Raw genomic sequence first — 200,503 nt, forward strand, 5'->3', positions numbered from 1 at the left:
CCCGAACCTGGGCGAGTGCTTCTCCGGCGGCACCGCGACCTTCATGATCATGGGTGACATCTGCACCCGTCGCTGCCCGTTCTGCGACGTTGGCCATGGTCGTCCGAAGCCACTGGACGTCAACGAGCCGGAAAGCCTGGCCATCGCCATCGCCGACCTGAAACTCAAGTACGTGGTGATCACCTCGGTTGACCGCGACGACCTGCGTGACGGCGGTGCCCAGCACTTTGCCGACTGCATCCGTGAAATCCGCAAACTGTCGCCGAACGTGCAGCTCGAGACTCTGGTCCCGGACTACCGTGGCCGCATGGACATCGCCCTGGAAATCACCGCAGCCGAGCCGCCGGACGTGTTCAACCACAACCTGGAAACCGTACCGCGCCTGTACAAGGCTGCGCGTCCGGGTTCGGACTACCAGTGGTCGCTGACCCTGCTGCAACGCTTCAAGCAGATGATGCCGCACATCCCGACCAAGTCCGGCCTGATGCTGGGTCTGGGCGAGACCGACGACGAAGTCATCGAAGTCATGAAGCGCATGCGCGAACACGACATCGACATGCTGACCCTGGGCCAGTACCTGCAACCGTCCCGCAGCCACTTGCCGGTGCAGCGTTTCGTGCACCCGGACACCTTCGCCTGGTTCGCCGAGGAAGGTTACAAGATGGGCTTCAAGAACGTCGCTTCCGGTCCGTTGGTGCGTTCTTCGTACCACGCCGACGAGCAGGCGAAACTGGTCAAGGCCGAGCTGCTGGGTTCCTGATTCAGCGCTGAATGAAAAAATGCCCGCCGTGGTTTAGCGCCCGGCGGGCATTTTTTTGTCTGGCCTACACTCGTTGCTGACTTTTCCCGCAACCTGCGGCGTGGCGGAGCCCCTTCTGTTTGTCGCCGTTCCTGACTACTGTGTGAGCATGACTTTACACAGGGAGATCCATGGATGACCGTTCGACCAACCCACACCCTTTTCCCGCACAAGCCTGTGCCCGCGCTGCCGTCGGAAGGGCTGATAGGCGTCATTGCGCCTGCCGGCCCCGGCACGCTGGACACTGAAAGGGCCGTTCAGTGGATGCGCGCCCGGGGCTACGGTTTGCGGGTGTTCCCTGGCGTCTACGAGAAGGATGGCTATCTGGCCGGCAGCGACGAGGTGCGGCTCAACGATCTGCACACGGCGTTCGCTGACGAAGAGGTCGATGCGATCATTTGCCTGCGCGGTGGCTACGGTACGCCAAGGTTGCTGGATCGCATCGATTACGACCTGCTGAGCCGCCATGCCAAGCCCTTCGTCGGTTACAGCGACATCACCGCACTGCATCTGGCCATCAGTCGTTATGCCGGTTTCGTGACCTTTCACGGGCCGCTGCTGAATGCCGATCTGCTGGGGGACAAGGAACCGCCGACGGTGACCTCGTTCTTCGCCATGCTGCGCGGTCAGTTGAAGGCCGGGAGTGTACTGAGTCATCCGGCGGCCTATCCATTGACCACCGTGGAGCCCGGCATTGCCCACGGGCGTTTGCAGGGAGGCAATCTGGCGATGATCGCCGCGACCTTGGGCACGCCTTATGAAATTGACGTCGAAGGGGTGATTCTGCTCATCGAGGACATCAACGAGCCGCTGTATCGAATCGACCGTTTGCTGACCCAGATGCGACTGGCGGGCAAGTTGGCCCGATTGCGCGGCGTGTTGGTCGGGGATATTGCGGGGGTGGATGTCGATGCGCTGAATCGCCTGCTCAAGCAGACCTTCGAGCCGCTGCGGATTCCGGTGCTGTCAGGATGGCGTAGCGGGCACTGTGATCCGAACCTGACGCTGCCGTTGGGGGCGCTGGTTCGACTGGATGCGGGGAAGAAGGAATTGATGCTGGAGCAGGATGTGGTGATCAAGGCATAGAAACTGATCGCCTGATAGTCAGTCATCGCGGGCAAGCCCGCTCCCACGGTTTTCAGGTTGTACGCAGAACTGCGATCACCTCTAAACCTGTGGGAGTGGGCTTGCCCGCGACGCTTTTACTGGTTACGCAGGCTTTCAAGCAGCTTGTGCGTCGGATAACCATCTGCCGGCCAGCCGAACGACTGCTGCGCACTGCGGATCGCCTTGCGCGTATTGGCACCGATGATCCCGTCTGCCGCACCGGCGTCGTAGTTGCGCGCGGTGAGCAGGTTCTGCAGTTCGATCCGCTCGGTGCGGCTCAGCGGCAGGTCATCCTTTGGCCAGGTGCCATTGATCAGGCCGGCGCCGTTGAAGCGCTCGGACAACAGGCTGACGGCCAGTGCGTAGGACGACGAGTTGTTGTACTTGAGGATCGCCCGGAAGTTATCGAGGATCAGGAACGCCGGGCCACGGTAGCCAGCCGGCAGCAGCAGGGCGGCGGACAGTTGCTCGGAGCCGGCCGGCACCTGGCCGCCGTTCGGCAGGATCACGCCCAGTTGCCGCCATTCAGCAACGCTTTTACGAATCGCGCCGTCGGCCAGGGTGTAGTCGAAACCGCTTGGCAGCTGGACTTCGAAGCCCCACGGCTGGCCACGCTGCCAGCCGGAGCTTTGCAGGTAATGCGCGGTGGAGGCCAATGCGTCAGCCGGGCTGCCCCAGATGTCGCGGCGACCGTCACCGTCGAAGTCCACGGCGTGGGTGTTGTAGGTAGTCGGGATGAACTGGGTCTGGCCCATGGCGCCGGCCCAGGAACCGAGCATTTTCTCCGGCGTGATGTCGCCCTGTTGCAGAATCTGCAGTGCCGCGATCAGCTGGGCATGGGCAAAGCCCGGGCGGCGGCCTTCATAGGCCAGGGTGGCCAGAGAGTTGATCACCGATTTGTTGCCCTGGAACTGGCCGAAATTGCTTTCCATCCCCCACACCGACACCAGCGCCTGGCGATCGACGCCATAACGCTGTTCGATGCTTTGCAGGATATCGGCGTACTGGCTGATCAGGGCCTGCCCTTTGCGCACGCGCAACGGCGAAAGGGCACCGTCCAGGTACTCCCAGACCGGCCGGGCGAACTCCGGCTGGCTGCGGTCGGCGCGAATCACGCTGGCATCGAAGCTGACATTGGCGAAGGCGCGGTCGAACAGGTCGGCACGGATGCCGGCGGCCAGAGCGTCCTTGCGGAAACCAGCCTGCCATTCGGCAAAGGTCTGGGTCGGTTGCAGGTCGAGGTCGTCGCCGGACGGCACTACCGGCGGGATGACCGCTGGGGCTGTGGTAACGGGAACGGTCTTGAGCGGTTGAGCGTCGGCGGCGGTGGGTTTTTCCGCGCAGGCGACGAGCAGTATGAAGCTGGAGGCAGCGATCAGTTGGCGAATGGGCCAACGACGGGAAAGACTGAAGGGCATGCACAGGTCCAGGGAATACAAATCAGGTGCAGACCTTAACATGAGGAAGGGGTGCTGCGCTTCAAGCGGCCAGAAAGTAAGAAGCCTCCCAGCTGTCAGACTGGAAGGCTTCGCGGCGGTAGCTGCCTTTACCCTTGGTGGGTCGTTCCTGGCGGCTGCGGAACAGGGGTTGGGCGACGATGGATTTGGCCTTGTTGTGGCCATGTTTCGATGGCTTTTTGCTCATGAGGATTCTCTCGATTGAGTGAGGTTTTGCGCGGCAGATAATCTGCCGATCTCAAGCCGCTGTCTATAGGACCGAGGGCGGGATGTTCTGTAGGAAATGGACTCGGTAAAAAAACGGGATCGCAGAGCGCGATCCCGAGTTTCATTCGGCAGGCAACGTCAGGCGCTGACCGGCCATCAGCAGCGCCAACCGGCTCAGGCTCATCCACGGCGAGCCCGCCGCCTGGCCCTTGATTTGCGCATCGATGCGCTGGGCTTCGAGCAGCAACTGCGCCCAGCGTTGCGCCGAGTAGCGTTGCAGGGCCTTGCTCATCAGCGGTTTACGCTTGTCCCAGACCGGCGGCCTGGCCTGACTGAAGCACTTGTCCAGCGGCGTGCCCTGGCTGTATTGCAACGAGATGTTGGCCAGCAGGCGCAACTCCCGGGCCAGGGCCCAGAGGATCACTGGCGGCTCGACTCCTTCACCGCGCAGCCCTTCGAGCATGCGCAGAGCGTGGGCCGGTTCGCCATTGAGCACCGCGTCGGTCAGGCCGAACACGTCGAAACGCGCACTGTCGGCCACAGCCGCCTGCACGGTTTCAACGGTGATCTGCCCGCCCTCGGCCATCAGCTTGAGCTTTTCGATCTCTTGCGCGGCGGCCAGCAGGTTGCCTTCGACCCGCGCGGCAATCAGTTCGACCGCGTCCTGACTGGCCGACAAGCCGGCCTGGGACAGGCGTTGGCGAATCCAGCTCGGCAACTGGTTGGCATCCACCGGCCAGATCTGGATGAACTGGGTCTGCTGACCCTCGACCAGCGCCTTGCCCCACTTGGTCTTCTGCGCGCTACCGTCGAGCTTCGGCAGACTGATCAGAAGCACCGTGTCTTCAGCCGGGCGCGAGCAGTATTCGATCAGTGCGGCAGCGCCCTTGTCACCGGGTTTGCCGGAAGGCAGGCGCAGTTCCAGCAGGCGCTTTTCGGCGAACAGCGACATGCTGGCGCCAGCCTGCAGCAATGTGCCCCAATCGAAATTGGCGTCGGCGGCGAAGACCTGGCGTTCGTCGAACCCTTGCTGACGGGCAGCGGAGCGAATGGCGTCGGCGGCCTCCTGACACAGCAGCGGGTCATCGCCGCTGATGATGTAGACCGGCGCGAGGGCGCCTTGCAGGTGTTTGCCGAGTTGGGCGGGAGCGAGCTTCATAAGAAACGGCGAACGGGGCGCCTGAGCGCCCCGTACGTCTTACTGCTGCGGCAGTTCGAGCGGCGACTGACGCGGGGTTTCCGCTTCAGCCTTCTGCGCCGCTTCGAGGGCGTCGGCCTCTGCCTTGGCCCGGGCGTTGGCGGTCTGCTGCAGGGCATCCAGCTGAGCCGGAGTCAGCTGTTGCAGGCGCAGCATCATGCGCTGTACCAGCTCGCGGCGTGTCTCGTTACGTGCATCGTTGGCTTCCTGGTCGGAACCCACCAGGTTGTTGCCGTCGTGGATGAACACTTTCTGCACTTCAAGCTTGTCGCTTTTGAGCAGCAGGTTCTTGTCGCCACGGATGTCGTAGCTGAGCACGGTATTTACCTGATACTCGCCAGTACGACCGGCGCCCGCGTAGCTGAGGATGCGCTGGCTTTCCTGCTCATCGGACAGGTAAAGCTTGTACGGCGCACCGGAAACGACCTTGACGCCGCTGGCCTCCAGCACCTGACGCAGTTGCGTCACGGTTTCGCCGTAGGCGTTGCGGGCGCTCAGATCAAGTTCCTTGATCGTCAGTTCGGTGGTGCCGGTACCACGCAGCTGGAAACCGCAGGCGCTCAACAGGACGGCGAGGCCCATCACCAGCAGATTGCGTTTGATCATTGTGTTGCTCCCCTTGAAACCATGTGGGCCGACTCTGTGGCCCGAAAGGTTTTACTGGGCGTCAGGCACACCTGACGCCCGATCCAATTAGCTGGCGACGATATTGACCAGTTTCCCGGGCACTACGATCACTTTGCGAATCGTCAGGCCGTCAACGAAACGCAGCACGTTCTCGTTGGCGCGGGCTGCCGCTTCGACTTCTTCACGGGTCGCGGCAGCCGGCATTTCGATCTGGCCGCGCAGTTTGCCGTTGACCTGGATGACCAGTGTCAGGCTGTCCTGAACGAGTGCGCTTTCATCCACCACTGGCCAGCCGGCGTCGATCACAGGGTCGGCGTGGCCCAGTTGATTCCACAGTTCATGGCAAATGTGCGGGGTGATCGGAGCCAGCAACAGCGTAACGGCTTCCAGACCTTCCTGAACCAGCGCGCGATCCTGTTCAGTGGATTGTGCTGCTTTTTCCAGCACGTTCATCAGCGTCATCACCTGGGCGATGGCGGTGTTGAATTTGTGGTTCTGGCCAACATCGTGGCTGGCCTGCTTGATGGCCTGGTGGATCGCGCGACGAACGGCTTTCTGCTCGTCGTTCAGGCCGGCGATGTCCAGTTTGCCCAGCAGGCCCTGAGTGACGTGAGCCTGAGCCAGACGCCAGACGCGCTTGAGGAAGCGGTGCGAGCCTTCAACGCCGGAGTCGGACCACGCGGCGCTCATGTCGGGCGGCGAGGCGAACATCATGAACAGGCGGCAGGTGTCCGCGCCGAACTGGTCGATCATCGATTGAGGGTCGACGCCGTTGTTCTTCGACTTGGCCATTTTCTCGGTGCCGCCGATTTCCACCGGCAGACCGTCGGTTTTCAGTCTGGCGCTGGTGACGTTGCCCTTGCCGTCGCGTTCGAGATCGACGTCCGCCGGGTTGAACCAGGTGTAGGCGCCGTTGGCTTCGCGGCGATAGTAAGTCTCGGCAATCACCATGCCTTGAGTCAGCAGGTTCTTGAACGGCTCGTTGGAGCTCACCAGGCCTTCGTCGCGCATCAGCTTGTGGAAGAAACGCGCGTACAGCAGGTGAAGAATGGCGTGTTCGATACCGCCGATGTACTGATCCACCGGCAACCAGTGGTCGGCCGCGGATTTTTCCACCAGACCGCCTTCGAAGTGCGGCGAGGCGTAACGGGCGTAGTACCAGGACGACTCGACGAAGGTGTCCATGGTGTCGGTTTCACGCTTGGCAGGCTGACCGCATTTCGGGCAGGTGCACTCGTAGAACTCGGGCATGCGTGCCAGCGGCGAACCGGCGCCGTCCGGCACCACGTCTTCCGGCAGGACGACCGGCAGTTGATCTTCCGGCACCGGCACGTCACCGCAGGCATCGCAGTGGATGATCGGGATCGGGCAGCCCCAGTAGCGCTGACGGCTGATACCCCAGTCGCGCAGGCGGAACTGGGTGCGCGAGGCGCCGAGGTTTTTCTTGATCAGCGCGACTTCCATGGCGTCGAACGCGCCAGCGAAGTCCAGGCCGTCGAATTCGCCGGAGTTGATCAGCGTGCCGTGCTCGCCGTAGGCGTCTTGCCATGGCGCCGGGTTGGTGTCACCGGAGCTGGTGCGCACCACGGATTTGACCGGCAGGTTGTACTTGTGGGCGAATTCGAAATCGCGCTCGTCGTGCGCCGGCACAGCCATGACCGCGCCGTCGCCGTAGTGCATCAGTACATAGTTGGCGACCCACACCGGCAGTTTTTCGCCGGTCAGTGGGTGCTCGACGAACAGGCCGGTCGGCAGGCCTTTCTTCTCTTGAGTGGCGACGTCGGCTTCGGCGACGCTGCCGCCCTTGCATTCGGCGATGAACGCTTGCAGCTCTGGGTTGTTTTTGGCGGCAAGAGCAGCCAGGTGGTGCTCGGCAGCCACGGCGACATAAGTCGCGCCCATCAGGGTGTCCGGACGGGTGGTAAAGACTTTCAGGGTGCCGCTTTCGCCGATCGAATCGACGTTGTACGGGAACTGCACTTCCATCCCGCGCGACTTGCCGATCCAGTTGCGCTGCATGGTCTTGACCTGCTCAGGCCAGCCAGTCAGTTCGTCGAGGCTCTCCAGCAGTTCATCCGCGTAGGCGGTGATCTTGAAGTAGTACATCGGAATTTCGCGTTTCTCGATCAGCGCGCCGGAACGCCAGCCGCGACCGTCGATCACCTGCTCGTTGGCCAGTACGGTCTGGTCGATCGGGTCCCAGTTCACGGTACCGTTCTTGCGGTAGATCACGCCTTTTTCGAACAGGCGAGTGAACAGCCATTGTTCCCAGCGGTAGTAATCCGGTTTGCAGGTGGTGACTTCCCGCGACCAGTCAACCGCCAGACCCAGGCTGCGCAGCTGGGATTTCATGTAGGCGATGTTTTCGTAGGTCCACTTGGCCGGGGCCACGTTGTTCTTCATTGCGGCGTTTTCCGCCGGCATGCCGAAGGCGTCCCAACCCATCGGTTGCAGAACGTTCTTGCCAAGCATGCGCTGGTAGCGGGAGATCACGTCGCCGATGGTGTAGTTGCGCACGTGCCCCATGTGTAGCTTGCCGCTGGGGTAAGGGAACATCGACAGGCAGTAGTAAGTCTCCTTGCCTGGTTGTTCACTGACTTCAAAGGACTTTTGCTCGTCCCAGAACGATTGGGCGGCGGCTTCGATTTCACGGGGCTGATATTGTTCGTGCATGGCTACTTTTGTACTGGATAGGGGTGGCCTAATCCTCTTCAATGCGACGTCCCGGGCATGTCGGACGAGCTGGAAGTGGAGTTACAGGAAGCGCCGTAGCATACATGACCGCGCTTGGCCTAGGGAAACCCTGATTGCAGCCGTTTGACTGGCCGAAATCGCGGCGAGGGCCGTTGGTCGCGGCGCGCAGCCGGTTTGTGCAGCGAAGCTAAGCTCTAACTGGGGAGTGAGTCTTATCTTCAATGAGGTGAGGGATGGTGGAGTCACAGCAAAAAAACGTTACCAAACCCGAGTTGTACGAGCGGTTGATCGATCGTCTGGGGATGGCCCTGGACGCGGCAAAAACCGCTGGCCGGCTGCGCGACGAGCGCCCCCTGGAGCTGGAATTGCGTGGCTTGAGTCCCGCCGAGTTCAAACTGGTCAAGGCCTATCTGGATCGCAGTGAGCGTGAAACCCACGGATACCTGTCACAAGCAGTGAAACAGCTCGATGCTGCCCATTCGGCCAAGGTCATCTGGCTCAAGGACAAGGCACCCGGCAGAGATGCCGTCAAAGTGCGGACTCTGCAGGCCAAGTAAACGCATGGCAGGTCAAAAAGCGGATCTTTTTCAACGGGATCCGACCCTACTGGTTGTCGCGGTGTATCAACCCACTTAGGCTTCGGGCATCTTTGGAGATGCTCGATGCCTTTTCGTTATTTCATTAAACAACTTCTGTTGCCGCCAGGCGTTCTCTTGTTGCTGCTGCTCGTCGCCTGGTGGCTGCGACGTTCGCGGCCGCGACTGGCCGGGCTGTGCTTTGCCCTGGGTTTTGGCGGCTTCTTGCTGATGAGTCTGCCGGTGGTCGTGCAATGGGGTGCCAAGGCCCTGGAGCGCGAGCCGCCGCTGGCGCGGGATTCATGGGCAAGTCTGGCGCAACGCGCCGATGCGATTGTGGTGCTGGGCTCCGGTCGCGAGCGCGGCGATCTGGCCTGGGGCGAAGATCAACCGACCGGTGTCGGGCTTGAACGGCAGCGTTACGCGGCGCGACTGGCCAAGGCATCGGGGTTGCCGATTCTGACCAGCGGTGGCCTGCATTACGGTACGCCGCCGACCGAAGCCAAACTGATGGCCGATTCGTTGCGCGATGACTTCGGTGTGACGGTGCGCTGGCAGGAAGGGGAGAGCCGCACCACGTGGGAGAATGCTGCCTTCAGCGCCAGGATATTGTTGCCCGAAGGCGTCAAACGCATCGTGCTGGTGACTCAGGCCTGGCACATGCCGCGTGCGGTGTGGAGCTATCAACAGGCCGGGTTCGAAGTCGTGCCGGCGCCGGTCGGTTTCCTCGGCACGGACAATGCGCGACCGTTTGGCGGCTGGCTGCCGGAATTCAAGTCGATCTGGCAAAGCGGGCAGTTGATGAACGAGGCGGTGGGGCAGATCGGCTATTCACTGTTCTACCGAGGGGGTGACAGCACCGATTGATCACTCCCGCGCTGAACGCGGGAGTGAGCGGGTTTTCAGAGGGTCTTGGATATCCGGTTGGTCATCAGCGCCCAGCCAAACAGCACCACGCACAGGATGATCAGCGGCCACGAGCGCCATTGCAGGTACGGTGTGAGGTCATGCATCGGCACCACTTCGCCGTACAGCACGCCCTGTTCGAACTGCGGGATACGCTCGGTGATCTGCCCGAAAGGGTTGATCAGCCCGGTCACGCCGTTGTTGGTCGCGCGAATCATCCAGCGACCGGCTTCAAGTGCACGCATCTGCGCCATTTGCAGGTGTTGCAGGGGGCCGATGGAGGTACCGAACCAGGTGTCGTTGCTGATCGTCAGCAGCAGATCGCTGCGTGCCGCCAGGCCAGCGGCGAATTCCGGATAAACCACTTCGTAGCAGATGAATGGCGCGATCTGATACCCCTTGGCCTGTAATAACGCCTGATCGGAAGGGCCACGGGCGAAGTCGGACATCGGCAGGTCGAAGAATGCGATCAGCCCGCGCAGGATGTCCTGCAGTGGTACGTACTCGCCGAACGGCACAAGCTTCTGCTTGAGATAAGTGCCATCGCCTTCGCCGACCACAGTGATGCCGTTGAAGAAGCGTTTTTCGTGACGGACCGTTTCTCGGATCGGCACACCGGTGATCAGCGCCGATTTACGCTCGGCGGCGAAGTTGCCCATCATGGTCAGGTAGCCCTCGGCGGACTCCTTGAGCACCGGCACGGCGGTTTCAGGCCAGATCAACAGGTCGACCGGTTTGGAGCGGAAACTCAGGTCGCGGTACAGCGCCAGCTGCGCGTTGAGCTCGGCCGGGTCCCATTTCATGCTTTGCGCGACGTTGCCCTGGATGGCGGCAACGGTGAGAGGCGCGCCGGCCGGGCTGGTCCAGGCATGGCCCTTGAGCGCGATGCCTGCCGCCCATGGCCCGATCAGCAATACCAGGCCGGCAGCGATGAAGACTTTGCGGCGGGTTTGCAGCAGGCGCGGTGCGTTGTAGATCAGTGCAGCGGTCAGCGCGAGAACGAACGACACCAGCCACATCCCGCCCACTGGCGCGAGTCCGGCCAGTGGGCCGTCAAGCTGGCTGTACCCGGAATACAGCCACGGGAAACCGGTGAGGAACCAGCCACGGAAAGCTTCCTGGCCGACCCACAGCGCCGCAAACGCCAGTGCGTCAGCCACCGGCGCCTCGTTACGCCGCAACCAGCGTGCCCACAGCCAGGCGGGCAGGGCGAAGAACCAGGCAATCGCTGCCGTAAAGATCAGCATCAGGAAACCGGCCAGCAGCACCGAGGCGCCGCCGAAATGGTGGATGCTGTAATAGATCCAGCTGGTGCCGGCGCCGAACAGGCCGAAACCGAAGCACCAGCCACGGCCCAGCGCCTGGCGCGGGCTCAGCTCGCGCAGGCCTGCATAGAACAGGCCGACTGCCAGTAACGCCAGCGGCCAGAGATCGAACGGTGCCAGCGCGAAAGTGGTGATTGCACCGGCCGCCACGGCCAGCAGATTACCGGGCCAGCCGGGGCGGGTTGTCCAGCGCATTTCAGTCCTTAAATTTACCGGGCGATTGGCGTGAGTCGCAGCAAGTGAATCCGACGGCTGTCGGCGTTCAGGATGCGGAAACGATAGGCGCCGATTTCAGTGATTTCGTTGCGTTTTGGCAAGTGCCCGAACGCGCTCATCACCAGCCCGCCGACGGTGTCGAACTCGTCGTCGGAGAATTCGCTGTCGAAGAACTCGTTGAAGTTCTCGATCGGCGTCAGGGCCTTGATCAGGAAATCACCGCTGGGCAGCGGCTTGATGTAGCTGTCTTCTTCGACGTCGTGCTCGTCTTCGATGTCGCCGACGATCTGCTCGAGCACGTCTTCGATAGTCACCAGACCGGCCACGCCACCGTATTCGTCGATGACGATGGCCATGTGGTTGTGGTTGGCGCGGAATTCACGCAGCAACACGTTCAGACGCTTGGACTCCGGCACGAAAGTGGCCGGGCGCAGCAGGTCCTTGATGTTGAAGCTGTCGCCGTTCTCCTTGAGGATCAGCGGCAGCAGATCCTTGGCCAGCAGCACGCCCATCACGTCGTCATGGCTTTCGCCGATGACCGGGTAGCGCGAGTGGGCCGAGTCGACCACGGCAGGGAGGAATTCGCGGGGAGTCTGGGTCGCCTTGATGCTGATCATCTGCGAGCGCGGCACCATGATGTCGCGAACCTGCAGGTCAGCCACCTGGATGGCGCCTTCGACGATGGCCAGCGCTTCGCTGTCCAGCAGTTTGTTCTGATGTGCATCGCGCAGCAGCTCAAGCAGCTCCTGGCGGTTCTTCGGCTCGTGGGCAAAAGCCTGGGTCAGTTTACCCAGCCATGACTTTTGCCCGTTGCTCGATCGATCTTCGCTCATAGCGATTACTCTGAATCCTTTGTTGTAACAGTAGGGGATGTTTCGGTTTCGTCGTCCGCGTACGGATCGGGATAACCCAATTCGGCAAGCAACTCGCGTTCCAGTGCTTCCATTTCCTCGGCTTCCTCGTCATCTATATGGTCGTAACCAAGCAGATGCAAGCAGCCGTGAATGACCAGATGTGCCCAGTGGGCCTTTAGTTCCTTGCCCTGTTCGGCGGCTTCGCGCTCGACCACCGCCACGCAGATCACCAGATCGCCCAGCAGCGGAATATCGAGAAACTCGTCGGGCACTTCGGCGGGAAAGGACAGGACGTTGGTCGCGTAATCCTTGTGCCGCCAGGTGTGATTCAGTTCGCGGCCTTCTTCCTCGTCGACCAGACGAATGGTCATTTCCGAGTCGGCTGTGCGCTGGCGCAGGGCCAGTTCGCACCATTGGCGGAACTCGGCTTCGGTCGGCGCAGACGCTTCGGTCGCGATTTGCAGGTCAAGCTCAAGCATCGTGGCGAGTATCCTTTGGCGCTTCATCGGCCAAACGCGTCTCGAAGCGCTCGTAGGCTTCGACGATGCGTTGCACCAACGGATGGCGCACCACGTCTTTGGGCTGGAAGTGGGTGAAGCTGATGCCCGGCACATCTTTCAGGACTTCGATGACGTGATGAAGTCCGGATTTGGTGCCGCGCGGCAGGTCGACCTGGGTGATGTCGCCGGTGATCACGGCCGTAGAGCCGAAACCGATCCGGGTCAGGAACATCTTCATCTGCTCGACGGTGGTGTTCTGGCTCTCGTCGAGAATGATGAAGCTGTTGTTCAGCGTGCGACCGCGCATGTAGGCCAGCGGCGCGACTTCGATCACCTGACGTTCGATCAGCTTGGCCACGTATTCGAAACCGAGCATTTCGTAGAGCGCGTCGTAGAGCGGGCGCAGGTACGGGTCGATCTTTTGCGACAGGTCGCCGGGCAGGAAGCCGAGTTTTTCACCCGCTTCGACCGCCGGACGAACCAGCAGGATGCGCCTGATCTGCTCGCGCTCCAGCGCATCGACGGCGCAGGCGACAGCCAGGTAAGTCTTGCCGGTACCGGCCGGGCCGATGCCGAAGTTGATGTCGTTGCCGAGAATTTCCTTCACATAGCGCAACTGATTCAAGCCGCGTGGGCGAATCATGCCTTTCTTGGTGCGCAGGGCGACGGAGGCTTCGGCGGGGGCGGGGTTGTCCAGTTGCTCGACGGCCGATTCCTGGAGGAACAGGTGAACCGTATCCGGCGACAGCTCTGAACCCTTGGTTTCCCGGTACAGGCGGCGAATCAGGTTTTCCGCGGAGGTGGTGTGCTTGGGTTCGCCGATCAGCTCGAACTGATTGCCGCGGTTGCGGATCTCGATGGCCAGGCGCTGTTCGATCAGCCGCAAGTGCTCGTCGAACTGCCCGCACAGATTGGCGAAGCGGCGAGCCTCAAAGGGCTCGAGGATGAAACGATGTGGTTCGATGGGTGCGTTCAAGGTCGTATTTAGCCGCCCTGGGGCAATTGGGATGAATTGAAGGATAACGCCAGCGGCGTGGGTGCGAAAGCTCTTAAATGGATGAGCCTGTTCTCAAGAACAATGCAGGCCACTGTTGGAGCTGGCTTGCCAGCGATGAGGCCATCAGCCCCGACCAATATGTCGCCTGTCGTACCGCTATCGCTGGCAAGCCAGCTCCCACAGAATTCTCAGTGTTTCTGATATTTGTTACTGGATCAGCGAGCCGCGCAGCGAGTGCGGTTGCGCCGCGTCGATGTGGACGTCGGCGAACTGGCCGATCAGGGTCGGATTATCGCAGCGGAAGTTGACGATACGGTTATTCTCGGTGCGCCCTTGCAGCTCGCCCGGGTCTTTCTTCGAATAATCGGTCACCAGAATCCGCTGGATCGAACCGACCATTTGTCGGCTGATCTCGAACCCTTGCTGGTTCAAACGGTGCTGCAAGGCGTTCAGGCGTTCTTTCTTCAGTTCTTCCGGGGTGTCGTCGGCCAGATCGGCGGCCGGGGTGCCCGGGCGCTGGCTGTAGACGAACGAGTAGGAAAAGTCGAAACCGACGTCGGCAATCAGCTTCATGGTCTGTTCGAAATCTTTCTCGGTTTCCCCGGGGAAACCGACGATGAAGTCCGAACTGATGCAGATACCCGGCACGGCGGCGCGCAGTTTGCGCAGCTTGGATTTGTACTCCAGCGCCGTGTGGTTGCGTTTCATCGCGGCCAGGATCCGGTCCGAACCCGACTGCACCGGCAAGTGCAGATGCTTGACCAGTTCCGGCACTTCGGCGTGGGCCTGGATCAGGCTGTCGGAGAATTCCAGCGGATGCGAAGTGGTGTAGCGGATGCGGTCGATGCCGTCGACCGCCGCGACCACGCGGATCAGTTCGGCCAGGTCCGCCAGGCGACCGTCGTGGGTCAGCCCGCGATAGCCGTTGACGTTTTGCCCCAGCAGGGTCACTTCACGCACACCGTTTTCGGCCAGGTGGATGATCTCGGCGATCACGTCGTCGAACGGTCGGCTGACTTCTTCGCCACGGGTGTAAGGCACCACGCAGAACGTGCAGTACTTGCTGCAGCCTTCCATCACCGACACGTAGGCGCTCGGGCCGTCGATGCGCGGCTCCGGCAGGTGGTCGAACTTTTCGATTTCCGGGAACGACACGTCGACTTGCGGCAGCTTGCTGATGCGCGCGGCGTCGATCATTTCCGGCAGGCGGTGCAGGGTCTGCGGGCCGAACACCACGTCGACATACGGGGCGCGATCGCGGATCGCCGCACCTTCCTGGCTGGCCACGCAACCGCCGACGGCGATCACCATGTCCGGGTTGGCCAGTTTCAGTTCGCGCCAGCGTCCGAGCTGGGAATACACCCGGTCCTGGGCGCGTTCGCGGATCGAGCAGGTGTTGAGCAGGATCACGTCGGCATCTTCGGCGCGCGCCGTGACTTCCAGGGCCTGGTGTTCGCCCAGCAGATCGACCATGCGCGAGCTGTCGTACTCGTTCATCTGGCAACCGTGGGTTTCAATGTAAAGCTTCTTGGCCATGGAATAGGGTCGTCACGTGGTTCAAAGAACCGCGCATTATAGGGAACATGTCCTCAGGTTCCTACCGCTGTGCGTCCGGTGGCTATGCTATAGTTCGCGCCCTCATTTTTACCCCGATGTCGTCCGCCCGCCATGACCAAACGCGAAGCTCCAATCTACAAGGTGATTTTCCTCAACCAGGGCCAGGTGTTCGAAATGTACGCCAAGCAGATCTATCAAAGTGATCTGTGGGGCTTCCTGGAAGTGGAAGAGTTCGTCTTTGGCGAGCGCACGCAAGTGGTCGTCGACCCGAGCGAAGAAAAGCTCAAGGCGCAGTTCGAAGGCGTGGTGCGCAGCTTTGTGCCGATGCACTCGATCGTGCGCATCGACGAGGTCGAGCGTCTGGGCACGCCGAAGATCAGTGAAGCCCGTGGCGGCGTTGGTAACGTGATGCCGTTTCCGATGCCGATGCCTGAGAAGTAAAACCGGACTTTATGGAAGTGATCGTTCCCATGCTCTGCGTGGGAATGCCGCCTTCGACGCTCCGCGTCGGTGACGCAAAGAGCGAGAGCTATCGTTAGTCAGGGCAGGGGCGAAAACGGCGTACGCCCGTCGGCGTTCTGCAGTTCCATCAGGTATTTACGGAAAATTTGCCCGAGCACCTGGGTCGCGGTTTCCAGGTCTTCGCGGGACATCTTTTCGGACACTTCGTCGGCGGTGTCGAGCGCGTCTTCGGCGCCGTTGACCGCCGCCATCTTCAGCACGATGTACGCCTGAATGTTGTTGGCCTGCACGCCTTCACCGTGGAAGAACATGGTGCCGAGCTTGAATTGCGCCTGGGCATGGCCTTGCAGCGAGGCCTTTTCGAAATAGTTCAGGGCTTGATTGAGGTCGCGCGGCGCGTTCTTGCCGTCGTAGTAGAACTCACCCAACTCGTATTGCGCTTGCGCATCCCCCTCATCCGCCGCCTTTTGGCAGGCAGCGAGGGCCTGCGTGACATCTTGCGGCTGAGTATTGAGGGTGCAGCGACCCATCGCCGGGATCAACAACGAGTTGCCGCCTGCTTGTGCATGTGCGAGCAGCGGCTGAAGGAGCAACAGGCAGCCCAAGGCAAGGGTGCGGCCGGTGCGGTTCATGGGAATCGACTTACCTCTGAAGGGCGCGCGGACCCGTCGAGGGATCCAATAAGCGCGCATTATGAAATAAGCAGGGCCATCCTTACAAAGTCTTTACTCGATTTTCTGCTGCGCGGGAAATATATCGCCCACTTTATGGGAGATTTTTGGCAGGCGTGTCGGAAAAGGCGTGCGGATGTAGGAGAACGCTGACGCTGGCAATGGCCAACGTCAGCGGCGGGGCGTTTTACTTCAACTTGGCGAAGGCGCGCTCAGCGGCGTCGAGGGTCAGTTTCAACTCGGCTTCGCCGTGGGCGATCGAGGTGAAACCGGCTTCGAAGGCGCTCGGTGCCAGGTACACGCCACCTTCCAGCATCAGGTGGAAGAAGCGGCCGAACAGTGCTGCATCGCTGGCCATCACGTCTTCAAACGTCACAATGTCGTCGGCACCGCTGAAGTACAGACCGAACATGCCGCCCGCCTGGGTGGTCACGAACGGAATGCCGGCGGCGTCGGCGCGCTGTTGCAGGCCGTCGAGCAGGCGCGTGGTGTAGTCGGTCAGCTCGGCGTGGAAACCCGGACGGCTGATCAGGCGCAGGGTGGTCAGGCCGGCGGCCATTGCCAACGGGTTACCCGACAAGGTGCCTGCCTGATAGACCGGGCCCAGCGGTGCGATGCGCTCCATGATCGAGCGCTTGCCGCCGAAGCAGCCGACCGGCATGCCGCCGCCGATGATCTTGCCGAAGGTGGTCAGGTCCGGGGTTACGCCGTAGTAAGCCTGGGCACCGCCGAGGGCGACGCGGAAACCGGTCATCACTTCGTCGAAAATCAGCACCACGCCGTGCTTGTCGCACAGGCTGCGCAGGCCTTCGAGGAAACCCGGCGCCGGCGGTACGCAATTCATGTTGCCGGCCACGGGCTCGACGATGATGCAGGCGACGTCCTGGCCGACTTCGGCGAGCATTTTTTCAACCGCATCGATGTCGTTGAACGGCAGGGTCAGGGTGTGTTTGGCGAACGCTGCGGGTACGCCGGCAGAGCTTGGTACGCCCTGGGTCAGTGCACCGGAACCGGCCTTGACCAGCAGGCTGTCGGAGTGACCGTGGTAGCAGCCTTCGAACTTGATGATGCTGTCGCGGCCGGTGAAACCACGGGCCAGACGGATTGCACTCATGGTCGCTTCGGTGCCGGAGCTGACCATGCGCACCATTTCCATCGACGGCACCAGCGAGCAGACCAGGTCGGCCATCTCGGTTTCCATCGCGGTCGGCGCGCCGTAGGACAGGCCGTGCTGCAACTGGTTGCGCACCGCATCCAGCACTTCCGGGTGGCTGTGGCCGAGGATCATCGGACCCCAGGAGCCCACGTAATCCACATAACGCTTGTCGTCTTCGTCAGTGACGTAGGCGCCTTCGGCGTGCTTGAAGAACAGCGGCGTGCCGCCAACGCTCTTGAACGCGCGCACCGGCGAGTTCACGCCACCGGGAATGTGTTTCTGGGCGTTGGCAAACAGAGTTTCGGAACGAGACATGATCGGGCTCTCAGACTTTTAGTAATTCATTGAAGGCGCGGGCGCGGCGGGTCACTTCGGCGCTGCTGTCGGCGCCGAACAGGCCATGGACCACGGCCAGCAGATCGACACCGTGGGCCACCAGCGGCGCGGCGTTGTCGAGGGTGATGCCGCCGATCGCGCAGATCGGCAGGTGCAGGGTGCGTTTGGCCTCGTCGAGCAGATCGAGGCTGCAACTCGGTGCACCGGGTTTGGTATTGGAATTGAAGAAGCGACCGAAGGCGACATAACTCGCGCCCTCTTTGGCGGCCTGTTCGGCCAGTTCAAGCTGTGCGTGGCAGGTCGAACCGATAATTGCTTTCGAACCGAGCAGGGCGCGGGTTGGCGACAGCGGGCCGTCGGTCTGGCCCAAGTGCACGCCGACGTTCAAACGCGCGGCCAGTTCGGCGTCATCGTTGATGATCAGTTGCGTCTTGTAGCGTTCGCACAGATCGCGCAGGGCTTCGGCCTCACGCAGACGGCGGGCCTCGTCGCTGCTCTTGTCACGGTATTGCAGCAGGGTGACGCCGCCTTCCAGCGCCGCCTCCACGTAAGACAGAAACTTGCCGGCCAGCAACTGGCTGTCGGTGATGGCATACAGGCCACGTAGTTTCATCGCGCAGACCTCAGGCTCGAAACATCAGGAACAGAAATCCAGCGGCAGGCGACGCGGCACGAACTGGCCTTTGCCCAGCTGTTCGGCATCGCGCAGGGTGCGCCAGGTGTAATCCAGCGCGGTACGCACCGCGCTGGCAAGGTTTTCGCCCAGTGCCAGGCGGCCGGCGAGGGTGCTGGCCAACGTGCAGCCGGAGCCGTGATAGCTGCCCGGCAGGCGCTGGCACTTGAAGGTTTCGCGCAGGCCGTCGCGGCTGTACAGGCGATTGTGGATTTCGGTTTCGTCGCCGTGACCGCCAGTGATCAGCAGGTTCTTGATGAACGGCAGGAGTTTTTCAGCGCACTCGTCCGCGGTGCCTTCCGGCAGTTCGGCAAGGATCCGGGCTTCGGGAAGGTTGGGGGTGGCGATGATCGACAGCGGCAGCAGGCGTTCGCGCATGGCGTAGCCGACTTCGTCCTTGCCCAGGCGTCCGCCGCCGCCGGCACGCAGCACCGGGTCGCAGACCACTGGCAAGTGCGGGTGCGCCTGAAGCAGTTCGACGACGGTGTCGACCATTTCCAGGGAACCGAGCATGCCCAGTTTCACCGCCGCGACTTCGGAGTCGTTGAGCACGGCATTGGCCTGGGCCAGTACCCACTCACGGTCGAGGACGCGAAAGTCAGTGACGTTGACCGTGTCTTGCACGGTCAGGGCGGTGACGGCCGGAGCCGCATGGCAACCCTGAGCGAGCAGGGCTTCGATATCTGCCTGCAAGCCGGCGCCACCACTGGGATCGTGGCCGGAGAGACAGAGGACAACGGGGCGTGAGCTGTAGATATTCATGGTGCGCGAGCTTACCACCAAACCTGTTTTTCGGGTGTTGTGGCGCAGCGCGCGGCCGATGACATGGGTACGGGGAACGGCATCGGTTGTCACAATCTGACCGAGTCAACAGCTCTAGTCCGGTGTTCTGCTCTGGAACGCCCGTTCTAGAGCCTTTGTAGGAAAAATTTCCATGGTGCTCAATGGCCATCAACGGCTATGCTAGAGTGGATCCAAACCAATAACAGGTAATACCGGTTTTACGTCATCTCAAAGGGAATGGGGGGCTTCCTGACACAACCGGCCAAGCCACGCTGGGGCTTCAATGCGCTATTTGTTGATGATGTTGTTCTGTTTGCCCCTCCTGGCAAACGCCGTCGAATTCGACGAGTTCACCCAGAGCCTCCCGCTGGGTCGATCCCTGCAAGTGTTCGAAGACCCGAGCGGTCAGGCGAGCATTGCCGACGTCCGCGCGCAAGCCGCCGCCGGAAACTTCAAACCCCATGATAAAACCACGCTCAATGCCGGTTATTCGCGCTCGGCGTTCTGGCTGAAGATCGACCTGCATTACCGCCCGACCAACCCGTCGGCGCAACGCAGCTGGCTGCTGGAACTGGCGTATCCGCCGCTCGATCATCTCGACCTGTATCTGCCCGATGCGGAAGGTGACTATCGTCTGGTGCGGCAGACCGGGGACGCCTTGCCGTTCGCCAGTCGCGAGATCCGCCAGAACAATTACCTGTTCGACCTGGCGTTCAAGCCGGATCAGCAGCGAACCGTCTATCTGCGGTTGTCCAGCGAAGGCTCGATCCAGGCGCCGGTGACGTTGTGGTCGAGCACCGCGTACCTCGAAGACCAGCCGGTGCGCCTGTACGTGCTGGGGGTCATCTATGGCGTGCTGCTGGGGATGCTGGTCTATAACCTGTTCATCTACCTCAGCGTGCGCGACACCAGTTACCTCTATTACATCTTCTATATCGCCTCGTTCGGCCTTTATCAGCTGTCGGTCAATGGCGCGGCGGTCGAGTATTTCTGGCCGGACAATCCATGGTGGGCCAACGCCGCCACGCCATTTTTCATCGGTTGCGCGGGGCTGTTCGGCAGCCAGTTCGCCCGCAGTTTCCTGCAGACCAGGAACCACAGCCGCTGGCTCGATCGCCTGCTGATCGCTCTGATCGTTTTTGGCGCCGTGGTGATCGGCCTGTCGTTGATGACCAGTTACGGTCTGGCCCTGCGCTTGGCGACGACCCTGGCCCTGACCTTCACCGTAGTGATCTTCGCCGCCGGGATCCTGGCCTGGTGGCGCGGCCTGCGGGTGGCGCGTTATTTCATCATTGCCTGGTCGGCGTTCCTGATCGGCGGCATCGTCAACACCATGATGGTGTTGGGCCTGCTGCCGAATGTGTTCCTGACCATGTACGCCAGCCAGATCGGTTCGGCCATCGAAGTGGCGCTACTGTCACTGGCGCTGGCCGACCGCATCAACGCCATGCGCGAACAACAGGCGCAGACCTTGTTCGACGCCGGCCAGAAACTTGAAGTGCTGAACCAGCAACTGGCCCACAGCAACAAGCTCAAGGACGAATTCCTCGCGACCCTCACTCACGAACTGCGTACGCCGATGAATGGCGTGATCGGCTCGCTGGAGCTGATGCAGACCGTCGAACTCGATCCGGAACTGGAGCAATACCAGCAGACCGCCGCCGGTTCAGCGCGGGACATGATGCGCATGGTCAACGGCATCCTCACGCTGACCGAGTTGCAGGCCGGCAAACTCAAGGCAACGCCGGGCAGTTTCAGCCTGCGCGGGGTGGTCGAGGCGTTGCGGATGCAGTTCGATGGCAACGCTTCGAGCAAGTCGCTGGACTTCAAGGTCGACGTGCAGCCGACCCTGCCGGATCGCCTGCATGGCGACAGCGCCAAACTCGCGCAATGCCTGGAATGCCTGCTGGACAACGCGATCAAGTTCACCCGCGTCGGCGGTCTGGCGTTGCGGGTCACCGGCAAACCGTCGACGGACAATCGGCTGGCGCTGTCCTTCGCGGTGATCGACACCGGTATCGGTTTCACCGATCTGGGCGAGGCCACGCTGTATCAGCGGTTCTTCCAGCTCGACGGTTCGATGACCCGCGAATACGGTGGGCTGGGCGTCGGTCTGGCGATCTGCCGTCAATTGGTGGAATTGCTCGGCGGCAAGTTGACCCATCGCTCCGAGCCGGGGAGCGGCAGCCGCTTTCAACTGGATGTTGAATTTGAGCTGCCGGAAGTGGAAACCGTGCCCGCGTTCAGTCGCGACACCGTGCGCGCGCCGCAGGATTGCACCGTTCTGCTGGTGGACGACAACAGCGTCAATCAATTGGTGATGCGCGGCATGTTGCTCAAGCTCGGTTTCCGGGTGCGCACCGCCGACCACGGCGCGGCGGCGCTCGACTGTTTGCAGCGCGAGCGCTTCGATGCGGTGCTGATCGACTGCCAGTTGCCGCCGCTGGACGGAGCATCGCTGTGTTGCCAGATTCGTGACCTGCCGGGATGCGCCCATCTGCCGGTGTTCATGATCGCGCTGGGGGCGGATCGGGAGCATTGCGCGTCGGGTGGCTCGATCGATTACCTGAGCAAACCAGTGAAATTCGAGGATCTGCAGGTTGCGATGCAGCGACGGGTGTTGAGTCGCTGACAGGGTGAAAGCGCCGGCAATTAGGCCGATATGACACTTTGATCGGTTCCGGGGCGGTGCTTAACTGAAGCTCTGGCCGATCAAGGAGCCCCGTCATGAACCTGCATCAGTTCGCCGAAACCCACGAAGTCACCAACCAGCCACCGTCGCTGGACGGCACCAACCTGTACCGCATTGACCTGCCATTGCAGGAGTGGTCGCGGCGGTTCGGCGCCGGCTGGGCCGAGTCGCGGATCGATGCTTACGGCGCGCTGGCCGGCGGGCCGCTGATGGAGGCCGGATTCCTCGCCAACCAGAACAAACCGGTGTTCGCCAGCCATGACCGCTACGGTCATCGCATCGATCTGGTGGAGTTTCATCCGGCGTATCACGAGCTGATGCGCACCGCCATTGAGCATGGTCTGACGTCGTTACCCTGGGCTCATCCACAGGACGGCGCCCATGTCGCCCGCGCATCCATGAGCTATCTGCACAGTCAGGCCGAGGCCGGCAGTGGTTGCCCGTTGACCATGACCTTCGCCAGCGTGCCGGCGATGCGTTTGCAGCCGAATCTGGCCGAGCAGTGGCTGCCGAAAATCCTCGCCACCGAATACGACCCGCGCAATGTCGGCATGGCCCACAAGGCCGGCGTCACCATCGGCATGGCGATGACCGAGAAACAGGGCGGCACCGACGTGCGCGCCAACACCACCAAGGCTTATCCGGTCGGTGCCAGCGGCCCGGGTCAGGCCTATGAATTGGTGGGCCACAAGTGGTTCTGTTCGGCGCCAATGTGCGATGCGTTTTTGACGCTGGCGCAGACCGACAAGGGCCTGAGCTGTTTCCTGCTGCCGCGCCATCGCCCGGACGACACGCGCAATCAGTTCTACATCCAGCGTCTGAAGAACAAACTCGGCAACCAGTCCAACGCTTCCAGCGAAGTGGAGTTCCGTGGCGCGTTGGCGTGGATGGTCGGCGAGGAAGGACGCGGTGTGCCGACCATCATCGAGATGGTGGCCATGACCCGTTTCGATTGCATGGTCGGCTCCAGCTCGCTGATGCGTCAGGCGCTGACCCAGGCCAGCCATCACTGCGCCCATCGCAAGGTCGGTGGCAAACTGCTCAGCGAACAACCGCTGATGCAGAACGTGCTGGCCGATCTGGCGCTGGAAAGCGAAGCCGCGCTGGCCCTGAGCCTGCGCATGGGCAAGGCGCTGGATCATCTCGATGACCGCCATGAAGCGCAGTTCGCCCGTTTGGTGACAGCGGTGGGCAAGTACTGGATCTGCAAACGCGCGCCGGCAATGATCAACGAAGCCGCCGAATGCATGGGCGGCGCCGGGTATGTCGAAGACAGCATCCTGCCGCGTTTGTACCGCGAGGCGCCGGTGAACTCGACGTGGGAAGGCTCCGGCAACGTGCAATGCCTCGACGTGTTGCGCGCCTTGTCGAAAGAGCCGGGCGTGCTCGATGTGTTGTTCAGCGAGTTGGGCGACGGTCATGGCGACAAGCGACTGGCCGCGCACATTCAGCAATTGCAGGCGCAGTTCAAGGACACCAGTGACATTCAGTACCGCGCTCGGCAACTGACCGAAGACATCGCTTTGGGACTGCAAGCGAAGCTGCTGCTGGAGGCCGGGAATTCGGCGGTCAGCGATGCTTTTATCGCCAGTCGCCTGAACGGTGGCGGGCGGGTCTACGGCGCGTTGCCGCGCGGGCTGGATGTCGAAGCCATCGTTGCCCGCTCTACGCCGCAAGGTTTCTGATCCAGATCTCCCGGACACAACAAAACCCTGTGGGAGCTGGCTTGCCAGCGATGACGGCCTGTCAGTCAACTTTGATGTTGAATGTGATGGCCTCATCGCGGGCAAGCCCGCTCCCACAGGGATCTTCATTGTTTGAAAGATTAGGGTGAACCCACAACGCCACTGTTTCCGTGACGCCACGATGCAGGCAAGATGAAGCTCTGCAAGTCAGAACACAGGAAGCTGATCGTGACCGAAGCGTTTATTGTCGTTCAAACCGCCGAACAGGCCGTGGATCGTCTCGCCGAGCTGCATGAGCGGGCCACCACGGCGCTGAACTCGGCGCTCAAGCGTTATCTCAAGGATCGCGTCGAGCCCGACGCCGAGCAACGTGCCCTGTTCCGTTATCCCGAACTGCGTCTGACCTATCACTGCCAGGGCGAAGTCCCGCAGACCACCCGCGCCTACGCCAAGGTGCAGTTGCCGGGCACCTACAGCGTAACCGTCACCCACCCGGCGGCGTTTCGCAAATACCTGCTCGAGCAGCTCACTCCGCTGATGCATGACTTTACCGTGACCGTTGAAGTCGGGGTCAGCGAGCAGAACATTCCGTACCCGTACGTGGTCGAGCAGGGCGATGAACTGGCCGGCTCCGGCGTCACCGCTGCGGTACTGGCGCGGGTGTTCCCGAGTACCGACCTGTCCGCCGCCACCGATGGCATCGCCGACGGGCTCTACGACTGGGAAAACACCGATCCGCTGCCGCTGGCGCTGTTCGATGCGGCCCGCGTCGATTTTTCGCTGCGTCGCCTGGTGCATTACACCGGCAGTGACTGGCGCCATGTGCAGCCGTGGATTCTGCTGACCAACTATCACCGTTATGTCGACCAGTTCATCGTCCATGGTCTGGAACAACTGCGCCGCGACCCGCGTTTCGTGCGCATGGTGTTGCCGGGCAACGTGATCATCGAAAAAGGCATGGATCATGGCGAAGCCTCGGCGATTGCCGCCGGCGTGGTCTGGCACCGCTACCAGATGCCGGCCTATCACCTGATCGCCAGCGATGGCCACGGCGTGACCCTGGTGAACATCGGCGTCGGCCCGTCCAACGCCAAGAACATCACCGACCACCTGGCCGTGTTGCGTCCGCATTGCTGGCTTATGATCGGTCACTGCGGCGGCCTGCGTCAGTCGCAGACCATCGGCGACTACGTGCTGGCCCACGCTTACATGCGTCGCGACGGGATCCTCGACCGCGTGGTGCCGCCGAACATTCCGATTCCGGCCCTGGCCGAAGTGCAACTGGCGCTGCAACAAGCGGCGGCCAACATCACCGGAGAAAAAGGCGAAGAGCTGAAAAAACGCCTGCGCACCGGCACCGTGCTGACCTACGACGACCGTAACTGGGAATTGCGCTGGGCTCAGGAGCGACCGCTGATTAACCTGTCCCGCGCCGTGGCGGTGGACATGGAAAGCGGCACCATCGCCGCCCAGGGTTATCGCCTGCGAGTGCCGTACGGCACGTTGCTGTGTGTTTCGGACAAGCCGCTGCACAGTGAGATCAAGCTGCCGGGTTCGGCCAACGCGTTTTACGAACGTGCGGTCAGCCAGCACTTGAAGATCGGCATCGAAGCAGTAGATCTGCTGCGCACCGAACTCAATTCGCTGCACTCGCGCAAACTGCGCAGCTTCGACGAACCGCCGTTCCGCTAACGGTTTGTCGTGGTCATTTGGCGGTCGGGGCACTAGCATTGTCAGCCCTGATCGCTAAATGTCTTCTCTCTTATGTCCCGTCCACCGCATCCACCTTCCCGCCGCCCCGGCGCGAAGCCAGCTTCTTCAGCCCCGCGCCGTGTCGCCAAGGCACCGCCCGCTGAGCCGAAGCTGATCCTGTTCAACAAACCGTTCGATGTGCTGACGCAATTCAGCGACGGCGAAGGGCGGGCGACGCTCAAGGATTACATCGACGTTCCGGGCATTTATCCGGCCGGACGGCTGGACCGCGACAGCGAAGGTTTACTGCTGCTGACCAACGACGGCCAGTTGCAGGCGCGGATCGCCGACCCCAAGCACAAGCTGGCGAAAACCTATTGGGTGCAGGTCGAAGGCGTGCCGACGGCCGAGCAGTTGCAGCGTCTGCGCGACGGCATCGAATTGAATGACGGCATGACCTTGCCCGCGCAAGCGCGGCAACTGGATGAGCCCGAGCTGTGGCCGCGCAATCCGCCGGTGCGCTTTCGCGCAACCATTCCGACCACCTGGCTGGAACTGGTGATTCGCGAAGGGCGCAACCGCCAGGTGCGGCGGATGACGGCGGCGGTCGGGCTGCCGACGTTGCGGCTGGTGCGGGTCAGGATTGGTGACTGGACGATCGAAGGGCTCGACCAGGGCCAGTGGAAAGAAGTGCCGGCGCGCTTATAAGGCGCCGGACTCGATCAGGCCGATCACCACGCTCTTGATGATGAACGCGGCCACGCCCAGGCCCAGCACGAAGAACAGAATGAACGAGCCAAAGCGCCCGGCCTTGGACTTCTTCGCCAGATCCCAGACGATGAAACCCATGAAAATGATCAGGATGCTGACCAGACCGGTCATCATCCATTCTTCAAATACTGCTGGATCCATCGGGCATCTCCGGCGCTACGCGGCTGAAAGGGCGGCCGGGAGTATACGCCAGCGGCGAACGACGCAGCATTGACCTGCGTCGGTGTGCCGCAGTCATTCGTCGATTTCAGCTGCGCAGATGAGTCAGCGGCAATTCAGTGCTGTTGAGCACCTGATTCAGCACAAAACTCGAGCGCACACTGGTCACGCCTTCGATCCGGGTCAGATGCCCCAGCAGCAGCTTCTGATAGTGATCCATGTCCGGCACCACCACTTTCAGCTGATAGTCGGCATCAACGCCGGTCACCAGGCTGCATTCCAGCACCTGCGGCAAGGTGCGGATCGCCGCTTCGAAATTCTCGAAACGCTCCGGCGTGTGCCGGTCCATGCCGATCAGCACGTAGGCGGTCAGGCTCAGGCCAAGCATCTTGCGATCGAGCAGGGCGACCTGACGGGAGATGTAACCGTCGTCCTCCAGTTGCTTGACCCGGCGCGAGCACGGGGAGGGCGACAGACCGATGCGCTCGGCCAGTTCCTGGTTGGAGATGCGGGCGTCGCGCTGCAATTCCGCCAAAATACTCAGGTCGTAACGGTCGAGTTTGCTCATCAAACGGTCCTTTGTCTTAACTATTGCGGCGGATTATCTATCCAGGGTTAAAAATTGCGCAAGTGATGTTTATTTGAGCAATCTTCGCAATCATCTGTCGCGGCTCCGGGCCTATTCTTATCACCAGAATCACTGCTCGGTAACACAGTCCACTGCGGCCCGCCCAATCCGGCCCGCCGCGGCCGCCACCCCCACCGGGGTTGTGCCGGCTCCCGAGCTGCACACTGTCCAGAAGACGGCGTGAGGTGAGCCGACGTCAAAAGCGTCGAGCCAGGACGAAGTTCTCTAGAAGGGAGGCCGACGGGTCTCCCTTTTTTCTTGCCCGCGATTTGACTCTTCTTGCTCAATAAATAAATGACGTGACTGATAACCTGTAGCAGAACCCGGTGTACTCATCCCCGGTCTTAGCTACACGCCCTCTTAATTTCAGGCTCAAGTCCGCAGTGAGGAATTCCATGAAGTCGCGCATCTGGCGTCTGGCCAGTGTTGGTTTGCTGTGTGTGAGTGTCGGTGCGCAAGCGCTGGCGGATGAGCCGCAGAATCGCGGCCCCGACGGCGGCGGACGCGGGCCGGAGCATCAGGGCAACAATCAGGGCCATGGCGGTGGCAATCAGCAGCGCGGCCAGAACAATCCGCAGCGGCAGAACAACGACATCATTCGTGGCGACAACAGCCGCCAGTTCGAGCACAACGGGCAGCAGAATCACGGCCAACCGAACAACGGCCAGTGGCAGAACCAGAACCAGCCACGTCCGGCCTATAACCCCAACCCGGTGCGCCAGCCGCCACCGCCGCCGCAATTGCCGGCCAATGATCTGCCGATCCAGCCGCGCCCCGACACCGTGCGCCAGACCCAGGAACCGCGTCAGGGTTACTACCGCGACGAGCGCCCGCAGAATGGTTATCACCAGAACTGGCAGACCGGCAACCGCCCCAACGACAACCGCTGGCCGGGTCGCCCGGATGGGCATGGCAACGGCTGGGGCCCTGGCCCGCAGTATCGGCCGGGTCATGTGATCGACCGTTTCCCGGATCGTGATTACCGTGTGCCGTATCGCGGCCAGGACTATTTCTACTCCGGCGGCTACTGGTATCGCCCGCAAGGCCCGCGTTACATCGTGGTCCAACCGCCACGCGGGATTCGCATCCAGTACCTGCCGGATTACGCCCGTGAAGTGTGGATCGGCGGTTCGCTGCTGTTCCTCGCCGCCGGTTCGTACTACGCCTATCAGGAAGCAACGCAGGATTACGTGGTGGTCGAGCCGCCGGTACAGCAGCCACCGCAGCCGACCGGCAATGGTTATGACGTGGAGGCGTATCCGGCCAACGGTCAGTCACCGGAGCAGGTTCAGCGCGATGGTTACGAGTGCTATCAGTACGCGGTGCAGCAAAGCGGCTTCAATCCGCGCACCGCGACTTATCAACCGGCGCCCGAAGTGGTGCAGGCCTACCGCCAGGCCCAGGGCAATTGCCTGAGCAGTCGCGGTTATCAGGTCAACTACTGAGCCCGGGCGGTTTTGACCACTTCCTGCGGGTCGGCGTGCACCAGCACTTCGGCCCGCGGGTAGGCTTTGTGAATGGCATCCGCCGCCTGATCGCTGATGCCGTGGGCGACTGACAGCGTCAGCTCCCCCGGCAGCTCCAGGTGCAACTGCACGAACCAGTGATTGCCGGAAATCCGCGTACGCAAATCATGCGCGCCCAATACGCCCGGCACGCCGCACGCCAGTTCGAGCATGTGCTGACTGACATCCGCCGGCAGTTCTTCATCCATCAGCACCGAAAAACTTTCCCGGGCGATCTGGATTGCGCTCCACAGAATGTACGCCGCAATTCCCAGACCAAACCACGCATCCAGCTGCTCGAAACCCAAACCGGCCAACACCAGCGCAATCAGAATGCTGCCGTTGAGCAACAGGTCCGAACGGTAATGCAGCGAATCCGCACGCACGGCGTTAGAGCCGGTCTGCTTGATGACCCGATGCTGCAACATCAGCAGCGCCGCCGTCAGCACCAGGGAAAACACGATCACCCCGATGCTCAGCCATGGCGCACCAAGCGGCTCGGGATTTTTCAGGCGCTCATAAGCCTGAAACGCGATCAGCACCGCACTGCCGCCAATGAACAGCGCCTGCGCCATGCCCGCCAAGGACTCGGCCTTGCCGTGGCCATAACGGTGATCGTCATCCGCCGGGCGCAACGCGTAATGCACCGCCAGCAGATTGAGCAACGAGGTGACGCCATCGAGGGCCGAGTCGGTGAGGCCGGCGAGCATGCTCACCGAACCGCTCAGCCACCAGGCGATGGCTTTGGCGATGATCAGCGTACAGGCCACCGCCACCGAGGCGCGGGTCGCCAGCCGCAGCAGGCGGGCGTGTTCGGGGCTTGTGGTCATGGGTGCTTCAATTCCTTATGCGGCAGGTTGCAGGCCGAACATCGCCAGTTGCTGGGTGCTGCCTTTGTGCTGGATCAGGCGCGGGTCGTCCAGCGGCAGATTGCGGCCCAGCTCGGTTTCGAGAATAGCCTGCAACTTGATGTTATCGACCTGGCCGTCCGGGCCGATGGCTTGCTTGAGCCTGGCCGGATCGACCTGCGCCGTGTGGCCCGGTTCGAAGTAGATCGCGCCGGTGGCGAAGTCCACGGCAAACGCGATCACGCCGGGAAGGATATAGAACAACAGGCCCACGGCATCGAGCACGGCGATCGCCGGGTCGATCTTGCCGTCGATCTGGCCGCGCCGGTCGGGATAGAAAATCGAACCGCACGCGGTGATCTGAGTGAGCAGGGTGGCAACCAGTACACCGCCGATCAGGCGAAAAGGTAAGCGCATGGGAATCTCCTGAGTCATCTGTTAACGAAGCGTCATCGTGTGAAGTTAAGACCCTGACGAACGCTCAGCAGTTCGCCGTTATACTCGCCGCTCTGTTTGGGAGCCAGCATGATTTCTTTGCCGATCGACGAAGTTTTACCCGCCCTGCGTGAAGCGTTGGCGACACGCCACGAAGCCGTGCTCGAAGCACCGCCCGGCGCCGGTAAAACCACCCGCGTGCCCTTGGCCCTGCTCAATGAAGCATGGCTGAACGGGCAGACCATTCTCATGCTCGAACCGCGTCGACTGGCCGCGCGCGCAGCGGCGGAACGGCTGGCCAGCGAGCTGGGCGAGAAGGTCGGTGAAACCGTCGGTTATCGCATTCGTCTCGACAGCAAGGTCGGCCCCAAGACACGCATCGAGGTGGTCACCGAAGGTATTCTCACCCGGCGTTTGCAGGACGACCCGGCGCTGGAAGGCGTGGGCCTGCTGATCTTCGACGAATTCCACGAACGCAGCCTCGACGCCGATCTGGCGCTGGCCCTCAGTCTGAACGGTCGCGAGCTGTTTCGAGCTGAACAACCGCTGAAGATTCTGCTGATGTCCGCCACCCTTGAAGGCGAACGCCTGGCCGGGCTGCTCGACGACGCGCCGATCCTGCGCAGCGAGGGCCGGATGTTCCCGGTGACGATGCGCTGGGGCCGGCCGTTCCAGCCCGGCGAATACATCGATCAACGTGTCACGCAAACGGTGCTCGAAGCGCTGCACGATGAAACCGGCAGCCTGTTGGTGTTCCTGCCGGGGCAGGCGGAAATCCGGCGGGTTCATCAGCAACTGGCGGACGCCATCGGTGAGCGCAGCGACGTGATGCTCTGCCCGTTGCACGGCGAACTCGACCTGAATGCCCAGCGTGCCGCCATCGACCCGGCGCCGGCCGGCCAGCGCAAAGTGGTGCTGGCCACCAACATCGCTGAGACCAGCCTGACCATCAATGGTGTGCGCGTAGTGATCGACGCCGGGCTGGCGCGGGTGCCGCGTTTTGATCCGGGCAGCGGCATGACTCGCCTCGACACCCAACGCATCTCCAAAGCCAGCGCTACCCAGCGTGCGGGTCGGGCCGGGCGTCTGGAACCGGGCGTGTGTTATCGCCTGTGGTCGCAGGATCAGCACGAACAACTGGCGGCTTATGGCAGTGCGGAAATCCTTTCGGCGGATCTCGCAGGGCTGGCGTTGCAACTCGGGCGCTGGGGCGTGGCGCCGAGTGATCTGATCTGGCTCGACGTGCCGCCCGCCGCCGCTTATGCACAGGCTCAGGACCTGTTGCAGCGCCTCGGTGCACTGGACGGTGAAAGCCTCAACCGTCACGGGCAGGCCATGGCTGAATTGCCGGCCCATCCGCGCATCGCGCATTTGCTGTTGCGCGGTCAGGCGCTCGGTCTGGCGAACATGGCATGCGACGTCGCCGCGTTGCTCGGCGAGCGCGACATTTTGCGTGGCGCCGGGGCCGATCTTCACAGTCGTTTGGCACTGCTGTCCGGTGAAGAACGTGCGGCCCGTGGTGCCCAGGGCGGCGTGCAGCGCGCCCGGCAACTGGCGCGGCAATATCGCGGCTACCTGCGTGGGCAACCGAGCGAACCGGTCGCCGACCCGGATCACCCGCGCTGGCTTGGCGCCTTGCTGGCGCTGGCCTACCCGGACCGCGTCGCTCAGCAGCGGCGTGCCGGTGGTGCCGAATATCGTCTGGCCAACGGCCGTGCGGCATTGTTCGCTGAAGCCGACAGCCTGATGAAGGAACCGTGGATCGTCATCGCCGACCTCGGCAGTCGCCAAGGTCAGCGTGAAGAGCGGATTTATCTGGCGGCGGATTTCGATCCGGCGCTGTTCGATTCGGTGCTGGCGGAACAGGTGCACAACGTCGATCAACTGGACTGGGACGAACGCGAAGGCGTGCTGCGCGCCGAGCGTCAGCGCAAGGTCGGCGAACTGATCCTCAGCCGCGAGCCGCTGACCGGTCTCGACGAAAACGCCCGCAGTCAGGCACTGGTCAATCTGGTGCGGCGCAAGGGGCTGGAGCTGCTGCCGTGGACCCCGGAACTGCGCCAGTGGCAGGCGCGAGTCGCGTTGCTGCGTCAGCTCGACCTGGACGCCAAGGGCGACAGCCAATGGCCGGATGTCAGCGACGCCACGCTGCTGAAAACACTCGAAGACTGGCTGATGCCTTACCTGGGCAAAGTCTCGCGCCTCAGCCATTTCGCCAACCTCGACCTGTCGAGCATCGTCCGTAATCTGTTGCCATGGCCGCTGCCGCAACAGCTTGACGAACAGGCACCCCATCACCTGAGCGTGCCGTCAGGCTCGTCGATTCGCCTCGACTACAGCGAACAACCACCGATTCTCGCCGTGCGCTTGCAGGAGCTGTTCGGCCTCGCCGACACACCGCGCATCGCCGGCGGCCGGCAGGTGGTCAAGCTGCACCTGCTGTCGCCCGCACGGCGCCCGGTGCAGGTGACGCAGGATCTGGCCAACTTCTGGCGCAGCACCTATGCCGAAGTGAAGAAGGATCTGAAAGGGCGGTATCCGAAGCATTACTGGCCGGATGATCCGTTGGTGGCTGAAGCTACTGCTCGGGCCAAACCGCGCGGTACATAAGGGTCAGCGGCTGGCCTTCGCGGTCAGCTGCTCCCGACAATAATCGGCAAACAACTGCGCCGGTTTGGTCAGTTGCCCGCGTTTGAGCCATGCCGCTACCAGTCCTGAACCGGTGACATCTTCGACGATGTCGACGCACACGACTTTCTTGCCGTCGTAGGTGCATTCCGAATGCGGGCGGGTCACCAGGATCGAGAAGCCGAAGCCCTGGCCGACCATGCCGCGCACCATTTCGATCGACGGTGAGCTGAACTCGATGCGTGGTGACAGCCCGAGTTCTTCGAACAGGCTGACGAAGTAGGTACGGCTCGGTTGCACGTCGAGCAGGATCATCGGCTCCAGACACAAATCCCGCAGCGAAACCTGCTTGAGCTGAGCGAAACGGTGGTCCGCCGGCAGCAAGGCGTAAGGCCGTTGGGCCGGCATCAACGGTTCGGTTTCGATGGTGGCGTCGAGGTCGTGTTTGTACAGGATTGCCAGATCGAAGGTGCCCGAGGTCAGGCCTTGCACCAGTTCCTGTTGTTCGCCGTCGCGGATGCGGATCTTCACCCCCGGATACAGCGCCGAGAAGCCGGCAATCAGTTGCGGCAGGTACAGCGGCGCCACCGTTTCAAAACAGCCGATATCGATCTGCCCGGCCACCACGTCGTTGTCGGCGAGGGCGTTCTGTTCGAACTCCTTGGCCATGCGCAGCAGTTCCTGGGCCTTGCGAAAGAACCGCGCACCGCTCGGTGTCAGGGACACGCCCTGAGCGTGATGGCGGATCAGCAGTTGCACGCCGAAGCTATCCTCCAGCCCCTTGATCGCCGTGGAAATCGCCGGTTGCGCGATGTACAGCTTGCGCGACGCTTCGGCGACGCTGCCGCATTCGACGGTGGTGATGAAGTATTTCAACTGACGCAGGTTGTAAGCGGCCACGGTGAACCTCAAAGCGAACGGATTGCACATCCAAGCAATTTGTACGCCGCCGGCCTCCGTTCTGTCGGCGGTTTTTTTGTCCCTGAACAATAGCCCCATACGCGCGTGAAGGGGCCCTCGGCTGGTTACCTTTTTTATTGTCTGCGAAGACATTTTTACTGGTTTTAGCGCGCACGGCCCTGAGCGACTATCGACCCCGCACTGTTCTCAGAAGAATAAAAGTCCAAGGAGCAACCACCGTGTTCGAGCTTGCAGACTGGCAGCGCAAGGCCGCTGAATTGAGCTATCCGTACCAGGCCGTGATCGACGGCAAATTGCGTGCGGCGCAGTCGGGACAGACATTTGCCGCGATCAACCCGGCCACCGGCCAACTGCTGGCAAACGTCGCCGCTTGCGGTGAAGAGGATGTCGATGCGGCGGTGCAGAATGCGCGGCAGGTGTTCGAAGCTGGCACCTGGGCCGGGCGTTCACCGACCGAGCGCAAGCAAGTGCTGCTGCGGCTGGCGGATCTGATTCTGGCCAATCGCGAAGAGCTGGCGTTGCTCGATTCGCTGAACATGGGCAAACCGGTGATGGACGCTTACAACATCGACGTGCCGGGCGCCGCCGGGGTGTTCCGCTGGTATGCCGAAAGCCTCGACAAGCTCTACGATCAGGTCGCGCCGAGCGCGTCGAACGTGCTGGCGACCATCACCCGCGAAGCGCTGGGCGTGGTCGCCGCCGTGGTGCCTTGGAATTTCCCGCTGGACATGGCCGCGTGGAAACTCGCCCCGGCGCTGGCGGCGGGCAACTCGGTAATCCTCAAACCCGCCGAACAATCGCCGTTTTCCGCGTTGCGTCTGGCTGAGCTGGCGTTGGAAGCCGGGCTGCCGGCCGGCGTGCTGAACGTGCTGCCGGGGCTCGGCGAACAAACCGGTAAAGCCCTGGGCCTGCACCCGGATGTCGATTGCCTGGTGTTCACCGGCTCGACCCAGGTCGGCAAATATTTCATGCAGTACTCCGCGCAGTCGAACCTCAAGCAGGTGTGGCTGGAGTGCGGCGGCAAGAGCGCCAATCTGGTGTTCGCCGACTGCCAGGATCTGGATCTGGCGGCGCAGAAAGCCGCGTTCGGGATCTTCTTCAATCAGGGCGAAGTCTGCTCGGCCAACTCGCGGTTGCTGGTGGAACGCTCGATTCATGACGAGTTCGTTGAACGGCTGAAGGCCCAGGCCGAGCGCTGGCAACCGGGGAATCCGCTGGACCCTGCGAGTGCGGCCGGGGCAATCGTCGATACTCGTCAGACCGAAAGCATTCTGCGCTTCATCAACCAGGCCGAACGTGAAGGCGCGACCCGCGTCTGCGGCGGGCGGCAACTGAGTTTCAACGGCTCGGACAACTTCATTCAGCCAACGATTTTCACCGACGTGCAGCCGCACATGACGCTGTTTCGCGAAGAAGTGTTCGGCCCGGTGCTGGCGGTGATGCCGTTCGATGACGAGGCCCATGCCGTGCAACTGGCCAACGACAGCGTCTACGGTCTGGCGGCGTCGCTGTGGACCGATGATCTGCACCGCGCGCACCGGGTGGCGCGGCAATTGCGAGCCGGTACGGTGTCGGTCAACAGCGTCGATGCGCTGGACGTGACCGTGCCGTTCGGCGGTGGCAGGCAATCCGGTTTCGGCCGCGATCTGTCGCTGCACTCGTTCGACAAATACACCCAGTTGAAAACCACCTGGTTTCAACTGCGCTCATGACAGCCGCTCACAACAAGAAAGGAGATCCGGCGATGACCACCTCACGTGAAACCCGCGACTACCAGGCCGCCGATGCAGCGCACCACATTCATGCGTTCGTCGACCAGAAAGCCCTCAACGACGAAGGCCCACGGGTGATGGTGCGCGGTGACCGCCTGCACCTGTGGGACAACGACGGTCGGCGCTATCTCGACGGCATGTCCGGGCTGTGGTGCACCAACCTCGGTTACGGGCGCAAGGATCTGAACGCCGCCGCGAGCCGGCAACTGGAGCAGTTGCCGTACTACAACATGTTTTTCCACACCACCCACCCGCAGGTGATCGAGCTCTCCGAGCTGCTGTTCAGCCTGCTGCCGGGGCACTACAGCCACGCGATCTACACCAACTCCGGCTCCGAGGCCAACGAGGTGTTGATCCGTACCGTGCGCCGTTACTGGCAGGTGCTGGGCAAGCCCGAGAAGAAAGTAATGATCGGCCGCTGGAACGGCTATCACGGTTCGACCCTGGCGGCGACGGCCCTCGGCGGCATGAAGTTCATGCACGAAATGGGCGGGATGATTCCCGACATCGCGCACATCGACGAGCCGTACTTCTTCGCCCACGAAGGCAACCTGACCCCGGCTGAATTCGGCCTGCGGGCGGCGCAGCAACTGGAAGCGAAGATCCTCGAACTGGGCGCCGACAAGGTCGCCGGGTTCATCGCCGAACCGTTCCAGGGCGCGGGCGGGATGATCTTTCCGCCGGAAAGCTACTGGCCGGAAATCCAGCGCATCTGCCGCAAGTACGACGTGCTGCTGTGCGCCGATGAAGTGATCGGTGGCTTCGGTCGCACCGGCGAATGGTTCGCCCACGAATACTTCGGTTTCGAGCCGGACACCCTGTCTATCGCCAAGGGCTTGACCTCCGGTTACATCCCGATGGGTGGCCTGATCCTGTCGAAGAAAATGGCCGACGTGCTGGTGGAGCAGGGCGGCGTATTCGCCCACGGTCTGACCTATTCCGGTCACCCGGTAGCGGCGGCGGTGGCGATTGCCAACCTCAAGGCATTACGCGATGAAGGCGTGGTGACGCGGGTCAAGGATGACATCGGCCCGTACCTGCAACAGTGCCTGCGCGAGGTGTTCGGCAATCACCCGCTGGTGGGCGATATCCAGGGCACGGGCATGGTTGCGGCGCTGCAACTGGCCGAAGACAAGGCCACGCGCAAGCGCTTCGCCAATGAGAACGACATCGCCTGGCGCTGCCGCACGATCGGTTTTGAAGAGGGGGTGATCATTCGCTCGACACTGGGGCGGATGATCATGGCGCCGGCGTTGATTGCCAGCCGTGAAGAGATTGACGAACTGGTGGGCAAAACCCTGAAAGCGCTGGATCGTACGGCGCAAGAATACGGCCGGCTCTAACTCCCCCGATCGCTCGTTCCGTGTCCTGATCGTTCCCACGCTCTGCGTGGGAATGCCTCAAGGGACGCTCCGCGTTCCAGCTCTCGAATGGGACGCAGAGCGTCCCGGGCTGCATTCCCACGCAGAGCGTGGGAACGATCTCCGCCAGACTTTTTCCCAATCTGCACCCACCTCGGGCACCCCCGCCCGACACGCCCTTTCGCAGTGCGCACTACCCAGTTTTTTCATCGTTCGCGTCTAACTATTTCCTCGTTTTCCTGACGCCAAGCCTGGGTCAACATCGATTTCGCCAGCCAAGGCATTGCCCGCCAGAGTCCAGCAGAGACCGCAGCGTGCATCCGCGCCGACGAGGCTGGCCGTACTGCCCATGACAACTAAATCAACAGCGTTGGGAGTGCTCCATGAACAAGTCCTTGTTTACCCGTCTTGCAGGTCCTCTGGCGATTTCCGCCCTCACCGTCACCGCCGCCCAGGCCGGCACCTTGTCGATCGGCCACACCACGTGGGTCGGTTACGGCACCCTGTATCTGGCCCAGGATCTGGGCTACTTCAAGGAAAACGGTCTGACCGTCGAATTGCCGGTGGTCGAAGAAGCGTCGATGTACATGGCCGCCCAGGCGTCCGAGCAATTGTCCGGCTCGGCCTCGACCATCGATGAAGTGCTGAAGTACCGCCCGCAGTTCTGCTTCAAGGCCGTGGCCGCGCTGGATGACAGCCATGGCGGCGACGGTGTGCTGGTCGGCAAGAACGTGAAGAGCCTGCAAGAACTCAAGGGCCAGGCCGTGGCTGTCAACGAAGGGTCGACCTCGCAGTTCTGGCTCTCGTACCTGCTGAAAAAGAACGGCATGAGCATGAGCGACATCACCGTGCAGAACATGACCGCTGACGATGCTGCCACAGCGTTCATCGCCGGTCGTGTGCCGGCCGCCGTGACCTGGGAGCCGCATCTGTCGATGGTGCGCGACAAGCAGCAGGGCAAGGTGCTGATCGACAGCAGCAGTACGCCGGGGGTGATCGTCGATGTAGTGGCGCTCAATTGCACGGTGATCGAGAAGCAGCCGGAAGACGTCAAGGCGCTGGTCGCCGGTCTCTACAAAGCAGTGCAGTACACCAAGGACCATCCACAGCAAGCCTACGAAATCATGGCCAAGGGTGTCGGCGGTTACCTGTCCGATCCGAAGGAACTGGCCGCCGCCGCGCAAGGCGTGCGCTTCTACGATCAGGCCATGAGCGAAAAACTCCTTGGCTCGCCGGGCAAGCCGGGTGACAGCGCACCGCTGATCAAACTGGCCAACGAAACCGCCAGCGAATTGCAGGGCAAGCCCTACAACGTCAGCAATGACGATCTGGTGGATAACCGTTTCGTCAGCCCGCTCTAGGAGACTGGTCATGTTCAAGCGCAATTCATGGCTGAGCCGCTGCATCACGCCGAAGACCGGGTTGCCGGTGCCGGTGGTGTGGAGCGCCAGCGGTCTGGCCTGGGTGTTGCTGGTCGGCCTGTGGGCCGGGTTGTCCTACGGCGGCATCGTGCCGGGGATGTTCCTGCCCACACCCGGCGCGGTGGTCGAAGCCGCCGTGCGCCTGAGCCGCGACGGGACCCTAGGCCAGCATGTCTGGGCCAGTGTCGAAGTGGTGATGGTCGGTTTCATTGTGTCGTCGCTGGTGGCGGTGCCGCTGGGTTTGTTGATGGGCAGCTTTCGCATCGTCCAGGCGTTCCTCGAACCGCTGGTCAATTTCATCCGCTACCTGCCGGTGACCTCGTTCGTGCCGCTGTTCATCCTGTGGATCGGTATCGGTCTGGAGCAGCGGGTGTCGGTGATCATTTTCGGCGTGTTCTTCCAGCAACTGGTGATGATCGCGGATGTGTCCAAAGGCATCTCCAAGGACTTGATCAACGCCTCCTACACCCTCGGCTCCAACCGGCGTGACGCAGTGCTGCATGTGATCGCCCCGGCATCGTTGCCCGGTGTGCTCGACACCTTGCGGGTGACCATGGGCTGGGCCTGGACCTATCTGGTGGTCGCCGAACTGGTCGCCGCTTCCAGTGGCCTCGGCTACTTGAGCCTCAAGGCCATGCGCGGCTTTCAGGTCGATGTGATTTTTCTCGCCATCGCGATCATCGGCCTGCTCGGCCTGGTCACCGATCAACTGTTCCGCTTCTTGCGTTTGAGGATTGCCGCATGGGCTCAGTAACCGCTGCCAACCGTCGTTTCATCGAGCCGGTCGCTGCACCGGCACTCGCTGCGCCAAGGTTGCAGGTGGACAAGGTCAGCCTGCGCTACACCAAACCCGGTGGCGGTACATTCACTGCGCTGGAAGAGGTGTCGTTCGAGGTGCCGGATCAGCAGTTCGCGGTGCTGGTCGGGCCGTCGGGCTGCGGCAAGTCGAGCTTGCTGTACCTCACCGCCGGCCTGGCCGAGCCGACTTCCGGCGAAATCTACGTCGGCGGCCAGCAAGTTCAGGGTCCCGGCGCGGATCGCGGGATGGTGTTCCAGAGCTACACGTTGTTCCCGTGGCTGACGGTGCGGCAGAACGTCGAATTCGGCCTCAAGCGTCGGGGCATGCCGGCGGCGCGGCGCAAGGAAATTGTCGATCACTATGTCCACGAAGTCGGCTTGTCAGGATTTGCCGACAACTACGCCAAGCAACTGTCCGGCGGCATGATGCAGCGGGTGGCGATTGCCCGGGCATTGGCCAACGATCCGCAGATCCTGCTGATGGACGAACCCTTCGGCGCCCTCGACAGCCAGACCCGTCTGCAAATGCAGCAGCTGTTATTGCGGGTGTGGGGCAACAGCAAGAAAACCGTGCTGTTCGTCACCCACGACATCGACGAAGCGATCCTGCTCGGCGACCGGGTGTACGTGATGGGCGCCAGGCCTGGGCGGATCAAGCAGATTCTGGATGTGCCGATCGAGCGCCCACGCACGCTGGACATGGTGATGGAGCGCTCGTTCATCGACATGAAGCGGCAGATCTTCGGGCTGTTGCACGACGATCTCGAAGAGGCTCATTGAGGTCAGTTGGGTGGCAGGAGGAACCGCGCAATGACCGGCAAATGATCGGAAATGCGCAAGGTGTCGTCCTGCCGCACCGTGGCTTCGACCCGTTTGATCTTCGGACTGTAGAACAGGTAATCGACCGTGCGGTCCGGGCCGTTGAGGCCGGGGTCGTTGGGGTAATGGGTCAGCCACTTGGCGCGGTCGATGCCGCTGGCTTCGTTGTTGGTCGGGATCATCGGGTATTTGTCCCACAGCACATGCAGCGCACTGTCGGCGGAGTACGGCGTGCGCTGCTCGGTGGGCAGGCGCCGGTACTGGCCGAGCGGTAACAGATTGAAGTCCCCCCCGATCAGCCACGGCGTGCCGTGGCTTTCGTGTTTGTCGAGAACCTTGGCCACCGCTGTCACCTGCGCTTGCAAGGTGTCGTCCGGTTGGGTGGCGCGATCCAGATGGGTGTTGAACACCACCAGTTGCCCGCCATCGCTAAGCGGCAGGGTGGTGGCGAGCAGGGCATCTTTCGGCTGGAACTGACGGCTGATGAGGTTCGCCGGCTGCACCGGCAATTGCAGGCGTTCGGCGTGTTCGATGCGGTAGCGGCTGAGGGTGGCGAGTTGCCGGCCGACGCTGCCGAAGATGTGCGGATCCGGGACGAAATCGGCCTTCCAGTCGAAGGCGTGGGCGCTGCACGGGTAGAGGTCGGTCAGGCGTTCCTGCAACAGCTTGAGCTGATTCTGATAGTCGCTGGCCTTGGCGCCGTCATCCAGCTCCTGCAACAGCACCACGTCGGGCTGCTCGTCGCGGATCACCCGCGCCACTTCATCAAGGCTGAACGCCATGTCTTCCGCGGTCGGGGCTTCGTCGTCGCCTTGCGCCAGATCATTCCAGAACACGTAGCGCTTGCCGGCCAGGTATTGCACGTTCCAGGTCATGACTTTCAGAGCCTGGCCGGGGACCAGCATCGGCGGTTGCCCGGTGCAACTGACCGGCAGGGTTTCCCGGGCGTCGGGGCGCCAGGTCAGGCTGTAGATCAGCGTGCCGATCAGGGCCAGGGCGAGCAGTACGGGCAACAGGATGTAGCGCAGTAGACGGGTCATGGCTCGGCTTATAGCGATACGGAAGTGGTCCCGAGCATACCCGAGACCCATCCATCAGCCCAAGCTCGGTGCAGTCAGACTATTCCGTCACGTTTGTCGGGCAATTCGCTGATCAGCATGAACAGGCGGAACAGCACCACGCTGGTGAACAGTTGCAGGAAGCTGTGGCCGCTGTCGATCAGCACCGCGATCAACGGATTCTGTGGATCCGGATAAACCTGCAGGGTCAGGCCCTTGAGCAGCCACAACGGCCCCATCACACACAGGATGCATACCAGAATCCGCAGAAAATGCCCACGGCTCAGGCGCAGGCTTTCCTTCATCGCCTGCAACGGGCCGTAACCGCGCAGCACCAACAGGTATTCACCGAAGGCCAGAGTGACCATCAGCCACAGCCCCGGCAGAAAATACAGCGACAGCCCGAGCAGGATCAGCAAGGTGTTCAGCGCAGTGAGCACCGCGAAGCGCGGCCACAGGCGAGCGGCCATTGCCAGCAGGTCGAGGGTTTGCGGGGATTCGCCACGGGTGCGGGCATCGAGAAACAGAATCAGCGCGGCGGTGTACAGCGGATACACCAGCAGGCCGACGATCACGCTGATGGCCGAGTAACCGTCCGGGTCGCTGGCATGGTCGACCACCTGTTGCAGCGCGGCTTCGAAAATCACCAGCGGCAGACACAACTGGACGATCCGGCCCAGATTGCGTTTGAAGAAATACAGGGAGTCGCGCAGCACATCGAAGGCATTCATCAGTCGGTATCGCAGGTCAAAAACAGTGGCCCACTTTAACCGATGATCCGTTTCGCTGCGCAAACGTAAACGTTCGGTAAAGGTCATTGAAACATTCTGTTGCTGCCTCCATTACAGAGGTGCGCCTCATCCGACGTGGAGGAGGGCAACGTTATCCCCGGCAATCTACGAGGTCGCCATGAACAGCGAAGAACAAACCCTGATCGATGGACTGTTTTCCCGGCTGCAACAGGCCGAAACGGAGGCAGCCCCGCGCGACGCCCAGGCCGAGGCGCGGATCAAGGAACACCTGACGCGCCAGCCGGCCGCAGGTTATTTCATGACCCAGGCGATTCTGGTGCAGGAGGCTGCCCTCAAGAGCCTCGACGAACAGAACAAACAACTGACTCAACAGGTCAAGCAATTGCAGGCCGAACTGCAATCGGCCAAGGCGCAGAGCGCGCCGCCGGCCTCCAGCGGTGGTGGCTTCCTGTCGAGCATCTTCGGTGGCAGCAGCTCACGCCCGGCGCCGACCCAGAGCGCCCCGGCCTCCACTGGCGGCTGGCGTGAGCCGGCACCGCAGCAGAACTTCGGCGCGCCACCACCGGGTTATGGCCAGCAACAAGCGGCCCCGGCGGCGGGCAGCAGCTTCCTCGGCGGCGCCCTGAAAACGGCGGCCGGTGTGGCCGGTGGCGTGATGCTGGCGCAAGGCATCAGTAGCCTGTTCCATCACAACCAGCAGCCGGAAGAAATCGTCGAAGTCATCAAGGAAGAGCCGGCTCAGGTCAACGACCAGAGCAACAACGGCTGGGGCGATGACCAGCGCATGGCCAACAACGACTCCTACGGTAATGACCAGGGCGGCTTTACCGACACTGACTACAGCGAAGACAACTCATCGTTCTTCGATGACGACGATTCCTTCGTCTGATTCACCATTCGTCCGGGGCGCCTGAGCGCCCCGGGCCGATTATTCGCGGAACCTTCCTTCGGGCTGGCATACTGAGCGCCTTTTTCGGGCCTGGTGCCTGATCCGGCTCATGCGCGTCAGCGCTCACAGGAACTCCGGTGAAAAAAATCGCAGTGTTCGCCGATGTGCAGAACCTCTACTACACCGTGCGTCAGGCCTATGGTTGCCACTTCAACTACGCGGCGTTGTGGGCGGATGTCAGCCAGCACGGGCAGATCGTCGAGGCCTACGCCTATGCGATCGACCGGGGCGACAGCAAACAGCAGCAGTTCCAGCAGATCCTGCGCAACCTCGGTTTCACCGTAAAACTCAAACCCTACATCCAGCGCAGCGATGGCTCGGCCAAGGGCGACTGGGACGTGGGCATCACCCTCGACATCATGGACGCCGCCGACCATGTCGACGAAATCGTCCTGGCCTCCGGTGACGGCGATTTCGACATGCTGCTCGAACGCATCATCAACAAACACGGCGTGCAAGCGGTGGCCTACGGCGTTCCCGGCCTGACGGCCAACTCGCTGATCCGCGCCGCCAGCCGTTATGTGCCGATCGAAGGCGCACTGCTGTTGAAAAACTGAGCGTTGCTCAAGAATTGATTTGAACGGAGTTGAACCCGGTTTGGAACGCATTGCAGTCATCGACTTTGAAACCACCGGCATCTCGCCGAGCAGCAGTTGCCGGGCCACGGAAATCGCCGTGGTCATGCTGGAAAACGGCCGCATCGTCGAGCGTTACCAGAGCCTGATGAACGCCGGCGTCCGCGTCCCGGCCTTCATCGAACAACTCACCGGCATCAGCAACGCCATGCTGCGCACCGCGCCGTCGGCCGAGCAAGTGATGAACGAAGTCAACGAATTCGTCGGCTGCACGCCCCTGCTGGCGCACAACGCCGCCTTCGACCAGAAGTTCTGGGACTTCGAACTGGGCCGGATCAAACGCACCCGTTTGCAGAACTTTGCCTGCTCGCTGCTGCTGGCTCGGCGCTTGATGCCCGCGGCGCCGAACCACAAGCTCGGTACGCTCACCACGTTTGCCCAGTTGCCGCATACCGGCCAGGCGCACCGGGCGATGGCGGATGCGGAGATGGCGGCGAACCTGATGGCGCATTTGGCAGATGAGTTGCGGCACAAGCACGGCGTGCGCGAGCTGTCGCACGACTTGCTGTGCAAATTGCAGAAAGTCCCGGCTGCCAAGGTCGGCGAGCACCTGCAGCGCTATCGCTGATTTTCAGGCAAACACATTTCGCTGTTGATCGTTCCCGCGTCGAGGCGTCGAACCGTCCGCGTGGGAATGCAGCCCGGGACGCTCCGCGTCCCTTCCAAAGCCGAACGCGGAGCGTCCGTTGAGGCATTCCCACGCAGAGCGTGGGAACGAGCGGGACGGGAAGGTTACTTTCCGTTCCCTTCGATATGCCCCAACGGCACCCGCTTCTCTATCGCACTCGACAACACGATCGACGTCTTGCTGAACCCGAATTTCGCCACCCGGTTGATCAGCTCTTCCAGCTCGGTCATCGAGCCCACAGCCGCCTGCATTATCACGCACGGGTCGCCGGTGACGCGGTGGCATTCGGTGAGTTGCGGAATTCTGATCAGTTCGTCGTACACCTTCGGGTTGCCGTGCTGGTTCAGGCGCAGTTCGATGACGCACTGGATCGGCAGGCCGAGCTTGGCCATGTCGACTTTGGCCGAGTAGCCGGTGATGACGCCGCTGGCCTCGAGTTTGGCCACGCGCTCGGCGACGGCGGGGGCGGAGAGGTTCACTTTGCGGGCGAGGTCGGCGTAGGACGCGCGACCGTTTTCGAGCAGGGCGCTGAGCAGCATGCGGTCGTATTTGTCCAAGGTCTAACTCCTGAAAATGCCAGACTTTCGAAATCGTGGTTTTGGCCGTCGATCTCCGTGTTTTCAAAAGTGTACCGGCGCTATAAACAGGTTTTGTAACTTATTTTTAGCGGTTGGCCTTTCTAGAATAACCCATCCCCTGAGTCTGACTTTCGAGCTGCCCATGTCTGCCTTGCGCCGTTTTTCCTTGCCCTTGATCGCCGCGTTTTTTGCGTTGTACGTGATTTGGGGATCGACCTATCTGGTGATCCGCATCGGCGTCGAATACTGGCCGCCGCTGATGCTCGGCGGTGTGCGCTTCGTGATTGCCGGCACGCTGATGTACGCGTTCCTGCGCTGGCGCGGGGCACCGGCGCCGACCTGGGCGCAGTGGAAAGCGGCGGGGATCATCGGGATTTTGTTGCTGAGCTTCGGCAACGGCGCGGTGACGCTGGCCGAGCACAGCGGCGTGGCGTCGGGTGTTGCTGCGCTGGCGGTGGCGACCGTGCCGCTGTTCACTTTGCTCTGCGGTTATCTCTGGGGGGCGCGCAACACCCGCCTGGAGTGGGCCGGGGTGGTGATGGGGATTATCGGTATCGCGATGCTCAACATGGGCTCCAACCTGCAATCGAGTCCGCTGGGCGCGGCGTTGCTGATTTTCGCGGCGGCGAGCTGGGCGTTCGGTTCGGTGTGGAGCAAACATCTGCCGTTGCCTCAGGGCGCGATGGCCAGTGCCGTGGAGATGTTGGTCGGTGGCGTGGTGCTGTTGATCGGCAGCGCGGCGAGCGGTGAACACCTGCAGGCCATGCCGCCGCTGGAAGGCTGGCTGGCGCTGGTGTATCTGATCTTCTTCGGCTCGATCATCGCCTTCAACGCTTACATGTATCTGTTGAAAAACGTTCGTCCGGCGGCAGCCACCAGTTATGCCTACGTCAACCCGGCGGTGGCGGTGTTGCTGGGGATCGTGTTTGTCGGCGAGACCATCGGCATCGAAGAAGCGCTGGCAATGCTGGTGATCATTGGCGCGGTGGTGCTGATCAGTCTGCCGCAGTGGCGGCGTCCGGCGCGGCCGTCGGTGGTTAGCGAGTCGGCTGCCGCAGCGAAGGTCATAGCGACGGAGCAGCGTGCGAATTAGGGTAAACTGCGCGCCATCGCACACGTGCACTGATTTTTTCCTACGGTACTCCCATGACTTTCGCCACCCTTGGCCTGATCGAACCCTTGCTGCGCTCCCTCGAGAAGCTCGGCTACCAGACCCCGACGCCGGTGCAGGCGCAGGCCATTCCGGCCGTGCTGGCCGGTCGCGACCTGATGGCCGCGGCCCAGACCGGCACCGGCAAGACCGCCGGTTTCGCCTTGCCGCTGCTGCAACTGCTGGCGATGGAAGGGCCGAAAGTCACCGCCAACTCGGTGCGCGCGCTGATTCTGGTGCCGACCCGCGAGCTGGCCGAGCAAGTCCACGAAGCCGTGCGCCAGTACGCTGAGAACCTGCCATTGCGCACTTACGCGGTGTACGGCGGTGTCAGCATCAACCCGCAGATGATGAAGCTGCGCGGCGGCGTCGATCTGCTGGTCGCGACCCCGGGCCGTCTGCTCGACCTGTTCCGCCAGAACGCGCTGAAGTTCAACCAGCTGCAAACCCTGGTGCTGGACGAAGCCGACCGCATGCTCGACCTGGGCTTTTCCGAGGAGCTGGCGAACATTTACCGCGCGCTGCCGAAGAAACGTCAGACGCTGCTGTTCTCCGCGACCTTCTCCGATGACATCCGCCTGCTGGCCGGGCAGATGCTCAACGACCCCCAGAGCATCGAAGTCAGCCCGCGCAACGTTGCGGCCAACACCGTCAAGCAGTGGGTGGTGACGGTAGACAAGAAGCGCAAGCCGGAACTGTTCGTGCACCTGCTGCGCAAGAACAAGTGGAAGCAAGTGCTGGTGTTTGCCAAGACCCGTAATGGTGTGGACGCGTTGGTCGAGAAACTTCAGGGCCTGGGCGTGAACGCCGACGGCATCCACGGCGACAAGCCGCAAGCGACCCGGCAGCGGGCGCTGGACCGTTTCAAACTGAGCGAAGTGCAGATTCTGGTGGCCACCGACGTGGCGGCCCGTGGTCTGGATATCGAAGACCTGCCATTGGTGGTCAACTTTGATCTGCCGATCGTTGCCGAGGATTACATTCACCGTATCGGCCGCACTGGCCGCGCGGGTTCGACCGGTGAGGCGATCTCGCTGGTGTGCGCTGATGAAGTGAACATGTTGTCGGCGATTGAAATGCTCACCCGCAGCACGTTGAAGCGCGAGATCGAACCGGACTTCGTGCCGGAACACCGCGTGCCGGACACCGATGCCAGTGGTCAGGTGATCAAGAAACCGAAGAAACCGAAAAAGCCCAAGGCTTCCGGTGGCGGCGGTGGCAAGCGCAATCTGGGCAAGTGGGTGGACAGCGGCGAGACTCAGGCGCCGGAGCCTTCGATCAAGCCTGTGCGCAAGGTGCCGGTGTTCAATACCGGGCCGCGTAAGCGTAAGCCATAAGGGCTGCGGCGAGTTTCAAGCTGCAAGCTACGAGTCAAGGGCGGTTTGTCGTTAGCTTTTGGCTTGTAGCTTGCCGCTGTTGTTGAGCCACTTCAGCATTCCAGCTCCGGCCGCCCGGCCGCTGGCAAAACACGCCGTCAGTAGGTAACCGCCAGTCGGCGCTTCCCAATCCAGCATTTCCCCCGCACAAAACACCCCCGGCAACGCCTTGAGCATCATCCGCTCATCCATCGCCTCGAACGTCACCCCGCCGGCACTGCTGATCGCCTCATCCAGCGGCCGGGTTTTCACCAGCGTCAGCGGCAAGGCCTTGATCGCCCGGGCCAGCAGCGCCGGATCGGCGAAGGTTGCGGCATCAGTGAGTTCCCGCAACAACGCCGCTTTCACCCCATCAATCCCCACCTGACTGTGCAGATGCTTGGCCATCGAGCGCGAACCCCGTGGTTTGCTCAATGCCGCCTGCAATTTATCCACAGGGCGGCCGGGCAGCAGGTCGATGTGAATGGTCGCGGCACCGTGCACATTGATCGCCTCACGAATCGGCGCCGACAGCGCGTAAATCAGACTGCCCTCGATCCCGGTCGCGGTAATCACGCATTCACCCAGACGCGGAACATCGTCGTTCAAACCGATGGCGATATTTTTCAGCGGCGCGCCGGCGAATTTGCTGACCATCACTTCGCTCCAGGCCTGCACCTCGAAGCCGCAATTGCTTGGCTGCAAGGGCGCCAATCCTACGCCGCGCTGCTCCAGCGGCAGCATCCATGCGCCGTCGGAACCCAGCCGCGACCAGCTGCCGCCGCCGAGGGCGAGCAAGGTGGCGTCGGGGTTGAGGGTTTTCTCGCCTTCCGGGCTGTCGATGCGCAGCGCGCCGTTTTCATCCCAGCCGAGCCAGCGGTGACGGGTGTGGATAACCACGCCGCTGTCGCGCAGGCGCTTGAGCCAGGCGCGCAGCAATGGCGCGGCTTTCATGTCGGTGGGGAACACCCGGCCAGAGCTGCCGACGAAGGTTTCGATGCCCAGATCGTGAATCCAGCGGCACAGTGCGTCGGCGTCGAACGCGCGCAGCAGCGGGGCGATGTTCGGGGCGCGTTCGGCGTAGCGCGAGAGGAAGGCCGGCCAGGCTTCGGAATGGGTGATGTTCATGCCGCCGACCCCGGCCAGCAGGAACTTGCGGCCCACCGAGGGCATGCCGTCATACAGATCGACGCGGACTCCGCCCTGGCTCAGCACTTCGGCGGCCATCAGGCCGGCGGGGCCACCGCCGATGATGGCGACGTGAGCGGGAAGGGCGGCGGAAGTCTGGGTCATGGCAGCGGCAATAGCGTGGCGGAATAAGCCGCGCATTCTAGCAGCAGCGGCCATCGTCAGGCCTGATCAAAAAAACAACCAGCGCGCTGCAGGCCATGTTCAGCATGGGCTGTAGTCCCTTTCGCTCAGGTTATCCACAGGCCGTTCCACAGCCATTGTGGGTAACGCAGCACAGCTCAATGACAACCCGATGACTGCCAGACGCGCTGCGCACTGTGATGCAGGATGCCGTGGCGGCGGGCGAGGGCGTGGCGATCTTTGCTGTAACCGCCGCCGATCACGCCGACCACCGGGATGTCGCGGCCCAGGCAGTGGCGCATCACGCTTTCATCGCGGGCGGCGACGCCTTCGTCAGTCAGTTGCAGATAACCGAGGGCGTCGTCCTTGTGCACATCGACGCCGGCGTCGTACAGCACCAGATCCGGCTGATACAGCGGCAGCAGATAGTTGAGCGCGTCGTCGACGACTTTCAGGTAATCGGCGTCGCCCATGCCGTTGGGCAGCGGAATGTCCCAGTCGCTTTCGGCCTTGCGTGCAGGAAAGTTCTTCTCGCAGTGCAGGGAAACAGTGATCGCTTCCGGGGTGTTGTGCAGAATTCGTGCAGTGCCGTCGCCCTGATGCACGTCGCAGTCGAAGATCAGTACCCGGTTCACCCGGCCGCTTTGCAGCAGGTAGTGGCTGATGATTGCGAGGTCATTGAAGATGCAGAACCCGGCGGGGTAATCGTAATGGGCGTGATGGGTGCCGCCGGCCAAGTGACAGGCCAAGCCATGTTCCAGGGCTTTCTCTGCCGCGAGAATCGAACCGCCGACCGCCCGCACCGTGCGTCGGGCCAGCGCTTCGTTCCACGGCAGACCGAGGCGCCGCTGGTCTTCGCGGGACAACTCGCCACTCATGTAGCGTTCGATATAACCGCGGTCATGGGCCAGGGCGAGAATGTCGGCGGGGCACAGTTCAGGGCGCAGCAGGTCTTCGTCGCGGGTCAGGCCGCTGTCCACCAGGTGATCGCGCAGCAGGCGGAACTTGTCCATGGGGAAGCGGTGATCCGCCGGAAATTCCGGGCTGTAGTCTTCGTGGTAGATCAGCGGCAACGGCATGGTGGACTATTCATAAAGGCTGCAGGAAAGAGTGCAAAGCCTAACAGCGATGTAGACTGACGGCATCAAGCGGAGGGGCGGGATGGAACCGATACTGGAGCTGGAAAGCGCAAGGCTGCTGATGCGCCAATGGCAGGACGAAGATTTGCCGGCGTTCGCGGCAATGTGTGCCGACCCGCAGGTGATGCGCTACTTCCCCGCGCCCTTGAGCCGGCTGGAAAGCGCCGCGTTGATCGGCCGGGTGCGCGGGCATTTTGCCGAGCACGGTTATGGCCTGTGGGCGCTGGAGCGCAAGGACAGTGGCGAGTTCATCGGTTTTACCGGGCTCGGCGTGGTCGGCTTCGATGCGCCGTTCACCCCGGCGGTGGAAATCGGCTGGCGGCTGGCCAAGGAACACTGGGGCCTGGGATATGCCAGCGAGGCGGCATGGACCGCGCTGCGCTGCGGTTTTGACCGGTTGGCCCTGAAGGAGATCGTGTCCTTCACCGCGCAGAGCAATCTGCCGTCGGAAAAAGTCATGCAGGCGATCGGCATGCATCACGATCCAGCCGACGATTTTGATCACCCGAAACTGGCTGTCGACCATCCGCTGCGTCGACATGTGTTGTACCGCATCACCCGGGAGCAATGGCTGCAGACCTTGCATGGCTAAGCCGACACGGACGTTTACAATGGCGCGATCAGTGGCTCGCGCCAGAATCTGAATTGGCCGTCGCAGCCAGGACTGCGCGGCATAGCGTTGTGTGAGGAGAGTCTGAATGAGCCAAGTGTTGGAAGATCTGGTGGATCTGCTGACCCTCGAACCGATCGAGGAAAACCTGTTCCGTGGTCGCAGTCAGGATCTGGGCTTTCGCCAGTTATTCGGCGGCCAGGTGCTCGGCCAGTCGCTGTCGGCGGCCAGTCAGACCGTTGAAGAAGCGCGTCATGTGCATTCGATGCACGGTTATTTTCTGCGTCCGGGCGATGCCAAGTTACCGGTGGTCTACTCGGTGGACCGCGTGCGTGACGGCGGCAGTTTCAGCACCCGCCGCGTGACGGCGATCCAGAAGGGCCACCCGATTTTCACCTGCAGCGCTTCGTTCCAGTACGACGAAGAAGGCTTCGAGCACCAGAGCCAGATGCCGCAAGTGGTCGGCCCCGAAAACCTGCCGTCGGAGCTGGAACTGACCCAGCAACGCGCGCACCTGATTCCGGAGCACATGCGCGAAAAGCTGTTGTGCCCGAAGCCGATCGAAGTGCGCCCTGTCACTGAAAAAGACCCGTATAACCCGCAACCGGCAGATCCGGTCAAGTACGTGTGGTTCCGTGCCGACGGCGCGTTGGCCGACATCCCGGCGCTGCACAAATACCTGCTGGCCTACGCCTCGGACTTCGGTCTGCTGACCACCTCGATGCTGCCGCATGGCAAATCGGTCTGGCAGAAAGACATGCAGGTCGCCAGCCTCGACCACGCGCTGTGGTTCCACAATGACTTGCGCGCCGATGACTGGTTGCTCTACGCCATGGACAGCCCGTGGGCCGGCAATTCCCGTGGCTTCTCCCGTGGCAGCGTGTTCAACCGCGCCGGGCAACTGGTGGCGTCGGTGACCCAGGAAGGCCTGATCCGTCATCGCAAGGACTGGGCATGAGTCTGGCGGATGTGCGGCACTGGGTGTTCGACATGGACGGCACCCTGACCGTCGCCGTGCACGACTTCGCGGCGATTCGCGTGGCGCTGGCGATCCCGCCGGAGGATGACATCCTCACCCACCTCGCGGCATTGCCCGCCGAGGAAGCAGCGGCGAAACATGCATGGCTGCTGGAACATGAGCGGGATCTGGCGCTCGGCTCGACCCCGGCGGTCGGCGCGGTGGAGCTGGTGCGCGACCTGCACGCTCGGGGTTATCGCCTCGGCATCCTGACCCGCAATGCGCGGGAGCTGGCCCATGTGACGCTGGAGGCCATAGGCCTGGCCGACTGCTTCGCGGTGGAGGATGTGCTGGGCCGCGATGAAGCACAGCCAAAACCGCATCCGGGGGGGCTGCTGAAACTGGCCGAGGCCTGGCAAGTGCCGGCGAGCGAGATGGTGATGGTCGGTGATTACCGCTTCGACCTCGATTGCGGTCGTGCCGCGGGTGCGCGCACGGTGCTGGTGAATCTGCCGGACAATCCGTGGCCGGAGTTGACCGACTGGCATGCGAAGGATTGTGTGGAGTTGCGGCAGATGTTGTTCGCCTGATTCATCGGTTGTCGGAGCGGGCCCCATCGCTGGCAAGCCAGCTCCCACAGGGATTTGTAGCGGATTCAGAATTTGCATTCACGCAAGTCATTGTGGGAGCTGGCTTGCCAGCGATGAGGCCAGATCAAACCACACCAGACTTATTGCTCGAACAGTGCTTTCTGGCCTTCCGGCGAGGTCAGCATGCCGTCGCCGTTATGCCCGACGCCGGGCACTTCGACCAGGCGCTGATTCACCCCTTCAGGGTGGCGACGCAGCAAGTAACCGAAAAACAGCTTGCCGCGTTCCAGTCGATAAGCCCCCTGGGCTTTGGCGGCGCAACTCTTGTCCAGCGCCGGATGTTGCGGGTCGGTGTCCTGCTGGCCCAGCAGATAAATTACCTCGCGTTTGACGTAACGGCCTTCAAGCTGCGCAGGCGTTTGCCCGCCCGCGTAAATCGGCGGGTCCACCAAACCGTACTTCCAGCGGTTGAAACCCGGACACTTGGCATGATCGAAGGCCACCGGGCGTTGCTCATTGAAGTAGGCGTACGACGACGGATTGGCGACTACATAACGCAAGCGAATGCCTTCGGTCTTGAGCGCCGGTTGTTCCTGGGCCAGCAGCGCATAACGCTGCACCACCTGCGCGCCGCCGGAGTGGCCGAAGATCACGATCTGCTTCACGTCCGGAAACTGCTTGCGATCGCTCAGCCGCCCGACGATTTCGTCCAGTGCGGCGTAGGAACTGAGCGGGTTCGGCCCTGTGGATAACCCGCCGCCCATCCAGTCGTTGCCTTGCCAGCGCAGCACGCTGGCGGGTAACGAGTAGAGCGCCACATCGCTTTCGTTGAGAAACTGCGGGGCGATCACCAGGGTGTTGGCGGTTTGCCCGGCCAGTTCCGCCGCGACTTCGCCGCTTTTGCGATAGGTCTCGGCGTTACGCAGACGGCCATGAATGACGATCAGCACGCGCTCGATTTTCGCCGGCGCCGGGCCGATGCCCACTGCCATTTCGCCGGCCTGCAATTGCAGGCGCCCGGGACTGATTGCGTCGACGCCGGCCGCTTGGGCGGTGCCGCCGATGAACAGTAAAGCCAACAGCCATTTATGCATTTACAGGTTTTTCGCCGCAAAGGTATCGCACTGGCCGACCTGGCCCTGGGCGAATCCGGTTTTGAACCAGCGCACCCTTTGCGCCGACGTACCGTGAGTAAACGAGTCCGGCACCACACGGCCCTGACCCTGTTGTTGCAGGCGATCATCACCGATGGCGTTCGCCGCGTTCAAGGCTTCTTCGATGTCGCCCGGTTCCAGCCAGTTCAGACGCTTCTGCGCGTTGTAGGCCCAGACCCCGGCCAGACAATCGGCTTGCAGTTCCTGACGCACCAGCAGACCGCCGTCACCTTCCATCTGCCGGCCTTGCTGGCGGGCTGTCTGAATTTTCGCCGAGACGCCGAGAAGCGTCTGCACATGGTGTCCGACTTCGTGAGCGATCACGTAGGCCTGAGCGAAGTCGCCGGCGGCCTTGAAGCGTTGGGCCATTTCCTGGAAGAACGCCATGTCGAGATAGACTTTCTGGTCCGCCGGGCAATAGAACGGGCCGGTGGCCGAGGTCGCCAGACCGCAGGCGGAATTGACCCGGTTGCTGAACAGCACCAGGGTCGGATCCTTATATTGCCGGCCGGCCTGCTGGAAGATCGCGCCCCAGGTGTCTTCGGTGTCGCCGAGGATCGAGCGCACGAATTCGGCCTGTTCATCGTTGGCCGGCGGTGCCTGACGGGTTTGCGAAGTAGGGGCCGATTGTTCGGTCATCTGCCCGGTGAGCTGGCCGAGGATCTGCAGCGGGTCCTGGCCGGTGATCCAGCCGATGCCGACGATCAGCAGGATCGCCCCGAGACTCAGCCCCTTGCCACCGCCGAAGCGCATGCCACCGCCACCACCCATGTCATCGCCACGGGCATCGACGACGTTGTCACTGCGTCGGCCTTTTTTCCATAGCATGTGGGAATCCTCTATCTGTAGGTGGTGATGAGTGTTGCTGGTGTGTGAGTGTGGCGCCAGTCCGGTCGTCCGTCTATTCGTACACACGCACAAAGGCCCGGCCTCGGGGTGACGAGGTCGGGCCTGCTATTGACGAGCGCGAGCGCCGGGAATTCAATTCGCCGGCGGATTTCTTTCGCCGGGTCAGGTATCAGCGGTCGAAGGCATCCCACACCGGCGCGAAGTCCGGGCTGACCTGACGTTCGCGCTTGGGCAGCGCGGCGATTAGCGCTCGGTCGTCATCATCCAGTTCGACCTTCAGCGAGGCCAGGTTGGCCAGTTGATTGGTCTTGCTGCTGGCCTTGGGAATCGCCGCGACGTTGTCCTGATCCAGCAGCCACTTCAGCGCCACCTGAGTCGGCAGTACACCGTGTTTTTCGGCGATCTGCTGAATCTGTGGAATCTCCGAGACCTTGTTGCGCGCCAGTGGCGTGTAGGCCGTCAGCGCCAGATCGTGTTGACGGGCGTAGTCGAGCAGGGCGTTTTGTCCGAGCAGGACGTGGTACTCGACCTGAATGGCTGACAGAGGGGTGCCGTATTCCTCGACGACTTTGCGCAGCAGCGGCAGCGGAAAATTCGCCACACCGATGTTGCGAGCCAGACCTTGCTCCTTGAACGACGCGAGGGTTTCAAGGGTGCGCGGCAGGTCCCAGTCGGTGCTCGGCCAATGGATCATGAACAGGTCGACGTACTCGCTGCGCAGGGCCTTGAGGCTGCGATCCAGCGAGTGACGCATGGCGTCCGGTTGCAGCTGGTCCCACCAGACCTTGGTGGTGACGTGGATCTGCTCGCGGGGTGTCGGCGTATTCGCCAAGGCTTGTCCGACTGCGTCTTCGTTGTTGTAGGCGGCTGCCGTGTCGATGTGTCGGTAACCGAGTTCCAGCGCTTGCTCCACGGCTCGGGTGCATTCGTCGCCGAGCATCGGCCAGGTGCCGAGGCCGAGTTTTGGCAGGTTCAGTCCTTGTCTGTTAACGATGTGCTGCATGGTCGATCTCCTGTTCGAAAGCCGTGACGCCCGCCATGTGCCGAGCTGCGATGTAACCGAAAGTCAGCGCCGGTCCGAGGTTGATCCCGCCCGCCGGATAATGCCCGCCCATGATGCTGGCCATGTCGCCGCCCGCCGCGTAGAGCCCGGGGATAGGCCGGTCTTCGGCGTCGAGCACTTGCGCATGCGGGTTGACCTTGAGCCCGGCGAAGGTGCCGAAACAGCCGGGCTGAACCTTCACCGCATAGAACGGGCCTTGTTCGATAGGCGCCACGCACGGATTGGGTTGTTGCGCCGGATCGCCCTGTTTGCGGTTGTACGGCGTCGAGCCGCGACCGAACAGCGGGTCTTCGCCGTGCCGGGCATGGTGGTTGTAATCATCGACGGTGGCGCGTAAACCCTTCGCGTCGATGCCGCATGCGCCGGCCAATTCCTCCAGGGTATCGCCGGTTTTCAGATAGCCGCTGCGGATAAAACCTGACACCGGCACCGGAAACGGCCGAGACATGCCGAGCCCGTAACGCCGCTGGAACGCGCGGGTGCAGATCAGCCAGGACGCGACCTCTTCGCCCTCGGGGGCGGCGGCGACCATGGCGCTGACGTAGTCGTAATAGCCGTTGGCTTCGTTGACGAAACGCTGGCCGTTGCGCAGCACGCCGATGATGCCCGGTTTGCCGCGTTCGATGATGTGCGGGAAATGGCCGATGCTGCCGTCGGAATGCGTCACTTGTGAGACCGGTGCCCAGGCGACTGGCGAGGCCACATCGGTGTTGACCCGGCCTCCGACGTTTTCACCCAGCCGCAGGCCATCGCCATTGACTGCCAGCGGAGGCAGCGCCCAATGTTCGTGACCGGTGGGCGTGCGCGGGAACAAGGCCTTGCGCCGCTCGATGTCGTTGGCAAATCCGCCAGCAGCGAGCACCACGGCTTTGCGGGCATGGACATTGAGCGGGCCTTTTGTGGTGTTCACGCGAGCGCCGGTGATGCGTGATTCATCGCGCAGCAGTTCGGTCACCGGTGCCGACTCCCACAGCAGTACGCCGAGGTCTTCGGCGGATTTCGCCAGCCGCGCCACCAGCGCCACGCCGTTGACCAGTTGCATCGCCCGGCCATGCAGCGCCAGATCCAGCAGGTGGCGAGTGAAACGCCGGGTCACGTGCCAGGCTGCCGACAACGAGCGAGTCAGATTGAGAAACGCCGACAAGTCCGCACCGGCCATGATCGGCATGCCCATGAACGATGTTTCGCGCATCGTTGTACGAAGACGCTTGAGCAGGCGCCCGAACTTTCGTCCGTCATAGGGAGCGGCAATCACCGAGCGTCCGCCGGTGCCGGCGCCCGGTGTTTCACCGTGGATGTCGGCGATGGCGTTGCCGTCGGCGAATTGCAGGGCGGTGTGTTGTTCGAAGAACGCCACCATGCGCGGGCCGGCCTCAAGGAAGGCGTCGATCATGGCCGGGTCGTAGTGCTCGCCGAGTTCGTGACGCAGATAGGTGCGCGGCAATTCCACGTCTTCGACGATCCCGGCACGCCGGGCCAGCGGGTTGCACGGCACCCACGCCCAGCCGCCGGACCACGCGGTGGCGCCGCCGAACACCGGATCCTTTTCCACCACTATGACCTTCAAGCCATGCCAGGCGGCGGTGACGGCGGCCGACAAACCGGCGGCGCCGGAGCCGACCACCAGAACGTCGCAGTCGATATCGGGAAGGGCAGGCATCCAAGGACTCCAGTGCTGAGATATTTTTAGAATTTGGTTCCAGAAAATACCCAGTGCAGGCGAAGCAGATCAACTGACTGACGCGCAAAGTGGGCGGTTATCGGACGCCGGGTTCCAGATTTCGCATTCCTCGGGATGTCTTCTAGAATCGGCGAAATTTCACCGAGAGCGCACCATGGCCGGCAGTCAAATCGAACGGGTTTTCAGCGTGCTGGAAAGCCTCACCAGTGATCCGCGCGGGCTGCCGATGCAGACCCTGGCCGAGCAACTGGACATTCCGAAGAGCGCGACGCACCGCTTGCTCGCCGAGCTGATTCGCCTGGGTTACGTGCGGCAGAATCCGGAGACATTGCGCTATCACCTGTCGACCAAACTGGTGGCGATGGGCTTTCAATACCTGTCGAGCAGCGGTGCCGACATCGTGCAGCCGGTGCTTGATCGTCTGGCCCAGGAAACCGGGGAGCTGGTGCGTCTGGGTGTGATCGACGGCGAGCGCCAGACCTGGATCGCCAAGGCCCAGGGCGCGCGCATCGGTCTGCGTTACGACCCGGACATGGGCCGAGACGCGCCGCTGTTCTACACCGCGTCGGGCCATGCGTGGCTGGCGTGCATGAGCGATGCCGAGGCGTTGTCGCTGGTCGAGCGCCAGGGCGCGGAGGTGCCGGCGGATATCGGGCCCAACGCGCCGCGCTCCAATATTGAACTGCTCGAACGCCTGCGCGTGGCCCGGGAACAGGGCTATGCCTGTGTAGAGGAAAGTTCGGCGGTAGGCACTTCGGCGATTGCCGCCGTGGTGAAACATCCCGCCGATGGCCGGGTGATCGGCGTGCTCAGCATCGCCGGCCCCAGCGCCCGGATGCCGGGGGCGCGATTGCATGAGCTGGCGCCGTTGCTACTGACGTTTACCGAGGAATTGTCGGCGGCCAGCCTGGCCTCGGAGTTGTTCGTTTAAACAAAGCTGTGCGCTGTTCGCCCACTTTTCAATCAGGTGGGTGGGATAATCTGGAACCGGGTTCTAAATTGTTGATGGAGTGAGTTTTCCCACAACAATCACAAGAGGATCGCACCTTGAACCCGCCCCTTCGAATCGGCATTGGCTACGCCACCTCACCGGAATTGGCCGAGGCGCGGCCATGAGCGAGCGAATTCTGTCCCTGGCCAGCCTGACCGTCCTCGAATTGTCGCCACCCGACATGATCGAGGTCGCGGCCCGTGCCGGTTACAACCATGTCGGCCTACGCCTGGAGCCGGCAACGGCCGAGGAATATCATTTTCCGCTGGTAGCCGATGGCGACTTGAGACGTCAGACACTGGCGCGTTTGCGTGATACTGGAATCGGCGTGCTCGACGTGGAAATCCTTCGATTGAAGCCGCAGACAGTGGTCGCTGATTTCGAGCGGCTGCTCAGCGTCGGCGCGGAGTTCGGTGCCAGTGAGTTGCTGGTCGCCGGAAACGATCCTGACGAGCAGCGGCTCACCGATCATTTCGCGGCACTGTGCGATCTGGCAGCGCCCTACGGTTTGCATCCGCATCTGGAATTCATGCCCTGGACTGATGCGCGCAATCTCAAGCAGGCATCGCGCATCGTCGACAACGCCGGGCGCGAAAACGGTGCGGTGCTGGTGGATGCGTTTCACTTTGACCGCTCCGGTTCGCGGCTGGAAGATCTGGCCGGTGTGCCGGCCTCGCGGCTGCGCTACGCACAGTTGTGCGATGTTGCCGGGCCGAGGCCGACGGACATGGCCGAGATCTTGCGTCAGGCTCGCAATGAGCGCCGGTTTCCCGGCGAGGGCGATTGTGACCTGATCGGGTTGTTGCACAGTCTTCCGGCTAACCTTCCCCTGAGTCTGGAAATTCCCACGGTCAAATTGCTGGAGCAGGGCGTGAGCGGATTGCAGCGGGCGCAAATGGCGATCGACCGGACACGGGAGTTGTTGGCCCGGCTTTAAGTCTGCTTCAAGGGGCGAGGGCGCCTGCGTCCTCGTCACCGTTTATTTTTCATTCAGAGAGAGCCAATGACCGTCAGCACTCCGCTTTCCGGCGTCAACCAACCCTTCAAGGGGATCTTGCTGATTGTCGTGGCAACCTTCCTGTTCTCCAGTCACGACGCGCTGTCGAAATACCTTTCGGGTTTTTATCCGATCGTGATGGTGGTGTGGGCGCGGTATCTGGTGCACACGCTGCTGATGGCGGGGATTTTCCTGCCGCAGTCCGGGCTGCGCGTGCTGCGCACCAAACGCCCGTTGTGGCAGTTGGCGCGGGCGTTGTGCCTGCTGGGCACCAGCCTGTTTTTCACCACGGCGTTGCTGTACATCCCGCTGGCCGAGGCCACGGCGGTCAACTTTCTTGCGCCGGTGCTGGTGACGGCGCTGTCGGTGCCGCTGCTCAAGGAGCGGGTGACGCGCGGTCAGTGGATCGCGGTGGTGTGCGGGTTCATCGGGGTGCTGATCATCGTCCATCCGGGCGGTGACTTGTTTACCCCGGCAATTCTGTTGCCGTTCTGCTCGGCGCTGTTTTTCTGCTTCTATCAGCTGCTCACCCGCAAGCTCGCCGAAGTCGACAGCCCGACCACCAGCAACTTTTTCGCCGGGCTGTGCAACACGCTGGTGATGAGTGCACTGGTGCCGTTCTTCTGGCAGGTGCCGAGCCTGGGGCATGCGTTGTTGATGCTGGCGCTGGGCAGTTGCGGAATGACCGCGCACCTGTTTCTGACCCAGGCTTTCCGCCATGCCGCACCAGCACTGCTGGCGCCGTTCGGCTATTGCCAGATCGTGTTCGCGGGGTTGTTGGGCTGGTTGCTGTTCGCTCACACGCCGACCCTGATGACGGTGATCGGGATCGCGGTGATCTGTTGCAGCGGACTGGCGGCAGCGTGGCAGCAGAGCCGGCGCTGAAAGCAAAACCGGCCTGAAATCAGGCCGGTCGGTGCAGGAGGGTTATTCGGTAACCGTAGGAATCTTGCGCGGTGCCATGAAGTACATCCAGGTCAGCGCGATGAAGTACATCGCCGGGATCAGAGTGAACAGCACGGTGTAGTTGTTGTTGGTGACGGTCAGGATGTGGCCGACGATCTGGGTCATGAACATCCCGCCGATCGCCGCGCACATGCCGCCGAAACCGAACACCGTGCTCATCATGTGCTTGGGCGTGTAGTCCATCACCAGGCTCCAGATGTTGGCGGTCCAGGCCTGGTGCGCGCCGATGGCCAGAGAGATGGCGGCAACCGCGATCCACAGGTTGGCGGAGCCGGCGGCCATGACCACGCCGATGATGCAGCAGGCGAACAGGAACATCGACAGCAGTCGGGCCTTGATCGAGTTCATGCCGCGACCGATAAGGAACGAAGACAGAATCCCGCCGCCCACGCTGCCGAAGTCAGCGGTGACGTAGATGATGATCAGCGGAATGCCCATCTGGGTGACGTTGATGCCCAGGTTGTATTGCTGATTGAGAAACGGCGGCAGCCAGTACAGGTAGAACCAGAACACCGGCGCAGTCAGCGAGTAGGCGAGGGCGAAGGCCCAGGTGCCGCGCATGCGCAGGATCTTCGAGAACGGCACGCGGGCCTGTTCCGGTTCGATTTCTTTCTGGATGTATTCCAGCTCCGACTGTTTCACGCTCGGGTGATCTTCCGGATTGAAATATTTCAGGCCCCAGAACAGCAGCCAGATCCCGCCCAGCGCCGACATGCACAGGAACGCGGCCTGCCAGCCCCACACGTGAAGGATCAGCGGCAGCAGCATCGGGGTGAACATCGCACCGACGTTGGTGCCGGCGTTGAAGATGCCGGTGGCTACCGCACGTTCGCCGGCCGGGAACCACAGGCGTGTGGTTTTCACACAGGCCGGGTAGTTCGCCGCTTCAGTCAGGCCGAGGATGAACCGGCAGACCATGAAGCCCACCGCCGAGGTCGCCAGACCGTGGGCACCGGTGGCCAGGCTCCAGAGCAGCACCGCGCAGAAGAACACGCGCTTGACGCCGACCCGGTCGATCAGTCGTCCTTGCAGCACGAAGCCGATCGCGTAGCCGACCTGAAACCAGAAGTTGATGTTGGCGTAGTCCATCGCCGTCCAGCTCATTTCCTTGGCAAGGATCGGCTGCATGACGCCGAGGGCGGCGCGGTCGATGTAATTGAGGGTGGTGGCGAAAAATACCAGCGCCAGCATGCCCCAACGGGTCTTGCCGACGGCCATGGCGCCGCGGATCTTGTCGCCGATGCCACCCGTGGCAGTGCTCATGGCCGGAGCCATGCGGGAAGTCTGTGAAGGAATCATGTGTTCCACCCGTTTTTGGATTTGTTATTTGGTGTGCTTTTTTTGTGCACGCTGCGACCGGTGGTTCAGTTCCGGACTCAAGGTGAAAGGGATGTTGGGCAGTGGACGAAAAATCGTCAATTCGCCAAACCGGCATTGTGTTCGATAATCGCACGCAAAACTAACCGGGTAGTACAGTTTAAATTGCTCAATGAAAAACCGGGACCAATAATTCGCTCACCCTATAAAAGCGGCGCAGTTTTCGTAGCCGACGTCTCCACCGGGAGTTGAAACATGCAGCGATCCATTGCCACCGTCTCCTTGAGCGGAACCCTGCCGGAAAAACTCGAAGCCATTGCCGCCGCCGGGTTCGACGGAGTGGAGATTTTCGAAAACGATCTTCTGTATTACGACGGCAGTCCCCGGGAAATCCGGCAGATGTGCGCCGACCTCGGGATTGCCATCACGCTGTTTCAACCGTTCCGCGATTTCGAAGGCTGCCGCCGCGATCGACTGGAGCGCAACCTGGAGCGGGCCGAGCGCAAGTTCGACCTGATGCAGGAGCTGGGCACCGACCTGGTGCTGGTCTGCAGCAATGCCTCCCCCGACAGTCTCGGCGATCAACAAATCCTCATCGACGACCTGCGCCTGCTGGCCGAGCGCGCCGGCGCCCGTGGCCTGCGCATCGGTTATGAAGCGCTGGCCTGGGGCCGTCACGTCAATACTTATCAACAGGTCTGGGACATTGTGCGTCAGGCCGATCACCCGGCCCTCGGCGTGTTGCTCGACAGCTTCCACACCTTGTCGCTCAAGGGCGATCCACGGGCGATTGCCGAGATTCCCGGCGACAAGATTTTCTTCGTACAGATGGCCGACGCACCGATCCTGGCGATGGACGTGCTTGAGTGGAGCCGGCATTTCCGCTGCTTCCCGGGGCAGGGCGAATTCGATCTGCCGGGGTTTCTGGCGCCGATCATTCAGAGCGGCTACACCGGGCCGCTGTCGCTGGAAATCTTCAACGACGGCTTCCGCGCCGCGCCGCCTCGGGCCAATGCCGCTGACGGTCTGCGTTCGCTGCTGTATCTAGAAGAGAAAACCCGTCAGCGCCTGGAGCAGGAAGTGCGGCCTGTGGATAACCGCGACATCCTCTTCGAAACGCCGAAGGCCAGCGAATACAACGGCATCGAGTTTCTTGAATTCGCCGTGGATGAAAGCCTCGGCGCCAAGCTCTCGAACTGGCTGGAACGGCTGGGTTTCGTCAAGGCCGGCCAGCATCGCTCCAAGAGCGTCAGCCTGTTGCGCCAGGGCGATATCAATCTGATCCTCAACTCTGAACCCTATTCGTTCGGTCACAGTTTTTTCGAGGCCCACGGCCCGTCGCTGTGCGCCACCGCCGTGCGGGTCAAGGACAGCGCCAGTGCGCTGGCCCGCGCCGTCGCCTATAAAGGTCAGCCGTATCGCGGACTGGTCGGCCCCAACGAACTGGAGCTGGCGGCGGTGCGTGCACCGGACGGCAGCCTGATTTATCTGGTGGATCAGGAGGCGGATGTCTACGGCACCGACTTCAATCTGCTGCCGGATGCGGTAGCGCGTGGCGGCCTCAAGCGCATCGATCACATGGCCATGGCGCTGCCGGCGGACAGCCTCGACAGTTGGGTGCTGTTCTACAAGAGCCTGCTGGATTTCGAGGCCGACGATGAAGTGGTGCTGCCCGACCCGTACGGTCTGGTGAAAAGCCGTGCCCTGCGTAGCCGCGACAGTTCGATCCGTCTGCCGCTGAACATTTCCGAGAACCGCAACACCGCGATCTCACACGCGCTGTCGAGTTATCGCGGCTCCGGGGTGCATCACATTGCCTTCGATTGCGACGATATCTTCGCCGAAGTCAGTCGCGCGAAGGAGGCGGGCGTACCGCTGCTGGATATCCCGCTGAACTATTACGACGATCTGGCGGCGCGCTTCGATTTCGATGACGAGTTCCTCAGCGAACTGGCGTACTACAACGTGCTCTACGACCGCGATGCGCAGGGCGGCGAGTTGTTCCACGTCTACACCGAGCCGTTCGAAGGGCGCTTCTTCTTCGAGATCATCCAGCGCAAGAACGGTTACGCCGGTTATGGCGCGGCCAACGTCGCGGTGCGGCTGGCGGCGATGGCCAAATCACGCAGTGGTGCGGTTCGCCAGGCGAAGTTGTAGGAAATTCGTAAACGCGGGATTAAACACCGGCCGCGCGGCTTCCTTCACTGGGGCGCGCGGCCCATAATCGCCAGCCTGTGCAGTGATGGCCGTGAGCCCGCAATGACAATGACTTCAGAACTTCCCGCAGCTCCCGTTCTACCCGCGGTAGAGCCGCGCAAGAGTCGCAAGAACAACCCGGAAAAGACCCGCGAGAATATCCTGCAGGAGGCGATCGTCGAGTTCGTCCAGCAGGGGCTGTCCGGCGCCCGCGTCGATGCGATCGCCGAGCGCATCCACACCTCAAAGCGCATGATCTATTACTACTTCGGCAGCAAGGAGCAGTTGTACGTCGAGGTGCTGGAGAAGCTCTACGGCGACATCCGCAACACCGAGAACCGTCTGCACCTGGCCGAGTTGCCGCCGGTGGAAGCGATCCGGCGCCTGGTGGAGTTCACCTTCGATCACCATGATCGCAACGTCGATTTCGTGCGGATCGTCAGCATCGAAAACATCCACAACGCCGAGTACGTGAAGCGCTCCGACGCGATCAAGGCGATGAACAACACCATTCTCGATTCACTGGGCGAGATTCTGCGTCGTGGTGCTGATGAAGGAGTGTTCCGCGCCGGGCTCGACGCGCTGGATGTGCATCTGCTGATCAGTTCGTTCTGCTTCTATCGCGTATCGAACCGCCACACGTTCGGTGAGATCTTTCAGATCGACTTGCCGGACGAAAGCATCAAGCAGCGTCATCGCGAGATGATTTGCGAGTCGGTGCTGCGCTACTTGCAGGCGTGACCGAAGTCGAGGGGGCGTCGCCCCCTCACGGTTTTATCCATTCATGCTTTGAAAATGCGCGAGCATTCGCTGCGCATCCGGCACCTTGCCGCTGAACAGCTCAAACGCCTTCACTGCCTGAAACACCGCCATGTTGCCGCCATCCAGGGTTCGGCAACCCAGCGCGCGGGCGTTGCGCAGCAGTTCGGTTTCCAGCGGGAAATACACGATCTCCGCCACCCACAACTCGGGCCGCAGCAATACCGCCGGCACGGGCATGCCCGGCAGTTTGGCCATGCCCATCGGCGTGGTGTTCACCAGGCCATTCGCCTGACTCAGTGTGCTCGCCAGATCATGCCCGGCAATCGCCCGGCCAGCGCCGAAATGCTGGTTGAGGTTGTTGGCCAGGCTTTCGGCCCGCTCCACGTCCACATCAAAAATGCTCAGTTGCTGTACGCCTTCGCTCAACAAGGCGTGGGCGACTGCCGCGCCTGCGCCACCGGCGCCCATCTGGACCACACGTTCGCGGGCGACGTCTGGCAGCCCGCGACGAAAACCTTCGGCGAAACCCAGGCAATCGGTGTTGTGGCCGACGCGCTTGCCGTCCTTCAGCACCACCGTGTTCACGGCACCGATGCCTCGGGCTTCCGGAGACAGCTCATCGAGCAGCGGAATGATTGCCTGCTTGCACGGGAAAGTGATGTTCAGCCCGGTGTAATTCATGCGCTCGGCGGCCAGCAGCAGGTCGGGCAGGGCGTTGCTGTCCAGTTGCAGTTGATCGAGATCGATCAAGCGGTACAGGTAACGCAGGCCCTGTTCGTCACCTTCGTGTTCATGCAGCGCCGGGGTGCGGGAGGCCTGGATGCCGGCGCCGATCAGCCCGGCGAGTATCACGTTGTTGCGGTTCATGCGGATCGCCCCTTCAGCCGCTGGCTGAAATGTTCCAGGGCCAGGCGATAGCCGTGGCTGCCGAAGCCGCACATCACGGCGGTGGCGATGGCCGAGACGAACGAATGGTGACGGAACGGCTCGCGGGCGTGGACGTTGGACAGGTGCACTTCGATTACCGGCAATTCGCTGGCGACCAGAGCGTCGCGGATCGCGACCGAGGTGTGAGTCCAGGCGGCCGGGTTGATCACGATGCCGGCGCAGCGCTGACGGGCGCCGTGAATCCAGTCGAGCAGTTCGCCTTCGTGGTTGGTCTGGCGAAACTCCACGGCCAGGCCGAACTCTTCGGCGGCGCGCCCGCACAGGGCAGAGATGTCGGCTAGGGTTTCGTGACCGTAGGTTGCCGGTTCGCGGGTGCCGAGCAGGTTCAGGTTCGGGCCGTTGAGCACCAGAACGATAGGGGGCATGGGGGCAAACTCCACTTATTGTTTTTGGCTTGGGCCGAAGATTTCGACCTGTGGAGTTAAATTGTACTAGATGGTTACTTTAATCAATTGCTCTGCATCGGCAGCCCGGTTTTGTGGGCGGTGATCGCACACTGATGCAATTCAGTGCGGCAACTGCTCCACCAGAAAATCGATGAAAGCCCTGACGCGCAGCGGCATGTGGCGATTCTGCGGGTACAACAAGGTAAACGGCCGCGAGCGTCCGCTGTAGGGTTTGAGCACTTCTATCAGCGAGCCGTCGGCCAGTTCTTTTTCGACAATGAAGCGATAGGTCTGGAACAACCCGGCACCGTGCCTGGCCAGGGTCACGCCACCGAGCACATCGTCCGAGCAGCAAAAATTGCCCTCGGCGAGGATTTCCCGTGGCGCGTCTTCCTCATAGAACAGCCAAGTGATCCGCCGCCCGCTGCTGGGCAATTCGTACTGAATACACTCGTGTTGTTCGAGGTCTTCGAGGGTCTGCGGCGTGCCGGCGCGTTTCAGGTAATCGGGGCTGGCAACCATCACCAGCGCCGCGTCTTCCAGATGTCTGGCGATCAGGCCGGAATCGGGAATCGCCCGCACGCGGATCGCCACGTCGTAACCCTCGCCGACGAAGTCGATGTTGCGATTGCTGATGTGCATGTCGACCTTCACCTGCGGGTAGCGCGCACGAAACGCGGGCAACAGCGGCAGGATCCGGTGATGGGCGTAGGTTGTAGGAATACTGATACGCAGTGTGCCGGACGGTTCCTGCTGCTGGCCCATAACCTCCCGTTGCGCCTCGACCAGTTGAGCCAGCGCCTGGCTGCATTCTTCGTAATAGCGACGGCCGCTATCGGTGAGTTTCACGCTGCGGGTGGTGCGTGCAAACAGGCGTACACCCAGGCGTTCCTCCATGCGGGATACCGAGCGGCTAACCGCTGCCGGCGTCACCGATGCTGCCTGCGCCGCAGCGGTGAAGCTGCCGCACTCGGCGGCCAGGCAAAACAACTCGATGCTGCCCAGCTGAAGATCGTCGAAGTGTCGCTGCATGATTGATTACACCGGGGAATGAGTCTTCGTATGTAGCAAATGCGCGGCCACTGCGAAAGAACTGCTTACCATTTTGCGCGTGGCTTTCCTGAATCCCGCACTAGGCTCGAAAACGTAATGACTATTGAGGACAACAATGCCGATGGTCGGAATTGTCAGGGAATGGCAGTGTTCGAAACTCTTTAACCTAACGGATGGGTTAGCATGAAAGTGTGCAGTTACAAGGGATTGTCGGTGGTGATCATGTTGCGAGACGAACATTGTCCGCCCCATGCGCACGTAGATTCAGGTGCATGGAGTGCCCGATTCAAATTCAGCTTCTGGCACAACGGCGTCGAGTTATGGGATGTGGTGCCCCTGACGCGTCGGCCACCGATTGCAGTGCTTGAGGGACTGCGCCAATCGTTGCGTGAAACGGTTCATCTGCGGCGGGCGCGTCGAATCTGGTGGACTCGTTTGCAGACTGCCTGTCTCGATAACCAATGGTGGGACGGGGACTCGAACGAAGTGGCCGTCATGCGCGAAGTCACTGGTGCGACCTTCAGAATCGGATCGGCGTATTACGAACCAGAAGAAAACAAAACCCTGCTGGCCCTGGTTGGTGCTCAGGAAGGTGTGGAGATCGAACTATGAAAACAGTAAAGGCCGGTTTGCAGGCTGACCGACCGGTAACGGAAGAGCGTCTCGATGAAGCTGTCGATCGCGGGGGGCTGCGGCGACGCAGCAGCCTGCAAGCCGTGTCGGTGACCTTTGAGAAACCGTCCCTGGTGATTCGCTTCGAGGACGACAGCGGCGTGCTTTTGCCAGTGAACCTTTACCGCGAGTTCGATGATTTCGAGCCGGAAGATTTCAGCGGACTGAATGTGGGTTTTGCCGGCACCGCGCTGTGCCACGACGGCAAGGATCTGCAGGTTTCCATCGCCGGGATGATCTCGGCCAGTCAGCCATTGATGGCCATGGCCGCCTCAGTGATCGCTTCGCGCAATGGTCGTCAGAGCAGCACCGCGAAAGCTGAAGCTGCCCGGGCTAACGGCAGGAAGGGCGGGCGCCCACGCAAGATCGATCCCGTGCCATGAGCAGGCACAAAAAAGCCGTCGGTCAGGACGGCTTTCTTGTATCTGGCACCTGCAATCAACGTCGGGTCAACAGCACGCCGGATTCCATGTGGTGGGTCCACGGGAACTGGTCGAACAGCGCGCAGCGGGTGATGCGGTGCGTGTCGTGCAGTTGGGCAATGTTGGCCGCCAGCGTCTCCGGGTTGCAGGAGATGTACAGGATATTGTCGAAGCGACGGGTCAGCTCGCAGGTGTCCGGGTCCATGCCGGCCCGTGGCGGGTCGACGAACACGCTGCCGAATTCGTAGCTTTTCAGGTCGATGCCGTGCAGGCGGCGGAACGGGCGAACTTCGTTCAGGGCTTCAGTCAGCTCTTCGGCGGACAGGCGCACCAGGGTGACGTTATCCACAGCGTTTTCGGCCAGGTTGCTCAGAGCGGCATTGACCGAGGTCTTGCTGATTTCGGTGGCCAGCACTTTGCGCACGCGGGTTGCCAGCGGCAGGGTGAAGTTGCCGTTGCCGCAATACAGCTCCAGCAGGTCGTCGCTGCGATCGCCCAGTGCTTCGTAGGCCCAGTTGAGCATCTTCTGGTTGACGGTGCCGTTGGGCTGGGTGAACGCGCCTTCCGGTTGGCGATAGCTGAATGTGCGACCGCCGACGTCGAGTTTCTCGACTACGTAGTCGAGGCCGAGCACTTCGCGCTTGCCCTTGGAGCGACCGATGATGCTGACGCCCAGATCCGTCGCCAGTTTGGTCGCCGCCGCATGCCAGTGCTCGTCCAGCGGACGGTGATAGCACAGAGTGATCATCGCATCGCCGGCCAGGGTGGTCAGAAACTCCACCTGGAACAGCTTGTGGCTCAGCGCTGCGCTGGCCTGCCATGCGGCTTTCAACTGTGGCATCAACTGGTTGATGCGCAGGCTGGCGATCGGGAATTCCTCGATCAGGATCGGCGTGCGTTTGTCGTCCTGAGAAAACATCGCGTAATGCCGTTCGCCGGCTTCACGCCACAGGCGGAATTCAGCGCGCAGGCGGAAGTTCTGCAACGGCGAATCGAACACCGTCGGCTCCGGTGCATCGAACGGGGCCAGCAGGTCACGCAGGCGCGTGACCTTGTCTTCGAGTTGTGCGGCGTAGGCCTGGGAATCAAAAGTCATGCGTTGAACCAACCCAGCTTGATCACGAACAGAATCGACAGGATCACCAGCGCCGGGTTCAGCTCACGGGCACGGCCGGACAGCAGTTTGATCGCAGTCCAGGCGATGAAGCCGAAGGCGATGCCGTTGGCGATGGAATAGGTGAAAGGCATCGCCAGGGCGGTGACCACGACCGGCGCGGCGACGGTGATGTCTTCCCAGTCTATTTCCGCCAGGCCCGAAGTCATCAGCACGGCGACGAACAGCAGCGCTGGTGCGGTGGCGAAGGCCGGTACGCTGGAGGCCAGCGGCGAGAAGAACAGCGCCAGCAGGAACAGGATTGCGACGACGATGGCGGTCAGGCCGGTGCGGCCGCCGGCACTCACGCCCGCAGCGGATTCGATGTAGCTGGTGGTGGTCGAGGTGCCCAGCAGCGAACCGGCCATTGCCGCGGTGCTGTCAGCGATCAGCGCACGGCCCATTTTCGGCATGTGGCCGTCCTTGCCCATCAGGCCGGCGCGCTTGGCGACGCCGATCAGGGTGCCGGAGTTGTCGAACAGGTCGACGAACAGGAAGGCGAAAATCACGCTGACCAGACCGATGTCCAGAGCGCCCTTGATGTCCAGTTGCAGGAAGGTCGGGGCCAGCGAAGGCGGCATCGACGTCACGCCGCCGAACGGGGTGAAGCCCATCACGATGGAAACGATGGTCACCGCCAGAATACCGATCAGCACCGCGCCGCGCACTTTCAGGGCTTCAAGGGCAACGATCAGGGCGAAACCGAGGGTGGCGAGGATCGGGGCCGGTTGTTTCAGGTCACCGAGGCCGACCATGGTCGCCGGGTTGCTGACCACGATGCCGGCGTTGTGCAGGGCGATCAGCGCCAGGAACAGGCCGATACCGGCGGCAATTGCCGAGCGCAGCGGTAGCGGGATGCTGTTGATGATCCATTCACGGATGCGGAAGATCGACAGCAGGAAGAAGCACACCGCCGAAATGAACACCGCGCCCAGCGCCACTTGCCAGGTGTGGCCCATGTGCAGCACGACGGTGTAGGTGAAGAAGGCATTCAGACCCATGCCCGGTGCAAGGGCGATCGGGTAGTTGGCGATCAGGCCCATGACCGTGGAGCCGATGGCGGCTGCCAGGCACGTGGCGACGAACACCGCGCCCTTGTCCATGCCGGTCTCGCCGAGGATGCTCGGGTTGACGAACAGAATGTAGGCCATGGCCAGGAAGGTCGTGACGCCCGCCAGAATCTCGGTCCGCACGTTGGTGTTGTGTGCCTTGAGTTGAAACAGCCTTTCCAGCATGTCTGCTCCCCGTGGCGCGCGTGGCGCCGTGAATGTATCGACCTCAACAGCAAAGCACAGACCGTCGCAAGCGCCTGGAAAATTGTGGTGGGCCGGAAAAAGCCGCGCATCATACCAGCAGCGTGAGGAAGATGGCGGATGTTGGTGTCGATCGTCGGCGAAGTTTTGCACCACGGCCAAGTACGCCATACTGCGCGCTGTTTTTTCGGGGATGGATCGCATGAACAAGGGTTGGACCAACACTGCCGGACTGATGGCCTTGCTGCTGACCGGTGTACCGGCGGTATTCGCGGCGTCGGCACCGCCATTGAGCGAGGTGAAAGTCATCAAGGTTCAGTCGTCGTCCTGCGGGCTCGAAGACATTACCGATGGCCAGGTGCAGACCCGTTGCGATCACAGCGCGCCGGGCATCAAGGTCTATGTGTTGGAAATCGGCTACGGCCAGAGTCAGCCTCAGGCAGCACTGGACGGTTTCGAAGTGAACGGCACCCGGAGTCCGGTCTGTGCCTTCGATAACGGCAACCTGACCGAGTGCACGCCCGGCGCGAAGACCGTCGGTTCGCTGTACACCTTCGATCTGGCGACTCGTCAGGAAGGCACCTTTACCTTCAGCAACACCTCGATCAACGCCCCGCGCAACACGATGTCGACCCAGCTTTACATCAAGTAACGGCTGTCGCCGAACAGGGCAGGACAAAGCTGACTACGCTTTAAGGATCACCCAGCGGATGGCGCCCATGACCTTTAGAGCCCTGATTACCCTCGCCGAGGGCATCGATGATCTGCAATGCGTGACCCTGATCGACGTGCTGCGCCGCGCCGGCGTCGAAGTGGTGGCGGCCAGCATCGAGGGCCGGCGCATGCTGACCTGCGCCCGAGGCACGCGATTGACCGCCGACGGCATGCTCATTGATGTGCTGGCCCAGACCTTCGACCTGATTGTCCTGCCCGGTGGTGCCGTCGGTGCGCAACACCTGGCCGCGCACCAGCCTCTGCAACAATTGCTCAAGGACCAGGCCAGCGCCGGACGCCTGTTCGCCGCCATCGCCGAAGCCCCGGCCGTCGCCCTGCAAAGCTTCGGTGTATTACGTCAACGCCGCATGACCTGCCTGCCCGCCACCAGCCATAACCTCTCCGGTTGCACCTTTGTTGATCAACCGGTGGTGGTCGACGGCAATTGCATCACCGCCCAGGGTTCCGGCGCCGCGCTGGCATTTGCGCTGACATTGGTCGAGCAACTGGCGGGCAAGGCCGTCAGAGCGAAGGTGGCGGGGGAGTTATTGGCCTGAGAGCGTCAGACCTTCACCTCTTCCACCGGCACATGTATCCGGTCGCGGTTGGCCAGGGTCGGGAACAGTTTGATCCAGGTTCCGGTCACCACCAGCGTGCCGATGCCGCCCATCACCACCGCCGGCACGGTGCCGAACCAATGCGCGGTGAGGCCGGACTCGAATTCGCCCAACTGGTTCGAGGCACCGATGAACAGGCCGTTCACCGCGCTGACCCGCCCGCGCATTTCGTCCGGGGTTTCCAGTTGCACGAACGAGGCGCGGATCACCATGCTGATCATGTCCGCCGCGCCCAGCACCACAAGTACCGCCAGTGAGAACCAGAACGAGGTCGACAGACCGAAGGCGATGGTTGCCACGCCGAATACACCGACGGCGGTGAACATCACTCGACCGACGTTTCGCTCGACGGCAAACCGCGCCAGGAACAGCGACATCATCAGCGCGCCAACCGCCGGCGCCGAGCGCAGCAATCCCAGTCCCCACGGCCCGGTCAGCAGAATGTCCTTGGCGAACACCGGCAACAGCGCCGTGGCGCCGCCGAGCAGCACGGCGAACAGATCCAGCGAAATCGCACCGAGAATGTCCGGACGGCTACGAATGAAGCGAATCCCCGCCAGCAACGAATCCAGTGTCGCCTTGCCCTTGTTCAGCGGGGTTTGCCGTGCGGGCAGGTTGAGCATCAAGGTGCAGGCGATGACATACAGAATCACCGTCGGGCCATAGACCCAGACGCTGCCGAAGGCATAGAGCAGACCGCCGAGGGCCGGTGCGACGATGGTGGCCGATTGCTGCGCCGACTGCGCGGCGGCGACCGCCCGCGGGAACAACGCACTGGGCACGATGCTTGGCAGCAGCGCTTGAGTGGTCGGCATCTCGAACGAGCGTGCGGCGCCGAGCAGGAACGCCAGGATAAAGATCATTTCCCGGGTGACATGATCGGTTGCACTGCCGATGGCCAATGCCAGCGCGATCAAGGCCTGCAACGACTGGCAGATCGCCGCGACCTTGCGCCGGTCGTAGCGATCGGCAACGTGGCCGGTGTGCAGCATGAACAAGACCCTTGGTGCGAATTCCACCAACCCGACCAGACCCAGGTCGAGCACATTGCCGGTCAATTGATAGAGGTTCCAGCCGATCGCCACGGTGAGCATCTGAAAACCGCTGGCGGTGAAGATCCGGGCAAACCAGAACGCAAGAAAGGGACGGTGGTGACGTAACAGCAAGGGCTCTTGGCTGGGCATTTGCGGGCCGGTCGTGATCGAGGGGAACCGCGAGATTATCACCAGTCTGTAACAGGAAGTTGCTATGACAGAAAATTTAGTTAGCCAGACATCGATTTTTCTGCGCCGTGGCACGAAACCCGGCCACCGATGTATTTCAGGGCGTTGCCGTGACTGTGAGGCAACTTGTCACGCGGCAAAAGACCACGCGGTTTCCCGTCGGAAATGGGACTACTCTTTCTACGTTGATTGATCCAGATCAAGACCCTTCGTGGAAACGATCGCGGACCCGTCGGCAGACTCCCTGCGTCGCGATGCCTGTAAAAAGAAGAACGAATCCGAGTTCGCCGCACTCCATACCCGTGGGGGCAGTGGTTCAAGGCCGCCAGTCCTGGAACCGTTATCTGATAGAGGAAAGCTTATGTTCGGTTTAGAGGCCCTGGATCTCGCCCGAATTCAGTTCGCATTCACCATCTCGTTCCACATCCTGTTCCCGGCGATCACCATCGGTCTTGCGAGCTATCTCGCGGTGCTGGAAGGCCTGTGGCTGAAAACCGGTAATGATACCTATCGCGATCTCTACCACTTCTGGTCGAAGATCTTTGCCGTCAACTTCGGCATGGGCGTGGTATCGGGGCTCGTCATGGCCTACCAGTTCGGTACCAACTGGAGCCGCCTTTCGGACTTCGCCGGTTCCGTCACCGGTCCGTTGCTGACGTACGAAGTGCTCACGGCGTTCTTCCTCGAAGCCGGTTTCCTCGGGGTGATGCTGTTCGGCTGGAACAAGGTCGGGCGCGGCCTGCACTTTTTCTCCACGGTGATGGTGGCCATCGGCACACTGATTTCGACCTTCTGGATTCTCGCTTCCAACAGCTGGATGCAGACCCCGCAGGGCTTCGAGATCGTCAACGGTCAGGTCATTCCAACCGACTGGCTGGCAATTGTCTTCAACCCATCGTTCCCCTATCGCCTGATGCACATGGCGACCGCAGCGTTCGTCGCAACGGCGTTCTTCGTCGGTTCGTCAGCGGCCTGGCACCTGCTGCGCGGCAAGGACAACCCGGCGATCCGCACCATGCTGTCGATGGCGATGTGGATGGCGCTGATCGTTGCGCCGATCCAGGCGGTCATCGGCGACTTCCACGGCCTCAACACCCTTAAGCATCAGCCGGCGAAAATCGCCGCGATCGAAGGCCACTGGGAAAACGTCGGGGACGAAGCGACACCGCTGATTCTGTTCGGCTGGCCGGACATGAAGGAAGAAAAAACCAAGTTCGCTGTCGAGATTCCATACCTCGGCAGCCTGATCCTGACCCACTCGCTGGACAAGCAAGTCCCGGCGCTCAAGGAGTTCCCGCCAGAAGACCGGCCGAATTCCACCATCGTGTTCTGGTCGTTCCGGATCATGGTCGGCCTCGGCTTCCTGATGATCTTCACCGGTCTTTGGAGTTTGTGGCTGCGCAAGCGTGACTCGCTCTACACCTCGCGGCCGTTCCTGTACCTGGCGTTGTGGATGGGGCCGTCCGGTCTGATCGCGATCCTGGCGGGCTGGTTCACCACTGAAATCGGTCGTCAGCCGTGGGTGGTCTACGGGCTGATGCGCACGGCGGACGCGTCTTCCAACCACAGTTTCATGCAGATGAGCATCACGCTGATCATGTTTGTGGTGGTGTACTTCGCGCTGTTCGGTGCGGGTCTGGGCTACATGATGCGCCTGGTGCGCAAAGGACCGAAGACCGACGAAGGCAAGGAAACCAACGAAGGTGGTCCTGGCCAGAAACGTACGCCGGCCCGTCCGTTGTCCGCTGCCGACGACGATGGCGCCGAACACGACCGCAGCCTGACCAAGGAGATTTGAGTCATGGGTATTGATCTTCCGCTGATCTGGGCCGTGATCATCATCTTCGGCATCATGATGTACGTGGTCATGGACGGTTTCGACCTGGGGATCGGGATTCTCTTTCCGTTCATCCCCGGCAAGACCGACCGCGACGTAATGATGAACACCGTCGCCCCGGTGTGGGACGGCAACGAAACCTGGCTGGTGCTGGGCGGCGCTGCGTTGTTCGGCGCCTTCCCGTTGGCTTATTCGGTGGTGTTGTCGGCGCTGTACCTGCCGCTGATTTTCATGCTGATCGGGCTGATCTTCCGTGGCGTGGCGTTCGAGTTCCGCTTCAAGGCCAAGGACGACAAGCGTCACCTGTGGGACAAGGCATTCATCGGTGGTTCGATCGCCGCAACGTTTTTCCAGGGGGTGGCGCTGGGCGCGTTCATCGATGGTCTGCCGGTGGTCAACCGGCAATATGCCGGCGGTTCACTGGACTGGCTGACGCCGTTCACGCTGTTCTGCGGCGCCGCACTGGTGGTGGCGTATGCCTTGCTCGGCTGCACCTGGCTGATCATGAAGACCGAAGGCAAGTTGCAGGAACAGATGCATGACCTGGCGCGTCCTCTGGCCTTCGTGCTGTTGGCGGTGATCGGTGTCGTCAGTCTGTGGACGCCGCTGGCCCATCCGGAAATTGCGACGCGCTGGTTCAGCATGCCGAATCTGTTCTGGTTCATGCCGGTGCCGATTCTGGTGCTGGTGACGATGTACGGTCTGATTCGCGCGGTGGCACGCAATGCCAACTACATGCCGTTCCTGCTGACCCTGGTGCTGATCTTCCTCGGCTACAGCGGTTTGGGCATCAGCCTGTGGCCGAACATCGTGCCGCCGTCGATCTCGATCTGGGACGCCGCCGCACCACCGCAAAGCCAGGGGTTCATGCTGGTGGGCACGCTGTTCATCATCCCGTTCATCCTGGGTTACACCTTCTGGAGCTACTACGTGTTCCGCGGCAAGGTCACCCATGAAGACGGTTATCACTAAGCAAAAACCTGTGGGAGCGAGCTTGCTCGCGATGGCGTCGGTAGCGGCGCCATCCATCTTGAAGAGGTTTAAAGAAAATGACCGGCAAACATTCCCTGCACGACATTGAAGAAGCCGAAAAAAAGCCGCTGTGGCAGCGGCTCGGCTGGTTGGCCATGATCTGGGTCGGCAGCGTCGGTGCATTGTTCATCGTCGCCAGCCTGATGCGCATGTTCATGAATGCCGCAGGTCTGACCACGCACTAAGACTTCCCATCCCGCTGCCTTGCGGCACGGACTTTTGACCCTCCGACCGGAGGGTTTTTTTGCCCGGGTTATTTGCGCGCCTTGAGGATCACGAATTTTGGCGTGGCCGCGACTTGCTCGACACCGCGGAACAGCCGCGCCAGTTTGCTGTGATAACCCAGGTGACGGTTGCCGACGATATACAGCGCACCGCCAACCACGAGTGCTTCGCGGGCCTGCTGGAACATGCGCCAGGCGAGGAAGTCGCCGACCACCTGTTGCTGGTGGAACGGCGGGTTGCACAGCACCACGTCGAGCGACTGCGCTTCCTGCCCGGCCAGACCGTCGCCTGCGCGAACGATCACTTCACGTTCACCCAGCGCCGCGCGCCAGTTTTCGGCCGCCGACTGCACGGCCATGAACGATTCGTCCACCAGCGTGTAATGCGCATCGGGGTTTTGCAGGGCGCTGGCGATGGCCAGTACGCCGTTACCGCAGCCTAGGTCGGCGACCCGTGCCGCGCCGAGGTTTTTCGGCAGGTGCGGCAGGAAGGCGCGGGTGCCGATGTCCAGCCCTTCACGGCAGAACACGTTGGCATGGTTGAGCAGTTCGATGGCTGGCTCGTCGAGGCGATAGCGGGTCGGGTAGGGCGAGATGGCCAGTGCCTTGGCCTCGGGCGTGGCAATCAGCAAGCGTGCCTTCTTCACCGCCAACGACGCTTGAACCGGGCCGATATAGCGTTCCAGCAGATCCCCGGCGGCCCGCGGCAAATGCTTGACCATCGCCGCTGCTACCACCTGAGCGCCGGGTGCCAATTGGCCTTGCAGGCGAATCAGTTGCTCTTCCAGCAGGGCGAGGGTTTTCGGGACGCGGATCAGCACCCGGTCGAACGGCCCGACAAATGGTTCACTGGCAGGAATGCCGCGCAGCGCATCGAATGCCTGACCATTGCGCAGCAGGTTTTTTTCCAGCCCCTGAAACGCCAGGAACGAATCGCCGCTGGTGCTGACCTGCACTTTGCCTGACAGGCTGATGGCCAGCGCGCCGAAGCTGTCGTTAAGTACCAGAACCCGCGTCTCGATCGGCAAGTTATGTTCGGCCAGATGATTGAGCAGGTATTCGTCGGCCGCATCGAACGCTTGCAGCGGTTCGTTCTGCTGTTCGGGCTGGCGGATCAGATCGAGCTGGGCGAAGGGCGTATCGAGCAAAGGCATGGGGCGGGGACTCTGGGTAATCAACGGGTGTCCCGCAGCCCAGGGTTTCGTGCGGCGGAACCGTCCGAGTGGACAGCGGCGCGAAGTTACGCGTCATCACTCAGGAAGGTCGCAAATGGTACTTTTTTTTTGACTGCAATACTTGGCTGATTTCCGGCGCGCCGACTAGATGATCCCGGCCTTGGCGGCGGCGATGACCGCAGAGATCTTGTTGCAGACGTTCAACTTCTCCATCACGTTGTGCACGTGATAGTTGATGGTGCGTTCGCTGAGACTCAGGATTCTGGCGCACTCATAGGCTGTCTTGCCGACTGCGCACAGCTTCAGCACTTCTATTTCACGGGCCGACAACCGAGGTTGCCGAGTCTGCTCCGGTCGCGTGGGGAGTGTACGGGCGAACAGATCGCTCAAATGACTGGTGACATAGAACATGTAGCCAAAATGTTCGTACAGCTCCATCGGGGTGATCGGACAGTGTGGCCGGGCCAGGCTGAGAATGCTGCAAAAACCGCAGTCGTTATTAAGGAATGATTGCGACCAGCCATGCTGCAGTCCCTGGTCCTGAAGTGCCTCCCAGAGTTGTGGCGCTTTGCAGAAAACTTCCTGGGTCCAGACAATCGGCAACATCGAGCGATTGCAATGTGCTATTACCGGGTCAACTTCTTCGTGATTTTTTTCTTCATATTGCCGGCTCCATGATGGGGGGTAGTTGTTGATATGCAAGGATTTGAACGCAGTGCTCCGATCTGTCGAAGTCACTGAAATACCACAAAAGCTGAATCCGAGATTTTGGGCGAACCTTTCCAGAATCGGATACGCCGTATCTATGTGCTTGGCATAGGTCAGTTGTTTTAACTGAGACTCCTTCCACATTTCCATTGAGGATTCTCCATACATTCCGAGGGGGTGCTTTGGATCCAAAATCCAGCACGTAATCGAGTGTAGGAGATTTCTTGCGGAATGTTCTGAACATTTCGCTCTTGTTGAACATCGAGTTTGTATAAAGCGTTATTAAGCAAAAGTCGTTTTTGTATTCAGGGTGTAATACTAAAAGAGCGCGTACTGATGGGTTACTTATTGCGAGGTGGGCGGCTTCTATTGGTCAAAATAAGGCTGCTAAATGCCATCATTTACTGTGGGTGTTTAAATGTACAACTTTGCGCGACACTGTTAGCCCATGCCGAAAGGAGTGTCCCATGACCGTCAGTGCAGAAAAGTTCACGTGCCAGACCCTGCTCGACGTGCAACCCTTGACCCCAAGTCTGTTCACCTTGCGTACGACGCGCGACGCCGGCTTTCGCTTTCGGGCCGGTCAGTTTGCCAGACTGGGCGTGACCAAGTCCGATGGCAGCACGGTGTGGCGTGCCTACTCCATGGTGTCCTCGCCGTTCGACGAGTTCCTCGAGTTCTTCTCGATCGTGGTGCCGGGTGGTGAGTTCACCAGTGAGCTGAGTCGACTGCAGGCAGGTGATTCATTGTTGGTGGAGCGTCAGGCATTTGGCTACCTGACCCTGGATCGATTTGTCGATGGTCGCGATCTTTGGCTGCTTTCCACAGGCACCGGCGTGGCCCCCTTTCTGTCGATTCTGCAGGACTTTGAAGTCTGGGAAAAATTCGAACGCATCATTCTTGTGTACAGCGTGCGGGAAGGGCGGGAGCTGGCTTATCAACAGCTGATCAGCGAACTGACACAGCGCGACTACCTCGCCGAGTACGCCCACAAGTTCCGGTTCACTCCGGTGGTTACGCGTGAGCCGTACGCAGGTGCCCTCAATGGACGCATCACCACGCTGATTGAAAATGGCGAGCTGGAAAAGCTGGCCGGTGTCGAACTCACTCCCGCTTATTCTCGGGTCATGCTCTGCGGCAATCCGCAGATGATCGATGACACCCGGGCGCTACTCAAGCAACGCGGCATGGCCTTGAGCCTGACCCGGCGACCGGGGCAAGTGGCGGTAGAAAACTACTGGTGAAAAAACGGCGCCTTCTGGCGCCGTTCAGCTTATTCAAGGCCGGTTGTTCTGGGCCTTGAGCAGATCGCGGATCTCGCCCAGCAATTCTTCTTCCTTGGTCGGTACCGGCGGCAGGGTCGGGGCCACGGCTTCTTCGCGTTTGAGGCGGTTGATGGCTTTGACGCCCATGAAAATCGCGAAGGCGACGATCACGAAGTCAAGAACGCTCTGGATGAATTTACCGTACGCCAATACCACCGCTGGGGCGCTGCCCTCGGCGGCTTTCAGCGTGACGGCCAGGTCACTGAAGTCCACCCCGCCGATCAGCAGTCCGATTGGCGGCATGATCACGTCACCGACAAACGACGAAACGATTTTGCCGAACGCCGCGCCGATGATGATACCGACGGCCATGTCGACCACATTGCCTTTGACCGCGAAGGCCTTGAACTCGCTAAGCACGCCCATAGTTATTTCCTTGTTACAGATGAGTTTGGTGTCAGCAGTGTAAATCAGCAAAACGCGTCCTGCGCGAAACACCTTCTTACAATGCCCGCTTTTATCGACACATCGATTGATCATTAGTTTGCAAAGTGCCACCAATCGCGCGCGAAATACGCTGCAACGTGCTGATATTCAAGAAAAAACCATCAATCATGTCGTTACGAACTTTCTATTTATGTTTGGCGAGCTGAGCTTCTAGCCTCTGGCTGGCGCACCTGGATGCGCCTCAAAAGAACAGAGGAGTCTGAAATGAATTCCATGCCTGGCCTGAGGGCCTTTCCCTATCGTCGTACCTTCGGTTTGTTGACTGCGGGTCTACTGACCCTCTCCGCGAATGCCGCGCCCCTGACCCGGGATAACGGTGCAGCGGTCGGTGACAATCAGAACTCACAGACCGCCGGCCCCAACGGACCGGTGTTGTTGCAGGATGTTCAGCTGATTCAGAAGCTGCAGCGCTTTGATCGTGAGCGCATTCCCGAGCGTGTCGTGCATGCCCGGGGTACCGGTGCACATGGCACGTTCACCGCGACCAACGACCTGAGTGATCTGAGCAAGGCCAAGGTGTTCACAGTCGGGCAGATCACTCCGGTGTTCGTGCGCTTCTCATCCGTGGTGCATGGCAACCATTCCCCGGAGACTTTGCGTGATCCACGCGGGTTCGCGACCAAGTTCTATACGGCAGATGGCAACTGGGATCTGGTAGGCAACAACTTTCCTACCTTCTTCATACGCGATGCAATCAAGTTTCCGGACATGGTGCATGCCTTCAAGCCGGATCCTCGCACTAATCTGGATGACGATGCCCGACGCTTCGACTTCTTTTCCCATGTACCGGAAGCCACCCGTACGTTGACCGAGCTGTATTCCAACAATGGAACACCGGCCAGTTACAGGGAGATGGATGGCAACAGCGTACACGCCTACAAGTTGGTCAATGCCAAGGGCGATGTGAATTACGTGAAATTTCACTGGAAAAGTTTGCAAGGGATAAAGAATCTTGATCCTGAGCAAGTCGTGAAAGTACAGGGGCGCGATTATAGTCATATGAGTAATGACTTGGTGAGCCAGATCGGCAGTGGCAACTTTCCAAAGTGGGACTTATACATTCAGGTGCTAAAACCGCAAGACTTGTCCAAGTTTGATTTCGATCCTCTTGACGCTACCAAGATCTGGCCAGGTATTCCTGAGCGGAAAGTTGGACAAATGGTATTGAACCGTAACCCTTCCAATGTCTTCCAGGAAACCGAACAAGTTGCAATGGCACCGTCGAATGTCGTGCCGGGAATTGAGCCTTCGGAAGACCGCTTGTTGCAGGGGCGGATGTTCTCTTACGCAGATACGCAAATGTATCGCCTTGGTGCCAATGCCCAGCAGTTGCCGATCAATGCTGCGAAAGTAACGGTCAACAATGGCAACCAGGATGGTGCGATGAATGGCGGTGCGACCCACTCTGGCGTCAACTATCAGCCAAGTCGCCTGCAACCGCGTGAAGAAACGCAGAGTGCGCGTTACAGTCAGGCGGCCCTGCAAGGCAGCACGCAACAGGCGAAGATCCAGCGTGAACAGAACTTCAAGCAGGCCGGAGATCTGTATCGCTCGTTCAGCAAGAAGGAACGTAAGGATCTGATCGAGAGCTTTGGCGGTTCGCTGGCGAGTGCCGATGATGAGAGCAAGCACATCATTCTGTCCTTTCTCTACAAGGCGGATCCGGAATACGGCGCCGGGGTGACCAAAGTGGCCAAGGGTGACCTGAGTCGGGTCAAGGCGTTGGCGGCCAAACTGGCCGACTGACCGCGCGCCCCTCAAACCCCGGCAACTGTCGGGGTTTGACCGACAGCAGCGCCGTGCGTCTGGCCAGCGGAGAAATCCGTCCCGACGCGCCGCGCTGATCGACGATGGCTGCGTTATCATCGCGGTTTTTGCCGGGGGTTCAGATGGCCAAGGCCAAGCGCATGTACGGCTGCACCGAGTGCGGCGCAACCTTTCCCAAGTGGGCCGGGCAGTGCGGCGAATGCGGCGCCTGGAACACCCTGACCGAAACCATGGTCGAGAGCGGCGGTGCCGCCGCCCCGAGCGGGCGCACCGGCTGGGCCGGGCAACAGGCCCAGATCAAGACCCTGGCCGAAGTCAGCATTGAAGAGATTCCGCGTTTTTCCACAGCCTCCGGTGAGCTCGACCGAGTCCTTGGCGGCGGTCTGGTGGACGGTTCGGTGGTGCTGATCGGCGGTGATCCCGGTATCGGCAAATCGACGATTCTGTTGCAGACCCTGTGCAACCTCGCCAAGACCATGCCGGCGCTGTACGTCACAGGCGAAGAATCCCAGCAACAGGTCGCCATGCGCGCGCGCCGCCTCGGTCTGCCGCAGGATCAACTGCGGGTCATGACCGAAACCTGCATCGAAACCATCATCGCCACGGCCCGTCAGGAAAAACCCAAGGTGATGGTGATCGACTCGATCCAGACGATTTTCACCGAACAATTGCAATCGGCGCCGGGCGGCGTATCCCAGGTACGCGAAAGTGCCGCGTTACTGGTGCGTTACGCCAAGCAAAGCGGCACGGCGATTTTCCTGGTCGGCCACGTGACCAAGGAGGGCGCATTGGCGGGCCCCCGCGTTCTGGAGCATATGGTCGATACCGTGCTGTATTTCGAGGGCGAGTCCGACGGGCGATTGCGCCTGCTGCGGGCGGTGAAGAACCGTTTCGGCGCGGTCAACGAGCTCGGCGTGTTCGGCATGACCGACAAGGGTCTGAAAGAAGTCTCCAACCCTTCGGCGATTTTTCTTACCCGTGCACAGGAAGAAGTCCCGGGCAGTGTGGTGATGGCAACGTGGGAAGGCACCCGGCCGATGCTGGTTGAAGTCCAGGCACTGGTGGATGACAGTCATCTGGCCAACCCGCGTCGGGTCACCCTGGGTCTGGACCAGAATCGTCTGGCGATGCTGCTGGCGGTGCTGCACCGTCATGGCGGCATTCCGACCCACGATCAGGACGTGTTCCTCAACGTGGTCGGCGGGGTGAAGGTGCTGGAAACCGCCTCCGACCTGGCGTTGATGGCTGCGGTCATGTCGAGTCTGCGCAACCGTCCGCTCCCCCATGATTTGCTGGTGTTTGGTGAGGTCGGTCTGTCCGGCGAAGTGCGCCCGGTGCCGAGCGGTCAGGAGCGGTTGAAGGAAGCCGCCAAACACGGCTTCAAGCGCGCGATCGTGCCCAAGGGCAACGCGCCAAAGGAAGCACCGCCGGGTTTGCAGATCATTGCGGTGACGCGTCTGGAGCAGGCGCTGGATTCATTGTTCGAGTGATCAGACGTCGATCAGCGCCGCGAACTCGCGTTCCAGCTCGGTTTCGTCGGCCAGATTGAGTTCGATCAGGCGACGCAGGCGCTGAATCGACTCCAGGCTGATATGCCGGCAAACAAAACCGAGCTGGCCGCGATCTTCATGAGCCAGTTGCACATCCATCTCGATGTGCACGTCCTCGCTCAGATGAATGTCGACGAAAAAGTCCTGCTCGGGATTGCCCAGCCAGGGTTCCGGTCGCTCGATCAACAATCCCTTGAGCGACAGGTCGATCAGCCTCACCGGCCAGATGTACTCGCCCTGGCTCAATTCGGTTCGGGCATCGAATGCGATACGTTTGAAGCGGCGACGCTCGGACGGGTGCTCGCTCATGGCGCAATCCTCAGGAAGGTCAGCTGACTATAGACCCGACCGGCGGGGTGATGCCAACGAATGGACTGTCTAGACCAATGTCGGGGTATGGCCTTTGCCGCCAACAGCGCTAAACTCGGGGTGGCTGTCTTTCTTGTCCACCCTGGCTGGAATAATAAAATGAAAAATAATAATAGCCTGCTACGCCACTTACCCTGGCTGCTGCTGGCAATCGTAGGAGCGTGCGCCCTTGGCGTAGTGGCATTGCGCCGAGGCGAGGCGATCAACGCCTTGTGGATTGTGGTCGCCGCCGTGGCCATCTATCTGGTTGCGTACCGTTACTACAGTCTGTTCATCGCTAACAATGTGATGCAACTCGATCCGCGTCGGGCCACCCCCGCCGTGCTCAACAACGACGGTCTGGACTACGTTCCAACCAACAAACACATTCTCTTCGGACACCACTTCGCGGCCATCGCCGGCGCGGGGCCGCTGGTCGGTCCGGTACTGGCGGCGCAGATGGGCTATCTGCCCGGTACGCTGTGGCTGATCGCCGGCGTGGTGCTGGCGGGCGCGGTGCAGGACTTCATGGTTCTGTTCATGTCGACCCGTCGCAACGGCCGTTCCCTGGGCGACATGGTGCGTGAAGAAATGGGCCGTATCCCCGGCACCATCGCGCTGTTCGGCTGCTTCCTGATCATGATCATCATCCTCGCGGTGCTGGCGCTGATCGTGGTGAAGGCCCTGGCTGAAAGCCCATGGGGCATCTTCACCGTGATGGCGACCATCCCGATCGCGATGTTCATGGGCATCTACATGCGCTACATCCGTCCGGGCCGCATCGGCGAGATCTCGGTCGTCGGCGTGTTGCTGCTGCTGGGTTCGATCTGGCTGGGTGGGCAGATTGCCGCCGATCCGGTCTGGGCCAAGGCTTTCACCTTCACTGGCGTGCAGATTACCTGGATGCTGGTCGGTTACGGTTTCGTCGCCGCTTCGCTGCCGGTGTGGCTGATTCTGGCGCCGCGTGACTATCTCTCCACTTTCCTCAAGATCGGTACCATCGTCGCCCTGGCGATCGGCATTCTGGTGACCATGCCCGAGCTGAAAATGCCGGCACTGACTCAGTTCGTCGACGGCACCGGCCCGGTGTGGAAGGGCGGTCTGTTCCCGTTCCTGTTCATCACCATCGCTTGCGGTGCGGTATCGGGTTTCCACGCGCTGATCTCTTCCGGGACCACGCCGAAGCTGCTGGATAACGAAACCAACGCCCGTTACATCGGTTACGGCGGCATGCTGATGGAATCGTTCGTGGCCATCATGGCCATGGTCGCTGCCTCGGTGATTGAGCCAGGCGTGTACTTCGCCATGAACAGCCCGGCCGCCGTGGTCGGCGGTGATGTGGTGTCCGTGGCAACTGCGGTCAGCAACTGGGGCTTTGCAATTACCCCGGAAGCCCTGCAAGCCGTGGCGCATGACATCGGCGAAACCACCATTCTGGCCCGTGCCGGTGGTGCACCGACGCTGGCGGTCGGTATCGCGCAGATCCTGCACAGTGTCCTGCCGGGTGAAAACACCATGGCGTTCTGGTACCACTTCGCGATCCTGTTCGAAGCGCTGTTCATTCTGACCGCAGTCGATGCCGGCACCCGTGCCGGTCGCTTCATGCTGCAGGACCTGCTCGGCTCCTTCGTACCGGCACTCAAACGTACCGAATCCTGGTCCGCCAACCTGATCGCCACCGCCGGTTGTGTGGCGATGTGGGGCTGGTTGCTGTATCAGGGCGTGGTCGATCCACTGGGCGGGATCAACACCCTGTGGCCGCTGTTCGGTATCTCCAACCAGATGCTGGCCGGTATCGCGCTGATGCTCGGCACCGTGGTCCTGATCAAGATGAAGCGCCAGCGTTACATCTGGGTCACCCTGCTGCCGGCCACCTGGCTGCTGATCTGCACCACGACTGCAGGCTTCATCAAGCTGTTCGACGCCAACCCGGCGATCGGCTTCCTGTCGCTGGCCAGGAAGTACAGCGATGCATTGGCCAACGGTCAGGTGCTGGCGCCGGCGAAAAGCGTCGAGCAGATGCAGCACGTGATCTTCAACGCCTACACCAACGCTACATTGACCGCGCTGTTCCTGTTCGTGGTATTCAGCATCCTGTTCTATGCGCTCAAGGTCGGCATCGCCGCCTGGGGCAAAAAAGAGCGTACGGACAAAGAATCGCCATTCCAGGCCCTGCCGGACGCGTAACCAGAGGATTGCAGCATGTTCAATGACCTGAGTCGCCTCGGTAAATACCTCGGTCAGGCCGCGCGCCTGATGGTCGGCATGCCCGACTACGACACCTACGTCGAGCATATGCAGACCAAACACCCGGACAAACCGGTGATGAGCTACGAGATGTTCTTTCGCGAACGTCAGGAAGCCCGTTACGGTGGCAAGGGTGGGCCGAAGTGCTGTTGATCTGACAGCCTTCGGTTGATGCAGTCCCCAACTGTGGGAGCGGGCTTGCTCGCGAAAGCGGTGTGTCATTGAGCAATGATGTCGACTGACACGACCCCTTCGCGAGCAAGCCCGCTCCCACATTTGTTTTGTGTTGTTCATCAATTTTGTGAAGGGGATCGATGTTGTCTTCTCCAATACCTGTAACGGTGCTCAGCGGTTTCCTCGGCGCCGGCAAAACCACTTTGCTGCGCCATCTGTTGAAAGCCGAGCACGGCCTGAAAATCGCCGTGATCGAAAACGAATTCAGCGACGCCGGTATCGACAGCCAATTGCTGGGCGACGAGCCGGTGCAAGTCATGACCCTGGCCAACGGCTGCGTCTGCTGCACCATCCACACCGACCTGACCAAAGCCCTGTATCTGCTGCTCGAGCGGCTGGACAGCGGCGAAATCGCCTTTGATCGGCTGGTCATCGAATGCACCGGTCTGGCCGACCCGGCCCCGGTGGCGCAGACCTTTTTCATCGACGAAGAACTGCGCGAGCGTTACCTGCTCGACGGCATCATCACCCTGGTCGACGCCGCTCATGCCGAGCTGCACCTGACTCAGACTATCGCCCAGGCGCAGATCGGTTTTGCCGACCGCTTGCTGGTGAGCAAGACCGATCTGGTGGACGAGGCCGCGTTCACCGCGCTCAGCGAGCGACTGACCCGCATCAACCGCCGGGCACCGATTCGCGTGGTCGAACACGGCAACATCGATCTGGCTGAATTGCTCGATGTACGCGGTTTCAACCTGAATGCCGATCTCGGCGGCGGGGTGAGCTTGCGGCCGGTGAGCAAGGCGCCGTCCATCGACCGGATTTCCAGTCTGGTGCTGCGTACCGACCAGCCGCTGGATATCGATCAGCTCAGCGAGTTCATGAATGAATTGCTGGAAGAGCACGGTAAGCAATTGCTGCGGTACAAGGGCGTGTTGAACATCGCGGGCGAAGATCGGCGGCTGGTGTTCCAGGGCGTTCTGAAACTCTACGGCTTCGACTGGGACACCGAGTGGGCGGAAGGCGAAACGCGAGAAAGCGTGATCGTGTTTATCGCCGATGATCTGCCGGAAGAGAAGATCCGGGCGGGGTTTGCCAGGGTGGCGGCAGGCTGAAGGCTGTTCGGTGCCCGTGACGAAGTCATCGCGGGCAAGCCCGCTCCCACAGGTTAAACAGAGGGCACAATATTTTTGATCACCTCAAACCCTGTGGGAGCTGGCTTGCCAGCGATGGCGATTTAGCCAGCAACACAATGTTCGAGGGCTTCACCCAGCAACGTCTGCTCAAGATGTTCCAAATGCCGATTCATCAACATACCGGCTCTGGAAACATCTTTACGCTCCAACACCTCAACCAACGCCAGATGCTCCTGCCACGCGCAACATCTGTGCGTCTGCTTAGTGCATCGCGCAATCGCCAGCGACGTCAGCGGCACCAGGGTGCTGAGAAAGTGCGCCAACGGTGCATTCCGCGCCATTTTCGCCAACTGCAAATGGAACTCTCCGGACAGGCGAATCGTCGCCCCGCGTCGATCTTTATCAACAGCCTGGCGCTCGTATTCGATCAACGCTCGCAGGCGCTTCAAATCTTCAGCCTGCACATGCTGACAAGCCAGCCGCACCAGCGTGTTCTCGGCCAGGCGCCGGGCATGCAGGGCCTGGCGCGTCTGCTCGGGGTCCGGCGCGGCCACCCGTGGTCGGTGGTTGGCCCGCAGCACGATGATCTGTTCATGGGACAGTTGGGTCAGCACCCGACGCACATCGGCGCGGCTGACACCGAACATCTGCTTGAGACTTTCTTCGGTGAAACGGCTGGTGGCATCGATACGCTGTTCGAGGATCGCATCGAACAGGCGCGGATACAGATCGTCCACCGGCGCGTGCAGGCGGGAGAAGGGCAGGGCCGTCGAGGTCGGGCGAGGGTGCGACGGCGTGGCAAGACTGTTCATGGCCGGTCTCCAGTGTGAGGCGTTTCAGTGGCTCAGGTTGTCATCCGGGATATTCAGCTCGATGCCCATCCGCTGACCTTCACGCAGGATGTGCCGGCGCATTTCGGCGCTGGCCTGGGCGCTGTTCTTGCTGCGGATCGCGCGCACCACGGCTTCGTTTTCCTCAAGGCGTTCGGCCAGGTGCTCCGGCGAATTGCGCAGCACTTCGGCACTTTGCTTGAGGGCGTTGCTGGTCTGTTGCACCACGCTCTGGAAAATCGGGTTCGAGGTCAGGGTGAACAATTCCTCGTGGAAGGCGATGTAGGCGCTGACGCCGGCCTCACTGTCGCCCGCTTCGAGGGCTTCGCGCATGTCCATCAGGGTCAGGCGCAGTTGCCCGACTTCCTTGCTGCTGATCGACTGCGCCACCAGACCGACGATGAACGGTTCGAGGGTGTAGCGCAGTTGCAGCACGTCTTCGAGACTGGCGCCGGCTACCGCGTTTTCGTGGCTTTGGCTGTCACTGGCCTGGGCATCGAGCACTACCACGCCTTTGCCCGGCATCGAGCGCACCAGGCCGAGGGTTTCCAGCACGATCACCGCTTCGCGCAGGCTCGGGCGGCTGATGCCCAGTTGTTCGGCCAGTTCGCGCTGACCCGGCAGCATCTCCCCGGAGCGCCACTGACCACGGGCCAGCGCGTCCCGGAGTTTTTCTACCACTGAGTTGACGACGGTTGATGAAGTAATCACGTGTTCGCTCCATGAGCCGTGCCTGCATCCGCGCAGGCACGGCGCTCATTCAGAATTCTTTGGCCGCCGCTTGAGCGACGGTTTTTCTCGGCTGAAAGTTATAGCCCTGCTCGCCGTTGAGCACCTTGTTCGCCCGTTGCACATCGATGTCCTTTTCCCAGCGGGCGATGGCCACGGTGGCGACGCAGTTGCCGATCAGGTTGGTCAGCGCCCGGCCGATGCCCATGAACCAGTCCACCGCCAGCACCAGCACCAGGCCGACCACCGGAATCGCCGGGATGGCCGTCAGCGTGGCCGCCAGAATCACCAGCGCCGAACCCGGAATGCCGTGGGCGCCTTTGGAGGTAATCAGCGACACCAGCAAAATCGTCAGCAGATCGGTCATGGCCAGCGGCGTACCGGTGGCGTTGGCAATGAACACGATGGCCAGGGTCAGGTAGATCGAAAAGCCGTCGAGGTTGAACGAGTAACCGGTGGGAATCACCAGCCCGACGGTCGAGCTGCCGATGCCCAGATGTTCCAGCTTGCGCATGATCTGCGGCAGCACGGCATCGGAGGACGCAGTGCCCATGACGATCAGCAGTTCTTCACGCAGGTACTTGAGCAGCGGCCACATGCGCAGGCCGGAGAGGCGCATCACCAGACCGAGAATCAGCGCGACGAAGGCGATGCAGGTCAGGTAGAACAAGCCGACCAGACTGCCCAGGTGTTGCAGCGAATCCAGGCCATATTTGCTGGTGGTGAAGGCGATGGCGCCGAACACGCCGATCGGAGCCAGGCGCACGATCATGCCCATGATCCGGAAGATCACATGGCTCAGCTCGTTGATCAGCCGCGAGATCCCGGAAGCGGCTTCGCCCACCAGATTCAACGCGCTGCCGAACAGCACTGAGAACAACAGCACTTGCAGGATGTTGTTCTCGGCAAAGGCGCCGAGTACCGAGGTCGGGATCAGGTCCATCAGGAACTGAGTGGTGGTGTGCATGTGCTGGCCGCGTTCGGCGATGTCGCCCATGTCGGCGGCGGACAGCTGCTCCAGATGGATGTTGGCGCCGCTGCCGATCCCGGTGGTGAAGGCGAACACCAGACCGATCACCAGGGCGATGGTGGTCAGTACTTCGAAGTAGATCACCGACTTGAGGCCGATACGCCCGACTTTCTTCAAATCGCCGGCACCACTGATGCCGCTGACCACTACACAGAACACGATCAGGCCGATGAGCATCTTGATCAGTTTGATGAAGCCGTCGCCAAGCGGTTTGAGCTGGGCCGAGTATTCGGGAAGGGTCAGCCCGCAGACGATGCCGAGCATCAGTCCGAGAACCACTTGGAGGAAGATTGAGCGCGAGCACCATCTGAGCATGGGAGGAATCCTGGTCGGTGTCCTGGCTGCCGTGCGCGGGGCGCATCAGATTCAGGACTTAATTATTGTGGTCTTACCGGTATGTCCAGTGCGGGTGCAGTCTAGGCGCTGTTTTTTACGAATCGCAAGTGAAAAATGACGAATTGGCATGACCGGTCTGACCAGTTGGGCGGCAAGTCCCATTCTTGAGCGATTCAAGCGTTTGAAAAAATCCGGGCGAAAAAAAACCGGCCAATCACTTGGCCGGTTTTTCATGCTGCGGTTTTACGTCGCAATCAAGCGCCGTACACCGGCAGTTTCTTGCAGATGGCTTTGACTTTCTCACGAACAGCGTCGATCACCGCTTCGTTGTTCAGGTCAGCCAGGATGTCGCAGATCCAGCCTGCCAGCTCTTTGCACTCTGCCTCTTTGAAGCCGCGAGTGGTCACGGCCGGAGTACCGAAGCGCAGGCCGGAGGTGACGAACGGGGAGCGTGGGTCGTTTGGCACGGAGTTCTTGTTCACGGTGATGAACGCTTTGCCCAGAGCGGCGTCGGCGTCTTTACCGGAGATTTCCTGCTTGATCAGCGACAGCAGGAACAGGTGGTTTTCAGTACCGCCGGAAACCACGTCGAAACCGCGCTCGATGAACACGCCGGCCATGGCTTGGGCATTTTTCACCACTTGTTGCTGGTAAGCCTTGAACTCAGGCTGCAGTGCTTCCTTGAAGCAGATCGCCTTGGCGGCGATCACGTGCTCCAGCGGGCCACCCTGGGCGCCCGGGAATACGGCGGAGTTCAGCTTCTTCTCGATGTCGGCGTTGGCGCGAGCCAGGATCAGGCCGCCACGTGGACCGCGCAGGGTCTTGTGGGTGGTGGTGGTCACGACGTCAGCGAATGGAACCGGGTTCGGGTAGACGCCAGCGGCGACCAGACCGGCCACGTGAGCCATGTCGACGAACAGGTACGCGCCCACCTTGTCGGCGATGGCACGGAAGCGCGGGAAGTCGAGGATCTGCGAGTAGGCAGAGAAACCGGCCACGATCATTTTCGGCTTGTGCTCGACCGCCAGGCGCTCGACTTCGTCGTAGTCGATCAGGCCGTTGGCATCGATGCCGTACTGGATGGCGTTGTACAGCTTGCCGGAGGAGGAAACGCTGGCGCCGTGGGTCAGGTGACCGCCGTGAGCCAGGCTCATGCCCAGGATGGTGTCACCGGCCGACAGCAGGGCCAGGTAGACAGCGGCGTTGGCCTGGGAACCGGCGTGCGGCTGAACGTTGGCGTAATCGGCGCCGAACAGCTCTTTGGCGCGGTCGATGGCCAGCTGTTCAACAACGTCGACATACTCGCAACCGCCGTAGTAGCGCTTGCCCGGGTAGCCTTCGGCGTACTTGTTGGTCAAAACCGAGCCTTGAGCTTCCATCACCGCTGGGCTGGTGTAGTTCTCCGAAGCGATCAGCTCGATGTGTTCTTCCTGGCGCTGGGCTTCTTGCTCCATGGCGGCAAAAAGATCGGCGTCGTACTTGGCAATAGTCAAATCACGGCTGAACATGGCGGTCCTCAAGGATCGGGGGCAGAAAAGGGGGGCATTCTAACCCAACGGGTTTTGGATGGCATATGAAACGACATCATGTCGCAGACAAGTGGCGTTCATGACAGATGTGCGGTGCTTTTGCTGGCCTCATCGCTGGCAAGCCAGCTCCCACATTAATTGAGGCAAGCCCACGATTTTGTGATCGACATCAATCCTTGTGGGAGCTGGCTTGCCAGCGATGGCAGCGCCGCCGATCTTCAGTCGAACATGAACAGCGCATCATTGCTGAACTGCGCCTCGAACCGTCCCGCCGGCATCGGCCGCCCGAACAGATAACCCTGAACCTCGTCGCAGCCATGCTCGCGCAGGAAGTCCAGTTGTTCATGGGTTTCCACGCCCTCGGCGATCACCGCCAGATTCAGACTGTGAGCCATGGCGATGATCGCCCGGGCAATCTGCGCGTCCTGCTCGCCGGACGGCAGGCCGTCGACGAAGGTGCGGTCGATTTTCAGCACATCGATCGGGAATTGCTTGAGGTAGTTCAGCGACGAATAACCGGTGCCGAAGTCGTCGACCGCAATGCTCAGGCCGAGGTTTTTAAGGCCTGCAAGAATCTGCATCGCCTCGCTGACTTCACGCATCAGGATACTTTCGGTCAGCTCCAGCTCCAGGCAGGCCGGCGGCAGGCCGGTTTCCTTGAGGATGGTGGCGATCCGCGTGCCGAGCTGGCCGTCGGAGAACTGTCGGGCGGAAATGTTTACCGAGACCTTCGGCACGCGCACGCGGCTCTGGTGCCACGTTTTGAGCTGGCGACAGGCTTCGCTGATCACCCAGTCGCCGACGTCCACCACCAGCCCGAGTTCTTCAAGCACCGGAATGAAGTCCCCCGGCGGCACCAGTCCGCGACGCGGATGACGCCAGCGCAGCAGGGCTTCGGCGCCGGTCAGGCGTTTGCCGTCGCCGCTGAACTGCGGCTGGTAATACAGCACGAATTCGTTCTGCTCCAGCGCGTGGCGCAGATCGCTTTCCAGTTCCAGGCGCTCCAGCGCACTGGCGTTCATGTCGGCCTGATAGAACTGGAAGTTGTTCTTGCCGCGTTCCTTGGCGTGGTACATCGCGGTGTCGGCGTTCTTCATCAACTGGCTGAGTTCATTGCCGTCCTGCGGGCTCAGGGCGATGCCGATGCTGGCGGTGACGAAGAATTCGCGACCCTCCAGCACGAACGGCCGCACAAGGCTGGCGAGAATCTGCTCGGCCACGTGGATCGCACGGTTCAGCGCCATCTCGCGGCTGGAGCGGTGTTGCAGCAACAGGGTGAATTCGTCGCCGCCCATCCGCGCCACGGTGTCGTCATCGTCGACGCAGGCCAGCAGCCGGGTGGCCATGTCCTTGAGCATGCGGTCGCCGGCGGCGTGGCCGAGGGAGTCGTTGATCGGTTTGAAACGGTCGAGGTCGAGGAACATCAGCACCACCCACGACTTCTGCCGTTCGGCCGATTGCAACGCGGTGTGCAGACGATCCTGGAACAGCGTGCGGTTCGGCAGGTGGGTCAGGGCGTCATAGTAGGCGAGGCGGTGAATCCGCTGCTCGCTGGCCTTGCGCTCGCTGATGTCGCTGAAGAAGCACACGTAACTGGCCAGATCGCCCTCGTCATCGAGCACCGCAGTGATGCCGACCCACGCCGGGTAATGCTCGCCATTGCGGCGCTTGAGCCAGACTTCGCCTTCCCAGGTGCTGTGCTGATGCAACTGCTTGAGCACGTAGCGCAGGTGCGCGTCCTGCTGTTCGTCGACGGTCAGCATGTTCGGCAACTGGTCGAGCACTTCGCTCACCGCGTAACCGCTGACCCGGCTGAACGCCTCGTTGGCCTGGACGATGTAACCGGCCGGGTCGGTGATCAGGATCGCCGAAGTCGAGTGCTCGAATACCGTGGCCGCCATGCGCAGGTCTTTTTCGGCGCGGCGCTGCTGGCTGATGTCGCGGCCGACCCCGAGCACGCCTTCGAAGGCGCCATGTTCGTCCCACACCAGCACCAGACGCAGTTCGATCGGGATCTTGCGACCGTCGGCGCGCAGGCAGTCGAACAGGAACATCTGGGTCTGCACCTGGCTGCGCAAAGTCACCAGTTGCTCGGGTTTGCCCAGAGCTTTGCTGACCCGATCCATCAGGTGATAGATGCCGCTCAGTTGCTGCGGGTTGGCGATGGTCGATTGCCAGCCGTTCTGGAAAATCCACTCGGCGTCATAGCCCAGCACCGCTTGCACCGACGGGCTGACGTAGTTCAGCGACAGCTGGCTGTCGGTGGAGAAGATCACGTCGCTGATGCTTTCGGCGAGCATCCGGTAGCGTTGTTCGCTGTCACGCAGGGATTCGCTGGCTTCGATCTGCTCGGTGATGTCCTTGGCCACGCCGATGATCCGCGTCACCTGATCGTGCTTGTCCCGGGCCAGCGCCTGTTCACGAATGTCGAAGCGCCGCCATTTGCCGTCGCGGTGGCGGAAGCGCAGCTGGCATTGCAACAACTGGCTGTAACCGGCGTGACGCTGCATCTGCCGCGAGCGGTGGTAATAGTCGGCGTCTTCCGGGTGCAGAAGGATTTCCCAGAAGTACTCGCCCATCTGATGCAGTTCGGTGCGGTTGTAACCGAGGGTCTGGCCGAGGTGGTGGTTGCTGAAGATCATCCGCTGGCTGATCACGTCCTGCACGTACAGGTGATCCGGCACGGTGCGCACCACGTCCGACCAGAAACCTTCGCGCTCCAGCAGCGACAGTTCGATCAGTTTGCGGCTGGTGATGTCGTTGATGCTCAGGATCACGGCCTTGTAGTCGTGCTGCTCCTGCGGCAGGCGCAGCACCAGCCACAGATGCTGGTCGCGGCCATTGATGTCCGGGAGCTTGATTTCCAGTTCCAGCTGTTTCTGCTGCTGGAGTACGGCGTCGAGCACCTGATTGCCGATGGCGCACTGACTGTGCGGCTGGCCGTCGATCAACAATTGCCAGGCGTGGTCGCAGGAATTGACGTTGAGCAGTTGCAACGCAACCTGGTTGACCTCGGTAACGCGCAGTTCCTGGAGCAATTGCTGGCGCTGCGCGGGCTGGTCGAGCCAGGCCTTGAGCTGGTCGCTGGTCTGGATCTGGGCCTTTTCGAACAGCTGCTTGAGCCCCGAAAGATCCAGCACGCACAACGCCACGCCGGTGCCTTCGAAAATATCCTGATAACGCCGACGCCCTTCATGCACCTGACGCTGACGGCGGCGCATGTTGAGCAGTGCGATAAACGGCAGCAGCGAGAGCGCCAGGCCCAACAGGCATTTGCCGATGAACGCCGGCAGCAGTTGTTCGAGCACGTGCTGGCGGTCGAACAGGCCACGCAGTTGCCAGTCGCTGCTGCTCAGCGGCACGGTCAGCACGCTGTTGGCCAGATCGTCCGGGGTCAGGACGCTGGTGCTGCCGATGGGCATCGCTTCGTCGCGGCTGATGATCTGATGGTTGATGCGATTCTCTACCAGCCACAGAGGACGGATCCCGGTTTCGCCCTGTTTGGTCAGTGCTTTAAAGAAGGTGGGTGTCAGCCGCAGTGCCCAGTAACCGCGAGTGCTGCCACTGGCCTGATGCAACAGCAGATGCACCACCGAGCCGTCGTCGTCATTGCTGAAGTAATGCGCCTGAGCGCGGCTGCGGCGTACAAGATCGCTGAGGTAATCGGCGTCTTGGCTGTCAGTCGCGCTGTCGCTGAGGATTTTTCCGGAGGGGCTGAGCAGGGCCAGGCTGCGCAGGTCGGGCAGCGACTTTTGAAGTTTGCGCAGCAGCGCCTGCTGTTCGTCGGCCGACTGCGGTTGTTCGACGATCGGTAGCAGATTGAGGGCAATCTGCGCGTTCAACGCCATGTTCAGGCTGACCTGGGCGGCGAGGTCGGCGGTGTAATCGATGGTGTACTGGCGCTGGTTTTTCTGGGTTTCGCGCAGTTGATCGAGCAGTTGCCAGAACAGCAGCGCGAGCAGCAACAGCACCAATGTCGCCAGCGCGCCTTTCAATGTTCCGCGCAGGGACGAGCCGGGCGCCGGTTGGGTGCTGCTCACAGAAGCTGGCGGAGTGACATTGGACAAGCTGTAATCCTGCGGTCTGGCTGGACTGGCGCGACGTGCACTATAAGCCGGACGCCCAAGAGGCGGCTAGCATGCCTTGAGTTGTGGCGAAGTGCCAGCCCCGCTCGGCTGGACTGCCTTCCGTCATTCAGGTAGCTTTGCCGGTTACGCGGGAGCGTTCCAGCTCCTAGACTTTCCGCGCGCACGCATTGATATCTTCCAGTGAACGACGCGCACGGTCTGGCCGGGCATTGCCTGTGTCCCAATCATTCATCAGTCACTGACCCAAGGTTCTCCATGGCTCAATACGTCTTCACCATGCATCGGCTGGGCAAAGTTGTTCCGCCGAAGCGGGAAATCCTGAAAAACATTTCTCTGTCCTTCTTCCCCGGCGCCAAGATCGGCGTACTCGGCCTCAACGGTTCGGGTAAATCCACCCTGCTGAAAATCATGGCCGGCGTCGACACCGAGTTCGAAGGCGAAGCGCGCCCGATGCCGGACCTGAACATCGGTTACCTGCCGCAAGAGCCGCAGCTGGATCCGACCAAGACCGTGCGCGAAGTGGTCGAGGAAGCGGTCAGCGTGATCAAGGATGCGCAAGCGCGTCTGGACGAGGTCTACGCCGCTTACGCCGACCCGGACGCCGACTTCGACAAGCTGGCCGCCGAACAGGCCAAGCTCGAAGCGATCCTGCAGGCCAGCGACGGTCACAACCTGGAGCGCCAGCTGGAAGTCGCCGCCGATGCGCTGCGTCTGCCGGCCTGGGACGCCAGGGTCGAACACCTGTCCGGTGGTGAGAAACGTCGTGTGGCCCTGTGCCGTCTGCTGCTGTCCGCCCCGGACATGCTGCTGCTCGACGAACCGACCAACCACCTGGACGCCGACTCCGTTGCGTGGCTCGAACACTTCCTGCACGACTTCCCGGGCACTGTGGTCGCGATCACGCACGACCGTTACTTCCTGGACAACGTCGCCGGCTGGATTCTGGAACTCGACCGCGGCGCGGGCATTCCTTACGAGGGCAACTACTCGGGCTGGCTGGAAGCCAAGTCCGATCGTCTGGCCCAGGAATCCAAGCAGCAATCGGCTCACGAAAAAGCCATGAAGGAAGAGCTGGAGTGGGTGCGCAAAGGCGCCAAGGCCCGCCAGTCGAAATCCAAGGCTCGTCTGCAACGCTTCGAAGAAATGCAGTCGCAGGAATTCCAGAAGCGTTCGGAAACCAACGAGATCTACATCCCGGCCGGTCCGCGCCTGGGCGACAAGGTCATCGAATTCAAGAACGTCACCAAGGGCTACGGCGATCGCGTCCTCATCGACAACCTGTCGTTCTCCATGCCGAAGGGCGCCATCGTCGGCGTGATCGGCGGTAACGGTGCCGGTAAGTCGACCCTGTTCCGCATGCTGATGGGCAAGGAAACTCCGGACTCCGGCAGCATCGAGATCGGCGAAACCGTGCAACTGGCCTGCGTCGACCAGAGCCGCGAAGACCTGGACGGCAGCAAGACCGTGTTCCAGCAGATTTCCGACGGTTCCGACCAGATCCGCATCGGCAACTACGAGATCCCGTCGCGTACCTACGTCGGTCGTTTCAACTTCAAGGGTGGCGATCAGCAGAAGTTCGTCAAGGACCTGTCCGGTGGTGAGCGCGGTCGTCTGCACCTGGCGCTGACCCTGAAGGAGGGCGGCAACGTCCTGCTGCTCGACGAACCGTCCAACGACCTCGACGTTGAAACCCTGCGTTCCCTGGAAGAAGCCCTGCTGGACTTCCCGGGCGCCGCCATTGTGATCTCTCACGATCGGTGGTTCCTTGACCGCGTCGCGACTCACATCCTGGCGTACGAAGACGACTCGCAAGCCGTGTTCTTCGAAGGCAACTACACCGAGTACGAAGCCGATCGCAAAAAGCGCCTCGGCGAAGCAGCTGCCCAGCCACACCGGGTACGCCACAAGAAACTGGCCTGATTTCAGGTTGGTTGCATGAAACAGCGGAGCCCTCGGGCTCCGCTTTTTTTGCCTGCAATACTGCGCGGGCCTCATCGCTGGCAAGCCAGCTCCCACAATTTCTGCGGTGCTCACCCGTCCAAGGCAAGGCGCAAACTCTGTGGGAGCTGGCTTGCCAGCGATGGCGGATTAACAGTCGATGCAGGTCTGAAATTACAGCCTGTGTACTATTTTTTTTCATAAATGCGACATTTTGTTCTGTTGCTGTGTACATGTCGTTTGTTACAGTCCGGCTCAATCGCTTCCAACGACAATAAATCTGCCGAGACTTTTCCCATGATCGAATCCGTCGAATCCTTCCTTGCCCGTCTGAAAAAACGCGATCCGGATCAACCCGAATTCCACCAGGCCGTCGAAGAAGTCCTGCGCAGCCTGTGGCCGTTTCTCGAAGCCAATCCGCACTATCTGACCTCGGGGATTCTGGAGCGCATCTGCGAGCCGGAGCGGGCGGTGGTGTTCCGGGTGTCGTGGGTCGACGATCAGGGCAAGATCCAGGTCAATCGCGGTTTCCGCATCCAGATGAACAGCGCCATTGGCCCCTACAAGGGCGGTTTGCGTTTCCATCCTTCGGTGAATCTGGGCGTGTTGAAATTCCTCGCCTTCGAGCAGACCTTCAAGAATTCCCTGACCTCGCTGCCCATGGGCGGCGGCAAGGGTGGCTCGGACTTCGATCCGAAGGGCAAGAGCGACGCCGAAGTCATGCGTTTTTGCCAGGCATTCATGAGCGAGCTGTACCGCCACATCGGTGCCGACGTGGACGTGCCAGCCGGTGATATCGGTGTCGGCGCGCGGGAGATCGGTTTCCTGTTCGGCCAGTACAAACGCCTGAGCAACCAGTTCACCAGCGTGCTGACCGGCAAGGGCATGACCTACGGCGGCAGCCTGATTCGCCCCGAAGCCACCGGTTTCGGTTGCGTGTACTTCGCCGAGGAAATGCTCAAGCGCCGCGAGCAGACCGTCGAAGGCAAACGCGTGGCGATCTCCGGTTCCGGCAACGTTGCGCAGTACGCAGCCCGAAAGGTGATGGATCTGGGCGGCAAGGTGATTTCCCTGTCCGACTCCGAAGGCACGCTGTATTGCGAGGCGGGCCTGAGCGAAGAACAGTGGTTGGCGCTGCTGGAACTGAAGAACGTCAAGCGTGGGCGGATCAGCGAATTGGCGTCCGCCTTCGGCCTGGAGTTCCGCGCCGGTCAGTTGCCATGGTCGTTGCCGTGCGACATTGCGCTGCCATGCGCGACCCAGAACGAACTTGACGCGGAATCCGCCCGCACCTTGCTGCGCAACGGCTGCGTCTGCGTGGCCGAAGGCGCGAACATGCCGACCACCCTTGAGGCTGTGGATATCTTTATCGAAGCGGGCATTCTGTTCGCGCCGGGCAAGGCCTCGAATGCCGGCGGCGTAGCGGTCAGTGGGCTGGAGATGTCGCAGAACGCCATGCGCCTGCTGTGGACGGGCGGCGAGGTGGACAGCAAGCTGCACGGGATCATGCAGTCGATCCACCACGCCTGTGTGCATTACGGTGAGGAAAACGGCCGGATCAACTACGTCAAGGGCGCGAACATCGCCGGCTTCGTCAAGGTCGCCGACGCGATGCTCGCCCAAGGCGTGGTTTAAGAACGCTCTATGCGGATCACTTCAATCACTTGATCGCCGGCCGGGCGCTGCCACAGCACTTCATCGTTGAGCCGCGCGCCAAGCAGCGCACGGCCCAGCGGTGAAGCCCAGTTGATCAGCCCGTTGGCGGCATCGGCCTGATCTTCACCGACCAGTTGCACCCGGCGCTCGGTGCCGTGTTCGTCGGCGTAGGTCACCCAACTGCCGATCTGCACCTTGTCGTTCGACGTCGGGGCCGGCGCGACCTGAGCGCTGGCGACCCGTTGATTGAAATAACGCAAATCCCGTTCGAGATCGGCCAGCCGCTGCTTGTCGGCCTGTTCGCCCTTGGCGGACTGTTCGGCGTGCAGGGTTTGCAGTTCGGCGAGTTTTGCCTGCAACTGGGCAAGCCCTTGCGGCGTGACGTAGTTGGGCTGGGTGCTGACCTGCCGTTCGACCGGCTGATCGGCTTGCGCAGCGGCATTGTCTTCGTTGACGAAGGCGCGACTCATGATGGGCTCCTGTTATAGCCGTTGGGCCATGGTCGCAGGCAAAAGGTTTCGCTGGATGTCTGGAAACGACCTACTGCGAACGATAAGCCCGCGCTGCGCCCTGATCCTTCTCCTGCTGCCAGGCGCGTTCGCGTTCGTCCCAGTGTTCGTTGCGATACTGTTCGCGGTCCTTGTTTTCCAGCATCGCCTGACACTGGCGGAAGCCGTCGCTCCAGCCTTCGGCGTATTGCTTGTCCTTGAGATAACGCGGCACGTTCTTGCGAAACTCGCCGCTGATCGAGCCGGCGGCCTGGCGTCCGCTGATGCAACCGTCATCGAAACCGTCAGCGAACGCCGGTGGATAACCCTTGGCAATCAGATCTTCGTGGGTGCTCTGACAGCCACCCAGCAACAGCAACACGCCCGCAAAACACACACAGCGCCACATCACACTCTCCCGGGCCGTTAAACGGCTGATAGGGAAAGTGTAGAAGGTGATTCGTCGGGCTTTGGTGAAAGGCCTGTGAGTAATTCGTTAACCAGTGGAGAGCCCTGTGGGAGCGGGCTTGCCCGCGATGAGGCCATCAGAATCAACATCTCTGTTGACTGATCATTCGCTATCGCGGGCAAGCCCGCTCCCACAGGTTCAGGGATATGTTCGGGATCAGTAGTGATACCACTTCACTTCCAGCATCACTTCGGTCTCCGGCGTGGCCAGATGGCTGAACTCGCGCTGCGCACTCAGGCGCAGGCCGAGATTGCGCGACAATTCCCACTGCTGGTTCAGGCTCAGGCTACGGCGCACTTCACCATTGAAGAAGTAATCACCTTTGGCCTCCAGGCTGAGATTGCCCAGCGGGTTTTTCCACAGTACGCCGGTATTGAAACCGCCTGCGGGGGAAACGAACTCGGCGAAATCATTGTTGTGTTCAACGCGCACGGTGCCGAGGGCAAAACCCAGCACATCGTCAGCCAACGCCCAGGTGCCGCCACCGCCACCGTTGACGTGGCTGACCAATGTCTCATCATCGTGCTTGCCCGGTACGCGTTCAAGACCACCGGTGACTTGCCACGACAGCGGCTGCAACAGCGCGTTGCGCGGCGTCAGCGAGCGGATGGTCGCCAGATCCAGTTGCTGGAATTGCCAGTGATTGCTTTCGTACTGGCGCAGCTTCATCTGCAGGATTTCGATCTGTGCGCCGAGGGGGAAACTCTCGGCGTTGTCGTTGAGGTCGTGATAGGCCATGCGCAAGCCGTACTCGCCGAATGCGCGGTCACCGCGAGTGCCGAGACCGGCCTGCCAGGTGCGCGATTCGTGTCCGTCTTCGGGCAGGCCCGGTTGGGGAATCTGCAGCTCCGGCGCCGGGTTCTTGTTGATCGCCCGCAGCAGTTCAAAACTGCGCTGCGCCCGCTGCGGATCACGTTCCTGGCCGTTGGCGCGGTAGCGCTCCAGCCGATACGCCGCGTCAACAATCAGCGCCTGGCGATCCCGAGGCAGGGCCTTGAAGGCCGGGTCCTGAAGTTGCTGTTGATCGGCGCTGACCTTCAGCACCCAGTCCTGTTCTTCACCGCTCAGGGGCTCGGCGCGGCTGAGCAGTTCGCGCTCGCGGGACGGGCGGTATTCGATGTGCTCGACCAGACCGGCTTCCTTCACCGCTTTGACGGTGTCGGTGGGGATCGCCGTCAGCGGGAATTGCTCGGTCAGGCGCAGGCTCGGACGGGCGACCTGCAACAGTTCGAGCAGGCGATAGGAGCAGTTTTCATCGAAGAAGAAGTAGTCGAACTGGATCTGCTTCAGCTCCCACACATGCTCGACCATCCGCGCTGTTTCGGCTTGCGTCAGATTGAGCCGGTATTCCCACAGGTCGCGGTTTTCCAGGCTGCGGTATTCCGAGAGTTTTTCCTGATACGGCACCAGCGCGAACAGTCCCGGATAACCACCCATCAGGCCTTTCCAGGCGTAAAGAATGCTGTTGTCCGAGCCTTCGATGTAGGCGCCGAAGTTGATCGCGTAACTGAGCAACGAAGTCTTGTCGCTTTGCACGTCGGCCTGGTCGATGCGCAGCAGGGTATGGCCGAACATCGACGACGGGCTGTTGAGATAGGCCGCCGGGAAAATCATCACTGCGCTGTGGGGGGAGACGTCCTTGAACCATTTCTTGAATTCGGCGCAGTCCGGCGTCGGCAGGTCGGTCAGGTTGAGTTGATCTTTCAGCCAGCGGGTGCGCGCCGGGTAGACGCACTGGGCGTGTTGCTCACCGAGACTGGCGGGGGCGTACAGCGCTTGCACGGTGGCGGCCAGTTCATGGTCGGGGTGTTCGTTGCCGTCGGGGGCGAGGAAGAATTTTTTGTCACTGACGTAGCTGCGCCAGCCACCGAGCTTGGCGGTTTCGTAATGACCGAGGGAAATCCAGAAGCGGTCGTTGGCCAGTTGCTGCAAACGTTGAGGGTCGATGTGGGGCGCGGCGGACAGCGGGGCGCAGACACACAGCGCCAACCAGGCAAGGCGTTTGAGCATAAATGGCAACTTAAGTCGAAAAGAAACAAAGTCCGGAAAGGGCGGGCCGAAAAAATAAAACCCGCTTCCCGAAGGAAGCGGGTGGGTCGAGCTTAAGCCTGAGTCGCGTACTTGGCCAGACGTGGGTCTGCCTTCAGAACGGCCAGGGTGTTGGTATGCACGTCTTCGGCGGTCACGTCAGCCTTGCTGAAGATCTGCTGGAAGTGCTCGTGAGTGACGGCGGCGAAGTGCGCACGATCTTCCGGCGCCACGCCCAGTACCACGGCATAGGTCGTCAGCGCTTCGCCGTTGCCTTTTGCCATGTCTTCGGACAGCTCGTTCATCATGCCATTCATGGCAAACCAGGATTTGCCGCCATAGGTCAGCGAAGCGTTGGTGGAGCAACCGTTGGTGCCGGACGTCATGCCGAACGTGGCGTTGCCGGAGGTGCCGTTGGTGGTGGATGCCAGGAAGTGAGCCGGGGTGCCACGCTGACCTTCGAACAGCATGTTGCCCCAACCGCAATCCGGGCCGCCTGGAGCTTGCGCCATTGCGTTGATGGATACAGCGGTGAAGAGAGTACCGAGAAGAATCCGTTTCATAGCTTTGTTCTCTTTATGTGCATACCAATGGACAGGGTTCTGGCCCCCCAAGCTCTGTACGAAACAGATCCAAACGAAGCCAGTGGGCCGGTATTAGTTCCAGCCGCGCAGTTTGGAGTTTAGGCACGTTCCCGGGGTTCCGTGATTTTTTACAAAAGATTTGGTGATAACCCCGGTTTTACTGGGGCAGTGTCATGGTTGGCCGGTTGTCTATGCTTTGTCGTGTGGCGCGCCTTGCCAGTGGGGCTCGGGCAGCGCCAGAATGCCGCTATCTGCCCCGCCTGATTGTTAAGGAAGCCCGATGCCTGATCCTGTTGCTGCCAGCTTGCGTCTAGCGCCCGAAGCGCTGACCCGTCCGTTTTCCGCTGAACAGTTCAGCTTCACTACCACCAATGATCTGGAGCCCTTTCGCGGTGTGCTTGGCCAGGAACGTGCGGTCGAAGCCTTGCAGTTCGGTGTGGCCATGCCACGCCCCGGTTACAACGTGTTCGTCATGGGCGAGCCCGGCACCGGCCGGTTCTCGTTCGTCAAACGCTACCTGAAGGCCGAAGGCAAACGCCTGCAGACCCCGGCGGACTGGGTCTACGTCAACAATTTCGATGAGCCGCGCGAGCCCCGTGCGCTGGAACTGCCATCGGGCACTGCCGGTGCTTTTATCGGCGATATCAACGGCCTGATCGACAACCTGCTGGCGACCTTTCCTGCGGTGTTCGAACACCCGTCCTACCAGCAGAAAAAGAGCGCCATCGACCGCGCCTTCAACCAGCGCTATGACAAGGCACTGGATGTCATCGAACGTCTGGCTTTGGAAAAAGACGTCGCCCTGTATCGCGACAGCAGCAACATTGCCTTCACTCCGATGCTCGAAGGCAAGGCGCTGGACGAAGCTGAATTCGCTCAATTGCCGGAAGCCGAGCGCGAACGCTTTCACGACGATATTTCCGCTCTCGAAGAACGCCTGAACGAAGAACTCGCCAGCCTGCCGCAGTGGAAGCGCGAGTCTAGCAACCAGCTGCGTCAGCTCAACGAAGAAACCATCACCCTGGCCTTGCAGCCCTTGCTCGCACCGCTGTCGGAAAAGTACGCGGAAAACGCGGCCGTCTGCGGTTACCTGCAAGCGATGCAGGTCTATCTGCTGAAAACCGTGGTCGAGCAACTGGTCGATGACAGCAAGACCGACGCCGTCGCGCGCAAGCTGCTGGAAGAGCAATACGCCCCGAGCCTGGTGGTCGGTCATCCGGCCAGCGGTGGTGCGCCGGTGGTGTTCGAGCCGCATCCGACCTACGAGAACCTGTTCGGCCGCATCGAGTACACCACCGATCAAGGCGCGCTCTACACCACCTACCGCCAGCTGCGTCCGGGTGCGCTGCACCGCGCCAATGGCGGTTTCCTGATCCTGGAAGCGGAAAAAATGCTCGGTGAGCCGTTCGTGTGGGATGCGCTCAAGCGCGCCCTGCAATCGCGCAAGCTGAAGATGGAATCGCCGCTGGGCGAGATGGGCCGTTTCGCCACCATGACGCTCAACCCGCAGCACATTCCGCTGCAGGTCAAAGTGATCATCATCGGTGCCCGTCAGCTGTATTACACGCTGCAGGACCTTGATCCGGACTTTCAGGAGATGTTCCGCGTTCTGGTGGACTTCGACGAAGACATCCCGATGGTCGACGAAAGCCTGGAGCAGTTCGCCCAGTTGCTGAAAACCCGAACTTCGGAAGAGGGCATGGCGCCGCTGACCGCCGACGCGGTGGCGCGCCTGGCGACTTACAGTGCGCGTCTGGCCGAACACCAGGGGCGTTTGTCGGCGCGGATCGGCGATCTGTTCCAGCTGGTCAGCGAGGCGGATTTCATCCGGCATCTGGCCAACGATGAAATGACCGACGCCGGCCACATCGAGCGTGCGCTCAAGGCCAAGGCCACTCGCACCGGTCGGGTGTCGGCGCGGATTCTTGACGACATGCTGGCGGGGATCATCCTGATCGATACCGATGGCGCGGCGGTCGGCAAGTGCAACGGGCTGACGGTGCTCGAAGTCGGTGACTCGGCGTTCGGTGTGCCGGCGCGGATTTCCGCCACGGTGTACCCTGGCGGCAGCGGCATCGTCGACATCGAACGTGAGGTCAACCTCGGCCAGCCGATCCACTCCAAGGGCGTGATGATCCTCACCGGGTATCTGGGCAGCCGTTACGCCCAGGAATTCCCGCTGGCGATTTCCGCAAGCATCGCGCTGGAGCAATCCTACGGCTACGTCGATGGCGACAGTGCCTCGCTGGGCGAGGCGTGCACGCTGATTTCGGCGTTGTCGAAAACCCCGCTCAAGCAATGCTTCGCGATCACCGGCTCGATCAACCAGTTCGGCGAAGTGCAGGCGGTGGGCGGGGTCAACGAGAAGATCGAAGGCTTCTTCCGTCTCTGCGAAGCGCGCGGGCTGACGGGCGAGCAGGGCGCGATCATTCCGCAGGCCAACGTCGCCACCTTGATGCTCGATGAGAAGGTGCTGGCGGCGGTGCGTGCCGGGCAGTTCCACGTTTACGCGGTGCGTCAGGCCGACGAAGCGTTGAGCCTGCTGGTGGGCGAGCCGGCCGGTGAGCCGAACGAACAGGGCGAATTTCCGGAAGGCAGCGTCAATGCGCGGGTGGTGGAGCGTCTGCGGGTGATTGCCGAGATGATCAGTGAAGAGGATCTGAAAGAGGCCGAGAAGGAACTGGCGCAGGAGGCGCTGGCCGAGGCCAAACCCGCGTAAGTCAGGCGGCAGTTAAAACGGGAGCCTGGTGCTCCCGTTTTGTTTTATCGCGAACGTCGGCAAAAGTGCCATCAGTCTGGCGTCAATATTCACACAATGACCATTCGGCGCCTTCTGGTTCTGTGCGGCTTGCGCTCCGGACTTTTCTTCTATTCTCTGCTCAAGGACATCGACAGTATCACTGGATCGAAACAGCTCTTCAGCAAGGGCTGAACACCGGCTTTACCGAGGGTCGCCGCCATGTCGCGCAACCTCTGCCTCACCCGTCAGTGCCTGGGTCTCGTGACCCGTATCGAATGCGCCATCAAGCCGTTGGCCGGCGATAACGGCATGTGGACGTTGCTCTTCGCCGCCGGCATGGCTGGTGAACAACCTTCTGCCATCAAAGCCCAAGGCCCGTTTCACGGACCGATCGCCGCCGAGTCGATTCTCGACACCATCGTTGAAAGCCTGACGATGCACGGCTATGAACTGGCCAATGATCCACAGATCTGGTCGCTGCATCTGCAGGCGCAGTTGCGGCAGATCAACGGTGGGCGCGGACGCAGTATCGGCACTTTCGATCACTAGAGTGCCGATCGTCAGCGCCGATCAGGGTGCAGCGCCCTGGGTCTGCGCCTTGTCGAGTTTGACCTCAAAGCCGTATTGCACGGTGGCGAGGTCGGTTCGCTGGTAGGTTTCCACGTGCGTCGGACGGCCATAGAAATAATGCACGCCGAATAACGCCGGCCCTTCCGCGCTCGCGTCGTGGCTGACCGACAGAATCTGCTTCAGGTAATGACCGCTGTCGTCCTTGACGAAGAAGCGCCATTCGTTGGCCGGGTATCGCTTCAAATCCACCACCAGGGCGTTGTTTCTGATGTCCAGACCTTTAGGCAGGGCCTTGGCTTCATAAGCCTGTTTGTCCACCGTGGCCAGGAACAACGGCATCGAGCCGACGGCAATCGCCGGGGTTTCCGGGAACAGGTTCAGGTCGTAGGTGATGGTCGCCTGTAGTGGATCGACCTGATACGCCTCGGGTGGCAATTCGATGGGCTCGTCGAGTTTGCCGTTGTGTTTTTCAGTGAAGAACGTCACCGGGCTTTCGCCGGGGCTGAAGTCGTCGCCGAGCATTTCATCGTTGAAGGTTTTGCGGTGGTCGAATTCGATGCGCGCGGCGCTCGGTTCTTCAACCGACTGGCGGATATGAACGCCGCTTTTGAGCTGTTCTTCAGTCAGTGATGCGCCTTTGAGCCATTCGGGTGCCTGATCGTCGTAGACGGTGATCGGCAGATCGAGCGGCTGCACGGCTTTTTCCGTGGTGTGCGGATCGAATTCGCGCACCGGCAAGTCCAGCGCTTTGCGGGTGACGGTCGCTTCGGAAAAATCCAGCAGGCTGACTTCGAGGGTGTCGATCGGGCCGTTGAAGTACACCTTGTTGTAGTGGTGCGGGTGCTGCTGCTCAAAGGCCTGCTGCTGATCGTCCAACTGCTTTTCCAGCGCCTCGCTCCAGCTCTTTTGTTGTTGCAGGTACGCCAGCTGCTTTTGATAGAACGCCACCTGCTCGGGGTTTTCGTTGATGGCGCCGGCGCGCACCAGAAACCGGCCCGTCGCGTCGCGGGCCTGAACGATCAACGGATTGAGCCGGGTATTGGCGACCTCCGGGGCGAGCGGCAGCTGGTTGCTGAATTCGAGTTCGGCGTAGTGCTTGTCCAGTTTCAGCAGGGTCACGCTGAGGTTGCCGTCGGAGCGGGTCTGGCCGACGTCCTTTTTGTCCAGGTTGAAACTGTGCAGGCGTTTCGGGGCGATGACTTCCACCTGGCCTTGCAGGCTGACCGGGCGCGGCAGGTTCTTCTTGTCGACATTCAGCCCTTCGATGAACGGGTAGGTGACGGTCAGGTCGTCGGGGTTGGTGACGTTGGAGCTGGACGGGCTCAGCTGAATGCCAGGATCGGTTTCCGACCACTCCGGTTGATAGGCGATCACCCGTTTGTTGCTCAGGGTGACCGAGTGCCACTCCACGCCATGGGGGAACAGAAAACCGCCGGGGATGTTGAGGTTGAAGGGAAACACCGGTTGCAGGTCGGTGAGGTAATCGGAGCTGGAATCCTTGTGCAACACGAACAGGCCATTGATGAACGTGTCGACCAGCGCCTGGGGTGTTGGGTAATGCCTGAGCACGCCGAGAGCGTCCTCGCCGTATTCTGTGCGCGGTGGGTTGTTGTCGAGCTTCTGTTGCGCGCGTTCGAGCAACAGCAGCGAACCGCCGAGTTCGGTCACGGCGTCCTTGAGTTTGGGGTCGGTGATGGCGTCCAGCGATTGCTCGAACTGTGCAGTCTTTTCTTCGAGACTGACCGGGTGTTTTTCATCGCCGGGCGAACACCCACCCAGCAACAGGGCGAAACAAATTCCGGCAGTCGTTATCGGCAATCGCACATCCATTTCCAGTCGTCCTGTCCACTGTCGCTGGGCTGTCAATGGTTTGGACACTAGCAGAAAAAATTTGACACACACACGCAGGTGGCGGATTTCCGGGCGGTTTCTGGCTGTCATGGTCGGCTGGTATACTCGCCGCCGATTTCAACCTTCTTGTGTGAGAGTCAATGGAACGCTTTATCGAAAATGCAATGTACGCCACGCGCTGGCTGCTGGCGCCGATCTACATCGGGCTGTCCCTGGGGCTGCTGGCGCTGGCATTGAAATTCTTCCAGGAAGTGTTTCATGTCATTCCCAATGTCTTCTCCATGGCCGAGTCCGAGCTGATTCTGGTGCTGCTGTCGCTGATCGACATGGCGCTGGTCGGTGGCTTGCTGGTGATGGTGATGATTTCCGGCTACGAGAACTTCGTGTCCGAGCTGAACATCGATGAAGGCAAGGAAAAGCTCAGCTGGCTGGGCACCATGGACTCCTCGTCGCTGAAGATGAAAGTGGCGGCGTCGATCGTGGCGATCTCCTCGATCCACCTGCTGCGGATCTTCATGGATGCCAAGAACGTCGATCCCGAACACCTGATGTGGTACGTGATCATTCACATGACCTTCGTGATTTCGGCGTTCGCCATGGGTTATCTGGACAAGCTCACCAAGCACTGATGCGCTGTCGATGGCTGTAACAAAACCGCCCGTCTGTTGCGAAACAGACGGGCGGTGTCGTTTGTGGCTTGTACTTTGTTCGGCCGAGGCATATCCCTGTAGGTCTCAAGGCTTGCCACCGCGTGAGGTGCGTTCATGAACCTGCAAGAACTGAATGCGTTTGCCGTCGCCAGAAAGGTCGACGAACTGAACCTGATCTCCATGGAAGGCGGAATCTATCTGCTCGAAGCCCGGATGCATGGTGCGGCGTACCCGCTGAGCGATTCGCAGGGAAAAATGCTGACACTGCGTTCGGTCGAGCATGCCCGGGATGTGCTGCATAACTTTCCGATGCTGCCGTTCAACCTGGTGCACACCTCGGTGCACGATGAAATGTGCGGTCTTGGCGCCAGTGGCGAAGAAAGCCTGAAGGTGCCGCTGGCCTGGCGGTCCGCACTGTAGGCCCCGGGGCCTGATCATTGCCGGAACATCTGTGCTAGTCTGCTCGCCCTTTTGGTTCCGGGCGCGCCGGGACGCGCTGTGTACGCACGGCGTGTTCCGAGGCCGTCCGCACAGCGGAGCAGTGTCATGTCCGAAGTAAATCTGTCCACCGACGAAACCCGCGTCAGCTACGGTATCGGCCGTCAGCTGGGTGACCAGCTGCGCGACAACCCGCCACCGGGTGTCAGCCTGGACGCCATCCTGGCCGGTCTGACCGACGCATTCGCCGGCAAGGAAAGCCGTGTAAGCCAGGAAGCCATGTCCGCCAGCTTCAAGGTGATCCGCGAGATCATGCAAGCCGAAGCCGCTGCCAAGGCTGAAGCCGCCGCTGGCGAAGGCCTGGCATTCCTGGCTGAAAACGCCAAGAAAGAAGGCATCACGACTCTGGCTTCCGGCCTGCAGTTCGAAGTGCTGACTCAAGGTGAAGGCGCCAAGCCATCCCGTGAAGACACCGTGCGTACTCACTACCACGGCACCCTGATCGACGGCACCGTGTTCGACAGCTCCTACGAGCGTGGCCAGCCGGCTGAATTCCCGGTGGGCGGCGTTATCGCCGGCTGGACCGAAGCCCTGCAACTGATGAATGCCGGCAGCAAATGGCGTCTGTACGTGCCGAGCGAACTGGCTTACGGCGCTCAAGGTGTTGGCAGCATTCCGCCGCACAGCGTTCTGGTGTTCGACGTCGAGCTGCTCGACGTTCTGTAATCCCGTTACCCTGCACAAGCGTGGCTTGTGCAGGGTTTCTCTGTCTTTCTCATACTTCGATCTTGTGGTGCAGTTCACTGGTCGGGCGCAAGGCCCGGGCATAGCAGAACAGGAACAGATTGCGCACCAGCTCCTTGAGCACCAATGGCTCGCTGGAACTCAGGCCGCTGACGTCCAGATCCCCCTGATCCTGCAACTCGTGCAGGGCTTCTTCTTCCAGTACGGCGCAGACTTCACCGGTTTCCCGATGCAGGATCCTGAGGTACGGGTGCGGGCGGTCCAGCCAGGCGTCGATCAAATAAGTCATGGGTCTCATCTCCATTGAAAGGGTTTCAATGAGAATAATTCTTATTCGTCAAATAGCAAGCGCCTATTGGCGGTTTGTGATTTTTTGCGGGTAAAGATTGCGTAAGGTCAAAACGGCTGGCGTTTGGCTATTGCGCGGATTGGCTGGGGATTGCGGGGGAGGGCGAAGCTCCATCCCACGGCGGGCGCGGGATGGAAGACAGCAGAATCAGACTTTTCTGACGAACTCGGATTTGAGTTTCATCGGGCCGATGCCGTCGATCTTGCAGTCAATGTCATGATCGCCATCGCACAGGCGGATGTTCTTGACCTTGGTGCCGACCTTGACCACCAGCGAGGTGCCCTTGACCTTCAGGTCCTTGATCACGGTGATGGTGTCGCCGTCCTGCAGGACGTTACCCACCGAATCTTTCTTCACGGCATCATCGGACGCCACTTCGGCTTCACCGCCGGCAGACCACTCGTGGGCGCACTCCGGGCACACCAGTTGGGTGCCGTCTTCGTAGGTGTATTCGGAATTGCATTTCGGGCAGGGTGGCAACGTGCTCACTAAGGCTCCTTGGAGAGGGGATCGCTAAAAGTCGCACATTGTATAGGGTTTTAACCGCTGATGGCAGGCAACAAAAAACCGCAGGCTCCAACGGAGGCTGCGGTTCTTTGATGACGCGATGCTGATCAGTGCGTGCGGGCGACCGCGAACTCGCTCAGCTCAACCAGTGCATCGCGGTATTCGCTGGCCGGCAGCGCGTCGAGGCACTTGATCGCACGGGCCACGTAATCACGGGCCAGTTGCGCGGTGTATTCCAGCGAACCGGAGGCTTCCACGGCGATACGGATGCTTTCCAGGTCTTCGATCCCGCCTTTCTGGATCGCCTGGCGTACCAGGGCGGCTTGCTCTGGCGTACCTTCACGCATGGTGTAGATCAGCGGCAGGGTCGGCTTGCCTTCGGCCAGATCATCACCGACGTTCTTGCCCAGGGTTTCTGCGTCGCCCTTGTAGTCGAGCAGGTCGTCGACCAGTTGGAACGCCACGCCCAGGTGATCACCGAAGGTGCGCAGGGCTTCGCTCTGTTCGGCGGTGGCACCGGCCAGCGCCGCGGCGCTGTGGGTCGAAGCCTCGAACAGCATCGCGGTCTTGCCGCGGATGACTTCCATGTAGGTTTCTTCGGTGGTGCTGGCGTCGCGAACCTTGGACAGCTGCAGCACTTCGCCTTCGGCGATGATGCGCGTGGCCTGGGACAGAATCTTCATTACCGGCATCGAGCCCAGTTCGACCATCATCTCGAACGAGCGCGAGTACAGGAAGTCGCCGACCAGTACGCTCGGAGCATTGCCCCACATGGCGTTGGCGGTCGAACGGCCACGGCGCATACCGGACATGTCGACCACGTCGTCATGCAGCAGGGTGGCGGTGTGCAGGAATTCGATGGTGGCGGCCAGCAGGCGCATGTCGTCGCCTTCGCGACCCAGGGCCTTGCCGCACAGCAGCACCAATAAAGGACGCAGGCGTTTGCCGCCGGCCGACGTGATGTAATCGCCGATTTTCGATACCAGCGGCACTCGGGAAGTCAGCTGCTTCTTGATGATGCCGTCGACGGCGCTAAAATCGTCCGCCACCGCGCGGTAGAAAGCTTGGGGTTGCATCAGCGACAGGTGCTCCAGAAGGGTTGCGCGGCATGCTAGGACCCGCGTCCGGGCCTGTCAAGGCGCGATGGACGGCCCCTTGCATGACTTCGAAGGCTTGCGTACAATCGCGCACCCTGAACTTCCTGGGCAGCACCTGCCTTACGCAATTGCACTTGGGCCGTTCCAGCCCCATGCAGCCATGCCAGCCAATACCTCTTCTTATAAAGAGCTGGGTGAGCAGGATTATCGGAGAAATACCATGTACGCAGTAATCGTTACCGGCGGTAAGCAATACAAGGTCGCTGAAGGTGAATACCTGAAGATCGAAAAACTGGAAGTCGCCACCGGCGAATCCGTGACTTTTGACCGCGTTCTGTTGGTCGCCAATGGCGACGACGTGAACATCGGCGCACCTGTTGTTGCTGGCGCAACCGTCAAGGCTGAAGTGATCTCCCAAGGTCGTCACGATAAAGTCCGCATCATCAAGTTCCGTCGCCGTAAGCACCACATGAAGCGTATGGGCCACCGCCAGTGGTTCACCGAGATCAAAATCACCGGTATTCAGGCTTAATTACAGCCTAATTCCTCACTAGGAGAATTGAACTCATGGCACACAAAAAAGCTGGTGGTAGTACCCGTAACGGTCGCGACTCAGAAGCCAAACGCCTTGGCGTGAAGATGTATGGCGGCCAGGTCATCAAGGCCGGCAACATCATCGTGCGTCAGCGCGGCACCCAATTCCACGCTGGCTACGGCGTTGGCATGGGTAAAGATCACACCCTCTTCGCGAAAATCGAAGGCGTGATCAAGTTTGAAGTAAAAGGCGCCTTCGGTCGTCGTTACGTGAGCGTTGTCGCAGCCTAACTGCGAGAGTGCTGGAGAAGCCCTGTCTTGCGACGGGGCTTTTTCGTTTGTGGGGTGAGTCTCTTGCAAAGCTGTTTGTATGGGCTGCCGGCGTGCGATGCAGGTCGTGGATTGGGGTCGCTGCGCTCATTTTTGCAAGAGTCTTATGTCTTGATTGTTTTTCGGCTCGTCCGTACGGCGAGAGGCGTTGGTTATGAAGTTTGTTGATGAAGTATCGATCCGCGTAAAGGCTGGTGACGGCGGCAATGGCTGCATGAGTTTCCGTCGGGAAAAATTCATTGAAAACGGCGGTCCGAACGGTGGTGATGGCGGTGACGGCGGTTCCATCTACATGATGGCCGACGAAAACCTCAACACCCTGGTGGACTACCGTTACACCCGGCACTTTGATGCTGAGCGTGGCTCCAACGGCGGCAGCACCGACTGCACCGGCAAGAAGGGTGAAGACCTGATCCTGCGCGTGCCGGTCGGCACCACCGTGATCGACTCCGCCACCCAGGAAGTCATCGGCGACCTGACCAAGGCCGGTCAGAAACTGATGGTGGTTCAAGGTGGCTGGCACGGTCTGGGTAACACTCGTTTCAAATCCAGTACCAATCGTGCGCCGCGCCAGACCACGCCGGGCAAGCCGGGCGAGCAGCGCGACCTGAAGCTGGAAATGAAAGTGCTGGCCGACGTTGGCCTGCTGGGCCTGCCGAACGCTGGTAAAAGTACCTTTATCCGTTCGGTATCGGCTGCCAAGCCGAAAGTCGCCGATTACCCGTTCACCACCCTGGTGCCGAATCTCGGTGTGGTTAGCGTTGATCGCTGGAAGAGTTTCGTCATTGCCGACATTCCGGGTCTGATCGAAGGTGCTTCCGACGGTGCTGGCCTGGGGATCCGTTTCCTCAAGCACCTGGCGCGTACTCGTCTGTTGCTGCACCTCGTGGACATGGCGCCGCTGGATGAAAGCAGTGCGCCGGACGCCGCTGAAGTGATCGTCAACGAGCTGATCAAATTCAGTCCGTCGCTGGCCGAGCGTGATCGCTGGCTGGTGCTGAACAAGTGCGACCAGATCCTCGAAGAAGAGCATGAAGCGCGGGTCAAGGAAATCGTTGATCGTCTGGAGTGGACCGGTCCGGTCTACGTGATTTCGGCCATCGCCAAAGAAGGCACCGAGCGCCTGACGCGCGACATCATGCGTTACCTGGAGGATCGTGCCGATCGCCTGGCCAATGATCCGGCCTACAAGGAAGAGCTGGCCGATCTCGATCAGCGCATCGAAGACGAAGCTCGTGCGCAGTTGCAGGCGCTGGATGACAAGCGTGCCCTGCGTCGCAGTGGCGTGAAGTCGGTCCACGATATCGGTGACGATGATTGGGACGAAGAAGATGTGGATGACGAAGACGGTCCGGAAATCATTTACGTGCGTGACTGATTCGTTGCAGTAAACTTAAGCGCCGCTCAATCGAGCGGCGTTTTAGTATCTGGAAATCGATTGTTGGTCACGAAGAATCACGAATAACGTCACGGGCAGAGCCAGGTCGCGCTGCCCTCAAGCTAAGGTTGAAGATGATGCGGAGCAAGGTGACAGGTGCGCAGCGTTGGGTCGTGAAGATCGGCAGCGCTTTGCTGACAGCGGATGGCAAAGGGCTGGATCGCGCGGCAATGGGTGTCTGGGTCGAGCAGATGGTGGCTCTGCATGAGGCTGGCGTCGAGCTGGTCCTGGTGTCCTCCGGGGCGGTGGCGGCGGGCATGAGTCGCCTGGGCTGGACCGCGCGACCCAGTGCGATGCACGAGCTCCAGGCTGCCGCTGCAATCGGTCAGATGGGCCTGGTGCAAGCCTGGGAATCGAGCTTTGCCGAGCATGGCCGGCACACCGCGCAGATTCTTCTGACTCACGACGACCTGTCCGATCGCAAGCGTTACCTGAACGCCCGCAGCACCTTGCGTGCGCTGGTCGAGCTGAAAGTCATCCCGGTGATCAACGAAAACGACACCGTGGTCACCGACGAAATCCGTTTCGGCGACAACGATACGCTCGCGGCGCTGGTGGCCAACCTGGTCGAGGCTGATCTGCTGGTGATCCTGACCGATCGCGACGGCATGTTCGACGCCGATCCGCGCAATAACCCTGACGCCCAGCTGATTTACGAAGCGCGCGCCGATGATCCGACGCTGGATGCGGTAGCGGGTGGTACCGGCGGTGCGCTGGGGCGTGGCGGTATGCAGACCAAGCTGCGCGCGGCGCGTCTGGCTGCGCGTTCCGGGGCGCACACCATCATTGTCGGCGGGCGTCTGGAGCGGGTGCTTGATCGTCTGAAGGCGGGTGAGCGCATTGGTACGTTGCTGTCGCCTGAGCGCGGCATGCTCGCGGCGCGCAAGCAGTGGCTGGCCGGGCATCTGCAAACTCGCGGCACGCTGGTGCTGGATGATGGTGCGGTCTCCGCGTTGTCCCAAGGCAACAAAAGCCTGCTGCCGGTGGGCGTCAAACTGGTTCAGGGCAGTTTCCGTCGTGGCGAAATGGTGGTTTGCGTAGCGCCGGACGGTCGTGAGATTGCCCGTGGCCTGGCCAACTACAGCGCGCTGGAGGCACAAAAAATCATCGGCCAGTCGTCGGATGCGATTGTCGGTTTGCTGGGTTACATGGCTGAGCCGGAACTGGTTCACCGTGACAACCTGATTCTGGTTTGAGGAAAACGCGATGCGCATGGCAAAAGGATTGTTGGGCTTGTTGATGGCGCTGCCGTTGCTGGCCTCGGCCGAGGAAATCGGTCAGGTGTCGACAGTGTTCAAGTTCGTCGGGCCGAACGACCGGATTGTGGTCGAGGCATTCGATGATCCGAAAGTCGAGGGTGTGACTTGCTATCTGTCGCGCGCCAAAACGGGCGGTGTGAAGGGTGGGTTGGGTCTGGCCGAGGATCGTGCCGAGGCGTCCATTGCTTGCCGTCAGGTCGGGCCGATCAACTTCAAGGGTGAATTGAAGGATGGCGAAGAGGTGTTCAAGGAGCGCACTTCGTTGGTGTTCAAGACCATGCAGGTGGTGCGCTTCCTCGACAAGAAGCGCAATACGCTGGTGTATCTGGTCTACAGCGATCGTTTGATCGAGGGTAGCCCGCAGAATGCGGTGACGGCGATCCCGATTTTGCCGTGGGCGTCGGCTCATTAATCGCGCATAAAAAAAGAGGAGCCGGTTGGCTCCTCTTTTTTGCCTGTGATTTGCTGGAGTGAGGACAAATCGCAGGCAATAAAAAACCGACCCTGAGGTCGGTTTTTTAATGATTACGTCGCTTAGGCAGCAGCTTTCAGTGCCTTGACGTGACCATTCAGACGGCTCTTATGACGAGCAGCCTTGTTCTTGTGGATGATGCCTTTATCGGCCATGCGGTCGATAACTGGCACAGCCAGAACGTATGCAGCTTGAGCTTTTTCAGCGTCTTTTGCGTCGATGGCTTTAACTACATTCTTGATGTAGGTACGAACCATGGAACGCAGGCTGGCGTTGTGGCTGCGACGCTTCTCAGCCTGTTTTGCACGTTTTTTGGCGGAAGGTGAGTTGGCCACCGTCGAGCTCCTCGAAAGACTTTTTAGGAAATAGCAAACAAAATAGGCCGCGAATCATGCCGATGAAGAGATGTCTTGTCAAGGGCGCTTGAGACGTTCCGCTAAGTGGTAGGTATAAAGAGGCGGGATATTTATTTCCGGCGCTTGACCTGTAAACTCGCGAGCTTTGGCTCTGTGCTGTTGCGGCGCGGAGTATCGCACAAGTAGGCGCATTGTTCGCCTGCTGTTTATCGACAGGCACACATTCCTTCAATGAATCTGCTCAAATCGTTGGCCGCCGTCAGCTCTATCACGATGCTTTCCCGGATTCTCGGGTTTGTTCGCGACACGCTCATTGCCCGCACCTTCGGCGCCGGAATGGCGACCGACGCCTTCTTTATCGCCTTCAAATTGCCCAATCTGCTGCGCAGGATCTTCGCCGAGGGGGCATTTTCCCAGGCTTTTGTGCCGATTCTGGCCGAATATAAAAGCCAGAAGGGCGAAGGAGCGACCCGCACCTTTATTGCTTACGTTTCCGGTCTGCTGACGCTGGTTCTGGCGCTGGTCACTGCGTTGGGCATGATCGCCGCGCCCTGGGTGATTTGGGCCACGGCACCGGGTTTCACCGATACGCCGGAAAAATTCCAGCTGACCTCCGATCTGCTGCGAGTGACCTTCCCTTATATATTGCTGATTTCCCTGTCCTCGCTGGCGGGTGCGATCCTCAATACCTGGAACCGTTTCTCGGTGCCAGCGTTCGTGCCGACCCTGCTCAACGTCAGCATGATCGTGTTTTCGCTGTTCCTGACGCCGTATTTCGATCCGCCGGTCATGGCCCTCGGTTGGGCGGTGCTGGTCGGTGGCCTCGCGCAATTGCTCTATCAACTGCCGCACTTGAAAAAGATCGGCATGCTCGTGCTTCCGCGCCTGAATCTTCGCGATACCGGTGTCTGGCGGGTGATGAAGCAGATGTTGCCGGCGATCATCGGCGTCTCGGTCAGCCAGATTTCCCTGATCATCAACACTATTTTCGCCTCGTTCCTGGTGGCGGGCTCGGTGTCCTGGATGTATTACGCCGACCGCCTGATGGAGTTGCCGTCCGGTGTACTCGGTGTGGCGCTGGGCACGATCCTGCTGCCGACACTGGCCAAGACCTACGCCAGCAAGGATCGCCACGAATACTCGCGGATTCTCGACTGGGGCCTGCGCCTGTGCTTCGTGCTGGTATTGCCATGCGCGCTGGCGTTGGGGATTCTGGCCGAGCCGTTGACGGTTTCACTGTTCCAGTACGGCCAGTTCAGCGGATTTGACGCGGAGATGACGCAGCGGGCATTGATTGCCTATTCTGTCGGTCTGCTCGGGATCATCGTGATCAAAGTGCTGGCGCCCGGCTTTTATGCGCAACAGAACATTCGCACACCGGTAAAAATCGCAATCTTCACCCTGGTGGTTACTCAGCTGTTCAACCTGGTGCTGATCGGTCCGCTGGCCCACGCCGGTCTGGCGCTGGCAATCAGCGCCGGTGCCTGCCTGAATGCCGGGTTGCTGTTCTATCAACTGCGCAAACAACAGATGTATCAACCGCAGCCGGGCTGGCTGAAGTTCGGTTTCAAGCTGTTGGTCGCGGTGGCGGTGATGTCGGTGGTGCTGTTGATAGGCATGCATTTCATGCCCGCGTGGGATCAGGGCCACATGCTTGAGCGCTTCCTGCGTCTGGGTGCATTGGTAGTTGCTGGCGTGGTCGCCTATTTCGGCATGTTGCTGCTGCTTGGTTTCCGCCTGCGCGACTTCAATCGCAAGGCCTTGAGCTGAGGTTTCACCCTTGAAAAGCGGGCGCGAGCCGGCATTTTTGTCGGCTCGTTCACTTTGGGTTACGGTGTTGCCTGTCGTCGGCCGTCGGGTGTGGTTATAATCGGCCACTTTATGAGCAAGAAGCGCGTTATGCAGCTGGTTCGAGGCCTCCACAATCTGCGCCCCCAGCATCGGGGCTGCGTCGCCACTATTGGCAACTTTGACGGTGTTCACCGCGGTCACCAGGCCATCCTGGCCCGACTGCGTGAGCGTGCGCTCGAGTTGGGCGTACCCAGCTGCGTGGTGATTTTCGAGCCGCAGCCACGGGAATTCTTTGCCCCGGAGACCGCTCCGGCGCGTCTGGCCCGGTTGCGCGACAAGCTGCAACTGTTGGCTGCCGAAGGCGTCGACCGGGTTCTGTGCCTGGCGTTCAACCAACGCCTGAGCAAGCTCAGCGCCAGCGAGTTCGTTGATACCATCCTGGTTGATGGCCTCGGCGTGCAGCATCTGGAGGTCGGTGACGATTTCCGCTTCGGTTGCGACCGTCTCGGCGATTTCGATTTCCTGTTGCAGGCCGGGCAGGTCCACGGTTTTACCGTGGAAGCGGCGCAAACCGTCGAGCTGGACGGCATCCGCGTCAGCAGCACTCAGGTGCGCAACGCGCTGGCCGCCGCCGATTTTGCCTTGGCCGAGCGCCTGCTGGGTCGCCCGTACCGGATTGCCGGTCGCGTGCTGCACGGCCAGAAGTTGGCCCGCCAGTTGGGTACGCCCACGGCGAATATTCAACTCAAACGCCGTCGCGTGCCGTTCACCGGGGTTTACCTGGTCGACGTCGACATCGACGGCAAGACCTGGCCCGGCGTCGCCAATATCGGCGTGCGGCCCACGGTGCAAGGTGATGGCAAGGCCCACCTTGAAGTCCATCTTTTAGATTTTGCCGGCGATCTGTATGACCGGCGTTTGACGGTGGTTTTCCACCAGAAGCTGCGTGAAGAGCAGCGTTTCGCCTCCCTGGAGGCATTGAAAACGGCGATCAGCGCGGATGTCGCCGCCGCCCGTGCACTAGCCGCACCTAGCGCCCATCGCTAATGAAGAGCCTTAAATGACCGACTATAAAGCCACGCTAAACCTTCCGGACACCGCCTTCCCAATGAAGGCCGGCCTGCCACAGCGCGAACCGCAGATCCTGCAGCGCTGGGACAGTATTGGCCTGTACGGAAAGTTGCGCGAGATTGGCAAGGATCGTCCGAAGTTCGTCCTGCACGACGGCCCTCCGTACGCCAACGGTACGATTCACATCGGTCACGCACTGAACAAGATTCTCAAGGACATGATCATCCGCTCGAAGACCCTGTCGGGCTTCGACGCGCCGTATGTCCCGGGCTGGGATTGCCACGGCCTGCCGATCGAACACAAGGTTGAAGTGACTCACGGCAAGAACCTGGGCGCGGACAAGACCCGCGAACTGTGCCGTGCCTACGCCACCGAGCAGATCGAAGGGCAGAAGACCGAGTTCATCCGCCTCGGCGTGCTGGGCGACTTCGCCAATCCGTACAAGACCATGAACTTCAAGAACGAGGCCGGTGAAATCCGCGCCCTCGCCGAAATCGTCAAGGGCGGTTTCGTGTTCAAGGGCCTGAAGCCTGTCAACTGGTGCTTCGATTGCGGTTCGGCCCTGGCCGAGGCGGAAGTCGAGTACGAGAACAAAAAGTCCTCGACCATCGACGTCGCGTTCCCGATTGCTGACGAGGCCAAGCTGGCTGCTGCGTTCGGTCTGCCATCGCTGGCCAAACCTGCTGCCATCGTGATCTGGACCACCACCCCGTGGACCATCCCGGCCAACCAGGCGCTGAACGTTCACCCGGAATTCACCTACGCCCTGGTCGACATCGGCGACAAGCTGCTGGTGCTGGCTGAAGAGCTGGTCGAATCCTGCCTGACCCGTTACGGCGTCGAAGGCACTGTATTGGCGACCGCTCCGGGTTCGGCGCTGGAACTGATCAATTTCCGTCACCCGTTCTACGACCGTTTGTCGCCAGTGTACCTGGCCGACTACGTGGAGCTGGGCGCCGGCACCGGCGTGGTTCACTCCGCGCCGGCCTACGGCGTGGACGACTTCGTGACCTGCAAGAAGTACGGCATGGTCAACGACGACATCCTCAACCCGGTACAGAGCAACGGCGTCTATGTGCCGTCGCTGGAGTTCTTCGGCGGCCAGTTCATCTGGAAGGCCAACCCGGCCATCGTCGACAAGCTGACCGAAGTCGGTGCGCTGCTGCACACCACCGTCATCGAACACAGCTACATGCACTGCTGGCGTCACAAGACCCCGCTGATCTACCGCGCTACCGCGCAGTGGTTCATCGGCATGGACAAGGAGCCGGTCAGCGGCGACACCCTGCGCGTACGCTCGCTCAAAGCCATCGAAGACACCAAGTTCGTCCCGGCCTGGGGCCAGGCGCGCCTGCATTCGATGATCGCCAACCGTCCGGACTGGTGCATCTCCCGTCAGCGCAACTGGGGCGTACCGATCCCGTTCTTCCTGAACAAGGAAAGCGGCGAGCTGCACCCACGCACCGTCGAGCTGATGGAAGAAGTCGCCAAGCGCGTTGAAGTCGAAGGCATCGAAGCCTGGTTCAAACTCGACGCTGCCGAACTGCTGGGCGATGAAGCGCCGCAGTACGACAAGATCAGCGACACCCTCGACGTCTGGTTTGACTCGGGCACCACCCACTGGCACGTCCTGCGCGGTTCGCACCCGATGGGCCACGAGACCGGCCCGCGTGCCGACCTGTACCTGGAAGGTTCGGACCAGCACCGTGGCTGGTTCCACTCGTCCTTGCTGACCGGTTGCGCCATCGACAACCACGCGCCGTACCGCGAGCTGCTGACCCACGGCTTCACTGTGGACGAGTCCGGCCGCAAGATGTCCAAGTCCCTGGGCAACGTGATCGCGCCGCAGAAAGTCAACGATACTCTGGGCGCCGACATCATGCGTCTGTGGGTCGCTTCGACCGACTACTCCGGCGAAATGGCCGTGTCCGAGCAGATCCTTCAGCGCAGTGCGGACGCCTATCGTCGTATCCGTAACACCGCGCGCTTCCTGCTTTCCAACCTGACCGGTTTCAACCCGGCCACCGACCTGCTGCCGGCCGAAGACATGCTGGCGCTGGATCGCTGGGCGGTGGACCGTACCCTGCTGCTGCAACGTGAGCTGCAAGAGCACTACGGCGAATACCGTTTCTGGAACGTCTACTCGAAGATCCACAACTTCTGCGTGCAGGAGCTGGGTGGTTTCTACCTGGACATCATCAAGGATCGCCAGTACACCACCGGCGCCGACAGCAAGGCCCGTCGTTCGTGCCAGACCGCGCTGTTCCACATCTCCGAAGCGCTGGTGCGCTGGATCGCGCCGATCCTGGCCTTCACCGCCGACGAACTGTGGCAATACCTGCCGGGCGAGCGCAACGAATCGGTGATGCTCAACACCTGGTACGAAGGCCTGACCGAGTTGCCGGAAGGCTTCGAGCTGGGGCGCGAGTACTGGGATCGCATCATGGAAGTGAAGGTGGCGGTCAATAAAGAGATGGAAATCCAGCGCGCGGCCAAGGCCGTCGGTGGCAACCTGCAAGCCGAAGTGACGCTGTTCGCCGAAGACGCGCTGACCGCCGACCTGGCCAAACTGAGCAACGAGCTGCGCTTTGTCCTGATTACTTCGACTGCCACTGTTGCACCGTTCGTGCAGGCTCCGGCCGATGCTGTGGCCACCGAAGTCAGCGGCCTGAAGCTGAAGATCGTCAAATCCGCCTTCCCGAAATGTGCCCGTTGCTGGCACTGCCGCGAAGACGTTGGCGTGAACCCGGAGCATCCGGAAATCTGCGGCCGTTGCGTTGACAACATCGATGGCGCCGGCGAGGTTCGTCACTATGCCTAATGCCGTTGGCCGTTTCGGACGGCTGAGCTGGCTCTGGTTGAGCTTGCTGGTTCTGGTCGTCGACCAGGCCAGCAAGTTCTACTTCGAAGGCAAGCTCGAGATGTTCCAGCAGATCGTGATCATCCCTGATTACTTCAGCTGGACACTGGCCTACAACACCGGCGCAGCCTTCAGCTTCCTCGCGGACAGCTCGGGCTGGCAGCGCTGGCTGTTCGCCGTGATCGCGATTGCGGTCAGCGCAGTGCTGGTGGTCTGGCTCAAGCGCCTGGGCCGCAACGAAACCTGGCTGGCCATTGCGCTGGCGCTGGTGCTGGGCGGCGCACTGGGCAACCTTTATGACCGCATTGCCCTGGGCCATGTGATCGACTTCATTCTGGTGCACTGGCAGAACCGCTGGTACTTCCCGGCGTTCAACTTCGCCGACAGCGCCATTACCGTTGGTGCGGTGATGCTGGCACTGGACATGTTCAAAAGTAAAAAAACCGGAGAAGCCGTTCATGACTGAACAGGTATTGGCTGAGCAACGCATCGGCCAGAACACGGAAGTCACCTTGCACTTTGCATTGCGCCTGGAGAACGGCGACACGGTCGACAGCACCTTCGACAAGGCACCGGCGACCTTCAAGGTCGGCGACGGCAACCTGCTGCCGGGCTTCGAGGCGGCACTGTTCGGTTTCAAGGCTGGCGACAAGCGTACACTGACCGTCGAGCCGGAAAACGCCTTCGGCCAGCCGAACCCGCAAAACGTGCAGATCATTCCGCGTTCGCAGTTTGCGGACATGGAACTGTCGCCGGGTCTGCTGGTGATCTTCAACGATGCGGCCAATACTGAGCTGCCGGGTGTGGTGAAAGAGTTCGACGACGCGCAAGTGACCGTCGACTTCAACCACCCGCTGGCTGGCAAGACGCTGACCTTTGACGTGGAAATCTTCTCCGTCAAAGCGCTCTGAGTAACACAGCAGAACCCCTGTGGGAGCGGGCTCGCTCGCGAATGCTGACTGACATTCAACATAAAAGTTGTCTGACACACCGCTTTCGCGAGCAAGCCCGCTCCCACAGGGATTGCAATGATCCATTTTCTTGCGCGCAAGACACGAGGCACCGCATGCAAATCAAACTCGCCAACCCCCGCGGCTTCTGCGCCGGCGTGGACCGGGCGATCGAAATCGTCAACCGCGCCCTGGAGGTCTTCGGGCCGCCGATCTATGTGCGTCACGAAGTGGTGCACAACAAGTTTGTGGTCGAAGACCTGCGCAGTCGTGGCGCGATTTTCGTCGAGGAACTCGATCAGGTACCTGACGACGTTATCGTGATCTTCAGTGCCCACGGCGTCTCGCAAGCCGTGCGCACCGAAGCCGCCGGCCGTGGCCTGAAAGTGTTCGACGCTACCTGCCCATTGGTGACCAAGGTACACATCGAAGTCGCGAAATACAGCCGCGACGGCCGTGAATGCATCCTGATCGGCCACGCCGGTCACCCGGAAGTCGAAGGCACCATGGGCCAGTACGACGCCAGCAATGGCGGTGCGATCTACCTCGTCGAAGACGAGAAGGATGTCGCCGAGTTGCAGGTGCGCAACCCCGAAAAACTGGCCTTCGTCACCCAGACCACGCTGTCCATGGATGACACCAGCCGTGTCATCGATGCGCTGCGTACGCGTTTTCCGGCCATTGGCGGGCCGCGCAAGGACGATATCTGCTACGCCACCCAGAACCGTCAGGACGCGGTCAAGCAACTGGCCGACGAGTGCGACGTGGTGTTGGTGGTGGGCAGCCCGAACAGCTCCAACTCCAACCGCCTGCGTGAACTGGCCGAACGCATGGCCACGCCGGCCTACCTGATCGATGGCGCCGAAGACCTGCAGAAGAGCTGGTTCGACGGTGTCGAGCGTATCGGCATCACCGCCGGTGCCTCTGCCCCGGAAGTCCTGGTACGTGGCGTGATCCAGCAGTTGCAGGCCTGGGGCGCCACCGGCGCCGACGAACTGGCCGGGCGTGAGGAGAACATCACGTTCTCGATGCCTAAAGAGCTGCGCGTACGCTCGATCTGATCGCTTTATCCTTTCGGCACAGCGCCTGTTCAGCCTTTTGGCTGGCCAGGCGTACGCGACCGGTCGCCGCCAGCACCACCTGGAGCTGGCTGACCGGCTCGCGAGTCGAGCACAGATGTAACGTCCCCGCCTGAAACTTGCGGTCCGGCACCAGTGGCTGGCCCAGGCTGCTGAACCGTATGTACCGGCTCACCAGCCAGTTGCCGACAATCGGTATCCGTCCGTCACTCGCCTGCTCGATCAGCAATGGATTACCGGCATCAGCCGGCCCCTTTCCGCTGAGATCCAGAATGATCCGCCAGCCCTGGCCCCAGTCACCGTTGATGCCATGAATCACCACGCTCTGATTGCGCGTGATGGCCATGCTCCGGGCATTACGAATCCCGTCAAGCAAAGACTGCGCGGCCTGCTGCCGCCGGTTTGATTCGGTGAAGTCCGCCAGCGCCGGACTGACCAGTGACAGAACAATTGCGCCGATCGCCAGTCCCATAAGCAGTTCGACCAGACTGAAACCCTGTTGCGGCATGTGCGCCTCCTCCCTGGATTGTGCACGGCGGCGCAATCCGTGCGCCGCACGCGGTAAATCAACCGGCGCATGCCGGTCGAATGTTCTAGGTTTGTACAGGTATAGCCGACGGCAACGGAGGGCATCGATGGATCATCGTACAAAAGGTTTCACGCTGATCGAGCTGTTGGTGGCGGTCGCGGTGTTTGTGATCCTGATCACGATGGCGGTGCCGGCGTTCACCCGTTCGGTGCAGGGCAGCAAGGCCGACACCGAGGTCGGCGACCTGCAACGGGCCCTCAATTACGCCAGGCTCGAGGCAATCAACCGGGGCGTCACAACCCGCTTGCGGCCGAGCGCCGGCGGCAGTCTCTGGACCGGCGAACTGTCGGTCTACGACAGTACTGGCACTCCGGCCAATGTATTGCGGGTTGTTCCAGCGATGAGCAGCGGCGCGACTCTGACGCTACCCTCTGGAGTGACCGCGCTGGATTTCAACAATCTGGGCGGGCTGGCGGCACCGTCCACGGCGGTGGTCATCAGTTACGTGCTGGGAACGCAAAGCAGGACGCTGAACGTGTGTCTGAACGGACGAATTCAATTGGGTGGAAGTTGCGGATGAGGGCAGGGAGCAAGCACGCACAGGAGGGCATGACGCTGATCGAAGTGCTGGTCGCGTTGTTGATTCTGACGGTCGGGTTGCTGGGCGCGGCGGCGGTTCAGCTCAATGCGCTGAAGTACACCGACAGCTCGCGCATGACCAGCCAGGCGAGTTTCATCGCCTACGACATGATGGACCGGATCCGCGCCAACTCGGGCGCCGACTACACCGTCACACCGCCGACCACGGGCAACCTGAGTGTCGCCCGGGATCAGGATCTCTACGACTTCACCACCAATATCGTCAATTTCGGCGGCCCGACCGCCACCGGCAGCATCACCCTCAATCAACGCGTGTACACCATCACCATCACCTGGAGTGACGCGCGCGCCACCAATACGAGCAGTGCACCCCGCAGCTTTGTGCTGACCAGTCGCGCCGCGGTCGATCCGGTGGCCACGCCATGAAGCGCCAAAACCTGGGCTTCGGCCTGATCGAAATGCTGGTCGCCCTGGCGCTGGGTCTGATCGTGGTACTCGGTGTGGTGCAAATTTTCCTGGCGGCGAAAAACACCTACGTCAGCCAGAACAGCGCCGCCGCCATGCAGGAAGATGCGCGGTTCGTGTTGAGCAAGATGATCCAGGAGCTGCGCATGGTGGGTATGTTCGGCTGCCTGGGCACGATTACCGATTCCAGCTCGGCGGGAGATTTCAATGCGGCCCAGATCACGCCGATCAGTTGGGACAACGCCAATCTCAAACTGACCCTGGTCACCGCCGATGTCGGCAGCGCGGGCGGGACGCCGACCTGGACCGTGGTCTCCGATTGCCGCAACAGCGCCACGGCTTATACCGGTGCGCGGGTGGCGGCGACAGGACAGATTGCGTTTCCGATCCGTCGGCTGGTCTACAGCTTCAGCAACAACCAGATTCTGATGGGCACCGGCAGCGGCAACCCCGCCCAGCAGGTGCTGGTGAACAATGTCAGTGCATTCACCGTGACGTTCGGTCTGGCGAGTTCCGCGACCGATGTCGCGGCGTCCACCTACAGCGCCAATCCCGGTGACCCGGCGCGGATCCGCAGCGTGCGCCTGAGCCTGACCCTCACTGACCCGAACAACCGGGTCCGCGATCAAACCTTCAATGTGGTTGCCGCCTTGCGCAACCGCTTGCAGTGAGGGGGGGCGATGAACGTTTCTCTTCATAGGCGACGGTCCCAGGGCGGCATGGTGTTGCTGGTCAGCCTGGTATTTCTGCTGCTTCTGACGGTGATCGGCCTGTCATCGATGCAAAGCGCCAACCTGCAGGAAAAAATGGCCGGCAGCGTGAGTTTGCGCAATCAATCGTTCCAGACTGCCGAGGCAGCGTTGCGCATCGGCGAAAGCGCGGTGCAACTGGATGGCTACGCGCTGGCGGTGTGCGCCAGCCCTACCCAATGCGCGCCGCCGGCGGAGTCCTCGGTGGTCAGCGCGGCTGGGTTCAACTCCACGTCGGGCGTGACCTGGATCGCCGCCGGCAGCGGGTTCTACGGGGTGCAGAACATCGGCACGACCCTGACGGCGGTGAACGTGCCGAGCAATACTTCGGCGACGTTGTACCGGGTCACGGCCGTGGGCATCGCCGGCACTTCGCGCAGTGTGGTGGAGAGTGTCTATGCGAAGTATTGAGCGACGCTTCAAATGGCTGTCGCTGCTGCTCGGCATGCTGACCGGGCTCTATCTGGCGGCACCGGCGTATGCTTTCACGCCGTCCGATTCGCCGCTGTTGAGCGCGGCCGCCGTGCCACCGAACGTCATGTTGATGATCGACGACTCGGGCAGCATGAACAGCATCATCTACGCGACGGGTTTTGATCCGGCCGTGGATCGCACGCCGGCCCGCCAGTGCAACGCGGTCATCGGCCTGTGCCTGAGCTCGACCGCCATTACCGGCGATACGATCTTTCTTTCGAGCCTGCCGACCTCCGGCTGCTCCGGCGGTGCCTATGCGTTCTACAACAACAGCCTGACGCCGCTCTGCCTGAAGCTGCCGGATCCGGTGGGCAGCGGCAACACTCGCTATTCGGCGGATTACATTTCCTATGTGGTGGGACTTGCCATCAGCAACGGAACGCGCGATTTCACCACCGGAGCCATTCCCAACGATTACCGGATCAACGTGGCGCGCAACGTTTCCACCGCACTGGTTACCAGCAATCGCAACCTGCGCATGGGCTTGGCCACCTTCAACCCGGCCACCAGCAACAACCCCGGCAACGGCGGTTTCATTGCGCGCTCCATCAGCGACCTGTCACCGGTCAGCGGCAGCGTGACCCAGGCCCAGGCCGACACCAACTACAACGCACTGATTTCCTCGATCAACGGCCTGAGCGCAGTGGCCAACACGCCACTGGCCGAGACCTATTACGAAATCACCCGCTACATGCGCGGGATGGCGCCGTACTACAACAGCACGCCGAGCACCTACACCAGCCCGATCCAGTACCGCTGCCAGAAAAACTACGGGGTGGTCATCACCGACGGCTTGCCGACCTATGACCGCACCTTCCCGAACAACGACCCGCTGGGCGGCAGTCGCTTGCCGAACTGGGACGGCATCAACAATGACGGTGACAACCTGAACGGAGACGGCGAGGGCGATACGCTGTATCTGGACGATATCGCCAAGTTCGCCTTCGACATCGACATGCGTTCCTCCGGCACCGACGCGGCGGGCAAGAGCTGGAACGCGGTGGATTTCCCCAGGCAGAACATGAACACCTACACCGTGGGCTTCACCGCTTCCAACGACATGCTTTCGGACGCCGCCGATTACGGACAGGGCCGCTACTACCAGGCGACCGACAGCGCCGGCCTGAATGCCGCGCTGTCCTCGGCACTGAGCGATATCACCTCCAAGGCCGGCTCCGGCGGCAGCGGTGTGGCCAGTGGCACCACGCTCGCGAGCGGCACCAGTTACTTCCAGACCAGTTATGACCCCAGGGACTGGCGCGGCACGATCAAGTCCTTTGGTTTTACCTCGGCCGGGGCGGTCAACACCTCGGCGGTATTGTGGACCACCGACACGGCCATCGTGCCCGGCGCCACCTCCCCGACCTACCAGTCGTGGAACACCCTGAACAACGCGGCGGTGACGCTGGCCTACGGCAACTTCTCCCCGGCCCAGCAGACTATTCTCAGCCAGGGTTTGCCCACCGGTATCAGCGGCATCGACCTGGTCGAATGGAGCAAAGGCACCAACAAGACCGGGCTCAAAGTGCGCAGCGTATTGCTCGGGGACATCATCAACTCACCACTGGTGCTGGCTTCGCCCACGGAAAAAACCGCCTCCGATCTGGCCGGTGACACCAGCTACAGCACCTACCTGACCACCAAGGCTTCGAACATGAATGCCAGCCTGGTGGTGAACGCCAACGACGGTTTTGTCAGTGTCATCAACTCGGCCAATGGTACCCGGCGCTATGCCTACATGCCGTCCAGCGTACTGCCCTCCTTGCGCCTGATTGCCGATCCGAACTACGTCAACGGCGTCAGCCACAAGTTTCTGGTGGATGGTCAGCTCGGTGTATTCGACGCGCAATTCGGTACGGCGTGGAAAACGCTGGCCATCGGCGGCACGGGCGCCGGCGGCAAGACTTTCTACGGGCTCCAGCTGTTCGATGCCTCGGCGGGCAACGTCATCCGTGCCTTGTGGGAGGTCAGCGCGCCGGCTACTGCCAGCACTTCCAACGCATTTAATGATCTGGGTTACGCCTATGCCCGTCCGGAAGTGGCACGCTTGGCCGATGGTCGCTGGGCGGCATTCATTGCCAACGGTTACGGCAGCAACTCCGGGGTGGCGGCGCTGTATGTGCTGGATGTGCGTGACGGCTCGCTGATCAAGAAAATCGTCATCGACAGTACGGAAACCACCAACGGTTTGTCCTCGGTCAAGCTGCGGGTCAATTCGCAGAACGTGGTGCAGGCGGCGTATGGCGGTGACTTGAAGGGACGGTTGTGGAAGTTCGACCTGAGCGCCACGTCCTCCGACAGCTGGGGCGTAGCGTTTTCCGGCAAGCCGTTGTTCACCACGGCCGGCGGGGCGACTCAGCCGATCACCGCGCAACCGTTGCTGGCGGACAACGCTCTGGGCGGCAAACAGATTTTCGTCGGCACCGGCAAATTCAACGAAGCCGCCGACAAGACCAGCAAGGATTTGCAGGCGTTCTATTCGGTGTGGGACGCCGATGGCGGGTCGGGCCAGATCACGGTCAGCAGTTTGCAGGCGCAGGCGATTACCGGGGTGTTCTCCGGCAGTACCGGACAGTTCGTCACCACCAGCCAGAACGACACGACGTATCCGGCGGAGAAGGGCTGGTACCTGCCGCTGGTGTACAACAACGCATTGACCGGCGAACGGGTGATCAACCAGGCCAGTCTGGTGCTGGGACGAATCGTGTTCACCACGGCCAGTGTCGATACCACCGACCCGTGTTCCAGTTTCGGTACCGGCAAACTGATCGAACTCGATGCGTTCAGCGGTAAGATGCTCAACTACGCGGTGCTCGATACCAACGCCGATGGCGTGGTCGACAGCAACGACACGATTTCCAGCGGCGTGGTGTTCACCGGCGGTATCCCGACCCTGAACGCCATCGTCAACGGTGCATCACGCAAGGTCGTGAACGATTCCAGTGGCGGTATCACCACCCTGGTGGAAAAATCCGGCGGCGGCAGCCGTCGTATCATGTGGCGGCAAATTCAGTAAGCGAGATTTCGAGGCATGCGCAGATCCAACCGAGGTTTCACCCTGATCGAGATCATGATCGTGATTGCGATAATCGGGATCATCATCACCATTGCCGCACCGAGCTATACCGAATATCTGAAGAAGGGCCGTCGCGCCGAGGTGGTATCGCTGCTGTCGGAGCAGGCGCAGACTCTTGAGCGCTTCTACACCAGAAACAATGCTTACACGGGCGTCACCGGTCTCAGCACGGGTAATGATTTCTACACCATCACCCCGACCATCGCTGACCAGACCTTTGTGCTGACCGCGACCCGCAAGGCCGGCACCAGCATGGCCACTGACAAGTGCGGCGATTTCACCCTCACCAACACCGGTGTCAGAAGCATGAACAACGCGACCACCGGGCTGACCACCAAGGATTGCTGGGGCCGCTGAGCCGCTTTATTTCGGGCGCCTTTTGCGCCCACTGTCTTTTTTACGGTTGGATCAAACATGACCAGGCAACAGCAAGTGGTGATTGTCGGTGGCGGGGTGATTGGCCTGCTCACTGCGTACAACCTCGCCTCCGAGGTCGGCAGCGTGGTGCTGCTGGATCGTTCGAACGTCGGCCAGGAATCGTCCTGGGCCGGCGGCGGTATCGTCTCTCCGCTGTACCCGTGGCGCTACAGCCCGGCCGTCACCGCGCTGGCGCACTGGTCGCAGGATTTTTATCCACAGCTGGGCGAGCGCCTTTTTGCCGATACCGGGGTCGACCCCGAAGTGCACACCACCGGCCTGTATTGGCTGGACCTGGATGACGAAACCGAAGCGCTGGCCTGGGCCGCGCGGGAAAACCGTCCGCTGCGGGCTGTGGATATCTCGGCGGCGCATGATGCGGTGCCGGTGCTCGGTGGCGGTTTTTCCCGGGCGATCTACATGGCCGATGTGGCCAACGTGCGCAATCCGCGGCTGGTGAAGTCTTTGAAAGCGGCGTTGCAGGCGCTGCCGAACGTGACGATTCACGAGCAGTGTGAAGTCAGCGGGTTTGTCCGTGAAGGCGAGCGGGTGGTGGGCGTGCAGACCTCCACGGGTGTGATCACCGGTGATCAGGTCGTGCTGACGGCGGGCGCGTGGAGCGGAGAATTGCTCAAGACCCTGAACCTTTCCCTGCCGGTGGAGCCGGTCAAGGGCCAAATGATTCTCTACAAGTGCGCGGCGGATTTCCTGCCGAGCATGGTGCTGGCCAAGGGGCGCTACGCCATTCCCCGTCGTGACGGGCATATTCTGATCGGCAGTACGCTGGAGCACGAAGGCTTTGACAAGACCCCGACGGATAATGCGCTGGAAAGCCTCAAGGCATCGGCGGTCGAGTTGTTGCCGGCGCTGGCCGATGCTGAAGTGGTGGGGCATTGGGCCGGGCTGCGACCGGGTTCACCGGAAGGCATTCCATACATTGGCCGGGTTCCGGGGTTTGACGGTCTGTGGCTGAACTGCGGTCATTACCGCAACGGACTGGTGCTGGCGCCGGCATCCTGTCAGTTGTTTGCCGACGTGATGCTGGGGCGCGCGCCGATCATTGATCCGGCGCCGTATGCACCGGCCGGACGGATCTAGTCAGTTTTTTAGCGGTGCCTGATAAATCGCTTTCGCGGGCAAGTCGAATCGTCGCACCGCCGCTCCCACAGGGTACGGCGCTTTACTCAAAAGTTGAGCGCGGCACAAAACTGTGGGAGCGGGCTTGCCCGCGAAGGGGCCCTCAGTCCAGCCCGAGCTTCTTGAGCCTGTAGCGCATCGACCGAAACGACAGACTCAACCGCTGCGCCGCCGCCGTGCGATTCCAGCGGGTCTCTTCCAGTGCCTGCAGAATCAGTTTGCGCTCGACGCTCTCAAGATAGTCTTCGAGGTTGTCGATCCGGGTGAGATCTGCGACCCCGCCCTCGGCGGCACTGTTGCCCTCACTCAGGCGTAAATCCTCGGCCTCGATCGTGTGGTTTTCACACAGGGTGTGCGCCCGTTCGAGCACGTTCTCCAGTTCCCGCACGTTACCCGGAAAGCGGTAGTTTTTCAGCGCCTCAAGGGCATGGGGATGAAGACGTGCCGCCGGTTGTCCGGTGCCATTGGCCAGGCGCCTGAGTACATGGCCGGCCAGTGCTTCGATGTCCTCGCGACGTTCGCGCAGGGACGGCACACGCAGTTCGATCACGTTCAACCGGTAATACAGATCCTGACGAAAGCGCTCGGCAGCCACTTCCGCGTCGAGGTCCTTGTGCGTCGCGCAAAGGATGCGCACATCAACCACGGTTTCCTGTTGACCGCCGACGCTGCGCACGGCTTTTTCCTGGATCGCCCGCAGCAGCTTGACCTGCATCGGCAGCGGCAGGTCCGCCACCTCGTCAAGAAACAGCGTGCCACCGTGGGCTGCCTGAAACAGTCCCGGTTTATCCTCCACCGCACCGCTGAAACTGCCTTTGCGGTGGCCGAAGAATTCGCTCTCCATCAGCTCTGAAGGAATCGCCCCGCAGTTCACCGGCACGAATGGCCGGCTGGCGCGCGGGCCCTGTTCATGAATCAGTCGGGCCACCAGCTCCTTGCCGCTGCCGGACTCGCCACTGATGTAGACCGGTGCCTGGCTGCGAGCCAGTTTGTCGATCTGTTTGCGCAGGTTGCGCATCGGCGGCGATTCGCCAAGCAACCGGCGGTCGATCGAGGTGCAGACATTACCCGCCGGCGGCATGCGCAACGCCGAGCCGACCAGCTCGCGCAGACGCGTCAGGTCCACCGGTTTGGTGAGGAAGTCGAAAGCCCCGGCCTTCAGGGCGTTGATCGCCGTTTCCAGGCTACCGTAGGCGGTAATCATCGCCACCGGCAGTTGTGGATAACGTTGCTGGATGTGCTGCACCAGCTCCAGGCCGGTGCCGTCGGGCAGGCGCATGTCGGTCAGGCACAGATCGAAACTCTCGCGGTGCAGCAGCGCCTGGGCTTCTGCGAGATTGCGTGCGCTGAAGGTGTCGAGTTTCATCCGTCCCAGGGTGATTTCCAGGAGTTCGCGGATATCCGGCTCGTCGTCGACGATGAGGATTTTTTGCCGTGGGCTCGTGTTCAACTTTGTTTCCGTCCGTGAGCAAAGGTGATGCGAAAGCAGCCGCCGCCTTGGCGTGATTTGAAGTCTAGGCGCGCTTGATTGCTTTCGCACAGCTCACGGGACAGATAAAGCCCAAGGCCGGTGCCCTGGCTGCTGGTGGTAAAGAAAGGTTCGAACAGATGAGCCTGTTGTTCCAGCGACACACCGGGGCCGTTGTCCTGCACTTCGAGCACGGCCAGCGTGCTCTCGGGGTCAATGAACAACGTCAGCCACACCTCGGCCGGATCGTGTAGCAGGGCACTGTGGCGCCAGCCATTGCGTAACAGATTGTCGAGAATCTGCGTGAGCTGGCCGGGATCCATCAGGGTGCGAAAATCCCCCGGGCCGATGTGCAGGTGAATATGCTGGCGCTCGCCAGCCTGTTCGCGGCTCTCGCTGACGAACTGCTCCAGCCACGGTTTGAGATCCAGCCGTTGCGGCGCGCTCTGCTGACGGCGGGACAGTTGCAGGACGTTTTCGATGACTCGGTTCATGCGCTGGGAGTGGTCTTGAATGATCTGCGTCAGACGCCGATCCGCGCTGTCGAGTTCCTCGGACTCCTGCAACAGCTGTGCAGCATGACTGATGGCCCCCAGCGGATTGCGGATTTCATGGGCGATACCGGCGGTCAGTCGGCCCAGCGCAGCAAGTTTCAATTGCTGGGCCTGTTGGGCGATCTGGGCGAGGTCTTCGAGAAACACCAGGGTTTGACGGTTCGGACTTTGTTCCAGGGCGATGAAGCTTGGTTGCAGCTCCAGGCCGTTGCCGGCGATTTTCAGGCTTTGCGGGCGCAGGGTCGGGTTGTTCAGCCACAGCTGCAGGCGTTCGACCAGTGCGCTCGAGTGCTCATCGATCAAGTCACCCTCAAGGTGCGTTTGTCCCAGCAGGGCCTTGGCGCTGTGGTTGGCCAATTGCACCCGGCGCTGTTCGTCGAGCACCAGAATGCCGGTGCGCATGCGTTGCAGGATTAACGCATTGAGGGCTTCGAGCCCCACCACCTCGCTGGCGCGCAGCTCGGCCAGGTTCTCACTGACTTCAAGACGGCGGATCAACCCTTGCACCAGCAGCGAGGCGGCGAAGCACAAGGCGCCGAGGGTGCCGGCCTGCAGATAGTCGTTGGCGCTCAAGGGGTGGCTGAAACTCAGCACAAAGCTGAGCCCGACGATGCCGAGGGTGGCGATGGCGGCGATCAGCAAGCCGATGCGTCGTCGCAGCAACGTGTTGCTGATAGCCACCGAAACAATCAGCAAGTTGCCAATCGCACTGGCCACACCGCCGGCCGCATAGAACACGCCGCACAGCAGCAGGATGTCGACCAGTGCCAGAGCGAACAGCTGGGCCGGGCGGTGGATGTTCTCCAGGAACACCACCAGCAGGATGTTCAGCACCAGGTACAACCAGCTGCCATTGCGCAGCCACTCGTCGTTGGCCGAGGTCAGCAGGCGGTTGTCCATGTTGCTGGAGATCAGCAGCACCAGGGTGATGCCGACACTTAAACGGTACAGATGATAGAGGCGCAGCAGTCGCTGGGCCTGTTTGCTGTCGGCGTTGTCGGCCTCAGCGATCACTGGAGCCGGGGCCTTGCTCAAGGTGAGCCTGGCTGCAATACCACTGTTGTTGAAGGTTCAGCGCGCGGTCACGGGGCAGGTGCACGCCGCAATGGGCGCAGCGCACCATCGGCGCGGCATCCTGTTCGCGAGGCGATCGGTTGGACGAGGCGGGGGCCTTGAATTTGCGCCACAACCAGACAGCGGCGGCGATCAAGGCAATCCAGAACAGTAAACGAAGCATGATGGGCGGCTTTTCGGCTAATGATTCGGCAGTTTAGCCAAGGACCTGACAAGCGCACAGCCCAATCACGCGCCGCAATAAAAAGGGAGATCCGAAGATCTCCCTTTTTGGCATCACCGAAGTGATCAGTCGAACAGACCGAAGGTCATGTAGCTGAAGATGGAACGGTCGCTGTCGCTAGACTCCGGTTCCGGCTCTTCGATCACGTCGCCGTTTTCGTCTTTCGGCTTGAGCTCGTTCGGGATCGCGTCTTTCGCGTCCTGGAACTGCTTCTGCACGTCCTGGTTGGCGCGGGTCTCTCCCGGCGGCAGCGGCGGACGGGATTCGATCAGGCCCAGGGTGGCCTTGCTCAGGAACGAACGGTTGTCGGCTTCGGCAACGCGAGGCACGAACTGACCGTCCTGCAGGCTCGGGTGGTTCGGGTAGTTGAGCTTCAGGGTTTCCAGGCTGGTGGCCGCCAGTTCGTCAAGGTGCAGGCGCTGGTAGGCTTCGGTCATCACCGCCAGGCCGTCACCGACCGATGGGGTTTCCTGGAAGTTTTCCACTACATAACGACCACGGTTGGCAGCCGCGACATAGGCCTGACGGGTCAGGTAGTAGTCGGCCACGTGGATTTCGTAGGCAGCCAGCAGGTTGCGCAGGTAGATCATGCGCTGCTTGGCGTCCGGCGCGTAGCGGCTGTTCGGGTAGCGGCTGGTCAGCTGGGCGAACTCGTTGTAGGAGTCGCGGGCGGCACCCGGGTCACGCTTGGTCATGTCCAGCGGCAGGAAGCGCGCCAGCAGGCCGACGTCCTGGTCGAACGAAGTCAGACCTTTCAGGTAGTAGGCGTAATCCACGTTCGGGTGCTGCGGGTGCAGACGAATGAAACGCTCGGCGGCGGACTTTGCAGCTTCCGGCTCGGCGTTCTTGTAGTTGGCATAGATCAGTTCCAGCTGCGCCTGATCGGCATAGCGACCGAACGGATAACGCGACTCCAGAGCCTTCAGCTTGGCTGTGGCGCTGGTGTAGCTGTTGTTGTCCAGGTCCTGTTGAGCCTGCTGGTACAGCTCGGCTTCACTCAGGTTTTCGTCTACGACTTCCTTCGATGAGCAAGCAGCGGTCAATGCGAGGATGGCGATCAGCAGCAGGTGTTTCACTTGCATGGCGGCTTGCGTCCCTATGACGGCCGCTGTCTTGGGCGGGGCCGTCCTGTTATGATGAGCGCCCCGTTGAAAAGCCCCGGGGCAAAAGACGCCGTATTTAACCACAAGCGCGCAGCCGAAACCAAAGGCTGTAGCCGACGCCCAGTCCGAGCATGTCCGATAAAATTGAACTTCGCGCAGAGGTGCCGTCCGAATTGGGCGGCCAACGCCTCGATCAAGTCGCCGCCCAACTCTTCGCCGAGCACTCGCGCTCGCGCCTTTCCGCCTGGATCAAAGAAGGTCGCCTGACTGTGGACGGGGCGGTCATCCGCCCGCGCGACATTGTTCATGGCGGTGCCATCCTTGAGCTGACTGCCGAGCAGGAGGCCCAGGGTGAATGGGTCGCTCAGGACATCGAACTCGACATCGTCTATGAAGACGATGACATTCTGGTGATCAACAAGCCTGCGGGCCTGGTGGTGCACCCGGCTGCCGGTCACGCTGATGGCACCTTGCTCAACGCCTTGCTGCACCACGTGCCGGACATCATCAACGTTCCGCGCGCCGGTATCGTGCATCGTCTGGACAAGGACACCACCGGTCTGATGGTGGTGGCCAAGACCATTCAGGCGCAGACCAAGCTGGTCGCGCAGCTGCAAAGCCGCAGCGTCAGCCGGATCTACGAGTGCATCGTGATCGGCGTGGTCACCGCCGGCGGCAAGATCAACGCCCCGATCGGCCGCCACGGCCAGCAGCGTCAGCGCATGGCGGTGATGGAAGGCGGCAAGCCGGCCGTCAGCCACTACCGCGTGCTGGAGCGTTTCCGTTCCCACACCCACGTTCGGGTGAAGCTGGAAACCGGTCGTACCCACCAGATTCGCGTGCACATGGCGCACATCAACTTCCCGTTGGTCGGCGACCCGGCATACGGCGGTCGTTTCCGCATTCCGCCGGCCGCGAGCCAGACCATGGTCGAATCCCTCAAGCACTTCCCGCGTCAGGCCCTGCATGCGCGGTTCCTTGAGCTGGATCACCCGACCACCGGTGAGCGCATGAGCTGGGAATCGCCGCTGCCGGAAGATCTGGTGTGGCTGCTGACCCTGCTCAAGCAGGATCGCGAGGCATTCGTCGGATGAACTGGCTGACGCCGGACTGGCCCGCGCCGGCCAGCGTCAAGGCCTGTGTCACCACCCGCGAGGGCGGCGTCAGCGAGGCGCCGTTCGACAGCCTCAACCTGGGCGATCATGTCGATGACCGCCCGGAGGCTGTTGCCGAAAACCGTCGGCGTCTGACCGAACACTTCTCTATAAAGCCTGCCTGGCTGCAGCAAGTGCACGGGATTGCCGTGGCGCATGCGGATCCGTCCGTGGTGGCCACGGCGGATGCCAGCTGGACGGCAACCCCCGGTATCGCGTGTGCAGCAATGACTGCCGATTGCCTGCCGGCGCTGTTCTGCGACCGGGCCGGTACTCGCGTGGCAGCGGCTCATGCGGGTTGGCGTGGATTGGCGGCCGGCGTGCTGGAAGCCACCGTCGACAGTCTGGATGTGCCCGCCGAAGACGTTCTGGTCTGGCTCGGCCCGGCCATCGGCCCGCAAGCCTTCGAAGTCGGTCCGGAAGTCCGGGAAGTCTTCATCAATCAATTGCCCGAGGCCGAGACAGCCTTTGTCCCGAGCCACAACGCCGGCAAGTTCATGGCTGACATCTATAAGCTGGCGCGGCTGCGTCTGGCAGTCCGCGGTGTCAACGCTGTTTATGGTGGCGGTTTCTGTACAGTGACCGATCCGCGCTTCTTTTCCTATCGCCGTGCGCCTCGCACTGGTCGCTTCGCCTCTTTAGTCTGGCTTACCCGCTAAACTCTCTGATCTGCATCAACTCCCTGACGCTTGAATCTTCCAGAATCGACCGCATCTATAGCGGTATCTGGCAGGTTTCTTTATTCAGGATGGTTTTTTAGGTCCGGCCTGCTCAAAAGGAAGGTGACCCATGCGTATAGACCGTTTAACCAGCAAATTGCAGTTGGCGTTGTCCGATGCCCAATCCCTGGCTGTCGGCCACGATCATCCTGCCATCGAGCCGGCGCATTTGATGCAGGCCATGCTTGAACAGCAGGGTGGTTCGATCAAGCCCCTGTTGATGCAGGTGGGCTTCGACGTCAACAGCTTGCGTAAAGAGCTGACCAAAGAGCTCGATCAATTACCGAAAATCCAGAACCCGACCGGCGACGTCAACATGTCGCAGGATCTGGCGCGTCTGCTCAACCAGGCCGACCGTCTGGCCCAGCAGAAGGGCGATCAGTTCATTTCCAGCGAGCTGGTGCTGCTCGCCGCGATGGACGAGAACAGCAAGCTCGGCAAGTTGCTGCTCGGCCAGGGCGTGAGCAAAAAGGCGCTGGAGAATGCAATCAACAACCTGCGCGGTGGCGAGGCGGTCAATGACGCCAACCACGAAGAGTCGCGTCAGGCACTGGATAAGTACACCGTCGACCTGACCAAACGCGCCGAAGAAGGCAAGCTTGACCCGGTGATCGGCCGTGACGACGAGATCCGTCGCACTATTCAGGTGCTGCAACGCCGCACCAAGAACAACCCGGTGCTGATCGGCGAGCCTGGCGTGGGTAAAACCGCGATTGCCGAAGGTCTCGCGCAACGCATCATCAATGGTGAAGTGCCGGACGGCCTGCGCGGCAAGCGTCTGCTGTCCCTCGATATGGGTGCGCTGATTGCCGGTGCCAAGTATCGCGGCGAGTTTGAAGAGCGCCTGAAAGCGCTGCTCAATGAATTGTCGAAGCAGGAAGGGCAGATCATTCTGTTCATCGACGAACTGCACACCATGGTCGGCGCCGGCAAGGGCGAAGGCTCGATGGACGCCGGCAATATGCTCAAACCGGCCCTGGCCCGTGGTGAGTTGCACTGCGTCGGCGCGACTACGCTGAACGAGTACCGCCAATATATAGAGAAGGACGCGGCCCTCGAGCGACGCTTCCAGAAAGTGCTGGTGGACGAGCCGAGCGAAGAAGACACCATCGCGATCCTGCGTGGCCTCAAGGAGCGTTACGAGGTTCACCACAAGGTGGCGATTACCGACGGCGCGATCATCGCGGCGGCCAAGCTCAGCCATCGCTACATCACTGACCGACAGCTGCCGGACAAGGCGATCGACCTGATCGACGAAGCGGCCAGCCGCATCCGCATGGAGATCGACTCCAAGCCGGAAGTGCTGGATCGTCTGGAGCGGCGCCTGATTCAGCTGAAAGTTGAATCCCAGGCGCTGAAGAAAGAGAGCGATGACGCGGCGAAGAAACGTCTGGAGAAACTCCAGGAAGAAATCGATCGCCACGAACGTGAGTACTCGGATCTGGAAGAAATCTGGAACTCGGAAAAAGCCGAGGTCCAGGGTTCTGCGCAGATTCAGCAGAAGATCGAACAGTCCCGTCAGGAGCTGGAAGCCGCGCGCCGTAAAGGCGACCTGAACCGCATGGCCGAGTTGCAGTACGGGGTGATCCCGGATCTGGAGCGCAGCCTGCAAATGGTCGACCAGCACGGCAAGAGCGAAAACCAGTTGCTGCGCAGCAAGGTGACCGAAGAAGAGATCGCCGAAGTCGTCTCGAAGTGGACCGGCATCCCCGTGTCGAAAATGCTCGAAGGCGAGCGCGACAAGCTGATGAAGATGGAAAGCCTGTTGCATCAACGCGTGATCGGCCAGGACGAGGCGGTGGTGGCGGTTGCCAACGCGGTGCGACGTTCGCGCGCCGGGTTGTCCGACCCGAATCGCCCGAGCGGCTCGTTCATGTTCCTCGGCCCGACCGGGGTCGGTAAAACCGAGCTGTGCAAGGCGCTGGCCGAGTTCCTCTTCGATACTGAAGAGGCGATGGTGCGGATCGACATGTCCGAGTTCATGGAGAAACATTCCGTGGCGCGACTGATCGGGGCTCCACCGGGCTACGTCGGCTACGAAGAGGGTGGCTACCTGACCGAAGCGGTACGGCGCAAGCCTTACTCGGTGATCCTGCTGGATGAAGTCGAGAAGGCGCATCCGGACGTGTTCAACATCCTGCTGCAAGTGCTGGAGGATGGTCGTCTGACCGACAGCCATGGCCGCACGGTGGACTTCCGCAATACCGTGATCGTCATGACCTCCAACCTCGGTTCGATGCAGATCCAGGAACTGGTCGGTGATCGTGAAGCACAACGGGCAGCGGTGATGGATGCGATTTCCACCCACTTCCGTCCGGAGTTCATCAACCGCGTTGACGAAGTGGTGATTTTCGAGCCATTGGCGCGGGATCAGATCGCGGGCATCACCGAGATCCAGCTGGGCCGTCTGCGCAGCCGTCTGGCCGAGCGCGAGCTGAAGCTGGAACTGAGCCCTGAGGCGATGGACAAGCTGATTGCCGTTGGTTACGACCCGGTCTATGGCGCACGGCCGCTGAAGCGGGCGATCCAGCGCTGGATCGAGAACCCGCTGGCACAGTTGATCCTGTCGGGGCGTTTCCTGCCAGGCGAGACCGCGACCGGCGTCGTGGAGAACGACGAGATCACGTTCAACTGACGCTCGACGGTGGTGAAGTAATCAAGGCCTCGCAATGCGAGGCCTTTTTTTTCGCCAGGCTGTTGAACTCAAAGGAAAAGGCTTGTAAAGTGCGCCCCGCAGTCAGTCACCAACACGGTTTCAGCTCACTGGGCAGAAATCTGAAATAAGTTGCAAATCATTAACTTGAAAGCAATTTAGGGGGTTGACAGAGGTGTTCTAGGTTGTAGAATAGCGCGCCTCAGGCACACGAACGCAGCGATGCGAAAACGGTGTCGAGAAGCTGCAAGTTTCACCGTAGTAAATTGAAATGTGTAGTTCCGTGATAGCTCAGTCGGTAGAGCAAATGACTGTTAATCATTGGGTCCCAGGTTCGAGTCCTGGTCACGGAGCCAATTTCAAACCGGGGTATAGCGCAGTCCGGTAGCGCGCCTGCTTTGGGAGCAGGATGTCAGGAGTTCGAATCCCCTTACCCCGACCATTTTTGGGTCGTTAGCTCAGTTGGTAGAGCAGTTGGCTTTTAACCAATTGGTCGTAGGTTCGAATCCCACACGACCCACCATTTTTGAAACCAGGTAACACTGGGATCGAATCTTAAGATCAGAGGCCAAAAGCGCTGATCGAAGAAGGCGATCTTTGAAAGGTCGCCTTTTTTTTACCGGGGTATAGCGCAGTCCGGTAGCGCGCCTGCTTTGGGAGCAGGATGTCGGGAGTTCGAATCCCCCTACCCCGACCATATTAAAAATCCTCGTATCGAAAGATACGGGGATTTTTTTTGCCCTGCGGAAATGTTTCATTCAAGTCGTCATACAACTTGCCGATAGCCCGCTAACGAAAGGGGCCTGCCATTGATCGCCCCTTGAATCCGGCCAATACAAGAAAAAGGGCGTTCGTCATGTTGCTTCGTCAGTTGAATATTGCTCCCCGTGCCGCCTTGGGCTTCGCCCTGATCGCGGTGCTGGTGGCATTGCTGGGGGTGTTTGCGCTGGGGCAGATGTCGAGCATCCGCGACAGCGAAGTGGCGGTGGAGACGCAATGGCTGCCGAGCATTCGTGGTGGCGACGAAATTCGCGAAATCATGTTGCGCATCCGCACCATCTCCCTGCGCATGGCGCTGGATCAGGATCCGGCCAACATCGCCACGTACCGCAGCCAGATGGACACCCGCGACAAGGAACTGAGCGAGAAAATCGCCGCTTACGACCGACTGGTGACCACCCCGGAAGGGCAGCAGTTGTACGATCAGTTCAAAAAGACCTTCGCTTCCTACCGCACTGGGATCGCTCAGTCGTTCACCCTCGCCGAGCAAGGCAAGCGTGACGAGCTGACCAAGCTGCTGCTGGTCGACATGAAAACCGTGGTCGACGGCTCCGGCAAACAACTCAACGACCTGGCAGACCTGTTCGCCCGTCAGGTCGCCGCTGAAAGCCAGAACTCTGCCGCCCACTACGAAACCTCGCGCACTATCGTGAGCTTGTTCATTGCTTTGGCGGCGCTGGCCACCGTCGCACTGGCCATGTTGCTGACCCGCAGCATCGTCCGCCCCCTGAGCGCCGCCGTCGACGCCGCTGAGCACGTCGCCAGAGGCGATCTGACCCGTCCGATCGAAACTCACGGCAACGATGAGGTCAGCCGCTTGCTCAAGGCGTTGGCGACCATGCAGCAGAACCTGCGCGAAACCCTGCAGGGCATCAGCGGCTCGGCCACGCAACTGGCGACTGCTTCCGACGAACTGAGCGCGGTCACCCACGACAGCACGCAAGGGCTGCAACAGCAGAACAACGAAATCGAACAAGCCGCCACCGCCGTCAACGAGATGACCACCGCGGTCGAGGAAGTCGCCCGCAATGCGGTGTCGACGTCCGACGCCACCCGCCAGTCCAGTGAGTCGGCACAGTTGGGCCAGGAGCGGGTCAGCGAAACCGCCAGCGCCATCAACGCCCTGGCCAGCGAAGTCGAGCACACTGGTGAGCTGGTGCAATCGCTGGCCAACCAGTCGCAAGACATCGGCAAGGTGCTGGACGTGATCCGGGCGATCGCCGAGCAGACCAACCTGCTCGCGCTTAACGCCGCCATCGAAGCAGCACGGGCCGGGGAGAGCGGGCGCGGGTTTGCCGTGGTCGCCGATGAAGTCCGGGCGCTGGCTTATCGCACGCAGCAATCGACCCAGGAAATCGAGCAAATGGTGCAGGGCATGCGCAATGGCTCGAGCCTGGCGCTGGAGTCGATGCAGGCCAGTGCCTCGCGAGCGGCCACCACGCTGGTGCTGGCCGAGCGGGCCGGTGAGGCGTTGCAGACGATCACGGCCTCGGTACACGAAATCCACGAGCGCAATCTGGTGATCGCCAGCGCCGCCGAAGAGCAGGCGCAAGTGGCGCGGGAAGTGGATCGCAATCTGGTGAACATACGCGATCTGTCGGTGCGTTCGGCGGCCGGTGCCGATCAAACCAACGCGTCGAGCCATGAACTGTCGCAACTGGCCAACGCCCTGCAAGGCATGGTGCGACGCTTCCAGCTGTAATCGTGCAGGCGTGAAAAAGCCGCGCTTCTCGTCAGAGAAAGCGCGGCTTTGTTTTGTCGGGCGTCTGAAAAATCAGGCACCGTCCTGGTCTTTCAGGTGTTCGAACAGGCCTTTGGGCATTTTCTTGCCATTGGCTTCGAAGTTGGCTTTGACGTTGTTGTACGCCTCCTGCTCGTCGATGAAACCGTCGTGGTTGGTGTCGATCTTGTCGAAGTCGGACTTCGGCGCGACCTTCAGGAATTCGGCGCGCGAAACCTTGCCGTCACCATCGGTGTCGGTCTTGGCCATCGACGCATCGCCGCATTTGCCTTCACCGCATTTGCCTTCCGGGGTTTTCACCGAGGTCTCGGCCGAAGCGACCATATAGCCCTGGGCCAGCGGTTGCGCGGCGAATACCGAGCCGGACAGCATCAGGCCGCCGGCCAGTACGGCACCGACCAGGCCAAGGGAGTTTTTGCCGATTTTCGAAGTACGGGACATTGCATTCTCCTTCGGTTGCACAGCGCAACCACACGTTAAGGGCGATCAAGCCGGAGCAGGTGTGCTCGGGTGTGGCCATTAAGCGGTGGCGGTGTATCGCGTCTGTGTCCGGGAGCGGGGCGTTTGTAAGCGAAGGCGCGGAAAAGCTAATTTGATACACAGGCTAACAGAGGGCGGTAGATCCTAATTCCTTGAAATAGCGCCCTTTGTTCTTCATAGGAATTTGGAGAGTGGTTCAATCACTTACCATACACAACGGTAACCTAAAGATTGGGAGTGTAACGCCTCATTGGTGCAACCTCACGATTCTGTACTCCAAATAATCGTTGTATCCATGCAATAGTTCCGCTTGCGTCTTGTGTGATCAAGTTGGCATTAGGATAATAATCGTCTGCTCTCCACAATTCGTTCATAGTCGAGTAGTTTCTGATGTAAACCGCATTCGCTTCCGGAAAACCAATGACAGGTCGCTGCAGGGCATTTGCAACTTCCTGAGCTGCACCGGATCGACCGGAAAAGCACGCTAACAGAAGTATTGGCTCGTCCGGTGCTCTGTTCAGTCCCGTCAGTCTTGGTGCAATATCGGTCATCGCCACGTAAGACGCAGGTCGCATGACACCTGAGGTATCCATGAGTTGACCTGCCGGATTTCCATGTGTCTGGTACGCCAGGATGCCTTGTCCGTAGAGATCATCGTAGAACACAACGGGAGGTTGGCCGGGAGGGGCGTAAAGTACATTCCCAGCAGACATTGAAAAATCTTTGGCAGCAGAAGTATTAGCTGCACGTGCCCATTTTCCTACAAGGCTCATGACTTTGTTCGAGGCCTTGATGGCTGACGGTGCGAGTAGTGTTACTGACGATGCCAACCCTGTGCCCAATGAAATCCAGCCCAGAATTTCCGCTGCCTGCCGATTTCCTGTTTCCTCCATTATCGGGACGGCGAGCCCTGTCAGTAACGATATTGATCCCAGGGATGCAGAAGCCACCGCAACGACGACTATGAAAGTCATCGTTTTTGCCACCGCCACTGCCCCGATTACGACGGCTGAAATGACTGCTCCGGTAGACGCGGCCGTCATCACCCCTGCCACCGCCGCAATCATTGCAGCTCCCACCGGCGCGAATACTCCGAACGATGCAGCCATGAGTACTGCTCCCGTTACTGTGGCGACTATGACACCTAACCAGCTCCAGAAGGATTGGCCGGCAGGATCGATCCGGTTGATGGGATCCGCACCGCAATAGGCATACCGGTTCAGCCCTCCCTCATCCATTGGGCTGCGGCTGTCAGGTGCCAGAAACAGCATCAGTTCCGGGGAGTAAGGACGGTAGCTGCCGGGGTGATAGAGACTGGTCGCCAGATCGCGGAGCTCACCGGCGTAGCCGATTCGGCTATGTGCCGAGCCGTCATCGGAGCCATGCGCCGTGTAACTGATCAAGCGATTCTCGCTGTCATTCTCCAGGCGGACAGAGCCTTGACCATCAGTGCCGGTCAACAGCACGCTGCGTATCGATTCACTCAGCCGACTTTCGGCAAACACAGCGTTTGCAGATCGTACCAGCGTCAACAGTGCACCATTGGCAGATCGTTCGTTAACGACTTGATTGCCAGCATAAAATCGGCGGGCATTTGCGCCTTCGATTTCCTGTTCTGCCAGGCGTCCCAAAGGGTCGTAGCGGTAATGGCTGATGACACCGTTTTCTGTGATCTTGCGCACACGCCCGTTTGAATCCCATTCGAGCTGACGATACAGCACACCGTTGTGGCGCTCCGTTTTCAACCTGCCAGCAACATCCCAGGCCAAGTCGATATCGATATCCTGAACCCCACGGTGGATGATGGATATCGGGCGATCCGGGGCGAAGTCGTCATAGGTGAAAGTCATGGTGTTGCGGGTGTTGTCGGCGTAGGTAGTCTCCAGTTGCTGGTAACCGTCCAAGTCATTCAATGTGAACATTTGTTGCTTGATTCTTTTACCCGTTCGCTTGTCCAGCGGGGCATCGGGTCCGGAGGCCGAAGTTGTGAGCAGTCGCCCCCGGAGGTCATAGGTGTAATGTTCGTCGCTGCGCAGAACGTCTGCCATCTCCCAGCGACGTGATGCAACTTTGTCTCTGCCTGTATATGTCAGCGTTTGCGCCGTTGCTTGATCGGAACCGCTGCCATTGCTCAGCCAGGTGCGCTTCAGTTCTCTGCCGAAAGCATCGTAGGACAGTGTCTGCTGCAGGCTTTTGTTCTTTTCGGTATCCAGGGTGGTAATGATGTGAACCCGGCCAGCAGGATCATACTCAGACGTGACTATGACCGACCCTGATTTCTGAACGGTTGGCCGGCCGAAATCGTCGTACTCAACCAGATGTTCCGTACCTCCGACATCTGTGAAACCCAAGGCCCGTCCGAGCAGCGACTGGCGGGAGGTGTTGGTATGGGTTTCATTTGCCACCGTCCAGTCTTCCTTGATCAGGCGCCCGGCTTCGGAGTATTCATGTTTGATAACGCCCAACCCACCTGTTACTTGCGTTAGAAAACCTTCTGGCGGACGGAACTGATATGACACTCCGCGATCACCCTCGGGCACAGCTGAAATCAGGGCGTTATCGAGAAACCTTTCATAAGACAGTCTGACCAGTCGCCCATCGGATTGTGTCGCGGAAGCGGGTGGCAGTTGCCCTTCCAGGTAATGGAGTGTTTCAGTCTGATCTCCTGACCGGCGGCTGACCGGGCGGCCCAGGCTATCGAATGTCTGTTCCGCCAATACCTGTTCGCGACCGTCGGGTGAGGTCAAGGTGACTTTCACCGGATGCTCGCCTTCACTGTGAGCCGCGTAGGTCCAGCGCACGATGGTCGAATCTTCGCGAATGAAGGCCGTTGTCCGGCCCAATACATCGCGTTCTATCCGGGTCAAGGTAGTCAAGCCATCAGCTTCGACCTTATGGCCGATGGGGCGGTAAAGACCGTCGAAGGTCCAGCTTTCAGTACGTAGTACGGCACCGGGCTCTCCGTTGTCGGCGCTTGGTTCGCGCAGGGTGACTTTTTCGACTTTGCCCGCCAGGTTACGGATCACTTCCGTTTCGCCGCTGCTTTTGCCGTTGCGGTCCTGCTGCCAATGACGGCTGTTCAGGCTGATCGGGTCGAAGTTCGCGTGATGGCTGGTGCCGTCGGGTTGCCTCTTTACGGCGACTTGCCCCCAACTATCGGGTTCATTGGTTGTGGTCAGCCGAATCGGGTTGTCTCGTCCTGGTAGCCAATCCTGGGCGGTCTCAGTGCAAACGTTACCGTCATGGTCGTAAGTGCAAGACCACACTTCGCAAAATGCCTCGCCGGTGATATCGATGTCTTGCCGTTCCTCGCGCACGGTCCTGCCGCTGCCATCCAGATATCGGCGAAGTTTTTGCCGGGTAATATCGCTCTCCTCAACAAACACAGGGCCTTTGTGATTGCTGCCGGCAGTGCTGTAACTGCACTTGTTGGTCACTTCATAAGGTGAACCTGCCGAGGAGGTTCGCATTACAACGCGTCCCAGTAGATCATAGGCGAATGTCGTCTTGACTCCGTTTTCGTTGACTTCGGCCAGCGTCAAACCTGTCAGCGAATTACGCAGAGTGGAGGTATTTACCGCTAAACCATCATGTCCCGTCCGGGTCTGGATTTCACCCACCCCCTCGGCATCAAGTATGCGTTTGAATGTTGTCGTGGTGACAAAGCCGTTATAGGTGTTGACGGTTTGAACTGGCTGGCCGAAAAACGCACTGTCAATGTCAGTGTCCCAAATTTGCTCGGTTATTCCGATCAGCTGCTCTTGTGGAAGGGCAAGTGCCACTGCTGTTTCCAGGTGAGCAACCAGGCTCTGTACGTCGTCAGGGTTTCTCCGGGGAAGCAGCGAATATTGGTAAGTCGTTTTTATGGGCAGCGCCCCGGCGGCAGGAGTGGCGGGAGTCAGCGTCTTGTTTTCGATCCAACGGACAAACAGACCACCGTCATCCGGGCAGCCGTCACCACCGTTCAGAGGGTAGTAATTCGAGGTTTCGACACGACCATCCGAATAGCGCTTTTGCAGAATATTCCCATAGTCGTCGTAGTCAGTTTCCTCACGAATTTCCCTCGGTAGCTGCACACCATCCGTATAGATCTTCGACGCCGCTACTGGCAGTTGGAACCACGCTGGCTGTTCCTCCCAGCTTTTATGTGGGTCGTCGCCATAAACTGTTTTATGGGTGATGGTTTTTTGTTGGGTGATCATCTGGCCGTTTTGCAATAGAGAGCTGTAACGAGTCATCACTTCAGTGATTTGCAGGTGAAAGCGGTTCCAGGTCCTTTCGGCGGTGGCCAGGATTTCACCCTTTGCATTCATGACGGTTTCAATGCTGGTGTAGTGATAATTGGTCATCCGGTAAAGATTGTCGGTTCCGTCCTGCCAGCCTCCGGGTGGTGCAACGTCACCACCGAGAAAGTTGGAGGTACCGACGTAAGTGTATTCGCGATAGATTTCCGGTTGCCCGGCACCGGGAGCATGTCGGTGACTGTTGATTCTTGGCAGCCATTGGATAGGTGCGCCGGGTGGAAGACGGTGGCCCTGGTCACCGGTCGCGTATGTCATGGTGTCTTCACTTCCCAGCGGGCCGCGTACACGGTTGGGAAACAACAGGCCGCTGTCCGGGTCGCTCAAATATTCGAACGTCCAGCGACTGTCGCCGTCAGGCAGGATGAGATAAGTGAGTTGGCCATTCACTCGTTGCAGGGTAATCGCCGACTCGCTATCAGTGCCGGGAAATGCGCTAAAGATCACGCCTTCCCGGTTTGTGACGACCTTCAACAACGGAAGCGCAGGGCCGCGCTCATCCCAAATGCTCTCCAGATCAAACTGACCGTCGCCGCGGGGCAGCCATTTAAAGAACGCCTGACGCCCTTGGGGTGAGCGCATCTGAACGACCAGCGCCAAGCCGCTACGCTCCTGTACTTCCAGCCATTCGGTGTCACCGCTCTTGTGCTCGACGCGAAACATTCGCCCATCAATACCGATCTGCCGCACTACAAAACTGCGCAGTTTCTGGTCGTGAAACGCCAACAACCCGTTATCGGAAAAGTCCGATTTGTGCCGATCCAGACGAAATTGCTCACCCGTCACCAGGCTGAGACGGTTGGTGTTCAGATCCAGCATCGATACTCCCAACTGCCAGCCGTAACCAAACCCCACGTCAGAGTGCGATTCGAGGGGGCTGAAGCGCAGCGACAGACTGACAACCGGTCCGGCGAGATTGTTGGCCTGCAGCCCAGGTAGTTTGGCCGAGAGCGTGAATTGACCCGTGCGGGGATCAACCCCGGTACTGACATGAGCGAGGAAGTTGCTGGCTTGAGAATAAAGGCCACCTGCCGCTAGGCGATGAGCGAGAGCGTTGTTGTTATTGGCAGGTGGCATGCTCAAGTTCTCCTTGTAAAAGGTAGATGCTGTTCTATTCGTGTTGAGCTTTCAGTCAGAAACGAGAATACATTTGTCTCTACCTTCTACAGGGGGGAGCCCGAGGCTTCCCTCGACGAGGACGATGCCGGGATTTATCTCCGTTCCAGGCGGTACACCTCGACCCTGATCAATCCCTGTCATATCAGTCGGTTGCCCATGGATCGGATCGACAATTCTGTATTTGATATTTCCCAGGTTGAGATTGTCCGGAGGGTTGCGGATGCAATCCTCGTCGGCGAAGAAGGTGAAGCTCACTCCTTCTCTGGGGTTCTCAATAACGAAGTGAAAGTCATTGTCTTGTTTGCAGCTATTGGTTATTCCAAGCTTATGGGTTCCCGGAGTTAATGAGATTCTACAGTTCAGATCAACAATCCCTCCTCTCCCATATAGGACGACAGTAGGTGTTGTAAGAGTGGAAGGTAGTGGGTGCGCGCAGGCGCTCAAACAACACAGAATGAAAACTGTGATAAAGGCTTTCATTGTTTTCTCCGAATCGCTAAAGCCGGAAGGGCGGGCGATGCTTGAGGTTTGGATTAGTTCAGTGTTTATCGTTGTTGCTGTCAATGAGTATTCAGTGGAGAGACTAGGTTCGATTTAAATGTTGTCAATATCTCTTGGGTGAACTGCAGGCTACCATTCGTCGGGACTGTTATTTCTTACAGGTATGATTTTTTTTTGACTGGCGTAGCGTGAAGCTCGAAAGGTTGTTGAGGGGTTTGAGAGGGATTTTCCTATGAAAAAAAATAATCCACAGGCAACGCCGCCGAGAATTTTTTGGCCGAAAACAGATGAAGCGGTTCTTCAGAAATTTGTTGTTAGCGGAGATGGGCATGCGCGTTACGATGTTAGAGCCACTACTCCTGGCAAGGGAGACTCTATCAGCACGAAGATGGAGATACCGGGCCATGGCTGGTGGGATGTTCGAATAACGAAAGATTTTCCGGACAATCAATTTGTGAAATTTGACATTATTATCTGGAAGAGCAGTGAGGCCGGGCGCAGCCCCACCCACAGAGTCTGGATGCACCGTCCCGCGAGAATCGAATCACCGGTTGCAGGTACTCGGATCAGCCTTCATGAAGGGGTCAAAGGCACTGGTGGAATAAGAAACAGCGAAATCCGTTTGGTGTCTGAGGACGGACAAACCGTCTATGGCCGTGGCATGGTGTCTGACAGAGGCACTTGGGAAATCCGTCTGATAGATAAACCGCCGGAAGGAAAGTGCGATTTCAGGTTGGTGCAGGATCAAATAGGCGAAGGGGAGCGAGCGATTACTCAGAATGATGTAGTCACTCTTGAATTTTCAGGTGAATGAGCACATATCGGTTCGAGAGGTGTTGGCCATGGAAAGTTTACCCGAACCCTCAGAGGTCAATGGGGCGGACAGGTTAAGTTACTTGCTAATAGAACTTGAGTCGTCGCAGGGGCAACAGAATGCGCAGGCTCGAGTTTTTTCCAATGGTGTACAAAAGTGCGCAGTATTGATTACGTTACAGGCTCGTAACGCGAATGGTGAAGTGGTCACTATTGCAGATGATCTGAACGTAAATGTAGTTGAATACACGTCATCAGAGGCTGGTTGGAGGAGTAACGCCGATCCATCGCCTGCTGGTGTATTGCCTTTTCCTGAAAATATGATTCCCCATATTGCTGGGTTTGATAATGGAATTGAAGCTGAAGCTGAAGCTGTCAGTTCGCCGCAAAGCTATCAGCAGTTTCGTCGATATGTAAGTTATGACGATGTCCCGGATGGCACGGTAATTCAGTTTGCGGCGAAAGTTAAGTTGTCGGGTGTCGAATATGTCAGTAATCAGCGAGACGTCCCTTACGGTGGAGCGGGGGAAGGTGGGCGGTTTAACAGCAGTTTTCGCTTGAAGTCAGTCCAGCCCCTGCGATATACCGTTGCTAACGGAGGATTGTTAGTAAGCGATCCCACAGAGGTATTCAGTGGGTTGATTAACGGGTTTACTGCCAAAGTTCAGAATACTTATATGACTTTGCGCTATCCGGGTTCGACGATACCCATTGCGATTCTCCCCGGTTCAACTACCGCCGATTCATCGTTGCATGAAAACAAAGCAACGGCCTTTGGCGATCCCGGAAGTGCTGTAGCGAAAAAAAACATACCTGCTACGGATCAGCTGGGTCAGTCGTTGAATCAGGCGTTGGCGACGATACGCCAGCCTCGGTCAGGCGCGATTGCGGTGGCAGTGGCGATGTATGCCCGGATTATCGATTTTTTTCCAGAGCGGCAAATCAGTCATTACGACAGCGCAATGGATGTCTATGGGAACCCTCTCAGGTTCACGGTCGAATTAATATCGGATCGCCCCCAGCGTAATCCTTGGGTTTACCAGTTGACGACTGATTGGCGTGCGTGACTACCCATCGAACCTGATTCTCATCAGACGTCATCAAAAGGAGTCTGTATGCATACTTCCGCCCCCAAACCACCCCTTTCAAGTTGGCTGGTGAGTTTGACGGTTTTCGTCAGTTCAAACACCAACCTGGTGTATCCCAATGGGCGTCAGCAGTTGGAGGTGATGGTGCTCGTTGAGCCATTGACGTCTCAAACCATAAGTCCTGAAGAGTTGGCAAGCATCCGGCTTCTGGTTCGTGACGCTCAGGGCCGGTTCTCCCCTCTGCGTGAGGGTGAAGAGCTGAATTCATCGTGGTTCTTCAGCCATCAACGCAATAGATATATCGATTATCCGGGCTCCAGGAGTATTTCTGTGCCTGTTGACCCGTCATCGGTCTACTCGCGGAAGTTTTATGTTTCGGCAGGCAAGACCGATGGAAACGCGTCACGCATGGAAAAGCTGTATGTCGGAATCACACGACATATGGGGCAAGAGAGCCATGACTATGTCACCGATGGATCTGAAACGGGTTTCAACGTATCGGCGGAGGTTCGTACTGCGGATATTCCGCAGTTTCAGGTGCCAGGTAACTACCTCTTTGAACGCACGCTGATAGCCGGGGATGGTAATTCAGACATCTTCACCTGGCTGTACGCTTTGGCCGGTGCGAACGTACAGCAGCAGGTGGTGGGTTTCCATTCCGCGACGATGGAGGCCGATGGAATGATCCAGTGGGATGACAAGGATCCAAGCGTGACGCGCGCCTCTCATGTGGGGTATTCAAAGCCGGGGGAAACTACCCTTCGATATAACTCGGCCATTGAACTGGGAAATGTTTTTCAGCCGGTCATGCAAGTGAGTAATCCCAAGCAAAATTACGTCATGCTGGTATTGCAAGGTAGCAATGTCATTCCCTATCACAGCGAAAGCGCTATCCATCATAACGGGCCCTGCGTGTTGAGTGCCGTTGATGTCTATGGCAATGACCACCGATTACAGATACGTTTCAAGGATACCTCGCCTCAGGGGAGACGTGAGTTGGTGCTGTTTTGAGAATGGGAAGAGTGCAGCATGCTTTGTGAAAGCGGTGATGTGCCGCTTTCACAAAGTGTTTTACATCAGTGCAGCTTCAGGCGCGGCTCGGTGCCGCGTCCGATCTTGCTGCCGAGCATCAGCATCGCCGTGCGGAACGGCCCATAAAGCGCCATCTGGTGCATGCGGTACAGCGACACGTAAAACATCCGCGCCAGCCAGCCTTCGAGCATCACGCTGCCGGTCAGATTGCCCATCAAGTTACCCACAGCCGAAAAACGCGACAGCGAAATCAGCGAGCCGTAGTCGGTGTACTTGTATTCCGGCAGGGTCTTGCCTTCGATCCGCAATTTCAGCGACTTGGCCAGCAGCGACGCCTGTTGGTGCGCAGCCTGGGCCCGTGGTGGAACGTTGCGATCCGAACCCGGTTGCGGGCACGCGGCGCAGTCACCGAAGGCGAAAATATTTTCATCGCGGGTGGTTTGCAGCGTCGGCAGCACTTGCAGCTGGTTGATGCGGTTGGTTTCCAGCCCGTCGATGTCCTTGAGGAACGCTGGCGCGCGGATCCCGGCGGCCCAGACTTTCAGGCTGGCCTTGATCTCGTTGCCATCGGCGGTGATCAGGCTATCGGCGGTGACCTGGCTGACCGACGCGTTGGTCATCACGTTGACCCCGAGTTTCTCCAGGGTCTTGTGCACCGGCCCACTGATGCGCTCCGGCAGTGCTGGCAGCACCCGTGGCCCGGCTTCGATCAGGGTGATGTGCATGTTTTCCGGTTTGATCCGGTCCAGACCGTAGGCGGCCAGCTCATGAGCGGCGTTGTGCAGCTCGGCCGCCAGTTCGACGCCCGTGGCGCCGGCGCCGACAATGGCCACGCTGATCTGCTGGACAACATCCGTTTGCCCGGCGTGAGCACGCAGGTAGTGGTTGAGCAGTTGCTGGTGGAAACGCTCGGCCTGTTTGCGGGTGTCGAGGAACAGGCAGTGCTGCGCGGCGCCTTGGGTGCCGAAATCGTTGGTGGTGCTGCCGACCGCGATCACCAGCGAGTCGTAGGGCACTTCCCGCGCCGGGACCAGTTCTACGCCGTTTTCGTCGTAGGTGGCGGCCAGCTGGATCTTCTTCTGCTCACGATCGAGCCCGCTCATGCGCCCCAGCTGGAACTCGAAGTGGTTCCATTTGGCCTGGGCGACATAGTTGAGCTCGTCTTCGGAAGAGTTCAGCGATCCGGCGGCCACTTCGTGCAGCAGCGGTTTCCAGATGTGCGTGAGGTTCGCGTCGACCAGCATGATGCTGGCGGTGCCGCGCTTGCCCAGAGTCTTACCCAGACGGGTAGCCAACTCCAGACCGCCGGCGCCGCCGCCGACAATGACAATACGATGGGACATAGGGATAGCTCGCAAGGTTTTGAAAGGAAATCGGTACGGCTACCCGAGCGAGCGCGATGCGGCTCATAGCGTCAGGTAACTGATTAAACGGCTCAACAGGCCCAGACCAATGGTCACTGCCAGCACCAGCACCAGGAGCATCCACGGCCGGAATGGCCGGCGCTCGACACGGTGTTGGGACAACTGCAGGTACTCTTCGACATGCTTCTGGTCTTCGGGGTTCAGGCGGCTGGTCATAAAGGCCTCGTCAGGTAGACGTTACTGAATGAGAACACGCTACAGCGGTTTTCAACCGGGATTGAACGCAGCATAGCCACTGTCCGGGACCGGTTCGACAGACACACTGTCCCCGAGGCGAATGATCCCGCTTTGTAACACTCGTGCGGTGATTCCGCCATGCCCGCGCACAGCCTGGAACGTGCCCGGGCCAAGGTTGTTTTGCAGGCGCGCACATGGCTGGCACCAGCCTGTGGTTTCGAAAATTGCCTGACCAATGCGAAAGCGCCGACCCTTGAGGCTGAACAGGTTGATCCCGCTTATAACGAGATTGCGCCGCAGATCTTCAGGCGTGACCGGTTGTTCGGCCGACCGGCCCATCAGGCCGCTGATCACGGCCAGATGTTCCCACTGAATCAGCGTCACCTGCCGCGCATTGCGTACCCCGGGCCGCGCGTGGTCGCCGGTGAGCCCGGCTTCAAGCCGCGCTTCCACGGCGTCGAGCGCGAGCATCGGCCCCCGTGATTCGGGGCGCACGCCAATCCAGCGCACGCATCCGGTCTGCGGAACATCGGCAATCAATTGTTGAAGTGGCGTCACAGGCTGATCCCTACATCGAACACGATGCTGCGGCCCAGATTGCCGCGCAGGAAATCCGGGGCGTCGGGGTGAGCGAACAACACTCGCGCGAACGTCGGCCCGACCAGCGACAGCGAGCGCCAGCCCTGGCGCAGGTATTCGGTGGGCGGCGGAAAGTGGCTGTTGAGGTCGAGCACTTCGCGCTTGAGGCTGGCGAAGGCAATGATGTCCAGCTCGCCGAGATCCATGCCGCGTTCCTTGTAGTTGTGCGCTTTCTTGCGCAAGGTCGGCGCCAGTCTCAGCAGAAATTCATTGGCCGGAATCCGCCGCGGCTTGGCTTCACGGCGCACCAGTTGGCTGAGGGAAAACGCACTGCGCCGACGTTGCAGCTCATCGCGCCATTCGTCGTTCAGCCGACGACCTTCATCGAGGACGAAAAACACCTCGAAATTGGCGTCGCGAAACAGCACGTCCGGCGGCTCACCGGCCGGGGCGAATTCGTCGGCGCGATAAGGAATGTTCAAGCCTTGCAGCAGGCGCTGGCAGACCCAACGCTCACGCTCCCATTTGCGGGCATTGGACAGAAAGGCGTTGGCTTGCTCGGCCGCGATGGTCAGCAGGCGTAAATAATCTGAGTCATCCATAGGCCCAAGCTTAGCGTTCAATTGCGACAAGCAGAAAGCGTTCGCGCGGCAAAGTGCATCAGTAGGCAGTCGGGAGGGGCGGTGTAGACTGAGGGCACCGTGTATTAACGTCGAATGAAAGGGGCTGAATGTGAAATTTCGCTGGCTGTTGTTGTTCGCTGTCGTTCCGCTGTGGGCCCATGCGCTGGAAATCGGCGAGCGGCTGGTACCCTGGACGCTGTTGGATCAGTACGATCAGCCGTTCACTCTCGATAACTCCACTACGACGCTGTTGGTGGCGCGCGACATGGACGGCGCGAAACTGTTCAAGCAAGCCATGGCCGATCAGCCCAAGGGCTATCTGGAGGCGCGGCATGCGGTGTTTGTCGCCGATATCCAGCGCATGCCGGCGCTGATCGCGAAGATGTTCGCCGTTCCGGCGATGCGTGACTACAGCTATCGAGTGTTGCTTGATCGCGAAAGTCGCGTGGCCTCGCGCTACCCCGGGGCCGAAGGCGCGGTGCTCTGGCTGCAGCTCAAGGACGGGCGTTTGCTGGCCCGGCACGAATACACCCAGGCGGCTGAACTACGTGAGGCGCTGGAGCAGGCGCGCCCATGATCGGCGCCGAGCTGCTGTCGTCCGCAAGCCTGCTACTGGGGTGGCTGGTTTACTTGCCAGTGGTGATTTGGGCGATTAGCCGCGCGCCTTGGGTCGAGTTGTTCAGTGACAGTCGTCGTCAGCACTTGCTGTTTGGCACGGTGTTCGCGTTGTTTCTGCTGTGGCTGGTACGAAGGGATTTCGATACCGGCGTGTCTTACCACTTCATCGGCATGACGGCGGTGACACTGCTGCTGGACTGGCCACTGGCGATCGTCGGCGGACTGGCGGCGCAACTTGGATTGGTGCTGCTGGGGCGACAGGATCTGGTGGCCGTCGGGGTCAACGGTGCCTTGCTGATCCTGTTGCCGGTGCTGATCACCGAATGCGTGGCGATCCTGGTCGAGCGCGCCCAGCCACGCAATCCGTTCGTGTACATCTTCTGTTCCGGCTTTTTCGCCGCGGCGCTGTCGGCGTTGTTCTGCCTGACGCTGAGCCTGACGTTGCTGTGGTACGACGGCCTCTTTGCCATGCCGGAATGGCTGGAAGATTTCATCGGTTACCTGTGGTTGCTGATTTTTCCCGAAGCCTTCATCAACGGCATGGTGGTCAGCGCGTTGGTGGTGTTCTGCCCGGAATGGCTGGAGACCTTCAACCGCACCCGCTACCTTTCGGCGCCGTGGAAGGACGACGATCCCAAGTCTTGATCCACATCAAATCCACTCTGCGCGCGGCATTTCATGCTCGGCCAAATTCCTTCAGGAGCAGCGGCATGAGCGTGTACGAGTGGGCGAGGCAGGAAACCCGGCAGAGTCTGGAGATGGCGCAGGAGGTGGGGTTCGATCCGGGCCTGAGCCTGCGCGCCTTGCTCAGTGCGGTGGTGCAGCAGAGCAAGACGGTGCGCAACGCCGAAGACCTGGCCGACGAGTTGCGTTTTCTGGCGGAAAACCTCGACGACGATCAGGACTACGGCTTCATGCGGCCCTGAACGGGATCAGTGACGCGGGTCGAAGTCGCCGGAAAACAGTTCGTCCTCGGCATCCGGTGCCACCGGAATCTTGTGTTCTTCCGACGCCCAGGCGCCGAGGTCGATCAGCTTGCACCGGTCCGAGCAGAACGGACGGTATTTGTTTTCCGGGGTGAATTCCACGGGCGCGCCGCAGGTCGGGCAGTTGACGGTTGGGGTCTGGCTCATGATTGGCCTCCGGATAAAGTCAGGTAAAAGTGATGCAGGCGCTCGACCTCGCTGTGCAGCCAGGCGAGGTCGCGGTCGTTGACCACCACGTCGTCGGCACGGCTGACGCGGTCTTCGCGGCTGGACTGGGCCTTGAGGATCGCCTGGACCTGCTGTTCGCTGGTCTGGTCACGCTGCAAGGTGCGTTCGATCTGCAGTTGTTGCGGGGCGTCGATTACCAGAATTCGCTGGGTCATCGCGTATTGCCCGGATTCGATCAGCAGCGGCGAAACCAGAATCGCATACGGCGATTTTGCCAGCGCCAGGTGATGGGCGATTTCTTCGGCGATCAACGGATGCAACAAGGCTTCGAGCCAGCGCCGTTGCTCCGGCACCTCAAAGATCAGTTTGCGCAGGGCTGCACGATCCAGCGTGCCGTCGGCCTGCAACACACCGGGGCCGAAGTGTTCGGCGATCTTCGCCAGCGCCGGACGGCCCGGTTCGACCACCCAGCGCGCCGCGTGATCGGCGTCCACCACGTGGACACCAAGATCGATGAAGTGCTGGGCAGCGGCACTTTTACCGCTGCCGATGCCGCCGGTCAGGCCGAGAATCCAGGGTTTTTCCACAGGGGTATTCATTTCAAACCGACAAACTGCCAATAGAAGCCGGTTATTTGACCACCCCAGAGCAAGGCAATCCAGCCGGCAATTGCCAGATACGGGCCGAAGGGGATCGGCGTCGAGGTTTTCTGGTCGCGCAGCTTGAGCAAAATCACCCCGAGCACGGCGCCCACCAGCGAAGACAGCAGGATGGTCAGCGGCAGAATCTGCCAGCCGCCCCAGGCCCCGAGTAGCGCCAGCAGCTTGAAATCGCCGTGACCGATGCCGTCCTTGCCAGTGATCAGCTTGAACAGCCAGAACACCGTCCACAGCGCCATATAGCCCAGCACTGCGCCCCACAGTGCGTCGTGCAGCGATACGAACAGCTCGAAGCTGTTGACGATCAGCCCCAGCCACAGCAGCGGCAGCACCAATACATCGGGCAGTAACTGATGCTCGGTGTCGATCAGGCTCATGGCCAACAGGCCCCAAGTCAGCACGATCAGCAGGCACGCCGGCCAGCCGAAACCCAGGTACCAGGCAATGAATGCCGAGAGCAGGCCGCAGGCCAGTTCGGTGAGCGGGTAGCGCTTGCTGATCGGGGCGCTGCAACTTGAGCAGCGCCCGCGCAGGAACACGTAACTCAACATCGGGATGTTTTCCCACGCGCGGATCCGGTGGCCACAGTGCGGGCATTGCGAGTGCGGCAGCATCAGGTTGTAGGTGGGCAATGGCGATTCACCGGGCAGGCCCAGTACATCGTGAGCCTGCTGGCGCCATTCGCGCTCGAGCATTTTCGGCAGGCGCCAGATCAATACGTTGAGGAAACTGCCCACCACCAGCCCCAGCAGGAGGGCGGTGAAGACAAAGGCCAGCGGATAGAGACTGAAGAGTTCGTCGATAGGCATGTCAGATCGCTGAGCCGAGTTGGAAGATCGGCAGGTACATCGCCACCACCAGACCGCCGACGATCACCCCAAGCACCACCATGATGAACGGCTCCATCAGGCTGGTGAGGTTGTCGACCATGTTGTCCACCTCGTCCTCATAGAACCCCGCGACCTTGTCGAGCATATCGTCCAGCGCGCCGGACTCTTCGCCGATGGCGGTCATCTGCACCGCCATGTTCGGAAAGATGCCGGTGGAGCGCATCGAGAAATTCAGCTGCATGCCGGTGGAAACGTCCTGGCGGATACGCAGCACGGCGCGCTTGAACACCACGTTGCCGGTGGCCCCGGCCACCGAATCCAGCGCTTCCACCAGCGGCACGCCGGCTGCGAAGGTGGTGGATAAGGTCCGGGCAAACCTTGCCACGGCGGACTTGTACATCAATGTGCCCACCAGCGGCAGCTTGAGAAACCAGGCGTCGCGCCGGTCGCGCAGGGCCTGGGATTTTTTCAGGGCATGGCGGGTACCGAAAAAACCGGCCACCAGCAAACCGAGAATTGCCCACCACCATTGCTGCATGAATTCGGACAGGCTGATGACCATCAAGGTGAAGGCCGGCAGTTCGGCACCGAAGCCGGAGAATACCGCCTGGAACTGCGGCACTACCTTGACCAGCAGAATCCCTGTGACCACCGCCGCCACCAGCACGACGGCGGTCGGGTAGGTCATGGCCTTCTTGATCTTGGCCTTGAGGCTTTCACTCTTTTCCTTGTAGGTCGCAACCCGCTCCAGCAGGGTGTCGAGGGCGCCGGACTGCTCGCCGGCATCCACTAGGTTGCAGTACAGCTCGTCGAAATATTGCGGCTTCTTGCGCAGCGCGGCGGCGAAACTGTTACCGGCGGCGACCTCCTGTTTCACCTCGTCGACCAGTTTGCGCATGGCCGGGTTTTCGAAGCCTTCGCCGATGATGTCGAACGACTGCAACAGCGGCACGCCGGCCTTCATCATGGTCGCCATCTGCCGGGTGAACAGAGCAATGTCCTGGGCCTTGATGCGCTGGCCGAAGCTCAGTAGCGAAGCGGACTTCTTGCGTACCTTGCCGGGGTTGATGCCCTGCTTGCGCAATTGGGCCTTGACCAGCGCGGGGTTCTGGCCGCTCAACTCGCCGGTCACCTTGCTGCCTTTGCGGTCCGTGCCTTCCCAGGCGTAGACGCTGATTTTTGCTGCCTTGACCGCCATGTTCAGTCCTTGGTGACCCGGTTGATTTCTTCAAGGCTGGTGATGCCTTGCATGGCCTTGATCAGACCTGAGGTACGCAGGTCGTTGAATCCGTCCCGACGCATCCGGGCATCGATTTCCAATGAATTGCCCTCGGCCATGATCAGCCGTTGCAGCTCGGGGGTGTTCTTCACCACTTCATAAATCCCCACTCGACCCTTGTACCCGCCGTTGCAGTGATCGCAACCGGCGGGCTCATAGATCGTGAAACTGCCGATGCGTTCCTCGGGGAAGCCTTCCTTGATCAGGGTCTCGCGGGGGATCTCGATGGGTTTCTTGCAATGGCTGCAGAGTTTTCGCGCAAGACGCTGGGCAATGATCAGGCTCACCGAGGTCGCAATGTTGAAGCCGGGAATGCCCATGTTGTGCAGGCGAGTGAGGGTTTCCGCCGCGCTGTTGGTGTGCAGGGTGGACAATACTAGGTGCCCGGTCTGGGCGGCCTTGATCGCGATTTCGGCGGTTTCGAGATCGCGGATCTCGCCGACCATGATCACGTCCGGGTCCTGACGCAGGAACGAGCGCAGGGCCTGGGCAAAGTCCATCCCTTGGCGCGGATTGACGTTGACCTGGTTGATGCCTTCCATGTTGATCTCCACAGGGTCTTCGGCGGTGGAGATATTGATGTCGACGGTATTGAGGATGTTCAGCCCGGTGTACAGCGACACGGTCTTGCCCGAGCCGGTGGGGCCGGTCACCAGAATCATGCCTTGCGGCTGTTTGAGCGCGGCCATGTAAAGGTCTTTCTGCTCCGGCTCGTAGCCGAGGGCATCAATGCCGATCTGGGCGCTGGAGGGGTCGAGGATTCGAATCACCACTTTTTCGCCCCAGAGGGTGGGCAGGGTGTTGACCCGGAAATCGATCGACTTGCTTTTCGACAGACGCATCTTGATCCGCCCGTCCTGAGGTTTGCGTCGTTCTGAAATGTCGAGGCTGGCCATGACCTTCAGCCGCGCGGCAATACGCCCGGCGAGCTGAATCGGCGGCTTCGCCACCTCCCGCAGAATGCCGTCGGTGCGCACCCGCACCCGGTAGTTTTTTTCGTAAGGCTCGAAGTGCAGGTCGGACGAGCCGCTCTTGATCGCGTCCAGCAGCATCTTGTGAACAAAACGCACCACCGGGGCATCGTCGGCATCGATGCCGCCGAGCGTGTCCTGTTTGCTGTCGTCGACCGACTCGATGTCCAGCCCGTCGAGGTCGACATCGGCCATTTCCTCCAGGCCGGTGGCGTGGGTGTCGAAGAATTTTTCGATGGCGTCGGTGAGCTTGTCGTCCTCGACCAGAATGGCTTCGGTGCTCAGCCCGGTGCTGAACTGGATGTCATTGATCGCCTGATGATTGCTCGGGTCGGAAATCCCCACGAACAGTTTGTTGCCGCGCCGCCAGAGGGGCAGGGCGTGGTGCTGGCGCACCAGTTTTTCGCTGACCAGGCCCTTGGGCTGAGTTTCCCTGTCGAGACAGTTGAGGTCGAGAAATGCCATGCCGAAATGCTCCGAGGCAATCTCGGCGACCTGCCAGCTCTTCACCAGTTTGTTCTGCACCAGGTAGCTGACCAGCGACAGGCGATTGCGCTGCGCCTGTTGCCAGGCTTGCTGGGCACTCTTTTCCGTGAGCAATTCGGCCTGGACCAGTTGTTTGGCCAGACCGCTCAGAGCGATGTCATTCATGGGGTTTCCACGTGCTTGCCGTTCATGACTTATAGCCTAGTCAAGTGACAGCGCCAAACACGCGGGGTGCAGGTGACAAAAAGTGTCAGATAGTGCGGCTACGGGGTGTAGGAAACGGCACGGCGTCCGGATGATGCCCGGCAGACCGGGGCTGCAAGCGCTTGGCACGGGCTGTGCTGAGTACTTTCCAGATCATGAGATTCCGACTCATGCATGGAGCGTGTCTATGAACAAACAACAAGGTTTCACTCTGATCGAGCTGCTGATCGTCGTTGCGATCATCGGTATTTTGGCCACTGTGGCGCTGCCCCAGTATTCCAAGTATCAGGCGCGGTCGAAGGTGACGGCGGGGTTGGCCGAGATCAGTGCGATGAAGGTGCCGTTCGAGGACACCATCAACCAAGGTACCGCTCCGGATATAACCAATGTGAATGGCGGTACAGCCGCCACCTCCAACTGTACGTTGACGGTTACAGGCACCGCGGCGACTGGCGCTGGCACCATTACATGTACGCTGGTTAATGCACCAGGTCCGGTGCTGGGTAAAACCATTACGCTCACCCGCTCTGGCGCGGCCACCGGTGCCACGTCGGGTGTCTGGACATGTGCTTCTACGGTCAACAATGAATACGCGCCGAGAGGTTGCCCTGGCAGCGGCGCTTGATTCTCAAGCGATACAGCAAGAGATGCCCTGCTTTGCGGGGCATTTTTTATGGCGCGAGACTTCACAAAAGCTTCAATAATTTCAGGGTGTTAGGAACTTTCCGAAAAGCCGCAACTTGCATGTAAATATTGGCCATGTCATGCAAATTGCATGATTCCGGAAATTTCTGTTTTGGTTAACTTGTTGAATTTAAAGGATATTTTTAATTCGAAAAAGTTGGCACAGTGTTCGCAATTACCTCGGTAACCCTGCTGACAAGACAACCAGCAGACTTTCCAGAAAAACAGGAGTTACTCGTATGAAGAAGTTCGCTATCACTGCCGCTGCTGCTACCGCGCTGACCCTGACCATGGCCTCCGGTGCATTTGCTCAATCGACTCAGACCACTCAGGCGCCAATGACCCTGGCTGCCGGTGAAGTCACCAAGGCTAAAGAAGCTACTTCCGATACCTGGATCACTACCAAAGTCAAAAGCGACCTGGTAACCGAAAAAGGCATTCCTGGTACCGACATCAAAGTCGAAACCAACAAAGGTGTGGTTTCCCTGTCCTCTGACGTAGCGATCACCGAGGCTCAGAAAACCACCGCCGTGAACATCACCAAGAAAATCAAAGGCGTGAAAGCGGTCTCCGCTGACGGCCTGAAAGCCGAGTAAGGCAAGACTTCTCGCCTGGACCGGGAGAAGACGCGACAGGCGGGCCGAGCAATACGTCTGCCGCACTTTAGAGTTCATGCGAACGGCCACACGGATTGTGGCCATTACAGGCCCCGGCACATGTGTCGGGGCCTGTTCTATTTCAGAGGAGGAAAAAGCGCGGAGGTCAGTTGCCGCGTTTGCTGTTGATCTGCTTCAGGCGATTGCCTTCAAAGCGCAGGTATTGATACATGCCGTTGCTCGGGCCGTAGGTCCATTCCTCGACCTGAAACTCTTCGCGACGGTTGGCGCTGCGTTTGTAACCGAGCAGATCGCGACTGACCGGCTCGCCGCATTTTTGCAGCACCTCGCTGGCACGGTCGCCTAGGCTCACCAACTGGCTGCCGCAACGCAGGGTATCGGACGCTGCAGCCTGGCTGGCGATCAACGTCAGCCCCAGTGCAGCCAGCCATTTGCAGTTCATCACTCGGCATCCAGATGCATTTGCGTCACCACGCGGCCATCGCTCTCCGCTTCGCCGAGATTGGCGTCGATGAAGTACACGCGATCGTCGGCCAATTGGCCCTTGTCCACCAGGTAGTCCTTGATGCTGCTGGCACGGTCCTGACCGAGCTGGCGCAGCAGCACATCGCTGGAACTCCAGAACTTGATCACGTCGGCGCGCATTTTCGCGGTGCGCTCTTCCTTGCCCAGATCCTTCCATTCGGCCGGTGGCTGGGTTTTCAGGCGAGTGCGATAGATGCCCTCAAGCAGCGGGCCTTTTTCGTTTTCCGGTACCTGGATCAGCGAAGCCTGAGCCGGCACCTTGTCGCCGCGGCGCTGGAGCATCTTGTAGTAGTTGTACTGGTATTCACGTTCCAGGCGCTGTTCGGCGAGCAACGGGCCATCACTGCTTTTTGCCGCCGTGCCTTCGATTTCCAGGCGCAGGGCGGGACGCTCCTTCAGCGCTTGTGACAGTTTCACCAGCGCCGCTTCGGCATCTTTGGTCAGGTCGCTGGAACCCGGTGCGAAGGACACGGTGCCGAGGTCTTCCGAGCCGCCACCGCTGACAAGACCACCAATCAGCTTGAACGGTGCGGCGGCGGCCTTGACGATCAGGTTGCGCAGGGTCTGCCAGACAATCGGCATGACGCTGAATTGCGGATTGTTCAGGTCACCGGTGACCGGCAGCTCGATGGAGATCTTGCCATCGACGTCCTTGAGCAGGGCGATCGCCAGTTTCAGCGGCAGGCTCACGGCATCCGGGCTGTCGACTTTCTCACCCAGTTGCAGCTGCTCGACCACCACTTTGTTCTCGGCCTTGAGCTGGCCTTTGGTGATCAGGTAATGCAGGTCGAGGTTGAGCCGGCCCTTGCGGATCCGGTAGCCGGCGAACTTGCCGGAGTAGGGCGTCAGGGTGGTCAGCTCTACCCGTTTGAAGCTGGTAGCAATATCGAGGCTGGCCATCGGGTCGAACGGGTTGACCGCGCCCTTGATGGTCACTGGCGCATAGCGGTCGACCTTGCCCTTGATGTCGACACTGGCCGGTTTCGCCTGACGGCTGTCGATGGTACCGATCTGGCCGTTGAGCTGCTGAACGGCGGTGGCGAAGTTCGGGGTCAGGCTGAAGTCGGCGAAGTTGGCCGAGCCGTCGTTGATCGCGATGCCACCGATGTGAATGCCCAGCGGTTTGTCATTGCTCGCCGGTTTCGCCGCGGCGGTCTTCGCCCCGGAATCGGCCGGCTGCGGGATCAGCAGGTCGTCGATGTTGGTGGTGCGGTCATCGTTGATCATGAACCGTGCATACGGCTGGAACAGGTTGACCCTGTCGATCGACAGGCTGTCGCCGTGCTGATAGTTCAGGCCTTCGACCACCACTTGCTGCCACTTGAGGAAGTCGCGGGTTTTCAGGGTGTCGAGGGTGTGCAACTGATCGATCTGAGCACGACCGGTGACGCTGAGGGCCAGCGGGTCAGTGCTTTTCAGGTTCACTTTGAGGTCGCTGCCGAGCATGCCGCTGCGCAGCTCGAGGCGAATGAACGGGTTGATGTAGGACTGTGCGACCCGCAGGTCGATGTCCTGGGTTTTCACGTTGAGTTGTGCGGTGACCGGGGCCAGGTTGACCACGCCATCGGCGCTGATCTTGCCTTGCTTGCCCAGCCCGGTGTCGAGCCTGAGGTTGAAGGGCGAGCCGTTGAGGCTGTCGAAATTCTGCAGATCGACGTTCAGCGGCGTGACATCCAGCGTGACTTCCGGCTTCGCCGAGCGGTCGGCCAGATGCACTTTGTAGTCACGCAGTTGCACGTCCTTGACCAGCACTTGCCACGGCTTGCTCGGCGCGGTCGGCTCGGGTTTCGGCGAGTCGGCGGCCGCCGGGGTGCTTTTCGGCTCCGCTGCAGCTTTGGCAGCGGGTTTCGATGGCTGGCTGGCGAACAGTTTTTGCCAGTCCAGTTGGCCGTCCGCTTCCAGCGCCGCCCAGGTTTCCAGTTTCTGACTGCGGATCTTGCCGACCACCACTTGCTGCTTGGCCAGGTCCACCGTGGTGTCGCTGACGTCGAGACGTTCGAGTTTCGCCAGCGGGCGTCCGTCCGGTGCCTTGATGGCGAACGGCGCGATATTGACCGCCACATTGCTCAGCAGCAGTTCGGTTTCCTTGGACAGGTTGAGCTTGTAGTCGGTGCTCAGGCTGACGACCCCGTTTTCCAGCACCAGTGGCACGGCATCACGCACGTAGGGCCAGAAGGCTTTCATCTGGCCGTCGGTGATCTTGAGCGTGCCTTCGGAAGCGATCGGGATCAGGCTGAAGTTGCCTTTCCAGTCGATCTGCCCACCGGCCGGGCCTATCGCGACGAGGGTCATGTCGGCGTTGTCTTCGGGCAGGGTGCTGAGGTTTTTCAGCTCGAAGTCGAGCTTGTCGTAGAGAAATTCGATCGGCTCGCTGGGCCGCGCATCCACAAAATGCAAGTTGCCGCCAGCCAGCTGGATGCGGTCGATGCGCAGCGGAAACGGTTTGGCGTCGGGATCGGCCGGGGTGGGCTCGCTGGCCGGGAGCTTGAACAAACCGAGCAGGTTGAGCTGACCGTCTTTGGCGAACAGGATCTCGGTCCTGGATTTTTCCAGTTCGATGTCGGACAGATGCAGGGCTTTGGTCCACAGGCTGTCGAGTTGCAGGTTGGCGTACAACCGTTCGAAGCCTACCTGTTCCTTGCCCGGCTCACCGATCACCAGGCCCCACAGCGTGAGTTCAAGGCTGAACGGGTTGAGTTCGATGCGCTGCAGATGCGCCGGCACCGTGGCGTAGTTGGCCAGTTGCTGATTCACCACCCTGAGCGCAATGCCCGGCAGAATCAGAAACCCCAGCAGGCTGTAGAGGGCCAGAGCAGTCAACAGGGCGCCAATCGCGCGAATCAATCCTTTGGGCATGTGCGGCTTCATCTGTCTGAATCGGAGTGCCTTGGAGTATGGCACGCGATTCCGGTTCCGAAGCAAATGCCGGTGCTCAGGATTGTTCAGATTTTTCCGTGGGAAATTTCCTGCATTGCTTTTAAAGCTGGAGGATCAGGGTCTTCAGCGGTGGCTGCTGATCCAGCGACGGGAAGTCCCGACCCGGGGTCATCACGCTCCATTCTCGCACCGGTCGCCCGGCTTTTTCGGCGCAGCGCAGCACCTGCTCGCGCCAGTCGTCCATGCTGACTTTCGCCAGATTGTTGCAGCAAATCAGCACGCCATTCTCGGCGGTGGTCAGCAGGGCAGGCTTGAGCAGGCTTTGATAATCACGCAGCAGGTCAACGGTGCCGAAGGCGCTCTTGGCCCATGCGGGTGGGTCGAGCAGCACCAGATCGTACTGGCGCTGTTCGAGGCGCTGATAGCTCGGCAATTTCTGCCCGCGACGCTGGCTGATCGGCAGGCCGGCCAGTTGGCGGATCGCCGGGAAATAGTCGGACTGGATGAACTCCATGGTCGGCAGTTGCGGATTGAGCTGACCGTTCTCGCGCCCCACCGCCAGATTGCCCTCGGCGAAATCCAGGTTGCACACCTCGCGCGCACCGCCGGCCGCTGCGCTGAGACCGACCCCACAGGTATAAGCGAACAGATTGAGCACACTTTTACCCTTGGCGTGATCCTTGACCCAGCCGCGGGTGTTGCGCAGGTCGAGGAACAGCAGCGGATCCTGCCCGGCGTGACGTCCGCGCACGCGATAGTTCAGGCCCCATTCGTGGCCGACCAGATCGGCCAGCGCGGCGTCGTCGGCGCGGTAGACGCTGTCTTCACGGTCGATTCGCGAGTTGCCACGGGAGCGGTCGTTGTAGACCAGCAGGGTTTCCAGACCAAGAGTCTGGTTGACCATGGTGTGCAGTTGCAGCAGGTCTTCACGCGCCAGGGTCTGGTGGAAGCTTTGCACCATCAGTTGCGGGCCGTAGCGGTCGATGGTCAGGCCGCCGGCACCTTCCTGGCTGCCGTGGAACAGCCGATAGCAGTCGGTGCCCTGACTGTGCAGCTCGGCGAGCAGATCCTGGCGTTGATCGAGGGCGGCGCGCAGCGCCAGGTTCAAGGAAGACATGCGGGCGCCTTGCTGGAGGGAATCGGGGCGCGGGAGTTTAGCAGCAACTTGGCGGCAAGCGGCGAGCTTCAAACTTGAGGCTCGCCGCTTGCCGCTGCTCCTATTGGTTCAAGCGTTTATCGATCAAGCCCTGTACCACGCTCGGATCCGCCAGGGTTGAGGTGTCGCCGAGGCTGTCGAGCTCGTTGCAGGCGATCTTGCGCAGGATCCGCCGCATGATCTTGCCCGAGCGGGTCTTCGGCAGTGCCGGGGCCCACTGAATCAGGTCCGGTTTGGCGAAGCTGCCGATTTCCTTGCTGACGTGGGCCAGCAATTCTTTCTTCAGTTCATCGTTGGGCTCGGTGCCGTTCATCGGTGTGACGAACGCATAAATCCCCTGACCTTTGACGTCATGGGGATAACCGACCACGGCGGCCTCGGCGATGCTGTCGTGCAGCACCAGCGCGCTCTCCACCTCGGCGGTGCCGATGCGATGGCCGGAGACATTGATCACGTCATCGATGCGCCCGGTGATCCAGTAATCGCCGTCCTCGTCCCTGCGGGCGCCGTCGCCGGTGAAGTAGTAACCGGGGTAGGGCTTGAAGTAGGTGTCGACCATGCGCTGCGGATCGCCGTAGACGCTGCGGATCTGCGCCGGCCAGCTCGACTTGATCGCCAGCACGCCACTGCCGGCGCCCTTGATTTCCTTGCCGTGCTCATCGAGCAGCACCGGTTGTACGCCGAACATCGGTTGGGTGGCGCAGCCCGGTTTGATTCGCTGGGCGCTGACCAGCGGGCTGAGCATGATGCCGCCGGTTTCGGTCTGCCACCACGTATCGACAATCGGGCAACGCTGTTCGCCTACGACGTTGAAATACCATTCCCACGCTTCCGGGTTGATCGGCTCACCGACACTGCCGAGCAATCTGAGGCTTTGCCGCGACGTTTCCTGCAACGGCCCGGCGCCTTCACGCATCAACGCGCGCAGGGCAGTGGGGGCGGTGTAGAAGATGTTGACCTTGTGTTTGTCGATCACCTGCCAGAACCGCGAAGTGCTCGGGTAGCTCGGCACGCCTTCGAAGATCAGGGTGGTCGCGCCGTTGGCCAGTGGGCCGTAGACGATATAGCTGTGGCCGGTGACCCAGCCGACGTCGGCGGTGCACCAGAACACTTCGCCATCGCGGTAGTCGAGGACGTACTTGAAGGTCATCGCCGCTTGCAGCAGGTAACCGCCGGTGGTGTGCAGCACGCCCTTGGGTTTGCCGGTGCTGCCGGAGGTGTAGAGGATGAACAGCGGGTCTTCGGCGTCCATCGGTTCCGGCGGGCAATCGTTACTGACGTCGCGCACGGCCTGGTGATACCAGAGGTCGCGGCCTTCGACCCAGTCGACTTTGTTGTGGGTGCGCTCGACCACCACGACGGTGCTGACATTCGGGCAACTCTGCAGAGCCTTGTCGACGTTCTGTTTCAGCGGCACGAATTTGCCACCGCGCACGCCCTCGTCGGCGGTGATCACAGTGCGGCAGTCGGCGTCGAGAATGCGGTCGCGCAATGAGTCCGGGGAGAACCCGCCAAACACCACCGAATGAATCGCGCCGATCCGCGCGCAGGCGAGCATCGCGTAGGCGGCTTCGGGGATCATCGGCATGTAGATGCAAACCCGGTCGCCTTTCTTTACGCCACGGCTTTTCAGCACGTTGGCCAGGCGGCAGACGTGGTGATGGAGTTTGCTGTAGGTGATTTGTGTCGATTCGGCGGGGTCGTCGCCTTCCCAGAGGATGGCGGTCTGATCGCCACGCTTTTCCAGATGACGGTCAATGCAGTTGTAGCTGACGTTCAGCTTGCCACCGGCGAACCAGGCGGCTTCGCCGGTCTTCAGGTCATAGCGCTGGACGGTCTGCCACGGTGTGCTCCAGTCGAGGAAGCGGGTGGCCTGTTCGGCCCAGAAGGTGCTGGGGTGTTCAATGGATTCGCGGTACAGGCGCTGGTAGTCGTCCTGACTCAACTGTGCAGCCCGGCGGACGGCATCGGCTTTGGGGAACGTGCTGATATCGAACATGACGGTTCCTTATTCTTGTTGTGCGACAAGGATAAAGATGCGCCGAGAGCGTGGAGGGTTCAATACCTGTAAACAAACACCCCCTCATGGCGAGGGGGTGTATTCAAGGCTGGATCAGCCGCGGTGACGGCCGCGGAAGTAGTTGATCAGGCCCTGGGTGGACGCGTCTTCAGCGGCGGTTTCTTCGCTGCCGACCAGACGGTTGTAGACGCCCTTGCCCAGTTCCTTGCCCAGTTCCACGCCCCACTGGTCGAAGGCGTTGATGCCCCAGACCACGCTTTGCACGAAGACTTTGTGTTCGTACATCGCCACCAATGCACCGAGACGACGCGGGCTGATGCGTTCTACCACCAGGGTGTTGCTCGGACGGTTGCCCGGAATCACCTTGTGCGGTGCGAGTTTCTGCACCTGGTCTTCGCTCATGCCCTTGTCGCGCAGTTCGGTTTCGGCTTCCGGCAGGGTCTTGCCGAGCATCAGCGCCTGGCTCTGCGACAGGCAGTTGGCGTACAGCCACTGATGGTGGTCGGAGACCGGGTTGAAGCTGACGATCGGCACGATGAAGTCCGCCGGGATCAGTTGGGTGCCCTGGTGCAGCAGCTGGTGATAAGCGTGCTGACCGTTGCAACCGACGCCGCCCCAGATCACCGGACCGGTATCGGTCGACACCGCGGTGCCGTCCTGACGTACGCTCTTGCCGTTGGATTCCATGTCCAGCTGTTGCAAGTGCTTGGTGATGTTACGCAGGTAGTGGTCGTACGGCAGGATCGCGTGGCTTTGCGCGCCCCAGAAGTTGCCGTACCACACACCGAGCAGGGCCAGCAGCACCGGCATGTTCTGTTCGAATGGCGCGCTCTGGAAATGCTGGTCCATGGTGTAGGCACCGGACAGCAGTTCCTTGAAGTTGGACATGCCGATGGCCAGCGCGATCGGCAGACCGATGGCCGACCACAGCGAGTAACGACCGCCGACCCAGTCCCACATCGGGAAGATGTTCTCTTCACGGATACCGAAGGCCACGGCTGCCGCGTTGTTGCTCGATACGGCGATGAAGTGGCGATACAGCTCGGCTTCCGAACCGCCCTGAGCCAGGTACCAGGCACGTGCGGCCTGGGCATTTTTCAGGGTTTCGAGGGTGTTGAACGATTTCGACGAAACGATGAACAGCGTGGTCTCGGCGCGCAGTTTTTGCGTCAGCTCGTGGAACTCGCTGCCGTCGATGTTCGCCAGGTAATGGCAGCGCACGCCTTTCTGGGCGTAGGACAGCAGGGCTTCGGAGACCAGCTCGGGGCCGAGGAACGAGCCACCGATGCCGATGTTCACCACGTCAGTGATCGGCTTCTCGGTGTAACCGCGCCACAGACCGTCGTGGATGCGGCCCACGAGATCGGTGATCTGGTTCAGCACCTTGTGTACTTCAGGCATCACGTTGACGCCGTTGACCGACAGCTTGTCGCCGACCGGGCGACGCAGGGCGGTGTGCAGCGCCGGGCGGCCTTCGGAAGAGTTGACGATTTCGCCATCGAACAGCGCCTTGATCGCGCCTTTGAGATCGACTTCATTGGCCAGACCCACCAGCAGGTTGCGGGTCTCGGCGTTGATCAGATTCTTCGAATAGTCGAGAAACAGTCCGCAGCTGCTGAGAGTGAACTGATTGAAGCGCTGCGGATCGGCGTTGAAGGCTTCGCGCATGCTGAAATCCTGCATGGCTTGGCGGTGATCTTTCAACGCTTGCCAGGCAGGCAGAGCGGTAACGTCATGAGGAGTGCGGTAGTACGCCATCGCTGCGGTTTTCCTTTTTACTTGAACGGCCTTTTGAACACTGAAAAGACCTCCCCGCCATGTTTGGGCGAGGGGGCAACTGCGTCGACACGATTACTTTGGCGCAGGGCGAATACAGTAAACCCAGCGCCGCGATCTGTCTTGGCTTTGTCTGACCTGTTTTCGGTACTTTTTTAACATTGATAACAGACGGGGCCGACAAACGGCGGGTAATGCGAGCAGTCCCTGCTATTGGTGTCGAGTCGAACGGCGGGAGTTTGCCCGATGGGCAGGTGCTCAGCAATACGGTCTGGAAGTGCGTGCAAACGCTGTGGGAGCGGGGGGCTCCCACAGCGTTTGCCGGTGTTCAGGCGGGGGTATCGAGATTCAAGTGCAGGTTGTCGATCAACCGGGTGGTGCCGAGGAAGGCTGCGACCAGAATCACCAGATCACGATCCTCTGCGGTCGCCGGACGCAGGGTCAGGGCGTGGCGGATTTCCAGATAATCCGGACGCAGGCCGGCAGCTTCCAGTTGCTGGCGTTGCGCCTGGATCAGGGCAGGGAAGTCGCGCTCGCCCTGCTTGATCGACTCGGCAATGCTGCTCAGGGTGCGATAGACCACTGGCGCCACGGCGCGCTGTTCTTCACTGAGGAAACCGTTGCGCGAGGACAGCGCCAGACCGTCGGCTGCGCGTACGGTCGGCTCGCCGATGATCTGGATCGGCATGTTCAGGTCGTGTACCAGCGCGCGGATTACCGCCAATTGCTGGAAGTCTTTCTGGCCGAAGATCGCCAGGTCCGGCTGGACCATGTTGAACAGTTTGCTGACCACCGTCGCCACACCTTCGAAGTGCCCCGGACGGCTGGCGCCGCACAGACCTTCGGACAGTTGCGGCACGCTGACCCGGGTCTGCCCGGCCATGCCGTCGGGATACATTTCTTCGACAGTCGGGGCGAACAGCAGATCGCATCCGGCTTCCAGCAGTTTTTCCTGATCTGCCGCCAGGGTACGCGGGTATTTGTCGAGGTCTTCGCCGGCGCCGAACTGCAGCGGGTTGACGAAAATGCTCGCGACCACAAAGTCCACGCGCTGAGTGGCTTTGGTGATCAGGGCAATGTGGCCGCTGTGCAGGTTGCCCATGGTCGGCACGAAGCCGATGCGCTTGCCTTCACTGCGGGCGCGCGCCACGGCGGCGCGCAGTTCACGTACGGTTTTGACGGTGTTCATGCAGAGAATCCGTGTTCGATCCCAGGGAAAGTGGTGGCTTTGACTTCACTGACGTAAGCCTTCAGCGCGGACTGGATGCTGTCCTGACCCTGCATGAAGTTCTTCACGAATTTTGGCACGCGGCCGCTGATCGACAGGCCGAGCATGTCGTGCAGTACCAGCACCTGGCCGTCGGTGTCGCTGCCGGCGCCAATGCCGATCACCGGAATCTTCACCGCCTGGGTGATTTCAGCCGCCAGTTCGCTCGGCACGCATTCAAGCAGCAGCATGGCCGCGCCGGCCTGCTCCAGGGAGATCGCGTCGGCGCGCATCTGGCGTGCCTGGTTCTCGTTGCGACCCTGCACTTTATAGCCACCGAGAATGTTCACGGCTTGCGGGGTCAGGCCCATGTGAGCGCAGACCGGCACACCGCGTTCGGCCAGCAGGCGGATCGAGTCCGCCAGCCACAAGGCGCCTTCGACCTTGACCATGTGCGCGCCGGCCTGCATCAGCAGGGCGCTGTTGGTCATGGTTTGCTCGAGGGTGGCGTTGGCCATGAACGGCAGGTCAGCCAGGATCAGGGCATCAGAGTTGCCGCGTTTGACGCTGGCAACGTGGTAGGCCATTTCTGCGGTGGTCACCGGCAGGGTGCTGTCGTGACCCTGCAGGACCATGCCGAGGGAGTCGCCCACCAGCAGCACTTCGACACCGGCCTCGTTGCAGGCGTGGGCGAAGGTCGCGTCATAGCAGGTCAGCATGGTGATCTTTTCACCTTTCTGCTTGAGGCTCTGGAGCGTGGTCAGGGTGATGGCTGGCATGTAAGAAATCCTCGTTCAGGCGCTCTGGAAACTACTGCGAGTAACGCGCGTGATTCGTCATCTATTCAGGCGCACGCTCTTTTGTCGTGCTTATAAGGCCTGGATTGCGCCCTTGTATGCCGGGTTGGCGGCAGCGGGACGCCTATAGTCGTGATGAGGCCTCAGGAAGTCAATTGCATGTGTTACCGCATTGTTACGAGGGGAGTGTTACCGGCGTTACTGATGCGATTCAGCGGGCCGGCGGGCCTGATCTGCGGGGTTTTGTCCTACAAAGCCCGGGATTTGGACAGGTCGATGTGGGAGCGGGCTTGCTCGCGAAGGCGTCGTGCCAGTCAGCATCTTATTGAGCTGATACACCGCATTCGCGAGCAAGCCCGCTCCCACAGGGGATAGATCTCAGGGGTGGGTAAGGCGTTCGAGGCCGACGAACGGGCAGGCTGCGAGAAGATCTGAAAGGGTGCGGCCATCGGCCAGATGCAGATCCTCGGGCGCCAGTTCGGCCAAAGGATAGAGAACGAATGCGCGCTCCTGCATGTGGTAATGCGGGACTTTGAGTCGCGGCTCGTCGATCAGTCGATCACCGAACAGCAGAATGTCCAGATCCAGCGTGCGCGGGCCCCAGCGCTCCAGGCGTTCGCGGCCCTGATCGTTTTCGATTGCCTGCAAGGCATCAAGCAGATCCAGCGGGGCGAGCGCGCTGTCGAGCGCGGCAACCGCGTTGGTGTAACGCGGTTGGCCCGGCAGCAGTGAGTCGCTTTGGTAGAAGGCAGACACACCGACCAGTTCGGTGTCGGGCAATTGCCCCAGCGCGTCGACCGCGCTGCGCAGTTGTTCGGCCGGGTCAGCCAGGTTGCTGCCCATGCCGATGTAGATGCGTTCCATGCCTTATTCGCCCGTGGCGCTCGGTGCGCCGGCGCGCTTGCGCTTGGAACCGCTGCTGCGGCGACGCTTGCGCGGTGCGCCACTGGCGTCATCACCCTTGCCGCTCAGGTCGCGGATCATGTCGCGACGTTCGCTGTCGTTGGCGTCCTGATAATCGGTCCACCACTCGCCCAGGCCATCGGTCTGCTCGCCAGCGCTTTCTCGCAGCAGCAGGAAATCGTAGCCGGCGCGGAAGCGCGGATTGTCCAGCAGCAGGTCGGCGCGTTTGCCGCTGCGGCGTGGCAGGCGTTCCTGCATGTCCCAGATCTCGCGGATCGGCATGGTGAAGCGTTTTGGAATCGCGATGCGCTGGCACTGTTCGGCGATCAGTTCGTGAGCGCCTTCCTGCATCGCCGGGATCGGCGGCATGCCGCGCTCTTGCAGACGCAACACGCGGGCCGGCAGGGCAGGCCACAGCAGCGCGGCGAACAGGAACGCCGGGGTCACCGGTTTGTTCTGCTTGATCCGCAGGTCGGTGTTGGTCAGGGCTTCGCTGATCAGCGTGTGGGTGTATTCCGGGTTGTGTTCCAGCGCATCGGCACTGGCCGGGAACAGCGGCGCGAACAGTTGCAGGTCGACCAGCATCTCGAAGGTGATGGCGCCATGACCGGAGAGGAACAGCTTGAGCACTTCCTCGAACAGGCGGGCCGACGGGATCTCGCGCAGCATCGGCGCCAGTTCGCGGATCGGCTGGACGGTGTGCTTCTCGATACCGAAATTGAGCTTGGCGGCGAAACGCACGGCCCGCAGCATCCGCACCGGGTCTTCCTGGTAACGCTGCTTCGGGTCGCCGATCAGACGGATCAGGTGATTGCGGATGTCGTGCACGCCGTTGGCGTAATCGAGGATGCGTTCGCTGACCGGATCGTAATACAGCGCGTTGATGGTGAAGTCGCGGCGTTGCGCGTCTTCTTCCAGGGTGCCGTAGACGTTGTCACGCAGAATGCGCCCGCTCTCGTTGCGCGAAGACTGGTTGCTGTCTTCGTCGTCTTCGTTTTGCGGGTGATTGGCGCGGAAGGTCGCGACTTCGATGATTTCGCGACCGAAATGGATGTGTACCAGCTTGAAGCGGCGGCCGATGATCCGCGCATTGCGGAATTCGGCACGAACCTGCTCGGGGGTGGCGCTGGTGGCGACGTCGAAGTCTTTGGGCGTGATGCCCAGCAGCATGTCTCGCACGCAACCGCCAACCAGGTAGGCCTGGTAGCCGGCGCCCTGCAGACGTTCGACGATGTTGACCGCGTAACGGCTGAATTGCGCCTTCTGCAGCGAATGTTGGCCGCTGTTGAGGACTTCAGGCGTGCTACGGATGTGTTGCGTACGACGCAGGGGAGTTCGGAATGACTGGAACAGCTTCTTCAGCATGGGATGCACTGTTTGAAGGAATGTTCGGCCATACCAGAGAATGACCGCATGATGGGCCGGGATTCTAGCATTTAGTCGAGGGATGGTGTAGGACGCTGCCGTTTTGCGCTGCAAGCCGCAGGCTAGAGGGGGTGGGGATGCGTCAGAAGGGGGAATTTGCCGGGAAGAAGAAACTACAAGGGGAGCCGAAGCTCCCCAAGAAGTAGTTGCGTGCTCTTTTTATTATTGATTCGGGCTTCTTGTTTTTGTTGAGTGCCCTCGCCATGAAGCTTTTCCTTCATGACCCTCCCAATCGGGAGCCAAGAGCAAACGGATTGCTTTGGTCGCTGTGTTGCAGTGATCTTGCGATCCAACCAGTACAGGCTCTGTCTTAAGACAGTTTTTGTTGTTCTCGGCCTGGTCGTGGGGCTAGCCCCAAATACAACGCCTCTCCAAAAGAATCAGTTAGCTGCGCCTCTCGCCGTCTTGTTTTTATTGTGCGTGAGTCGATTCGTCTTATTTTTATTGTCTTGTGCATTGCTTGTTATTGTTCTTGTACCAAACATATAGCAGGTGCCGTGCCAACTTTTGCGAACCCCAATAAAACAAGGGGTTAGGTCGATATAACCGTTTTCGCAGGGCGAAAAAAAGCCGGGGTTTCGTTACCGATAACCCCGGCTTCTGTTACGTGAAAAGACTGAGGTAACAGTTTTTTCACCTCTTCAACGGTAACCCGCACACTCGACAGGTAACGTTCAGCTCTCGCTGGCGACCCCGGTCTTGCGCCGCGGAATGCCCAGACGCTGACGACGCTCCCACAGGCATTTGCGGCTGACGCCCAGTTTGCGCGCCAGTTCGGTCTCGGTCATGTGGTCCTGATGCTCGAGCACGAAATGCTGGAAGTAGTCTTCCAGTGACAGGTCTTCGGTCGGCTCGTGGCTGCTGTTGCTGGCGTTACCGGCCGGTTGCGCCGGCAGGCCGATGAATTCGTCGTCCTCCAGATCGCCCAGCTCGATGTCGATGCCCAGCAGGTCGGCAGAGATTTCCGGGCTTTCGCTCAGAATCACCGCGCGCTCGACGGCGTTTTCCAGCTCCCGCACGTTACCCGGCCAGGAATAGTGCCGGATCGCCTGTTCGGCATCGGCGGCAAATTTCAGGTCGGTGCGGTTGATGCGTGCGCTCTGACGAGCGAGGAACGCATTGGCGATTTCGTTGACGTCGGCGCCGCGTTCGCGCAGGGCCGGCAGTTTCAACGCGATCACGTGCAGGCGGTAGTACAAGTCTTCACGGAACTGGCCGATTTTCGCCAGGCTCTTGAGGTCGCGGTGGGTCGCCGCGATCAGGCGAACATCGACCTTTTGCGACTGGACCGAGCCCACCCGGCGAATTTCGCCTTCCTGCAACACGCGCAGCAGGCGAGCCTGGGCTTCCAGCGGCAACTCGCCGATTTCGTCGAGGAACAGCGTGCCGCCGTCCGCTGCTTCCACCAGACCGGCGCGACCGGCGCTGGCACCGGTGAACGCACCTTTCTCGTGACCGAACAGTTCGGACTCGATCAGGCTTTCCGGAATGGCGGCGCAGTTCACCGAGATCATCGGCGCCTTGGCGCGTTTCGACAGGTTGTGCAGGGCACGGGCCACCAGCTCTTTACCGGTACCGGACTCACCCTGGATCAATACGTTGGAATCGGTCGGCGCGACCTTACGGATCTTGCCGTAAAGATCCTGCATCGGCGGACACGAGCCGATGATGCCGATCTCGCCATTGCTGTTGTCGATGGCGGATTTGCCGCTGCCATTGGCCGATTTGGCAGGAGCTGCTTCACCGGCGGCCGGGGCCGACTGACGATCGCGCAGTATCCGCGCGACAGCCTGAAGCATTTCATCGTGGTCGAAAGGCTTGGCGATGTAATCCACCGCGCCCATCTTCATCGAGTCGACCGCCGAGCGCAGGCTGGCGTAGCTGGTCATGATCAGCACCGGCGTGCCCTGGCCGAGCTTGATCAGCTCGGTGCCCGGAGCACCCGGCAGACGCAGGTCGCTGACGATCAGATCGAATGTGGGAATACTGAAGCGTTCTTGTGCTTCCTGCACTGAACCGGCTTCGCTGACCTGGTACTGGTTGCGTTCCAGCAGGCGGCGCAAGGCGGAGCGGATAATGGTTTCGTCTTCGACGATCAAAATGTGCGGCATTGATTCGATACTCTCGACGGTCTCAGTTCACAGCGGACGTCGCTTCGACATGGCGCGGCAATGTCACCCGGATACGGGTGCCGCGCTGGCTCTGAACATCAGCCGGGCTGTCGATGGTGATTTGTCCATAATGCTCTTCAACGATGGAATAGACCAGTGCAAGGCCCAGACCGGTACCTTCGCCAGGATCCTTGGTGGTGAAGAAGGGTTCGAACAATCGGTCCATGATGCTCGATGGAATACCGCTGCCTTCGTCTTCGACGATCAGATCGACCGTGTGTTCGCCGGCTTCGCTCTTGACCCGCACCGCACTGCCGGCAGGCGAGGCGTCACGGGCGTTGGAGAGCAGATTGATCAGCACCTGGGCGAGCCGCTGCGGATCGCCTTCGACCCAGTGGTCGGGATCGCACAGGTTGTAGAACTGCACTTCGAAATTGCGCCGGTTGAGGGCCAGCAGGCCGATGGCGTCCTGGGCGACTTCCGCCAGACAGACGGGCTCGTCGCTGTGCTGATGGCTGCCGGCGTGGGCGAAGCTCATCAGCGACTGGACGATGCGTGACACGCGTTTGGTCTGTTCGAGGATCTGGCCGCTGATTTCCGTCAGCTCACCGTCCTCTTCGCGCTCTTCCCGCAGGTTTTGCGCAAGGCAGGCGATGCCGGTGATCGGGTTGCCGATTTCGTGGGCCACACCCGCCGCGAGTCGGCCGATGCTGGCCAGGCGCTCGGAGTGCACCAGTTTGTCTTCGAGCATCTGGGTTTCGGTCAGGTCTTCCACCAGCAACACCAGGCCGCTGTTGCCCGGTGCCAGCGGCTCGTCGATTGCCGCTTTGTGCAGGTTCAGCCAACGGGTCTGGCCGTCGAGGGCCAAATGCTGTTTGTGCAAATGCTCGTCCGGCAGATGGATGAAGCCTTGCAGCAGATCTTTCCACGGATTGGCGATGGTGCTCAGGCGCGAGCCGACCACCCGTTGCGCGGCAATCCCGGTCAGTTCTTCCATGGCCTTGTTCCACATCAGGATCTCCTGATCCTTGGCCAGCGAGCAGACGCCCATCGGCAGTTCCTGCAGGGTCTGGCGGTGGTAACGGCGCAGGGCATCGAGTTCGGCGGCCAGACCGGTCAGGCGCGAGTGGTAGTCCTCGAGGCGGCTTTCGATGAAGTGGATGTCTTCGGTGACGTAGTTTTCACCGCCGGCCTTGTAGGGCAGGAAGGTTTCCACCATATCCTGGGCGACGCTCGGACCCATCAGGCCGGAAAGGTTGGCTTCGATCCGGTCGCGCAGGCGGCGCAAGGCATAAGGGCGGCGCTCGTCGAAGGGCAGATAAAGATCGCGCAGGGCCTGTTCGACTTCTTTCTGCGCAGCCTTGGCGCCCAGCGGCTTGGCCAGTTGCGTGGCGAATTCCTGCGGCGAAGCGGCGTGCAATTCGCGGCGTTGCGGGCGTCGCACGTTGTCCACCGCGCAGGCTTCGGCGGCGCTGGCCTCTTCGGGGCTGGCATTGGTGAACAACGAAATCAGGGTGAACATCAGGACGTTGGCCGCCAGCGAGGCGATGGCCGCCATGTGCCAACTGGTGTCGTCCAGCACGTAGATCATGTTCAGCAGCGGAATATAGAAACCCTGCAGATTGCCGACCAGCGGCAACAGCATGGTCACCACCCACACCACGATCCCCGCCAGAAGACCGGCGATAAAGCCGCGGCGATTGGCGGTCGGCCAGTACAGCACCGACAACACGCCCGGCAGGAATTGCAGGGTCGCGACGAAGGCGACGATGCCGAGGTTGGCCAGGTCCTGCTCGGCGCCCAGCATCAGATAGAAGCAGAAACCGGCCATGATGATCGCGACGATCAGCGCCCGGCGGGTCCATTTCAGCCAGCGATAGATATTGCCCTCGGCCGGCGGCTGGTAAAGCGGCAACACCAGATGGTTCAGGGCCATGCCCGAGAGCGCCAGTGTGGTGACGATGATCAGGCCGCTGGCCGCCGACAGACCGCCGACATACGCCAGCAACGCCAGCGACTTGCTGTTGGCGGCGATGCCGATGCCGAGGGTGAAGTATTCCGGATTGGTGGTGGCCCCGAGTTTCAGGCCGGCCCAGAGAATCAGCGGCACAGCCAGGCTCATCAACAGCAGGAACAGCGGCAGGCCCCAGCTCGCGCTGACCAGCGAGCGCGGGTTGAGGTTTTCGGTGAAGGTCATGTGATACATGTGCGGCATCACGATCGCCGAGGCGAAAAACACCAGCAGCAACGTGCGCCACGGGCCTTCCTGCAATGGCGTGTGCAGGGCGGCAAGGGCGGTCTGATTCTGCAGCAGCCACAGTTCAAGCTGTTGCGGGCCGTCGAATACGCCGTACAGCGCATAGAGGCCGACGCCACCGAGGGCCGCCAGTTTGATCACCGATTCGAAGGCAATCGCGAACACCAGCCCTTCGTGCTTTTCACGGGTGGCGATGTGACGGGAGCCGAAGAAAATCGTGAACAGGATGATCAGCGCACAGAACGCCAGGGCCACGCGGTTCTGTACCGGTTCGCCGGTGAGGATGCCGATCGAGTCGGCCACGGCCTGGATCTGCAACGCCAGCAACGGCAAGACGCCGATCAGCATGAAAATTGTGGTCAGCGCACCGGCCCAGGTGCTGCGGAAGCGGAAGGCGAACAGGTCCGCCAGCGACGACAGTTGATAAGTGCGGGTGATCTTGAGGATCGGATACAGCAGCACCGGCGCCAGCAGAAACGCCCCGGATACCCCGAGATAACTGGACAGAAAACCGTAGCCGTACTGATAGGCCAGACCGACCGTGCCATAGAACGCCCACGCACTGGCATAGACCCCCAGCGACAGGGTGTAGGTCAACGGATGGCGAATGATCGCCCGCGGGATCATGCCCCGTTCACTGATCCAGGCCACGCCGAACAACGCGGCCAGGTAGGCGGCGCTGATCAGCAGCATCTGGGTCAGGCTAAAGCTCATCGGCATCTTTTTGGCTCTGCAGGATGAAGGTCACGACAATCAGGATCAGCCAGAGCAGATAAGGGCGATACCAGGCGCCCGTGGCGTCGATCCACCAATCCATGATGGCGGGAGAAAACAGGTAGATCCCCACGACCAGAAGCAGGACCAAGCGATAGATGTACATCCCGGCCTCTCTTTTTTATGCGCGTGCCCGAAAACGTGCGGCGATGGTAACGGATGGGCGCGCCACTGCAAGTGTCGTCACAGCAGTTGCGCTTCGGGCAGGGTCAGTGTGCGCGGGATCTTCGTCGCGTCCCAGTGGGCGCTGCCCCAGTTCAACAGTTCCTGCGGCGAGGCGTGGGCCAGTTCGGGCCCCGGGTTTTGCCCCAGTGCACGCAAGGCCCGCAGCAGCAATGGCGTGGCCTGATCGGCTTCCAACGGTGGCGAGCGATAGGATTTGCCGAGCTTGTTACCGTCCGGCTGGGTAATCAGTGGCAGATGCAGATAGCGCGGTTGGCGCAGGCCCAGCAGTTCCTGCAGATAGAGCTGGCGCGGCGTGGAGTCAAGCAGATCGGCGCCGCGCACGATGTCGGTGATGCCTTGCCAGGCGTCGTCCAGTACCACCGCCAGTTGGTAAGCGTAGAGGCCGTCGCGGCGGCGGATCACGAAATCACCCACGTCGCGGCCCAGATGCTGGCGGTATTCGCCCTGCACCCGGTCGATGAAGTGGTATTCCAGCTCCGGCACGCGCAGGCGAATCGCCGCGTCTTCCTGGCCATGGCCGGCATTGCGGCACAGCCCAGGATAAATGCCGTGGTACGGCTCCAGTTGTTTGCGCGAACAGGTGCAGGCGTACGCCAGGCCGTGATTGAACAGGCTGTCGAGCACTTGGGCGTAGGCCTCGTGCCGGTCGCTCTGGCGAACCATCTCGCCGTCCCATTCGAAGCCATAGCTTTCCAGCGCCTTGAGAATCGCCGCTTGCGCGCCCGGCTCTTCGCGAGGCGGATCGAGGTCTTCCATGCGCACCAGCCAGCGGCCGCCCACCGAGCGTGCGTCCAGATAAGAGGCCAGGGCGGCGACCAGCGAACCGAAGTGCAGGTGTCCGCTGGGGGTCGGGGCGAAGCGGCCAATGTAGGCGGGGGAGGAGTTGGCAGTCATGAGGGCGATGTTACTTGAAGAGTAAAAAACGGCAGAAACAAAAACGGAGCGTTCGCACGCTCCGTTTTTCGTTCAGGTAGGGATTATTTGCCGACCTGCTTTTCCTTGATTTCCGCCAGGTTCTTGCAGTCGACACACATGTCGGCAGTCGGACGGGCCTCGAGGCGCTTGACGCCGATCTCGATGCCGCAAGAGTCGCACCAGCCGTACTCTTCGTCTTCGATCAGTTGCAGGGTCTTGTCGATCTTCTTGATCAGTTTGCGCTCGCGGTCGCGGGCGCGCAGCTCGAGGGCGAACTCTTCTTCCTGACTGGCACGGTCGGCCGGATCAGGAAAGTTGGCCGCTTCGTCTTTCATGTGATCAACAGTGCGGTCGACTTCCTGCATCAAGTCGAGTTTCCACTTGGTCAGGATCTTGGTGAAATGCGCACGCATAGGCGCGCCCATGTACTCTTCGCCCTCTTTAGGGACGTAAGGTTCGAAACCGCTGAGTGTCTGACTTGCCTGTTGCTTTGCTTGGGTGGGCATGAAATGGACCGCCTCTACTCTTGTAATCCATTGCGCAGGATTGCTCCATCACCGACACCTGCCGGCCCTGCGGCTGCAAGCGGGCGAACTTACCAGATCAATTCGACCCGCGCTACTCCCGGATGTCGAGCGCGTGGCCGAGGGGACTTGCAAATGTTTGCCAAGCCATGTCCGGCGGTGCTGCAAACCTGCTCAATCACTGATTTTAGTCAATCCTGGAGCGTACGCGCGGGTCGTTACAGTCCAGTGTTCTTGAGGCTGTGACCGCTGCGGGTTCTCGCTCGTTCCGGCAGATGGGTAGAATCGTTTCTTTTCCCCCGTTGAAGGAAGGCCAATGGCTCAGCCCTACAGTGCGCGCAGTCGTGCGATCGAACCGTTCCATGTCATGGCGTTGCTGGCGCGGGCCAATGAATTGCAGGCCGCCGGCCACGACGTGATCCACCTGGAAATCGGCGAACCGGACTTCACTACCGCCGAACCGATCATCCGCGCCGGCCAGCAAGCCCTGACAGCCGGGAAAACCCGTTACACCGCAGCCCGTGGCATTCCCGAACTGCGTGAGGCGATTTCCGGCTTCTATCAGACGCGCTACGGCCTGAACATCGATCCTCGGCGGATTCTCATCACTCCTGGCGGTTCCGGTGCGTTGCTGCTGGCCAGTGCGTTGCTGGTGGATCCGGGCAAGCACTGGCTGCTGGCCGACCCCGGCTATCCTTGCAACCGACACTTTTTGCGGTTGGTCGAAGGCGCGGCACAGCTTGTACCGGTGGGCCCGGACGTTCGCTATCAACTGACGCCGGACCTGGTGGCACGCCACTGGGATCACGACAGCGTCGGTGCGCTGGTCGCCTCGCCAGCCAACCCGACCGGTACGATTCTGACCCGCGATGAACTGTCCGGGTTATCCACAGCCATCAAGGCCCGTCACGGGCATCTGGTGGTGGACGAGATCTACCATGGCCTGACTTACGGCACCGACGCCGCCAGTGTGCTGGAAGTGGACGACAGTGCCTTTGTCCTCAACAGTTTCTCCAAATATTTCGGCATGACCGGGTGGCGCCTCGGCTGGCTGGTGGCGCCGGATGCGGCCGTCAGTGAGCTGGAAAAACTCGCGCAGAACCTCTACATCAGCGCGCCAAGCATGGCCCAGCATGCGGCGCTGGCCTGTTTCGAGCCGGACACCATCGCGATTCTCGAAGAGCGCCGCGCCGAATTCGGCCGTCGCCGTGACTTCCTGCTGCCGGCATTGCGGGAGCTGGGCTTCAACATTGCCGTAGAGCCGGAAGGCGCGTTCTATTTGTATGCCGATATCAGCCAGTTCGGCGGCGATGCCTTCGCGTTCTGCCGACATTTCCTTGAAACCGAACATGTAGCCTTCACGCCGGGGCTGGACTTCGGCCGCTATCAGGCCAGTCATCACGTGCGCTTTGCTTACACGCAAAACCTCCCACGCCTACAGGAAGCGGTAGAGCGTATCGCCCGTGGCTTGAAGAGCTGGCAAGGCTGATGCGCTTTCATCCTCCGCTCGAAGAAGGCCGGTTGATCCGGCGATACAAGCGTTTTCTCGCCGATATCGAAACCGTTGGCGGCGAATTGCTGACCATTCACTGCCCGAACACCGGCTCGATGCTCAATTGCCAGGTCGAGGGCGGGCAGGTCTGGTTCAGTCGCTCCACAGATCCGAAACGCAAACTGCCCGGTACTTGGGAAGTCGGTGAAACCCCGCAGGGCCGGCTGTTTTGCGTGAACACCGGACGCGCCAACGCACTGGTCGAAGAAGCCTTGCAGGCCGGCGTCATCAGCGAATTGAGCGGGTTTACCGGGCTCAAACGCGAGGTGGCGTACGGGCAGGAAAAGAGCCGGATCGATTTTCGCCTCGACTACCCGACGGGCCCGGCGTACGTGGAAGTGAAAAGTGTCACGCTGGGTTTCGACGGCACGGCGGTCGCGGCATTTCCCGATGCAGTGACCGATCGTGGCGCCAAGCATTTGCGTGAGCTGGCGCATCTGGCCCGGGACGGGATTCGCGCGGTGCAGTTGTACTGCGTCAATCTCACGGGTATCGAAGCGGTGCGTCCTGCCGAGGAAATCGACTTCGCCTACGCCGCTGCGCTGCGTGAGGCAGTGGCGTGCGGGGTCGAAGTCCTGGCGTACGGCGTGCGGTTGAGCCATGAAGAAATGGTGATCGACCGGCGCCTGGACGTGCTGCTCAACGGTTAAACATCGATCCACAGCCCTTGCGCGTCTTCACGGCAAGGGATGGCCGTCAGCGATTGCCCGGCGCAGGGGCCGGCGACGCATTCACCGTCCTCGATCAGAAACAGTGCACCGTGGGTCGCGCACTGGATCAGGCTGTTGCTCGGGTCGAGAAACTGGTCGGGGTGCCATTCCAGGCCGACGCCCCGATGCGGGCAGCGATTGAGGTAGACATACGCCTGCCCCGCACGGCGCACGGCCAACAGTTTTTTCCCGTCGATATCGAAACCGCGACTGCCGCCTTCAATCAGATCGGCACCCGCGCAAAGAAACTTCATGGCTATCCTCAGTGTCGGCTCGTGTCCGGATATGTCCGAGCTTGACGTTCAAATGCAAACAATTATCAAATGGCCGCCTTCGCCCGTGGCGAGGTGAGCGCTGCCGAGGATACTTGGCCTGCCGTTCCGATGCCCGGGAAAACCTTTCAAGGAAGCTGTCTATGCGCCTGAGTACCCGCGTTGCCGTTCTGTGTGTCGGACTTTTGGTCAGCCACCAGGCTGCAGCGGCCGAGTTGCCGCAACGTTGGGTCAGCGCTGGCGGCGCCTTGTCGGAGTGGGTGAGTGCACTGGGGGGTGAAGCCAAACTGGTGGGGGTCGACACCACCAGCCAGCATCCGCAATCCCTCAAGTCGCTGCCGAGCATCGGCTACCAGCGCAGCCTGTCGGCCGAAGGCATTCTCAGCCTGCGCCCGGACATCCTGATCGGCACCGAAGAAATGGGCCCGCCGCCAGTGATCTCGCAGGTGCGCAGCGCCAAGGTGCAGGTGGAATTGTTCTCGGCTCAGCCGGATCTGCCGACGCTGGAGAAAAACGTCACCCATCTGGGGCAGTTGCTGGGCGCGGAAAGCCAGGCCGTGCAGCTGCTGCAACGTTATCAACAACAACTTGATGCGCAAAAGGCGCGTGTGGCGCAAGCGCAGACTAAACAGAAAGCGCCGGGCGTGCTGTTGCTGCTCGGACATGCTGGCGGCAAGCCGCTGATCGCCGGCAAAGACACCGCCGCCGATTGGCTGCTGCAACAAGCGGGCGGGCACAACCTTGCGACCCACACCGGTTACAAGCCGTTTTCCGTGGAGTCCCTGGCCAGTCTCGATCCTGAAGTGCTGGTGTTCGCTGACCGTGCGCTGACCGGCGAGGCGGCGAAAGCGGCGCTGTTCAAGGAAAACCCGATCCTCAATTCCAGCCGCGCGGGCAAGACCGGACGCGTGCTGGAGCTGGACCCGACGCTGCTGGTCGGCGGGCTCGGGCCGCGTTTGCCGGCTGCGCTGAAGACCCTGTCTGACGGTTTCTATCCGCCCCAGAGCGGCCAATGACCACGCTGGTCAAACCCCGCGGTTTGTTCATCGGCCTGATCCTGCTGTGTCTGCTGGCGATCTGGCTGTCGCTGGCGCTGGGGCCGGTCAGTCTGCCGTTGTTCGATACCTTGCGCGCAGCACTGCGCATGATCGGTGTGCCGCTGGCGCCGGACGGGCTGGAGCAGGCTGAACTGATTCTCGGGCAGATTCGTCTGCCGCGTACGTTGCTCGGGCTGGCAGTCGGCGGTGTGCTGGCGCTGTCCGGGGTGGCGATGCAGGGGCTGTTTCGTAATCCACTGGCGGATCCAGGGTTGGTCGGCGTCTCGAGCGGCGCGGCGTTGGGCGCGGCGGTGGCGATTGTCGGTGGTTCGTTTTTTGGCGGATTGCCGGAGTGGTTCGGGCCTTACCTGCTGTCGGTGTGTGCGTTTCTCGGTGGTTTGGGCGTGACGGCGCTGGTTTATCGGCTCGGCCGCCGCAACGGGCAGACCAATGTCGCGACCATGTTGCTGGCGGGGATTGCCCTGACGGCGCTGGCCAGTTCGGCGGTGGGGCTGTTTACCTATCTGGCCGACGACGCGACATTGCGCACATTGACGTTCTGGAACCTGGGCAGCCTCAACGGTGCAAGTTATGCGCGATTGTGGCCGCTGCTGATCATCACCGCCGGTGTTGCACTTTGGCTCCCACGCCGAGCCAAGGCGTTGAATGCATTGCTGCTCGGCGAATCGGAAGCCGGGCATCTGGGAATCGATGTCGAACGGCTCAAGCGCGAGCTGGTGTTCTGCACGGCGCTCGGCGTTGGCGCAGCGGTGGCGGCGGCAGGGATGATCGGTTTCGTCGGGCTGGTTGTGCCGCATCTGGTGCGCTTGCTCGCCGGGCCGGATCACCGGGTATTGCTGCCGGCATCGGTGCTGGCCGGGGCCAGTCTGTTGCTGCTGGCGGATCTGGTGGCGCGGCTGGCGCTGGCGCCGGCGGAGCTGCCGATCGGCATCGTCACCGCGTTCATCGGTGCGCCGTTCTTCCTTTATCTGTTGCTGCGAGGGCGTGCCTGATGCTGTGTGCGCACAATCTGCACATCCACCGTGGCCGCAAGACCGTTCTGGCCGACGTCAGCCTGCAGCTCGAACCGGGAGAAGTGCTGGGTGTACTGGGGCCGAACGGCGCCGGTAAAAGTACCTTGCTCAGTGCGCTTTGCGGAGAGTTGAGTGCCAGCGACGGGGAAGTGCTGCTGGACGGTGAGGCCTTGAGCCATTGGGGCGGCACTCAGCGCGCTCAGCGGCTGGCGGTGTTGCCACAGGTGTCGACCCTGGATTTCGCCTTTCGTGTTGAGGAAGTGGTCGGCATGGGGCGTCTGCCTTATCAGAGCGGACGGGTGCGCGATGACCAGATCGTCGCTGCCGCATTACGGGCCGCCGATGCCGGACACCTGAGTGGCCGCAGTTATCTGGCGCTGTCCGGCGGCGAGCGTCAGCGGGTGCATCTGGCGCGAGTGCTGGCGCAACTCTGGCCGGGGCAGGCGGGGCAGACTCTGCTGCTTGATGAGCCGACCTCGATGCTCGATCCGTTGCATCAACACACGACGCTGCAAGCGGTGCGCGAATTTGCCGATCGCGGCGCGGCGGTGCTGGTGATCCTGCATGATCTGAATCTGGCGGCGCGCTATTGTGATCGGATCCTGCTGCTGGAAGGCGGGCGGCCGGTCGCACTGGATACACCTGAGCAGGTATTGCGTCCGGAATCGCTGAAGGCGGTTTTCGGTCTGGAAGTATTGGTGCAGCAGCACCCGGAGCGCGGGCATCCGCTGATCATCGCCCGCTGATTTCATCATCGAGGTGAGGGTATGCGCGGGATTTTGCTGTTGGCGGTGTTGTGGCTTGCGGGTTGCCAGCATGTTGCGGTGCCGCCGGTCGTGGGCGAGATCCGTGATTTGCGAAGCGGCGAGCGTCTGACGGCGCAGCAATTACTGACGCAACTGAGCAGACCGGCGCGGGTGATCGTTGGCGAGCAGCATGACAACGCCGATCACCATGCCCTTCAATTGTGGTTGTTGCAGAACCTCGAAGAAAAGCGCCCCCAAGGCAGTCTTCTGCTGGAAATGCTGACGCCCGATCAACAGTCGCGGGTTGATGACGTGCGCCATGCCGCAACGCTACCGGCCGATCTCCCTGCTGCATTGGCCTGGCAGGACGGTTGGGACTGGAATCTCTACGGACCGATTGTGCGGTTTGCCCTGACGCAACCCGGGCCGTTACTGGCGGCCAACCTCGATAACATCGAAATTCGCGCGTTCTATCGCGATCCTCCGGTTCTGAGCGGCGAGCGCAGCAGCGCCAAATCTGTGAAAGAGAAACTGCTGGAGCAGATTGGCGATTCTCACTGCGGCTTGCTGCCGTCATCACAAATGCCGGCAATGCTGGCCGTTCAGCAACAAAGGGATCGGCGTATGGCCTCGCGTTTGTCGGCGGCGCCCGCGCCTGCACTGTTATTGGCGGGTGCGTATCACGCGCGAAAGGATGTCGGGGTGCCGCTGCATGTGCTGGATCTGGGCGCGCCGGAAGCGCCGACGGTGTTGATGCTGGCGGAGCAGGGTAGTCAGATCACGGCGGCGATGGCTGATTTCGTCTGGCTCACACCGGCCACGCCGAAACCGGATTATTGCGCGCAGATGCGTAAGCAGTTCGGCAAGGAATGACTTTTCCACAGGCAAAAAAAGACCCGGTAAAAACCGGGTCAAATAACCGTGATTAGCCTGATGAGGAGATAATCTGAGAGTCCGAACCAAGGGCTTTTCAGAATATCGACTGATCTCGCGATCAGTTGTGATAATCATAGCGATTCTCATTAACGAGTCAACAGCTGTTTTTTCATTTCTGTCGTTTTGTCCCGGCAATGGCGTAAACGTCCCGTGAATAGGGCTTCAGTTCTGGCTGTTATATGCCGTGAGCTGCTTGTTGAGCTGGTCGATACGCCGCGCCATGCTTTCGATCAGGCTGTGGGCGATTTTCGGGTTGGTGCGGGTCATGCTCAGAAACTGATCGCCGGGAATCAGCATCACGGTGCTCGCTTCACGGGCAATGATTGTTGCGTTGCGCGGTTCGCCGGTGAACACGGCCATGGCGCCGAAGATTTCATCCTTGGGCACATCGCCTATCTTGTGCCCGCTAACAAACGCTTCGGCGTGTCCTTCGATAATCACGAATACGTGATCGGCCGAGTCGCCCTGGCGGATGAGAACTTCCCCGGGCTCGACCCGTTTGAAGCCATTCGTGCTACGAAACTCCCGCGGCTTGAACTCGGCGACGGCGTGGGCCAGCAGCGCCATTTGCCCGAGCAGATAGTGCAGAAACTGCTCCGGGCGCGATGAACTGCCGTACACATGTTGAAACAAATCGCTTCGGCGATAAGGCAGCAATGTCAGCGGGTTATCCGTACACAAGGTGCAATCCGCCCATTCCGGCCCGTTCTGAAGACCGATCACATCTCCCTCTTGCCAGTAGAACAAGCCACGACCGCCGAGGCGCCCGGTGATGACACCTTGCGTCAGCAAAAACAGCTGGTCGTCCGGCAACTGCGCCAGCAAATCATCCGTGGCTTCCAGTTCCAGAGCTGGCCCGCACGGCATCAGGCCTTCAAGCCATCGAGCAGGCAAGCTCTGCAAGTGGTTGATCAGTGCATCGGCCTGGGCCGATTGTTCTCCGAGCAGGTACATGGGTCGGTGCCCGTCAGTTTTTGTGGCGGGAGGAAATCGCTTCGAGTTGCTTGTTCAGCGCATCCTTGCGTTCGGCGGGAATGTCGTTCCAGTGCACATCCATCAGCGCTCCTTCGATCGCGTACAACAACACCTTCGACGCCCGGAACCCACGAGTACGCACGGCCCGGTAGGCATCTACCGCGCCCAGGCGCCGCAAGTCCGAGGCGCTATGGATGCCCACGGCATGCAGCCATTGCGCCGACGTCTTGCCAAGATTTTTCAGGTGTTGCAGTTCATCATTCATCAAGCCTCCTTGCGACGGCCGAATGGTGCGTGGGCGAGCTTCTCAGGAGTGTAGCCATCAGTAGGAAAAGCGTGGTTGTTTGGTCGGATTCGACGCAAACGCTTCTAAGAAACGTCAGTTTCCGCTGATGAATCAGGATGGGGAGGGCGAGGGAGAATTACCAATAGCACGCAGTCCAGCGCAAAGCGGGGGCGCTGGACGAGTTTGGGTAGTGCGAGGCTCAGCGGGTGCGATAACGCAGGCGCGTACCGAAATTCATCGACATCAGGATTTCGTCTGCACTCAGTTCCGGCGGGAAGTAGGCACCGGAAATTTGCGCATGAGCCAGACTCGCGCCTTCCAGTGAAGCGTTGCGAAAGTCGATGCCGCGCAGGTCGGCGGAACGGAAGTAGGCGTCCCGGAAATCCACGCCATCGGCGTTCAGCTCGCGCAGGTCGAGACCACGGAAGTCGCCGCCGACCATATCGATCGGGCCGTCTTTCGGGCGTTCATTGTTGAAACCTGTGATGTCGTCTTTGTGCAGCAAGGCATAAAGCGGGGTGTCGAGTAGTTTTGGCTGGCTCATGTCAAATCACCTGTTGGTTTTATGACGCCAGTATAGTGCCACTATTTGACGGCCGTGAAGCAAGCGAGGGCTTCACGGCCGAAATAGTTTCTTACAGGCCGGGCAGGCGCTGGCGAATCTGCGCCACGACGGTGTCCAGGGTCCCGGATTCATTGGTCTGCACGCGTTTGCTGCGCAGGATTTCTTCCGGGGTCAGGGCTTCGCGGTTGGCTTGTTGAGCTTCGATCACGGCGAGGGTCGCGTCGGACGGATCTTTTTTGTCTGCCTGACGAATCGCCAGCCAGCTCTCGATCACTGCCTGCGGAGCGTTGCAGTCAAGGATCAGGAAAGGCGTGCCAGTGGCTTCAGCGACTTTGGCGGCGTTGTCGCGTTGTTCGCGCTTGAGGTAAGTGGCATCGATCACCACCGGGAAACCGGCGTGCAAAATCACTTCGGCAATTTCATGCAGACGCGCATAGGTTGCAGTGCTGGCGTCGGCGCTGTAGATCCCGGCCTGAACATCATTGGCAACGGTTTGCTCACCGAACAGGCGCTTGCGCTCGACATCGGAACGCAGGCGGATCGCGCCCAGTGCTTCGACCAAACGCATGGCAACGTGGCTTTTACCGACAGCGGAAACGCCATGGGTGATCGCCATGAAGCGCGAAGGAATGGTGCTGTAGCTTTCCGCCAGGTTGGCATAGTTGCGGTACTGGCGCAGGGTGGTGGCGCGCTGCACCGGTGTCGCGTCGGCCGGCATGCTGAACAGTGCGACTTTCGCACGCACCAGCGCGCGGTACGCCTTGTAGAAGTTCAGCACTTCCAGGCCTTGATAGTCGCCGGTCAGTTCCAGGTACTGGCTGATGAAACGACGGGCCAGGGATTTCAGGCCACGGTCTTCAAGGTCCATCGCCAGGAAGCCGGTGTCGGCCCATACGTCGGTGAAGCGGAACGGTTCGTTGAATTCGATGCAGTCGAAGATCACGACCTTGCCGTCGATCAGCGTGGCGTTGCCCAGGTGAATGTCACCGTGGCATTCGCGAGTGAAACCATCGGTCTTGCGTTGGGCGAACAGCGGCTTGAGGCGATCGAAGCTGCTTTCAGCCCATGCTTGCAGAGCGTCGAGTTGCAGCAGATCGTTCTTGTCGCTGAGGAACGGCAGAATCTGTTCGAAGTTCTGGCGTACCGGCGCCATCACGCTTTCAGGCGTGCCGGCATCGTGCTCGGCCGGGACTTTCGGCGCATTGAGGTGGAAGCGGGCGATTTGCTCGGCCATCGCGTCGATGTGCGCGGTGGTCAGCTCGCCGTTGGCTTGCAGGGTGCTGAGCAGGCCGGACTGCGGGAACTGACGCATTTTCAGCACGTACTCGATGGCCGGGCCGTCGCCACCCAGTTGCGGAGCTTCGGCGCTGCCGGTCACTGGAATCACTTCCAGATACAAATCTTCGGTCAGGCGCTGGTTCAGGCGCAGCTCTTCGCCGCAGAAGTGCTCACGGGATTCGAGGCTGGTGAAGTCGAGGAAACCGAAGTTCACCGGTTTCTTCACTTTATAGGCGTAGGGACCGGTGAGCAGTACCCACGAGATATGGGTTTCGATGACCTGGAACCCTTCGACGGGATGCGGGTAGAGGGCCGGGTTTTGCAGGGCAGCGATCAGGGACTGGCTCACGGACGATCCTTCAGAGACTGGGGGAAATTCAAGGCGCTCATTATGGCCGCTCGCCAGCCCGACGCAAACCTCCGAGCGCTCCTGTTGAGTATGAATAAAGTGCGTATAATCCGCCGCCATGACTCGTACTCGATCCCCCCGTACCCCTAAAAAACCAGCTTCCCGGGGCCTGCGCCCGTGGTTGGGCTGGGCCCTTAAACTCAGTCTGGTCGGCCTTGTGGTGCTGGCCGGCTTCGCCGTTTACCTTGATGCGGTGGTGCAGGAGAAGTTCTCCGGCAAGCGCTGGACCATCCCGGCCAAGGTGTACGCGCGTCCGCTCGAGCTGTTCGTCGGACAGAAGCTGAGCAAGGACGATTTCCTCACCGAACTCGATGCCCTGGGTTATCGCCGCGAAGCCGTGAGCAACGGTCCCGGCGCGGCGGCGGTCAATGGCAACACGGTTGATCTGAATACCCGTGGCTTCCAGTTCTATGAAGGCCTCGAGAAACCGCAGCCGGTGCGCGTGCGTTTCTCTGGCGATTACGTAGCCGAACTCTCGGCAATCAACGGTTCGAAGCTCTCCGTGGTACGCCTGGAGCCGCTGATGATCGGCGGCATCTACCCGAAAAACCTTGAAGACCGGATTCTGATCAAGCTCGATCAGGTGCCGCCGTACCTGCTGGAAACACTGGTCGCCGTGGAAGACCGGGATTTCTACAGCCACTGGGGCGTATCGCCGAAATCGATTGCTCGCGCAGTCTGGGTCAACACCTCGGGCGGCAAGATGACTCAGGGCGGCAGTACGCTGACTCAGCAACTGGTCAAGAACTTCTACCTCACCAACGAACGCAGCCTGACCCGCAAGCTCACCGAAGCGATGATGGCGATGCTGCTTGAACTGCATTACGACAAAAAGGAAATCCTTGAGGCTTACCTCAACGAAGTCTTTGTCGGTCAGGACGGTCAGCGTGCAGTGCACGGTTTCGGTCTGGCCAGCCAGTTCTTCTTCGCTCAGCCTTTGTCCGAGTTGAAACTGCATCAGGTCGCGCTGTTGGTCGGGATGGTCAAAGGCCCGTCCTATTACAACCCGCGTCGCAACCCGGAGCGGGCGCTGGAGCGACGCAATCTGGTGCTCGATGTGCTTGAGCAGCAGGGTGTCGCTTCCGCCGAACAGGTGGCCGCCGCGAAGAAAATGCCACTGGGCGTGACCACCCGCGGCAAGCTGGCCGACAGCTCGTTCCCGGGCTTCATCGATCTGGTCAAGCGCCAGTTGCGTGAAGACTATCGCGACGAAGACTTGACCGAAGAAGGCCTGCGGATCTTCACCAGTTTCGATCCAATCCTGCAGATGAAAGCCGAAGCGTCGGTCAACGACACCTTCAAGCGCCTGTCCGGTCGCAAGGGTTCCGACGACGTGGAAGCGGCGATGGTCGTGACCAATCCTGAAACCGGTGAAGTCCAGGCCATGATCGGCAGCCGTCAGGCTAGTTTTGCCGGGTTCAACCGGGCACTGGATGCGGTGCGGCCGATCGGCTCGCTGATCAAGCCGGCGGTTTATCTGACGGCGCTGGAGAAGCCGAGCCAGTACACGTTGACCAGTTGGCTGTCGGACGAGCCGCTTTCAATCAAGGGCGCAGACGGTCAGGTCTGGAAACCGCAGAATTACGACCGTCGCTCCCACGGTACGGTGTTCCTGTATCAGGGGCTGGCACATTCCTACAACCTGTCGACCTCGCGTCTCGGTCTGGCGGTCGGTGTTCCGAATGTCCTCAAGACGTTGGGCCGCCTGGGCGTGACCCGCGAGTTTCCGGCGTTCCCGTCGATGTTGCTCGGTGCGGGCGGCATGACTCCGATTGAAGTCGCGACCATGTACCAGACCCTGGCCAACGGTGGCTTCAACACCCCGATGCGCGGGATTCGCAGCGTGCTGACTGCCGACGGCGAGCCGCTCAAGCGTTATCCGTTCCAGATCGAGCAGCGTTTCGATCCCGCCTCGATCTACCTGATCCAGAACGCCATGCAGCGGGTCATGCGTGAAGGCACCGGCAGTTCGGTTTATAACGTGTTGCCAAGAACCCTGACGCTGGCGGGCAAGACCGGCACCAGTAACGATTCGCGCGACAGCTGGTTCGCCGGCTTCAGCCAGGATCTGCTGGCGGTGGTCTGGCTCGGCCGCGACGACAACGGCAAGACGCCGTTCACCGGGGCCACCGGTGCGTTGCAGGTCTGGACCAGCTTCATGCGCAAGGCCGATCCGCTGCCGCTGGACATGCCGCAACCGGATAACGTGGTGCAGGCCTGGGTCGATTCGCGTACCGGCCAGGGTTCTGATGCCAACTGTCCGGGCGCCGTGCAGATGCCGTATATTCGCGGCAGCGAACCGCCACCCGGCGCCTCCTGCGCGGGCGAAAGCCCGGCCTCGGGCGAGTCGGTGATGGATTGGGTCAAGGGCTGGATGAATTAAGCAAAGAGGGTTTCAAGTGAACAAGTGGTTGATTCCAGCGGTGACCGCCGTGGCTTTGCTCAGCGGCTGCTCCACCGTACAGCGTGGTTCGATCCCGGTTGTTGACTCCGGCACCGCCGTGTCCAACAGCGAGCGCATTTCGGCCAATGGCGGTTTCCGTCAAACGACGGTGAAACGTCCTGCACAGGCCCAGACCCAGGCGATCCCGCAAGGCGATACCGGTGTGGTGGTAATGGTGCCGGGCGGCGCAGCGGCTTCGGCGCCGATCAGCACTTCGCCGATCGTTCCGGGCCCGGCGTCCGGCGGCATCACGCCGGGGCCGTATAACCCTTCGCCGGTCGAGTCGGCGCCGATCAGCTCCGGCAGTTACAGCATGCCTTCGACGCCGAGCGGCATTCCTTCGGCCAGCAGCGGTGGCGGTCTGTCTGCCGATGAGCAGCTGGACGGCCCGGTTCTCGCACTGTTGACCACTGCGCAACAGCAGCAGGCCGGTGGCGATCTCAACGGCGCGTCTTCCAGTCTGGAACGCGCCCAGCGTGTAGCGCCGCGCGAGCCGCAAGTGCTTTACCGTCTGGCGCAGGTACGTATGGCCCAGGGCGATGCGCCGCAAGCCGAGCAGACCGCACGGCGTGCACTGACCATGGCCAACGGTCGTCCGGACTTGCAGGCCAGCCTGTGGGAATTGATCGCTCAGGCACGTGAGAAACAGGGCGACTCCGCCGGCGCCACTCTGGCCCGTCAGAAGGCCAAGGTTTCGCTGTGATGGACAGTCGTTTCTCCAAAGTCGCTGACCAATTGCTGTTGATCGAGCGTGAACTGCGCGCCCAGGGCTGGTGGGATGACGTCCAGCCCTCGGTTGAAGCCTTGAGCAGTGTCGAGCCGTTTTCGGTCGACACCCTCGATTTCGAGCAGTGGCTGCAATGGATCTTCCTGCCGCGGATGAAGATGATCCTCGAACAGAATCTGCCATTGCCCAATGCCTCGGGCATTCAGGAAATGGCCGAGATGGTCTTCGCCCAGCGCAATCTTCAGGGCAAGGATCGGCAGCTTCAGGTGTTGCTCAAAGAGTTCGACCTGCTGATCACCGCCTCACGCTGAACCGGGAGCTGCCAGTCGTTACTGGCAGTTTTCCGCTATCTGTTTCTTTGCCTCTTCAGTACGTTGCTGGCGCTGCTCGTCATTCAGCCGCCGCAGTTCTCCCTCCACTTCCTCCCTCAAGCGCGGATTGTTCTGCAGTTGCGCGAGATTCGTGCGCGCCTGTTCGCAAAACGTCTTGAGTCGCTTCTGTTGCTCGGCTACTTGCTTCTTCACCTTGTCATCGATGGCTTTTTGATCGCCCAGCGCGCCGCTGCCGGGCAATGCGGCAGGTATAGGTGCGGGAGAGGAGGGCGTCTTCACGGCGGTGGATGACTGCCCTTGTGGTGGCCGTTGATCGAAATGGGTGACGCCCTGGGCGTCGACCCATTTGTAGATCTGACTGGCCATGCACCAGGAGCTGACGCTGATTAGCAGAGTTAAGAGAAGCGTTCGCATGCTGATTCCTTGGCAAAACTGCGCAATTGAAGCTAACAGAGTAGCGGTTTCCAGGTTTTTTCTTGCGTTCTCATGTGCTTACCCACAATTAAGCACATTGACGGCTTGACTTGCAGAGGGCGAAACAGAAGAATCCAAAGTCCGCTGTACAGGGACTGCCAGAAGCAGACCCTCTCGGCAGATCATGAGGCGCATATCCGCGTCGACCTGTTACACCCGCAACGCGTTACCTCGCGCTGGGTGGGAAAGGCCCGCAACACTTGGGACGATCCCAATACTTGCTCAGTCAGTGCTGACGTAGTCGGCGACCACCGTCGCTCATGCTCTGCCGAGAAGTAAACCTATTAAGACCCGTTCGCTTCTTAGTGGACGGTATTCTGGCGTTTTAGAGGTGAACAACGTGGAGCTTTTATCTGGCGGTGAGATGCTCGTCCGCTTTTTGCGTGACGAAGGCGTCAAATATATCTACGGGTACCCGGGTGGTGCTCTCCTTCATGTTTACGATGCCCTGTTCAAAGAACCGGAAGTGACCCACATCCTGGTTCGTCACGAACAAGCGGCTACCCATATGGCTGACGGCTACGCCCGTGCCACCGGTAAAGCCGGCGTGGTATTGGTGACGTCCGGTCCAGGCGCCACAAACGCCATCACCGGTATCGCCACTGCCTATATGGACTCGATTCCAATGGTGATCATTTCCGGTCAGGTGCCAAGCACCATGGTCGGCACCGACGCGTTCCAGGAAACCGACATGATCGGTATCTCCCGGCCGATCGTGAAGCACAGCTTCATGATCAAGCACGCTTCGGAAATCCCGGAAGTCATGAAGAAAGCCTTCTACCTGGCGCAATCCGGTCGTCCGGGCCCGGTCGTGGTCGATATCCCGAAAGACATGACCAACCCGGCCGAAAAGTTCGAATACATCTTCCCGAAGAAAGCCAAACTGCGTTCCTACAGCCCGGCCGTTCGCGGTCATTCCGGGCAAATCCGCAAGGCGGCAGAAATGCTCCTGGCGGCCAAGCGTCCCGTGCTGTACTCCGGCGGTGGCGTGATCCTCGGCAACGGCTCCGCGCCGCTGACCGAACTGGCAAAAATGCTCAACCTGCCGGTTACCAATACCTTGATGGGCCTGGGTGCCTATCCTGGCACTGATCGTCAGTTCATCGGCATGCTCGGCATGCACGGCAGCTATACCGCCAACCTGGCGATGCACCATGCCGACGTGATCCTGGCGGTCGGTGCGCGTTTTGACGATCGCGTGATCAACGGCGCGCCGAAGTTTTGCCCGAACGCCAAGATCATCCATATCGACATCGACCCGGCTTCGATTTCCAAGACCATCAAGGCCGACGTGCCAATCGTTGGTCCGGTGGAAAGCGTCCTGACCGAAATGGTCGCGATCCTCAAGGAAATCGGCGAAACCCCGAACAAGGAAGCCGTTGCCAGCTGGTGGAAGCAGGTTGATGAATGGCGCGGTGATCGTGGCCTGTTCCCTTACGACAAGGGCGACGGCAGCAAGATCAAGCCACAGACCGTGATCGAGACCCTGTGCGAAGTGACCAAGGGCGATGCCTTTGTGACCTCGGACGTGGGCCAGCACCAGATGTTTGCTGCGCAGTACTACAAGTTCAACAAGCCTAACCGCTGGATCAACTCCGGTGGCCTGGGCACGATGGGCTTCGGTCTGCCGGCCGCGATGGGTATCGCTTTGAGCTTCCCTGACACCGATGTTGCGTGCGTCACCGGTGAAGGCAGCATCCAGATGAACATCCAGGAGCTGTCGACCTGCCTGCAGTATGGACTGCCGGTCAAGATCGTCATCCTGAACAACGGTGTTCTGGGCATGGTTCGTCAGTGGCAGGACATGAGTTACGGCAGCCGTCACTCGCACTCCTACATGGAATCCTTGCCTGACTTCGTCAAGCTGGCTGAAGCCTATGGCCACGTCGGCGTGCGCATCACCGAATCGAAAGATTTGAAATCGAAGATGGAAGAGGCGTTCGCCATGAAAGATCGCCTGGTGGTGATCGACATTTCGGTCGACACCAGCGAGCACGTCTATCCGATGCAGATCAAAGACGGCTCCATGCGCGATATGTGGCTGAGCAAGACGGAGCGTACCTAATCATGCGGCACATTATTTCCTTGCTTCTGGAAAACGAACCCGGTGCTTTGTCTCGCGTAGTCGGCCTGTTCTCGCAGCGCAACTACAACATCGAAAGCCTGACCGTGGCGCCAACCGAAGACCCGACCCTGTCGCGTCTGACGCTGACCACTGTCGGTCACGATGAAATCATCGAGCAGATCACCAAAAACCTGAACAAGCTGATCGAAGTGGTCAAGCTGGTGGACCTGTCGGAAAGCGCTCACATCGAGCGCGAACTGATGCTGGTCAAGGTCAAGGCCACTGGCGCCCAGCGCGCCGAGATCAAACGCACCACCGATATTTACCGTGGACAGATCGTCGACGTCAGCGCCAGCGTGTATACCGTTCAACTGACCGGTACCAGCGACAAGCTCGACAGCTTCATTCAGTCCATCGGCACCGCATCGATTCTGGAGACCGTCCGCAGTGGCGTCACCGGTATTGCCCGCGGCGACAAAGTACTCAGCATCTAAACCAAATTAGCGAATGGCCTGAACGGCCTGGATATAAAGGGGAAATTCATGAAAGTTTTCTACGATAAAGACTGCGACCTGTCGATCATCCAGGGCAAGAAAGTTGCCATCATCGGTTACGGTTCCCAGGGCCACGCCCAGGCATGCAACCTGAAAGACTCCGGTGTCGACGTTACCGTCGGTCTGCGTAAAGGTTCGGCTACCGTTGCCAAGGCTGAAGCCCACGGCCTGAAAGTGACTGACGTGGCTGCCGCTGTTGCCGGTGCCGACCTGGTCATGATCCTGACCCCGGACGAGTTCCAGTCCCAGCTGTACAAGAACGAAATCGAGCCGAACATCAAGAAAGGCGCCACCCTGGCCTTCTCCCACGGCTTCGCGATCCACTACAACCAGGTTGTTCCGCGTGCCGACCTCGACGTGATCATGATCGCGCCGAAAGCCCCGGGCCACACCGTACGTTCCGAGTTCGTGAAAGGCGGCGGTATCCCTGACCTGATCGCGATCTACCAGGACGCCTCGGGCAACGCCAAGAACGTTGCACTGTCCTACGCTGCCGGCGTTGGTGGTGGTCGTACCGGCATCATCGAAACTACCTTCAAGGACGAGACTGAAACCGACCTGTTCGGCGAACAAGCCGTTCTGTGCGGCGGTACCGTCGAGCTGGTGAAAGCCGGTTTCGAAACCCTGGTTGAAGCTGGCTACGCGCCGGAAATGGCCTACTTTGAATGCCTGCACGAACTGAAACTGATCGTTGACCTCATGTACGAAGGCGGTATCGCCAACATGAACTACTCGATCTCCAACAACGCTGAATACGGCGAGTACGTGACGGGTCCGGAAGTGATCAACGCCGAATCCCGTCAGGCCATGCGCAACGCCCTGAAACGTATTCAGGACGGCGAATACGCCAAAATGTTCATCAGCGAAGGCGCAACCGGCTACCCTTCGATGACCGCCAAGCGTCGTAACAACGCCGCTCACGGTATCGAAATCATCGGCGAGCAACTGCGCTCCATGATGCCGTGGATCGGTGCCAACAAGATCGTCGACAAAGCCAAAAACTAAGTCGTCGAACCTTGTATGAAAAAACGCGGCCTCGGCCGCGTTTTTTCGTATGGGCCGGCGGTTCTGGTATAAAGCTGCATCGTTTGTGGCCGAACCGTCGTCCCAGACACCTGTCGAAAATGTCCAATCCGTTGCAAGGTACTGTCCATGAGCGAACGTCCCGAAGAGCCGAACCAGGCTTCCGACGCCGAAAGCCTGCTGCCCATCGATGAGCACATCGAAGAAGGGCATGACGCAGAAGGCCGTAAAGTCCGGCATCGTGGTATCTATCTTCTGCCGAATCTGTTCACCACTGCGAACCTGTTCGCAGGGTTCTATTCCATCATCAACTCGATGAGTGCCCAGGCTGCGTTGAGCGCCGGGGATGCCGCAAATGCGAGCAAGTATTTCGCCTTTGCTGCCATCGCGATTTTTGTTGCCATGGTGCTTGATGGTCTCGATGGTCGTGTAGCGCGCATGACCAATACCCAGAGTGCCTTCGGCGCCGAATACGACTCGCTGTCGGACATGGTTGCCTTCGGTGTTGCCCCGGCTTTGCTGGCATTCGGCTGGGCGCTGGGTGACATGGGCAAGGTCGGCTGGATGGTTGCCTTCATTTATGTGGCGGGTGCGGCATTGCGTCTGGCGCGCTTCAATACTCAGGTGGGCACTGCTGACAAGCGTTATTTCATTGGTCTGGCCAGCCCGGCTGCTGCCGGTGTGGTTGCGGGGATTGTCTGGGCGTTCAGCGATTACGGGATCCAGGGTTCCAAGATGTCTTTCCTGGTCGCGCTGATGGTGGCGGCCGCCGGCATGCTGATGGTCAGCAACATCAAGTACAACAGCTTCAAGGAGCTGGACTTGAAGGGTCGCGTGCCTTTCGTGGCGATCCTTGCAGTGGTGCTGGTCTTTGCCGTGGTGTTCAGCGATCCGCCTCGCATTCTGCTGCTGGTGTTCCTCGCCTATGCCGCTTCGGGCCCGGTGCAGTATCTGTTGCATCTTCGTCGTCACAAACACGCCGAGTGATGTAATTTCCCTCATACTCCGCAGTCTATGGTGCATCTGTCCTCCAAAGCTGCGGAGTTGCCATGCTGATCAAAGTCCCCAAAGCGTCCGATTGCCATGAGTCGGACGTCACGCCTGAATCCATTTATCTCTCTCGCCGGCAATTGCTCGGAGCGACCGCGGCTGGTTTGGCCATGAGCACCTTGCCGCGCTGGGCCAGTGCCGAAGAGGCTGCCCGCTATGCCGATGTCGAGGCCGGAAAGGCGCCCGCCTGGTTCACCGAGAAACTGCCCTCTGTCAAATGGGGCGCGGTGAGCGTCAAGGATGAGGCGATCACACCTTTCAAAGACGCGACCCATTACAACAACTTCTATGAATTCGGCACCGACAAGGGCGACCCGGCGGCCAATGCCGGTTCGTTGAAAACCGAACCGTGGAGTGTTGTCGTGGACGGGGAGGTGGGTAAACCGGGGCGTTATGCCCTGGAAGACTTCATGAAACCGTACCAGTTGGAGGAGCGTATCTATCGCCTTCGTTGTGTCGAGGCGTGGTCGATGGTGATTCCCTGGATCGGTTTCCCCATTTCGGCGTTGTTGAAGCAGGTAGAGCCCACTTCCAATGCCAAATACATTCGCTTCGAAACCTTGCAGGATCCGAAGAGCATGCCCGGACAGCGTTCGGGATTTGCCTTGATCGATTGGCCCTATGTAGAAGGCTTGCGTCTGGATGAGGCGATGAATCCCTTGGCGATTCTGGCGGTGGGTATGTATGGCCGTGAATTGCCAAACCAGAACGGTGCGCCGTTGCGTCTGGTGGTGCCGTGGAAGTATGGCTTCAAGAGCGTCAAATCCATCGTGCGGATCAGTCTGGTCAGCGAGCAACCGAAGACAACCTGGCAAAGCATTGCGGCGGATGAGTATGGGTTCTATGCGAATGTGAACCCTACGGTCGACCATCCTCGTTGGACTCAGGCGCGGGAGCGGCGACTGCCTAACAGTCTGTTCAAGCCGAATGTGCGTGATACGCAGATGTTCAACGGTTATGCGGACGAGGTCGCCTCTTTATATACAGGGCTCGATTTGCGGAAGAACTACTGATGCGATATCCGATCTGGCGCGTGAGCGTCTTCCTCGCTGCGGCGATCTGGCCGCTGTTGTGGTTCTATCAGGCCTTTGCGGATCTGCTTGGGCCTGATCCCGGGAAAGTCCTGGTTGATCGGCTGGGACTTGGGACATTGGTGTTGCTGTTGATCACCTTGAGTATGACGCCGCTGCAGAAACTTACCGGCTGGGCCGGGTGGATTGCTGTGCGTCGGCAGTTGGGGCTCTGGTGTTTCGCCTATGTGGTTCTGCATCTTTGCAGCTATATGGCGTTCATCCTCGGTTTTGACTGGTCGCAACTGGGTGTCGAGTTGCGCAAGCGTCCCTACATCATCGTGGGTGCTCTGGGCTTTCTGGGGTTGTTGGCGTTGGCGGTAACCTCCAACCGTTACAGTCAGCGTCGTTTGGGCACCCGTTGGAAGAAGTTGCACCGGCTGGTGTATGTGATTCTCGGGTTGGGATTGCTGCATATGTTGTGGATTGTGCGTGCTGATCTTAAGGAGTGGGCAATCTATGCCTTTATAGGTGGTTTCCTTTTGGCGCTGCGTATTCCCGCTTTGACTCGCCGGATCCCGCGTTTGATGGGTAAAAAGCAGGTTTTTCAGGAAAAGCGAAATTAAGGGTTGACGGCAGATTCTGAGTCTCTATAATTCGCCCCACTTCCGGCGCAGTCGAAACGGAAAACTCCTTGAGATTCAATGAGTTAAGTAAGTTTCGAAGCGGGTTGCTTCAGTTCATCGAAGCCTGGAAGGAGTTGGAAATGCCGGTCTGCTTGGCGCTTTCAACGGTTCGATCTTCTCGGTCGAAAGCGGAGAAAAAGAGGTGTTGACAGCAGCGTGTAACGCTGTAGAATTCGCCTCCCGCTAACGAGAGATTGGAAGCGCA

The 200,503-nt window shown here is 60.6% G+C and carries 183 protein-coding genes and 4 tRNA genes (1 of these 187 only partly in view); 98 read left to right on the forward strand and 89 right to left on the reverse strand.

Features of this window, described 5'->3' with window-relative positions:
- A protein-coding gene (gene lipA, locus CAF77_RS17685) for a lipoyl synthase (RefSeq protein ID WP_162130488.1) crosses the window boundary here: on the forward strand, positions 1-760 show its 3' portion. Its footprint begins 239 nt before the window's first position; only the last 760 of its 999 coding nucleotides appear in the window; its start codon lies beyond the left edge, outside the window; the stop codon is at positions 758-760.
- A gap of 174 nt (positions 761-934) precedes the next feature.
- Positions 935-1,885, forward strand: a complete 951-nt coding sequence (locus CAF77_RS17690) for an LD-carboxypeptidase (RefSeq protein WP_085654998.1) — start codon at positions 935-937, stop codon at positions 1,883-1,885.
- Positions 1,886-2,001: 116 nt separating this feature from the next.
- On the opposite strand, the gene CAF77_RS17695 is transcribed toward CAF77_RS17690, so the two are convergent.
- From CAF77_RS17695 to leuS, 5 genes are all read right to left on the reverse strand, one after another.
- The gene (locus tag CAF77_RS17695) at positions 2,002-3,324 is read right to left on the reverse strand and encodes a lytic murein transglycosylase (RefSeq protein WP_085655000.1); all 1,323 of its coding nucleotides are present in this window, start codon (positions 3,322-3,324) and stop codon (positions 2,002-2,004) included.
- Positions 3,325-3,385: 61 nt separating this feature from the next.
- On the reverse strand, positions 3,386-3,550 hold the full coding sequence (arfA, locus tag CAF77_RS17700; RefSeq protein ID WP_007958672.1) for an alternative ribosome rescue factor ArfA: 165 nt from the start codon (positions 3,548-3,550) through the stop codon (positions 3,386-3,388).
- 141 nt (positions 3,551-3,691) lie between these two features.
- On the reverse strand, positions 3,692-4,729 hold the full coding sequence (gene holA / locus CAF77_RS17705) for a DNA polymerase III subunit delta (protein WP_085655002.1): 1,038 nt from the start codon (positions 4,727-4,729) through the stop codon (positions 3,692-3,694).
- Between the two features lie 39 nt (positions 4,730-4,768).
- Entirely contained in the window at positions 4,769-5,374 is a 606-nt protein-coding gene (lptE, locus tag CAF77_RS17710; protein ID WP_064382174.1) for an LPS assembly lipoprotein LptE, read from the reverse strand.
- An 87-nt stretch (positions 5,375-5,461) separates the two neighbouring features.
- Entirely contained in the window at positions 5,462-8,068 is a 2,607-nt protein-coding gene (gene leuS, locus CAF77_RS17715; RefSeq protein ID WP_085655004.1) for a leucine--tRNA ligase, read from the reverse strand.
- 254 nt (positions 8,069-8,322) lie between these two features.
- On the opposite strand from leuS, the gene CAF77_RS17720 reads away from it, so the two are divergent.
- Entirely contained in the window at positions 8,323-8,646 is a 324-nt protein-coding gene (locus tag CAF77_RS17720; protein ID WP_039771843.1) for a hypothetical protein, read from the forward strand.
- Between the two features lie 105 nt (positions 8,647-8,751).
- Complete coding sequence (locus CAF77_RS17725) at positions 8,752-9,531, forward strand: YdcF family protein (RefSeq protein ID WP_064382172.1); 780 nt, start codon at positions 8,752-8,754, stop codon at positions 9,529-9,531.
- A 35-nt stretch (positions 9,532-9,566) separates the two neighbouring features.
- Here the strand turns inward: CAF77_RS17725 and lnt are convergent, their stop codons facing one another.
- The 5 genes from lnt to miaB all read right to left on the reverse strand — a co-directional run bounded on the left by lnt (position 9,567) and on the right by miaB (position 14,998).
- The gene (gene lnt / locus CAF77_RS17730; protein WP_064382171.1) at positions 9,567-11,090 is read right to left on the reverse strand and encodes an apolipoprotein N-acyltransferase; all 1,524 of its coding nucleotides are present in this window, start codon (positions 11,088-11,090) and stop codon (positions 9,567-9,569) included.
- Between the two features lie 14 nt (positions 11,091-11,104).
- Entirely contained in the window at positions 11,105-11,944 is an 840-nt protein-coding gene (locus tag CAF77_RS17735; RefSeq protein ID WP_007909641.1) for an HlyC/CorC family transporter, read from the reverse strand.
- A gap of 5 nt (positions 11,945-11,949) precedes the next feature.
- On the reverse strand, positions 11,950-12,444 hold the full coding sequence (gene ybeY, locus CAF77_RS17740) for an rRNA maturation RNase YbeY (protein WP_007958682.1): 495 nt from the start codon (positions 12,442-12,444) through the stop codon (positions 11,950-11,952).
- Positions 12,437-13,441 (reverse strand): PhoH family protein, encoded by a 1,005-nt coding sequence (locus CAF77_RS17745; RefSeq protein ID WP_064382170.1) that lies wholly within the window; start codon positions 13,439-13,441, stop codon positions 12,437-12,439. The genes ybeY and CAF77_RS17745 overlap by 8 nt, the downstream gene beginning before the upstream one ends.
- 228 nt (positions 13,442-13,669) lie before the next feature.
- Entirely contained in the window at positions 13,670-14,998 is a 1,329-nt protein-coding gene (gene miaB, locus CAF77_RS17750; RefSeq protein ID WP_064382169.1) for a tRNA (N6-isopentenyl adenosine(37)-C2)-methylthiotransferase MiaB, read from the reverse strand.
- Positions 14,999-15,130: 132 nt separating this feature from the next.
- Here miaB and CAF77_RS17755 point away from each other — a divergent pair, with 132 nt between their 5' ends.
- On the forward strand, positions 15,131-15,460 hold the full coding sequence (locus tag CAF77_RS17755; RefSeq protein WP_027617776.1) for a DUF1820 family protein: 330 nt from the start codon (positions 15,131-15,133) through the stop codon (positions 15,458-15,460).
- 98 nt (positions 15,461-15,558) lie between these two features.
- Here CAF77_RS17755 and CAF77_RS17760 read toward each other — a convergent pair whose 3' ends face one another.
- The 4 genes from CAF77_RS17760 to CAF77_RS17775 all read right to left on the reverse strand — a co-directional run bounded on the left by CAF77_RS17760 (position 15,559) and on the right by CAF77_RS17775 (position 19,079).
- On the reverse strand, positions 15,559-16,113 hold the full coding sequence (locus CAF77_RS17760) for a tetratricopeptide repeat protein (protein WP_064382168.1): 555 nt from the start codon (positions 16,111-16,113) through the stop codon (positions 15,559-15,561).
- A gap of 226 nt (positions 16,114-16,339) precedes the next feature.
- Positions 16,340-17,623 carry a glutamate-1-semialdehyde 2,1-aminomutase gene (gene hemL, locus CAF77_RS17765; RefSeq protein ID WP_064382167.1) on the reverse strand — a complete coding sequence of 428 codons (1,284 nt, stop codon included), beginning with the start codon at positions 17,621-17,623 and terminating at the stop codon, positions 16,340-16,342.
- 10 nt (positions 17,624-17,633) lie between these two features.
- Complete coding sequence (gene thiE / locus CAF77_RS17770; protein ID WP_085655006.1) at positions 17,634-18,257, reverse strand: thiamine phosphate synthase; 624 nt, start codon at positions 18,255-18,257, stop codon at positions 17,634-17,636.
- A gap of 24 nt (positions 18,258-18,281) precedes the next feature.
- Positions 18,282-19,079, reverse strand: coding sequence for a hydroxymethylpyrimidine/phosphomethylpyrimidine kinase (locus tag CAF77_RS17775; protein WP_039771996.1), 798 nt, complete (start codon positions 19,077-19,079; stop codon positions 18,282-18,284).
- A 304-nt stretch (positions 19,080-19,383) separates the two neighbouring features.
- Between CAF77_RS17775 and CAF77_RS17780 the strand changes: the two genes are divergently transcribed.
- From CAF77_RS17780 to CAF77_RS17795, 4 genes are all read left to right on the forward strand, one after another.
- Complete coding sequence (locus CAF77_RS17780) at positions 19,384-21,732, forward strand: hybrid sensor histidine kinase/response regulator (RefSeq protein WP_085655008.1); 2,349 nt, start codon at positions 19,384-19,386, stop codon at positions 21,730-21,732.
- A 95-nt stretch (positions 21,733-21,827) separates the two neighbouring features.
- Positions 21,828-23,477, forward strand: a complete 1,650-nt coding sequence (locus CAF77_RS17785; protein ID WP_085655010.1) for an acyl-CoA dehydrogenase family protein — start codon at positions 21,828-21,830, stop codon at positions 23,475-23,477.
- A 192-nt stretch (positions 23,478-23,669) separates the two neighbouring features.
- Positions 23,670-25,169 (forward strand): AMP nucleosidase, encoded by a 1,500-nt coding sequence (gene amn, locus CAF77_RS17790; protein ID WP_162130486.1) that lies wholly within the window; start codon positions 23,670-23,672, stop codon positions 25,167-25,169.
- Positions 25,170-25,241: 72 nt separating this feature from the next.
- Positions 25,242-25,877: a pseudouridine synthase gene (locus tag CAF77_RS17795; RefSeq protein WP_085655011.1), complete on the forward strand. Its 636-nt coding sequence runs from the start codon at positions 25,242-25,244 to the stop codon at positions 25,875-25,877.
- On the opposite strand, the gene CAF77_RS17800 is transcribed toward CAF77_RS17795, so the two are convergent.
- Positions 25,872-26,081 carry a DUF2788 domain-containing protein gene (locus CAF77_RS17800; protein ID WP_003228500.1) on the reverse strand — a complete coding sequence of 70 codons (210 nt, stop codon included), beginning with the start codon at positions 26,079-26,081 and terminating at the stop codon, positions 25,872-25,874. The genes CAF77_RS17795 and CAF77_RS17800 overlap by 6 nt on opposite strands.
- Before the next feature lie 106 nt (positions 26,082-26,187).
- Positions 26,188-26,667, reverse strand: coding sequence for an Lrp/AsnC family transcriptional regulator (locus tag CAF77_RS17805; protein ID WP_007909658.1), 480 nt, complete (start codon positions 26,665-26,667; stop codon positions 26,188-26,190).
- Between the two features lie 455 nt (positions 26,668-27,122).
- Here CAF77_RS17805 and CAF77_RS17810 point away from each other — a divergent pair, with 455 nt between their 5' ends.
- The gene (locus CAF77_RS17810) at positions 27,123-28,172 is read left to right on the forward strand and encodes a DUF6515 family protein (RefSeq protein WP_085655013.1); all 1,050 of its coding nucleotides are present in this window, start codon (positions 27,123-27,125) and stop codon (positions 28,170-28,172) included.
- Here the strand turns inward: CAF77_RS17810 and CAF77_RS17815 are convergent.
- Together CAF77_RS17815 and CAF77_RS17820 are read right to left on the reverse strand one after the other, a co-directional pair.
- Positions 28,166-29,062, reverse strand: a complete 897-nt coding sequence (locus CAF77_RS17815; protein WP_085655015.1) for a cation diffusion facilitator family transporter — start codon at positions 29,060-29,062, stop codon at positions 28,166-28,168. The genes CAF77_RS17810 and CAF77_RS17815 overlap by 7 nt on opposite strands.
- A gap of 15 nt (positions 29,063-29,077) precedes the next feature.
- Positions 29,078-29,497: a hypothetical protein gene (locus CAF77_RS17820; RefSeq protein ID WP_064382159.1), complete on the reverse strand. Its 420-nt coding sequence runs from the start codon at positions 29,495-29,497 to the stop codon at positions 29,078-29,080.
- A gap of 108 nt (positions 29,498-29,605) precedes the next feature.
- Here CAF77_RS17820 and hrpB point away from each other — a divergent pair, with 108 nt between their 5' ends.
- Positions 29,606-32,125 carry an ATP-dependent helicase HrpB gene (gene hrpB, locus CAF77_RS17825; RefSeq protein ID WP_064382158.1) on the forward strand — a complete coding sequence of 840 codons (2,520 nt, stop codon included), beginning with the start codon at positions 29,606-29,608 and terminating at the stop codon, positions 32,123-32,125.
- A gap of 3 nt (positions 32,126-32,128) precedes the next feature.
- Here the strand turns inward: hrpB and CAF77_RS17830 are convergent, their stop codons facing one another.
- Positions 32,129-33,043, reverse strand: coding sequence for a LysR family transcriptional regulator (locus tag CAF77_RS17830; protein ID WP_007958716.1), 915 nt, complete (start codon positions 33,041-33,043; stop codon positions 32,129-32,131).
- 239 nt (positions 33,044-33,282) lie between these two features.
- Between CAF77_RS17830 and CAF77_RS17835 the strand changes: the two genes are divergently transcribed.
- The 5 genes from CAF77_RS17835 to CAF77_RS17860 all read left to right on the forward strand — a co-directional run bounded on the left by CAF77_RS17835 (position 33,283) and on the right by CAF77_RS17860 (position 39,196).
- On the forward strand, positions 33,283-34,776 hold the full coding sequence (locus CAF77_RS17835; protein ID WP_085655016.1) for an aldehyde dehydrogenase: 1,494 nt from the start codon (positions 33,283-33,285) through the stop codon (positions 34,774-34,776).
- A gap of 32 nt (positions 34,777-34,808) precedes the next feature.
- Positions 34,809-36,179: an aspartate aminotransferase family protein gene (locus CAF77_RS17840; protein ID WP_085655018.1), complete on the forward strand. Its 1,371-nt coding sequence runs from the start codon at positions 34,809-34,811 to the stop codon at positions 36,177-36,179.
- 401 nt (positions 36,180-36,580) lie between these two features.
- Complete coding sequence (locus CAF77_RS17850) at positions 36,581-37,558, forward strand: ABC transporter substrate-binding protein (protein ID WP_085655022.1); 978 nt, start codon at positions 36,581-36,583, stop codon at positions 37,556-37,558.
- A gap of 10 nt (positions 37,559-37,568) precedes the next feature.
- Complete coding sequence (locus CAF77_RS17855) at positions 37,569-38,372, forward strand: ABC transporter permease (RefSeq protein ID WP_007958721.1); 804 nt, start codon at positions 37,569-37,571, stop codon at positions 38,370-38,372.
- Positions 38,360-39,196, forward strand: coding sequence for an ABC transporter ATP-binding protein (locus CAF77_RS17860; RefSeq protein WP_085612572.1), 837 nt, complete (start codon positions 38,360-38,362; stop codon positions 39,194-39,196). Before CAF77_RS17855 ends, CAF77_RS17860 begins: the two co-directional genes overlap by 13 nt.
- Before the next feature lie 2 nt (positions 39,197-39,198).
- Here CAF77_RS17860 and CAF77_RS17865 read toward each other — a convergent pair whose 3' ends face one another.
- The gene (locus CAF77_RS17865; RefSeq protein WP_085655024.1) at positions 39,199-40,275 is read right to left on the reverse strand and encodes an endonuclease/exonuclease/phosphatase family protein; all 1,077 of its coding nucleotides are present in this window, start codon (positions 40,273-40,275) and stop codon (positions 39,199-39,201) included.
- 74 nt (positions 40,276-40,349) lie between these two features.
- A complete protein-coding gene (locus tag CAF77_RS17870) occupies positions 40,350-41,024 on the reverse strand; it encodes a YciC family protein (protein WP_085655092.1) in 675 nt (224 codons plus the stop codon).
- 178 nt (positions 41,025-41,202) lie between these two features.
- Here CAF77_RS17870 and CAF77_RS17875 point away from each other — a divergent pair, with 178 nt between their 5' ends.
- From CAF77_RS17875 to CAF77_RS17885, 3 genes are all read left to right on the forward strand, one after another.
- Positions 41,203-41,934, forward strand: a complete 732-nt coding sequence (locus CAF77_RS17875) for a DUF2076 domain-containing protein (RefSeq protein WP_085655026.1) — start codon at positions 41,203-41,205, stop codon at positions 41,932-41,934.
- A 137-nt stretch (positions 41,935-42,071) separates the two neighbouring features.
- The gene (locus tag CAF77_RS17880) at positions 42,072-42,551 is read left to right on the forward strand and encodes an NYN domain-containing protein (protein WP_007958730.1); all 480 of its coding nucleotides are present in this window, start codon (positions 42,072-42,074) and stop codon (positions 42,549-42,551) included.
- A 40-nt stretch (positions 42,552-42,591) separates the two neighbouring features.
- Entirely contained in the window at positions 42,592-43,197 is a 606-nt protein-coding gene (locus CAF77_RS17885) for a PolC-type DNA polymerase III (protein ID WP_085655028.1), read from the forward strand.
- 164 nt (positions 43,198-43,361) lie between these two features.
- On the opposite strand, the gene CAF77_RS17890 is transcribed toward CAF77_RS17885, so the two are convergent.
- Positions 43,362-43,814 carry an Lrp/AsnC family transcriptional regulator gene (locus tag CAF77_RS17890; RefSeq protein WP_039771800.1) on the reverse strand — a complete coding sequence of 151 codons (453 nt, stop codon included), beginning with the start codon at positions 43,812-43,814 and terminating at the stop codon, positions 43,362-43,364.
- A 163-nt stretch (positions 43,815-43,977) separates the two neighbouring features.
- On the opposite strand from CAF77_RS17890, the gene yedA reads away from it, so the two are divergent.
- Together yedA and CAF77_RS17900 are read left to right on the forward strand one after the other, a co-directional pair.
- The gene (gene yedA / locus CAF77_RS17895) at positions 43,978-44,928 is read left to right on the forward strand and encodes a drug/metabolite exporter YedA (RefSeq protein WP_085655030.1); all 951 of its coding nucleotides are present in this window, start codon (positions 43,978-43,980) and stop codon (positions 44,926-44,928) included.
- A gap of 53 nt (positions 44,929-44,981) precedes the next feature.
- Positions 44,982-46,322: a DEAD/DEAH box helicase gene (locus tag CAF77_RS17900; protein WP_085655032.1), complete on the forward strand. Its 1,341-nt coding sequence runs from the start codon at positions 44,982-44,984 to the stop codon at positions 46,320-46,322.
- A gap of 51 nt (positions 46,323-46,373) precedes the next feature.
- On the opposite strand, the gene CAF77_RS17905 is transcribed toward CAF77_RS17900, so the two are convergent.
- Positions 46,374-47,633 carry a TIGR03862 family flavoprotein gene (locus CAF77_RS17905; RefSeq protein WP_085655034.1) on the reverse strand — a complete coding sequence of 420 codons (1,260 nt, stop codon included), beginning with the start codon at positions 47,631-47,633 and terminating at the stop codon, positions 46,374-46,376.
- Positions 47,634-47,809: 176 nt separating this feature from the next.
- Positions 47,810-48,730 carry a histone deacetylase gene (locus CAF77_RS17910; RefSeq protein WP_007958746.1) on the reverse strand — a complete coding sequence of 307 codons (921 nt, stop codon included), beginning with the start codon at positions 48,728-48,730 and terminating at the stop codon, positions 47,810-47,812.
- Between the two features lie 82 nt (positions 48,731-48,812).
- On the opposite strand from CAF77_RS17910, the gene CAF77_RS17915 reads away from it, so the two are divergent.
- The 3 genes from CAF77_RS17915 (at position 48,813) to CAF77_RS17925 (ending at position 50,948) form a co-directional block, all read left to right on the forward strand.
- Positions 48,813-49,382, forward strand: a complete 570-nt coding sequence (locus CAF77_RS17915) for a GNAT family N-acetyltransferase (RefSeq protein ID WP_064382143.1) — start codon at positions 48,813-48,815, stop codon at positions 49,380-49,382.
- A 106-nt stretch (positions 49,383-49,488) separates the two neighbouring features.
- Positions 49,489-50,358, forward strand: a complete 870-nt coding sequence (tesB, locus tag CAF77_RS17920; protein ID WP_007958750.1) for an acyl-CoA thioesterase II — start codon at positions 49,489-49,491, stop codon at positions 50,356-50,358.
- Complete coding sequence (locus CAF77_RS17925) at positions 50,355-50,948, forward strand: HAD family hydrolase (protein WP_085655036.1); 594 nt, start codon at positions 50,355-50,357, stop codon at positions 50,946-50,948. Before tesB ends, CAF77_RS17925 begins: the two co-directional genes overlap by 4 nt.
- Before the next feature lie 140 nt (positions 50,949-51,088).
- Here the strand turns inward: CAF77_RS17925 and CAF77_RS17930 are convergent, their stop codons facing one another.
- From CAF77_RS17930 to CAF77_RS17945, 4 genes are all read right to left on the reverse strand, one after another.
- Positions 51,089-52,042, reverse strand: coding sequence for an alpha/beta fold hydrolase (locus tag CAF77_RS17930; RefSeq protein ID WP_085655038.1), 954 nt, complete (start codon positions 52,040-52,042; stop codon positions 51,089-51,091).
- Entirely contained in the window at positions 52,043-52,930 is an 888-nt protein-coding gene (locus CAF77_RS17935; protein ID WP_039771788.1) for a neutral zinc metallopeptidase, read from the reverse strand. It lies immediately after the preceding gene.
- Between the two features lie 190 nt (positions 52,931-53,120).
- Positions 53,121-53,954, reverse strand: coding sequence for an aldo/keto reductase (locus CAF77_RS17940; RefSeq protein WP_064382138.1), 834 nt, complete (start codon positions 53,952-53,954; stop codon positions 53,121-53,123).
- Positions 53,938-55,674 carry an FAD-dependent oxidoreductase gene (locus CAF77_RS17945; protein WP_085655039.1) on the reverse strand — a complete coding sequence of 579 codons (1,737 nt, stop codon included), beginning with the start codon at positions 55,672-55,674 and terminating at the stop codon, positions 53,938-53,940. The genes CAF77_RS17940 and CAF77_RS17945 overlap by 17 nt, the downstream gene beginning before the upstream one ends.
- Positions 55,675-55,849: 175 nt before the next feature.
- On the opposite strand from CAF77_RS17945, the gene CAF77_RS17950 reads away from it, so the two are divergent.
- The 3 genes from CAF77_RS17950 to CAF77_RS17960 all read left to right on the forward strand — a co-directional run bounded on the left by CAF77_RS17950 (position 55,850) and on the right by CAF77_RS17960 (position 58,568).
- Positions 55,850-56,626, forward strand: a complete 777-nt coding sequence (locus CAF77_RS17950; RefSeq protein ID WP_085655041.1) for an IclR family transcriptional regulator — start codon at positions 55,850-55,852, stop codon at positions 56,624-56,626.
- 181 nt (positions 56,627-56,807) lie between these two features.
- Positions 56,808-57,623, forward strand: a complete 816-nt coding sequence (locus tag CAF77_RS17955; protein WP_085655043.1) for a sugar phosphate isomerase/epimerase — start codon at positions 56,808-56,810, stop codon at positions 57,621-57,623.
- A 66-nt stretch (positions 57,624-57,689) separates the two neighbouring features.
- On the forward strand, positions 57,690-58,568 hold the full coding sequence (locus CAF77_RS17960) for a DMT family transporter (protein WP_039771776.1): 879 nt from the start codon (positions 57,690-57,692) through the stop codon (positions 58,566-58,568).
- 42 nt (positions 58,569-58,610) lie between these two features.
- On the opposite strand, the gene CAF77_RS17965 is transcribed toward CAF77_RS17960, so the two are convergent.
- Complete coding sequence (locus tag CAF77_RS17965; RefSeq protein ID WP_064382134.1) at positions 58,611-59,948, reverse strand: MFS transporter; 1,338 nt, start codon at positions 59,946-59,948, stop codon at positions 58,611-58,613.
- A gap of 273 nt (positions 59,949-60,221) precedes the next feature.
- Between CAF77_RS17965 and quiC the strand changes: the two genes are divergently transcribed.
- Positions 60,222-62,123: a 3-dehydroshikimate dehydratase QuiC gene (quiC, locus tag CAF77_RS17970; RefSeq protein ID WP_064382133.1), complete on the forward strand. Its 1,902-nt coding sequence runs from the start codon at positions 60,222-60,224 to the stop codon at positions 62,121-62,123.
- A gap of 102 nt (positions 62,124-62,225) precedes the next feature.
- On the forward strand, positions 62,226-62,903 hold the full coding sequence (locus CAF77_RS17975; RefSeq protein ID WP_064382132.1) for a TetR/AcrR family transcriptional regulator: 678 nt from the start codon (positions 62,226-62,228) through the stop codon (positions 62,901-62,903).
- Between the two features lie 33 nt (positions 62,904-62,936).
- Here the strand turns inward: CAF77_RS17975 and CAF77_RS17980 are convergent, their stop codons facing one another.
- The 3 genes from CAF77_RS17980 to CAF77_RS17990 all read right to left on the reverse strand — a co-directional run bounded on the left by CAF77_RS17980 (position 62,937) and on the right by CAF77_RS17990 (position 65,290).
- Positions 62,937-63,791 (reverse strand): shikimate dehydrogenase, encoded by an 855-nt coding sequence (locus CAF77_RS17980; protein ID WP_064382131.1) that lies wholly within the window; start codon positions 63,789-63,791, stop codon positions 62,937-62,939.
- Positions 63,788-64,237: a type II 3-dehydroquinate dehydratase gene (gene aroQ, locus CAF77_RS17985; RefSeq protein ID WP_064382130.1), complete on the reverse strand. Its 450-nt coding sequence runs from the start codon at positions 64,235-64,237 to the stop codon at positions 63,788-63,790. The genes CAF77_RS17980 and aroQ overlap by 4 nt, the downstream gene beginning before the upstream one ends.
- A 141-nt stretch (positions 64,238-64,378) precedes the next feature.
- A complete protein-coding gene (locus tag CAF77_RS17990) occupies positions 64,379-65,290 on the reverse strand; it encodes a LysR family transcriptional regulator (RefSeq protein WP_064382129.1) in 912 nt (303 codons plus the stop codon).
- 204 nt (positions 65,291-65,494) lie between these two features.
- Between CAF77_RS17990 and CAF77_RS17995 the strand changes: the two genes are divergently transcribed.
- Positions 65,495-65,923, forward strand: a complete 429-nt coding sequence (locus CAF77_RS17995; protein WP_064382128.1) for a hypothetical protein — start codon at positions 65,495-65,497, stop codon at positions 65,921-65,923.
- On the forward strand, positions 65,920-66,366 hold the full coding sequence (locus CAF77_RS18000) for a hypothetical protein (RefSeq protein ID WP_064382127.1): 447 nt from the start codon (positions 65,920-65,922) through the stop codon (positions 66,364-66,366). The genes CAF77_RS17995 and CAF77_RS18000 overlap by 4 nt, the downstream gene beginning before the upstream one ends.
- A gap of 55 nt (positions 66,367-66,421) precedes the next feature.
- Here CAF77_RS18000 and trmA read toward each other — a convergent pair whose 3' ends face one another.
- Both trmA and CAF77_RS18010 read right to left on the reverse strand, forming a co-directional pair.
- Positions 66,422-67,501: a tRNA (uridine(54)-C5)-methyltransferase TrmA gene (gene trmA, locus CAF77_RS18005; protein WP_085655045.1), complete on the reverse strand. Its 1,080-nt coding sequence runs from the start codon at positions 67,499-67,501 to the stop codon at positions 66,422-66,424.
- Positions 67,498-68,793 carry an NCS2 family permease gene (locus CAF77_RS18010; protein WP_011336038.1) on the reverse strand — a complete coding sequence of 432 codons (1,296 nt, stop codon included), beginning with the start codon at positions 68,791-68,793 and terminating at the stop codon, positions 67,498-67,500. The genes trmA and CAF77_RS18010 overlap by 4 nt, the downstream gene beginning before the upstream one ends.
- Positions 68,794-69,013: 220 nt before the next feature.
- Between CAF77_RS18010 and CAF77_RS18015 the strand changes: the two genes are divergently transcribed.
- Positions 69,014-69,463: a DUF4879 domain-containing protein gene (locus tag CAF77_RS18015; protein ID WP_064382125.1), complete on the forward strand. Its 450-nt coding sequence runs from the start codon at positions 69,014-69,016 to the stop codon at positions 69,461-69,463.
- Positions 69,464-69,530: 67 nt separating this feature from the next.
- Positions 69,531-70,082, forward strand: a complete 552-nt coding sequence (locus CAF77_RS18020; RefSeq protein WP_064384119.1) for a DJ-1 family glyoxalase III — start codon at positions 69,531-69,533, stop codon at positions 70,080-70,082.
- Positions 70,083-70,087: 5 nt separating this feature from the next.
- Here the strand turns inward: CAF77_RS18020 and CAF77_RS18025 are convergent, their stop codons facing one another.
- A complete protein-coding gene (locus CAF77_RS18025; RefSeq protein ID WP_064382124.1) occupies positions 70,088-71,326 on the reverse strand; it encodes an MFS transporter in 1,239 nt (412 codons plus the stop codon).
- A 400-nt stretch (positions 71,327-71,726) separates the two neighbouring features.
- Between CAF77_RS18025 and CAF77_RS18030 the strand changes: the two genes are divergently transcribed.
- From CAF77_RS18030 to CAF77_RS18040, 3 genes are all read left to right on the forward strand, one after another.
- Positions 71,727-73,163 (forward strand): cytochrome ubiquinol oxidase subunit I, encoded by a 1,437-nt coding sequence (locus CAF77_RS18030; RefSeq protein ID WP_064382123.1) that lies wholly within the window; start codon positions 71,727-71,729, stop codon positions 73,161-73,163.
- Positions 73,164-73,166: 3 nt separating this feature from the next.
- Positions 73,167-74,174: a cytochrome d ubiquinol oxidase subunit II gene (gene cydB / locus CAF77_RS18035; RefSeq protein WP_011336033.1), complete on the forward strand. Its 1,008-nt coding sequence runs from the start codon at positions 73,167-73,169 to the stop codon at positions 74,172-74,174.
- Between the two features lie 77 nt (positions 74,175-74,251).
- A complete protein-coding gene (locus CAF77_RS18040; RefSeq protein WP_007950992.1) occupies positions 74,252-74,419 on the forward strand; it encodes a DUF2474 domain-containing protein in 168 nt (55 codons plus the stop codon).
- Positions 74,420-74,487: 68 nt separating this feature from the next.
- Here CAF77_RS18040 and CAF77_RS18045 read toward each other — a convergent pair whose 3' ends face one another.
- On the reverse strand, positions 74,488-75,612 hold the full coding sequence (locus CAF77_RS18045) for a class I SAM-dependent methyltransferase (RefSeq protein WP_085655046.1): 1,125 nt from the start codon (positions 75,610-75,612) through the stop codon (positions 74,488-74,490).
- A gap of 165 nt (positions 75,613-75,777) precedes the next feature.
- Positions 75,778-76,491, reverse strand: a complete 714-nt coding sequence (locus tag CAF77_RS18050) for an autoinducer binding domain-containing protein (RefSeq protein ID WP_064382121.1) — start codon at positions 76,489-76,491, stop codon at positions 75,778-75,780.
- A gap of 317 nt (positions 76,492-76,808) precedes the next feature.
- Here CAF77_RS18050 and CAF77_RS18055 point away from each other — a divergent pair, with 317 nt between their 5' ends.
- Positions 76,809-77,585: a ferredoxin--NADP reductase gene (locus CAF77_RS18055; RefSeq protein WP_064382120.1), complete on the forward strand. Its 777-nt coding sequence runs from the start codon at positions 76,809-76,811 to the stop codon at positions 77,583-77,585.
- A gap of 33 nt (positions 77,586-77,618) precedes the next feature.
- On the opposite strand, the gene mscL is transcribed toward CAF77_RS18055, so the two are convergent.
- Positions 77,619-78,032, reverse strand: coding sequence for a large-conductance mechanosensitive channel protein MscL (mscL, locus tag CAF77_RS18060; protein WP_064382119.1), 414 nt, complete (start codon positions 78,030-78,032; stop codon positions 77,619-77,621).
- A gap of 285 nt (positions 78,033-78,317) precedes the next feature.
- Between mscL and CAF77_RS18065 the strand changes: the two genes are divergently transcribed.
- Together CAF77_RS18065 and radA are read left to right on the forward strand one after the other, a co-directional pair.
- Positions 78,318-79,859, forward strand: coding sequence for a catalase (locus CAF77_RS18065; protein ID WP_064382118.1), 1,542 nt, complete (start codon positions 78,318-78,320; stop codon positions 79,857-79,859).
- A gap of 143 nt (positions 79,860-80,002) precedes the next feature.
- Positions 80,003-81,370 (forward strand): DNA repair protein RadA, encoded by a 1,368-nt coding sequence (gene radA / locus CAF77_RS18070; RefSeq protein WP_039771749.1) that lies wholly within the window; start codon positions 80,003-80,005, stop codon positions 81,368-81,370.
- Here radA and CAF77_RS18075 read toward each other — a convergent pair whose 3' ends face one another.
- On the reverse strand, positions 81,371-81,739 hold the full coding sequence (locus CAF77_RS18075) for a PilZ domain-containing protein (RefSeq protein ID WP_064382117.1): 369 nt from the start codon (positions 81,737-81,739) through the stop codon (positions 81,371-81,373).
- A gap of 159 nt (positions 81,740-81,898) precedes the next feature.
- On the opposite strand from CAF77_RS18075, the gene CAF77_RS18080 reads away from it, so the two are divergent.
- The 3 genes from CAF77_RS18080 to yjiA all read left to right on the forward strand — a co-directional run bounded on the left by CAF77_RS18080 (position 81,899) and on the right by yjiA (position 85,314).
- The gene (locus tag CAF77_RS18080) at positions 81,899-83,965 is read left to right on the forward strand and encodes a carbon starvation CstA family protein (protein ID WP_064382116.1); all 2,067 of its coding nucleotides are present in this window, start codon (positions 81,899-81,901) and stop codon (positions 83,963-83,965) included.
- A 15-nt stretch (positions 83,966-83,980) separates the two neighbouring features.
- Complete coding sequence (locus tag CAF77_RS18085; protein WP_003228401.1) at positions 83,981-84,178, forward strand: YbdD/YjiX family protein; 198 nt, start codon at positions 83,981-83,983, stop codon at positions 84,176-84,178.
- Between the two features lie 161 nt (positions 84,179-84,339).
- The gene (gene yjiA, locus CAF77_RS18090) at positions 84,340-85,314 is read left to right on the forward strand and encodes a GTPase (protein WP_170928969.1); all 975 of its coding nucleotides are present in this window, start codon (positions 84,340-84,342) and stop codon (positions 85,312-85,314) included.
- A 122-nt stretch (positions 85,315-85,436) separates the two neighbouring features.
- Here the strand turns inward: yjiA and CAF77_RS18095 are convergent, their stop codons facing one another.
- From CAF77_RS18095 to CAF77_RS18115, 5 genes are all read right to left on the reverse strand, one after another.
- On the reverse strand, positions 85,437-86,147 hold the full coding sequence (locus CAF77_RS18095; RefSeq protein WP_064382115.1) for a GntR family transcriptional regulator: 711 nt from the start codon (positions 86,145-86,147) through the stop codon (positions 85,437-85,439).
- 24 nt (positions 86,148-86,171) lie between these two features.
- Positions 86,172-86,876, reverse strand: a complete 705-nt coding sequence (locus CAF77_RS18100) for a FadR/GntR family transcriptional regulator (protein WP_064382114.1) — start codon at positions 86,874-86,876, stop codon at positions 86,172-86,174.
- Positions 86,877-86,925: 49 nt separating this feature from the next.
- The gene (locus tag CAF77_RS18105) at positions 86,926-88,239 is read right to left on the reverse strand and encodes a C4-dicarboxylate transporter DctA (RefSeq protein ID WP_064382113.1); all 1,314 of its coding nucleotides are present in this window, start codon (positions 88,237-88,239) and stop codon (positions 86,926-86,928) included.
- 275 nt (positions 88,240-88,514) lie between these two features.
- Positions 88,515-89,768, reverse strand: a complete 1,254-nt coding sequence (glyA, locus tag CAF77_RS18110; RefSeq protein WP_085655048.1) for a serine hydroxymethyltransferase — start codon at positions 89,766-89,768, stop codon at positions 88,515-88,517.
- Between the two features lie 239 nt (positions 89,769-90,007).
- Positions 90,008-93,856 (reverse strand): bifunctional diguanylate cyclase/phosphodiesterase, encoded by a 3,849-nt coding sequence (locus CAF77_RS18115; protein ID WP_064382112.1) that lies wholly within the window; start codon positions 93,854-93,856, stop codon positions 90,008-90,010.
- Between the two features lie 276 nt (positions 93,857-94,132).
- On the opposite strand from CAF77_RS18115, the gene ettA reads away from it, so the two are divergent.
- Both ettA and gdhA read left to right on the forward strand, forming a co-directional pair.
- Positions 94,133-95,797, forward strand: coding sequence for an energy-dependent translational throttle protein EttA (gene ettA / locus CAF77_RS18120; RefSeq protein ID WP_011336021.1), 1,665 nt, complete (start codon positions 94,133-94,135; stop codon positions 95,795-95,797).
- Between the two features lie 315 nt (positions 95,798-96,112).
- Entirely contained in the window at positions 96,113-97,450 is a 1,338-nt protein-coding gene (gene gdhA, locus CAF77_RS18125; protein ID WP_064382111.1) for an NADP-specific glutamate dehydrogenase, read from the forward strand.
- Here the strand turns inward: gdhA and CAF77_RS18130 are convergent.
- The 4 genes from CAF77_RS18130 to CAF77_RS18145 all read right to left on the reverse strand — a co-directional run bounded on the left by CAF77_RS18130 (position 97,447) and on the right by CAF77_RS18145 (position 101,019).
- The gene (locus CAF77_RS18130) at positions 97,447-97,941 is read right to left on the reverse strand and encodes a GreA/GreB family elongation factor (protein WP_064382110.1); all 495 of its coding nucleotides are present in this window, start codon (positions 97,939-97,941) and stop codon (positions 97,447-97,449) included. The genes gdhA and CAF77_RS18130 overlap by 4 nt on opposite strands.
- A gap of 70 nt (positions 97,942-98,011) precedes the next feature.
- The gene (locus tag CAF77_RS18135) at positions 98,012-98,368 is read right to left on the reverse strand and encodes a hypothetical protein (protein WP_064382109.1); all 357 of its coding nucleotides are present in this window, start codon (positions 98,366-98,368) and stop codon (positions 98,012-98,014) included.
- A 216-nt stretch (positions 98,369-98,584) separates the two neighbouring features.
- Complete coding sequence (locus tag CAF77_RS18140) at positions 98,585-100,438, reverse strand: DUF4105 domain-containing protein (RefSeq protein ID WP_064382108.1); 1,854 nt, start codon at positions 100,436-100,438, stop codon at positions 98,585-98,587.
- Positions 100,439-100,530: 92 nt separating this feature from the next.
- Positions 100,531-101,019: a DUF3015 domain-containing protein gene (locus CAF77_RS18145; RefSeq protein ID WP_007950971.1), complete on the reverse strand. Its 489-nt coding sequence runs from the start codon at positions 101,017-101,019 to the stop codon at positions 100,531-100,533.
- Between the two features lie 301 nt (positions 101,020-101,320).
- On the opposite strand from CAF77_RS18145, the gene CAF77_RS18150 reads away from it, so the two are divergent.
- Both CAF77_RS18150 and CAF77_RS18155 read left to right on the forward strand, forming a co-directional pair.
- Positions 101,321-103,759, forward strand: a complete 2,439-nt coding sequence (locus CAF77_RS18150; protein WP_011336016.1) for a Lon protease family protein — start codon at positions 101,321-101,323, stop codon at positions 103,757-103,759.
- A 240-nt stretch (positions 103,760-103,999) separates the two neighbouring features.
- On the forward strand, positions 104,000-104,329 hold the full coding sequence (locus CAF77_RS18155; RefSeq protein ID WP_007950969.1) for a hypothetical protein: 330 nt from the start codon (positions 104,000-104,002) through the stop codon (positions 104,327-104,329).
- 21 nt (positions 104,330-104,350) lie between these two features.
- Here CAF77_RS18155 and CAF77_RS18160 read toward each other — a convergent pair whose 3' ends face one another.
- Positions 104,351-106,180, reverse strand: a complete 1,830-nt coding sequence (locus CAF77_RS18160; RefSeq protein ID WP_085655050.1) for a hypothetical protein — start codon at positions 106,178-106,180, stop codon at positions 104,351-104,353.
- Between the two features lie 161 nt (positions 106,181-106,341).
- Here CAF77_RS18160 and CAF77_RS18165 point away from each other — a divergent pair, with 161 nt between their 5' ends.
- The 3 genes from CAF77_RS18165 to CAF77_RS18175 all read left to right on the forward strand — a co-directional run bounded on the left by CAF77_RS18165 (position 106,342) and on the right by CAF77_RS18175 (position 108,015).
- A complete protein-coding gene (locus CAF77_RS18165; RefSeq protein ID WP_007950967.1) occupies positions 106,342-106,830 on the forward strand; it encodes a TIGR00645 family protein in 489 nt (162 codons plus the stop codon).
- Between the two features lie 135 nt (positions 106,831-106,965).
- Positions 106,966-107,271: a DUF6482 family protein gene (locus tag CAF77_RS18170; protein WP_064382106.1), complete on the forward strand. Its 306-nt coding sequence runs from the start codon at positions 106,966-106,968 to the stop codon at positions 107,269-107,271.
- Positions 107,272-107,397: 126 nt separating this feature from the next.
- Positions 107,398-108,015: an FKBP-type peptidyl-prolyl cis-trans isomerase gene (locus CAF77_RS18175; protein ID WP_007950965.1), complete on the forward strand. Its 618-nt coding sequence runs from the start codon at positions 107,398-107,400 to the stop codon at positions 108,013-108,015.
- A 49-nt stretch (positions 108,016-108,064) separates the two neighbouring features.
- On the opposite strand, the gene CAF77_RS18180 is transcribed toward CAF77_RS18175, so the two are convergent.
- The 3 genes from CAF77_RS18180 to CAF77_RS18190 form a co-directional block, all read right to left on the reverse strand.
- Positions 108,065-108,322 (reverse strand): hypothetical protein, encoded by a 258-nt coding sequence (locus CAF77_RS18180; protein ID WP_039771721.1) that lies wholly within the window; start codon positions 108,320-108,322, stop codon positions 108,065-108,067.
- A gap of 207 nt (positions 108,323-108,529) precedes the next feature.
- A complete protein-coding gene (locus CAF77_RS18185) occupies positions 108,530-108,871 on the reverse strand; it encodes a zinc ribbon domain-containing protein YjdM (RefSeq protein WP_007950963.1) in 342 nt (113 codons plus the stop codon).
- A 125-nt stretch (positions 108,872-108,996) separates the two neighbouring features.
- The gene (locus CAF77_RS18190; protein WP_007950962.1) at positions 108,997-109,965 is read right to left on the reverse strand and encodes a polyprenyl synthetase family protein; all 969 of its coding nucleotides are present in this window, start codon (positions 109,963-109,965) and stop codon (positions 108,997-108,999) included.
- A 241-nt stretch (positions 109,966-110,206) separates the two neighbouring features.
- On the opposite strand from CAF77_RS18190, the gene rplU reads away from it, so the two are divergent.
- The 5 genes from rplU to CAF77_RS18215 all read left to right on the forward strand — a co-directional run bounded on the left by rplU (position 110,207) and on the right by CAF77_RS18215 (position 113,959).
- Entirely contained in the window at positions 110,207-110,518 is a 312-nt protein-coding gene (gene rplU / locus CAF77_RS18195; protein WP_003228361.1) for a 50S ribosomal protein L21, read from the forward strand.
- A 35-nt stretch (positions 110,519-110,553) separates the two neighbouring features.
- Positions 110,554-110,811: a 50S ribosomal protein L27 gene (gene rpmA, locus CAF77_RS18200; RefSeq protein ID WP_003228360.1), complete on the forward strand. Its 258-nt coding sequence runs from the start codon at positions 110,554-110,556 to the stop codon at positions 110,809-110,811.
- A 193-nt stretch (positions 110,812-111,004) separates the two neighbouring features.
- Positions 111,005-112,228, forward strand: coding sequence for an Obg family GTPase CgtA (cgtA, locus tag CAF77_RS18205; protein WP_039771717.1), 1,224 nt, complete (start codon positions 111,005-111,007; stop codon positions 112,226-112,228).
- Positions 112,229-112,365: 137 nt separating this feature from the next.
- Positions 112,366-113,484: a glutamate 5-kinase gene (gene proB, locus CAF77_RS18210; protein WP_045121906.1), complete on the forward strand. Its 1,119-nt coding sequence runs from the start codon at positions 112,366-112,368 to the stop codon at positions 113,482-113,484.
- A 10-nt stretch (positions 113,485-113,494) separates the two neighbouring features.
- Positions 113,495-113,959: a CreA family protein gene (locus CAF77_RS18215; RefSeq protein ID WP_007959533.1), complete on the forward strand. Its 465-nt coding sequence runs from the start codon at positions 113,495-113,497 to the stop codon at positions 113,957-113,959.
- A 122-nt stretch (positions 113,960-114,081) separates the two neighbouring features.
- Here the strand turns inward: CAF77_RS18215 and rpsT are convergent, their stop codons facing one another.
- Positions 114,082-114,354, reverse strand: coding sequence for a 30S ribosomal protein S20 (gene rpsT, locus CAF77_RS18220; RefSeq protein WP_011336008.1), 273 nt, complete (start codon positions 114,352-114,354; stop codon positions 114,082-114,084).
- 252 nt (positions 114,355-114,606) lie between these two features.
- On the opposite strand from rpsT, the gene murJ reads away from it, so the two are divergent.
- The 6 genes from murJ to ispH all read left to right on the forward strand — a co-directional run bounded on the left by murJ (position 114,607) and on the right by ispH (position 122,108).
- Entirely contained in the window at positions 114,607-116,145 is a 1,539-nt protein-coding gene (murJ, locus tag CAF77_RS18230; protein ID WP_064382105.1) for a murein biosynthesis integral membrane protein MurJ, read from the forward strand.
- Positions 116,146-116,274: 129 nt separating this feature from the next.
- Positions 116,275-117,213: a bifunctional riboflavin kinase/FAD synthetase gene (gene ribF, locus CAF77_RS18235; protein WP_007959537.1), complete on the forward strand. Its 939-nt coding sequence runs from the start codon at positions 116,275-116,277 to the stop codon at positions 117,211-117,213.
- A 13-nt stretch (positions 117,214-117,226) separates the two neighbouring features.
- A complete protein-coding gene (gene ileS / locus CAF77_RS18240; RefSeq protein ID WP_011336005.1) occupies positions 117,227-120,058 on the forward strand; it encodes an isoleucine--tRNA ligase in 2,832 nt (943 codons plus the stop codon).
- A complete protein-coding gene (gene lspA / locus CAF77_RS18245) occupies positions 120,051-120,563 on the forward strand; it encodes a signal peptidase II (RefSeq protein WP_064382104.1) in 513 nt (170 codons plus the stop codon). The genes ileS and lspA overlap by 8 nt, the downstream gene beginning before the upstream one ends.
- Before the next feature lie 7 nt (positions 120,564-120,570).
- Positions 120,571-121,008 (forward strand): FKBP-type peptidyl-prolyl cis-trans isomerase, encoded by a 438-nt coding sequence (fkpB, locus tag CAF77_RS18250; RefSeq protein WP_170928297.1) that lies wholly within the window; start codon positions 120,571-120,573, stop codon positions 121,006-121,008.
- 155 nt (positions 121,009-121,163) lie between these two features.
- Positions 121,164-122,108, forward strand: coding sequence for a 4-hydroxy-3-methylbut-2-enyl diphosphate reductase (gene ispH, locus CAF77_RS18255; protein ID WP_039771704.1), 945 nt, complete (start codon positions 121,164-121,166; stop codon positions 122,106-122,108).
- On the opposite strand, the gene CAF77_RS18260 is transcribed toward ispH, so the two are convergent.
- Positions 122,080-122,634 (reverse strand): GspH/FimT family protein, encoded by a 555-nt coding sequence (locus CAF77_RS18260; protein WP_064382103.1) that lies wholly within the window; start codon positions 122,632-122,634, stop codon positions 122,080-122,082. The genes ispH and CAF77_RS18260 overlap by 29 nt on opposite strands.
- A 127-nt stretch (positions 122,635-122,761) precedes the next feature.
- On the opposite strand from CAF77_RS18260, the gene CAF77_RS18265 reads away from it, so the two are divergent.
- Genes CAF77_RS18265 through thiO form a run of 7 tightly spaced genes read left to right on the forward strand, consistent with a single transcriptional unit; the run spans position 122,762 to position 129,534 of the window.
- On the forward strand, positions 122,762-123,235 hold the full coding sequence (locus CAF77_RS18265; RefSeq protein WP_064382102.1) for a GspH/FimT family pseudopilin: 474 nt from the start codon (positions 122,762-122,764) through the stop codon (positions 123,233-123,235).
- Complete coding sequence (gene pilV, locus CAF77_RS18270; RefSeq protein WP_064382101.1) at positions 123,232-123,681, forward strand: type IV pilus modification protein PilV; 450 nt, start codon at positions 123,232-123,234, stop codon at positions 123,679-123,681. The genes CAF77_RS18265 and pilV overlap by 4 nt, the downstream gene beginning before the upstream one ends.
- A complete protein-coding gene (locus CAF77_RS18275; protein WP_064382100.1) occupies positions 123,678-124,391 on the forward strand; it encodes a PilW family protein in 714 nt (237 codons plus the stop codon). Before pilV ends, CAF77_RS18275 begins: the two co-directional genes overlap by 4 nt.
- 9 nt (positions 124,392-124,400) lie before the next feature.
- Complete coding sequence (locus tag CAF77_RS18280; protein WP_064382099.1) at positions 124,401-124,880, forward strand: PilX N-terminal domain-containing pilus assembly protein; 480 nt, start codon at positions 124,401-124,403, stop codon at positions 124,878-124,880.
- Positions 124,867-127,959 (forward strand): pilus assembly protein, encoded by a 3,093-nt coding sequence (locus CAF77_RS18285; protein ID WP_064382098.1) that lies wholly within the window; start codon positions 124,867-124,869, stop codon positions 127,957-127,959. The genes CAF77_RS18280 and CAF77_RS18285 overlap by 14 nt, the downstream gene beginning before the upstream one ends.
- 15 nt (positions 127,960-127,974) lie before the next feature.
- Positions 127,975-128,376, forward strand: a complete 402-nt coding sequence (locus CAF77_RS18290) for a type IV pilin protein (protein WP_064382097.1) — start codon at positions 127,975-127,977, stop codon at positions 128,374-128,376.
- A gap of 57 nt (positions 128,377-128,433) precedes the next feature.
- Entirely contained in the window at positions 128,434-129,534 is a 1,101-nt protein-coding gene (thiO, locus tag CAF77_RS18295) for a glycine oxidase ThiO (protein WP_064382096.1), read from the forward strand.
- Positions 129,535-129,676: 142 nt separating this feature from the next.
- Here thiO and CAF77_RS18300 read toward each other — a convergent pair whose 3' ends face one another.
- The 4 genes from CAF77_RS18300 to CAF77_RS18315 form a co-directional block, all read right to left on the reverse strand.
- Complete coding sequence (locus CAF77_RS18300) at positions 129,677-131,023, reverse strand: sigma-54 dependent transcriptional regulator (protein WP_064382095.1); 1,347 nt, start codon at positions 131,021-131,023, stop codon at positions 129,677-129,679.
- Positions 131,020-132,609 carry a PAS domain-containing sensor histidine kinase gene (locus CAF77_RS18305; RefSeq protein WP_064382094.1) on the reverse strand — a complete coding sequence of 530 codons (1,590 nt, stop codon included), beginning with the start codon at positions 132,607-132,609 and terminating at the stop codon, positions 131,020-131,022. The genes CAF77_RS18300 and CAF77_RS18305 overlap by 4 nt, the downstream gene beginning before the upstream one ends.
- Positions 132,599-132,832: a PP0621 family protein gene (locus CAF77_RS18310; protein WP_011335992.1), complete on the reverse strand. Its 234-nt coding sequence runs from the start codon at positions 132,830-132,832 to the stop codon at positions 132,599-132,601. Before CAF77_RS18310 ends, CAF77_RS18305 begins: the two co-directional genes overlap by 11 nt.
- A gap of 125 nt (positions 132,833-132,957) precedes the next feature.
- A complete protein-coding gene (locus tag CAF77_RS18315) occupies positions 132,958-133,974 on the reverse strand; it encodes an outer membrane protein assembly factor BamD (RefSeq protein ID WP_007959566.1) in 1,017 nt (338 codons plus the stop codon).
- Between the two features lie 152 nt (positions 133,975-134,126).
- Between CAF77_RS18315 and rluD the strand changes: the two genes are divergently transcribed.
- From rluD to CAF77_RS18355, 8 genes are all read left to right on the forward strand, one after another.
- Positions 134,127-135,089, forward strand: a complete 963-nt coding sequence (rluD, locus tag CAF77_RS18320; protein WP_011335991.1) for a 23S rRNA pseudouridine(1911/1915/1917) synthase RluD — start codon at positions 134,127-134,129, stop codon at positions 135,087-135,089.
- A complete protein-coding gene (gene pgeF / locus CAF77_RS18325) occupies positions 135,086-135,808 on the forward strand; it encodes a peptidoglycan editing factor PgeF (protein WP_064382093.1) in 723 nt (240 codons plus the stop codon). The genes rluD and pgeF overlap by 4 nt, the downstream gene beginning before the upstream one ends.
- Positions 135,809-135,938: 130 nt before the next feature.
- Positions 135,939-138,503, forward strand: a complete 2,565-nt coding sequence (gene clpB / locus CAF77_RS18330) for an ATP-dependent chaperone ClpB (protein WP_064382092.1) — start codon at positions 135,939-135,941, stop codon at positions 138,501-138,503.
- A gap of 298 nt (positions 138,504-138,801) precedes the next feature.
- Positions 138,802-138,877: transfer RNA gene (locus CAF77_RS18335), tRNA-Asn, on the forward strand.
- A gap of 9 nt (positions 138,878-138,886) precedes the next feature.
- Positions 138,887-138,963, forward strand: a tRNA-Pro gene (locus CAF77_RS18340).
- A gap of 5 nt (positions 138,964-138,968) precedes the next feature.
- A tRNA-Lys gene (locus CAF77_RS18345) sits at positions 138,969-139,044 on the forward strand.
- Between the two features lie 97 nt (positions 139,045-139,141).
- Positions 139,142-139,218: transfer RNA gene (locus tag CAF77_RS18350), tRNA-Pro, on the forward strand.
- 159 nt (positions 139,219-139,377) lie between these two features.
- Entirely contained in the window at positions 139,378-141,003 is a 1,626-nt protein-coding gene (locus CAF77_RS18355) for a methyl-accepting chemotaxis protein (RefSeq protein WP_064382091.1), read from the forward strand.
- 72 nt (positions 141,004-141,075) lie between these two features.
- Here CAF77_RS18355 and CAF77_RS18360 read toward each other — a convergent pair whose 3' ends face one another.
- Both CAF77_RS18360 and CAF77_RS18365 read right to left on the reverse strand, forming a co-directional pair.
- Entirely contained in the window at positions 141,076-141,483 is a 408-nt protein-coding gene (locus CAF77_RS18360; protein WP_007959573.1) for a hypothetical protein, read from the reverse strand.
- 263 nt (positions 141,484-141,746) lie between these two features.
- Positions 141,747-146,900, reverse strand: coding sequence for an RHS repeat domain-containing protein (locus CAF77_RS18365; protein ID WP_085655052.1), 5,154 nt, complete (start codon positions 146,898-146,900; stop codon positions 141,747-141,749).
- Between the two features lie 775 nt (positions 146,901-147,675).
- On the opposite strand from CAF77_RS18365, the gene CAF77_RS18375 reads away from it, so the two are divergent.
- The 3 genes from CAF77_RS18375 to CAF77_RS18385 are packed head-to-tail and all read left to right on the forward strand — an operon-like array spanning position 147,676 to position 150,355.
- Complete coding sequence (locus tag CAF77_RS18375; protein ID WP_064382088.1) at positions 147,676-148,257, forward strand: hypothetical protein; 582 nt, start codon at positions 147,676-147,678, stop codon at positions 148,255-148,257.
- 28 nt (positions 148,258-148,285) lie between these two features.
- Positions 148,286-149,323 carry a hypothetical protein gene (locus CAF77_RS18380; protein WP_139831609.1) on the forward strand — a complete coding sequence of 346 codons (1,038 nt, stop codon included), beginning with the start codon at positions 148,286-148,288 and terminating at the stop codon, positions 149,321-149,323.
- Between the two features lie 48 nt (positions 149,324-149,371).
- Positions 149,372-150,355: a hypothetical protein gene (locus CAF77_RS18385; protein WP_064382086.1), complete on the forward strand. Its 984-nt coding sequence runs from the start codon at positions 149,372-149,374 to the stop codon at positions 150,353-150,355.
- A gap of 65 nt (positions 150,356-150,420) precedes the next feature.
- Here the strand turns inward: CAF77_RS18385 and CAF77_RS18390 are convergent, their stop codons facing one another.
- The 4 genes from CAF77_RS18390 to CAF77_RS18405 all read right to left on the reverse strand — a co-directional run bounded on the left by CAF77_RS18390 (position 150,421) and on the right by CAF77_RS18405 (position 153,158).
- Positions 150,421-151,719: an NAD(P)/FAD-dependent oxidoreductase gene (locus CAF77_RS18390; protein WP_064382085.1), complete on the reverse strand. Its 1,299-nt coding sequence runs from the start codon at positions 151,717-151,719 to the stop codon at positions 150,421-150,423.
- Between the two features lie 63 nt (positions 151,720-151,782).
- Complete coding sequence (locus CAF77_RS18395; RefSeq protein WP_003228304.1) at positions 151,783-151,956, reverse strand: DUF3094 family protein; 174 nt, start codon at positions 151,954-151,956, stop codon at positions 151,783-151,785.
- A 51-nt stretch (positions 151,957-152,007) separates the two neighbouring features.
- Positions 152,008-152,535, reverse strand: a complete 528-nt coding sequence (locus CAF77_RS18400; protein WP_085655054.1) for an MOSC domain-containing protein — start codon at positions 152,533-152,535, stop codon at positions 152,008-152,010.
- On the reverse strand, positions 152,532-153,158 hold the full coding sequence (locus CAF77_RS18405) for a DUF1780 domain-containing protein (RefSeq protein ID WP_007959580.1): 627 nt from the start codon (positions 153,156-153,158) through the stop codon (positions 152,532-152,534). The genes CAF77_RS18400 and CAF77_RS18405 overlap by 4 nt, the downstream gene beginning before the upstream one ends.
- 130 nt (positions 153,159-153,288) lie before the next feature.
- Between CAF77_RS18405 and CAF77_RS18410 the strand changes: the two genes are divergently transcribed.
- From CAF77_RS18410 to CAF77_RS18420, 3 genes are all read left to right on the forward strand, one after another.
- Complete coding sequence (locus CAF77_RS18410; protein WP_064382083.1) at positions 153,289-153,756, forward strand: hypothetical protein; 468 nt, start codon at positions 153,289-153,291, stop codon at positions 153,754-153,756.
- Positions 153,753-154,442, forward strand: coding sequence for an energy-coupling factor ABC transporter permease (locus CAF77_RS18415; RefSeq protein WP_085655056.1), 690 nt, complete (start codon positions 153,753-153,755; stop codon positions 154,440-154,442). Before CAF77_RS18410 ends, CAF77_RS18415 begins: the two co-directional genes overlap by 4 nt.
- Before the next feature lie 65 nt (positions 154,443-154,507).
- The gene (locus CAF77_RS18420) at positions 154,508-154,723 is read left to right on the forward strand and encodes a hypothetical protein (protein ID WP_064382081.1); all 216 of its coding nucleotides are present in this window, start codon (positions 154,508-154,510) and stop codon (positions 154,721-154,723) included.
- A 6-nt stretch (positions 154,724-154,729) separates the two neighbouring features.
- On the opposite strand, the gene yacG is transcribed toward CAF77_RS18420, so the two are convergent.
- The 5 genes from yacG to pilB are packed head-to-tail and all read right to left on the reverse strand — an operon-like array spanning position 154,730 to position 159,341.
- A complete protein-coding gene (gene yacG, locus CAF77_RS18425) occupies positions 154,730-154,930 on the reverse strand; it encodes a DNA gyrase inhibitor YacG (protein WP_011335983.1) in 201 nt (66 codons plus the stop codon).
- Positions 154,927-155,550: a dephospho-CoA kinase gene (coaE, locus tag CAF77_RS18430; protein WP_064382080.1), complete on the reverse strand. Its 624-nt coding sequence runs from the start codon at positions 155,548-155,550 to the stop codon at positions 154,927-154,929. Before coaE ends, yacG begins: the two co-directional genes overlap by 4 nt.
- A complete protein-coding gene (locus CAF77_RS18435) occupies positions 155,547-156,419 on the reverse strand; it encodes an A24 family peptidase (protein ID WP_064382079.1) in 873 nt (290 codons plus the stop codon). The genes coaE and CAF77_RS18435 overlap by 4 nt, the downstream gene beginning before the upstream one ends.
- 1 nt (position 156,420) lies before the next feature.
- Positions 156,421-157,638 (reverse strand): type II secretion system F family protein, encoded by a 1,218-nt coding sequence (locus tag CAF77_RS18440; RefSeq protein ID WP_064382078.1) that lies wholly within the window; start codon positions 157,636-157,638, stop codon positions 156,421-156,423.
- A gap of 2 nt (positions 157,639-157,640) precedes the next feature.
- Positions 157,641-159,341 carry a type IV-A pilus assembly ATPase PilB gene (gene pilB / locus CAF77_RS18445; RefSeq protein WP_085655057.1) on the reverse strand — a complete coding sequence of 567 codons (1,701 nt, stop codon included), beginning with the start codon at positions 159,339-159,341 and terminating at the stop codon, positions 157,641-157,643.
- Between the two features lie 226 nt (positions 159,342-159,567).
- Between pilB and CAF77_RS18450 the strand changes: the two genes are divergently transcribed.
- Both CAF77_RS18450 and CAF77_RS18455 read left to right on the forward strand, forming a co-directional pair.
- Positions 159,568-160,005, forward strand: coding sequence for a pilin (locus CAF77_RS18450; protein WP_064382076.1), 438 nt, complete (start codon positions 159,568-159,570; stop codon positions 160,003-160,005).
- A 298-nt stretch (positions 160,006-160,303) separates the two neighbouring features.
- Positions 160,304-160,660 (forward strand): BON domain-containing protein, encoded by a 357-nt coding sequence (locus CAF77_RS18455; protein WP_011335977.1) that lies wholly within the window; start codon positions 160,304-160,306, stop codon positions 160,658-160,660.
- A 166-nt stretch (positions 160,661-160,826) separates the two neighbouring features.
- Here the strand turns inward: CAF77_RS18455 and CAF77_RS18460 are convergent, their stop codons facing one another.
- From CAF77_RS18460 to dksA, 14 genes are all read right to left on the reverse strand, one after another.
- A complete protein-coding gene (locus tag CAF77_RS18460) occupies positions 160,827-161,123 on the reverse strand; it encodes a DUF2845 domain-containing protein (protein ID WP_085655060.1) in 297 nt (98 codons plus the stop codon).
- Positions 161,123-164,074 carry a DUF748 domain-containing protein gene (locus tag CAF77_RS18465; RefSeq protein ID WP_085655062.1) on the reverse strand — a complete coding sequence of 984 codons (2,952 nt, stop codon included), beginning with the start codon at positions 164,072-164,074 and terminating at the stop codon, positions 161,123-161,125. Before CAF77_RS18465 ends, CAF77_RS18460 begins: the two co-directional genes overlap by 1 nt.
- A 109-nt stretch (positions 164,075-164,183) precedes the next feature.
- Positions 164,184-165,200, reverse strand: coding sequence for a class I SAM-dependent rRNA methyltransferase (locus tag CAF77_RS18470; RefSeq protein ID WP_064382073.1), 1,017 nt, complete (start codon positions 165,198-165,200; stop codon positions 164,184-164,186).
- A gap of 100 nt (positions 165,201-165,300) precedes the next feature.
- On the reverse strand, positions 165,301-167,238 hold the full coding sequence (gene acs, locus CAF77_RS18475) for an acetate--CoA ligase (RefSeq protein ID WP_085655065.1): 1,938 nt from the start codon (positions 167,236-167,238) through the stop codon (positions 165,301-165,303).
- Between the two features lie 114 nt (positions 167,239-167,352).
- Positions 167,353-169,017: a glucose-6-phosphate isomerase gene (gene pgi, locus CAF77_RS18480; RefSeq protein ID WP_064382071.1), complete on the reverse strand. Its 1,665-nt coding sequence runs from the start codon at positions 169,015-169,017 to the stop codon at positions 167,353-167,355.
- A gap of 346 nt (positions 169,018-169,363) precedes the next feature.
- Positions 169,364-170,224, reverse strand: a complete 861-nt coding sequence (panC, locus tag CAF77_RS18485; RefSeq protein ID WP_007959604.1) for a pantoate--beta-alanine ligase — start codon at positions 170,222-170,224, stop codon at positions 169,364-169,366.
- Positions 170,221-171,021, reverse strand: coding sequence for a 3-methyl-2-oxobutanoate hydroxymethyltransferase (gene panB, locus CAF77_RS18490; RefSeq protein WP_011335970.1), 801 nt, complete (start codon positions 171,019-171,021; stop codon positions 170,221-170,223). The genes panC and panB overlap by 4 nt, the downstream gene beginning before the upstream one ends.
- Positions 171,022-171,417: 396 nt before the next feature.
- Entirely contained in the window at positions 171,418-171,903 is a 486-nt protein-coding gene (gene folK / locus CAF77_RS18495; protein ID WP_085655067.1) for a 2-amino-4-hydroxy-6-hydroxymethyldihydropteridine diphosphokinase, read from the reverse strand.
- A gap of 3 nt (positions 171,904-171,906) precedes the next feature.
- A complete protein-coding gene (locus CAF77_RS18500) occupies positions 171,907-173,307 on the reverse strand; it encodes a polynucleotide adenylyltransferase PcnB (protein WP_007959609.1) in 1,401 nt (466 codons plus the stop codon).
- Positions 173,308-174,041: 734 nt separating this feature from the next.
- Positions 174,042-175,478: a sigma-54 dependent transcriptional regulator gene (locus tag CAF77_RS18505; protein ID WP_011335968.1), complete on the reverse strand. Its 1,437-nt coding sequence runs from the start codon at positions 175,476-175,478 to the stop codon at positions 174,042-174,044.
- A 22-nt stretch (positions 175,479-175,500) separates the two neighbouring features.
- Positions 175,501-178,455: a sensor histidine kinase gene (locus tag CAF77_RS18510; protein WP_007959612.1), complete on the reverse strand. Its 2,955-nt coding sequence runs from the start codon at positions 178,453-178,455 to the stop codon at positions 175,501-175,503.
- Positions 178,439-178,615: a hypothetical protein gene (locus CAF77_RS29090; protein ID WP_003176118.1), complete on the reverse strand. Its 177-nt coding sequence runs from the start codon at positions 178,613-178,615 to the stop codon at positions 178,439-178,441. Before CAF77_RS29090 ends, CAF77_RS18510 begins: the two co-directional genes overlap by 17 nt.
- Before the next feature lie 77 nt (positions 178,616-178,692).
- Positions 178,693-179,589, reverse strand: a complete 897-nt coding sequence (gene gluQRS / locus CAF77_RS18515) for a tRNA glutamyl-Q(34) synthetase GluQRS (protein WP_085655069.1) — start codon at positions 179,587-179,589, stop codon at positions 178,693-178,695.
- An 83-nt stretch (positions 179,590-179,672) separates the two neighbouring features.
- Entirely contained in the window at positions 179,673-180,116 is a 444-nt protein-coding gene (dksA, locus tag CAF77_RS18520; protein ID WP_039771633.1) for an RNA polymerase-binding protein DksA, read from the reverse strand.
- A 334-nt stretch (positions 180,117-180,450) separates the two neighbouring features.
- Here dksA and CAF77_RS18525 point away from each other — a divergent pair, with 334 nt between their 5' ends.
- Complete coding sequence (locus CAF77_RS18525; protein WP_085655070.1) at positions 180,451-181,623, forward strand: pyridoxal phosphate-dependent aminotransferase; 1,173 nt, start codon at positions 180,451-180,453, stop codon at positions 181,621-181,623.
- On the forward strand, positions 181,623-182,336 hold the full coding sequence (gene sfsA, locus CAF77_RS18530) for a DNA/RNA nuclease SfsA (RefSeq protein WP_085655072.1): 714 nt from the start codon (positions 181,623-181,625) through the stop codon (positions 182,334-182,336). Before CAF77_RS18525 ends, sfsA begins: the two co-directional genes overlap by 1 nt.
- Here sfsA and CAF77_RS18535 read toward each other — a convergent pair.
- Positions 182,333-182,650 carry a Rieske (2Fe-2S) protein gene (locus tag CAF77_RS18535; protein WP_085655074.1) on the reverse strand — a complete coding sequence of 106 codons (318 nt, stop codon included), beginning with the start codon at positions 182,648-182,650 and terminating at the stop codon, positions 182,333-182,335. The genes sfsA and CAF77_RS18535 overlap by 4 nt on opposite strands.
- A gap of 161 nt (positions 182,651-182,811) precedes the next feature.
- On the opposite strand from CAF77_RS18535, the gene CAF77_RS18540 reads away from it, so the two are divergent.
- Genes CAF77_RS18540 through CAF77_RS18555 form a run of 4 tightly spaced genes read left to right on the forward strand, consistent with a single transcriptional unit; the run spans position 182,812 to position 186,358 of the window.
- A complete protein-coding gene (locus tag CAF77_RS18540) occupies positions 182,812-183,684 on the forward strand; it encodes a hemin ABC transporter substrate-binding protein (protein ID WP_085655076.1) in 873 nt (290 codons plus the stop codon).
- 50 nt (positions 183,685-183,734) lie between these two features.
- A complete protein-coding gene (locus CAF77_RS18545; RefSeq protein ID WP_170928972.1) occupies positions 183,735-184,718 on the forward strand; it encodes an iron ABC transporter permease in 984 nt (327 codons plus the stop codon).
- Positions 184,718-185,485: a heme ABC transporter ATP-binding protein gene (locus CAF77_RS18550; RefSeq protein WP_085655078.1), complete on the forward strand. Its 768-nt coding sequence runs from the start codon at positions 184,718-184,720 to the stop codon at positions 185,483-185,485. The genes CAF77_RS18545 and CAF77_RS18550 overlap by 1 nt, the downstream gene beginning before the upstream one ends.
- Before the next feature lie 21 nt (positions 185,486-185,506).
- Positions 185,507-186,358 carry a ChaN family lipoprotein gene (locus CAF77_RS18555; RefSeq protein ID WP_085655080.1) on the forward strand — a complete coding sequence of 284 codons (852 nt, stop codon included), beginning with the start codon at positions 185,507-185,509 and terminating at the stop codon, positions 186,356-186,358.
- Positions 186,359-186,583: 225 nt separating this feature from the next.
- Here CAF77_RS18555 and CAF77_RS18560 read toward each other — a convergent pair whose 3' ends face one another.
- The 4 genes from CAF77_RS18560 to CAF77_RS18575 all read right to left on the reverse strand — a co-directional run bounded on the left by CAF77_RS18560 (position 186,584) and on the right by CAF77_RS18575 (position 189,874).
- On the reverse strand, positions 186,584-187,375 hold the full coding sequence (locus CAF77_RS18560) for a Crp/Fnr family transcriptional regulator (RefSeq protein WP_085655082.1): 792 nt from the start codon (positions 187,373-187,375) through the stop codon (positions 186,584-186,586).
- 13 nt (positions 187,376-187,388) lie between these two features.
- The gene (locus CAF77_RS18565) at positions 187,389-187,661 is read right to left on the reverse strand and encodes a TfoX/Sxy family protein (protein WP_003228231.1); all 273 of its coding nucleotides are present in this window, start codon (positions 187,659-187,661) and stop codon (positions 187,389-187,391) included.
- Between the two features lie 220 nt (positions 187,662-187,881).
- The gene (locus CAF77_RS18570) at positions 187,882-188,226 is read right to left on the reverse strand and encodes a pentapeptide repeat-containing protein (protein WP_007959639.1); all 345 of its coding nucleotides are present in this window, start codon (positions 188,224-188,226) and stop codon (positions 187,882-187,884) included.
- A gap of 91 nt (positions 188,227-188,317) precedes the next feature.
- Positions 188,318-189,874 (reverse strand): bifunctional aminoglycoside phosphotransferase/ATP-binding protein, encoded by a 1,557-nt coding sequence (locus tag CAF77_RS18575; protein ID WP_085655084.1) that lies wholly within the window; start codon positions 189,872-189,874, stop codon positions 188,318-188,320.
- A gap of 118 nt (positions 189,875-189,992) precedes the next feature.
- Here CAF77_RS18575 and mrcB point away from each other — a divergent pair, with 118 nt between their 5' ends.
- Genes mrcB through CAF77_RS18590 form a run of 3 tightly spaced genes read left to right on the forward strand, consistent with a single transcriptional unit; the run spans position 189,993 to position 193,415 of the window.
- Positions 189,993-192,317: a penicillin-binding protein 1B gene (gene mrcB / locus CAF77_RS18580; protein WP_085655086.1), complete on the forward strand. Its 2,325-nt coding sequence runs from the start codon at positions 189,993-189,995 to the stop codon at positions 192,315-192,317.
- 16 nt (positions 192,318-192,333) lie between these two features.
- Positions 192,334-193,080, forward strand: a complete 747-nt coding sequence (locus CAF77_RS18585) for a hypothetical protein (protein ID WP_064382055.1) — start codon at positions 192,334-192,336, stop codon at positions 193,078-193,080.
- A complete protein-coding gene (locus CAF77_RS18590) occupies positions 193,080-193,415 on the forward strand; it encodes a YqcC family protein (RefSeq protein WP_064382054.1) in 336 nt (111 codons plus the stop codon). Before CAF77_RS18585 ends, CAF77_RS18590 begins: the two co-directional genes overlap by 1 nt.
- An 18-nt stretch (positions 193,416-193,433) precedes the next feature.
- Here CAF77_RS18590 and CAF77_RS18595 read toward each other — a convergent pair whose 3' ends face one another.
- Positions 193,434-193,850: a DUF4124 domain-containing protein gene (locus CAF77_RS18595; protein ID WP_085655088.1), complete on the reverse strand. Its 417-nt coding sequence runs from the start codon at positions 193,848-193,850 to the stop codon at positions 193,434-193,436.
- A gap of 400 nt (positions 193,851-194,250) precedes the next feature.
- Between CAF77_RS18595 and CAF77_RS18600 the strand changes: the two genes are divergently transcribed.
- The 6 genes from CAF77_RS18600 to msrQ all read left to right on the forward strand — a co-directional run bounded on the left by CAF77_RS18600 (position 194,251) and on the right by msrQ (position 200,238).
- Positions 194,251-195,975 carry an acetolactate synthase 3 large subunit gene (locus CAF77_RS18600; protein WP_011335952.1) on the forward strand — a complete coding sequence of 575 codons (1,725 nt, stop codon included), beginning with the start codon at positions 194,251-194,253 and terminating at the stop codon, positions 195,973-195,975.
- Positions 195,976-195,977: 2 nt separating this feature from the next.
- Positions 195,978-196,469 carry an acetolactate synthase small subunit gene (gene ilvN, locus CAF77_RS18605; RefSeq protein WP_003205610.1) on the forward strand — a complete coding sequence of 164 codons (492 nt, stop codon included), beginning with the start codon at positions 195,978-195,980 and terminating at the stop codon, positions 196,467-196,469.
- A 48-nt stretch (positions 196,470-196,517) separates the two neighbouring features.
- Positions 196,518-197,534 carry a ketol-acid reductoisomerase gene (ilvC, locus tag CAF77_RS18610; protein WP_007959661.1) on the forward strand — a complete coding sequence of 339 codons (1,017 nt, stop codon included), beginning with the start codon at positions 196,518-196,520 and terminating at the stop codon, positions 197,532-197,534.
- A gap of 147 nt (positions 197,535-197,681) precedes the next feature.
- Entirely contained in the window at positions 197,682-198,539 is an 858-nt protein-coding gene (gene pssA, locus CAF77_RS18615) for a CDP-diacylglycerol--serine O-phosphatidyltransferase (protein ID WP_039771608.1), read from the forward strand.
- Positions 198,540-198,601: 62 nt separating this feature from the next.
- Positions 198,602-199,615 (forward strand): protein-methionine-sulfoxide reductase catalytic subunit MsrP, encoded by a 1,014-nt coding sequence (msrP, locus tag CAF77_RS18620; protein WP_085655090.1) that lies wholly within the window; start codon positions 198,602-198,604, stop codon positions 199,613-199,615.
- The gene (gene msrQ, locus CAF77_RS18625) at positions 199,615-200,238 is read left to right on the forward strand and encodes a protein-methionine-sulfoxide reductase heme-binding subunit MsrQ (protein ID WP_064382050.1); all 624 of its coding nucleotides are present in this window, start codon (positions 199,615-199,617) and stop codon (positions 200,236-200,238) included. Before msrP ends, msrQ begins: the two co-directional genes overlap by 1 nt.
- Positions 200,239-200,503 lie beyond the last annotated feature (265 nt).

The sequence above is a fragment of the Pseudomonas sp. R15(2017) genome (assembly GCF_002112685.1).
Lineage (GTDB): Bacteria > Pseudomonadota > Gammaproteobacteria > Pseudomonadales > Pseudomonadaceae > Aquipseudomonas > Aquipseudomonas glycinae.

Bases quoted from the DNA above. Each gene is read 5' to 3' on its own strand.
- CAF77_RS18050 (WP_064382121.1), bottom strand. From the start codon at position 76,491: ATGGAAATGTGGAAGGAGTCTCAGTTAAAACAACTGACCTATGCCAAG.
- CAF77_RS18025 (WP_064382124.1), bottom strand. From the start codon at position 71,326: ATGCCCAGCCAAGAGCCCTTGCTGTTACGTCACCACCGTCCCTTTCTT.
- ybeY (WP_007958682.1), bottom strand. From the start codon at position 12,444: ATGCTTGAGCTTGACCTGCAAATCGCGACCGAAGCGTCTGCGCCGACC.
- aroQ (WP_064382130.1), bottom strand. From the start codon at position 64,237: ATGCCCCCTATCGTTCTGGTGCTCAACGGCCCGAACCTGAACCTGCTC.
- CAF77_RS18510 (WP_007959612.1), bottom strand. From the start codon at position 178,455: ATGCCGATGAGCTTTAGCCTGACCCAGATGCTGCTGATCAGCGCCGCC.
- CAF77_RS18135 (WP_064382109.1), bottom strand. From the start codon at position 98,368: ATGTGGCGCTGTGTGTGTTTTGCGGGCGTGTTGCTGTTGCTGGGTGGC.
- ilvC (WP_007959661.1), top strand. From the start codon at position 196,518: ATGAAAGTTTTCTACGATAAAGACTGCGACCTGTCGATCATCCAGGGC.
- thiO (WP_064382096.1), top strand. From the start codon at position 128,434: ATGACCAGGCAACAGCAAGTGGTGATTGTCGGTGGCGGGGTGATTGGC.
- CAF77_RS17695 (WP_085655000.1), bottom strand. From the start codon at position 3,324: ATGCCCTTCAGTCTTTCCCGTCGTTGGCCCATTCGCCAACTGATCGCT.
- cydB (WP_011336033.1), top strand. From the start codon at position 73,167: ATGGGTATTGATCTTCCGCTGATCTGGGCCGTGATCATCATCTTCGGC.
- ettA (WP_011336021.1), top strand. From the start codon at position 94,133: ATGGCTCAATACGTCTTCACCATGCATCGGCTGGGCAAAGTTGTTCCG.
- CAF77_RS18030 (WP_064382123.1), top strand. From the start codon at position 71,727: ATGTTCGGTTTAGAGGCCCTGGATCTCGCCCGAATTCAGTTCGCATTC.
- panB (WP_011335970.1), bottom strand. From the start codon at position 171,021: ATGCCAGCCATCACCCTGACCACGCTCCAGAGCCTCAAGCAGAAAGGT.
- CAF77_RS18285 (WP_064382098.1), top strand. From the start codon at position 124,867: ATGCGAAGTATTGAGCGACGCTTCAAATGGCTGTCGCTGCTGCTCGGC.
- CAF77_RS17780 (WP_085655008.1), top strand. From the start codon at position 19,384: ATGCGCTATTTGTTGATGATGTTGTTCTGTTTGCCCCTCCTGGCAAAC.
- CAF77_RS18020 (WP_064384119.1), top strand. From the start codon at position 69,531: ATGACCTTTAGAGCCCTGATTACCCTCGCCGAGGGCATCGATGATCTG.
- CAF77_RS18360 (WP_007959573.1), bottom strand. From the start codon at position 141,483: ATGTCCCGTACTTCGAAAATCGGCAAAAACTCCCTTGGCCTGGTCGGT.
- CAF77_RS17865 (WP_085655024.1), bottom strand. From the start codon at position 40,275: ATGACCCGTCTACTGCGCTACATCCTGTTGCCCGTACTGCTCGCCCTG.
- CAF77_RS18455 (WP_011335977.1), top strand. From the start codon at position 160,304: ATGAAGAAGTTCGCTATCACTGCCGCTGCTGCTACCGCGCTGACCCTG.
- CAF77_RS17940 (WP_064382138.1), bottom strand. From the start codon at position 53,954: ATGCAGCACATCGTTAACAGACAAGGACTGAACCTGCCAAAACTCGGC.
- CAF77_RS18150 (WP_011336016.1), top strand. From the start codon at position 101,321: ATGCCTGATCCTGTTGCTGCCAGCTTGCGTCTAGCGCCCGAAGCGCTG.
- CAF77_RS18045 (WP_085655046.1), bottom strand. From the start codon at position 75,612: ATGCCTTTGCTCGATACGCCCTTCGCCCAGCTCGATCTGATCCGCCAG.
- tesB (WP_007958750.1), top strand. From the start codon at position 49,489: ATGAGCCAAGTGTTGGAAGATCTGGTGGATCTGCTGACCCTCGAACCG.
- CAF77_RS18180 (WP_039771721.1), bottom strand. From the start codon at position 108,322: ATGACTTATTTGATCGACGCCTGGCTGGACCGCCCGCACCCGTACCTC.
- msrQ (WP_064382050.1), top strand. From the start codon at position 199,615: ATGCGATATCCGATCTGGCGCGTGAGCGTCTTCCTCGCTGCGGCGATC.
- CAF77_RS17910 (WP_007958746.1), bottom strand. From the start codon at position 48,730: ATGCCGTTGCCGCTGATCTACCACGAAGACTACAGCCCGGAATTTCCG.
- hemL (WP_064382167.1), bottom strand. From the start codon at position 17,623: ATGTCTCGTTCCGAAACTCTGTTTGCCAACGCCCAGAAACACATTCCC.
- CAF77_RS18565 (WP_003228231.1), bottom strand. From the start codon at position 187,661: ATGAATGATGAACTGCAACACCTGAAAAATCTTGGCAAGACGTCGGCG.
- CAF77_RS18040 (WP_007950992.1), top strand. From the start codon at position 74,252: ATGACCGGCAAACATTCCCTGCACGACATTGAAGAAGCCGAAAAAAAG.
- rplU (WP_003228361.1), top strand. From the start codon at position 110,207: ATGTACGCAGTAATCGTTACCGGCGGTAAGCAATACAAGGTCGCTGAA.
- clpB (WP_064382092.1), top strand. From the start codon at position 135,939: ATGCGTATAGACCGTTTAACCAGCAAATTGCAGTTGGCGTTGTCCGAT.
- CAF77_RS18075 (WP_064382117.1), bottom strand. From the start codon at position 81,739: ATGAGCGAGCACCCGTCCGAGCGTCGCCGCTTCAAACGTATCGCATTC.
- CAF77_RS18175 (WP_007950965.1), top strand. From the start codon at position 107,398: ATGTCCGAAGTAAATCTGTCCACCGACGAAACCCGCGTCAGCTACGGT.
- CAF77_RS17915 (WP_064382143.1), top strand. From the start codon at position 48,813: ATGGAACCGATACTGGAGCTGGAAAGCGCAAGGCTGCTGATGCGCCAA.
- CAF77_RS18315 (WP_007959566.1), bottom strand. From the start codon at position 133,974: ATGCAAGTGAAACACCTGCTGCTGATCGCCATCCTCGCATTGACCGCT.
- quiC (WP_064382133.1), top strand. From the start codon at position 60,222: ATGCAGCGATCCATTGCCACCGTCTCCTTGAGCGGAACCCTGCCGGAA.
- CAF77_RS18555 (WP_085655080.1), top strand. From the start codon at position 185,507: ATGCGCGGGATTTTGCTGTTGGCGGTGTTGTGGCTTGCGGGTTGCCAG.
- CAF77_RS17935 (WP_039771788.1), bottom strand. From the start codon at position 52,930: ATGCTATGGAAAAAAGGCCGACGCAGTGACAACGTCGTCGATGCCCGT.
- CAF77_RS17860 (WP_085612572.1), top strand. From the start codon at position 38,360: ATGGGCTCAGTAACCGCTGCCAACCGTCGTTTCATCGAGCCGGTCGCT.
- leuS (WP_085655004.1), bottom strand. From the start codon at position 8,068: ATGCACGAACAATATCAGCCCCGTGAAATCGAAGCCGCCGCCCAATCG.
- CAF77_RS18415 (WP_085655056.1), top strand. From the start codon at position 153,753: ATGATCGGCGCCGAGCTGCTGTCGTCCGCAAGCCTGCTACTGGGGTGG.
- CAF77_RS18085 (WP_003228401.1), top strand. From the start codon at position 83,981: ATGTTCAATGACCTGAGTCGCCTCGGTAAATACCTCGGTCAGGCCGCG.
- CAF77_RS29090 (WP_003176118.1), bottom strand. From the start codon at position 178,615: ATGTACATCTATCGCTTGGTCCTGCTTCTGGTCGTGGGGATCTACCTG.
- murJ (WP_064382105.1), top strand. From the start codon at position 114,607: ATGAATCTGCTCAAATCGTTGGCCGCCGTCAGCTCTATCACGATGCTT.
- CAF77_RS18390 (WP_064382085.1), bottom strand. From the start codon at position 151,719: ATGTCCCATCGTATTGTCATTGTCGGCGGCGGCGCCGGCGGTCTGGAG.
- CAF77_RS18525 (WP_085655070.1), top strand. From the start codon at position 180,451: ATGGCTCAGCCCTACAGTGCGCGCAGTCGTGCGATCGAACCGTTCCAT.
- lptE (WP_064382174.1), bottom strand. From the start codon at position 5,374: ATGATCAAACGCAATCTGCTGGTGATGGGCCTCGCCGTCCTGTTGAGC.
- CAF77_RS17875 (WP_085655026.1), top strand. From the start codon at position 41,203: ATGAACAGCGAAGAACAAACCCTGATCGATGGACTGTTTTCCCGGCTG.
- thiE (WP_085655006.1), bottom strand. From the start codon at position 18,257: ATGAAACTACGTGGCCTGTATGCCATCACCGACAGCCAGTTGCTGGCC.
- CAF77_RS18570 (WP_007959639.1), bottom strand. From the start codon at position 188,226: ATGAGCCAGCCAAAACTACTCGACACCCCGCTTTATGCCTTGCTGCAC.
- dksA (WP_039771633.1), bottom strand. From the start codon at position 180,116: ATGCCCACCCAAGCAAAGCAACAGGCAAGTCAGACACTCAGCGGTTTC.
- gdhA (WP_064382111.1), top strand. From the start codon at position 96,113: ATGATCGAATCCGTCGAATCCTTCCTTGCCCGTCTGAAAAAACGCGAT.
- CAF77_RS17800 (WP_003228500.1), bottom strand. From the start codon at position 26,081: ATGGATCCAGCAGTATTTGAAGAATGGATGATGACCGGTCTGGTCAGC.
- CAF77_RS18065 (WP_064382118.1), top strand. From the start codon at position 78,318: ATGAATTCCATGCCTGGCCTGAGGGCCTTTCCCTATCGTCGTACCTTC.
- CAF77_RS17795 (WP_085655011.1), top strand. From the start codon at position 25,242: ATGTCCCGTCCACCGCATCCACCTTCCCGCCGCCCCGGCGCGAAGCCA.
- radA (WP_039771749.1), top strand. From the start codon at position 80,003: ATGGCCAAGGCCAAGCGCATGTACGGCTGCACCGAGTGCGGCGCAACC.
- CAF77_RS17955 (WP_085655043.1), top strand. From the start codon at position 56,808: ATGAGCGAGCGAATTCTGTCCCTGGCCAGCCTGACCGTCCTCGAATTG.
- CAF77_RS18405 (WP_007959580.1), bottom strand. From the start codon at position 153,158: ATGGATGACTCAGATTATTTACGCCTGCTGACCATCGCGGCCGAGCAA.
- CAF77_RS18015 (WP_064382125.1), top strand. From the start codon at position 69,014: ATGAACAAGGGTTGGACCAACACTGCCGGACTGATGGCCTTGCTGCTG.
- acs (WP_085655065.1), bottom strand. From the start codon at position 167,238: ATGTTCGATATCAGCACGTTCCCCAAAGCCGATGCCGTCCGCCGGGCT.
- CAF77_RS18395 (WP_003228304.1), bottom strand. From the start codon at position 151,956: ATGACCAGCCGCCTGAACCCCGAAGACCAGAAGCATGTCGAAGAGTAC.
- CAF77_RS17840 (WP_085655018.1), top strand. From the start codon at position 34,809: ATGACCACCTCACGTGAAACCCGCGACTACCAGGCCGCCGATGCAGCG.
- CAF77_RS18095 (WP_064382115.1), bottom strand. From the start codon at position 86,147: ATGAACAGTCTTGCCACGCCGTCGCACCCTCGCCCGACCTCGACGGCC.
- amn (WP_162130486.1), top strand. From the start codon at position 23,670: ATGAAGCTCTGCAAGTCAGAACACAGGAAGCTGATCGTGACCGAAGCG.
- CAF77_RS18130 (WP_064382110.1), bottom strand. From the start codon at position 97,941: ATGAGTCGCGCCTTCGTCAACGAAGACAATGCCGCTGCGCAAGCCGAT.
- CAF77_RS17960 (WP_039771776.1), top strand. From the start codon at position 57,690: ATGACCGTCAGCACTCCGCTTTCCGGCGTCAACCAACCCTTCAAGGGG.
- ileS (WP_011336005.1), top strand. From the start codon at position 117,227: ATGACCGACTATAAAGCCACGCTAAACCTTCCGGACACCGCCTTCCCA.
- arfA (WP_007958672.1), bottom strand. From the start codon at position 3,550: ATGAGCAAAAAGCCATCGAAACATGGCCACAACAAGGCCAAATCCATC.
- CAF77_RS17755 (WP_027617776.1), top strand. From the start codon at position 15,131: ATGACCAAACGCGAAGCTCCAATCTACAAGGTGATTTTCCTCAACCAG.
- CAF77_RS17810 (WP_085655013.1), top strand. From the start codon at position 27,123: ATGAAGTCGCGCATCTGGCGTCTGGCCAGTGTTGGTTTGCTGTGTGTG.
- yacG (WP_011335983.1), bottom strand. From the start codon at position 154,930: ATGAGCCAGACCCCAACCGTCAACTGCCCGACCTGCGGCGCGCCCGTG.
- rluD (WP_011335991.1), top strand. From the start codon at position 134,127: ATGTCCGATAAAATTGAACTTCGCGCAGAGGTGCCGTCCGAATTGGGC.
- CAF77_RS17975 (WP_064382132.1), top strand. From the start codon at position 62,226: ATGACAATGACTTCAGAACTTCCCGCAGCTCCCGTTCTACCCGCGGTA.
- lnt (WP_064382171.1), bottom strand. From the start codon at position 11,090: ATGCGCTGGACAACCCGCCCCGGCTGGCCCGGTAATCTGCTGGCCGTG.
- holA (WP_085655002.1), bottom strand. From the start codon at position 4,729: ATGAAGCTCGCTCCCGCCCAACTCGGCAAACACCTGCAAGGCGCCCTC.
- CAF77_RS18505 (WP_011335968.1), bottom strand. From the start codon at position 175,478: ATGCCGCACATTTTGATCGTCGAAGACGAAACCATTATCCGCTCCGCC.
- CAF77_RS18385 (WP_064382086.1), top strand. From the start codon at position 149,372: ATGCATACTTCCGCCCCCAAACCACCCCTTTCAAGTTGGCTGGTGAGT.
- CAF77_RS18375 (WP_064382088.1), top strand. From the start codon at position 147,676: ATGAAAAAAAATAATCCACAGGCAACGCCGCCGAGAATTTTTTGGCCG.
- CAF77_RS17855 (WP_007958721.1), top strand. From the start codon at position 37,569: ATGTTCAAGCGCAATTCATGGCTGAGCCGCTGCATCACGCCGAAGACC.
- pilB (WP_085655057.1), bottom strand. From the start codon at position 159,341: ATGAATGACATCGCTCTGAGCGGTCTGGCCAAACAACTGGTCCAGGCC.
- CAF77_RS17905 (WP_085655034.1), bottom strand. From the start codon at position 47,633: ATGACCCAGACTTCCGCCGCCCTTCCCGCTCACGTCGCCATCATCGGC.
- CAF77_RS18450 (WP_064382076.1), top strand. From the start codon at position 159,568: ATGAACAAACAACAAGGTTTCACTCTGATCGAGCTGCTGATCGTCGTT.
- pgi (WP_064382071.1), bottom strand. From the start codon at position 169,017: ATGGCGTACTACCGCACTCCTCATGACGTTACCGCTCTGCCTGCCTGG.
- CAF77_RS18420 (WP_064382081.1), top strand. From the start codon at position 154,508: ATGAGCGTGTACGAGTGGGCGAGGCAGGAAACCCGGCAGAGTCTGGAG.
- CAF77_RS18170 (WP_064382106.1), top strand. From the start codon at position 106,966: ATGAACCTGCAAGAACTGAATGCGTTTGCCGTCGCCAGAAAGGTCGAC.
- hrpB (WP_064382158.1), top strand. From the start codon at position 29,606: ATGATTTCTTTGCCGATCGACGAAGTTTTACCCGCCCTGCGTGAAGCG.
- CAF77_RS17930 (WP_085655038.1), bottom strand. From the start codon at position 52,042: ATGCATAAATGGCTGTTGGCTTTACTGTTCATCGGCGGCACCGCCCAA.
- glyA (WP_085655048.1), bottom strand. From the start codon at position 89,768: ATGTTCAGCCGTGATTTGACTATTGCCAAGTACGACGCCGATCTTTTT.
- yjiA (WP_170928969.1), top strand. From the start codon at position 84,340: ATGTTGTCTTCTCCAATACCTGTAACGGTGCTCAGCGGTTTCCTCGGC.
- CAF77_RS18275 (WP_064382100.1), top strand. From the start codon at position 123,678: ATGAAGCGCCAAAACCTGGGCTTCGGCCTGATCGAAATGCTGGTCGCC.
- ispH (WP_039771704.1), top strand. From the start codon at position 121,164: ATGCAAATCAAACTCGCCAACCCCCGCGGCTTCTGCGCCGGCGTGGAC.
- CAF77_RS17925 (WP_085655036.1), top strand. From the start codon at position 50,355: ATGAGTCTGGCGGATGTGCGGCACTGGGTGTTCGACATGGACGGCACC.
- CAF77_RS18260 (WP_064382103.1), bottom strand. From the start codon at position 122,634: ATGCCGCAACAGGGTTTCAGTCTGGTCGAACTGCTTATGGGACTGGCG.
- CAF77_RS17805 (WP_007909658.1), bottom strand. From the start codon at position 26,667: ATGAGCAAACTCGACCGTTACGACCTGAGTATTTTGGCGGAATTGCAG.
- CAF77_RS17965 (WP_064382134.1), bottom strand. From the start codon at position 59,948: ATGATTCCTTCACAGACTTCCCGCATGGCTCCGGCCATGAGCACTGCC.
- pgeF (WP_064382093.1), top strand. From the start codon at position 135,086: ATGAACTGGCTGACGCCGGACTGGCCCGCGCCGGCCAGCGTCAAGGCC.
- CAF77_RS18280 (WP_064382099.1), top strand. From the start codon at position 124,401: ATGAACGTTTCTCTTCATAGGCGACGGTCCCAGGGCGGCATGGTGTTG.
- CAF77_RS18000 (WP_064382127.1), top strand. From the start codon at position 65,920: ATGAAAACAGTAAAGGCCGGTTTGCAGGCTGACCGACCGGTAACGGAA.
- CAF77_RS18190 (WP_007950962.1), bottom strand. From the start codon at position 109,965: ATGCAACCCCAAGCTTTCTACCGCGCGGTGGCGGACGATTTTAGCGCC.
- pssA (WP_039771608.1), top strand. From the start codon at position 197,682: ATGAGCGAACGTCCCGAAGAGCCGAACCAGGCTTCCGACGCCGAAAGC.
- CAF77_RS18290 (WP_064382097.1), top strand. From the start codon at position 127,975: ATGCGCAGATCCAACCGAGGTTTCACCCTGATCGAGATCATGATCGTG.
- CAF77_RS17720 (WP_039771843.1), top strand. From the start codon at position 8,323: ATGGTGGAGTCACAGCAAAAAAACGTTACCAAACCCGAGTTGTACGAG.
- CAF77_RS18160 (WP_085655050.1), bottom strand. From the start codon at position 106,180: ATGGATGTGCGATTGCCGATAACGACTGCCGGAATTTGTTTCGCCCTG.
- CAF77_RS18460 (WP_085655060.1), bottom strand. From the start codon at position 161,123: ATGAACTGCAAATGGCTGGCTGCACTGGGGCTGACGTTGATCGCCAGC.
- CAF77_RS18055 (WP_064382120.1), top strand. From the start codon at position 76,809: ATGACCGTCAGTGCAGAAAAGTTCACGTGCCAGACCCTGCTCGACGTG.
- lspA (WP_064382104.1), top strand. From the start codon at position 120,051: ATGCCTAATGCCGTTGGCCGTTTCGGACGGCTGAGCTGGCTCTGGTTG.
- CAF77_RS18380 (WP_139831609.1), top strand. From the start codon at position 148,286: ATGGAAAGTTTACCCGAACCCTCAGAGGTCAATGGGGCGGACAGGTTA.
- CAF77_RS17725 (WP_064382172.1), top strand. From the start codon at position 8,752: ATGCCTTTTCGTTATTTCATTAAACAACTTCTGTTGCCGCCAGGCGTT.
- CAF77_RS18470 (WP_064382073.1), bottom strand. From the start codon at position 165,200: ATGTCTTCCTTGAACCTGGCGCTGCGCGCCGCCCTCGATCAACGCCAG.
- CAF77_RS18500 (WP_007959609.1), bottom strand. From the start codon at position 173,307: ATGCTGAAGAAGCTGTTCCAGTCATTCCGAACTCCCCTGCGTCGTACG.
- sfsA (WP_085655072.1), top strand. From the start codon at position 181,623: ATGCGCTTTCATCCTCCGCTCGAAGAAGGCCGGTTGATCCGGCGATAC.
- CAF77_RS18465 (WP_085655062.1), bottom strand. From the start codon at position 164,074: ATGAAGCCGCACATGCCCAAAGGATTGATTCGCGCGATTGGCGCCCTG.
- rpmA (WP_003228360.1), top strand. From the start codon at position 110,554: ATGGCACACAAAAAAGCTGGTGGTAGTACCCGTAACGGTCGCGACTCA.
- CAF77_RS17690 (WP_085654998.1), top strand. From the start codon at position 935: ATGACCGTTCGACCAACCCACACCCTTTTCCCGCACAAGCCTGTGCCC.
- cgtA (WP_039771717.1), top strand. From the start codon at position 111,005: ATGAAGTTTGTTGATGAAGTATCGATCCGCGTAAAGGCTGGTGACGGC.
- CAF77_RS18145 (WP_007950971.1), bottom strand. From the start codon at position 101,019: ATGAAACGGATTCTTCTCGGTACTCTCTTCACCGCTGTATCCATCAAC.
- ribF (WP_007959537.1), top strand. From the start codon at position 116,275: ATGCAGCTGGTTCGAGGCCTCCACAATCTGCGCCCCCAGCATCGGGGC.
- gluQRS (WP_085655069.1), bottom strand. From the start codon at position 179,589: ATGACTGCCAACTCCTCCCCCGCCTACATTGGCCGCTTCGCCCCGACC.
- CAF77_RS18140 (WP_064382108.1), bottom strand. From the start codon at position 100,438: ATGCTCAAACGCCTTGCCTGGTTGGCGCTGTGTGTCTGCGCCCCGCTG.
- CAF77_RS17735 (WP_007909641.1), bottom strand. From the start codon at position 11,944: ATGAGCGAAGATCGATCGAGCAACGGGCAAAAGTCATGGCTGGGTAAA.
- CAF77_RS18365 (WP_085655052.1), bottom strand. From the start codon at position 146,900: ATGCCACCTGCCAATAACAACAACGCTCTCGCTCATCGCCTAGCGGCA.
- mrcB (WP_085655086.1), top strand. From the start codon at position 189,993: ATGACTCGTACTCGATCCCCCCGTACCCCTAAAAAACCAGCTTCCCGG.
- CAF77_RS18595 (WP_085655088.1), bottom strand. From the start codon at position 193,850: ATGCGAACGCTTCTCTTAACTCTGCTAATCAGCGTCAGCTCCTGGTGC.
- CAF77_RS18105 (WP_064382113.1), bottom strand. From the start codon at position 88,239: ATGCTCAGATGGTGCTCGCGCTCAATCTTCCTCCAAGTGGTTCTCGGA.
- CAF77_RS17995 (WP_064382128.1), top strand. From the start codon at position 65,495: ATGAAAGTGTGCAGTTACAAGGGATTGTCGGTGGTGATCATGTTGCGA.
- panC (WP_007959604.1), bottom strand. From the start codon at position 170,224: ATGAACACCGTCAAAACCGTACGTGAACTGCGCGCCGCCGTGGCGCGC.
- CAF77_RS18435 (WP_064382079.1), bottom strand. From the start codon at position 156,419: ATGCCTATCGACGAACTCTTCAGTCTCTATCCGCTGGCCTTTGTCTTC.
- CAF77_RS17980 (WP_064382131.1), bottom strand. From the start codon at position 63,791: ATGAACCGCAACAACGTGATACTCGCCGGGCTGATCGGCGCCGGCATC.
- CAF77_RS17945 (WP_085655039.1), bottom strand. From the start codon at position 55,674: ATGCCTGCCCTTCCCGATATCGACTGCGACGTTCTGGTGGTCGGCTCC.
- CAF77_RS18590 (WP_064382054.1), top strand. From the start codon at position 193,080: ATGGACAGTCGTTTCTCCAAAGTCGCTGACCAATTGCTGTTGATCGAG.
- CAF77_RS18215 (WP_007959533.1), top strand. From the start codon at position 113,495: ATGCGCATGGCAAAAGGATTGTTGGGCTTGTTGATGGCGCTGCCGTTG.
- CAF77_RS17760 (WP_064382168.1), bottom strand. From the start codon at position 16,113: ATGAACCGCACCGGCCGCACCCTTGCCTTGGGCTGCCTGTTGCTCCTT.
- CAF77_RS18540 (WP_085655076.1), top strand. From the start codon at position 182,812: ATGCGCCTGAGTACCCGCGTTGCCGTTCTGTGTGTCGGACTTTTGGTC.
- CAF77_RS17950 (WP_085655041.1), top strand. From the start codon at position 55,850: ATGGCCGGCAGTCAAATCGAACGGGTTTTCAGCGTGCTGGAAAGCCTC.
- CAF77_RS17775 (WP_039771996.1), bottom strand. From the start codon at position 19,079: ATGAATATCTACAGCTCACGCCCCGTTGTCCTCTGTCTCTCCGGCCAC.
- CAF77_RS18560 (WP_085655082.1), bottom strand. From the start codon at position 187,375: ATGTACCTGCTCGGAGAACAATCGGCCCAGGCCGATGCACTGATCAAC.
- folK (WP_085655067.1), bottom strand. From the start codon at position 171,903: ATGGAACGCATCTACATCGGCATGGGCAGCAACCTGGCTGACCCGGCC.
- CAF77_RS18355 (WP_064382091.1), top strand. From the start codon at position 139,378: ATGTTGCTTCGTCAGTTGAATATTGCTCCCCGTGCCGCCTTGGGCTTC.
- miaB (WP_064382169.1), bottom strand. From the start codon at position 14,998: ATGGCCAAGAAGCTTTACATTGAAACCCACGGTTGCCAGATGAACGAG.
- CAF77_RS17820 (WP_064382159.1), bottom strand. From the start codon at position 29,497: ATGCGCTTACCTTTTCGCCTGATCGGCGGTGTACTGGTTGCCACCCTG.
- CAF77_RS17785 (WP_085655010.1), top strand. From the start codon at position 21,828: ATGAACCTGCATCAGTTCGCCGAAACCCACGAAGTCACCAACCAGCCA.
- yedA (WP_085655030.1), top strand. From the start codon at position 43,978: ATGTCTGCCTTGCGCCGTTTTTCCTTGCCCTTGATCGCCGCGTTTTTT.
- msrP (WP_085655090.1), top strand. From the start codon at position 198,602: ATGCTGATCAAAGTCCCCAAAGCGTCCGATTGCCATGAGTCGGACGTC.
- CAF77_RS18535 (WP_085655074.1), bottom strand. From the start codon at position 182,650: ATGAAGTTTCTTTGCGCGGGTGCCGATCTGATTGAAGGCGGCAGTCGC.
- proB (WP_045121906.1), top strand. From the start codon at position 112,366: ATGCGGAGCAAGGTGACAGGTGCGCAGCGTTGGGTCGTGAAGATCGGC.
- CAF77_RS17870 (WP_085655092.1), bottom strand. From the start codon at position 41,024: ATGAATGCCTTCGATGTGCTGCGCGACTCCCTGTATTTCTTCAAACGC.
- CAF77_RS18310 (WP_011335992.1), bottom strand. From the start codon at position 132,832: ATGCTTCGTTTACTGTTCTGGATTGCCTTGATCGCCGCCGCTGTCTGG.
- CAF77_RS17990 (WP_064382129.1), bottom strand. From the start codon at position 65,290: ATGCAGCGACACTTCGACGATCTTCAGCTGGGCAGCATCGAGTTGTTT.
- CAF77_RS17850 (WP_085655022.1), top strand. From the start codon at position 36,581: ATGAACAAGTCCTTGTTTACCCGTCTTGCAGGTCCTCTGGCGATTTCC.
- CAF77_RS17815 (WP_085655015.1), bottom strand. From the start codon at position 29,062: ATGACCACAAGCCCCGAACACGCCCGCCTGCTGCGGCTGGCGACCCGC.
- ilvN (WP_003205610.1), top strand. From the start codon at position 195,978: ATGCGGCACATTATTTCCTTGCTTCTGGAAAACGAACCCGGTGCTTTG.
- CAF77_RS17900 (WP_085655032.1), top strand. From the start codon at position 44,982: ATGACTTTCGCCACCCTTGGCCTGATCGAACCCTTGCTGCGCTCCCTC.
- trmA (WP_085655045.1), bottom strand. From the start codon at position 67,501: ATGACTTTTGATTCCCAGGCCTACGCCGCACAACTCGAAGACAAGGTC.
- CAF77_RS18010 (WP_011336038.1), bottom strand. From the start codon at position 68,793: ATGCTGGAAAGGCTGTTTCAACTCAAGGCACACAACACCAACGTGCGG.
- CAF77_RS18440 (WP_064382078.1), bottom strand. From the start codon at position 157,638: ATGGCGGTCAAGGCAGCAAAAATCAGCGTCTACGCCTGGGAAGGCACG.
- coaE (WP_064382080.1), bottom strand. From the start codon at position 155,550: ATGAATACCCCTGTGGAAAAACCCTGGATTCTCGGCCTGACCGGCGGC.
- CAF77_RS18165 (WP_007950967.1), top strand. From the start codon at position 106,342: ATGGAACGCTTTATCGAAAATGCAATGTACGCCACGCGCTGGCTGCTG.
- CAF77_RS18080 (WP_064382116.1), top strand. From the start codon at position 81,899: ATGAAAAATAATAATAGCCTGCTACGCCACTTACCCTGGCTGCTGCTG.
- pilV (WP_064382101.1), top strand. From the start codon at position 123,232: ATGAGGGCAGGGAGCAAGCACGCACAGGAGGGCATGACGCTGATCGAA.
- CAF77_RS18550 (WP_085655078.1), top strand. From the start codon at position 184,718: ATGCTGTGTGCGCACAATCTGCACATCCACCGTGGCCGCAAGACCGTT.
- CAF77_RS18155 (WP_007950969.1), top strand. From the start codon at position 104,000: ATGTCGCGCAACCTCTGCCTCACCCGTCAGTGCCTGGGTCTCGTGACC.
- CAF77_RS18265 (WP_064382102.1), top strand. From the start codon at position 122,762: ATGGATCATCGTACAAAAGGTTTCACGCTGATCGAGCTGTTGGTGGCG.
- mscL (WP_064382119.1), bottom strand. From the start codon at position 78,032: ATGGGCGTGCTTAGCGAGTTCAAGGCCTTCGCGGTCAAAGGCAATGTG.